Origin of the sequence: Amycolatopsis keratiniphila, from assembly GCF_000400635.2 — a bacterium.
In the GTDB taxonomy this organism is placed as follows: Bacteria; Actinomycetota; Actinomycetes; order Mycobacteriales; family Pseudonocardiaceae; genus Amycolatopsis; species Amycolatopsis keratiniphila.
Genome location: NC_021252.1, coordinates 4,280,163 through 4,509,541, shown reverse-complemented (window position 1 = coordinate 4,509,541; position 229,379 = coordinate 4,280,163). Strand labels below are relative to the sequence as shown.

Here is a 229,379-nt window from a genome sequence, read left to right as displayed (position 1 = left end):
GCGCGCGAGTGACGCCCGGAAGCGTTTTGGCGCCCGTGGAAAGGCTTTCAGCGCAAGGAATCCGCGTTCTAGGGTTCCGGCTCCGTACCAGCGCGAACAAGGAGTGTCATGCGGCGCCTACTGATTTTTCTCGCCACCGTCGTGGCCTTGGTGATGATCGGCGCGGGATCCGCGCACGCGGAGCCCGCCCCGGCGTGGCCGTTGGTGGGCGGTGATTCCACCGGCCCGGAGGTGACGTCGGCGCAGTACCTGCTCCGGCAGCGCGGCGCGCAGATCGAGGCCGACGGCATCGTCGGTCCGAAAACCCAGGCGGCGGTGAAAGCCTTCCAGACCGCGCAAGGACTGACGGCCGACGGCATCGTGGGTCCGAAGACCTGGGGCAAGCTGGTGATGAACCTCGACAACGGTGCCACCGGCGAGGCGGTGAAAGGGGCGCAACACCAGTTGGCGCGCCATGGTTACCAGGTCAAAGCGGACGGTACGTTCGCGGCGGGCACCGCGGCCGCGGTGACGGACTTCAAGACCAAGCACGGGCTCCCCGCGACGTCGCTCGTCGACGCCACCACGTGGCAGTGGCTCATCGGCGGAACCCCCTCCGTCGCGGGCTGGTCGCTCCCGCTCTCGCGGTCCGCGCTGCCGCGCGGTGAGTACGACGATCCGCATCACGACTACCCGGCGATCGATCTGCCGGTCGGTACGGGTACCCGTGCCCTCGCGGTCACCGCGGGCACCGTGGCGCTGGTCAACGACAGTTCCTGTGGCCGAGGCGTGGTGCTGACCGCCAACGGGACCCGCTTCGTCTACTGCCACTTCTCCCAGCACGCCGTGGCGTCCGGGGCGACCGTCCAGGCAGGCCAGCTCATCGGCTACACCGGGAACACCGGCAACTCGACGGGGCCGCACCTGCACTTCGGTATCAAGATCGGCACGACCAGTCATTGCCCGCAGCGGCTGCTGCTGGCGATCTACGACGGCGTGGCGCCTCCCGCGCCGTCGAGCCTGCCCACCTCGGGCTGTTCCTACTGAAACCACTGCGAAATCCGGAGAATCCCATGCGCAGATTAGCGGCGGCCCTCGCCGTCCTGGTGCTGTCGGCCGGTTCGGCGATCCTCACCGTGGAACCGGCCCACGCGTACGGAAACGCCTTTTTCCACACTCAGAGCAGCGGAAACCGGGGAGTGGAGGTGCTGGCGATGCAGCATCTCCTCGCCCACCACGGACACGCGGTACCCGCCACGGGTGTGTTCGATCCCGCCACGGTCGCGGCCGTGCGCGCGTTCCAGACCGCCGAAGCGCTCGGAGTGGACGGCATCGCGGGACCGAAGACCTGGGCCGCGCTGGCGCCGACGGTTCGGGCGGGTGACAGCGGAGAGGCGGTCAAAGCACTACAGGTGGAATTGAACGCCAAACGCAGGCTGAACCTGCCGGTGAGCGGGCGATTCGACGCGGCGACGACCACGGCGGTCCGCGGCTTCCAGGAGCACGCGGGCATCTCCGTCGACGGTATCGCCGGGCCGGCCACGTGGAAGAACCTCGTCTGGCACCACGACTATCCCGATTTCGGCCAGGGGTTGTGCGATCAGGACCCGGACGGGAACGGAACGGCGGCCAACTGGGGGACCGGCGCCGCGGTCGCACAGCTCGAACAGGCGGCGAAAACCTTCACGGCCAGTGGCCGCGGAAAAGTCCCGCTGGGCGACTTCGGTTTCGAACACGGCGGTGCCATCCCCGGGCACAGCAGTCATCGGGTGGGGCTCGACGTCGACCTGTGGCCGATCCGTACCGACGGCGCGCAATGCGGCGGAGGCAGGATCACCTGGCGCTCGTCCACCTACGACCGAGCGGCCACGCGTGACCTGGTCAAAGCCATCCGCGCGGCCGCGCCCGGACACGTGAAGCTCATCTTCTTCAACGACCCCACGCTGATCGACGAAGGCTTGACGACCAGCTACGCGAACCACGACAACCATCTGCATGTCCGCTACTGCGAAGCGGTGCATCCGAACAGCCTCTACGTCTGCTGATCGTTCACGATCGGCGGCCGCGACCCCGGTTTCGGGTCGCGGCCGCCGTCACACGCCGTCCACCAAGCGGTGGCAGCGGGTCGGACGGCTCCGCCAATGGTAGGAATGCCTGGTGACCGAACCGAATCTGATCGAAGCAGCCGCCGAAGAGGCAGTCACCCTCACCAGTGAACTGATCCGCATCGACACCACCAACACCGGTGACCCCGACACGCTCGTCGGTGAACGCGCCGCGGCCGAGTACGTCGCCGAGAAGCTCACCGACGCGGGCTACGAGATCACCTATGTCGAGTCCGGCGGCAAGAACCGCCACAACGTGATCGTCCGGCTGCCGGGCGCCGACCCGTCGCGCGGCGCGCTCCTGATCCACGGTCACCTCGACGCCGTCCCCGCCGACGCCTCGGAGTGGTCGGTGCACCCGTTCTCCGGCGCGATCCAGGACGACTACGTCTGGGGACGTGGCGCGGTCGACATGAAGGACATGTGCGCGATGACGCTCGCGCTGGCCCGTCACTACAAGATCAACGGCATCGTCCCGCCGCGTGACCTCGTCTTCGCCTTCCTGGCCGACGAAGAGGCCGGCGGCAAGTACGGCGCGCAGTGGCTGGTCGAGAACCGGCCTGAGCTGTTCGAGGGTGTCACCGAGGCGATCAGCGAGGTCGGCGGGTTCTCGATCACCCTGAAGGACAACGTCCGCGCCTACCTCATCGAGACGGCCGAAAAGGGCATCCGCTGGATGAAGCTGCGGGTGCGCGGCACGGCAGGCCACGGCTCGATGATCCACCGCGACAACGCCGTCACCAAGCTGTCCGAGGCCGTCGCCCGGCTCGGCAACCACCGGTTCCCGCTGGTCATGACCGACTCCGTCCGCGAGTTCCTGGACGGCGTCACCGAGATCACCGGCTGGGACTTCCCCGAGGACGACATCGAGGGTTCCGTCGCGAAACTCGGCAACATCTCCCGGATGATCGGCGCGACCCTGCGCGACACGGCGAACCCGACGATGCTCACCGCGGGCTACAAATCGAACGTCATCCCGTCGGTCGCGGAGGCTTCGGTCGACTGCCGGATCCTGCCCGGCCGTCTGGAGGCGTTCAACGCCGAGCTGGACGAGATCCTCGGCCCGGACATCGAGAAGGAGTGGATGGAGCTGCCGCCGGTCGAGACGACCTTCGACGGTGCCCTGGTCGACGCCATGACCAACGCGGTCCTAGCCGAAGATCCGGGCGCCCGCACACTCCCGTACATGCTCTCCGGCGGCACCGACGCGAAGTCCTTCCAGTCGCTCGGGATCCGCAACTTCGGGTTCGCCCCGCTTCAGCTGCCCGCGGACCTCGACTTCTCGGCGCTGTTCCACGGGGTCGACGAGCGCGTCCCGGTCGACGCGCTGAAGTTCGGCGTGCGCGTGCTCGACCGCTTCCTGCGCTCGGCCTGATGCCCGGACTGCTGGCCGCCGACGGGACACCCCTGCACTTCGAGCGCTGGGGTGATCCGTCGGCGCCGGTGACCGTGGTCCTCCTCCACGGGTACGCGCTCGACAGGCGGAGCTGGCGGGCCATCGCCCCGGTTCTGGCGGAAGCCGCGGAGAAGCCGGTCGCGGTGCTCGCCTACGACCAGCGCGGGCATGGCGAATCCGGTGAGGTCCGGGCGGCGTCGGCGACCATGGGACACCTCGCCGACGATCTGGCCGAGGTGCTGGAGAAGGTGATCCCCGACGGCAAGGTGGTCCTGGTCGGCCACGACATGGGCGGGCTCGCGATCCTGTCGCTAGCCCAGCGTCACCCGGATGTCTTCGCGGCGAGAGTGGCGGGGATCGGGTTGCTCGCGATGTCGGCGGGAGGGGTCACCCCGGACGCGATCTGGCCGAACGCGCTCGGGAAGCTCGGCCGCGACCTTGAGATGGTCTTCGGGACCAAGCTGATCGGTCTGGTCCGGGAGCACACGAGCAAGGCGGTGACCGCCGGGCTGCGGTGGTGGCTCTTCGGCGACGACCCGGTGCCCGCCGACGTCGAACTGACGGTGCGGATGATCCGCGGCAACTGGCCGCAGACGGTGTCCGCGTTCCGCCCGGCATTGGACGCCTACACGCGGGAATCCGCGTTGTCGCAGGTCGGCGCGGTGCCGGTGATCGCGATCGTGGGGGAGCGCGACAAGCTCGTACCGACGGCGGACGTCGAGGAACTGGCGGGCGCGGTGCGGAACGGGACGTCCGTGGTGCTGCCCGGAGTCGGGCACGTCGTCCCGCTCGAGGCGGCTCCGCAGGTGGTGCCCCGCCTGCTCGCCCTGGCGAACCGGGCTCACCGACAAGACTGACCTCCTTGACAAAAACTCTTTTCGGTGACACCTTCGTGGCATGTTCTCCGTTGCGGTGATCGAGGACGCGGAAGCGGCCGAAGTGTCGCTGGATCCGGTCCGGGCAAGGTTGCTCGCCGAACTCGCCGAGCCGGCGTCGGCCACGATGCTGGCCGCGCGGGTGGACCTGCCGAGACAGAAGGTGAACTACCACCTTCGCGCGCTGGAGAAGCACGGGCTGGTCGAGCTCGTCGAGGAGCGGCGGAAGGGCAACGTCACCGAGCGCATGATGCGCGCGACGGCGTCCTCGTACGTCATCTCGCCGACGGCGCTCTCGGCCGTGCAACCCGATCCGGCGCAGTCACCGGACCGCCTGTCCGCGCGCTGGCTGCTCGCGGTGGCCGGCAGGCTGGTGCGCGACGTCGGCCTGCTGATCACCGGAGCGACCAAGGCGCGCAAGCGGGTCGCGACCTTCGCGATCGACGGCGAGGTGCGATTCTCCTCCGCCGCGGACCGGGCCGCGTTCGCCGAAGAGCTCACCGTGGCGATCACGAATCTGGTGAGCAAGTACCACGACGAAGGCGCCGAACAGGGCCGCGATCACCGGATCGTCGTCGCCGTCCACCCGAGTGTCAGAACCGAGGAGCGCTGAGTGGGCCACGAATTCGAGATCACCGACCGCGTCGAGGTCGACGCGACCCCCGAACAGGTCTGGGACGCCATCGCGACCGGACCGGGGATCACGTCGTGGTTCATGGGCCGCAACGAGGTCGACGGCGGCGTCGGCGGCACGGTGAAGACCGCGTTCGGCGGCTACGAACCCACGTCGGCGATCACCTCATGGGACCCGCTGGAGCGGCTCGTCTACGGCACGGAACCCGCGCCGGACGGACGGTTCGTCGCCTACGAGTTCCTCATCGAAGGCCGCTCCGGCGGCAGCACTGTGCTGCGGACCGTGACCAGCGGCTTCCTGCCCGGCGACGACTGGGAAGACGAGTTCGAGGCGATGACCGCCGGTGGCGAGCTGTTCCTCCGCACCCTCGTCGAGTACCTCAACCGGTTCGCCGGCCGGAAGGCCGTGCCGGTGACCGTGTTCGGGCCGATGATCGGGGACTGGGACAGCGCGTGGCTGAAGCTGGGCCGGGAGCTCGGCCTCGCCGGGCGGCCGGAAACGGGGGACCGGGTCCGGCTTTCCACCGATTCCGTGTCCACTGTGGAGGGCGAGGTCTATCTCGCGAACGCGCAGACGGTCGGCATCCGGACCGCGGACTCGTTCCTGCGGTTCGTGCGCGGGTTCACCGGGCCGATGGTCGCGATGCATCACCTGTTCGGCGACGTCGATCCTGCGGAGCAGGACGGGCTGTGGGCCCACTGGCTGGACCGGGTCTTCAAGAGCTGAAGGGGCCCTTCGCCGCATCTGACGCGGTGAAGGACGCTTTCGTCGCGTGTGCCAAGTCCGTGAAGGCCTCCTTGAGGGACCCAGAGTCCCTTAAGGAGGCCTTCACGGACTTGCGAGTGTCACACCGCGCCCCACAAGCCCCAGCAGTCGCAGCGGCGGCGCGTGAAGGGCCCCTTCACTCGGCTCAGCCGAGGGAAGGGGCCCTTCACGTACTACAGGCGACCACCCGACGGCACGGAGCCGGGCGGGAGGGTCCACAGCATCGGCCGGCTCTCAGGTGATGAGGCCGGGCAGCGGTGTGGCGGTGCGCTTGCGGCGCAACCACACCCTCCGGGTCCCGTCCGAGTAGAGCCGGACGGTCGAAAGCTCCCAGCCGGCGAACTCGGCGTGGATCGACAGCTGCGTCGCCGCCGCCCGCCGGGAAACACCAGGGGGCAGCTGCAGCCGCCGGTACTCCCAATCCCCTTCGACCACCGCCTCATCCACCACTGTCATGGCGTGATCACCTGGATCCCTTCTCCGATGGCCGAGCCGACGACCACGCGGCCGCCCTGCTCGTCGACGGTGACCGAATCTGGCTGCCGCACGGTGGGGAACCGGTGCTTCTCGATCGGCTCTCCACCGCGGACGTCGAAACCGACGACCTCGTTGCGTTCGGTGAGCGTGACCCAGGCGAGGCCGCGGGTGCGGTCGTAGGCGATGCCGTATGCCCCGCCGGGAACGGGATAGCGCTGGCGCAGCAGCAGTGGCGTCGTGGAGAACGCCAGCAGGGCGCCCGCGCGCGCGTCGGTGACGAAGACACGGCCGAGATCGTCGGTGACGGCGTTGGCCGCGCCGTCGCCTGCGCGCAGGCCTTCGCCGATCTTGCCTTCGGTGAGGTCGACGGCGAACAGGGCGGTGCGGAGCTTGTCGAGCACGACCACGCCGTCACCGGTGCTCAGCACGTCGTCGGCGCTGTAGATCTGGCCGGTGATGGTCTTCGGTCCCGCGTTCTTCGACAGCACCTCGACGGCCTTGCGGTCCCGGACGGAGACCAGCGTCGCGTCGCCGTCGGCGAGGCCGGCCGACGGCTGCCCCGCGACCGGGACCGTCTCCAGCGCGCCACCGGGCAGGGAGACCTTCGCCAGGAGGCTCTTGCCGGGCACGCTGGCGAGCACCTGGGAGCCCGAGACCGTCAGGCGCTCGGCAGGACCGGGCAAGGCCACGGTCGTCTTCGGGGCGTCCAAGGCGGCGAGATCGTAGATGCGCAGCGACGGCGGCTCCGAAACGGCGACGACCAGCGACTTGCTCGCCTCGTCGGTCACCAGGGCACGGACGCCCGGCACCGCGAACACCGAACCGGCGGGTTTGACCGTCACGGCGGGGGAGACCGCCGCGGTCGCCGCGACGGGGTTCTGCACGATCTGCAAGGAGTCGTTGGGCGTGTCGTCCGTACTGCAGGACGAGAGCACCAGGACACCGGCGAGCGGGATCGCGATCCGGGAAACGGCGGACAGCCGACCCACCTTGGTGCCTCCACCTGCTACTCGTCGAACGGATTTGTCCAGCATCCTCCTGGAACTCCACCACGTCACGTCAGCGTCACCCAACAGTCACCTAATCCACTATTCGAGACGGCTCAAAGGCCGCGTTCCGGGTACCCGACCTCGATCGCGCTGACGTCGTCGAGCGCCGAGCGGATGGCGGGCGGGAGCGTGATGTCCTCGGCCGTCAGCGAACCGGTCAGCTGACCGGTGTCACGGGCTCCGACCACGGGTGCGACCACTCCGGGCCGGTCGCGGACCCACGCCAGCGCGACCGCCAGTGGCGAGGTGCCGAGGCCGTCCGCGGCCGTCGCGACCGCCTGCACGATCCGGGCCGCGCGATCGGTCCGGTGATGTTCGACATAGCCCGCGAAAACACTCGAAGCGCCGCGTGAATCGGCGGGGGTCCCGCTGCGGTACTTGCCGGTGAGCACGCCCCGGCCGAGCGGCGCCCACGGCAGGAGCCCGATGCCGTGGTGCTCCGCCGCGGGGACGACTTCGCGATCGACCCCGCGCTCCAGCAGCGAGTACTCGACCTGCGTCGAGACCAGCGGGGCGACGGCCGAACTGCGGGCCGCGGCGGTCGCGAGCTGCCAGCCCGAGTAGTTGGAGACGCCGACGTAGCGGACCTTTCCGCTGATCACGGCGTACTCCAGGGCGGCGAGCGTCTCGTCGACCGGCACGGTGGTGTCCCAGGCGTGCAGCTGCCAGAGGTCGATGTGGTCGGTGCCGAGCCGTCGCAGCGAGCCTTCGAGCGCGCTCAGCAGGGCACCGCGCGAGGCGCCGCCGCCGAACGGGCCGTCGGTGCGGCGGGCGACGGCCTTGGTGGCGAGCACGATGTCGTCCCGCGGGACCAGGTCCCCGAGCAGCGCGCCGAGGACGCGCTCGCTCTCTCCCTCGCCGTAGATGTCGGCGGTGTCGACCAGGGTGCCCCCGGCGTCGACGAACGCGACCAGCTGGCTGGCCGCCTCCTCCGAGTCGGTGTCGCCACCCCACGTCATGGTCCCGAGGGCCATCCGCGAGACCCGAAGTCCCGACCGGCCGAGCTGTCGCTTTTCCACGACGGGCGAGCCTAGCCGGAAGGCAAGTGCGGGTCGCGGAGCAGGTGAGCGTGTCGTGATCGAGTACCACCGTGCGGGTTATCGGCTGTCAACACCCTGAACGGAGGAGTGACACTCCGATGGATACATTCACGCCGTGCGACTCGGACTGAACTTGGGCTATTGGGGCGCGGGGAACGACGCGGCCAACCTGGCATTGGCGAAGAAGGCGGACGAACTGGACTACGCGGTCGTCTGGGCCGCGGAGGCCTACGGTTCGGACGCGCCGACGGTGCTCTCATGGGTGGCGGCGCAGACCTCCCGGATCGACGTGGGCAGCGCGGTGTTGCAGATCCCCGCGCGGACACCGGCGATGACCGCGATGACCGCCGCGACCCTGGACACGCTCTCCGGCGGCCGGTTCCGCCTCGGCCTCGGTGTTTCCGGCCCGCAGGTCTCCGAGGGCTGGCACGGCGTGAAGTTCGCGTCGCCGCTCGGCCGCACTCGCGAATACGTCGAGATCGTCCGCAAGGCGCTGAGCCGCGACCGGGTCCGGTACGACGGCGACCACTTCCAGCTGCCGCTGCCCGGCGGCCCCGGCAAAGCCCTGACCCTGACCGTGCACCCCGTGCGCGAAGAGATCCCCGTGTACCTGGCCGCCATCGGCCCGAAGAACCTCGAACTGACCGGCGAGATCGCGAACGGCTGGCTGCCGGTGTTCTACTCGCCGGAGCACGCCGGTGAGCAGCTGAAGCTGATCCAGGCCGGGGCGGAGAAGGCCGAGCGTTCCCTCGACGGCTTCGACGTCGTCCCCACCGTCCCGCTCGTGGTCGGTGACGACTGGAAGGCCTGCGCCGACGCGGTCCGCGGGTACGCGGCGCTGTACATCGGCGGGATGGGCAGCCGCGAGAAGAACTTCTACAACCAGCTCGCCTGCCGGATGGGTTTCGAGCGCGAAGCGGCCGATGTGCAGCAGAAGTACCTGGGCAAGGACTACGAGGGCGCCATGGCGGCGGTCCCGCTGGAGTTCATCGACGCGACGTCGCTGCTGGGGCCCAAGGAGCGCATCGCCGAGCGGATGCAGGCGTTCGCGGAGTCCGGCGTCACGACGCTGACCGTCGCGCCCGCCATGCCGGATCCCGAGGGTTCCGCACACGCCCTCGAGGTCGCCGCCGAAGCCGTCGAATCGGCCGGTGTCGCCTGATGGGATGGTTCGAAGCACTGGTTCTCGGGCTCGTCCAGGGCCTCACGGAGTTCCTGCCGATCTCGTCCAGCGCGCATCTGCGGATCACCGCGGCGCTCGCCGGCTGGGACGACCCGGGCGCCGCGTTCACCGCGGTGACCCAGATCGGCACCGAACTCGCAGTCATCCTGTACTTCTCGTCGAAGATCGGGAAGATCCTCCGCGCCTGGTTCTTCTCGATCTACAAGAAGGACTGGCGTCAGGACCCCGACGCGCGGCTGGGCTGGCTGATCATCGTCGGCTCGCTGCCGATCGTGGTGCTGGGCCTGCTGCTGCAGGACGCCATCGACGAAACCTTCCGTGACCTGCGGATCACCGCGACCACGCTGATCGTGTTCGGCCTGATCCTCCTGGTGGCCGACCGGATCGGGAAGCAGCAGCGCACCCTCGACCACCTGACCGTGCCGCACGGCCTCGGCTTCGGGTTCGCACAGGCGCTGGCGCTGATCCCGGGTGTCTCGCGGTCCGGTGGCACCACGAGCGCCGGGCTGCTGCTCGGCTACACGCGCGCGGAGGCGGCGGAGTACTCCTTCCTGCTGGCGCTGCCCGCGGTGTTCGGCTCGGGCCTGTACAAGCTGACCGACATCGGCAAGGACGGCGCCCCGGCGCAGTGGGGGCCGACGATCCTGGCGACGCTGGTCGCGTTCGGCGTCGGGTACGCGGTCATCGCGTGGCTGATGTCCTACATCAAGACCAAGAGCTTCGTGCCGTTCGTGATCTACCGGCTCGTGCTCGGCGCGCTGCTGTTCGTCCTGATCTTCACCGGTGTCCTGGACCCCCAAGAGGGCCCGCACCTGTAACCCCCGGCGCATCCAGAGGACGAAACGCGGGAGGGGGCAAAGCACGACACGTAGGGTGGGCCACGTGAGTACTGTGATCCTTCTGCGCCACGGCAAGTCCACGGCGAACGGTTCGGGTGTGCTGGCCGGGCGCACGCCCAAGGTCGGCCTGGACGACACCGGCCGGGCGCAGGCGGCCGCGCTCGTCGAGCGCCTGGCGCCGGTCCCGCTCGCCGAGCTGGTGGTTTCGCCGATGCTCCGCTGCCGCCAGACGGTCGCGAAGCTGGCCGAGGCACGCGGTCTGGACAAGGTCAAAGAGCCTGGTTTGTCCGAAGTGGACTACGGCGAATGGACCGGGCGCGCGCTCAAGGATCTGGTGAAGGAACCCCTCTGGCGGGTCGTGCAGGCGCATCCGTCGGCCGCGGTCTTCCCCGGCGGCGAAGGGCTCGCCGAGATGCAGGCGCGGTCGGTCGCGGCCGTCCGTGCGCACGACGCCCGGATCACCGAGAAGTACGGCGAGAACGCGGTATGGCTCCTATGCAGCCATGGCGATGTGATCAAGGCGATCCTCGCCGACGCGCTCGGTCAGCATCTCGATTCCTTCCAGCGGATCGTGGTCGACCCGGCGTCGGTTTCGGTCGTCCGGTACACCGAGACTCGTCCGTTCGTGTTGCGTGTCAACGACAACGGCGGCGACCTCGCCGGTATCGCACCACCGCCGGCCAAGGCGAAAGCCAAGCGTGGCAAGGGAAAGCCGAGCTCCGACGCGGTGGTGGGCGGTACCACCGGAGCGTGACGACTCCTCGTCCGCGGTGTCACGCCACGGACGGCATCCACCGGCCCCTCACTGCCCGTAAGGTGGCCTGAACAGCAGATTCGACGACCCGGGAGCAACACCGATGATTTCGCAGGACAACCCGTTCGCCGCGCCGAGTGAGCTGCCCTACGCCCTTCCGCCGTTCGACCGGATCGCCGACGAACACTTCCTTCCCGCCTTCGAGGCGGGTCTCGCCGAGCACGCCGCGGAAATCGAAGAGATCGCCAACTCCGCCGAGCCGCCGACCTTCGAGAACACCATCGTCGCGCTCGAGAAGTCCGGCAGGCTGCTGTCCCGCGTGTCCAGCGTGTTCTTCAACCTCGCCGGATCGAACGCGAACGACGAGATCCAGCGCGTGCAGGCCGAGATGGCGCCGCGGCTGGCCGCGCACGCCGACGCCATCAACCTGAACCCGGCGTTGTTCGCGAGGATCAACTCCCTGTTCGAGCGCAAGGACGAACTCGGCCTCGACGGCGAGTCGCTCCGCCTTCTGGAGCGCCACCACACCGACGTACGCCGCGCCGGCGCCGGTCTGCCCGAGGCCGACCAGAAGCGCCTGCGCGAGCTGAACGAACAGCTTTCGACGCTGTCGACCCGCTTCCAGCAGAACCTGCTCAAGGACACCAACGAGCTCGCCGTGGTCGTCGACGACGTCGCGGAGCTCGCGGGACTGGGCGAGGACGAGATCGCCACGGCCGCCGAAACCGCCGGTGAGGAAGGCAAGTACGTCCTCAAGCTGACCTTGCCGACCGCGCAGGCCGCGTTGGCCTCGCTGGAGGACCGTGCGCTGCGCGAGCGGATCTTCACCGCGTCGGTCTCCCGCGGCAACCGGGGCAACGAGTCCGACAACAACGGGATCGTGGCCGAACTGGTCCGCCTGCGGGCCGAGCGGGCCGCCGTGCTCGGCTTCCCCGACCACGCGTCGTACGTCATCGAGGACGAGACCGCGAAGACCGCTCAGGCCGCTGTCGGGCTCCTGGAACGTCTCGCGCCGGTCGCGGTCGCCAACGCCAAGGCGGAGGCCGAAGAACTGCAGCGCTACCTCGAAGCCGACATCCCGGGCGCGATCCTGCGGCCGTGGGACTGGGCGTTCTACGCCGAGCGCGTGCGCAAGGACCGCTTCGAGGTCGACACAGCGGCGCTGCGTCCGTACTTCGAGCTGAACCGGGTGCTGACCGACGGCGTCTTCTTCGCCGCGTCCAAGCTGTACGGCCTGAGCTTCACCGAGCGGGAGGATCTGCCGAAGTACCACCCCGAGGTCCGGATCTTCGAGGTCTTCGACGCCGACGGCTCGGAGCTCGGCCTGTTCCTGCTCGACTACTACGCCCGCGACTCCAAGCGCGGCGGCGCCTGGATGAACAACTTCGTCGACCAGACGAAGCTCCTGGGCACGAAGACGGTCGTGGTGAACGTGCTCAACGTCGCCAAGCCGCCGGCGGGCGAGCCGACCCTGCTGACCTTCGACGAGGTCGTCACCGCGTTCCACGAGTTCGGGCATGCGCTGCATTCGCTGCTTTCGGACGTCGAGTACCCGATGTTCTCCGGCACCAACGTCCCGCGTGACTTCGTCGAATATCCGTCGCAGGTCAACGAGATGTGGATGCTGTGGCCCGAGGTCCTGGCCAACTACGCCAAGCACCACGTGACCGGCGAGCCGCTGCCGCAGGAGCAGATCGACAAGCTCCTGGCCTCCCAGCAGTACGGCGAGGGCTTCTCGACCACCGAGTACCTCGCGGCGTCGCTCCTCGACCAGGCGTGGCACGCGCTGGGCACCGAGGACAACGTCGACGACGTCCAGCGGTTCGAAGCCGAGGCGCTGACCAAGGCCGGCGTCGCGCTGGAAGCAGTGCCGCCGCGCTACCGCACCACCTACTTCGCGCACATCTTCAGCGGCGGCTACAGCGCCGGGTACTACTCCTACATCTGGAGCGAGGTCCTCGACGCCGACACCGTGCAGTGGTTCCGCGAGAACGGCGGGCTCACCAGGGAGAACGGTGACCACTTCCGCCGCGAACTGCTCGGGCGGGGCGGCAGCGTCGACCCGATGGCCGCCTTCCGCGCGTTCCGCGGCCGCGACCCGGAGATCGAGCCGCTGCTGAAGCGCCGCGGCCTCGCCGGGGCCTGACCTCCTGACGGTATCCCCGCCCGGGCACCCCCAGTGCCCAGGCGGGGAGGCCGCGTTCAGGCGGCGAGTTCGGCGACGGCCGCGGCGACGTCGTCCACTTCCCGCTCGGTGTTGTAGTAGTGCGGGCTCAGCCGCAGACACCAGTCGACGTCCTTGTCGCCGAAGTCGAACTGCGCGAACTCCCGGTAGCTGAGCGCCGAGTTGATCCGCCTGGCGTCCATCGCCTCCTTGAAGGGCACGGCTTCCCAGCCCTTGATGGAGAACGTCACCAAGGCGCCCAGTTCCGGCCCCCGGTCCAGCACTTCGACGCCCGCGATGGCGCCGAGACCGTCCCTTAGTCTCGCCGCGAGCGCGGGGGTGCGTCGTGAGATCGCCTCCAGGCCGACCTCACGGGCGTACCTCGCCGCGGCCGCGCAGCCGAGCACGGTGGCGTAAGGGAATTCCCATTCTTCGAAGCGGGAAGCCGACTTCGCGGGTTCGTACGCGCCGGGCGCGCTCCAGCGGGCACCGTGCATGTCGATGAACAGCGGCTCGTGCCCGGCTTCGAGGAACCGGTCGGAGACGAACAGGAACCCAGAACCGCGCGGACCACGCAGGAATTTGCGGCACGTCGAGGTGAGCAGGTCGGCGCCGATCTCTTCGACGTCGACGGGGTACTGGCCGATCGACTGGCAGGCGTCGACCAGATAAAGCAGGCCGAGCTCCCGGCAGTGACGCCCGATTTCGGCGATCGGCTGGACGAGCCCCGAGTTGGTCGGGATGTGCGTGGCCGCGACCAGTTTCGGTTTCTTCGTGCGCATCAGAGCCGCCATGGCCTCGACGTCGACACCGCCCTCTCGGATGTCCGGCGCGTGCACGATCTCGACGCCGAACCGCTTCCGCAGCGACAGGAAGGCGATCTGGTTGGAGATGAAGTCGTTGCGGGTGGTGAGTACGACGTCGCCGGGTTCGAACCGGATCGAGGAAAGCGCGGTGGAGTAGGCGTGGGTGGCGCTCGCCGCGAAGGCGATGTTGCGGGGCCGGGCGTTGATCAACGCGGCGATCTCGCGATAGAAGCCCGCGACCTGATCCGACCGTGCCGCCGCGGCCTCGTAGCCGCCGATCTCGGCTTCGAGCTTCAGATGATCGAGCATGGCGGCGAGCACCGGCTTCGCCAGTAATCCACAGCCCGCGTTGTTGAAGTGGACGACCTTCTCGCTGCCCGGCGTATCGGCCCGCAGAGCGGCGATGTCCAGTAGTGATTCCGCACGGTTTTCAGTAGCACTATCATGTTCTTTCATGTCGGATAGTAGCACTTCCGCACTCGTCCTCCAGTTGCGTTCCCTGATCCGCTCGGCGGCCGCGGGGGACCGGTTGCCCAGCAGCCGTGAGCTGATCGAGCGTTACCGGGTCGGTCCGGTGACGGTGTCGCGCGCGATCGCTCTGCTGGCGGCCGAGGGTGCCGTCGTGACCCGGCCCGGGAGCGGGACGTATGTGGCGGCCAGGCCGTCGGTGGCGGAGGGGCCACTCGACACGGCTTGGCAGACCGTCGCGCTGACCGACCGCAGCGTCGACACGACGTCGCTCACCGGTGTCCTCGGCCCGCCGCCGGAGGGCGCGATCCTTCTCGACGGCGGATATCCGCATCGCTCGCTGCAGGCGACCCGCTTCCTGAGCGCGGCGCTCGCGCGGGCGGGACGCCGTCCGGATTCCTGGGATCGGGCTCCCGCCGCCGGTCTGGCCGCGTTGAGGTCGGTGTTCGCGGGACCCGCCGGTGCGTCACCGGACGACGTCCTGATCACCGCCGGCGGCCAGAGCGGGCTGTCCATGGCGTTCCGGGCGATCGCGGCACCAGGCAGCCCGGTCCTCGTCGAATCGCCGACCTATCCGGGAGCACTCGCCGCCGCGCGGGCGGCGGGGCTCCGTCCGGTGCCGGTCCCGATCGACGACGACGGGGTCCGGCCGGATCTGCTGGCCGAGGCGTTCGCGATGACCGGTGCCCGGCTGTTCTACTGCCAGCCCACTTTTCACAACCCGACCGGAACCGTGCTCACGCCGGAACGCCGCACGCAGGTGCTGGAGGTGGCGCGCGCGGCGGGCGCCTTCGTACTGGAGGACGATTTCGCCCGGCACCTCTCGCATGGGGTCACCGCGCCGCGTCCGCTGATCAGTGACGATCGCGACGGCACGGTCGTCCATCTGACGTCGGTGACCAAAGCCGCCGCGCCGAGCCTCCGGATCGGGGCGCTGATCGCGCGTGGTCCCGTTCTCGACCGGATGAAGGCGATCCGGCGGGTCGACGACTTCTTCGTCTCCCGTCCGCTGCAGGAGGCGGCTCTCGAACTGCTCAGCGCTCCGTCCTGGGAACGCCACGTACGGAAACTGGGCTCCGAACTACGGCAGCGGTGCGTAAAAGCAGCCGCGGAGCTGGCGGGGGAGCGTCCAGAGTGGACTGTCGCGCGGCTGCCCGAGGGTGGGCTGCACCTGTGGGTGCGGTTGCCGGCGGGGAGTGACGCGAACGCGGTCGCCCGCGCGGCGAGGGAACGGGGAGTCGTCGTGGGGGCGGGGGACCGGTTCTTCGCCGCCGAACCGGCCGGTCCGTTCCTCCGGCTCGGCTTCGCCGCCGCGGCGGACGTCTCCGAACTCGCCGAAGGCATCAGGCGGCTAGGAAGTGTATAACGACCTATACCGCTTGGCTCAGGACAAAACCGTATCGAGCAACAGATAAACCCCACCGCCGAGGACGACACCGGCGGCCATCCCGGCCGTGACTTCGGCTTTGGTGTGATCACCGAGCTCGACGCGGGACCAGCAGACCCAGGCGACGCCGAGGAAGACCAGTGCGAGCCAGGGGCCGTAGACACGGATCAGCATCACCGCTGCACCCGCCGCCACCATCGCGTGCATCGAGATCTTGAACTCGAGCCCGAAGGTGATCGCGAGCGCGGCGATCAGGCAGACGAGCTCGGCGGCCGCGAGCGCGATCATCTCGTGCGGGGCACCGCCGGCGATGAGGCCGACGAAGCCGGCGGTCAGCGAGCCGATGCAGACCGCGAACGGGACGAGCCGTCCGGCGCGATCGGTGACATGGTGGCTGTCCCACTTGCCCTTCCTGGCGCCGCGCACGATCACGGCCATCGGGATCAGCGAGCCGGTGACGCCGACGACGAGACCCCAGAGCACCGTCTCGCCGACGTGATATCCGGTGACCTTCCAGGCGACGATCAGCGGGAGGCCGAGCACCCAGACCCAGGGAGCGAGCACCTCGGTCGCGATCCGCGCGAGACGTCGGCGGGTCTCGGGGGCTTCCGTGGTCTGGGTCGGCATCGCGCGTGGTCTCCTCGGGAATCGTGGCCGGAGCGGCTCCTGCCGGACTCGCGCCCGGCAGGAGCGGTGATCATCGTTCCAGACCCCGGCGGCCCGCCCGCGCGAGGATGTCCGCGCCCGCCGGATCCGCCCGGACGGCCTTGTCGAAGCTCTCCTTGGGCAGCACCGTGTTCCCGGCCACGGTCACCGTCTCTGGTGGGGTGTCGTAGCCGTCGGGCAGGGCGTCCCAGAAGTTGCCGACGAAGGCGACGTTCTCCATCGGTGGCCCCACCTGGAGCGCGATCGGGGTGTCGGCCCGGTGGACGATGTTGCCGAGGACGGTGACCCACGCCGCGCCGTAGTCGGTGTAGAGGCCGAAGTTGTACGAGGTGAGGACGTCGCGGATGACGTTGCCGCGGACCAGCGCCCCGCCGGCGAACGACGAGCCCTGCGGGGCCGACAGGTAGATCCCGCCGCCGTCCATGAGCTTCCCCATGCTGCGTTCGACGAGGTTCGAGATCACCTGCGTGCCCTTGGCGCGCTCACCGCCGGTGATCACGATGCCGTTGTGCGGTACGTCGTGGATCTCGTTGTGTGCCACGGCGGTCTCCGCGGACTCGACCACGAGGACGGCGGGCGAACCGCGGTACTCGGTGCCGATGTGGTGGACCAGGTTGTCTTCGACCGCGACCCGGGTGCTCGTGTGGACGGCGATCCCGCTGCCCGAGATCTCGTCGAAGACGTTCGCCCGGATCCGCACGTCGGTGGCGTCCTCGATCAGCAGCCCTCCCGCGCCGAGCCGGGTGAAGTGGTTGCCCTCCAGGGAGACCCGGCGGACAGAGGTGAGACTGACGTTCGCGGGCAACTGGACCGGCTCCGCGGGCACGTGGACGTAACCCACGTCCGCGCCGAGGTCGATCTTCTGGAAGTCGCCTCGTTCGTAGCGTGCGTTGCCGTGATAGTGCAGGTAGCCGCCGGTGCGGGCTGGGCCGGTCCAGGTCGCGTCGGTGAAGGTGAAGCCGCGCAGCACGAGGTCGTGTACGCCTCGCGCGTTGATGAGCGTTTCGAGCACCGGAGCGACGACGCTGGTCTCGCCGATCTCCTCTCCGGGACGCGGACGGTAGTGCAGGACGTGCTCGCCTGTGTCGGTGCGGCCGACGGCGAAGGTTCCCGGTTCGGTCAGGAAAGCCACGTTGTTCTCGAGCGTGGACGGCGCGGCGAGGCCATCCCAGGCGCCGTCGCCACCGGCGCTGTACCACTTGGCGTCGTAGAGCGATTTGGCGTGCTCGAACGCCGGCTGAGCCATGGTGATCGTGGTCGAGGAGGCGTCACCGGAAATCGACGCGACGGCGAGCCGGGCTTCGGACCACGGGTAGACGCCCGGATACACGAACTCCAGCCCGGAGGGGTCCGGCCACGTCTGAGGCTCCGTGCTGTCCGTGACGTAACCAGTCGCTGTTTTCGTCACGATTCCCGGGAGTCCGTCCGTGCGGGCCGCTCGCGCCGCGGGCTCGCCGTCGACGGTGAGCCGTCGTGGCGCCAGGTCGCCGATCGGCGCGGTCCAGACGCCGTCGTCGCCCGTCGTCCAGCCGGTGATCTCACGGCCGCCGCTCAGTTCCACTTCGGCCTGGTCGACCGTTCCGTAGCCGTGTGCCTGGTAGATCACGCGGAAGCCGTTCGAGCCGGAATCGCCCTGCGTGTCAGTGAAGACAACAGGTTCGTCCAGGTGGTGGACGCCGGCCGCGAAGGACACGATGACGTCGCCGGTCATGGTGGCCGTCGCAGCTCGGACGGCCTTCTGAGCGGCTTTCGGGCCGGCGAACGGCTGTTCGGCGGTGCCGGGCCAGTCGTCTCTGCCGTCCGGGGATACGAAGAACCTGATTTCGGGCATGCTGAAGCGCTCCTGCGAGAGGTATATGGGATATACTGAGGTTTATCAGCTAAACACGAACGAGCGAAGAGCGTCAAGGGAGTAGCGGGTGGCGGAAGACGACGCGCAGCCGGATCCGGAGCGCGCGATCGAGCTGCTGTGGGGGACGTCCGAGCCGGAGCGGCCCGGGTTGAGCCTGGGCCGGATCGTCGCGGCGGCCGTCGAGGTCGCGGACGCCGAAGGGCTCGCCTCGCTGTCGATGCGCAAGGTCGCGGAACGGTTCGGCACCACCACCATGTCGCTCTACCGGTACGTCCCCGGCAAGGCGGAACTGGTGGAGCTCATGCGTGACGCGGTGTACGGCGAGTTCCCGATGGGGTCTTCGGACGGGCTCGGCTGGCGAGCGGGTCTCGAACGCTGGGCGCGGCGAGCCTGGGAAATGCACCACCGGCATCCGTGGCTGGTCCACAGCGCCGGTTCCCGCCGCCTCCCGGGGCCGAACATCATGGCCGGCTACGACCACGCGCTGGACGTGGCTTCGCGCAGCGGTTTGGCACCGGCGGAAGTGATCGCGGTGGTGAACCTGGTGGGCGGATTCGTCGAGTCGGCCGCGCGTCAGGCGGGGGAGGCCGCGGAGCTCCAGCGGCGCACGGGGGTGACCCATGAGCGCTGGTGGAGCGAACGCGAGTCCCTCTTCGAGCGCCTGGACCGTTATCCGGCGCTGGAGCGGCTGTGGAAGGCCGGGGGAATGGATGCTCCGCTGGACACCTTCGAATTCGGGCTGCGGAGGACCCTCGACGGTATCGAGGCGCTCGTCCGAAGCCAGGGGAGTGAGGTAATCAGTGACGAAACCGGGGGAGGGGAGTGCGTCGTCTGCGGTAAGCCGTTGGACGGGGGAGGACGGGGCAGGCCTCGGGACTACTGCTCGCGGGCGTGCCAGCAACGCGCCTACCGGCGTCGTCAGGCTCAAAGTGTATAACGACCTATTCAGTCGGGCAATTGACAAGATCAACTTGAAGCCGATGAGAAAACCCGCAAAGACTGTCGGAGACCCTGGCTAGGGTTGCCCGGTGGTCACCGAGGTCTTGCTGGAGCAGCTGGAAGAGGACGCCCCGACGTCCGTGCTTTTCGAGGGTTTTCTGGAGCCCGGAGCGCAGGCGGCCCAGGCGCTGCTCGTGCTGGGGAAGGTCGCCCGGACCCGGTTCTGGACGCCGCCGTCCATGGTGAAGCGGTTGATCGCCGAGTCCGATCCGGTCTTCACCGCGGACCGGACGACGCTGCGAGCGGAGGCTTTCTCGCCGTGCTGCGGCGTCTACGCCAGGCTCGATCTGCCGGAGGCGGGTGAGCTCGGTGAGGGTTGCACCAATGTGGACCTGTCCGAGGCGACGCGGACCGTTCTGGCCGGGGTCGTCGCACAGGATCCGTTGCACCTGACCGTTCGCGGCGAGGGAATCCGTCTCCGCACAATCGACGGGCAGAACGACGAGTCCGTGGTGCCGTTGCCGGATCGCTGGGTGTCCGGGTTCGCCGAGGTCGCCGCTGTCACCGCGGGTGCGGTCGAGAAGGCGGAGCTGGACAAGACGGAGGCGCGGAACTTCCTGCGGAAGCTCCCCACTTCGGTCGGGAAGTCTTGGGCGGTGGCGTCGGGCCGTGGGCTCCGGCTGACGTCAAGGCCGGGCCGGGACTCGATCCCGGCGACCGGGCTCCATCGGTTGCGGATCGTCGAGCCGCTCGTCCGGTTCGTCCAGGGGCTGACCGTCTACACGCGACTGGACAGCGAGGTCGCGACTTGGGTGCTCCGGTTGGAACGAGCGCGGCTCGTCGTCACGTTGTCCCCGGAGCCGTCCCGCGGTTTCTCGGGCGAAGGCGGCTGGCTGAACGCTCTGGCGGCGGGGCTCGAAGCGCCGGACCTCGTCGCGGGTCGCGCCGGGCACGACGTCGTCGACGGCACGTGGTTCCCGCGCGAGCTCCCGAGCGGGGCCGCTCCGGCGAACGGCCGGCTGGCGAAAGCCCGGGAGCTCGTTGCCGCCGGAGCCGTCCGTATGTTGCCGGACGGTGGTTACGAGATCACCCGCGCGGGCTCGGTGCAGCGTGTCCGGCTTTCGCCCGCCGGGTGCACGTGTGCGTGGTGGGCCAAGCACCAGGAGAATCGAGGGCCTTGTTCGCACGTGCTGGCGGCCCGGATGTCAGCCGCCGAGTCGTGACGCCGCCTTCGCCGCTTTCGAGCTGCCCTTGAAGCCTGTGAGCCATTCCTTCGTTTCGGCGCTGATCGTGCCCGCTCCACGGTCCACGAGGTCCGCGGCGAGCTCCAGCAGCGCGAAGATGCCACGATGGGAGGGCGCCAGCTTCGGCAGCAAAGTGTCCAGTGTGGACAGTACGGCGATGGGGTGTTCGTTCGCGACGGTCGCGAGCCGGGGTGCCAGCCGCGTGATGATGAGCTGCGAGCCGAGTACGCCCAGCGCGTCGCCGAGCGCGCGGGGGCCGAGCATCCGCTGCTCCAGCAGGGTGAGCACGGCGTCCGTCCCGAGTTGGACGGCGGCGGGGCGTTTCAGCGCGAGAGTGGTGGCGAGGAGCATCGTGCCGGGGAGGCCCGGCGCCGAGGGGCTGTCGAGGAACGGGGGCAGCGCGGCCTTCTCCACGGGATAGCCGACTTCGATGTCGTTGAAGTACAGGTTCCCGGCGACGGTGGCTTCGAGGTGGTCGCGGTCGTACGGCGAGGCGACTGCTTCGTGGCATTCGGTGAAGCCGAGCCACTCGGGGGCCCGGCCCTCGAACGGGATGCCCAGCCACGGAACTCGCGGTGAGACGGGTTCCGGGGTTTGTTCGACGTTCAGTGTGTTCGAGCCGTAGTGGGTCAGGCCGGCTTTCGCCGTCCAGGTGACGGGCGGTCCGGGTTCGCCGCGGAGTGCGGCGGCGGGGTCGGCGGATTCGGGGTGCCGGGCGCGGGCCGCGGCGAGGGCGGTCCAGCCCGTGTGGTCGATGGCCGGTCCGCCGAGGGCGTAGCGGATGGTGTCGGCGTGCGGTCCGGTGAGATCCGTGGCGAGCGCGAGGGCTGCCGATCTCGTGTCGGGGGCGAGCCGGAGCAGTGCGTCGGCGACGTCGTCTTCGGCCGCGTCGGGGTGTTCGAGCATGCGGGCGACGAAGACGACCGGGTCGAGCCAGCCGCCATGGTGGGTGGCGGCGGAGACGGGAACGGCGGTGCCTTCGAGGAGGGTGGTGATCCGGTGGTGGAGGGGGCGGCGCCAGCCGTCGACCTGCGGTAGCGGGGCGACGTCGCGGCCGGTGAGGCCGAGGACGAGGGGGGCGATCATCTTCGGTACCGCCGCGCTGTACTGCTGGCCGGCGATTCGGGCGGCGCGTTTCACCAGCGGTTTGAGGGCGTCTTGGAGCTCGCCGGCGACGCGGTGGGCGCCGTCGAGGGCGGCCAGGAGGAGGTCGCCCTGGTCGGGGTCGGCGAGCAGGGAGGAGAGGGCTTCGGCGACCGCGGCCGGGGTGTCGGGGATTTCGAGCGGGACGGTCAGCGTTTTGCGCTGGTCCCACGGTGTTCGGGTGGGTTCCGGGTACTCGGTGGTCTCGATGACGGGTGGCGCCTCAGGGGTGACACCGAGCCGGGCGGTGGCGATGGCGCGGACGTCGGAGGCGTCGTGGGTGAGTGCCGCTTCGAAGACTTCGTTGGCGAGGTCGGTGAGTTCGGGGCGTCGGTCGGCGATGCGGCCGGCGAGTTTGAGGGCGAGTTTGGCGGTGGCGGCGCCGCGTCCGGCGGCCGCGGCGGGGAGGTGCTGGAGTGCGACTTCGGCGTCCAGCGTGCCTTGTTTATCCACAAGAGACAGAGCTTTGACGGCGAAGGAGACGGTGCGGGGGAGGCTGCTTCCGCACAGCCGGGCGTAGCGGTGCTGAGCCGCTGTGCGTTCGTCCGGGGTGGGGGCGAGCGCTTCGTGGAGCGCGGAGTACCACTGGGCGCGGAAGGCGGCGAAGTCGCGGGCGAGGATGTCGAGGGTGAGGTCGAGGAGCCGGGTGCGGTCGAGTTCGCCGGCCTCGGTGAGTTCGAGCAGCGCGGTGGACCATTTGTCCTCGTCGCGAACGTACTTGTCGAAGGCGGCGAAGCTGGCGTCGCCGTTGCCTTCGATCGTGAGCAGTTCCCAGATCTCGGTGAGGGCTTCGCGTTCGGTCCGGAGCCGTTCGGCGAGTGGTTTCCCGCCGAAGCGTCCGGCCCAGCGGAACCAGCCGGCGTGGTACTCCGGTGTCCGGATGGGTTCGAGGTCGCCGTCGAGGATCATGCGGCGGATGGCTTCCCAGGCGGTGTGGTGGCCGATCATGCGCAGCGCGATCGTCTTGCGTTCGGTGAGCGAGCGGTCCTGCAGGACACGTTCGAGGATCGTGGGCGAGGCGATCCAGAGTTTGCGGAGCAGGGGGTCGCTGGCGGGGAGGGCGGTCCAGAGGGCGGTCGCGGCTTGCTGGGCCCTGAGCGGGTTGCGGGCGCCGTAGGTGTCGGGCTTGACCTCGACGAACTCGCGACTGTCCTTGAAGGCGGCCAGGAGTTCGGGGACGAGGGCTTTCCGCTCGGTGGGGGAAAGCTCGAGGGCCCGGGTGAGGACTTCCGAGGGCTGGCCGGTGAGGAGCTCGTCGAGGTGCACGGGCCCATTGTGTCGTGAGTGGTGAGGACGTATCACCGCACTCGCGTGATTGAAGCCGGAACTCGCGTGATCAGGGGCGCAACACTCGAGTGTGGCCTCCAATCACGCGAGTTACGTCCCTGATCACGCGAGTTACGCCTTCTCTCACGAAGGCGGCCGTGTCCCCCGGGGGACGCGGCCGCCTTCGTGAGGTGGTTCAGGCTCAGATGAGGCCGAGCTTCTTCACCGCGTCGCGCTCTTCGGCCAGCTCGTTGACCGAAGCGTCGATGCGGGCACGCGAGAAGTCGTCGATCTCCAGGCCCTGGACGATCTTGTACTCGCCGTTCGCGGCGGTGACCGGGAACGAGGAGATCAGGCCCTCCGGGACACCGTAGGAGCCGTCGGACACGACCGCCGCCGAGGTCCAGTCACCCTCCGGGGTGCCGTTGACCCAGGTGTGGACGTGGTCGATCGCCGCGGAGGCGGCCGACGCCGCGGAGGACAGGCCGCGGGCCTCGATGATCGCCGCGCCGCGCTTGGCGACGGTCGGGATGAAGTCGTCGGTCAGCCACGCCTGGTCGGTGATGACCTCGGTGGCGGCCTTGCCGGACACCTCGGCGTGCGCGATCGACGGGTACTGGGTCGCGGAGTGGTTGCCCCAGATCGCGACCTTCTTCAGCTCGGTCACCGGTACGCCCAGCTTCTTCGACAGCTGCGCGAGGGCGCGGTTGTGGTCGAGGCGGGTCATCGCGGTGAAGCGGTCGGCCGGGACGTCCGGCGCGTGCGCCTGCGCGATGAGGGCGTTGGTGTTGGCCGGGTTGCCGACCACGAGGACCTTGATGTCGCTCGCCGCGCCGGCGTTGATGGCCTCACCCTGCGGCTTGAAGATGCCACCGTTGGCCTCGAGCAGGTCGCCGCGCTCCATGCCCTTCGCGCGGGGACGGGCGCCGACGAGCAGGGCGACGTTCGCGCCCTCGAAGGCCTGCTTCGGGTCGTCGAAGATGTCGATGCCCGACAGCAGCGGGAACGCGCCGTCTTCGAGTTCCATCGCGGTGCCCTCAGCCGCCTTGACCGCCTGCGGGATCTCCAGGAGCCGCAGCTTCACCGGGGTGTCCGGGCCGAGCAGCTGACCGGACGCGATGCGGAAGAGCAGCGCGTAGCCGATCTGGCCGGCCGCACCGGTGACGGTGACGTTGACAGGGGCTTGGGTCATTGCGGTTCTCCAGCTTGAGGCGACATCGACTTTGTACCGCGATGCTAGTCCTGTCCCGAGTCGCCGTCCGGGTGCGTCCAGTCACTGTTTTCTTGATCGATGCCGTCGGCGGCCACGTTCGCGGCGAGTCGCGAGAGCAGCCCGGCCAGCATGGTGATCTCGTCGTCGCTGAATCCGGCCCGGATCCGTTTGTCGTGCGCGATCGCCGCCTTCGCCAGCCGGTGGAAGACGGTTTCACCCTCGTCGGTGAGTTCGACCACGTGCACCCGCCGGTTGTCGGGAGCGCGCCGGCGGGTGATCAAGCCCGCACTCTCCATGGCGTTCAGATGGTGGGTGAGCGTGGCGCCCTGGATGCCGACCGCGGCCGCGAGTTCTCGCTGGTTGGCCACGTGCCGGGTCTTCAGCGTGATCAGGATCTGCCAGACGGGCTGTGAGCCGCCGCCGGCGGCCAGTGCCTGATCGAAGGCGCGCCCGACGGATTTGGCGGTCTTGGCGAGGACGACCCCGATGGGTGCCGCGGTGGGTTTCTGCACGTCAGGAGCATAGTGCATGAATCTAAGGGTTCGATGTCTAATCGTGGGATACCTAACCTTCAAGGAGTCGAACGAAACGGACGGAACACCATGCGCAGTACGGAGAGCGAGATCCGCGACGGCGACCGCCGGCTTGTCTCCACGAAATCGTCAACGCGAAGCCGCGAAAGCATTTTCCATATCGTGCGAATCCAATGGTGTTTTCCGGTGTCGACGGTGTTCTCAATGGCTCCGGAAAACGGTTACAGTCCATAATACGTTTTCATGAACCGATTGCCGAGACGGTTTCGTCCGATCGGCGGGCGGCATCGTGATGATCGACTCGCTAACATGAGTCCGCCCAGTTCCCCGCCCCCCGTGTGGAAGTTTTGGGAAGGACCCCATGCTCAATGCAGTGGTTGCCGCCGTATCTCTTTTCTCGTCGATAATAACGCCGAACAGTATGTCCCCGCCGCCCGGGCCGCCGCCCGATCGGGTCGTCATCGACGTCGTCACCGTCAATGGCTCCGGCTGTCCGCCGGGTTCGTCCGCGGTGGCCGTCGCCAGGGACAACACTTCCTTCACGGTCACCTACAGCGAATACACCGCGCAGGTCGGCGTCGGCTCGAAGCCCACCGACTTCCGGAAGAACTGCCAGCTGAACCTCAATATCCACGTACCGCAGGGATTCACCTACGGTATCGCCAGCGCCGATTATCGCGGTTTCGCCTCGCTCGAAGCCGGCGCCAAGGCATTGCAGCGGGCGAATTACTACTTCCAGGGAAATTCGCCGACCGCGCAGGTGAGCCATCCCGTCAACGGGCCGATCTCGGACAACTGGCAATTCCGTGACGAGGCCGAAGGTGGCGTCATCATCTACAAGCCGTGCGGTGAGGATCGGAATCTCAACGTGAACACGGAACTGAGGGTCGGCGCGGGTTCGTCGGATCCGAAGAAGACCACCAGTTTCATCACGATGGATTCCACCGACGGCGCCTTCAAGACCACCTACCACTTCTCGTGGAAGACCTGCCCGACCTCCTGACCTCTCCTCCAGGGTGACGGCCTGCTTCCCGGTCCGGAAGAAGGCCGTCCCACCCATGCCCGGTCAGGGCCTTGGCCGCTCTGAACGAGGACTTCACCGCTCGTCGCCGCCCTGCCCGGCGGCGGCGAGTCTTCTCGACGACCCCATTTCCGGCGGACGGCAGAGAAATCGCCTCGCTGAATCCGCCGATCCCGCCGTGTCGAAGCTTTGGGAAGGATCCCATGCTCAACGTGCTGGTCGCTGCCGTAACGCTTTTCTCCTCGGTCGTCACCCCGAACGCCTGGGTGCCGCCCCCGTTACCGGCCGACAAGATAGTCATCGATGTCGTGACGGTCAACGGAACCGGATGCAAACCCGGTACGGCGGCCGTTTCCGTGTCACCGGACAACACCGCGTTCACGGTCACCTACAGCGAATACACCGCGCAGGTCGGCGTCGGCGCGAAACCGACCGATCTGCGCAAGAACTGTCAGCTCAACCTCTATGTCCACGTACCGCAGGGATTCACCTACGGTATCGCGGGCACCGACTACCGCGGATTCGCCTCCTTGGCGGCGGGAGCCACCGGACTGGAACGGGCCAACTACTACTTCCAAGGCAATTCGCCGACGTCGTACGTGAACCACAGCCTCAAAGGCCCGTTCGAGGACAACTGGCAGTTCACCGACAACATCGAAGTCGGCGCCATCGTCTACAAACCCTGTGGTGAGGACCGGAACTTCAACATCAACACGGAATTGCGGGCCGCGGTCGGCACTTCCGATCCGAAGAAGACCACCAGCTTCGTCACCATGGACTCGACCGACGGTTCCATCAAGACCACCTACCACTTCTCGTGGAAGAACTGCCCGAAACCGAAGAACTGATCCCTGAACCTCGTGACCGGTAAGGACGGTTAGAACCGTCCTTACCGCTCACGAGACGCGCCCCGGATCCGTGGCCTCCACCCCGAACACCCGCCCCAGCGCGATCACCGTCTCGTCGAGATGCCCGAAACTGGTCAGCACCGAACGCGCCCGCGGATCGTCGATCCGGTCCGCCACCGGCGTCCCGTCGTCCCGCACCAGCGTCCCGTGCCCCGAACCGCCGGGATCCCCGATCGCCTCCCGCAGCACGGCGATGTTCGCCCGGATCCGCCCGGTGTACAGCAGGAGCCGGTCCGCCTCGTTGAGCAGCAGGCCCGCCTGCGACCGCGCCGCGACGTGCCGGGCGCGGAAGGCGATCGTTTCCACCGTCGTGAGCACGTGCCAGCCGTAGTCACGGCGGCTGCTGAGGTTCACCGGATGCGTCAGAGGCTCGATAGTCGTGCGGACCTTGTCCACCGCCCGGTCCAGATCACGCGACTTCTCGATCACGCTCACGTTCTCCGCGCCGGACAACAGGCCCGCGGTCTTCTCGACGAACTCGTCCAGTTCCTCAAGCAACGCCGAGACGTCGTCGAGCATCACCGCGCGCGTGCGCACCGGCACGATCACCACCGCCGCCAGCACCCCGGCCGCCGCGCCGACGGCGGTCTCCGCGACCCGGATCCACAGCACCTCGAGGCTGAACGTCCCCAGCAGGCTGTACAGCAGCCCGAGCATGCTGGTGATGAAGAACGCCATGATCACCTGCGACACCCGCGCCATGTAGACCATGCCGAACACGCACACCAGGATCAGCGCCAGCGTCGCCGGCACACTGCCCGACACCAGCAGCGTCAGCACCAGCCCGCCCACGATCCCGATCAGCGTGCCGCCGATCCGCCGGACCCCCTTGACGAACGTCGCCCCCGCGGTCGACGAGCCGATGAACACCACGAACACGGTCAGCACCGCCCAGTACCACCGCTGGCTCGACACCAGTTCCCCGCCGAGCACAGCGAGCCCGCCGCCCACCACGGCCTGGATGGCGCTGCGTGTCTGGTTGTCGTAGGCGAACGCCGACGACTTCTCCTCCTCGGGGTCTTCGGGATCGTCGACGGCATCGGAGACGTCGTGCTCGGCGACCCGCTGCGCGCGGACGTCGGCCAGCGCGAGTTCGGCGAGCGCGCGCCGGACGCCGTCACCGGGCGCGGCGTGCTCGTCGATCCGGCTGCCTTCCACCAGCATCTTGCTGAACTCTTCGGTCTCGCTGATCAGCGGCAGCTCCCGCGGGTCACGCTCGATCAGCGACCGGAACCGCCGCATCCGCGCGATCAGATCGTCGCGGACGTCGTCGTCGAGATCCTCCGCGCAGGTGCGCTGCACCGTGATGGTCAGCCACTGCACCGCCAGCTCGACCTCGATCGCCCGGCGGCGTAGCCGGTTCACCGAATCCGCGCCGGTCACCTCCGGCGCCGTGTCCTCGATGAGCAGCACCGACTCGTGCATCCGGGCGTTCGTCGTGCGGAGCCGCTTGCGGGTGCGCTCACTGCCGCCGACCGCCAGGTGGTCCTCCGCCGCACGCACCACGGCGGCGAGCCGGGCCCGGAACGCGCGCCGGATCCGCAGGAATTCGGCGTCGGTATGCCGTCGCAGCAGCACGAACCGGACCACCGCGTTGGCCGCGATCCCGATGGTCAACGCCAGCAGCAGCACCGGGACCTGCTTCAAATGCGTCTGCAGGAACATCGCGAAGAAGAACAGGAAGAACGACAGCGAACCCAGCGCGATCCCGCGCGAGCCGAATCGCTGCGCGTAGACCGCGACGAAGATCAGCAACACGAACACGATGCTGTCCAGCGGCGGCACCGCCGAACCCACACTCGCCGCGGTGAGCGACGCCGCGCCGAGCACCAGTCCCAACGCCAGGGTCACCGCCTGCTGTCCCGGGGTCTCGTCGTTGACGGTGAAGGCGGACGTCATCGCGGCGATCGCGGCGACGAGGACGACCGTGAGCGGCTGATGGAACGGCAGGATCGCCAGCACCGCGACCACGATGCTGAGCACGGCCGAGAAACCGAGCCGGAGCCGGACCAGGCCGGGATCGGAGGCGACCAGACGGTCGGTCGTGGCCTGGGTGATGCGGGAGATCATCGGGCGAGCAGCTCTCCTTGGGCGAGGGTGACCCGCCGGGCGGTGGACGAGGTGACGCGAAGACGGTATCGGGCGTGCTTCACCGGCCCGGCGAGGGCGAACGGCCGCGTCTGACGGCGCCAGCGGAACTTTTCGCCCTCGCGCTGGTCCAGCAGCGTCCAGTGCTCGCCGTCGTCGGAGCCCTCCAGCACCCACGACCGCGGATCACCCCGCCGGCTTCCCGAGGTCAGCGTGTACATCACGACCTCGCGCGAGGCGTCCTCGACGGGGAACTCGATGACGGGTTCGCGCCCGGGGAAGGTGATCTCGGTCTTGGTGGTGTCGTCGAACAGGGGGCCGTCGGTCACCGTGATGTCGGTGAGCGGGCTCGGCGCGGCGGGCTCGGCGGGGGAGCGGCCCCACTCCGACGGCTGCTCACCCATCGTGAACTTCAGCACCGCGCCCTCGGCCAGTACGGAATGTGCGAGCGTGCCGCTGTCGTGCGGTTGCCCGTCGATCGTCAGCTCCTGGACGTACACGGTGTCCTCCGTGTTGCCGGGCGCCTCGATGACCAGGTCTTTCCCGTTCTCCAGGTGGACGGTCGCCTTCGTGAACAGCGGCGAGCCGATCACGTACTCGGGGCTGCCCATCGCCAGCGGATAGAACCCGAGCGCGGCGAACACGTACCAAGCGGACATCTCGCCGTTGTCCTCGTCGCCCGGATAACCCTGGCCGAGGTCGCTCCCGACGTAGAGGCGCCGCAGGATCTCCCGCACGATCCGCTGCGTCTTCGACGGCGCGCCCGCGTGGTGATAGATCCAGGGAATGTGGTGCGACGGCTGGTTGGAATGCCCGTACTGTCCCATCCGGACGTCGCGGGCCTCCGTCATCTCGTGAATCAGCCCGCCGTAGGAACCCGGTTTGCGGCCGGTCTCCGGGGTCGCGAAGAAGGTGTCTAGTTTGGACTCCAGTGCTTCGGTGCCGCCGTGCAGCGCGGCGAGCCCGGCGCCGTCGTGGGGGACGGAAAACGCGGTGTTCCAGGAGTTCGTCTCGGTGAAGTCGCCGCCCCACGCCTCGGGGTCGTAACCCGCGGCGCCGAAATGCCGGCTCCCGTCACGGTTGCGGCCCTGGAAGAACCCGATCAAGTGGTCGAAGTGGTTCGCGTACTGCTGCGAGCGCTGCCGGAAGTACGCGGCGTCGTCGCTCCGTCCGAGCGCTTCGGCGAAGTTGGCGAGGCCGAAGTCGTTGACGCAGCCCTCCAGCGCCCACGACAGGCCTTCGTGGACCGACGTCGGCGTGAACCCGAGGAAGATCGACTCGTGCAGCCCCTTCCGGCCGACGCTCTGGCCGCCCGGTGTCACGGTCGCGTTCTTCAGCGCCGCTTCATAGGCGGCCTCGACATCGAAACCGCGCACACCCTTGAGGTACGCGTCGGCGAACGCCACGTCGGAACTGGTGCCGGTCATGAGGTTGGCGTAGCCGGGGGAGGACCAGCGCGAGATCCAGCCGCCCTCGCGGTACTGCTGGACGAACCCGTCGATCATCCGCCCGCACCGGGCGGGCGTGAGCAGGGCGTACGCGGGCCACGTGGTGCGGTAGGTGTCCCAGAAGCCGTTGTTTACGTACATCTCGCCGTCCACGACCTTCGCGCCGGTCCTGGTGCGTGAGCTGGGCCAGAGGCGGCGGATGACCGGGCTCGCGTGACGGACGCCCTTCGGCGTGTCCTCGTGCGCGGAGTTCGGATAGAGGAAGAGCCGGTAGAGGTTGGAGTAGAACGTCGTGCGCTGGTCCTCGGTCGCGCCCTCGATCTCCACCCGGTCCAGCACCTCGGACCACCGCGCACGGGCCTGGTCACGGACCTGCTCGAAGCTCGTGCCTGCCGGGATCTCCTGGTCGAGGTTCCGCTTCGCCTGCGCGAGGCTGATCAGCGACGTCGCGATCCGCATCGTCACCTCGCCCGCCGCGAACTCCAGGAACCCGGTCACCGTGCGCCACACCGGACGCCGGATCCTCCCGCCGCGTTCGGCCGGGACGTCGAACTCGGCGTACACGAACATCCGCCGCGCCCCGGCCGACAACCGGCTGCGGACCCAGGTGTGCCCGGTGACCACGCCGTTCGCCGCGTCCAGGCGCAGGCCACCACGGTTGCGGGCGTTGTCGAACAGCAGCCAGCCGCGATCACCCGGGAAGGTGAAACGGAACAGCGCCGCGTGATCCGCCGGGGCGATGTCGGTGGTGACACCGTTGGCGAACCGGACACCGTAGTGATGCGGCCGGTCGATCTCGTCGTCGTGGGAGAACGCGAGCGCGCGGCGGGACCGGTCGGCCTCCACCTCTCCGATGCCCGGCATCACCTGGAAGGTGTGCCGGTCGCCCATCCACGGGCTCGGCTGATGCGACAGCGCGAACGCCTGCAGCGCCGGCCGGTTCGCGGCGTCGTTGTGCCGGTGGTAGCTGTAGATCCAGTTGGTGGCGCTCGCGTCGGTGACCGGGGTCCAGAAGTTAAAGCCGTGCGGAATCGCCGTCGCGGGGAAGTTGTTGCCCCGCGAGAACTTGTCACTGGAATGCGTGCCGCGGGTGGTGCGGACGTGGTCGACGGGATCGCGGCTCTCGATCGTGCGCTCGGTGAGCCGGACGTCGTCCACCCAGCCCGCGCTCTCACCGTCCGGCGGTTCGCTGACCAGGACGATCCGGGTGATCCGCCGTCCGGCGAACTCACCCAGCCGCCGGCGCACGAGATTCCACTGGTCCACGTACAGCGTCTTGCCCAGCCCCTGCTCCGTGGCGCTGAACCCGGCCGACGTCCCGTCGCCGAACTCGACGTCCAGCGCCACGAAGGTGCTGCGATAGCCGGGCACGTCGGACTCGGCCTCGGGGAAGACCACATAGGACAGTTCGGTGTGGCCGGTGACCTCGACGTCCACTTCGAACAGCGTCGCGCGCAGCGTGTTCTCGTAGCGGAGCGCGTGCGCGCCCGTGAACCCGACGCCAGGCTTCGCCGTCGGCGACGAACGCGGCCCGGTACCGACGCGCAAGGCCGGATCCACCGGCTGCGGATCACCCGTTTCGAAGGAGGAGAAGAACCCGGTGATCGTCACCAGGCCACCGTAACTCCCACGCGTGCGCCCGGCTCGGTGTGTCGCATCCAGAGGACTAAACGCGTGAGGAGAGGAACTCCTCGAACGTGCCCACACCGGTCGCGTTCTCCGGGGCCAGGTTGCCGCCCGCCCGGAACGCCCTGGCCGCCTTGCCCGGCACCCACAGCGACAAGATCGGCTTCCGGCGCCCCACCGAACGCTGATACGCCTCCGCCAGGTCACGCGCGGTCCGCACCTCCGGACCGCCCATGTCCGGCACCCGCCCCGACGGCTCACCGGACGCCAGCGCGACCAGCCGGTCCGCGACATCGCCGGTGCTGACCGGCTGGAACCGGAAGCCCGAGGGCATGATCGTCACCGGCAGCCGCCGCTGCGCCGACGACGCCCGTGCGACGAGTTCGTGGAACTGTGTCGCGCGCAGCACCGTCCACGGCAGACCGGACTCCTCGATCACCTTCTCCGAGGCCAGCTTCTCGTTGTAATAGAAGAATCGGATCACGTCGATACCGACGATCGAGATGTACACCACGTGCGGATTTCCCGCCCGCTTCGCGGCCTCGACCAGGTTCCGCGTCACCTGCTCGTCCCCGCGGCCCAGCGTCGACGCGCAATGGACGATCGCCGACACCCCGTCGACCGCTTCGGCGAGACCGTCACCGGTCTTCAGGTCACACCGCGCCCACTCGTGCCGCTCGTCCGCGGGCCGAGGCCGCCTGCTCATGATGCGGACCCGCCGCCCTTCGGCCGCCAGCCGCCCCACCACCTCACGGCCGAGGTCGCCGGTCCCACCGGTCACCAGAATCGGGTTCGTCACCTTGGTCCTCCGTTCACGAGAGCTTCCACCCTCAAGAACCAGCGGGCCACCCGGAACGTGACAGCTGTCCCGACAGGAACGCGAGCTTGTCCGGATTCCCGACCGCGCGCAGCCCGCGGATCCGGCCATCCACCACCTCGAACCCGAGGATGCCGAACAGCACGTCACCGGCCGTCGCGACCACCGCCGGGCCGCCGTTGACCTCCAGGATCTCGATCGACACCTGGCCGGCACCGGCGAACATCCCGGCGTACAGCCGCGCTACCTTGGCGGCGCCGTGCACCGGACGCCGCGCCGCGGTGACCTTGCCGCCACCGTCCGACCACGCTGTCACGTCGGCGGCGAGCAGACTCTCCAAAGCGGGCAAATCGCCGTCCCGCGCCGCGGACAGGAAGCTCTCGACCAGCTTCTCGTGCTGTCGCGGGTTCGAAACCCGTCGCTCATCCGAGCGGTCCAGCGCCTTTCGCGCACGGCTGTGCAGCTGGCGCGAGTTGACCTCGGAGACGTCGAGGATCCCGGCGATCTCCCGATGGCTGTAGGCGAAGGCCTCCTTCAGCACGAAAACCGCGCGCTCCACCGGGCTGAGCTGCTCCAGCAACACCAGCATCGCCAGCGACACCGAATCCCGCTGCTCCGCCGTCTCCAAGGGACCGAGCACATCGGTCGAGGTCAGAACCGGCTCGGGCAGCCACGGCCCGACGTACCGCTCGCGCTGCACCCTGGCCGACGTCAGCCGGTTCAGGCAGAGATTGGTGACCACCTTCGCCAGCCACGCCCGCGGTGACGCGATCGACTCGCGATCGGCGCCCGCCCACTTCGGGTAGGCGTCCTGCACGGCGTCTTCCGCCTCCGCCGCCGAACCGAGCAGGCGATACGCGAGCCCGAACATGGCGGGCCGCAGCCGCTCGAATTCCGTGGCGCTGTCCATCGTCCCCTACGAATCCCTCTTGAATCCACTGTGGACACCATCCTGCCGGGGGTACCGCTCACCGGGATTGCGGTACCTGATCGGCGCTGACGTCCGCTGTGACTGTATCGGTACGAATGGAACGTCTGCGTCACCACCGAGAGAGGGGTCTGGAGTGACGTCACGTTCGTCGCGTTCGCGTGCCTCGCTGTGCGCCGCGACCGCCATCACCGTATTAGCGCTGGTCACGGCGCCCCAAGCCGGTGCGGCACCGGCACCGGGCGCCGTGCACACCACACCGGACAGATCCGGGAAGGACGTCGATGTCCGTGACACGGCGAGAACCAGTCCGCGCGTGCTGGCCGCGCACGACCGGCTCGCGGCGTCGCGGGCGAACTCCGTGGCGACCGCGCGGGCGGAACTGGGCAATCAGGCCCTGCTCGATTTCGACGAGTTGACCGGCACGCCCCGGGTGCTGGCCCGCACCGACGGTTTCCTCACCGGACCGAGTGGAAAGTCACCCCGTGACGTTGTGCTGGGCTACCTGCGGGACAAGGAAGGCCTCGTCGGTCTCAGCGCCGCCGACACCGCGAAACTGAACCTGCGCAAGGATTACGTCGACGTCGAAGGTACGCATCATCTGTCCTTCACCCAGGCCGTAGGCGGGGTTCCGGTGTTCGGCAACGGGTTGAAGGCACACGTCACCAAGGACGGCAGGCTGATCCAGCTGGACGGCGCGCCCGTGCGCGACCTTCCCGCGTCGCTCGGCGCGGCGACCCTGGCCGCACCCGGCCCCGACTCGAAGCAGGTCGCGTTCCTGACCGGCGACGGCATCCGTCCCGCCTGGTACACGCTGGCCAAACCCGCCGTGGACCAGATGTTCCAGGAAGTGACCGACGCCGGCACCGGGAAACTGCTCTACCGCAAGAACCTGGTGAACCACGCCAATGATGTTGACGACGCTGCTGGTGCCAAGGGCCTCGCCTGGGAGGCTCAGCCCGGCCCGCAGAAGCAGGTCGACCTGAGCCGGAAGGGCTGGCTGCCCGCCGACGCCAAGACACTGGACGGCAACGTCGCGCACGTCGCCGCCGACGTCAACGGCGACCAGAAGTTCCAGCCGCAGGAAGAGATCGGCCGGAACACCGACGGAACCTTCCGCTACAAGTTCACCGACTTCAACGCCGTCGTCGGCCCGCCGTGCTCGACGGCAAGGCCCTGCTCTTGGGACCCGAAAACGCCTGGTTCGTGGGCGAAGAACCGCGAACAGAACGCCGTGCAGGCCCTGGCCTACGTCGGCAGCTTCCACGACCACCTCGCCTCCTTCCCGATCGGTTTCACCCGTGAGGCGGGCAACTTCGAGAAGGTCGACGGCGACGCGATCCAGGTCCACACCCTGCTCGGCGCGCAGACGCCGGGCTACTACAACAACGCGTTCATGGGTACCCCGCCGGACGGTCAAGCGCCGACGATGGGGATGTTCCTGTTCCGCGACCCGAGGGATCCGACCGATCCGTTCCTCGCGGCGAACTCCGCGGACGACGCCACGATCATCCACCACGAGTACACCCACGGCCTGTCCAACCGGCTCGTCGTCGACGCACAGGGCAACTCCACCCTGAGCTCCCTGCAGTCCGGCTCGATGGGCGAGGCCTGGAGCGACTGGTACGCCTTCGATTACCTCGTCGGGCGTAACGCGATCAAGGACACCTCGGCACCCGGTGAACTCCTCGGCGGCGATTACGTCAGCAACGGTGTCCCTCTCGCCCGCACCCAGCCGCTGGACTGCCCGGTCGGCGCCGGTGCGCCGCAGTGCCCCGGCACGCCCGGAGCCGGTCCCGGCGGTTACACCTACGGCGACCTCGGCCGGATCATCGGCTTCCCGGAGGTCCACGCCGACGGTGAGATCTGGGCGAGCACGCTGTGGGACCTCCGCTCGGCGCTCGGGGTGCAGCTGACGCGAGCGCTGGTCACCCGCGCGATGGAGCTCTCGCCCGCGGCGCCGTCGTTCCTCGACATGCGGAACGCGATCCTGCAGGCCGACACGGTGATCAACGGCGGCCGCGCGCACGCCAAACTGTGGAAGGCCTTCGCCGCCCGTGGCATGGGCTACTTCGCCGCGTCGATCACCGGCGCCGACACCGCGCCCGCCGAGGACTTCTCCAACCCGCCGCCCGCCGGCACCCCGACCGGGACCGTGACCGGCAAGGTCACCGACTCCGAAAGCGGCACCCCGATCGCGGACGTCGCGATCCGGTTCAGCGGGCACGACTCCGGTTTCGCCGGTTCGCTGTCCGCGGTCACCGACGCCGCGGGCGGTTACACCATCCCCGGCGTGCTTCCCGGCACCTACCCGAAGGTCTACGCCTCCGGAGGCGGTGCGGACAGCGAGACCCGCGCGGTCTCGGTGCGGTCGGGAACCACCAAGGTCGACTGGGCGCTGCGGTTCAACTGGGCGTCCCGCGACGCGGGCGCCGGCGTCACCGCGTTCAACGGCGAGGACTTCACCCCGTACGGCTGTGGCCCCGGCGACCTCGCAGCCTCGTCGGCGCTCGGCGGTGGCGGCTGGTCGACCGACAAGGTCGTCGGCCCCGACGGCAAGATCGAGACGCGCTTCGTCACGCTCAAGCTGGGCAAGCCGGTCAACGTCAGCGCCATCGAAATCGACCCGGCCAACGTCTGCGGCGACGACCCGCCCGCCGCGGCCAAGGACGTCACGGTCGAGACCTCGGTGGACGGCACGACCTGGGTGAAGGCCGGCACAGGCGACTTCAAGCCCGCCGACCTGAACAAGCTGACCGCGCTCCAGCTCGCGCCGGGCAGCGCGACCGGCGTGCGGTTCGTGCGGCTGACCGTTTCGTCCAACCAGCTGTCGTTCTATCCGGACAGGCCCTGCTCGCCGCAGCCGACGACGGCCGGGTGCCTGTATATGGACGTGCAGAAACTGGCGGTGCGGGGCGCCGCCGCCTGACGGCCTCACGTGATCGAAGGCGTAACTCGCGTGATTGAGGGCGGAACTCGCGTGATCAGGGGCGGAACACCGAGTTCCGCATCCAGTCACGCGAGTTACGTCCCTGATCACGCGAGTCACGCCTTCAATCACGCCGCGCCTGTCTGCCCAAGTCCGTGAAGGCCTCCTTGCCTACCTTGAAGGTAGGGAAGGAGGCCTTCACGGACTTCCGACCAGTAAGTGCGTCGGCCCTAACCGTCCGTAACACTCACGAGTGCAGTAAGCTGGAGCCATCGGGGTAGAAACGTGCTCCTCGCCGAGCACGCGCATACGCGGTATCGAATGAACCGTCACTCCTTCTTTCCGAAGGAGTAGACCCCTTGCGTACCCCTGTTCTCGCCGAGAAGTGGCCCGCGCTGGCCGGGCTTTCGGCCGTGTTCCTGTTCGAGATGCTCGACAACTCGATCCTCAACGTCGCGCTTCCGACCATCGGCCGCGAACTCTCCGCCTCGACGACGACCCTGCAATGGGTCACCGGCGCGTATTCCGTCGTGTTCGGCGGCCTCATGCTCGCGTTCGGCGCGCTGGCCGACCGGGTGGGCAGGCGCAAGACCATGCTCACCGGTCTCGTCCTGCTCGGCATCGCGAGCCTGGCCACGATGTTCGTCACCGCCGCGTGGCAGCTCATCGCCGTCCGGGCGCTCATGGGTGTCGCGGCCGCGATGACGACGCCCGGTTCGCTCGCCCTCGCGTTCCGCCTGTTCGACGAAGACGTGCAACGCGTACGCGCGACCACGCTGATCTCGACGGTGGGCCTGATCGGTCTCGCCGTCGGCCCCACCGTCGGCGGGCTGGCACTCACCGTCGCGCCATGGCAGGCGCTGCTGCTGGTGAACGTGCCGGTCGCCGCGCTCGCGTTCCTCGGCATCCGGACCGGTATCCCCGCCGACGATCCCGCCGGCCTGCACCGCGAACCGATCGACGTCGCGGGAGCCCTCCTGGCAACCGCGACGATCGTTCTCGCCCTGCTCGCCCCCACGTTCTTCGTCGAAGCCGGCACCGCCTCGCCGCTGCCCTGGGGTGCCGCCGCGGCCGCCCTCGTCGCCGGAGGCTGTTTCGTCCTCCGCGAGAAGACCGCCCGGCACCCGCTGCTCGATCTGGCCCTCGTCGCCAGGCCGCTCGTGTCCAGCGGTCTGGCGATGAAGGCCGCGGCCGGATCGGCGACCGCCGGGCTGAGCTACCTCGTGACGCTGCACCTCCAGTTCGGCCTCGGCTGGGCGCCAGCCCAAGCGGCGCTTGGGATGCTGCCCCAGGTCGTCGTCCTCATCGCCGGCGGCGCCCTCATCACCCCGCTGATCACCCGCGTCGGTCTCACCAAGGCCGCTTGGCTCAGCGCCGCCGCCGTCGTGTGCGGACTCGCGGTCTACACCGTGTTCGGCGGGTTCGGTTACGTCTGGATCGCCGTCGCGCTCGCCCTGGTCGCGGCGGGGATGCGGGTGGTCGGCGTCGTCGCGGGCACCAACGTCATGCGGGGCCTGCCCGCGAACCGGACCACCATCGGAGCCGCGCTCGTCGACACCTCCGGCGAGGTCACCACCGGGATCGGGATCGCGCTGAGCGGCACCGTCCTCGCCCTCGCTTTCCCCGAAGCCCTGACCGCGGCCCTGCACTCGGCCGACTTCCTGACGGCGACCACCTACGCGGGTCTCGCTCTCACCGTGCTGTCCGCGGCACTGGTCGGGTTCGGCATCCTGCGCTCCTGAAGTACGTGAAGGCCCCCTTCACTGCGCTAGACGCAATGAAGGGGGCCTTCACGTACTTACCGGAGGACTACAACTTCGCGCACTGACCGGCGGCCGGGCCGCGGACGGTGTTCTGCAGGTCGTAATCCGTCGGAGCGGGGGAGTTGGCCGCGCACGCCAGGGGGCCGCCGATCGTGCTGGATGTCAGCACCGGTCCCTTGTTGCCCGTCAACGCCACCGGTCCGCCGATCTCGGTCAGCTCGATCGAGACCGTCCCGGTCGTCCCGGTGATCGCCACCGGGCCGCCCACCTTCGTCCGGTCCAGCACCACCTGCGTCGCACCGTTCGCGGTCACCGGTCCGGAGATCGAGCCGCCGCGGACGATCAGGCTCGCACCCGCCGTGACCGACACCGGACCGGACACCGTCGCACCGTCCACACAGGTCACCCCGCTCTGCACGGTCAGCGGACCCTTGCGCTCGCCGGTGATCGTCTGGGCGCACGCCGCGTCGGGCTTGCCCAGCACCTCGAACTCCGAAAGCGACGCCTCGCCACCCGTGGTCGCCGTGACCTCGAGCCGGTAGTAGGCGTAGTGCGCCGGGTTCGCGATCTTGAACGCCCTGGTCTGCTGCCGCCACGTGAACTTCTGATCGGTCCGCTGATCCGCGACCGCCCAGTTCTTCCCGTCGTAGGAGCCCTTCAGCACCCAGCTCTTCGCGTCGCCAGCACCCTTGCCCGAAGTCAGCGTGTAGAACGAACCCGCCTCGTTCGTCGAGGGCACCTGGTACTGGATCGGCGCGGTGACCTTCGCCTCGGTCCGCGACGTGTTGTCGAAGAACGCCGCGTCCGCGCCGGCGACCGGCTTGGTCAGGTCGTGCACCGGCGTCGGCACCGCGTCGCCCTTGGTGATCGACTTCGGCGCGTCGTCCGGGCCGGTACCCCACGACGACGGGTTCGGACCCATGTCGAAGTCGAGCGTCCCACCGTTCGCGATCGCCGAATGTGCCAACGACGTCGAAGTCTGCGCCTTGCCGTTCACCTTCAGACCCTGCACGTAGACGTTCTTCGCACTGTTCTTCGGCGCGTTGACCACGATCTTCTTGCCGCCCGGCAGGTTAACGGTCGCCTTGGTGAACAGCGGCGAGCCGATCGCGTAGTCCGAGCTGCCGACCTGCAGCGGGTAGAACCCCAGCATGCCGAACAGCCACCAGGCCGACTGCTCACCGTTGTCCTCGTCACCGCCGTAGCCCTGGCCGAGCTCGCTGCCGACGTACAACCTCGCCAGCGCCTCGCGGACCTTTGCCTGCGTCTTCGACGGCTGACCCGCGTAGTCGTACATGTAGAGCGTGTGGTGCGCGGCCTGGTTCGAATGCGCGTACATGCCCATCCGCACGTCCCGGGCCTCGGTCATCTCGTGGATGACCCCGGGGTAGGTGCCGAATTTGAGCCCCTGCTCGGGTTTGGCGAAGAATTCGTCCAATTTGGACGCCAGCCCCGCCTTGCCGCCGAAGAGGTTCGCCAGACCCTGTCCGTCCTGCGGAACCGAGAACCGCATGCCGTACGCGTTGGTCTCGGTGTAGTCGATACCCCAGACCTCCGGGTCGAACTGCTCCTTGCTCCGGGTGAACTTGCCCGCCGCGTCACGGCCCTGGAAGAAGCCGACACTCGGGTCGAACACGTTCACGTACTGCGTGGCCCGCTCGGTGAAGTACCCGTAGTTGTCCAGGTACTCCTGTTTGCGCGGGTCGTTCGCCGGGGCCTCGTCGTAGAGCTTCTTCGACATGTTCGCGATGGCGTTGTCGTTGACGTAGCCCTCGATCGCCCACGAGAACCCGTGATCCGCGGTGTTCGGCGCGTACCCGAGGAATGTGCCCTCGTCGATGCCCTTCCGGCCGACCGCGCCGTTCGGCGGGGTCACGGTGGCGTTCTTGATCGCCGAGTCGTAGGCCGACTGGACGTCGAATCCCTTGACTCCCTTGAGATAGGCGTCCGCGAACGCGGCGTCCGAACTGGTCCCGGTCATCAGATCCGCGTAGCCGGGGGAGGACCAGCGCGAGATCCAGCCGCCGTCGCGGTACTGCTGCACGAAACCGTCGACGAGCTTGCCGGTGGTTTCCGGGCTGAGCAGCGAATACGCCGACCACACCGTGCGGTAGGTGTCCCAGAACCCGTTGTTGACGTAGAACTCGCCGTCGACCAGTTTCGCCCCGGTCTGGGTCGGGGTGTCCTGACCGGCCTTGGGCGACACCGGGCTCGCGTACTTCTTCACCGGCTTCTCGACCGTGCCGACGTTCTCGAAGCCCGAGTTCGGGTACAGGAACAGGCGGTAGAGGTTGGAGTACAGCGTGATCAGCTGGTCCTTCGAGGCGCCTTCGACCTCGACGACCTTCAGCTTCTGATCCCACGCGTTCTGCGCGGCGTCAGCGACGGACTCGAGAGTCGCGTTCGGTGCGAGCTCCTGTTCCATGTTCTTCTTCGCCTGGTCCGCGCTGATCAGCGACGTCGCGATCCGCATGTTCACCGTCTTGTCGGCACCCGCGTCGAACTTCAGGTAGCCGAGGACGTTGTCCCGCTTCTGGTCACCGGAACCGGTGGACAGCTTCGAACCGGCGGTCACCGGCTTGTCGAAGGTGGCGTAGACGAACATCCGGGTCGCACCGGCCGAAAGCCCGCTCTTGACGTCGCTGTAGCCGGTGATCGCCCGGCCCGCCGGGTCGAGGGTGAGCCCGCCGTTGTTGTTGACGTTGTCGAAGATCAGGTTCGAGTCCGCTCCGGGGAACCTGAAGCGGTACAGCGCGGCGTGATCGGTCGGCGCGACCTCGGCCTTGATCCCGTTCTCGAAATCGACGCCGTAGTAGTGCGCCCGCGCGGTCTCGTTGGAGTGCTTGAAGGGCAGTTTCCGCGCTTCACGGTCCGGGTTCGGCACACCGCTCGCGGTCGAGGGCAGGAACTGGAAGGTCTGCCGGTCGGCCATCCACGGGCTCGGCGCGTGGCTCGCGGAGAACGCCTGCAGCGCCGGGAGGTTCTGCTCGTTGTTGCGCGAGTGGTAGGAGTACATCCAGCTCAACGTGCCCGCGTCGGTCGTCGGGATCCAGAAGTTGAACCCGTGCGGGACCGCGGTGGCGGGCATGTTGTTGCCGCGCGAGAACGACCCGTTGGACAGCGAACCGCGCGTGGTCAGCACGTTGTCCGACGGGCGCAGGCTCGCCGGCGGCGTCGGAGTCGCCGACACCTTGATGTCGTCCAGCCAGCCCTGCAGCGAACTCGGACCGTCGGCGTTGTCGTAGCCGACCAGGATCCGGTCGATCGTCTTGCCCTTGGCGACCACGCCGATCTGCGAGCGCACCAGGTTCCACTGGTTGGTGTAGAGCACCTTGCTCGCACCCTGGCCCTGCGGGGAAAGACCGAAACCGTACTGGTCGACGGCGCCGAGCTGGCTCAGGTACGTGCCATCGGTGAACGCCAGGTCCACCGCGACGTTCGTGCTCGGGTACTTCAGATCGCCGCGGATGAACTCCGGCTGCACCTTGTACGACAGCTCCGAGGTCGCCGCCACCGGGATGTCGACGTCGAAGATCTTGTTGTACGACCAGCCGTGCCCCTGCGCCTTGTGGCTGCCGGAGTAGCGGAACGCGCGCAGGCCGGTGAACCCGACGCGGTTCTTGCTGGTGTAGCCGCTGCCGGGGCCGCTGTCGGTGAAGCTGCGCATGTTCGGCAGCGCCGGCGGGGCCGGGTCCTCGTTCGCCAGAAGCAGCTCCGAGAGCTGCATGATCGGGCCGCCGTTGTTCTTGGTGACGTCGAGCCGGAAGTACTTGTACGCGGCACTCGCGGCGGCGAGGCGGTACTCCTTCTTCTGGAACGGCTCGCTGAACTTCTGCCCGGTCTGCTTGTCCAGATCGGTCCAGGACTTCCCGTCCGCGGACCCCTGGAGCGTCCAGTCCTGCGGGTTGCGGTTGTCGAAGTCGTTCGCCGAGGACAGCGCGTACCGGGTGATCGACGTCGGCTCGGACAGCGTGACCTGCGCCCAGCCGGTCGGGGTCCAGGCCAGCCACTTGGTGTCGGTCGAACCGTCGACCAGGTTCGCCACGCCCTCGTTCGGGGTGTTCTCGCTGTTGGCGGAGACCTCGGTGACCTTGCCGCGGATGTCACCGGGGATGGTGGTGGCGCTCGCGCCGTCGACACCGAACGCCTTGGGCTTGCCGGACGGGTCGACGTCGACGGTGTCGCTCCACGTCGGCTCCGGCTCGTCTTGTTCGAAAGAGGAGTAGAAGTCCGGTGGGAGCTCTTCGGCCGAGGCGGTGGCCGGGAGGGCTACCAGCCCGGACGCCACCACCGTGGCACTCAGGAGGCTGCAGACCCAGGGTCTGACGCTTCGGGGCATCGTTGCACCAATGCTTTCTCGCAGGGGGACCGGTGACGCCAGGAGAGAAAAACTCGGTTGTGACATCGATGTCAAGACACTCGGACAAACCTGGCCCGAACTGGACAACCCGGATGCCGCGAAACTTGGTGGACAACCGACGGGCCCGGGGCCAGGGTGAAGGCACGACTGAAGCCGATCCGGGAAACTGGGGTGGGGACATGCGGCGGTTGTCCATGCTCGGCGTGGCAGCGCTCATCACGGCAGGCTCGATACTCACGGCACCGGCGGCCACCGCCGGCGAAACGACGTTCCGCCCGGTGCGCACGTGCGCCGAACTGGTGCGGACCTACGACGTTCCCGGCGCGACCACACACGTCGAGACGGCGACCGTCGTACCGGCGACGGCGACCGAACCGGAGAACTGCGACGCCCGCGGCTACGTGGAGCCGGCGGTGCGGTTCCAGCTGCGGTTGCCGACCAAGACCTACGCCGGCCGGTACCTGCAGTTCGGCTGCGGAGGCTTCTGCGGAGTGGTCACCACTCCGCCGTTCGCCGACTGCGGTCTCCCGCACGGCCGCGACGTCGCCGTCGCGGCCACCGACGACGGGCACGTCGGCAAGACCCCCGCGATCGTCGACGACGGCAAGTGGGCCGAGAACGACCAGGCCGCCCGCGACGACTTCGCGTTCCGTGCGCCGCACGTGGTCTCGAAGGCGTCCAAACGGCTGATCACGGCGTTCTACGGCGCTCCGCCGAAGAAGTCGTACTTCAGCGGCTGCTCCGACGGCGGCCGCGAGGCGCTGCTACTCGCGCAGCGCTATCCGCACGACTTCGACGGCATCATCGCGGGCGCACCGGCCGGATACTGGGGGCCGCTGCTCGGGGTGTACCAGACCTGGCTCGCCAAGGTGAACACCGGCGCCGACGGCAAGCCGATCCTGACCGCGGAGAAACTCCCGGCGTTGCACGCCGCCGCACTGTCCTCTTGCGACAAAGCCGACGGGCTCGGCGACGGCGCCATCGACGACCCTCGCACCTGCCGGTTCGACCCGGCCACGATCGCCTGCCCGCCGGGCACCGACAACCCCGGCTGCCTCACCCCGGCGCAGGTGAACGCCACGAAGAAGATCTACGCGCCGCCGACCGACGAACGCGGCCGCAAACTGTATCCGGGCGGCCAGACCGTCGGCTCCGAACTGTCCTGGTACGGCTGGATCATCCCGTCGCCGGAAACCGGCGGCATCCCGTTCGCGCACGCGCTCGCCGACAACTACCTGAAGTACATGGCGTACCCGATCGGCACGCCGCATTCGTCGGTCGAGAAGTTCGCCTTCGCCGCCCGCGAATTCGACCGGCTGACCCCGGAAGGCGTCCGCTCCAACGCGATGTCGACGGATCTGCGCGAATTCCGTCGTGCGGGCGGGAAACTCGTGATCTGGCACGGCTGGGCGGATCAGGCGATCCCGGCCGCGGGCAGCATCGACTACTACGAGCGGCTCACCCGTGCCAACGGCGGCCCGGCCGCGACGCGGGACTGGGCGCGGCTGTTCATGGTGCCCGCGCTGTACCACTGCGCGACGGGCGACAAGCTGACCGAGTACGACCCGCTGAAGGAGCTGGTCTCCTGGGTCGAGCGCGGCACCGCACCGGACCGGACGATCGCCACCGGCCGCGACGCCGACGGCAAGGTCTTCCGTACGCGGCCCGTGTTCCCGTATCCGCTGCAGGCGAAGTACGACGGCACCGGAAGCGTCGACGACGCCGCGAACTTCGTGCCCGTCCCGCCTTCGCGGCCTTCGCACGATCTCGTGAACTGGGCGGGGAACGGGTTGTACGGCAAGGCGGGGCCGGTCGCTCCCTAGCCGCGCCAAATGTCATGAAAGGGTCGTTCAGGACGGAAAACGTCCTGAACGACCCTTTCATGACATCCGGAAGCTACGAAAGGACGCCGTCCAGCAGCCGTACCCGCCGGTCCGCGATCCGGTGCACCTCGTCGTCGTGCGTCGCCACGATCACCGCGGCACCGTCCTCGGCACAGCGCCGCAACAGCCGCAGCACCCGCGGCGTGCTCCCCGCGTCCAGGTGCGCCGTCGGTTCGTCGGTGAGCAGGACCCGGGGCCGCCCGCTGACCGCCCTCGCCAGGGCGACCCGCTGCTGCTGCCCGAACGAGACCTCGAGCGGGTAGCGGTCGCCGAGGTCGCCGATCCCGAGTTCCTCCAGCAGTTCCGAAACCCGCGCGTGGATGTCCTTCGCGCTGGGCTTGGGGACGTCGGACCGGAGCCGCAGCGGCAGCGCCACGTTCTCCGCGATCGTCAGCTCGTTCGCCAGGCCCAGCGCCTGCGGCAGGACGGCGCAGGTGTGCCATGGCGGCGCGCCCGCTATCGGGACGCCGTCCAGGAGGACACTGCCGGAATCGGGCGAGTCGAAACCGCACAGCAGGGCCAGCAACGCGCTCTTGCCGGAGCCGGACCGGCCGGACACGGTGACCAGCTCACCCGCGGCCACCCGCAGTTCGAGCCCGCGCAGGACTTCGACGTCCCCGCTGGGATGGGGGAACCGGCGGCGTAACCCGACGGCCTCGAGGGCGGGTTCCGCCATCACGGCACGACCTCCCGTTCGTCGACCTTCTCCAGTCTGCCCTTGTGCATCCGTGCCACCCGGCTGCCGAGTTCGATGAGCCGGTCGTCGTGCGAGGCGACGATGACGGCGAAATCCTGACCCGCCAGGTACCTCAAGGTGTCGAGCACGCGGTCGGCCGAGGCTTCGTCCAACTGGGACGTCGGCTCGTCGGCGAGTACGACGGTCGAGCGGCGAGCGAGCGTGCAGCCGAACGCGAGACGCTGCTGCTGCCCGCCCGACAACGCGGAGATCCGCCAGTCGCCGGTGCCGCCGAGCCCCAGCTGATCGAGGATGTCGTCGGGAAGGCATTCGGTTCCGGCCGATTCCGCCGCCGCGCGGAGGTTGTCGGCGACGCTCAGATACCCGAGCAGGTTGTCGGTCGGGTTCTGGAACACCAGGCCGAGGTGGTGCCTCCGCAGCGCCCGCCGGTCACGATGCCGGAGTTTTCCGGTTTCGGTGCCCTGGAAGGAGATCGTGCCCCGTACGGGCTGCTCGAACAGGCCGAGTGTCCGCAGCAGGGTGGACTTCCCGGAGCCGGACGGCCCCGCCAGCACGGTGATCCCGCGTGCCGGGATGTCGATGGTGACGTCGTCGACGCCGGTCACGGTGCCCGCCGGCGTCTGGTAGTCGACGCCGATCCCGCGCAGCCGGAAGATCGGTTTCTCAGGCACGGATCAACTCCGCGGTCCGGGCGGTGCGCACCGAGCGCATCGCGATCCAGCCCGCCAGCGCCACGACGAGCACACCGACGGCGAGCACGGTCAGGGCGAGCGGGGTCGGGTCGGGCAGCGCCGACTGTGGCGGGAGGAACGTCGCCGGGTCGAAGCGCGGCACCGAAAGTCCCGCGACCGACACACCGCAGACGACGCCGATCACCACGGCGAGCCCGCTGAGCGCGCCCAGCTCCATCAGGTGGCTCGCCAGCAGGGCACGCGGCCGCATCCCCATCCGCAGCACCAGCGCCCCGGCCAGCGCGTTCTGGCGGCGGCGGACTTCGACCGCGACCAGCAGCGACAGCACCGCCACCACCCCGAGCACGGCACCGAGCAGGGCCATGAACGAGAACGTCCACGACACCACGTAGAACGGGAGCGCGTCGAGCGCGGACTCGCGGGTCACACGGTTGACCGCCGTCATCACCCCCACGGACGCCAGCGCCTCGGTCACCTGCGTCATCGACGAGCTGGACAGCAGGCTCCACTTGGGAACCGTGCGGAGCTGCGCCTCGGTGAACGAATCCCGGGAGACCACGTACCCGGCCTTGGTGCCGATGATCGGGAACATCGGCAGCTCGCCGACGGCCCTGGCTTCCCCGAGGCCGACCGGCAGCGTGGCTTTCTGGGCGGGATCGTTCCCGATCCGGATCGCCGGGACACCGGCGCCGGGGCTCGACAGCTCGCCGAGCAGCCGGTCGACCTCGGCTCCGTCGAGCGGGCCGAACGTGGCCGCGTGCCGGAACGTCCGCGGATCCACGACCAGCACGACGTTGCCCGCACCGGTCAGTTCGCCGACGATCGCGGTGCTGTCGGTGATCGAGGCGGGCAGCCCGACCTTGCCGGTGCCGACCACGCTTTCGGTGTCGACCCTGGTCTCGGCCCCGACGAAGATGGCGGACTTCGTCTGCAACGCCTCTTCCTGGCCACGCGCGATGCCGATCCCCGTGGCCAGCGTCCCGATTGCCAGCGTGCCGATCACGAGTACGCCGGTGACCGGGGCGCGGGCGCTGGCGAGCCGCCGGATGGCCAGCTGCAGCGCGGGCCGGGACCACAGCCGCGCGCGATGCGACGCGTGCAGCGCGAGCCAGGCCAGCCGGGCGGCAACGAGCCCGACGGTGAGCACGACGAACACCGGATACGTGAGCGCGAGCGGGTCGACCTGGGGGAGCGGGTTGCCGATCCGCGATCCCTTGCTGTAGTCGACGAGCCGGTTCCAGCCGAGCAGGGCGACAGCGGCGGTGAGCAGCTCCCACGGGAAGAAGGCCAGGACCTTCACCTTCTTGCGCCGTCCGGAGCGGACCCGGCCGAGTTCGAACTCCCGGTGAGTGCGGACGGAGATCACGCCGGCGAGCAGCGCGAGCGAGACGAGCAGGATCGCGGCCGCGACGAGCGACCCCCACAGTGTCGCCCCGTCGTTCAGTTCACCCGGTGGTCCGTACACGCCGAGCAACAGCCGGGCGAGCACCGCGCCCGCCGCGCCGCCCGCGACGATCGGGAGCCCGAGCTCGGCCACCGCGAGCAGCCCGAGGGCTCCCGGGCCGCTGCCGCGGGCCGAAAGCAGCCTGAGCTGCGGATGCCGCCGCTGGTACCACTGCAGGGCGACCGTGCCGATCCCGGCGCAGCCGACCAGGATGCTGATGGCCGCGAGCGGCAGGATCGAGATCAGGACGTTCGATTCCGCCTGGTTGCTGATCTCCACGGAACGCTCGAACGGCAGCGACCCGATGATCGCGTCGCCGAGGCCGCGCGAACCCAGGTCCGCCTTGACCGCGGCGATGAGCGCCTTCCCGCGTTCCTGGAGATCCTCGGCCTCGCCCACGGTCTTGGGCGGGGCGTCGTAGAACGACATGTGGAGCGTCTTGATCGTCGGGATGTTCAGCGCGCGGACCGTGTCGTCGAAGGTCTTGCCGTCGTTGGCGAACATGACCGAGTCGAGCGGGTCGTTGGCGAGCCTGCTGACGACGGCGTTCCGCTGTTGCGAGCACCACCAGCGCGGCGCGGGGTCGGGGAGATCGCGATACAGCCCGGTCACCGGCGGTATCGGGGTGCCCTTGATGCTCGGGGTGGTGCCGACCTTGATGTTCTCCGCCCCGGCCACGACGGTGCCGAGCACGAATCCGGCTCCCGTCGAGCCGCCCGCCACATCGAGATGGCCCTGAATCGCCTGATCACGATGAGCGAGGACGACCTTGTAGTTGGGGTCGCCGTTGAACTCGGTGCCGAACAGGTACGGCGTGTAGCGGGAGGTGACCGGCGTGGGGAAACCGTGTGCCGGCGCGTTGCGGCGGACCGAGTCGATCACCTGCGGAGCGACCGCGGCGGGGACGTTGTCCTTGCTGAACACGGGCCCGTAGTAGTCCGGGCACACGATGTCGGACTGATACGTGACGGCCGCGCCGCCCGCGGCCGAAGCCTGCAGGACGGCGGCCGTGCCCAGGAAACACGCCAGCAAGGCGGTCACCGCGGCGATGATCAAAGTCAGCGGACTGGTCAGCGCCGCCTTCGGAGCCGCTCGCCACGGCATTGTCACCCTGGGCCCGCCGGGAGCCCCCCACCTCACCCGCATGGATACGCACGCTACCGGTCGAGGCGCCCCGGCGACAGAAAGAAATCACCGTTTGTTGCGGACGTGAAGTAAGGCATGGTCCATTGTGGTGATACGGGTGCCTGTCTACTGACTGTCCGTCACCAACTGATCGATCGGGGTGGCTTCACCGGCCTCGTTCTCCGCCGAGAATGCGGTTTCTCCGAGCGCCGCGACGACGACGCCGGTGATCCGGTCGACGTCACCGCGTTCGGCCTTCGGCAGGGGAGCACCCACGGAGCGACGGCAAGCCGCCGCCGCACCCAGCAGCCGTGCGGCCAGATGATGCGCGCCCGCCGCCGCTTCCGCGCCGGCGAGACCTTCGAGGCCGAGCGCGATCGCGCGCGGATCTTCGCTCTCGCGCGCGATCGCCAGGCCTTCGAGCTGGAGCCGTTTCGCCGCCGCCGCGTCTCCGCGCTGTTCGGCGATGAATCCGAGCTCGGCGAGGATCAGGGTGCTGCCCGCTTCGGACTCCACCCGGCGATGCCAGTCCAGTATGGACAGCAGGCGCCGCTCGGCCTCGTCGAGCAGCCCTTCGCGCCGCGCGCCGAGCGCTAGCCCGGTTTCGGCGTAGACCTCGCCGGGTTTGAAGCCGTGTTCGACGGCCAATGCCCTTGCTTGCTCGTGGAACTCCTTCGCTTCTTCGAAGTGGCCCGTGAGCAACGCCGTCCGGCCCAGCCACGACAGTTTGTAGGTGACCTCCGGCCACAGTTCGAGTTCCTCCGCACGGCGAAGGCTTTCTCGATGGACGCGCGCGGAGTGGTCGTAGTCCCCGGCGATCGAGGCCAGCATGCCGATGACGAACGACGCCTGCAGCCAGCCCCAGCGTTCGCCGAGTCCGTCGAAGATCGCGGCGCTCTGCGCGGCGATCCGGCCACCTCCGGTGAGGTCGCCGCCGGAGATCAGATGGGACGCCCGGTCGCTCAGCGCCGCCGCGGCGCTCCAGTCGTCGCCGATGTCACGCGCGGTTTCCAACGCGTCGAGCGTGAGCTTCTCCGCCCGGCACAGGTCGCCGACCGTCGACCACGCGTAGCCGAGGAACCACGACATCCGTGCCCGGACACCGGCGTCGGCGATGCCCCGCACGGTCTCTTCCACGGCGGCGTCCGTGCCGGTGCCGTCGAGCACTGCGATCCCGGTGCGCCAGCCCAGAGCCTGGGCGTACTCGTCGCCGGTGTCGATCTCCGTGGCGAGCACGAGGTCCAGCGAGCGCCGGGCCTCGGTGAGCCGCCCGCGCAGGAACCAGAACCAGGTCGTCGCGTTCACCAGCCGTGCCGCGAGCCGGTGTTCTCCTTGCCTCAACAGCGTTTCCAGCGCTCGCCGGGTGTTGGCGCCCTCGGCGTCCAGCCTGTCGAGCCAGCGGCGCTGCTCCCGGCCGCGCAACCCCGCGTCACCACGTTCGGCCAGCTCGACGTGGAAGCGGGCGTGCCGCAAGTACAGGTCTTCGAGTTCGCCCGCTTGCTCGGCGTGATCCAAGGCGTACGCCGAAACGGACTCCAGCAGCCTGAACCGTGGCTCGCCGGCCCTGCCCGGCCTGCTGACCACCAGGGACCTGTCGACGAGCCGGGACAGCAGATCCAAGACGTCGCCGGCGGCGATCTCGCCGCCCGCGCAGACCGATTCGGCGGCGTCGAGCCCGCACCCCTCGGCGTGCACGGCGAGCCTGCGCAGCACGATCTGCTCGGGCTCGCTCAGGAGGCTCCAGCTCCAGTCGATCATCGCGCGGAGGGTCTGCTGGCGGCGCGGGCCGCCCCGTCTGCCCGAGGACAGCAGGCCGAACCGGTCGTCCAGGCGGGCGAGGAGCTCGTGCACGCCGAGCGTCCGGACCCGGGTGGCGGCGAGTTCGAGCGCCAGCGGGATTCCGTCGAGGGTGCGGCAGATCCGTGCGACCACCGCCGCGTTCTCGGAGTCGAGCGCGAACCCCGGCGCGGCCGCCTCGGCACGGGCCGCGAACAGCCGGACCGCGCTCGACTCCCGCACGGCGGCGAAATCCGGATGCTCGGGCAGTTCGAGCGGCGGCACCGCCCAGACGTTCTCTCCGGGCAGCCCGAGCGGTTCCTGGCTGGTGGCGAGCACACGCAACCGGGGCACCGCCGCGAGCAACCGCTCCACCAGCGCCGCGACCGGCTCGACGACCTGCTCGCAGTTGTCCAGGACGAGCAGGATCTCCTTGTCCCGCAAGGCGGCGGCCATCGACTGGGTCAGCGTTCCGGTGGACGTCGCCTCCTCGCGAAGATCCAGCACGGCCGCGACGACCACGGCGACGAGATCCTCGGGCGGGCACGTCGGGCACTCGACGACGTCCAGGCCGGCCAGCTCGACGAGCCAGGTGCCGTCGGCCATCGCAAGCTTCGACGCGGCCTCGATGGCCAGCCTGGTCTTGCCCACACCGCCGGGGCCGGTGAGGGTGACCAGCCGCGTGTCGGTGACGAGCGCCTCGACCTCCTTGACCGCGGTCGTGCGGCCGATCAGCTCGGTCAGCGCCTCCGGGAGGTTGCCGCGCACCGGCTCGGCCGCACGAGCCGGCTCCAGCTCCGGGCTGCGGGTGAGGATCGCCTGGTGGAGCGCCGCGAGGTCCGGGCCCGGTTCGAGCCCGGACTCGTCACGCAGGCGGGCACGCAGCTCGGCATAGGTTTCGAGCGCCTCGCTGTGCCGCCCGGCCGCGTACAACGCGCGCATCAACAGGCCACGCAGCCGCTCTCGCAACGGGTTCCGCGAGACCAGACCGGCCAGCTCCCCGGTGAGGACGCCGTGTTCGCCAAGCATCAGCCGGGCTTCGGCACGGTCCTCCTCGGCGAGTAGCCTTTCCTCCTCCAGCCGCTGGGCGGCTGCGACGGCGAAGAGTTCGTCCTCGAAGCCGGCATAGGCGGGCCCTCGCCACAAAGCCAGCGCGTCGGCCAGCAGCGCCGCACGGGCGCGCGGATCGACCGCGTCGCGAGCGCGGGCGGTGAGCGCGCGGAACCGATGGACGTCCAGGTCGCCGGGCTCCACGGCGAGGACGTAACCGGCCGGCTGGTGCGTCACGAGCTCCCTGGCGCCCGGCTCGGCCTTGTCCAGGGCGCGGCGCAACTGGGAGACCTTGGTCTGCAGGGTGTTGCCGGGATTACCCGGCGGATGCTCGCCCCAGAGATCGTCGGTCAGCGACGACACTGACGCCGCCCTTCCCTCGCGGGACAGCAGCGCGGCGAGCAGGAGGCGGACCTTCGCCTCAGGCACGGCGACGGGCTCGCCCGCGGTCGTCCACGCGGCGAGCGGCCCAAGCACTCCGAAACGCACGAAACCGACGTTAGCGTGGACCACCGACAAGACCGTGCGTGAACCCGCAGCGATCCGTGCGCGGGGCGCGTCACGGTGGTCCCATGAGCGAACACGGCAAGACCCCGGTGACGGTACTGGGGCTGGGCGCGATGGGAACCGCGCTCGTAGAAGCACTACTGACGGCGGGCCATCCGGTCACCGTGTGGAACCGGACCGCGAGCCGGACCGAGGCGGTGGCGGCGAAGGGAGCTTCGGTCGCTTCGACCGTCTCGGAGGCTCTCGCGGCGGACACGAACGCGATCGTGCTCGCCTGCCTGCTGGACTACGACTCGGTGCACGAGGTCCTGGACCCGGTGGCGGCGGAGCTCGCGGGACGGCAGCTGATCAACCTGACCAACGGCACCCCCGGCCAGGCGCGCGAAATGAGCGCCTGGGCGGAGGAACTGGGCGCGGCCTACCTGGACGGCGGCATCATGGCCGTCCCGCCGATGATCGGCACGCCCGCTGCGTTCATCTTCTACAGCGGATCGGGCACCGTCTTCGGCCGGGCGCGCACCGCGCTCGAGACCTTCGGCGGCGTCAACTACCTCGGTGCCGACCCCGGCCTGGCGCCACTGCACGACATCGCGCTGCTCAGCGGGATGTACGGATACTTCGTCGGCGTCATCCAGGCGTACGCGCTGGTCGGCTCCGCCGGAATCAAGGCACGGGAATTCGCGCCGTTGCTCCGCGGCTGGTTGGACGCGATGGGCGGCTTCCTGGAGCGCTCGGCCGAACAGATCGACGACGGCGACTACGTGACCGATGTCGTGTCGAACATCGAGATGCAGGCCGCGGCCTTCCCGAACCTCGCCAAAGCCGCGGCGGACCAAGGCATCAGCGCCGAACTGCTCACCCCGTTGCAGCCGCTGATGGACAAGCGGGTCGCCGACGGACACGGCGCCGAAGACCTGATCGGCGTCATCGAACTCCTCAAGAAGTAAGGAAACACAATGATCACATTGATCGGGCTCGGCCCGATGGGACAGGCCATGGTCCGCGTGCTGCTGGAGAACGGCCACGGAGTGACCGTCTGGAACCGCACCGCCGCCCGCGCGGACGGCGTCGTCGCCGCCGGTGCCGTGCGTGCGGAAACCCCGGCGGACGCGGTGTCGGCGTCGGAACTGGTGCTGCTGAGCCTCACCGACTACGCCGCGATGTACGACATCCTCGGCAAGGCCGAAGACGCCTTGGCGGGCAAGGTGATCGTCAACCTCAGCTCGGATACCCCGGAGAAGACCCGCGAAGCCGCCGAGTGGGTCGAGGCCCGCGGTGCGCGGTTCGTCGCCGGCGGAGTGATGGTGCCCGCCGAACTGGTGGGCAAGGACGAGGCCTACGTCTTCTACAGCGGCCCCACCGACGTGTTCGAGAAGCACCGCGACACCCTGAAGCTGATCGGGCGACCGGACTATCTCGGCGAGGACGTCCGGCTGGCGCAGCTGTTCTACCAGGCGCAGCTGGACATCTTCCTCACCTCGCTCTCGGTGTTCCTGCACGCGAGCGCGCTGGTGCGGTCGGCAGGGGTGCCTGCGGAGAAGTTCCTCCCTTACGCCAAGGACAACTTCAGGATGATGGATTTCTACCTGGACGCCGCGGCCGAGCAGATCGAGAAGGGCGATCACCCGGGCGACGACGCCAACGTCACGATGATGGGCGCGACGGCCGACCACATCGTCCAGGCGAGCCGGGACGCGGGCGTCGACGTGCTCCTTCCGGAGGCGATCAAGTCCCACTACGACCGGGCGATCGCCGCGGGCCACGGGCGTAGCTCGTGGACGAGCCTGTACGAGATCATCAAGGCGGAGGGCAAGTAGGCGCCCGCGCTCGTGAGTGGTCAGGACGGTTCTAACCCGAATTGCCACTCACGAGGACGTGGCACCGCACTCGCGTGATCAGCGGCGAAACACGCGAGGTCCGCATCTGCTCACCCCGCGGCTGTGTGCCCAGTCCGTGAAGGCCTCCTTGAGGAAACCTGGGTCCCTCAAGGAGGCCTTCACGGACTTCCGACCAGCAGGTACAGAGGACACGGTTGGCGCATACCGTCCCCGCCACGCCACCGCCCTTCGCTCGCAGCCGCAGTCCGTGAAGGCTCCCTTCACTGCGCTAGACGCAGTGAAGGGAGCCTTCACGGACCTGCGACTTGGCTCTAACCGTCCTCCCCACTTGCGACCCCCAGCACCTCCAGGAAGGCCTTCGCCGCCGGAGTGACGGTGAAGCGGTTCCAGACCAGGTGCTCGATCCGCGCGGGCGCGTCCCGCACCGGCACGGTGACGACATCGGTCAGGTTCGGCACGTACTTCGACGGCAGCAGCGCCACCCCCAGTCCCTGATGGATGAGCCGCGCCATGAAGTCGGCGGCCGTCACTTCGAACGCGACCTCCCGGGTCACGCCGGCCGCGGCGAACGCCTGATCCGTCTGGGCCCGCCCCGCCGATCCCGACGGGAAGTCCACGAACACCTCGGACGAAAGCCGCTTCAAGTCCACTTCGGACTCGACGGCGAGCGGATGCCCCGGAGCCACCACGGCGATCAGGTCGTCGCGGCCCAGTTCGCAGGTGCCCACGCCGTCCGGCCGGTCGGTCACCGGGAGGCCGAGGAACGCCACCTCGATCGCGCCCTCCTTGATCTGCTCGACCAGTTGGCCGCTCGCCCCGACCCGCAGCCCGATCCGGACGTGCGGGTACCGGCTGCGGAAGGTCTGCAGGGCGGCCGGGACGTCGACCGCCGCGACGGTCGGGATCACTCCGACGGTGAGCCGCCCGCGGATCTCGCCGACGGCCGCGGCGACCTCCGAGCCCGCTCTCTCGGCGGCTTCGAGGCATTGCCGGGCGGCGGGCAGGAACGCCTCGCCCGCGGCGGTGAGGCGTACCCGGCGGCTCGTGCGCTCGAACAGCCGCGCGCCGAGTTCCCGTTCCAGCCGGGCGATCTGGTGGCTGAGCGCCGACTGCACGACGAGGCACTGTTGCGCGGCCCGCGTGAAGCTGTTCGTCTCCGCCACGGCCACGACGTACCGCATCTGCTGAAGCTCCATGGATCCATCTTGAATCACGATGGATCAAGTGACAAACATGTGTTGGACTCATTGATCGGCAGCGTCGAAGCTGAGAAGCGTGAAAACGCTGACGACCACACCGCTCGCCGCCGGTCTCGCCGGTACCGCGCTGACCGCCTTCGCTCCCATGGTCTGGGGGACGACCTACGTGGTCACCACCGAACTCCTCCCGCCGGGACACCCGCTGTTCGCCGGGCTCATGCGCGCCCTGCCCGCCGGACTCATCGCGCTCGCCATCACCCGCACCCTCCCGCGCGGCACCTGGTGGCTGAAGGCCGCCGCGCTCGGTGTCCTCAACATCGGGATGTTCTTCCCTCTGCTGTTCGTCGCCGCCGAACGGCTGCCCGGCGGGGTCGCCGCCACACTCGGCGCCGCCCAGCCGCTGCTCGTCGCGATCCTCGCCGTGGCCGTGCTGCGGCAGAGCCCGTCCGCGTGGCGATTCGCCTGGGGCGTCGTCGGGATAGTGGGTGTCGGACTGGTGGTGCTCGGGCCGGCGGCGGGCTTCGACTTCATCGGGGTGATCGCGGGTCTCGGCGGCGCCGCGACGATGGCGCTCGGCGTCACGCTCACCAAACGCTGGGGACGTCCGGCGGACGTCGGGCCGACGGCGTTCGCCTCGTGGCAGCTGACCGCGGGCGGCTTGTTCCTGGTGCCGGTGACCTTCCTGTTCGAAGGAGCACCGCCCGCCATCGACCTGAACGCCGCCCTCGGTTACCTCTGGCTCGGCCTGGTCGGCGGCCTGCTCGCCTACGTCCTGTGGTTCCGCGGCATCACGTCGCTGCCGGTCACCTCGGTCGCCGTCCTCGGCCTGCTCTCGCCGATGGTCGCCGCACTGCTCGGCGCCGCACTGCTCGGTCAGTCGCTCGGCTTGATCCAGCTCGTCGGCTTTGCGCTCGCACTCGCCTCGATCGTCGCGGGGCAGATCACCCCGAAGAGCGCCATCCGATGAAGATCGCCGTCGTCGCCATCGTCGGCGAACTCGAAAATCCGGGGCGGGACGGGCATTTCACCGTCGGATACCGAGGTCGGGCGGATCACCGGGGGACGGCGTCTCCGGACTCCGTTCGGCCTCGATCTGGATCTCGATGTTCGTCTTGTGCGCGATCGGATCCCAGATCTCCTCGATCGGCGCGAGCAAGGACTGGCTGACACCGCAGCGCCGGGCACGGACGGCATACCAAGCGAACCCGGCCAGGAAGAGGGGAAGGCTGAGAAACGCCGCCACGGGTGCCAGGAGGTCCATGCGTACGACGGTACAGTAACGTCGCGTTTCCAGAAACACTCTGTTACTGAATGGGAGTCGATGACCAGGCTGACGCGGGCTGAGCAGCAGCGCCGCACCCATGAACACTTGCTGGCCGCCGGACGCCAGGTTTTCCTGCGGCGTGGTTTCCTCGCGGCGACGGTGGAGGAGATCGCGGCCGACGCCGGGTACACCCGCGGCGCCGTCTACAAGCACTTCGGCGGCAAGGAAGGGTTGTGGCTGGCGATCATCGAAGCCGACGCGGACGGCCATCTGCGGGGACTGCGCGAAGCGCTGGCCCGAGCCACTTCGCGCGACGAGGTGATCGCGGCACTGAACCCCGTCGACGTGGCGGACAAGGACGCGGCGAGGTGGAGCGCGGCGGCCGCGGAGGTGCTCGCGGCGACGGCGCAGCAGCCGGAAACCGCCGCGCTGATCGCGGCGATCCAGCGACGGCACGACGACGAGGTGGTCGCCCTGCTCGCCGAACACACCCGGCGTCTGCGTCTCGAACCCGCGATGCCACTGGATCAGGCCGTCGTCATGCTGGGCGCGCTGGGCATCGGGCTCGCGCTGCGGCAGACGGTCGCTCCCGCCGCGGACCCCGCCGCCATCCTCACCCACGTTCTGGACACGCTTTTCCCGCCCTACACTCGGGAACCGTGATCGATTCCTTCACCACCGCCGACCTGGTCGACGAACACGGCGACCGGCTGCGCGTCTGCGACACCCAGTTCCGCCAGTTCGGCGGGCACCGGTCCTTCTCGGGCCCGATCCGCACCGTCTCCTGTCACGAGGACAACGGCCTGGTCAAGAAACTCCTGGCCACCCCGGGTGACGGCGCTGTCCTGGTGGTCGACGGCGGCGGTTCCCTGCACAGCGCGCTCACGGGCGACATGATCGCGAAGTCCGCCGTCGACAACGGCTGGGCGGGCATCGTCGTCAACGGTGCGGTGCGCGACAGCGCCGAGCTCGCCGGGCTCCCGCTCGGGGTGAAGGCGCTCGGCACCAACCCGCGCAAGAGCTCCAAGGCGGGCGCCGGCGCTGTCGACGTCCCGGTCGGCTTCGGGGGAGTGACCTTCACTCCCGGCGACACGCTCTACTCCGATGACGACGGCGTCGTCGTTCTTCCCGCCTGAACCCAGTTAGACGACGATGACCCGGCGGCCGCGAGTGTGCCCGGCATGGCTGTCGGCGTGTGCGGCCGCGGCGTCGGCGAGCGAATAGGACCTCTCGACCGGGATGTGCAGCTTCCCCCGCGAGATGAGGTCGACGGCCTCGGCCAGCGCGTCCGGCACGCTCCCGGCCACGCCGGAGAAGCGGACGTCGAACGCGGGCGCGCCGAGGTCGGCGATGGAGAGCACCTTCGCCGGATCACCGGTCAGCTCGACCAGTTCCGCGATCACGCCTGACCCGGCGAGGTCGAGGGCTGCGTCGACCCGGCCGAGCCGCCGCACGCGGTCCACCCAACCTTCGCCATAGGTGGTGGCGAGCGCGCCGAGTTCACGCAGATAGTCCTGGTTCGCGGCGCCCGCGGTGCCGATCACCGTGATGCCACGTTCGCGCGCGATCTGCAGTACGGCCGAGCCGACCCCGCCGGACGCGCCGCTGACCAGCAGTGTCTCGCCCGGCCGCACATCGGCTTCGCGGATGAGCCGTAGTGCGGTCTCGACGACGGACGGATATCCGGCCGCCTCCTCGAAGGCGAGCCCGTCGGGCATTACCGCCCAGGCCGACAGCACGGCGAGCTCGGCGTAGGTGCTCACACCCTCGCCGAACACGGAGTCGCCGACCGCGACTCCCTCGACGCCTTCGCCGACCTCGTCCACCACGCCGGCGGCGTCGATGCCCACCCCGGACGGCAGCACGGTCGGATGCGCGCCGAGGACCTGGCCTTCGCGGATTCTCCAGTCGACGGGGTTCACTCCTGCCGCTCGCACGGCGATGCGTACCTGGCCTGGCCCCGCGTGCGGCTCTTCGGCGTCGACGAGTCGCAGGACTTCCGGTCCACCGAATTCGGTGAAGATCACTTGCTTCATGCGACCGACCGTAGCACTAACGGTTAGCGTTTTGGAACGGTTGTTGTTTCGTATCTGGTAGCTTCACCGCATGACAGCGCCGACCGGACGTCGCGAGCGGAAGAAGGCCGCGACCCGTCAGAAGATCGCCGAGACCGCCCTGCGGCTTTTCCTGGAGCGCGGGTACGACGCGGTGGGCATCCGCGAGGTGGCCGCGGAGGCCGACGTCGCCGTCACGACGCTCTTCTCCCACTTCGCCTCGAAAGAGGCTTTGGTGTTCGAGCAGGACGCGAACTTCGAGCAGGGCCTCACGCGGGCGGTCACCAAAAGGGCGCCAGGAGAGCCGCTCATCCCCGCGCTGTGCCGCGAGGTCCACGCGATGGTGCGGCATTGCACCGCGGACGGCGCCGCCCCGATCTGGCGCATGATCGACGGATCGCCCGCTCTGCGGGAGTACGAGGACTCGATGAGGCTGCGCCACGCGGAGTCCCTGGCGGCGGCCATCGCGGCCGATCCGGAGTCGGCGCGGTCCGCGATCGCCTGCCGGACCATCGCGAGGTTCGTGATCGACGCCTACTCGATCGGCCGGGAGGCGGCCGATCCGGAGGCAGCGGTGGACGAGATCTTCCGGATGATCGAAGCGGCCTGGGAGGTGACCGGAGCATGCTGACCCAGGTCGCGGCAGGTGTACTGGTCCACCAGAGCGCGTTGCTCCGCAACAACACGGTCGTCGTCGAGGGCGAGGAAGGCGTGCTGCTCGTGGATCCCGGGATCACCGAAGACGAGATGGCCTGCCTCGCGAACGACTTGGCCGAGTCCGGCCGGACCGTGGTGGCGGGTTTCGCGACACATCCCGATTGGGATCACGCGCTCTGGCATCCCGCGTTCGGTGACGTGCCGCGCTACGGCACGGAACGCTGCGCGGCCTATCTGCGCGATCTGCGGTCGAAAGCGAGCTGGAAGGCCGACTTCGCCGAGGGGCTGCCGCCGGAGATCGCCGGCGAAGTGCCGGTGGATCTGTTCGGCCTCATCACCGCTCTACCGGCCGGAAGCACGCGGATTCCTTGGCGCGGCCCGGAACTGCGGCTCATCGAGCATCCGGCCCACGCCCCCGGCCATGCGGCGCTGGTGATCGAGGAAAGCGGGGTCCTCGTCGCGGGCGACATGCTTTCCGACGTCCTGGTCCCGATGTTCGACGACACCGCCGACCCGCTCGCGGACTACCTGGCCGGGCTCCGGCTGCTCGACGAGGTCGCGGACGACATCGAGGTCGTCGTGCCCGGCCACGGGGCGGTCGGCGACGCCGGCGAGGCGCGCGCACGGATCGACCGCGACCGGGCGTATGTCCACGCCGTGCGCGACGGCCGGACTCCCGAAGACCCGAGGATCGGCTCGTCGGCCGAACCCGGATGGGAGTGGGTGAGCGATCTGCACGCCGGGCAGGTACAGCGCCTCGCTCAGCCCTTGGGCATGACGCAGAGTTCCCGCGACTGCCCCGACGTGAAGTCGTAGACGACGGGGTTGCCGTACTCGTAGCCGGGCACGGCGTTGCAATCCGAACCGGACCCGCTCGAAAGCTGCGCCATCACCGTGTAGTTGGCGGAGCTGTCCGAACAGTGCACCCGCACGGCGCTGGAGCTGAACGCGCCATTCGAGCCGGCGTCTTCGTCGGCCGAGAGGCAATCGCCTGCCTGCGCGGAAAACGGGTCGGGGTCGACCTCGGGAGCGCTGCCTCCGGTGGTGAGCGCCACGGTCACCGCGATGGCCCCGCCGGTCACGACGAGCGCCGCGGCGGCGATCCCGGCGATCAGTGGGGTGTTGAGCGTCTTCTTCGGCGGGGCGACGGGGTACTGCTGCCAGATGGGCGGCTGCTGCTGGGGGTAGGTCACGTCATCAGGATCGTCCGTGTCGATGAAATTTCGATGACACGGCTCATTTGCGGGCGACGAGCCGTTCCACCAGCCCGAGTTTGAACCGCTCCCGCTGTTCGACGGCCAGGCCGAGGTCGCCGATCCTGTCGAAGGGCCGCCGGAGGAAGTGCTCGCCTGCCATCGGCACGGTGATCTTCTCGGCGATCCATTGCAGACCGCGGACCGCGCGGGACGAACTCACGATGTGGTCGAGCAGGATGAGCCTGCCGCCCGGCCGGAGGACCCGGGCCATCTCCCGCAACGCCTTGCCGTCGTCGGGGATCGCGCAGAGCCCAAGGGTGCAGACGACGGTGTCGAACGAATCGGCGTCGAAGGGCAGTTCGTGCGCGTCGGCGCGTCGTAGCGTCACCGGATGGCCGAGGCGTTCGGCGCGGTCGCGGGCGATGGCGAGCATGCCGTCGCTCAGGTCGATGCCGGTGAGCGTGACCTCGCTGGGATAAAGCGGCAGGTTCAGGCCGGTCCCGACGGCGACTTCGAGGACTTCACCGGTGGCCTGTCCGCAGGCCCACGCCCGCGAATCGCCGAAGAGCTTCCGGTCCATGAACTGCATTTCCCGGTCGTAGTTCCGGGATTTGCCGTCCCAATACCGGTTCCACCGTGCGGGCGGGGTCATGGCGCTCCTTTCAGCAGCAGTGCTCGCCGCGCCAGGCCTCGCGGCCTTCCTTGATCGCGACGGCGGCGATGACGAGCGCGACCACGGGATCGGCCCAGTACCAGCCGAAGAGGCTGTTGAGCAGCAACCCGACGAGCAGCACACCGGAAAGGTAGGTGCAGAGCAAGGTCTGCTTCGAGTCGGCGACGGCGCTCGCGGAGCCGAGTTCGCGCCCGGCCCGGCGCTGAGCGTAGGACAGGAAAGGCATCACGAGCAGGGAGACCGCCGCCAGCACGATGCCGACGGGGGAGTGCTCGGCGGGGTCGGCTCCGAACAGGGCGCGTACCGACTCGACGGTGACATAGGCGGCCAACGCGAAGAAGGACACCGCGATGACCTTGAGCGCGGTGCGTTCACGGGCTTCGGGGTCCTTGCCGGAGAACTGCCAGGCGACGGCCGCGGCCGAGGCGACTTCGATGACCGAGTCGAGGCCGAAGCCGATCAGGGCGGTCGAGGACGCGATGGTGCCCGCGGAGATGGCGACGACCGCCTCGACGACGTTGTAGGTGATCGTCGCGGCGACCAGGAGCCGGACGCGCCGGGACAGCACCGCGCGCCGATCCGGGGCCACTGTGGAATCCTTGGCGCAGCAACCGTCCGTGCAGGAGCCGCTCTCCGCACTCATCGGAGCGCCTCGTCCACACAGGGCTCGGCGGTGTCGACGGCCAGCACGACCTGGACGAGCTCCCGCAACGCGCGGGCCAGATGCGCGTCCGCCAAGGAGTAGCGGACCTGCCTGCCTTCGTAGGTCGCCACGACCAACCCGCAGCCACGCAGGCAGGCGAGGTGGTTCGACACGTTCGAGCGGCTCAGGCCGAGTTGATCGGCCAGCCTGCCCGGATAGCTCACCCCGTCGAGGACGGCGACCAGGATCCGGCACCGATTCGGGTCGGCGAGGGCACGACCGAGCCGGGCGAGCGCGGCACCCTGGGTCTCACATGTCAGCACGCGCGGGACAGTACAGCCATCGCTGATATGTCAGCAATGGCTGAACCATGACCCGACAGAGTGTCCGGACGCGACCCTCTGTTTCGTCGCTGTCTGTCAAGCCACTGTCGAACGAGGACGCGGAGGCGACCCGAAAGAGTCCCGGGTGGCCACTCCAACGGCCGTGTCGCGGGCACGCGGGGGAGTTTCGGCGCGGCCTCGCGTGACACCTCAGAACAATTACTGGCCCGATTGCGTGTCCGCCATAAAGCGCCGAGTGACATGAACAAAAGCTTTCCTGCGCAATGGGAAAATCGGCATTCGGGTGGCCTTGTCGCATTACCTGAAAGTGCGCTTGTGTGGGAAAAACCCCTTGCTATGTTGATCCTGCGGGGCCGCACTTCGGGGCATGACCGGCACGCCGCGATTTGTGGATCTTGTTTGTTCACACGACTATCGAAGGGTGGACCTTGCTGTGACCGTGACCGAATCGGGCACTTCCGCCGAAGGTGTCCAGGGGTCGGAAAACCCGCAGCTGAGTTTGGGGCGCGCCGCCGCGCGCAACCTGGCGACGACGACCAAATCCGTTCCGCAGATGCAGGGAATTTCGTCCCGGTGGCTGCTGAAATCCCTCGAATGGGTTCAGGTGAACGGCGGTGCCTACCGGGTCAACCGGCGGCTCAATTACGCGGTCGGCGACGGACGGGTGACCTTCTCGAAGGCCGGCGCCGAGGTCAGCGTGATCCCGGCGGAACTGGGAGAACTGAAGCCGCTCAAGGGTTACGACGACGAGGAAGTGCTCGACGAACTCGCCCGCCGATTCGAACAGCAGGAAGTGGCGGCAGGCGATGTGCTCGTCGAATTCGGGCACCGGGCCGACCGGGTCTACCTCATCGCACACGGCAAGATCACCAAGACCGGCCCTGGCCCCTACGGTGACGAGACCGCGCTGGGCGTGGTCAAGGACGGCGACTACTTCGGCGCGCAAACCCTCGTGGACGGTGACGGCATCTGGGAGTTCACCGCCAAGGCGGCGACCGCATGCACCGTGCTCACCCTGACCCGCCAGGACTTCGAGCAGGTACTCGAACAGTCCGAATCGCTGCAGGCGCAGATCGCACAGGCCACACAGGATTCCGGGCGCGCCAACGACTTCGGTGAGGCCGAGATCGACATTTCCTCCGGGCACGACGGCGAGCCGCTGCTGCCGGGTACGTTCGTCGACTACGAGACCTCACCGCGCGAATACGAACTGAGCGTCGCCCAGACCGTGCTCCGGGTCCACAGCCGGGTGTCCGATCTCTACAACCAGCCGATGGACCAGACCGAGCAGCAGTTGCGGCTCACCATCGAGGCGCTGCGTGAGCGGCAAGAGCACGAGATGATCAACAACACCGACTTCGGCCTGCTCCACAACGCCGACTTCACCCAACGCATCGCGACGCGCACCGGCCCGCCCACGCCGGATGACTTCGACGACCTGCTGGCCTTGGTGTGGAAGGAACCGGGCTTCTTCCTGGCGCACCCGCGCACGATCGCCGCGTTCAGCCGCGAATGCAGCAAACGCGGCATCTACCCGACCGGCACCGATCTCGGCGGGCACAAGGTGCCGTCGTGGCGCGGCGTCCCGATCCTGCCGTGCAACAAGATCCCGGTGAGCCAGACCAGCACCAGTTCCGTGCTGCTGATCCGCACCGGGGAGAAGAACCAGGGCGTCGTCGGTCTGCGCCAGATCGGCCTGCCGGACGAATACGAGCCCGGGCTGAACGTCCGGTTCATGGGCATCTCGGAGCAGGCGATCATCTCCTACCTGGTCAGCACCTACTACTCCGCCGCCGTGCTCGTACCGGACGCGCTGGCCGTCCTCGAAGCCGCCGAACTCGGCCGCGAAGGATGACCGCCGCGACGCCGGAGGCCGACCGGCGGCTCAGTCTCGGCCCCGCCGCCGCGCGGAACCTGGCGACGACCACCAAGACGCGGCCGCAGATGCAGAGCATCACGCCGCGCTGGCTGCTGAAGATGCTGCCCTGGGTCGAGGCGACCGGTGGCACCTTCCGGGTCAACCGCCGGCTGACCTACGCGATCGGCGACGGACGGGTGAGCTTCACCAACGTCGGCACGGAGGTCCGGGTCGTCCCGCAGGAACTCTCGGAATTGGCTCTGCTGCGTGGTTTCGACGACGAGGACACGCTCACCGCGCTCGCCGACCGGTTCGTGCAGCACGAGTACCAGCCCGGCGAGACGATCGTCAGCCACGGCGCTCCGCTCGAGGAGGTCGTGCTGGTCGCGCACGGCAAGATCGCCAAGGTGGTGCCGGGTGAGTACGGCGCGGAAGCTTCCGTCGGCAGCATGGCCGATGGCGACCATTTCGGCGACGAGATGCTCGCCGGCATCGACCGGAACTGGCCGTTCACCGCCAAGGCCGTCACCCCGGTGATCGTGCTGACCCTGCGCGCCGAAGACTTCGCCGACCTCAACGGCCGGTCGGAGGCGATGCGCCGCCATGTGCAGGACATGCTGTCGCACAAGGGAAAGCCGCAGAACGCCAAGGGCGAGGCCGAGATCGGGATGTCGTCCGGACACGACGGTGAGCCATTGCTGCCGGGCACGTTCGTCGACTACGAGATCTCGCCGCGCGAGTACGATCTGGCCGTCGCGCAGACGGCGCTCCGGGTGCACACGCGGGTGACCGATCTCTACAACGGCCCGATGGACCAGTTCGAGGAGCAACTCCGGCTGACCATTTCGGCGCTGCGTGAGCGGCAGGAGTACGACCTGATCAACAACCGCGAGTTCGGCCTGCTGCACAACGCCGACCTCAAGTCGCGGTTCCAGACCCGGTCCGGTCCGCCGACTCCCGACGACATGGACGAACTCGTCAGCCGCCGCCGCAAGACGAAGTTCTTCCTCGCCCACCCGCGCGCGATCGCCGCGTTCGGCAGGGAATGCACGCGCCGCGCCCTGTATCCGGAAGGCACCACCGTCGACGGCAAGGTGGTCGCCGCGTGGCGCGGGGTGCCGCTGCTGCCCTGCGACAAGATCCCGATCACCGACAGGGGCACGTCCTCGATCCTCGCCATGCGGACCGGCGTCGAGGACAACGGCGTGATCGGGCTGCACCAGACCGGCCTGCCCGACGAGTACGAGCCGGGCCTGAACGTGCGCTTCGACGGCATCTCCGATCAGGCGGTCGCCAGCTACCTGGTCAGCACCTACTACTCCGCCGCCGTGCTCGTGCCCGACGCGCTCGGCGTCCTGGAGAACGTCGAGGTCGCGCGGTGACCCCTCGCCCCGCGACGACAACGAACAACAACGTTCCAGAAAGGACCACCCACGTGACCATCGCCCGCACTCCCGCTCCCGCAAAGGTTCTGCGCACCGAGTACCAGAAGTCGGTGGCGTCGTACTGGAACAAGGAGAAGGACCCGGTCAACCTGCGGCTGGGCGATGTGGACGGGCTCTACCACCACCACTACGGGGTCGGCGAGGTCGACTGGTCGGTGCTGGAAGGCCCCGAAGACACCCGCGACGAGCGGATCATCGCCGAAATGCATCGCCTGGAGACGGCGCAGGCCGACGTCCTGCTCGATCACCTCGGCGACGTCAAACCGGACGACCGGCTCCTCGACGCCGGCTGCGGGCGCGGCGGGACCAGCATCATGGCCAACGCGAGGTTCGGCTGCCACGTCGACGGGATCTCGATCTCGGAGAAGCAGGTCGAGTTCGCCAATCACCAGGCGGATATCCGCGGCGTCGCCGACCGGGTGCGCTACCACTTCCGCAACATGCTCGACACCGGCTTCGAAACCGGCTCGCGCAAGGCGATCTGGAACAACGAAAGCACCATGTACGTGGACCTCCACGAGCTGTTCGCCGAGCACGCGCGGCAGCTGGAGTTCGGCGGCCGCTACGTCACCATCACCGGGTGCTACAACGACGTGACCGGCGGCCGGTCGAAGGCCGTCGCGCAGATCGACCAGCACTACACGTGCAACATCCATCCGCGCAGCGAGTACTTCAAGGCCATGACGGCCAACTCCCTGGTGCCGATCTCGGTGGTGGATCTGACGCCGGACACGATCCCGTACTGGGAGCTGCGGGCGAAGTCTTCGGTGGCGACCGGGATCGAAGGGCCGTTCCTGGACGCCTACCGCGAAGGCAGCTTCCACTATCTGCTCATCGCCGCGGACCGCGTCTGAATCTGGAGAGCGAAGCGATGACCGAACAGGGTGCGCTCGCCACGCTACTGGCCGGTCCGAGGGGGCTGGGCACGTCGGCCGCCCGGCTGGCGTCCCGGCTGACCGCGGTTCCTCAGGAGGCTCCGTCACCTGAGGAACCCGGTCTCGACCCGGCCTACGCGTACCGGCCATGGGGTGATGGGTCGGCCCCGCCCCTGTACTGCCCCGTCACCGAACGGATCAACGACCCGCTCGCCGTGGAGGTCGACCGGCGGCTGACGCTGTGGGCGGGGGAGTGCGGGTTCGACGAGGAGGAGTGCGAGCAGATCGGGAAGGCGGGCTTCGGCAGGCTCGTCATGCTCGCTCATCCGGACTGCGAGGATCCCGAGCGGCTGTTGATCTCGGCGAAGCTCAACGCCGCCTGGTGGGCGGCCGATGACCTCTACGCCGACGACACGTCGCTCGGTGCGGTGCCGGCCGAGCTGCCGCCGAAGCTCGCGCTGGCGATGGCCGCCATGGACCCGGTGCCGTCGCTGGGCGAATTCAGCCGAGACCTCGACGAAACGCTGCGGAACGACCGGGTCCTGGTGGCGCTGGGCTCGGCGACGGACTTCCTGCGGCGATCCGGGACGGCCGCGCAGGTCCAGCGTGTCTGCTACTCGACCTTCGCGATGTTCGTGAGCTGGACGGCGTACGCGGCGTGGCGGCACAGCGGGAAATACCCGCCCGCGTGGGAGTATCTGGCCGCCCGGCAGCACGACAGCTTCTACACCTCGATGACGTTGATCGACGTCCTCGGCGGCTACGAACTGACCGCGAACCTCTACTACGACCCTCGGGTCCGCGAGGCGGCGATCCAAGCGGGTACGGCGGCCGTGCTCGTCAACGACGTGCATTCGGTCACCAAGGATCTGGAGGACGAGTCGCCGCCCTGCAACGCGGTACTGTTGATCGCCGACGACCGGAAATGCACGATCGAAGAGGCCACGGCGATCACCGTCGAACTGCACAACGACGTCGTCCGGGACTTCCAGGCCGCCCACGAGAAATTGAGCGGCGTTCCCTCCGTTGAGCTGCAACGGTTTCTACGCGGGTTGCGGGGCTGGATGGGTGGCGGTTTCGAATGGCACTCGACCAGCCCACGCTATCGGACGAAGCCCGCGGATTGACGGCTCACGGCTGGGCCGGGATCGCGAACGCGTCTTTGGGCTGGAGATCTGGATGGAGGTCGCTTCCGTAGGCAAGCTTCCTGCCGACGCGCATGGCGAGAAACGATGGCGGGTCCGCCGAACGATTGACCTCCTCCTGTCGCCTGGTCAGTTCTTCGAGGGTGCGCCGTGCGTCGGAATACTCCATCGTCTCCAGATCGATCCGCGCGAGCCGCCTAGCCGCGTTGCGGACTTCCAGGTAGGAATTCCCGCAGCGCTCGGCGTTCGACTGGCGTCGTTGCGAGCCGAGCACCGTTTGGAACGATCCCAGTGTCGCGGAGACCAACGCGAGCACACCGACCAGGCCGGCGCGGCTCGCGCCCGACAGCGCGAGCCCGCCTGCTGCGGCGGCCACCCCAGCGGCGGGCAGGCCGACGAGCAGATTGATGGTCCACCAGATCCGTTACTGCACGAACTGGGTCCTGGCTATCTGGTGGGTCTGCTGTTGGATCAAGACGAGTTCGCGAACAAGAGGTTCGTAGCGCTCGTCTTCGATCCCCGTGGCTTGTCCCTGATCGCCCAACGTTCGTCTCCTGTCCGATGCGGCCGACGCTCCCCCGGATATCGCTGGCGGAACGGTAGGTCTTACAACCGAAACCGCGTTAACGAGCCAGGACCCGCCCACGACTAGCAGTCATGAACTGGCTTCTGGTGGTGGGGACCTTGCTGGGAACGGCGATCGGCGCCGCGGGCACGATCGTGAGCCAGCACGTGGCGGGGCGGTCCGCCGAGCGCCGGGAACGCCTGGTGCGTGCGGCGGACCGCCGAACGGAATTGCGTCTCGCGGTGGAGGGATATCTCGAGGTCTACCAGGAGATGGAGCGCGCGACCGCAGACGGTGAAGAGCGGTCGACAGAGCTCTCACATCGCATGTGGTTCCTGCACAACCGGCTGGCGTTGATTGCGCCGACCGGTCTCGCCGGTCCGCTCGGTGAACTGGCCGACCGGCTCAACCGTGCCTACTGGGAGGGGACACCCGATGGGCAGCTTGTCTGGGACTACCTGCACGAGCACTGGGCTCGGTTTCGCGAAGCCGCGCACGCCGAGCTTCAGGCCTTGGACCCGCCCGTCAGCTAGACGACGCCGGCTTCGATCAGCTGACCCCAGATCACGCCCTGGTCGACGACCTCGACTTCGAGTTTTTCGGCCTTGGTGAGCTTGCTCGCGCCGACGTCCGCGCCGGTGATGAGCAGGTCCGTGTTCGCCGAGACGGACGACGCGATGGTCGCGCCCGCCTTTTCGCACAGCCGCTGGAAAGTCGGGCGCGGCACCTTCTCGCCGGAACGCGGATCGCTGATCGATCCGGTGACCACGACCGTCTTGCCTTCCAGCGGAGCGCCGGCCGCGACGACCGGCGGGAGGTCTTCTTCACGTACGTCCAGCGAGACGCCGACCTCGCGCAGCCGCTCGAGCTCGGGGCGGAGCCGCGTGAGGTGCTCGATCAGGGAGGCGGCGACCTTCGGGCCGATGTCCTCCACGGCGACAAGCCCCTCTTCACCCGCATCGGCGACGGCTTCCAGGGAACCGAACCCGGCCCGGCACAGCCGCGCGGCGGTGCCTTCCGAGGCCATCGGGATCGCGAGGCCGATCAGCGCCCGGCGCAGGCCGACGGCCCGGCTCGCGTCGATCGACTCGATCATGCGGGTGGCGGAGATGTCGCCGATGCGATCGAACTCCAGCAGCTTTTCCTTGGTGAGACGGTAGAAATCCGACGGGTGTTCGAGAATCCCGGCCTCGGCGAGCCGCTCGATCCAGACGCCGCCGATCGCGTCGATGTCCGCGGCCGCGCGCGACGCCCAATGGATCAACCGCCGGACGGTCTGGGCGGGGCAGGCGACGTTGGTGCAGAACAATTCCCGGCTGTTGCCCTGTTCGGTCAACGGCTCTTCGCACGACGGGCACACCGACGGCGGCACGATCTCCCGCTCCTCGCCGGTGCGCTTGGCGGCGTCGAGGACGCCCGCCACGAACGGGATCACGTCACCGGCGCGGCGTACGAGGACGGTGTCGCCGATTTTGATGCCGCGGGCCTTGATGACCTCCTGGTTGGCCAACGTCGCCCGCGTGACCGTGGTCCCGCCGACGAACACCGGCTCCAGCCACGCGACGGGCGCGATCTTGCCGGTCTTGCCGACATCCCAGACGACGTCGGCGAGCACGGTGGTCTTCTCTTCGGCGGCGAATTTGAAGGCCAGCGCCCCGCGCGGTGAGCTGGACCTGGTTCCCGCGGCGGCGTACGCGTCGCGATCCGCCAGGCGCAGCACCGCGCCGTCGAGGTCGTAGTCGAGGTCGTTGCGCTGCTGCTCGATGGTCGTGATGACGGCCTGCGCCGACGCGGCGTCTTCGCAGTGCCGCATGTCGGCGGCGGCGAAACCGAGCGTCCGCAGCGCACCGTCGAGATCGGTCTCCGCGCTGTCGGGCTCCGTGGAGAGGTCGAACGCGAAGAACTGGAGACGCCGCTCGGCGACGGTGGCCGGATCCTTCGCGCGCAGGGTGCCGGCGGCGGCGTTGCGCGGGTTGATCAGCGGCTTGTCCGGGTGGACCTTGTTGTAGGCGGCGAAAGTGGACCGCAGCATGACGGCCTCGCCGCGGACCTCGACCCGGCCGGGCGCGTCGACCTTGTCCGGGACGCCGTCGGTCAGCGCGCGGACCAGCATCGTCACGTCGTCGCCCGTGGTCCCGTCGCCGCGGGTGACCGCCCTGGCGAGCCGCCCGTTTTCGTAGACGAGGGCGAGCGACAGACCGTCGAGCTTCGGCATGACGACCACCGGCTGCCCGGGAAACCGGGCGAAGAACGCCTCAACCTGCTCGGGCTTGGTCGCCTTCTCCAACGACAACATCGGACGCGAGTGCCGGATGGGCGCGTGCAGGACGGCGGGCGCGCCCACCTGGTCGAGCGGGTTCGGCTCCGGGGTCAGCTCGGGATTCGCCTCGATGAGCCCGCGCAATTCGTCTTCGATCGCGTCGTAGTCGGCGTCGGCCACCTTCGGCGAGCCCCGGTAGTAGGCGTCGCGAAGGACGACGATCTGATCGGCGAGTTCTTGGATGCGGTCCCGAGCGTTCACGGGGCTGAGATTACCCGGGACCCCCGACAGAACACGGTCCGAAGAGGACTCGTGTCACGGGTTGATGGCGAGCACCAGGAACGAGGCCAGCAGGACCAGATGCACCCCGCCCTGCAGCCGGGTCGCGCGGCCGGGCACGACGGTGAGCACGCTGACCGCGATCGTCAGCGCCAGCAGCACGATGTGGGTCGCGCCGAGGCCCAGCAGTAGAGGCCCGTCCAACCAGATCGACGCCAGCGCGATGGTCGGGATGGTGAGCCCGATGCTGGCGATCGCCGAACCGTAGGCGAGGTTGATACTGGTCTGCATCCGATCGCGCCGCGCGGCCCTGGTCGCGGCCAGCGTTTCCGGCAGCAGCACCAGCATGGCGATCACGACGCCGACGAACGACTGCGGGAAGCCCGCCGCGCTGACCCCCGCTTCGATGGCGGGGGATTCGACCTTCGCCAGGCCGACGACGGCGACCAGCGCCACGAGCAGCAGCCCAAGGCTGGTGAGCGCGGCCTTGTTGGTCGGCGGCTCGGCGTGTTCCTCTTCCTTGACCGAGCCCTCGCTGTCGACCGGCAGGAAGAAGTCCCGGTGGCGCACGGTCTGCGTCAGCACGAAAAGGCCGTAGAGCAGCAACGAGGCGACGGCGGCGAAGGTGAGCTGCGTGCCGTTGAAGGCCGGGCCCGGGGTGCTGGCGGTGAAGGTCGGCAACACGAGGCTGACTGTGGCGAGCGTCGCCACGGTGGCGAGCGCGCCGCCGCTGCCCTCGGGGTTGAAGTGCGTCTCGCCGTAACGACGGGCGCCGACCATGAGCGAAATGCCGGCGATGCCGTTCATGGTGATCATCACCGCGGCGAACACCGTGTCACGGGCCAGCGTCCCGGCCTCGGGGCCGCCGGAGGACATCATCGTCACGATCAGCGCGACTTCGATGACGGTGACGGCGATCGCCAGCACCAGCGAGCCGAACGGTTCCCCGACGCGGTGCGCCACCACTTCGGCGTGGTGCACCGCGGCCAGCACCGTCCCGCCGAGCGCGAGCGCGACGATGATCACCGGCACCGCGCCCAGGTCACGGCCCCAGCTCAGCGCCAGCACGACGATGGCGACGACCGGCATGACGGTGGTCCAGGACAGCGGGAATCGCCTTGGGGAAGCGGCCATGCCGCCACCTTCGCACACTCTGCGTGACGTCGCCGCTCCATGAGGGGCGCGGGGTGACGAAGTTCTTAGCGAGCGCCGATCCCGCTCAGGAAGGTCTCGACGAGCAGATCGGCGGCACGCGGGGCGTCCATGTCCTCCTGGGATGCGAGGTGGAGAAGCTGGATCAGCAGCCTGCCCGCCCAGCCGTCCGGGACGTCCGCGCGGAGGAATCCTTCGTCTGTGGCCCGTTGGAGGAACGTGTCCACCTCGGCGGAGAGCCGGTTCCGGCGGTCCTGGATGGCGGGTTCGGCGCGCATCCGGGTCAGTTCGACCGGCCAGGCGCGGTTGACCTCGATGATGCCCTCGACGTAGCGGTGCAAGGCCACAGGGACCGCCGTCTCGCTGAACCGGGCGGCGCGGACGACCTGCTCGACCGCGTTCAGTCGCGAGTCGTAGATGGCGGCCAAGAGCTCTTCGCGGGAGGCGAAGCGGCGATAGACGGTGCGCCTGTCGACACCCGCTTCGGCGGCGATCGCGCTGATGCTGGCCGAGGGATCGTGAGCGAGCATGCGCGCGCCGGTGGTCAGGACGGCTTCGAGATTGCGCGTCGCGTCGGCTCTCACCCCGGGAATGTATCACGCGACTGTGCCGTTAACCGTCATAAGTGCTACTTTGCTGTGACATTTGTGGAGGCGAAACGATGATCACGAACGACAGGCTCTTCATCGGAGGCGAGTGGACGGCGCCGAGCGATCCGACACGACTGGACATCGTGTCCCCGCATGACCAGTCGGTTCTCGGACGTGTCGTCCAGGCGCTTCCGGCCGACATCGACCGTGCCGTCGCGGTGGCAAGGGCCGCCTTCGACAAAGGTCCGTGGCCGCACACTCCGCCGGAGGAGCGCATCGCGGTGCTTCGGCGGCTGAACGCGCTTAGGGCGGCCCGCGCGGACGAGATCGCCGAGCTCATCTCGGCCGAGAACGGCTCCGCGCTCTGGTTCACCAAGGCCGGACAGCCCGGAGTGGGGCGGCTCGCCGTCTCGTATCTGAAGGCGGCGGAGGAATTCGGCTGGGAGGAGACGCTCACGCCCTCGGACCCGTCCGCGCCGTTCCGTTCGATCGTGCGCCGGGAGCCGCTCGGAGTGGTCGCCGCGATCATCCCGTGGAACTCGCCGTTTTCGGCGTCGATGGCCAAGATCATCCCGGCGCTGCTCGCGGGGAACACCGTCGTCCTCAAGGTCTCGCCGGAGAATTCGCTCAGCATGAGCCTGCTCGCGGACCTCCTCGCGGAGGCCGGGCTGCCGTCCGGGGTGATCAGCGTCCTGCCCGCGGACCGGGAGACCAGCGAGTACCTGGTCAAGCACCCCGGCATCGACAAGATCGCGTTCACCGGCTCGACCGCCGCCGGTCGCCGGATCGCGTCACTGGCGGGGGAGCGGCTGAAGCGGGTCAGCCTGGAGCTGGGCGGGAAGTCCGCGGCGGTGATCCTGCCCGATGCCGTCCTCGAGGACGTGATCGCCGGGCTGAAGTTCGGATCGCTGCTCAACAACGGCGAAGCCTGCATCGCGCAGACAAGGATCCTCGCGCCGCGCAGCCGGTACGAGGAGGTCGTGAACGGGCTCAAGGAGATGATGGAGTCGCTCGTGGTCGGCGACCCGGCCGACGAGAAGACCTTCATCGGCCCGATGGTGCGGCCGGGCCAGCAACAACGGGTGCGCGACTACATCGACATCGGAATCGCCGAGGGCGCGCGGCTTGTCACCGGCGGCTCCGAGATCCCCGAAGGGCTGGAGAAGGGCAATTACGTCACGCCGACGTTGTTCGCCGACGTCGACAGCACGATGCGCATCGCCCAAGAGGAGATCTTCGGGCCGGTGCTGGTCGTCATCCCCTATACGGACGAGGACGACGCGGTCCGCATCGCCAACGACTCCGAGTACGGGCTCTCCGGCGGCGTCTGGTCGGCCGACGAGGACCGCGCGCTCGCCGTCGCGCGGCGGATGCGCACCGGGACGGTCACCGTCAACGGGGCGCCGATCGGCTTCGACGGGCCCTTCGGCGGCTACAAGGCCAGCGGCATCGGCCGCGAATACGGTGCGGCGGGCCTTGCCCAGTACGTCGAACTCAAGACCATCACAAAAGGCGAGCGCCGGGAATCCTGACCGTGATCCGCTCGTCCGCGGCAAGGATCCGCTGAAGCCGGAAACGGCAGAGGGTATGGAACATCTCGCCCAGCTCTTCGGGGTCGATGCGGCCTTCGAGGTCGCGCTTGCTCGCGTTGAGCACCCGGCTGATCACGTTCGCGGGCAACCGGCCGCCGAACTCGCCCATCAGCCAGACACCGATTTCGCCGATCTCGTCCGTGATCGTGCGCTGCGCGGTCATCAGCCGTACCCCTCTGCGTCGGAGTGTCGCCGGTTTGCCCCGGCGACACTCCGACGGGCGGCCGGATCACCCATGACGGGGATCCCGCGAGATTGCTCCGCTCGGCCTAGCCGCCGGCGCCGGTTGCACCGAACCGTGCAGTCGGCGGAGCGATCTCCGGGGAAACCCCGATGTTACCGACATCGGGGTGTGTCAGCCTCGATGGTGACCATTGTGGACAGTCGGAGAGGAGGGCACACGCGTAGTGGCCCCGGCAAGTGATGAACGAACCGACCAGTGGATCGCGGAACTGACGGCCCTCACCGAGCTTTGCCGGTCCTCGGGATCGGCGGAGCAGGTGTCGTATGAGGGGTGGCACACCGGAGCCAGGATCGGGACCAGCACCGGGGACGGGCGGATGCTGGCCTACAAGGATTCGGGCGTCGAGGCGGAGTGCGTCTTCCGGGCGGGAGAAAGCACGCTGTTCAACATCATGAGCACCGGATACGGGAGTGACACCACAGAGCGAGGGTTCGCGGTGTGGAGCGCGCGGCCGGGCGCGCTGGGCGCGATCGACCCCGGGGTGACCCGGCTGGAGGTGGCCGACGCGGACGGCGCCGTCGTCCAGGCCGAGATCGTGGCGCACACCTTCGCCGTGGACGTGGACCTGGGGCCGGCGCCCCGGACGATCGACGAAGTGTTCGCGCCCTGGGAGCCGCCGGAGCTGACGGTCCGGGTGTACGGCGAGGATGACGCGTTGCGCTACGAAGGTCCCTTGCTGACCAGGTGACGCGAAGGCCCCCTTCACCGCGTCCGCGATGAAGGGGGCCTTTCGGGAAATCAGCCGTTCGGAGTCGTGATCACCGCGAAGGTGGATCCCTGGCTGGCGATCCGCTCGCTGAGATCGGTGGTGATCGTCTCGATCGGCGCGTAGTTGTTCAGCTCACCGGCCTGGCAGGGGCCCGACCGGGACTGCTGGTTGCCGACCAGGATGCCCAGCGCCGCGTGGTCGGCCTGGCTGAACAGCGGTCCGCCGCTGTCGCCGGGACGAGCGCACAGGTCGGTGTTGATGCCGACGTCCGTGGAGAGGACTCGCCCGCAGCGGGTCCCGACGAGGTAGCCGGCACCCGCACCGCTGTCGACGGAATCGGGGTAGTTCACCTTGCTCGACGCCGTTCCGGACGCGCAGACGACATACCCGGCCTTGATCTCGGCGAGCTTGCGCGCGCCGGTGATGTACTCGTCGACCGAGGTGGCCTGCGCGCCGCACGGGGTGTCGCCGTTGCTGTCCATGCCTCCGTTGCGGCAGTACTTCAGCACCCGGTTGCGGCCGGTCTGGCCTTCGAGCCACTTCGTCGACGCCGCGTCGTTGACGTACGGCAGGGCCGCGTAGTCATACGGATACGAGCTCTTCTCGATGCCGTGCTGCTGCAGGACGTCATTGCCGTTGTGCTGGGTCGGCGTGTTGTTGGTCTTCGTCCGCATGCAGTGGCCGGCGGTGAGCACCCAGCCCTTGCCAGGGAAACCGCCTCCGGTGGACCGCAGGTTGAAACCGCTGGTGCAGCCGCCCCAGGTGCCGTCGTCCCGCTTCATGTCCAACCGGAGACCGCCCCGCATCGGACCGTAGTTCGTGCAGTAGAGCGGATGGCAGAAACCGAGATCCACGTTCGGCGTGGCCAGCGCGTTCGGATTCTTCAGTACCCGGGAGACGACCATGCCGGATTCCTCCGCCGCGGCCCGTTGCGCGGTGTTCGTCTCGGTGGCCGCGGCGATCTTTTCCCGCGCCACCCAGTCGCGTTCCCAAAGCACGACACGGTTTTCCGACTCGCTCACCGACGGCAGGTAGACCGCGTCCGGTCCCGCGCCGACCTTCGCGGCAACGCGTTCCTTCGCCGCCGTCAGCTGCCGCAGCGAATGCTGGACCTGTTGCGTGCGAACGGAGGAACGGGCGGGCATCGCCCGCAGATAGGGCTCGGCCGCGGCGGGCTTGGTCATCGCCACGACCAGCTGCCCCTTGTCCTGGTCGAGCCACATGCCGCCGTACTCGGCGCCGCGATCGCGGCGCAGCAGCTCGTCCAGCTTGCCCCCGTCGGTCTGCAATTCCAGGCGGCGCAACGCCTCCTGTTCGCTCACTCGGTAGTTCTCGACGAGATAGCGCACCGACTCCCGAACCGAAGCGGGGTCGAGCGAGGTGTGGAACGACTGCACGGTTTCGGCCGACGCCGAGCCGCCCAGTGCCGTGGCCGCTGCCAGCACCGAAACGGCCAGGGCCCCCAGTCTTCTAGCTCTCCGCACGAGATCTCCTCACATGTCGGGACTTCGCGATCATTCAACCGGAAGACACCGAACGGGCGTGGAGATTTTCCGACATTGCCGCGCCCCGTGCCCGCGATACGGCGGACACGGGGCGGAATTCGGCTACAGACTCGGCTCTCGCCGCTGTTTACCCTGTCGGGCCTTGACAATCCAGGCGCAGAAGAGAGTCAGGAGACCGACGCTGGTCCCCGCCGACACACCGACCTCCGGCGTGCTGATCTCGACGACGCCGACGACGATCGCGCCGCCGATCGTCAGCAGAAGGCACATCCGCAGTGTCGGCGCCCAGCCGGCGAGGACCGCCATCGCCAGGCAGAGCCAGCTGTCGCGGCTCTGTACCTTGCGATGGCGTCCCGGCGTCCTGAGCAGTGGCCGCGCCGCGCGGATCATCTCCGCGGACGTCGCGACTCGCCGGGCCGGCTTTTCGACGTGTTCGATGACGACTTTGACCCGTTGGGGAGGTCCGTTGTCTGGTGTCTTCGTGTTATCAGGCTGTATGGTCACGACCGTCCTGTCCTTGTTCTTGCGAGCTTGCGTACGGACATCCGCGTGGCCTCCTGTGACAGCAGGGGGCCACGCGTGCGTTACCGGTTCTTGACCGGTGCGGCTGAGGACATCTTGGCGAAAGCGGACGGTGACCGTTCAGTCGTACAGCGTGTGTCGCGCTGAACGGTATGCACGCGTCGCTCAACGGTCTGGGTGACCCCGAAAACTACTAAAAGTAGCGGGTGAGGCCGAATGGACCAGTGCCGTCGAAGGCCCGGCAAGTTGCCATTCCGGGATCGGCGCGAAAGGCGCAGCTGTGGTCCACTTCCCTGGTGGAGACCAAGATATTCCGCTTCGTGCGTGCCACTATCGCCGAATGCGAAATGCTGATCGCAACTGCCGGATACGGTCGAACTTCGGGCAGTCTCGACGAGGTTTGAGCAGCCATGCTCACGTTCGGTTCACTCGTTCAGGTGTTTGGTCGCCCATTGTCGACCCGCTCGGCTTACCAACAGCGAGTGACTGGTCTGAACGGGTGGACACTTCGACGCCGTTCTGCTGCCGTGGTGGAGTCGATGTCGGCGAGCGGGGAGAGTTGGGGACGTTGAGTGGCTGGAATCCTCCCCACTCGGCATGACCCTGATCAACGGAGGATCGGGGACACTCAACGTCCCAAATCCTCCACGCCCGCCCGTGGCGCGGCGAGTGTCCAATGTCTAACCGGCTTTGCCACTCATGAGATCGATTACGATGCGGAAGTGGACGAACGACCGATCACCACGGCGCAGCGTAACTTCCGGCGGGTCGCCGGCGAGCTGGAAAGCATGGGGACCCAGGATCGTTTCACCTACATCTTCCGCTCCCGGTTGTGGAGTTCCTCGTCAGCCTCGGGTCCCGGCTCCGAGGCCGTCCAGACGCGAGAGCTGAGCGATCAGTTGCCGCTACTCCTCGATCGCTTCGGGGTCCGGACGTTGCTGGATCTCCCGTGCGGCGACTACGGCTGGCTCAGCGAGGTGGATCTCGATCTGGACCGGTACATCGGCGCGGACATCGTGCCCGATCTGATCGAGCTGAACGCCGAGCGGTTCCGGGACGATCCGGTCCGCGACTTCAGGGTGCTCGATCTGACTTCCGATCCGCTGCCGCGGGCCGATCTCGTGCTCTGCCGGGATTGTCTGGTCCATCTGAGTTTCGCCGACATCGAGCGGGCGTTGCACAACCTCCGGCGGAGCGGTTCCCGGTACCTGCTGACCACGACTTTCACCGACTTGGGCACCAACACCGACATCGTGACCGGTGACTGGCGGCCGCTGAACCTGTGCCGGGAACCGTTCGGGTTTCCCGAGCCGCTGGCGGTACTGGTCGAGAGGTGCACCGAAGAGGGTGGTGCCTACGCCGACAAGTCCCTGGGGCTGTGGGAGATCTCCGCGATCGTGGACTAGCGGAGCGGGAATTCGTCGCCGTGTTCCTCCTGCGGGCGCGGGCCGAAGATGCGTCGCTCGGTCTCGGGAATGGCGACGTCGTTGATACTCGCCTCCCGACGACTCATCAGGCCGCGCTCGTCGAACTCCCAGAGCTCGTTGCCATAGCTGCGCCACCACTGCCCGGCCCGGTCGTGCCATTCGTACTGGAAGCGGACGGCGATCCGGTTCTCGGTGAACGTCCAGAGGTTCTTGCGCAGCGCGTAATCCAGCTCTCGTTCCCACTTCGCGGTCAGGAACGTGACGATCTCCTCGCGGCCCCGGACGAAGGTGTCGCGATTCCGCCAAACGGAGTTTGGCGTGTACGCCGATGACACCTTCCGGGGATCGCGCGTGTTCCAGGCGTCCTCCGCCGCTTGCACTTTCCGCAGCGCCGTCTCCCGGGTGAACGGTGGGTAAGGCGGGCGATCTTCCGTCATGGTCGAACCTCCTTGGGTGGAGAACGTGCGTTCTCTACGTCTGGCGCCTACAGTAGGGAACGACCGTTCTCGACGTCAAGGGAGTACCGATGCCGGCCGCCGTCACCGACGAGCAGAACCGCGTGGACCGCGAAGCCCTGCTCGATGCCGCCGAGAAACTCTTCTACGAAAACGGCATCCAGGCGGTCGGCATGGATCAGGTCCGAGCGGCGTCCGGCCTCTCACTCAAGCGGATCTACCGGTTCTTCGAAGCCAAGGAAGACCTCGTGGTGGCGATGCTCAAACGCCGCGATGAGCGCTGGCGGGGCAGCCTGGCCGCCCGGGTGGAACAAGTCGAGGACCCCCGGGAGCGTGTGCTCGCGATCTTCGATTGGCTCGCCGAGTGGTTCGCCGAACCCGGCTTCCGCGGCTGCGCCTGGATCAACGCCCACGGCGAATTCGGCCCGTCGTCCGCGGCGGTACTGGCCGAAGTGCGGGCGCATAAGCAGGCGTTCCACCAGCAGATCGAGAATTGGGTGCGGGCCACCGGGCAGCCGGTCGCGGAAGTGGTCTACCTGCTCGCCGAAGGGGCGATCGTGACGGCGGGCATCAGCGGCGACCCCGCGCCGGCGCGTCAGGCGCGCGAGGCCGTCAAGACACTGCTCGGCGAATGAAGGTCACTGTTCGCTGTCGAGCCGCTCGGCGATCTCGTCGAGGATCTCGGTGACGCTTGCCCAGTCGGAGTCGTAGATCCCTTCACTGGCGTACCACTCCATGACCACGCCGTGGCGCTCGCCCTGTCGGAGATCGACGCACAGAAGGCCGCCGTCGATGGCCCGGCCGATGGGAAGAACCGCTGTGCAGTAGGGAAATCCGTCTGCGCCTGCCTGCTTCCGGTGCGTTCCTTCGGGGGTGCAGCAGCCGGGGTCGGGGTACTGCGATTGCCTGGCGTACTCCTCCTCAGCGCGCGCCACCGACAGAGGCAGGTAGCCCTTCGGGATCAACTCTACGGATCGGTTCCCTGCTCCGTGGTCGTCGAAGCCGTCCATGAGGGTCCACCAGGTGAGCAGTTCGGGCGGGAATTCGAGGCCGACGCGGGTTTGGAGGCGCTCGAGGTGCTCAGCCAGCGCCGGGGGCCACGTCGCTTCCACGGGTACACCCTAGCGGGCATCGGCGACTCCTGACCGGATGCCGGCCGGAAGACCCCAGGCTTCCGCGACCCGTTCAGGCGTCAGTACCGATGCGGGCGCGCCCTCGCCGGCGAGCCGGCCGTCCTGCAACAGCAGGCAGTGATCGGCCCGGCCCGCGACTTCGAGGTCGTGCGTGACCCGCAGAACCGTCGTGCCCTCGGCGAGCGTGGCGCGCAAGGCCTCATCGATCAAGCGGCGGGCGTGCAGGTCGAGACCGGCCGACGGCTCGTCGAGCAGTAGCAGCGCGGATCGCTGGGCGAGCCCCTGCGCGACCAGCGCCCGTTGCCGCTGTCCGCCGGACAGCATGCCGATCGGCCGGTCCGCGATCGACGTGATCTCCAGCAGTTCCAAGCATTCTCCGACGATCTTACGATCCAATTTGGACAATCGCCGCCAGTGGCCTCGGTGTGCCCAACGGCCCATCGTGACGGTGGCACGCACGGTGATCGGCAGCGATCGCGACACCTCGCTCTGCTGGGTCACGTAGGCAACGCGACCCGGATCCCGGCGGGTCACCGAACCGCTGGTCGGCGGGAGCACTCCCGCGACAAGGTTGAGCAGCGACGACTTGCCCGCGCCGTTCGCTCCGGCGACCGCGGTGAGCCGCGCCGACGGGATCTGAGCGGTGATCCCGCGCAGCACCTCGCGAGAGCCGTAATGGGCGTGCGCACGGTCGATCGTGAGCGCCGTTGTGTCCGGGGTCATCCCACCCTCTTTCAGATAATGACAATCATTACCACTATAGTGTGACGGGTGGAGTGGTTGCTGATCCCCTTCGAGGTCTCGTTCGTGCAGCGTGCGCTGGTGGCGGGAGTGCTCGTTTCGGCGGTGTGCGCGGTCGTGGGCACCTGGGTGGTGTTGCGCGGCATGGCGTTCATCGGCGACGCGATGTCGCACGGCATGTTGCCCGGCGTGGCGATCGCCTCGCTGACCGGCGTGAACCTGCTGATCGGTGCGGCGATCAGTGCCGGTGTGATGGCCCTCGGGGTGACGGCGCTCGGGCGTTCGCGGCGATTGTCGGAGGACACCACGATCGGGCTGCTGTTCGTCGGCATGCTCGCGAGCGGCGTGATCATCGTGTCGCACTCGCGGTCGTTCGCCGTCGATCTCACCGGATTCCTGTTCGGTGACGTACTCGCCGTCGGATCCGGCGACCTGGTGGGCCTCGCGGTCACCCTGCTCGTCGTGGGAGTGGTGGCGCTGGTGGGACATCGCTCGTTCACCGCACTCACCTTCGACGTGCGCAAAGCGCACACCCTGGGGCTGCGGCCACGGCTCGCGAACGCCGTGCTGCTCGGGCTGGTCACGCTGACGATCGTCGCGTCGTTCCGCGTGGTGGGGACTTTGCTGGTGTTCGGCCTGCTCATCGCCCCCGCCGCGGCGGCGCTCTTCTGGTCGCGGCGGATCACCACGATCATGCTCATCGCGGCGCTGCTCGGCATCGCCGCCACGGTCGGCGGCCTGCTCGTGTCCTGGCATTGGGGCACCGCGGCGGGCGCGACCATCGCCGCCGGCGCGGTCCTCCTGTTCTTCCTTTCCGCGTTCCTGTCCTTCGTACGACAGCGATTCCGTTCCCTGACACCGGAGATCGAGTGCTCACGATGAAACTGAAAGCAGTGACGGCCGTCGTCGCGGCGCTGACCTTGGCGGCGTGCGGCGGGGAGCAGCCGAAGGAGGTGACCCCGGAAGTCCCTCATGGCTATGTCGAAGGTGCCGAGGAGGCGGCCGAGGCACAGTCACGGCTGATCGTCGCCGACTCGGACACGGGGGCGGTGCGGGTCGTGGACCTCATCACCGAGGAGGTCCACGAAGTCGGACGCGTCGACGGCGTGCGAGCGGTGACCGGAGACGGCCGCTTCGGCTACCTGACCGCGGGCGACGGCACGATCCGGGTGATCGACAGCGGATCCTGGATGGTCGACCACGGCGACCACGTCCACTACTACCGGGCGAAGGTCCGCGACGTCGGAGTGGCGCCGGGCAAGCAGCTGTCAGCGGCATACAGCGATCCCGCCGTCTCCGCACTGTCCTATTCGGACGGAACAACCACCCTGCTCGACCGGGCCGCGCTGGACAAGGGGACCGTCACCGAACTGGGGAAGATCACGCATGCCGGCGTCGCCATCCCATACGGCGAACACATCATCGCCACGGTGACGGACGACGGAAAGCCGTTCGCCCGCGGGGTGCGTGTCCACGACCGCCAGGGCAAGGCCGTGGCCGAGATCGACCAGCCGTGTCCGGAGCTGCGGGGCCAGGCGGTGACCAGGCGTGGTGTCGTCTTCGGATGCGCTGACGGCGCCCTGCTGGTGACCGAAAAGGACGGTGCGTTCGCCGGGGCGAAGATCCCGTATCCGCGCAGCGTCACCGCGCAGGAACGCGCCACGGCCTTCTTCCATCGTCCGGGTGGTGCCACGCTGGCCGCCCGAGCGGGTGACTCCGCCGTGTGGTCGTTGGACGTCGGGCGCCGGAGCTGGCAATACGTCGAGACCGGACCGGTCGCCGCGGTGAACGCCGTCGGTGAGGGCGGCCCGCTACTGGTCCTCACCCGGGACGGGAAGCTGCGCTCCTTCGACAGCGCCGGAAAGGAACAGACGGCGATCCCGCTCCTGACCCCGGAAGGGACCGCCGCCGGCGCCGCCACGATCCAGGTCGATTCGACGCGCGCCTACCTCAACAACCCGCTGTCCGCGGAGGTGTACGAAATCGACTACAACGACAACCTCCGGCGTGCCAGGACGCTGAAGGTCGGCGGCAAGGCGGGCCACATCGTGGAGACCGGCCGATGAAGCGCCGCGTACTCACCCTGTTCGCGGTGGCGCTGCTGGCGGTGGCGGGATGCTCCGGAAGCGGCGGGGGCGGAAAGTCGGTCGTCGTCACCACGAACATCCTCGGCGACATCACCCGCGCCATCGTCGGCGATCAGGCCGAGGTGACCGTGTTGATGAAGCCGAACGCCGACCCGCACTCGTTCGGTATCTCCGCACAGCAAGCCGCGCAGGTCGAGCGTGCCGGCCTGATCGTCTACAACGGACTCGGGCTGGAAGAGGGGATGCTGCGCACCGTCCGCACCGCCGAGGAAAACGGCGTACCGGCGCTGCCCGCCGGGGAGCGGGTGAACCCGATCAGTTACGCCGACAACAAGCCGGACCCGCATTTCTGGACGGATCCGGCACGGGTGTGCGACGCGGTGAAGACGATCGCGGACGAGGTCGTCGCCCATGTCGGCGGCGTCGACGAGTCGGTCATCCGCGCGAACGCCGAACGCTATCGCGGGGAGATCGAAGCGCTCGACCGCATGATGACCGAGAAGTTCGGCGGGATCCCTCGTGAGCGCCGGAAGCTCGTGACGAATCACCACGTGTTCGGCTACCTGGCCCAGCGGTTCGGCTTCGAGGTCGTCGGCGCGGTGATTCCCGGCGGAACGACGCTCGCGTCGCCCAGTTCCTCGGATCTCAAAGCGCTCGCCGACACCGTCCGCGCGGCGGGCGTGCCGGTGATCTTCGCGGACTCCTCCCAGCCGGACCGGCTCGCGCGGGTACTGGCCGAGCAGGCGGGGCTGCACGTCCAGGTGGCCCCGTTGTTCTCCGAGTCGCTCAGCGAACCGGGCCAGGGCGCGGCCACCTACCTGGAAATGATGCGCGCCAACACCGAATCGATCACCACCGGTTTGACCCGTTCCTGATCGGAACAGACGAAAGGCACAGTGAAATGGCACGGAAGACCCGATATCTCGCGCTGATGGCGACGACGGCGAGCACCCTCGCACTCGCCGCCTGCGGGACCGAACAGCCGGCGGCGGAGCCGGGGAAGAACGCCGCTCCGGCTCCGGTCGTCGCGAATCCGGTGGCCGTCACCTATGACGGCGGAATCGTCCTGCTCGACGGGAAGACCCTGCAAGTGGCGAAGAACCTTCCGCTGGAAGGCTTCAACCGGCTCAACCCGGCCGGGAACGACCGGCACCTCATGGTCTCGACCTCCACCGGGTTCCGGGTCCTCGACGCCGTCGGCGCAGTGCTGACGGACAACGAGGTGAAGGCGGCCAAGCCCGGGCACGTCGTCCGCCACGCCGGCAAGACGGTGCTGTTCGCCGACGGAACCGGCGAAGTGACCGTCTTCGATCCGAAGACGATCGGCACCGCGGCCTTCCCCGCACCGAAGCACAAGACTCCGGAAGCGCACCACGGCGTGGCCGTCGAACTCGAGAACGGCGAACTGGTGACCACCGTCGGGAACAAGGACAAGCGGTCCGGGATCGTGGTACTGGACAAGGACAAGAAGGAGATCGCGCGCAACGAGCAGTGTCCCGGCGTGCACGGTGAAGCCGCCGCACGCGGGGAGGCGATCGTGGTCGGCTGCCAGACCGGCGTGCTGATCTACCGGAACGGTGTGATCACCAAGGTGACCAGCCCGGATGCCTACGGGCGCATCGGCAACCAGGCGGGTTCCGACGTCTCGCCGATCACCTTGGGCGACTACAAGGTCGACGAAGCGGCCGAGCTCGAACGCCCGACCCGGATTTCGCTGATCGACACCGAGAAGGCGACGCTCAAGCACGTCGACATCGGGACCAGCTACACCTTCCGTTCGCTGGCCCGCGGCCCGCAGGGCGAGGCGCTGGTGCTGGGCACCGACGGTCAGATCCACGTGATCGACCCGGTGACCGGCGCGGTGACGAAGAAGATCGCCGTCATCGGCACCTGGCAGGAGCCGATCGAGTGGCAGCAGCCGCGTCCGGCGATCTTCGTCCGGGGCGGGACCGCCTACGTCACCGATCCCGGCAAGAAGGAGATCCACTCGGTCGACCTCGCCTCCGGCACGAAGACCGCGACCGGCACGATCCCGGGAACGCCGAACGAGGTCAGCGGCGTGCTCGCAGGCTGATCGAGCCATAGCGGCCCCGCACCGGTCGGGTGATCCGAGTGTGGAGGATTCGACGTCCCGAATCCTCCACACTCGTCAACGGCGGATGAGTCCCAGGTCGGTCGCGGTGGCGACGGCGGACGTGCGCGAGTCGACGCCGAGTTTGGTGTAGCTGCGGGCGAGGTGGGATTTCACGGTGCCTTCGGTCAGGTGGAGCCGTTCCGCGATGGCCCGGTTGGAGAGGCCGTCGGCGACCAGGACCAGGACTTCGATCTCGCGCAGCGTCAGCGCGGCGGTGGGCATTCGCATCCGGTTCATCAGCCGGTCGGCGACGGTCGGGGCGAGTGTGGTGCGTCCGGCGGCGGCGGTCCGCACGGCGGCCACGAGTTCTTCGGGTGGAGCGTCTTTGAGGAGATAGCCGGTGGCGCCCGCTTCGATGGCGGGCAGGGTGTCGGCGTCCGTGTCGTAGGTGGTGACGATCAGGACGCGCGGAGCGCCCGGCCGCGCCGTGATCACCGCGGTGGCTTCGGCGCCGGTCATGCCGGGGCCGAACCGCAGATCCATCAGCACGACGTCGATGCCGCCTTCCGCGGCGCGGGTCACCGCTTCCTCCGCGGTCGCGGCTTCGGCCGTGACGACGAGACCGGGTTCGGTTTCCAGCAGGGCGCGGAGGCCCGCCCGGACGATCGGGTGATCGTCGGCCACGAGGAGCCGGATCGGCGGTTCGGTCACAGACGTTCCTTGGGTTCGACGGGCAGCCGCACGGACAACCCGGTGCCGTGGCCGGGGGAGGACTCGACATCGAGGGTGCCGTCCAGGGCTTCGGCGCGGGTGCGCATCGCGCTCAGACCGAAGCCGCTGTGCTCCGGATGGAAACCGACACCGTTGTCGACGACCTCGAGGGTGACGTGCTCGTCGAGGTAGCACAAGGTGACCTCGGCGGTGGACGCGCCCGCGTGGCGGACGGTGTTCGCGAGTGCCGCCTGGCCGATGCGCAGCAGGGCGACCTCGTGCGCGGTCGGCAGGGGAGTCGGAGTGCCGGTGAATCGGAACCGCGCGGCGATGCGGTGCCGGGCACTGGTGGTGGCGCACAACCGTTCCAGCGCGTCGGCGAGCGTGGTGTCGTCGAGCGCCGGCGGGGACAGGGCGACGACGAAGCGGCGGGCTTCGGCCAGGTTGTCGGCCGCCGCTTGCCGAGCCTGCTCGACGTAGCGGGCGGCGTTTCCCGCGGTGTCGGGCAGGGTCCTTTCCGCGGCGCGCAACAGGAGTTGAATGCTCGACAGCCCTTGGGCCAGGGTGTCGTGGATCTCGCGGGCCAACCGTTCCCGCTCGGCGAGCACTCCAGCGGTGTGCTGGGCTTCGGCCAGATCGGCGCGGGTGATGGTGAGTTCGTCGATCAGGTTCCGCCGTCGTTCGCTTTCGCGGTACAGCGCCTGGTACCCCCAGACGACGGCGACCGCGACCGCGGCGCCCAACGCCGGGCCGATCGCCGCCGCCGGGACGAAGGTGCCCTGGTGGGCGGCGAAGGCGGTGATCGCCGCGAGCGCCGTCGCGATCACCGCGACCAGGCCTTGGCGGCGCGGCAACAGATGCAACTGCAGGAAGTACAGCGGGAAGGCGACCCAGACGCCGTCGGCCGTGAGCACCAGCAGGGCCAGCCACACGAGACCCACCGCGATCAACCACCACAGGGCGGCCCGCCGAGACGTCCTGACGCGCGGCAACAGCGGGCCGACCGCGTACACGACGGCGCACAGCAGCGCCGTCGCGACGATCGCTCCCGCGTCCGACGAGCCGCCCGCGACGGCCCGGACGGCCGCGAGGGCGAGCAGGGCGACGAGCAGCAGGTGCAGACACCAGGTCAGCACCCGGCTGGTCGGGGTCAAAGTGGGCGAGGTGGTCACAGTGCGTCCAGATTACGGAGCGGAACCAGTGGGCGCCTCTATCCAAAGGTAGAAGCGGCGTGCCGTCTTCCGGCGCGCGAAGTGCCATCTCCGGTCAGATGTCGTCGCGGTCCCAGGAGGCGATCGTGGAGGGGTCACCAGCCCACCCGCCGGAGAGGACAGAGCGGAACCGTGTTCGTCGCCTGGAGAGATCTGAGATTCGCCAAAGGGCGGTTCGCCCTGATGGGGGCCGTGGTCGTGCTGATCACCCTGCTGGTCGGCCTGTTGTCCGGGCTCACCGCGGGGCTGGGGGAGCAGAACATCTCCGCGATCACCGGCCTGCCCGCCGACAAGATCGTCTTCGCCGCTCCCGGTGACGGGCAGAGCCTGTCCTATGCCAACTCCGCGATCACCGAGACACAGCGGCGGCAGTGGGCCGAAACCCCGGGCGTCATCGATGCCGAGCCGCTGGGCATCGCCACCACCAAGGCCACGGCGGGAGGCCGCAGCGCCGGGGTCTCCGTCTTCGGAGTCCGGCCCGGTTCGGCACTCGCACCGGACGGCGGGACCATCGCCGACGGCTCGGTGGTGCTGTCGACGTCCGCCGCCGACGATCTCGGTGTCCGAAGCGGGGACACCATCACCGTGGCCGGCCGCCCGCTGACCGTCGCCGCCGTGACCGGGGACGCCTGGTTCAGCCACACACCCGTGGTGTGGGCCGGTCTGGACGTTTGGGCGAAGACCGTGCCACCCACGGGCGGCGTGCCGAGCGCGACCGTGCTCGCGCTGACCGCGACGGCCGACGCCGATCTCGCGGCCGCTGACCTGGCCGCGGGCACGAAGACGGTTTCGAAGAGCGACTCGCTGTCCGCCATCGGCTCCTACACCTCGGAGAACGGTTCGCTGCAACTGATGCGAGGCTTCCTGTTCGCCATCTCCGCGCTCGTGATCGGCGCCTTCTTCACCGTCTGGACGATCCAGCGCAGCGGCGACATCGCCGTCCTCAAGGCGTTGGGTGCGAGCACCCTCTTCCTGCTGAAGGACGCGCTCGGCCAGGCTGTCGTCCTTCTCGTCGGCGGTACCGCCATCGGTACCGGACTGGCCGTCGGCCTCGGCGCGGTCGTCGCCGGATCCGCCGTGCCCTTCCTGCTGACGCCGGCCACCGTGCTGGTCCCCGCCGCCGTGATGATCCTGCTCGGCGCTCTCGGGGCCGCGCTCTCCGTCCGCCGCATCACTTCCGTCGACCCGCTGACCGCACTGGGGAGTGCCCGATGAGCCTGAACCTGACCGGTGTCACCCTCACCTATGCCGACGGCGACTCCCGCCTCACCGCCCTCGACGATGTCACGCTGGACGTCCCGCCGGGCACGATCACCGCTGTCGCCGGGCCTTCCGGCTCGGGCAAATCCAGCCTGCTCGCCGTCGCCGCCACCCTCATCTCCCCGGACCGCGGGACCGTCACGATCGACGGCACCGAGACCACCGGACTGACCCGCGGTGAGCTCACCGGGCTACGCCGCCGCAAGATCGGGATCGTCTTCCAGCAACCCAATCTGCTGCCCTCCCTCACCGCCGCCGAGCAACTCCAGGTCATGGCCCGGATCGACGGTCGCTCTCCGGCCGGAGCACGCGGTGTGGCCATGGACCTGCTCGACGCCGTCGGGCTCGGACCGCAGGCGGGGCGGCGCCCGCACCAGCTCTCCGGCGGCCAACGGCAACGGGTGAACATCGCTCGCGCGCTGATGAACGAGCCCCCCGTGCTGCTGATCGACGAACCGACGAGCGCCCTCGACCACGACCGCGGCTCCGCGGTCATCGACCTGATCACGCGCCTGACCCGCCAGCGGGCCACCGCCACGGTCTTGGTCACGCACGACCGCGCCCACCTCGCCGGGGTCGACAGGGTCGTCGAAGTCCACGATGGACGGTTGGGCAGTCCCTCACCGGTCGGCTGAGCCGCCTCCGGGCATAGGGCCTTTCGCCCCTGCCTCGTGGGCCGGACGGCGGCGTGGCCGGGACTCGGGAGCGGACGCCGGGGGACTTCGTCCTCTGCGCTCACGCAGCGCCGCCATTCGAGACTGGGACCGGCTGATGACAGCGGGTCCGACCTCGAAAGGAGCCGGAATGCCGATCGCCACGGATGGTCCGCTCGTCGCCGGGATAGACGGATCCCGGTCGGCGAGGACGGCGGCTCTTTGGGCGGCGGGCGCCGCTTCACGACGAGGTATGCCACTTCGGCTCGTCCACGTTTACGCCGTGCCGCTCGAGAACGTCCCGAGCGTGCTTCCCCCGGCCGAGGAGATCCGAGCGGGGTTCGCCAATCTGGGACAGGGGTGGGTTTCCCAGGTGCGCGAGGCAGTGCTGGCCCGCTTTCCGGGCCTGGTCGTCGAGACCGTGGTCAGGGAGTGGAGCGCGGTGCCCGCCCTGGTCGAGGAGTCCACGGGCGCGACGATGCTGGTGCTGGGATCACGGGGGCTCGGCGGGTTCACCGGACCGTTGATCGGCTCCACCGCGGTCGCCGTCGCCCAACGCGGCCAATGCCCGATCGTCGTGGTCGGCGGCGCCTGGCGCGACGACGACCGGATCGTGGTAGGCACGGACGGTTCTCTGATGAGTGAAGGCGCTCTCGGGTTCGGCTTCGACGAAGCGAGTTCCCGGAACACCGGGCTGACCGTCGTCCGGGCCTGGTCCGAGCCGTCAGGCCGGGTCGAGGACGACGAGCGGAGGTCGGTCGAAGAGCAAGTGGCACCGTGGCGGGACAAGTACCCGGAAGTGGCGGTCGAGGTCGTCCTGTACCGGGGGCGGCCTATCCGCGCCTTGCTCGAACTAGGCAAGCGGGCGGGCCTGCTCGTCGTCGGCTGCCGTGGCCGCGGCGGGTCCGAAGGGATGCTCCTGGGCTCGACGAGCAAGGCCCTGATCGCCCATGCGGAGGGCCCTGTCGCCGTCATCCGGCCCGCTGAGCCGGGCGAAAACGCCGACCTGTAATCGGAACTCCACAAAGGACATACGACGACTCGGTCCACGATATGGGACCGAGTCGTCGTCATGTCCTCTTTCCGAACAGTGGGAAAAATGCTGGGTTTCGGCCATCGCGCGCGGCATGGTCACTTTGACGGGTTCCTCCTCGGCTTCGGCACGTAAAAGGATCTCGTAACTTGCGGCGAGTGGGGAAATTCGTTCCGTTTTGTCACGCCGTCGTTCTCCCGAATTTCGAAGCCACTGCGAATACGTCATTCTTCTGCCCTAATTCCATTGAACTCGGCTGTTCGCCGTCATAACCTCGCACGCTGCCGCCGGGTTATGGCCTGGGAGGAACGGGCGATCGATCTTTCGTACTTACGGAGGTACCCGTGGAAAGTGTCCCGCACTACTTTCCAAAGCTGTCACCTCCGCCAGGGCATCTTGTCCGGCAGGCACTTCCGAACTCCGCCGTATACCCCACCACGAATGCGGCCATTCGCAGCGGGTCTGTTCTCCGAACGCGAACACGGCCGCCGTGGCGACCTATTAAGGAAAATGGTGAATTTCTCCCCGAAACTGGATGTCAGCCTGGATCCACCCTTACCGAAGACGCGAAACGAAGGGCTTGTCATACGAAAATACGGTGGCTCGTCGCTGGCCACGCCGGAAATGGTGAACGAGGTGGCCGACGAGGTGGCCGCCATCGCCGAAGCGGGGGACCGGGTGGTCCTGGTCGTGTCGGCGATGGGGGACAGCACCGATCGGTTGATCGACCTGGCCGGGAAGTTCGCCGAACCGCCCGCGCCCCGGGAGCTCGATCAGCTGATGGCGACCGGTGAACAGGTGTCTGCGGCGGTGCTCGCCATGGCCTTAACCGAGCGCGGGATCGAGGCCGTCTCGTTGTCCGGTGACCAGGCGGGAATCGAGGTCGCGGGCGAACCGGGCGCGGCGACCATCGTGCGGGTCGATCCCGGCAAGATCGCCGCCCGGCTGCGTGACGCGCGGGTCGTCGTGGTCGCCGGGTTCCAGGGGCGGGACGCCGACGGCGAACTGCTGACCTTGGGCCGAGGTGGTTCCGACACCACCGCGGTGGCGCTCGCCGCCGCGCTCGGCGGTTCCGAATGCGAGATCCGGACCGACGTGCACGGTGTTCGCACGGCCGATCCCCGCATCGTGCGGGACACCCGGGTGGTCCGGACGATCTCGTACGACGCCATGGTCGAACTCGCCGGGCTCGGCGCCCGGGTGCTGCATCCCAGATCCGTCGAGCTCGCGCGGCGTCACGGAGTGGCGGTGCGGGTGACGCACGCGTCGGATCCAGGCCCCTCGACCGTCGTGACGGCCGGAGAAGCGTCGATGGAAGACGTTCCCCGCGTCATCGGCATCGCACACGAACGCGACGTGCGGCTGGTCCGGGTCGAGGTGTCCGCCTCCGGCCCGGACCATTACGCGCGTGTCCTCGCGACGCTGGCGGCCTGCGGGGTGCGGCCGGACAACCTGAGCTGGCCCGATCCCGGCGAACTGCGGTTCACCGTCCGGGGGACGGAGCCGCTCGGTCTGCCGATCGCCCGGCTCGCGATGGAGTTGGACGCGCGTTCCACGGTCTTCGAGGATCTCGGCTCGGTGTCCGTGGTCGGCACCGCGCTGCTCGATCCGCCCGGGTTCCTGCCCGGGTTGCTGCGGGTCCTCGCCGATCACCGGGTCACGGTGCCCGCGATGACGACGTCGCCATCGCGCCTCACCGCCGTGATCCCCGCCGACGCCGTCGACATGACCGTCCGCGCCCTGCACGACTCGTTCGGCTTGGCGGTGGACCGACCATGAGCCCCTACGGACAGCCGTCGGGCCAGTTCACCACCGACGGCCTGGTCCTCACCTGTGACGGTCACGACCAGCGGGTTCGATGGCGGGTCGGCGACCGGTTGGAAGAGTTGTACGAGCGGCTCTGCGACCGGTTGCGGGCCGACGGCCTCGGCGACCGCCTCGCGGTCGACGCCGAGGACGAGAAGCTCACGTTCGACGGCTTGGACGAGCGGGCCAATCGGCTCGCGCGGCATCTGCGAGCACACGGGGTGCGGCCCGGCGACCGCATCGGGCTGTTGTTCGGCGAACCGGTTCATCCCTACGTCGCGATGCTCGCCGTGCTCAAGGTCAACGCGGCGTATGTGCCGCTGGACGCGGGTTTTCCCGACGACCGCTTGGCCTACATCGTCCAGGACGCCGGCGTCCGGCTCGTGGTGTCGACCGCCGCCCTGCGTGGTCGGTTCGAGCCTGGCAGCGTCGAGCTGATCTGCCTCGACGAGGACTCGGATCGCATCGCCGGGCAGCCGGGCGAGCGGCTCACCGCGGCCGAGAAGAGCGCTCCGGCCGACGAACTCTGCTACGTCGTCTACACGTCCGGCTCGACCGGGCGGCCGAAAGGCGTGACGATCGATCACGCCTCGATCTGCAATTTCGTCCAGGTCGCCACCGAGGTCTACGGCATCCAGCGCACCGACCGGGTCTATCAGGGCATGACGATCGCGTTCGATTTCTCGGTCGAGGAGATCTGGGTGCCGTTGCTGAGCGGCGCGACGCTCGTGCCGAAACCCGGCGGCGTCGCGCTCGTCGGCCACGACCTCCTCGAGTTCCTGCAGGAGAACAAGGTCACCGCGTTGTGCTGTGTCCCGACCCTGCTGGCCAGCCTCGACGAGGACCTGCCGCTGCTGAGGTTCCTCCTGGTGTCCGGTGAGGCGTGTCCCGAAGACCTCGTGCGCCGCTGGTATCGCCCGGACAGACGGTTCCTCAACGTCTACGGCCCGACAGAGGCCACTGTCACCGCGACGTGGTCGGTGCTGCGGCCGGATCGTCCGGTGACCATCGGCGTGCCCCTGCCCACCTATTCGGTCGTCATCCTCGACCCGGACGAGCCGAGGGCACTCGCCGCCGGCGAACTCGGCGAGATCGGCATCGCCGGGATCGGGCTCGCCGGCGGCTACCTCAACCGGCCCGACCTGACCGAGCGCGCGTTCGTCCCGGACTTCCTCGGCATCGGGCACAACCCGTCCCGGCGTATCTACCGCACCGGTGACCTGGGCCGGATCACCCCGGACGGGGAGATCGAATACCACGGCCGCGCCGATACCCAGGTGAAGATCCGTGGCTATCGAGTCGAGCTCACCGAGATCGAATCGGTTCTCCTGCAGATCCCCGGAATCGCCCAGGCGGTGGTCGAAACCCATCGTCCGGAACCCGGCACCGTCGAGCTGGTCGCCTACTACAGCCTGCGACGCGACCAGGCCGACGTCGACCCCGGAGAGCTACGTCGTCGCCTGGCGGAGCTCCTGCCGGGCTACATGGTGCCCGCCTACCTTGAGAGGCTCGACCACATCCCGCTGACGCCGGCGGGCAAGGCCGATCGCCGACATCTTCCGGCTCCCACCGGTCCACGCCGAGCGGGGAACGAAACCGGCTACGTGGCACCGGCGACCGAGACCGAACTCCACTTGGCGGAGGCCTTGGGCGGTGTCCTCGGGATCGAGCGGATCTCGGCGACAGGGCACTTCTTCGACGATTACGGCGCCGACTCCCTGCTGCTCGCCAAGTTCTGCGCCGTGGTCCGTGAACACGGCGACCTCGCATCGTTGTCGGCCAAGGACGTGTACCTCAATCCCACTGTTCGCGGTCTCGCCGAGTCGACCGTCGCCGCGGCCGAGGTCACGGTCGTTCGTGCCGAAGAGCCGCGCCGGGCGTCGACCGTGTCATACGTCCTTTGTGGAGTGTTCCAGCTCTTGGCCTTTCTGGCCTATGCCGCCGGTTCGAGCTGGATCCTGGACACGGGATTCGCCTGGATTTCCGCCGCGACGGGTTTCGCCGAGAGCTACGCACGTGCCGCCGGACTCGGCCTCGTCGTCTTCGTCGTCCTGTCCGTGGTGCCGATTCTGGCGAAGTGGGCGATCGTCGGCCGGTGGAAGCCGGGGGAGATCCCGCTGTGGAGCGTCGGCTACCTGCGCTTCTGGACGGTCAAGACCTTGGTCCGGTTCAGCCCGCTGATGTTGTTCATCGGGACGCCGCTGTACTCGTGGTACCTGCGAGCGCTCGGCGCGGACATCGGCAAAGGTGCCGTGATCCTGTCGCGGAACCCGCCGGTCTGCACCGATCTGTTCAGTGTCGGCGCCGGGGCGGTCATCCGGAAGGACGCGTACTTCTCGTGCTATCGCGCCCGAGCGGGGCGGATCCAGACGGGGCGGGTCACACTCGGCGACAACGCCTTCGTCGGTGAAATGACCGTGCTCGACATCGGCACGACGCTCGGCCACGACGCGCAGCTCGGCCATTCGTCGTCGCTGAACGCCGGGCAGTCCGTCCCCGATGGCGAAAGCTGGCACGGGTCGCCCGCCCGTCTCTCCACTGTGGACTACCGGGCGCTGGGGACGGTCCCGCGCGGGAGGCTGAGGCCGATCGTCTTCTGCGCTTCCAGCCTGCTGCTCCTGCTCTCGGTGACGCTTCCCGTGACGTTGGGCGGGGCCGACGTGTTCGTCGATCGCTGGCTCACCACGACGACGGACTTCACGAGCTGGGCCTTCTATCGCGGCCGGATCGCCGACTCGGCACTGCTGTACTTCGGGGCGTTGCTCGCCGGGCTCGCGGTCGTTCTCACGATCCCGCGCCTGCTCGGCTTCTTCCTCCGGCCGGACCGCGTCTATCCGCTCTACGGCACGCATTTCGCCATCCAGCGGCTGATCGCGCGGCTGACGAACATGCGTGCGTACACCTACCTGTTCGGCGACAGCAGCTACATCGTGTACTACCTGCGCGCGCTGGGGTACGACCTGTCGAAGGTCCGGCAGACCGGATCCAACTTCGGGGTCGAGGTCAAGCACGAGACGCCGTTCCTCAGCACGGTCGGCACCGGGACGATGGTCTCGGACGGCCTTTCGATGCTCAACGCCGACTTCTCCGCCTCCTCGTTCCGCCTGCGTAAGACGTCCGTCGCGCCGGAGGCGTTCCTGGGCAACGAGATCGCCTTCCCGCCGGACGCGCGGGTCGGCCGGAACTGCCTGCTGGCCACCAAGGTCCTGGTCCCGCTGGACGGACCGGTCCGGGAGAACGTCGGGCTGCTCGGGTCGCCCGCGTTCGAGATCCCCCGGACCGTCCGCCGCGACACCGGATTCGAGCACCTCCACACCGGCGACGCGCTGCGCCGGGGCTTGCGGGCGAAGAACCGCCACAACACCGTCACCATCCTCGTCTATCTGCTCGTGCACTGGCTGCATCTGTTCGGAATCCTGCTCATCGGCACGGCGGCCGGCGCCCTGCACGAGCGGGTCGGCCCGCTCGCCGTCGGTGGCGGCATCGTGGCGACATTGGTGTTCTCGGTCGCGTTCCTCATGCTGGCGGAACTCGCCGTACAGGGCTTCCGGGCGCTGCGGCCGAGGTACTGCTCGATCTACGATCCGATCTTCTGGCGGCACGAGCGGTTCTGGAAGCTCAGCCCCGCCCGCTACCTCGCGCTGTTCAACGGGACGGCGTTCAAGCCGTTCCTGCTGCGTCGTCTCGGCGTCCGGATCGGCCGCCGTGTCTTCGACGACGGGTGCGCGATCCCGGAACGGTCGTTGGTGAGCATCGGCGACGACTGCGTGCTCAACCTGCACACCGTCGTGCAGGGACATTCGCTCGAAGACGGCACGTTCAAATCCGACCACATCGACATCGGCGCGGGGTGCACTCTCAGCACCGGCTCCTTCGTCCACTATGGAGTGGCGATGGCGGACGGGGCGATCGCCGAAGCGGACGCGTTCCTGATGAAGGGCACCACGGCCCCGGCCCGTACCCGCTGGCACGCCAATCCGGCGGTCGAACTCGACAAGGCGGAAACCATCACCGCGGCAAGGAGATTGCCATGACGAGGACATCCACGGCGAGGCCGGCACTGGCCCCTCGCGTCGAAGGTGCGCTGCCCGGTCCGCGCTCGGCCGAGTTCCTCGAACACCAGCGACAGTGGGAATCCAGTGCGCGGGCGTATCCGCGTCACCTGCCGATCGCCATCGCGGGCGCGGAGGGCAGCTACCTGTGGGACATGGACGGGAACGTCTTCGTCGACTTCCTGGCGGGCGCGGGCGTGCTCTCCCTCGGCCACAACCATCCCGAAGTGGTGCACGCGGCCACCGAACAGATGCACGTACTCACCCACGGCCTGGACTTCCCGACGGCGGCGAAACGCGAGTTCGTCGACGCCCAGCTGTCCATGTTGCCGCAAGCCCTCCGCTCGCGGATGCGGATGCACTTCTGTGGCCCGGGCGGCGCCAACGCCGTGGACGCCGCGATCAAACTGTGCAAGACCGCGACCGGGCGCGGTGACCTGGTGTCCTTCCAGGGCGGGTTCCACGGCTCGAGTCACGCCGCGATGGCGCTGACCGGGCTGGTCGCCCAGAAACGGCCGATCGCCAACGGGGTGCCCGGCGTGCACTTCTTTCCGTACTCCTACTGCGCCCGGTGTCCGGTAGGGCTTTCGCGGGACACCTGTACGACCAACTGTGTCGGCCTGCTGGAACGGTCGCTGCGCGATCCCAATGGCGGCATCCACCTTCCCGCCGCGGTGATCCTGGAAATGGTGCAGGGCGAAGGCGGGATCATCCCGGCGGACCGCGACTTCGTACGCCGGGTCCGCGCGCTGACCGCGGAGCTGGACATCCCGCTCGTCGTCGACGAGGTGCAGACCGGTTGCGGCCGCACCGGCACCTGGTTCGCGTTCGAGCACTACGACATCGAGCCCGACGTGATCATCGCCTCGAAGGCCTTGAGCGGGATGGGACTTCCGGTGGCGGTGATCTTCTACGACCGGCGGCTGGACGGCTGGGCGCCCGGCGCGCACACCGGCACGTTCCGAGGCAACCAGGCCGCGTTCGCCGCCGGCACGGCCGCGGTCCGCATCGTCCGGCGTGACGACGTGCTGGGCAATGTCCGGCAGCGCGGGCGGCAGCTCGCCGAGCGGCTCGGCACACTGCACGGTGACGTCTGGGTCCGTGAGGTGCGCGGCCTCGGCCTGATGTGGGGGATCGAGCTGGCCGATCCACGCGATGGCCGCCCGGCAGGCGGATACGCCCGTGCCGTGCAGGCGTACGCGTTGCAGCACGGGCTGATCGTCGAACTCGGCGGCCGCGACGACAGCGTGATCCGCCTGATGCCGCCGCTCACCGTGACCGCCGAGGAGGTCGACGTCGCCTGCGCGATCCTGCTCGACGCGATCGAGCACTGTGGTCCGCCGGGGTAGGAAACCGCAGGTCCCGCCTCGTGAGTGGCGTTTCGGGTTCTAACCCGAAACGCCACTCACGAGGACGGCACCGAGCACTCACGTGATCGAAGGCGTGACCCGCGTGATTGAAGCCGCAACTCGCGTGATCAGAGGCGGAACACTCGAGTGCGGCCTTCAGTCACGCGAGTTACGTGCCTGATCACGCGAGTTACGCCTTCGCTCACGCCGCGCCTGTGTGCCTAGTCCGTGAAGGCCTCCTTGAGGGAACCAGAGTCCCTCAAGGAGGCCTTCACGGACTTCGGACCGGGTGGGTACAGAGGACAAGGTGCGCATCTGGTGACGGTCGCCTCCGCGAAGCGACCAAAACGCCGAATACGGCCCGTGATCGGCATCCGGCCGTTAGAGTGAACAGTCGCTGTAGTTGTCACCCCTGAGGAGTAGCAGTTCATGATCGCCGAGAGCGCGAACCAGCAGAGCGTGACCTTCCCGCAGGAAGCTACGCCGATCTTCGACCTGGTCGCGAAGATGGTGGCGCGGACGCGGACTGAGGACGAGCACGACTTCGACCGCGAAGCCGACCTCGCGACGTCGGTGTAGCTTCCTGCAGCGGCAGTCATTCAGGCGGTGCACCGGCATGGTCGCGGAGATCCGCGGCCGTTCGGCGGGCGTGGGCCAGGCCGTCGAGGATCCACTGCGGCGGCTGCCGGTCGTTGGTCGCGATCCGCTCGTAGGCGGCGACAAGCCGCTCCGCGATCTTCAGCCGGGCGTCCACGGCCGCCGGTTCGGGGTCGCTCTGTTCGGCCGGGATCGTGACCAGGGCGAGGTGCCCGGTCGGCGAGGGAGGCGCGGACTCGGCGGGCGTGTCCGGTCGCTGCTCCGGGGTGGGCAGCCGCCGAAGACGAAGCGGCGCACCCTCGTGACGGGAGCCCTGCGCGGGGAAGGGATCCGCCCGGAACCGCGCGACCGAGGGCCAATACCGGGTGCGCGCGGACTTCGGCGTCTCCCCGTCGAGCCCGCACGCGATCTCCTGCCAGGTCTTTCCGTCGAGCCGTGCGGCGACCACCGCCGCTTCGACGATCTGCTGCGCCATCCCGATCAGTCCGGCGTGGTCCGGCGGGGAGCCCTCGTCCTCCCTGGCGGCGTTCGCCGCGAGATCGGCCAGTTCCGCCGCATGCGCGGCGAGGGCCAGATGGGCCCGGGTCGCCGCGGCGGGGGTGGAGTGGCGTGTGGTCACCGTCCGCTCCTCGTGGCAGGCCGGGCGCTCGGCAAGAGGCTCGCGGATTCCCGCATGCCGTGACTCACAGGTGTTCTCACCTTTCTGATATGCAAACTTGCATAAATATGCAATTTATGGATGTGCGATGGCGCGGACGAACCGGGATTTGTGCCCTGATCGGGTGTGGTCACGACCGTTCTGTGTGAGGTGACGTTCGGGCGCCCTTGTCGTCGGGCACGATCAGGGATGTGTGCACGGCCGGCTCTGCGGGGAAGGGATGCCGATGAACAGTCCCCTGTATCAGGCGACGGCGGAGTTCTTCAAAACGCTGGGGCACCCCGTCCGGATCCGCGTGCTCGAACTGCTCAGCGAGCGGGACCATCATGTCTCGGAGCTGCTGGCCGACCTGGGTATCGAGCCGGCCAACCTGTCTCAGCAACTCGCCGTGCTGCGCCGGGCCAACCTGGTGGTACCGAGCAAGGAAGGGACGACCGTCTCCTACTCCCTGACCAGTCCGTCGGTCGCCGAACTGCTCGCCGTCGCGCGCGGGATCCTGACCGGGGTCATAACCGGCCAGTTGGAGCTGCTCGACGATTTGCAGAATTCCACCGGCGGGGATTCGCCTTGATCAGGATGAAAAGCAATTTCGGATATTCATGACCTCGCGGCGGCCGTCATTTGTTTTCCTGGTCGGAATCGGCATGCTTCCCATTCGATTCGGAATGGTCATCGCCGTCCCGGGTTCGCCGTGTCTCCTCGACGAGAGAGTCGAAGATGGGGGTTCCGCACAGCTCCACATGGTCCTCCGTCGCGCCGGTCCTTGTGCCGATCATCTTGCCCCGGAACGGCTTCTTCGATCCAGTTCCGCAGGGCAATGCACTCGATTGAGCTCACCCTCGGGGGTGAGCTATTCATCGATGTGAAAAGCGAAGTGTAGGACACGACCCTTTCGACGGTGTCGCCGGGTTTTGCGGAAATAATGATTCCGCTTGTTCCTTTGCGGGCGGGAAAAGGATTGCTCACCCGTCTCGTGGCTGGTCAGCGCGGGGCGGAGAACTCGGTCCGATAGCGGGTCGGTGTCGTGCCCAGTGCGGTGGCGAAGTGCTCACGAAGCCGGGCGGGGGTGCCGAAGCCGGACTGTGCGGCCACGGCGTCGACGCCGAGAGCGGTCGTCTCGAGCAGGTGCCGCGCCTGCGCGAGCCGTTGCGCGACAAGCCAGTGGTGGACGGTGGTCCCGGTGCGGGCGCGGAACGAGCGGGTGAACGTACTGCGGCTCATATGCGCTCGGGCGGCCAGGCCGTCGATGCTGTGCTGGATGCCCAGATGGGATCGCGCCCAGTTCATCACCTCGGTGAGCGGATCCTCGTCCGCGGCGGGCACCGGGAGCTCGATGAACTGGGCCTGCCCGCCGGGACGATGTGGTGCCGCGACGATCCGGCGGGCGACCCGGTTGGCGACGACCTGCCCCGCCGTGCGGGCGAGCAGATGAAGGCAGGTGTCGATCCCGGCGGTCGCACCGGCTCCGGTCACCACGTCGCCTTCGTCGACGTACAGCTCCTCGGGGCGCAAATCGACCGAGGGGAAGCGACGCCGGAACGTCTCGACCCATTTCCAGTGGGTCGTCGCGGCGCGGCCGTCGAGGACACCGGCGTCCGCGAGGGCGAAGACCCCCAGGCAGAGCCCGACGACGAGGGCTCCGCGTTCGTGCGCGGCCCGGAGCGCGGCGGACACCGGCGCGGGTGTCGAGGTTTCCGGGTCGGACCACCACGGCACGACGACGATGTCGGCGTCCGCGAGGGCATCGAGCCCCGCGGAGACGTCGATCGCGTACCCGGCGCTCGTGGTGAGGCTGCCCGGTTCGACGGCGACGACCGTGAGCGGCCACGGGTCCATGTCGCCCGCCGGGGATTCCGGGCCCCACACCAGCGACGGCACAGCGAGGTGGAACGGGCTGATCCCCTCGAACGCCAGGACGGCCACTCTCGGAGCACTCATCGATCCCTCTTCCCGCGGATGTCGGCCGATCTCGACGATGACTGACCCGAATCCGTATCTCGATATCGGATCGGGTCAGTCAGGATGGTAGCCGCACCCACGGAAAGCGAAGGAAACACGATGACCAGCACCACTCTCCGCGAAATCAGCACCCTGCCGACGGCTCCCGCGGCGCTCTCGGACGCCACGGTGATCCTCGTCGACTACCAGAACACGTACACGCGCGGCGTGATGGAACTCGACGGCTGGGAAGCGGCGCTCGACGAGGCGGCCACGTTGCTGGCGCGCGCCCGGGCAGCGGGCGCGACGGTCATTCACGTCATGCACGACGGGGGCGAGGGCAGCCCGTACGACCTCCAGCAGGACATCGGCCGGATCCACGAGCGGGTCGCCCCGGCCCCCGGCGAGGAGGTCGTAGTGAAGACCGCGCCGAACTCGTTCGTCGGAACCCGGCTGGGGGAACTGGTCGACGCCGCCGGGCACCGGAACGTCGTCGTGGCCGGGTTCATGACCCACATGTGTGTCACGTTCACGGCGGAGGGCGCGTTCCTGCGCGGGAACAGCCCGACGGTGGTGGCCGCCGCCTGTGCCACGCGCCCGCTCCCGTCGGTCGACGGCCCGGTGACCGCCGCGGAACAGCACCGCGCGGCGCTCGCCACGATCGGTGATCTCTACGCGGTCGTCGTCGGTTCCTCGGCAGAGCTCGGTTAGGACCTGCGCGGCCGCGCTCGCGCGTGGATCATGAAGGTGTTCCCGCCGCCGAAGCATCGAAGGGGTCCTGATGGCCAAGCCCAACGTCGCCGAGCAGTTCGTCCAAGTCCTGGTTCAGGCCGGGGTCGAGCGGATCTACGGCGTGGTCGGAGACAGCCTCAACCCCATCGTCGACGCGATCCGCCGTACTCCGGGCATCGAATGGGTGCATGTCCGCAACGAGGAGGCCGGCGCGTTCGCGGCGGCGGCCGAGGCCCAGCTGACCGGGCGGCTCGCGGTGTGCGCCGGTAGCTGCGGCCCCGGCAACACCCATCTGGTGCAAGGACTCTACGACGCGCACCGCACGGGAGCCCCGGTTCTCGCGCTCGCCTCGCATATCCCGTCCGGCCAGATCGGGACCGGGTTCTTCCAGGAGACCCATCCCGAGCGGCTGTTCGTCGACTGCAGTGGCTATTGCGAGCAGATCAGCAGGCCCGCCCAGATGCCGAGGGTGCTGCGGATCGCCATGCAGCACGCGTTGTCCCGCGGCGAGGTGTCGGTGCTGGTGTTGCCCGGCGACGTCGCGCACCTCGACGCCGTGGCGCCCACCGGGAACGGCGTGCCGGTCACCGAGCACGGGACGGTCGTGCCGCCCGAACCACAGGTGGCACGGCTCGCCCAGCTGATCAACGACGCCGAAACCGTCACCGTGTTCGCCGGTGCCGGCGTGCGCGGCGCGCATGCCGAGGTGATGGAGCTGGCCGAGACCGTGCAGGCGCCGGTCGGCCACAGCCTGCGCGGCAAGGAGTGGATCCAGTACGACAACCCGTTCGACGTCGGAATGAGCGGTCTGCTCGGCTACGGCGCCTGCTACCGGGCCATGCACGACGCGGATCTGCTGGTCCTGCTCGGCACCGATTTCCCTTATGACTCCTTCCTTCCCCAGGCGCGGACCGTGCAGGTCGACCACGACGCGACCCGCCTTGGCCGTCGCACCCCGCTGGAGCTGGCGGTGCACGGCGACGTGCGGGAGACCCTGCGAGCCGTGCTGCCGCTCCTGCGGCGCAAGACCGACCGCACCTTCCTGGACCGGATGTTGCGTGATCACTGCAAGACGCTGGAACAGGTCGTCGACGCCTACACCCGCAACGTCGAGCGGCATGTGCCCATCCATCCGGAATTCGCCGCGGATCTCCTCGACGAACTCGCCGCGGACGACGCGATCTTCACCGTCGACACCGGCATGTGCAACGTGTGGGCGGCCCGGTACCTCACGCCCAACGGGCGCCGCCGGGTGATCGGATCGTTCCTGCACGGCACGATGGCCAACGCCCTGCCGCACGCCATCGGCGCTCAGTTCGCCTACCCGGGACGCCAGGTCGTCTCGATGTCCGGCGACGGGGGACTGGGCATGCTGCTCGGCGAACTGCTCACCGTGGCCTTGCACGATCTGCCGGTCAAGATCGTGACGTTCAACAACTCCTCGCTCGGCATGGTGAAGCTGGAGATGCTGGTGGACGGCCTGCCCGACTACCAGACCGACCACCGTCCGGTCGATTTCGCCGCCATCGCCAGTGGCGCGGGCCTGCGTGCCGAACGGGTGACCGACCCGACCCGGCTGCGCTCGGCGCTCAAAGAAGCGCTCAGCCACGACGGGCCCGCACTGGTGGACGTCGTGACCGACCCGAACGCGCTGTCGGTCCCACCGCATATCACCGCCGGGCAGCTCGGCGGATTCGCTTTGGCGGCGAGCAAGGTCGTGCTCGAAGGCGGGGTCGGCCGGATGATCGACCTCGCCCGGGCGAACCTCCGCAACATCCCGCGGCCGTGAGACCGCCTGCTCAGCGCAGTGGGCGGAACGTGGCGCGCAGGTCTTCGATCCACGCTTCCGGGTTTTCCCACGGTCCGAAGTGGCCGCCCTTCTCGTGGACGTTCACCTGCCGCACGTCCGCGTAGACGGGACCGGCCGCTTCCTTGAACGCGGCGACGCGGCGTTCGCGGTCGTGGGCTCCCGGCGGCGCGGCGTCCCCGAGGTGGAAGGTGAACCCGGCCGGCGCCTCGACCGCCGGCGTCCGGTCGTGCGAGGGCCGCCACGGATGCCGGTTGACGTTCTTGTAGGCGCGGATCGACGAGCCGATGGCCTGGTTGACCCAGTAGATCGTCGCGTTGGTGAGGATGTGGTCGACCGGATAGGAGTCCTCGAAGACCCCGTTCTGGTCGCTCCACTTCTTCCACCGCTTGAGGATCCACGCGAGCATCCCGATCGGGGAGTCGTTCAGGCCGTGCGTGATCGTCTGCGCGTCGAGCATATGCGTCGCGACATGGGAAACGTAGGTGTCGACGAAGTTGACCATGTCGGGCAGGCCGTCGATCGGCGCACCGCCGGTGAGATCCCAGTGGCGTTCGCCCTGGAAGATCGTCAGCGGCATCTCGTTGCCGAGGTGGATGCCGTGGAGCGAGCGGGCGTATTTGTGGCCGAGCTGCGCTCCGACCAGCGCGCCGTAATCGGCCGCGCCGACCCCGAAACGCCGGTGGCCGAGCACATCGGTCATCAGCGTGTGGAACCGATCGGCCATGCTGACGAAGTTCTCCTTGCCGTTCGTCAGCGGAGTGGAGAACGCGAAGCCGGGCAACGAAGGGACGATGACGTCGAAGGCGTCCGCGGGGTCGCCGCCGTGCGAGGCCGGGTCGGCGAGCGGGTGGATGACCTTGCTCCAGTCCCAGAAGGTCCACGGCCAGCCGTGCATGAGCAGCAGCGGGATCGGCGCGGGACCTTTTCCCGGCTCGCGGATGAAATGCACCGGGGTGCCGTCGACGTCGACGCGATGGTGCGAGTACTCGTTCAACCGGGCTTCGACGGCTCGCCAATCGAAACCGTCGGCCCAGTACTCCACGATCGGCTTGAGATAGGCGGTACTCAGCCCGAAGGCCTCGTCTTCGTTGTCCAGATCGGGCGCGAACCTGGTGGCCTTGAGTCGTCTCCGGAGATCGTCGAGGACGTCCTGTTCGACGTCGATGACGAACGGGTCGAGGGTCATGATCGGTTCTCCTTGTCCGGGTGGGTCCAGTCCAGGCGGAGCCTGGTGATGTGAAGTTCGGTGATGAGCCATCGGCCGTCCGAGCGGGTGAAGCGCACCCGGTAATGGCCATAGCCGTGCATTTCGCCGTCGTGCGGCGTGGTGACGATGTCCTCCATGGCCCAGACACCGGCCACCGAATCCGGCGACTCGATGTCGATCTCGCTGGAGAACAGGTGGTGTATCAGCACGGAATCGGCTTGATTGCGGGCTTTGAGCCGGTCGGCGATCTCGGCGCAGCCGGTCATTCGCGCCTGGATCGATCCGTCCACTGTGGAGGCGACGAACGGCGCGTCGGACGTGAACAGGGCCGCGAGGTCGTCCCATCGATGATGGTCGGCGCTGTAGACGTAGCGAGCCATCAGGCGTCGCACGTCCTCCACCGCCACCAGCCGGGTGAGGTCGTCCATCGGCTTTCCTTCGTTCGGTGAGGTTGACCCGGCCGAGGATGCCGACGAAAAAATGGACCGGCAAGTACAGTCTCGAGGGATCGCTTCTGTACTTGCCGGTACATTTTTTCGGACCTACGTTGCCCTCATGCACGCGATCCACATCAGCGAATACGGCGGCCCGGAAGTCATGACCTGGGCGGAGTTCCCGGACCCGGCGCCGAATGACGGCGAGGTCGCCGTGCGGCTGGGCGTGGCCGGGGTGAACTTCATGGACACCGGCGCCCGCAAGATGCCGCTGCCCACCTGGTCGGTCCCGACCGTGCTGGGTGTCGAAGGTATGGGCATCGTCACGGCGCTGGGGCCGGGCGTCGAAGACTTCGCCGTCGGCGACCGTGTCGCTTGGCGCTACCACAAGGGCAGCTACGCCGAACGGCTCGCCATCCCGGCGCGGTCGCTGGTGCGGGTGCCCGGCGACATCGACGACGAGACCGCGGCCGCCATCCTGATGCAGGGCTTGACCGCGAACCATTTCACGACGGAGACGTACGCGATCCAGCCGGGCGACACGGCCGTCGTGCACTCGGCGGCGGGCGGGGTCGGGGTCATCCTGACCCAGCTGATCAAGGCTCGCGGCGGCACCGTGATCGGGCTGGTGTCACGCGAGGAGAAGACCCCGGTGGCGAAGAAGGCCGGCGCGGACCATGTGCTGGTGTCCGCCGGGAGTGGCTTCGAGCGAAAGGTTCGAGAGCTGACCGGCGGTGAAGGCGCACACGTCGTGTACGACGGCGGCGGCACGGCGACGTTCCACTCGTCCCAGCTGGCGTTGCGCCGCCACGGCGTGCACGCCTACTACGGCGTGGTGAACGGCAATCCCCCGTTCCGTCCGGCGGATCTGCCGAACAGCATCCTGCTGTCCTATCCGTCCGTCGTCGACCACGTGCCCACTCGCGAGGCACTGGTGCGGCGGGCGAACGAGCTGTTCGAGTTCGTCCGGAAGGGGCAGGTGACGCCGTATATCGGGGGTCGCTACGCCCTCGCCGACGCGGCACAGGCGCACCGCGACATCGAGTCCCGTCGTACCTCGGGGAAGCTGCTGCTGATGCCGTGATGCCGACGAGGGACAATGGACCGCCGAGTACATTCCGGGAGGCTTTCGTGCTCACGAAGAAGGGCGCCGCGACGCGGCAGCGGATCATCGAAGCCGCGGCGGACGAGATCCGTGAGCACGGCGTCGCTACGGCGACCCTCGACGACATCGGCCGCCGTAGCGGAACGGGCAAGAGCCAGCTGTTCCACTACTTCCCCGAGGGCAAGGAACAACTGCTCCTCGCCGTGGCCGAATGGGAAGCCGGGCAGGTGATCGAGGACCAGCAGCCCTACCTCGGGCGGTTGACCTCGTGGGAGGCGTGGGAGAAGTGGCGTGACGTGGTGGTCCGGCGCTACCGGCGGCAGGGGGTGCACTGCCCGCTCGGGGTGCTGATCACCGAGATCGGCAGGCATACTCCCGCCGCGCAGGCGGTCACGAAGCAACTGCTGGAGCAATGGCAACGTCAGGTCCAGGCCGGTATCGAGGAAATGCGGGAGAGCGGGGACATCGGCCGTGACGTCGACCCGGTCCGCGCCGCGGCCGCGTTGATCGCCGCGATCCAGGGCGGGGTGACGATCCTGATGTCCACCGGCTCCGCGGACCACCTCGAGGCGGCGCTCGACCTGTACCTGGACTACTTGCGCGGCTGACGCCGTCCACTGTGGACGATCAGGCCCGGCCGGTGCCCATCCCGCGCCAAAGCAGGTCGAGAAGGCTCGCGACGTCGTGCCGCCATTCGCCTTTCGGGTCGAGGTAGAGCAGGCCGCCGAGTCCGCGCAGAACGGTCTCGGGCTTCAGGTCCGCGCGGACGGTGCCGGCGTCGACGTTGGCCTGCAGCAAGGTGGAGACCGCACGGACCATGTCCTGATAGGCCCCCGCCGGCAGCTCTCCGCGTGAGGCTCCCGCGGCACGCAAGGCGTCGGCCAAGCCGCGTTTGGTCATCATGTAGTGCGCCAGGTGGTCGGTCGTCCACACTCGGAACGCCTGTTCCGGCGGGTACTTCTCGAGCAGGGTGGGCACGATCTCGACGAGCTGGCGCACCTCGCGCCGGTACACCGCCAGGATGAGGGCTTCCGGGGTGGGGAAGTGCCGGTACACCGTGCCGACGCCGACCTCGGCCTGCTTCGCGATGGCGTTGAACGAGACTTCGCCGGAGCAGGCCAGTGACTTCGCGGCGGTGGCGAGGATGCGCTCGTGGTTGCGCCGGGTGTCCGCGCGCCGGGGATTGACCGAACCCGTCGTCATCCGCCCCTCCTGTCCGCCGATCCCGTTCTCCGCTGAATGTAGCCGAGGGGACCGGAAAACCTGGAGCGACTCCAGGAGTGGGCACGACCTTGCCGGGTGGATCGTGTTCCGCTAACTTGAAATCGAAGCGGATGAATATCCGTTTCGATTCACGAACGGACTCCCACCACCTCAACCTACGCCGTCCGGGCCGCGGCCGGGGCGATCTGCGGAAAGAGTTTCAGTGGACATCTCACTCGAAGTCAATGGCAGGACGGAACACCTGAGCGTCGATCCCGGGGTGACCCTGCTGGACACGCTGCGGGAGCGGCTCTCCGTCACGGGGCCGAAGAAGGGCTGCGACAGGGGGCAGTGCGGCGCCTGCACGGTGCACGTCGGCGGACGGCCGGTGCTGTCGTGTCTCACCTTGGCCGCCACCGTGAAACAGCCGGTGACCACGGTCGAAGCACTGTCTACTGAGGACGGTCTGCATCCGGTTCAGCAGGCGTTCGTCGACCAGGACGCCCTCCAGTGCGGGTTCTGCACCTCCGGGCAGATCATGTCGGCGGTCGCCGCCGTCGAGCAGGGCGTCGAGGACGTCCGCGAGTTCATGTCCGGCAACCTCTGCCGGTGCGCGGCGTACCCGAACATCGTCGCGGCGGTCGAGCAGGCGAGGAGGGCCGATGCGTCCCTTTGAGCTGCTCGCACCCGAGACCGTCGAAGACGCGGTCGCTTCGCCAGGCACCTTCCTCGCGGGCGGCACCACACTCGTCGACCTGATGAAGCTGAACGTCCTGACCCCGCGACAGGTCCTGGACATCAACGCGGTACCGCTGCGCGGCATCGACACCACCGACGGGCTGCGGTTCGGCGCGCTGGAACGGATGAGCGACATCGCCGGACACGCCGGGGTGTACCCGGTGATCTCCCGCGCGCTTCTGCTCAGCGCCTCCCAGCAGATCCGGAACATGGCCAGCATCGGCGGCAACCTCATGCAGCGCACGCGCTGCTCGTACTTCCGAGACGTCGCCATGCCGTGCAACCGGCGAGACCCCGGCAGTGGCTGCCCGGCCATCTCGGGCGCCAACCGGATGCACGCGGTGCTGGGTACGAGCGATTCGTGCGTGGCGACCCACGCCAGCGACGTCGCCGTCGCCCTGGTCGCCCTCGACGCGCAGGTTCGGCTGGTCAGCGACACCGGGACTCGCACCGTCGAGCTGGCCTCGTTCTATCGGCAGCCCGGCGACACTCCCGAGGTCGAGACCGATCTGCGGCCCGGTGAACTGATCGCCGAGGTCGTGGTCCCTCGGCTGGACTGGGCGACAAACTCCACGTACGTGAAGGTTCGCGACAGGCAGTCCTACGAATTCGCGCTGTGTTCCGCGGCGGTCGCGCTGCGGGTGGAGGACTCGCGCATCGTCGACGCCCGGGTCGCGGCCGGCGGTGTGGCGACCGTGCCGTGGCGGCTGCCCGCCGTCGAGGAGGCCCTGCGGGGTGCGCCCGCGACCGTGACCGCTTTCGAAGAGGCCGCGTCGCTTGCCGCCGAGGGCGCGCGCCCGCTGGCGGCGAACGCGTTCAAGCCGTCGTTGCTGCGGCGGACCATCGTCCGCGCGCTGCTCGAACTGACCGAAGGGAACCGCTCATGACCAGCAGGGTGGACGGGCCGCTGAAGGTCACGGGCCGGGCCGAGTACGGGGCGGACCACGCCTTTCCCGGGCTGGTCCACGGCTACGTCGTCCTGAGCACGATCGCCCGCGGCGAGATCGACACGATGGACGTCACGGCGGCGAAGGGCGCTCCGGGCGTGGTCGGTGTGTACACCCCGTTCGATCCGCTGGAGTTGCACACGCCCGCGACGCCGGTCATGGGTGAGACCTGGGTTCCTTTGCAGGACAAAGAAGTCACCTACTACGGCCAGCCGATCGGCTTCGTGGTCGCCGAGACGTACGAGCAGGCGCGTGACGCGGCGATGCTGGTCGAAGTGTCCTATCTGCCCCGGCCTGCCCTGACTTCGCTGCAGGACGGCCTCGCCTCGGCCGAAGAGGCGCCGGAGGGGAGGGGTGGCCCGTCGACCCTCGCGATCCTCGCCGACGGTGTCGAGTCGATCGAAGACGCGCTCGCGGCGAGTCCAGTGGTCGTCGAGGCCACGTACACCACCGCGACGCAGCACCATGCCGCGATGGAACCGCATTCCGCGGTCGCGGTCTGGGGGGCTGACGGCCTCACGATCCACAGCGGCAACCAGGGCTCCGATCTGCAGGCGGCGGAGCTGGCGATGGCGCTGGGCGTGGAACCGTCCGAGGTGCACGCGGTGAACCCGTTCGTGGGCGGTGCGTTCGGCGGCAAGGGGCACACGTCCACCCCGGCGTTCCTCGCCGCAGCCGCGGCGAGGGCACTGGACAGGCCGGTGAAGGCCGTGCTCAGCCGGGAACAGGTCTTCACCGCGACCGCGGGCCGTGCCGCGACGGTGCAGAAGATCTCGCTCGGCGCGGAACACGACGGCACGCTGAACGCGCTCCAGCACGACTCGTGGTGCAGCACGCCCATGGACCGGTCGTTTGTCGAGCCGACCTCGCACGGTACTTCGCGCGAGTGGTACGCCACCCGCAACCTGGCCATCAGCCAGAAGATGGTGCCGCTCAACATCCCGCCGACGACGTTCATGCGGGCGCCGGGGGAGGCACCCGGCTCCTTCGCGCTGGAAAGCGCGATCGACGAACTCGCGATCGCGCTGCGCATGGACCCGATCGAACTGCGGCAGCGGAACAATTCGACCGCTCCGCCCGGCAAGGACCTGCAGTGGTCGAGCAAGCACCTCGACGAATGCTTCCGGATCGGCGCGGAACGGTTCGGCTGGGCGGATCGCTCACCCGAAGGACGGACCGACGGCGATTGGCTCGTCGGCATGGGCACGGCCACCGCCATGTTCCCCGCGCTGAGGTTCCCGGCCACCGTCGAGATCACCCTGCTGCCCGACGACACGGCCGCCGTCGCGACGAGCGGGGCCGACCCGGGAACCGGTCTGCTGACCGTGCTCTCCCTCGTCGGCGGGGAGTCGCTCGACATCTCGCCGGATCGGGTCAAGCCGCGGCTCGGTGACTCGCGCCTCCCGTCCGGAGGCATGTCCGGTGGTTCGACGGCGACCGCGAGCGCCGGAACGGCCATCATGGTCGCCGCCGCCAAGGCGATCGACGAACTGCTGGCACTGGCGTCGGCTCCGGGCGCGCCGTTCGAAGGCATGGAGGTCGCCTACGCGGACGGTCGCGTGCAGGCCGGGGAACGGATGATGACCTTCGGCGAGCTGTTGCGGGCTCTGGACCGGCCGTCGCTTTCCGTGACCGGCTCTTCGGCGCCCGGCGAGGAGCTGACGAAACATTCGTTCAGCTCGTTCGGCGCCCAGTTCTGCGAAGTCCGCGTGCACAAGTGGACGCGCGAGATCCGGGTGTCCCGCATGCTCGGGGTGTTCGACGCCGGCCGGATCATCAACCCGACGGCGGCTCGGAGCCAGATCATGGGCGGCATGATCTGGGGTGTCTCGGCCGCGCTGCACGAGGGGCTGGAGATCGAGGAAAACGGTCGGCTCGCCAATGGGGATTTCGCGAGCTATCTGATCCCGGTCAATGCGGATATCCCCGAGGTCGACGTCCAGTTCGTCGAATACCCGGACACGTTGCACAACTCGGTCGGTGCGAAGGGGCTCGGCGAGATCGGCATCGTCGGGATGGCGGCGGCGGTGGCGAACGCCGTCCACAACGCCACCGGCATCCGGGTGCGGCACATCCCGATCCTGATCGAAGATCTGCTCGACGAGTCGTAGGGGTGCGGTGGTAGTCGTTCCGGTCAGTTGATTCGGGTGGGGAGGATTAGGGACGTTGAGTGTCCCCGATGCTCCGTTGATCAAGCGCTGATGTCCGATCGGTCCCTTGACGATGTGGGAATCGGGACACTCAACGTCCCGATTCCCACATCGTCGGCATCCGGCTCGCCGAGTGGCGGCCCCTCGTACAGGTGAGTCGATTTGAGTGGGGAGGATTAGGGACGTTGAACGTCCCAAATCCTCCCCACTCGGCTGCAAGCCTGGGGATCGTGGGTTGATCATCGGAGGATTTGGGACGTTGAGTGTCCTCGATGCTCCGTTGATCAAGCGCTGATAACCGATCGGCATCCGACGCACCGAGCGGCGCGCCCTCATACCGGTCAGTTGATTCGATCCTCTCGGCGAAAGACCATTTCCTCCCTCGATTTGACAATTCCGGCGCGACCGAACGGTGGTTGCGCCGGTCTTCGGCGTGGCCAGACTGGAAAGATCGGGAGACGAGCGCTGTCGCCGTCGTGCCCACACCGGTAGGCCGTTCCGTGGTCGTCCCCCTCGTGCCGGGCGGGAGTGAAGGAGGACGGATGAGACTCGACCGAAAGGTGGCCGCCGTCGTGGCCGCCGTTGTGCTGATGACGCCGTTGGCAGGGTCGGCGTCCATTGCCGGTGATCTACGCGAAGCGAACCCACCCTGTTCACCGGGTACCACGGTCACGACCGATGACGGCCCGGTGTGCGGTGTCGCGGGCGCCTCGGTCACGTCGTGGCAAGGGATCCGTTATGCCGCACCGCCGACGGGGGAACTGCGGTGGAAGCCGCCGCGGCGGCCGACCCCGTGGACCGAGCCGTTCGTCGCGACGACCGAGGGCACTCAGTGCGCGCAACCGGCCGGTGCGGGGCCGGGATCGGACGACGAGGACTGCCTCAACCTGACCGTTCGGGTGCCTGCCAAGCGCGATCCCGGTCCGCTCGCCGTGATGGTGCAGCTCCACGGCGGCGGATTCCTGCTGTGGAAACCGCAGGACGCGAGTCGTCTGGTGACGGCGGGCAACGTGATCAGCGTGGAGGTCAATTACCGGCTGGGGATCTTCGGCTTCCTGGCCCACGAGGCGTTCGGCGCGCAGGCCGGGAACTACGGGTTGCAGGATCAGCAGGCCGCGTTGCGCTGGGTGCAGCGCAACATCTCGCGGTTCGGCGGCGACCCGCGCAACGTCACGATCTACGGTGCTTCCGCCGGTGGATCCAGCGTCTGCGCCCATACGATCTCGCCCGCGTCGGCGGGATTGTTCCAGCGCGGTATCAGCGAAAGCGGCGAGTACAACTCGCTGCTCGGCGTCGACACCGTATGGCAGGCACAGGACTGCAAGGCGAAGCTGCCCACCGAAGCGCAGGCTCAGCGCGCCGGGGCCCGGTTCGCCGCCGCTGTCGGCTGCGGCGACATCGTCGAAGCGGCCGCCTGCCTGCGCAAGGCGCCTGCCGCGGCGTTGCTCAAGCAGGCGGATCACGGCAGGAATCCCGACAACGGGACGGTCGCGCCGATCGTGGACGGGAAGACCTTGCCGATGTCGCCGGGGGAGGCCTTCGCCACCGGGCGGGTCAACGACGTCGCACTGATGCACGGGGTCGCCCGCGACGAGACCCAGCTGCCTTCCGCCTCGACTCCGGCCGACTACGAGACGCTGGTGCGCCAGCAGTACGGTAAGCACGCCGCGGCGGTCCACCGCACGTATCCGCTGGTCCGGTTCCCCGCGCCCGCCCCGTTCCTCGCCTTCCGGACCATCGTGGCCGACTCCAACTCGGTCTGCCCCTCCATGCTGAACAACCAGCGGCTGGCCCGGCACATCCCGGTCTTCACCTATCAGATGGACGACACGGACGTCCCGCCGCAGTTCTTCCTCGACCCCACCAAACCGAACGGCGCCTATCACATCGCCGAATGGCTCCTGCTGTTCCCGGACGGCGTCGAGCTCGATCCGAATCAGCAGGTTCTTTCCGAGCAGCTCGTCGCCCAGTGGACCGGGTTCGCGCGCACCGGTGACCCGACCGTGGACGGCACTCCTCGGTGGGATCGCTACACCGACCGGAATCCCGTCGTCATGTCGCTCAACGCGGCGGGCGACAGCAGGCTCACGACCGACATCCCGCGTCAGCATCATTGCGGATTCTGGAACAAGCTGACCCCGTTCGCTGAAGAGCGCTGACCGGATTCCCGGTATCGAAGGTGTTGCCCCCGGTCGCGCTCCGCCACCGGATCCGGGCCCGGGCTGGGCCGATTCGGGGGCACCACGGCGATCCCGCGCCCCCGGATGGTGGATTCGGACGGCACCTGCTGGTCTTCACCCCGGTCGCGGACCACAATCGTCCCCCTGTGCGTGCACTGACGGTGGGGAGGATCGGATGTCGCGCCCACGGGCAGCCGTCGTCGCGACGGTGGTCATCCTGCTCGCCGTCGCCCTCCCGGCGTCGGCGCAGCAGGACGTCCTCCCCGCGCAGGTTCGCCCAGGCTCCGCTCACGACATCGTCAAGTACGGCGTGGCCGCCGACGAAAACTGCATGCTCTACTTCGGCGGGCAACCCAGCGCCCCGTGCTCGAGTGCGAGCCGGGGGCCACTCCGGGGCAGGCTCGAGGTCGCCTCCGGGCAGCCACCGGGCCCCACCGAACTCCATTGCCAGCCGTGCCACCGCGTTGGTGCTCCGTCGACGTCGACGCGGAAGCCACCCACCACCACGACCGGGCCGGTGACCACGAGCCCGCCCGCCACGTTCACGAGCCCGATCGTCGAAGAATCCTCCCCCGAGCCGACCTCGAAGTCGCCGACCGGGTACGCGCGGCGCCCCGCGGGCACGCGGATCCTCCTCGCGACCGTCACCGTGCTGGCCACCTCCGAGACGGCCCAGCCGACACCGGCACAGTCCGCGGAGAACACCACGCTTCTCGATCTTCCACGGCAGACGTGGCTCGCGATCCTCGGCGGCCTGCTGCTCGCCGCGGCCGCCCTCGCCGGGCTGCGTTTCGTCCGTCGTCGCGGCGACAAGCCGCCGCCCCCTCAGCCACCGCGCGGGCTGCCGGAACCCGGAATCCGGCCGGTCCGTGTCGGAATCTCGGATCTCGCCGGAGGGCAGGCGCCGTCGGACGTTTCGTTGACTCCGGACACCGGATACGTGCTGTGGGTGGACATCGGCGAGCTGCCCGGCGCGGACACGAGCAGAGAGGTGCCTCTCGACGTAGTGGCCTTCGACAGCACCCCGGCCGGGCTACGGCCGATGGTCACGGGGGCGCTGACCCGGCGCGTCAGGCTCGGCGCCGGGGACGCCGGACGTATCGTGTTCGACCTCCGCACCCCGGTGCGACCGGCGCGGAGGCGGCTGCGGGTCGGCCTGTATTGCCGCGGCGTCCTTTGGCAGTCGTTCGCCGTCGATGCGGACATCGGTTGGCCGGAGGACCGTGGCGGCTGGCGAACAGAGCTGGACTATGCGGCCGGATACGGCCTCGATCCGTCTCTTTTGGACACCGTCGCACCGCATGCCCTGAGCATCATGGTCAATCACAACACCGCCGACGAGCATGGGATCCATGTCTTCTTCGCCGACGGGGCGGTGGCGATGGCCGCAGGCATCCCCGCTGCGCATCTGGACCGGCTGCAAGCCCGCGCCCGTGACCTGTATCGGCGGCTCGAAGCGGCGCAGGGATCGATCGATTCCGCGCTCGGCGCTTTGGCGTTGCACGGCCGGAACGTCTACACCGCGATCCGGCCGCGGATCGACCCGGCGCTCGTGCGGGCCGGGCTGGATCCCGTGCCGCTGTGGCAGCGGCTCCGGGACCGGGTCCGCGTGCAGGTGGTCTGGCCGGACGGCTGCGCGCAGCCCCTCCCCGCCGCGATCGTCTACGACTTCCCCCTGGCCGAGGTCGGTTCGGCCGAACTGCGTGCCTGTCGCGCGTTCTTCGACGACTTGAACGCCCGTATCGAGCCACGCTGCTTCGGCGGGCGTTGTCTCTCGGACTCGGACACGGTGGTGTGCCCGGCCGGTTTCTGGGGATTCCGGCTTCTCCTGGGCAGCCCACCGTCGCTGGGAACGGACCGCCCGGTACCGGACCGGCCGGCGGAATCCGCGGATCCGCCCGCCCTCGTGCTGGGAAAGGCCATGGATCCCGCGTTCGTCCTGCGGGACAGGCATTTGCGCCGGCTCCGGGAGCTGCTGCCGGGAGTGACTTGGTACGAGGAGAACCGGTGTGCCGGGCTGCTCGCCCGGCTGCGAGCCGTGCAGCCCAGCCTGATCTACCTGTACTGCCACGGCGGCGTCGACGAGGAACAGGGCATCGGCTGGGTGGAGATCGGCGACGGCGAACGGCTGTCCGCGCGCGGCCTGCCCGACGACCTCTACCGGCTGTGGCGCTCGCGGCCGCTGGTCCTGCTCAACGGGTGCAGTACCGCCGCGCTGGGTGACGACCAGCCGAATCCGTTGACGCAGCGGCTGTTGTGGGCGGGCGCGGGCGGGATCGTCGGTACCGAGATCGACGTGGGGGAGACGACGGCGTGCCGGTTCGCCGATCATCTCGTGCCGCTGGTGCTCGGCGCGGACCGCGAACTCGGCGACGCGATCCGGGCGAGCCGTCTCGAACTCCTCCGGACCGGCAGCGTGGCGGGGCTGAGCTATCTAGCGCTGGCGCGTCCTGATCTCCGTCTGACGCTCAAGGAATGAGGAAGTGGCGATGTGGGAGTTGATCGGTGCCGGCGCTTTCGGCTTCGTGCTCGGCTGGAACCTGTACTTCGTCAACAGGTACCGGACCGGCGAGATCGGCTTGTCCGATCTCGCCGCGCTGCTCGGCGCCGTCGGCGGTGGGGCGGTACTCGCCCTGTTCCCGGCCGGGAGCCGGCTGTTCGGTGCTTACGGTGTCGGCCTCGCGGCGGGTTTCTTCGCCTATCTGGTGGTGCTGCTGATCATGGTGGCCCGCTCTGACGACTTCGGCGTCGAGTGGTTCCTGGACGGACGTCGCCGGAAACCCGCGGACGAGGAGCACATCCCCGCCGAGACCCGTGCCTCCGGCGCGCCGATGTCCCGTGAGGACACCCGGTTGCCGAGTTGACCGACCATGCCGCCTACTGCGCGAGAAGATCGGCGATCGCCCAGTCCTGAGCGGCCACCCCGACGGACTTGAAGACCGTACGGCCGCCTGACTTCACGACTCCTTCGGCCAGCGCGGATCCCAACTCGATGAGGTCGTCCTCGGTGATGGCTCCCGACGCGAGGGCGTGGATGATCTCACCGGATTCCTCGAGGATCGCCTCTCGTGCGTCGATGACGACGGTCGCGTCGGCGAGCAGGTCGTCCGGGAGTTCCCGCATGGTGGGGCGGTACGCGCCGATGGCGTTGACGTGGGCGTGTTCGGCCAGCGATTCGAGGGAGAACAGGGGCATGGTGGACGTCGTCGCGCAACAGACGATGTCCACGTCGCGAACGGCCTCATCGGGATCGGTGAGGACGACGGCGCCGATCCCCAACTCCGCGCCGAGTGTCTTCGCGAGCGCTTCGGCGCGTTCGCGTCCGCGGCTGACGATCCTGAGTTCGGTCAACGGCCGGACGGCGTGCACGGCACGGACCTGGTCGGCCGCCTGCCCGCCCGCGCCGACGAGGGTGCAGGTCTTCGCGTCCGGCGGGGCCAGCAAGTCGGTCGCGACGCCGGTGGCGGCGCCGGTGCGGATGCGGGTCACCTCGATGGCGTCGGCGACGAGCTGACGGCCGTGGCCGAGCTCGCTCCGGACGACCGTACCGACGATGGCCGGGTCGCGGTCGAAATCGAGGCTCAAGGTCTTGATCATCGCCGACGCGGTCGGGCGGTGGTGCGCCGACATCACGAGGAATCCGCCGTCGCGCAGCACGGTTCGCGTCGGCATTTCGAATTCACCGCGGTGCAGGGCGAGAAACCCGTTACGTACCGCGGCGATCGCGGCGGGCATGGACACGGCGGACCGGATCTCGTCCGGGCCCAGGGTCACGACGTCCACGATCCTCCCCACTCGAATCAACTCACCGGTAACTCCGCCACCGCGAACCTACTAGCGGGCATCGTCGAGAGGCTAGCCCGCACCGGATGGCTTTCGCGTCAGTGAGCGGTCTCCCGATGCCGCCCGTACGGCTTGGCGTCCAGCAACGTGACGTGGACCGCCCCGCCGCTCGGCACGCGATATTCCCGCCGGTCACCCGGTTTCGCGCCGTGCAGGGCGCGGCCGAGCGGGGAATCGGGGGAGTAGACCTCGAGTTCGCCGTGTCCGGCCTCGTCGCGGGTACCGAGCAGGAAGGTCTCGGTGTCGCCGTCGTCGTACCGGACGGTGAGCACCATGCCGGGCTCGGCGATCCCGTCGTCGGGCGGATCCTGTCCGACGACGGCACCGCGCAGCATGTCCTCGATCTGCCGGATCCGGGCCTGCCGATGGGTTTTGTGCGCGATTTCGTCGTCGCCGTACCGGTCGTCGGTGCCGGGGCGTCGCAACGTCGCGAGCTCCCGCACCAGCCGAGCGTGCGCTTCCTTGGTCAGCCAAGGGCCTGACATGGTGATGATCGCCTTTCGGTGGGTACGTCTGTGGGGGCCGGGCGCGGAAAGGACCCAGCCCCCACAGACCTTCGATGAGTCCCGCTTCGGTCAGCGGGTCTCGGGTTCACGAGACCGCCGCTGGAAGGCACCCGCGTCGGTGGCGAATCCGATCGCGGCCTTCAGCAGCAGGTCCTTCTCTGCGCGCAGCAGCGCGTTCTCGGCGCGGAGCCGGTCCACTTCGGACTGTTCTTCGGCCGGTGTTCCGTTGTCCGGGGCCATCAGCGGAGGGGGTCGAAGGGACGCAGGGCCTCCGGCTGTTTGCCGGTGGTGATGTGCTCGGCCAGCAGGCGTCCGGTGATCGGGCCGTGGGTCAGTCCCCACATCCCGTGTCCGCCCGCGACGTAGAGCCCGGGTGTGCTCGTCGCGCCGATGACGTGCCGCCCGTCGGTGGTGACGGGACGGGAACCGACCCATTCGTCGGTGCGCCGCTCCCAGTCCAGTCCGGTGAGGAAAGGCCGCGCCGAGGCGATGATCGCGGCGATCCTGGCCGGATCCAGCCGCGCGTCCGGTTTCCGGAACTCCATCGTCCCGGCCACGCGGAGCCCTTCGCGGTACGGCGTGCACGCCACGCGGATGTCCGGCAGGTAGAGCGGTCCGGGCACCGGTTCGTCGGTCGGCACGGTGAAGGAGTAGCCGCGTCCGGCCCGGACTGGGACCTTGACGCCCCGCTTCCGGCCAAGACCTCCGAGCCAGGCCCCGGTCGCCAGCACGACCGCGTTGGCGTTCACGGTCTGTCCGGACTTCGAGCGGACGCTCAGCGCGTGACGGTACGCGCGCAGGGATGCGACCTCGAACTTGTGGCGGATCGTGCCGCCCCGGCTCACCACCGATCGCGCCAGCGACTCGACGAACCGGCCCGGGTCCACGTAGCGCTGCCCGTCGATCCGGACGCCCGCGCCGAGCCTGGCCGTGGCCTGGGGAAACCGTTCGGCGAGGTCGGCCGCGGTGAGGCGGGTGCAGGAGATGCCTTGGCCTGCTTGCTCGATCCGCCGCAGTTCGCCGATCAGCCCGGCGGCCTGGTCGGCGGTCTCGAACGCCGCCGTGATCGGCGCTTCGATGGTCGGCGCGTCCACCCCGTTCGCGGTGAGGACGTCGAAGGCTTCCAGGCATTCGTCGTTCAGCGGTGCGTTCGCCTCGACCGCGCGGGTCCAGGAGCGACCGGTGCAGTTCGCGGCGAACCGGGCGAGGAACGACCACAGCCGCGGATCGGGCGACGGCGGAACGTGCAGCGGGGCCTGGCGGTCCAGCAGCGTCCGCAGCCCGTAGCGCAGTACGCCGGGTTCGTTGAGCGGGATCGAGAGCCCGGGCGAGAGCCAGCCCGCGTTGCCCCACGACGCGCCCGCCGCGATGCCCGCGCGGTCGACCACCGTGACACTGACGCCGCGTTCCTGCAGGAACCACGCGGTCGACAGGCCGACCACGCCGGCCCCGATCACGATCGCCGAACGCGGGCCGCCGTCGATCCGGTCGAGATCGCCCATGAATTCCTCCGCTACGAGTGGTGCTGTCGCGGTCAGGATGGCTCGAATCCGGGCGGTGTCGATTGTCCGGATCGGACAACCTGGGCGGATCGTTTTGGCCGGAACGGTCAAGGGGCGGGTTCGGACACGGCCAGTTCGATGATCATTGCCAGCCGTTTCGCGGGCTGGTCGAGGCGCAGTTCGGTCACTTCGGCCATCTTCCGGAGCCGGTAGCGGATCGTGTTGGGGTGCACGTTCAGCCGCTCGGCCGCCTCCGCGAGATCCCCCTGCGCTTCGAGCCAGGCGCGCAGTGTCGCGACGTAGCTGGTGGCGTTCGCGTTGTCGTGCCGCCGCAACTCGGTGATCGGGCCGCGGGCGGGCGCCCGGCCGGACGCGGCGGCCGCCCGCAGCCGTTGCACCAGGATGTCGTCCCAGGCCTCGTCGTAGGCGATCGCGGATTTCGTGCCGGGACGCACGCTGTGCAGCGCGAGACACTCATCGGCTTCCAGTCTGCTGGCGGGCAGCTCCGCCGACCCCGCACCGGCCCCGATGCCGGCCAGCATCGTCACCTGCCGGGGCAGCGCCTCGCGGATCGAGGCGACCCACGCCCTGGCCGCCTCGACGTCGTCCCCGGGCAGGACGGTGTAGACGGTGTTGCTGAACAGCGTGCTGCGGCCCGGACGTGACCAGCCGAAACCGGTGGTCGCCCGCTCGAACGCGAGCAGCAGCGCGGCGTGGCGCTCGTCGCCGATATGGGCCTGCAGCGCGATCACCCGGAACCGCCCTGGCGGAAGCCCCAGCCTGCTGAGCACGGCCGCCGCGTCCGGTGTTCCCTCGACCAGCCGGATCACCAGATCGGATTCGACCTGCCGCTCCAGATCCGCGCTCGCCCGTGAACGCAGCAGATGCAGGCCGACCGTGCGCGAGCTGTCCCGCAGGACCGCGCGCCGGGCGTCGGACAGCGGCCGGTCGCATTCCACCCAGATCGAGCCCAGCAGCTCGCGGCCCGCGCGGACCGCGACGACCATGCGCCCGGTGAGCCCGTGTTCGGGATCGGCCTCGACGAACAGCGGCTCGTCGGATTCGGCGAGGTGCCGGAACACGCCCCGCCGTTCGAACAGCTCGCGGACCGGCTCCGGGACGAGCCTGCCGAGGATCGTTTCCAGCCGTGCCCGGTCGGCCAGGTGCTGGCGGCTGGAGTAGGCGAGGACCCGGGACAGCCGGTCTTCGATGGTCACCGCGCTGCCGAGCGCGTCCGCCAGGCTGTCGGCGAGCGCGAACAGGTCGGTCGGCCCCCGGCCGGACTCGGTCTCGCGTCCCTCCAGCACGAGGCCGTAGACCACGCCGGCGAGCTGGCCCCAGGACACGTCCGGGTCCACCAGCAGCACGGCGACGCCGCCGCGTTCCGCCCGTTCGGCGGCCTCGGGATCCGGCGACGAGCCACGGACCAGGACGACCGAGGCCTGTGCCGCCGCGGCCAGGTCGACGGCCGCCGCGACCGAGTCCGCGCCGACGGCGAGGTACACGTCCCCGCGCAGGTCACGGGGATCGGCGGCGTCGTGCATGACCACGTCGCGCAAGGCCACCTCGCGCGACACCGGGCAGTACCACAACCGCGCCCCGTACCCACCGAGGACGTTCACGAGCCGATCCAGCGTCACCATGGCCGCGACCCTGCCATCAAATGGTGCCGGGCACCGCGCGATCACCCGTTGACTGTGACTTTAAGGACCTTTTACACTGCGATCGTTAGGAAACTTACTTAACTAAGCGACTCCGGCTGACAGTCGCCGCCCACCGCCGGTACTCGCCGACTCCGCAACGTCGAGGAGTTCGCATGAAACGGAGAACACCCCTGGCCGGTGTCGCGGTGGCGACCCTGGCCTTGCTGGGGCAGACATTGATTTCTTCGGGTTCCACCGCGCAGGCGGAATCCCTGCTGTCGGCGGGCAAACCGACCACCACGTCGTCGGTCGAGGGCGCCGAGTTCGGCGGGGCCAACGCCGTCGACGGCAACACCACGACCCGATGGGCGAGCGAGGAGATGGTCGATCCGCAGTGGATCGCCGTCGACCTCGGCGGCACCGCGACCGTCACCAAGGTCAGGCTGAACTGGGAAGTCGCCTACGCCAAGACCTACAAGATCCAGGGCTCGGCCGACGGCCGGACCTGGACCGACATCAAGTCGATCGTCGGCGGCGACGGCGGCATCGACGAGCACCTCGGCCTCAACGCCTCCGCCCGGCACATCCGCATCCACGGCACGGCCCGCGGTACGACCTACGGCTATTCGCTGTGGGAGCTGGAGGTCTACGGCGACCGCGTCGGCGGCGGCGACACGCAGGCGCCGACGGTGCCCACCGGTCTCGCCTCGACGGCCACCACTGCCGACAGCGTGACCCTCAATTGGACCGCGTCCACCGACAATGTCGGGGTCACCGAGTACGAGGTGCTCCGTGACGGGAACGTCGTCGGAACCACCGCGACGACCTCCTACACCGACAGCGGGCTGGCGTCCGGAGTGGAGTTCGGCTACTCCGTGCGGGCACGGGACGCGGCGGGCAACGTCTCCGCGGCGAGCGCGGTCGTCAGGGCCGCGACGCAGCCCGGCGGCACCGGCCCGGTCACCCTCGCGCTCGCGGGTGACATCGCCAACCCGGAGCTCTTCTCCACCCATCAGGGGACGGCGAACCAGGTCGCCAGGATCAACCCGCAGTACGTGCTCACCGTGGGCGACAACCAGTATCACAAGGGCACGATCTCCGAGTACCGCGCGCATTACGACAAGACGTGGGGCAAGTTCAAGAGCATCACCAAACCTACGACGGGCAACCACGAATGGGACGACCAGCTCAGGGGGTACAAGGAGTACTTCGGTGCGATCGCGTACCCGCAGGGCCTGCCGTACTACAGCTACGACATCGGTGACTTCCACTTCGTCGCGATGGACTCGAACCCGATCTACACCGGCGGCGGTTCCGAGCAGGTGACCTGGCTGCGCAACGACCTGGCGAAGAACACGAAGTCCTGTGTCATCGGGTACTGGCACCACCCCCGCTTCAACTCGGGGAATTCCGGTGACAAGAAGCAGATGGCCCCGCTGTGGAACGAGCTGGCCAGGGTCAAGGCGGACCTGGTGATCACGGGGCACGACCACCATTACGAGCGGACGAAGCCGCTGGACGTCAACGGCCACATCGACGAGGCCAACGGGGTGCGCTCGGTCATCGCCGGTATCGGTGGCGACTACCTCTACACGGACTACAAGGCCCGCGAAGGGGTGGAAAAGATCCTCGCCAAGCACGGCGTCATGAAGCTGATGCTGAACGGGAAGTCCTACTCCTGGGAGATCCACGACACCAACGGGAACGTGCTCGACAAGGCGGGTCCGTACACCTGCCGCTGACGGATGGGGCCCGGTGCCGCGTACGGCACCGGGCCCGGTCCGTGTTCCACCACGACGTAGGCCCAACCAGGAGTAACAGGTGAATCGAATGGTGAAGCCGGGCACCGCCGCGATCGCGGCGATCGTCCTGCTCGCTCAGCCCGTGATCGCTTCCAGCGCCACGGCCGTACCGGTGGAATCACTGCTGTCGGTCAACAAACGGACCACGACCTCCACCGTCGAGAACGAGGGTTTCAGCGGCGCTCTCGCCGTCGACGGCGATTCGACGACCCGGTGGGCGAGTCTGGAGGGCGATCCACAGTGGATCGCGGTCGATCTCGGCGGCCCGGCGGACATCAGCCGGATCAAGATCTTCTGGGAATCGGCGCATGCGAAGGACTACCAGGTCCAGGCGTCCGACGACGGCCAGAACTGGCGGGACGTGAAGACCGTGGCAGGTAGCGACGGCGGCCTGGACGAGTTCACCGGGCTAAACACCTCCGCCCGGCACGTCCGGATCCTCGGCACGGCACGGGCGACCGTTTACGGATACTCGCTGTGGGAGCTGGAGGTCTACGGCGTCCGGACCGGCGACGGCGACATCCAGCCGCCGTCGGTGCCGACCGGGCTCCGGCAGGCGTCGTCCACCACCGAGACCATCACGCTCGGCTGGGATCCGGCGAGCGACAACGTCGGGGTCGTCGAATACGAGATCCTGCGCAACGGCAACGTCATCGGCAGGTCCGCGACGACGTCCTACACCGACACGTCGCTGGCGTCGGGCTTCGACTTCCAGTACGCGGTGAGGGCGCGGGACGCGGCAGGGAATCTTTCCGGGTCGACCGCGCCGGTGAAGGCGGCCACCAGGCCGACACCGTCCGACGGCATCGTCATCGCGCTCGCCGGCGACATCGCCAAGCCGGAACTGCCGTCCGAACACCAGCAGACGGCGGAGCTCGTCGCCAGGATCAACCCGCGGTACGTGCTCACCGTGGGCGACAACCAGTACGTCGACGGCACCATCGAAGAGTTCCGGACCTACTACGACAAGACCTGGGGCAGGTTCAAGAAGATCACCAAACCCACCCCGGGCAACCACGAGTGGAACAACGAGCTGGCGGGGTACAAGCAGTACTTCGGGAAGATCGCGACGCCGAAGGGGAAGCCGTACTACAGCTTCGACGTCGGTGACTTCCACTTCGTCGCGCTCGATTCGGACCCGGTGTACAACGGCGGCGGCGCCGAGCAGGTGGCGTGGCTGCGCAAGGACCTCGCGAAGACCAAGAAGTCCTGTGTCGCGGGCTACTGGCACCACCCGCGCTTCAATTCGGGGAACTCCGGTGACGCGAAGAGCGTGGCGCCGTTGTGGAACGAGCTGGCCAGGGCGAAGGCGGACGTCGTGTTCGCCGGGCACGACCACCATTACGAGCGGACGAAGCCGCTGGACGTCAACGGTCACGTCGACGAGGCCAACGGGGTGCGTTCGGTCATCGCCGGTATCGGTGGCGACAGCCTGTACCTCGATTACAAAGCCCGTGAAGGCGTCGAGAAGATCCTGGGTAAGCACGGGGTGATGAAGCTGGTCCTCAAGGGGAAGACCTATTCCTGGGAAATCATCGGCACCAACGGCGAACTGCTCGACAAAGCAGGCCCGTACCGCTGCCGGTGACGGGAAGGAGACGGGTGAAGCTTCCGGTGAAGTTCGTGGTGGCGCTGGCGGGCGTCGCCGCCCTCGTCGCCGCCTCGGTGGTGTACGTGGTGCAGGCCAAGGCGAACAGCCCCGAGCGGCAGGCGGCCGACGCGACGGTCGCGGTGGACACTTCGGGGCAGATCGTGCTGGGAGAGCAGGGAAGACTGCTGTTCCGCAACGGTGCGCCGGGGCCGGGCTACGGCAACGTGGCCTCGGTCCCCGTCTCCGATCCCGGCGGGCCGCGGCGGATCAGCTCGCTCACCTGCGAACGGTTCTACACCGCGGCCGCGGGCGGCCTGTGCCTGGCGAAGGAGTCGACGCCGATGGCGGGCGCGGTCGCCCGGTTCGTCGATCCCGCGCTCGGCGAGGTCAAACGGGTCGATGTGCCAGGGATCCCCAACCGCGCGAAGCTCTCACCCGGTGGCCGGATGGGCAGCTGGACCACGTTCGTCACCGGTGACTCCTACTCGACGCCCGGCACCTTCTCGACGCGTACGGCGATCATGGATCGCGAGTTGAACGAGCTGTCGAGCAACATCGAGGGCATCCCGCTGCGGATCGGGGACGTGTCTCATCGTGGCGAGGACGTCAACTACTGGGGCGTCACGTTCGCCGCGGACGAGCGGACGTTCTACGCCACGGTCGCCACCGGCGGGCGGACCTATCTGGTGCAGGGCGACAACGCCGCGTGGAACGCCCGCACGCTGCGGGAGAACGCGGAATGTCCTTCACTATCGCCGGACGGGAAGAAGCTCGCGTTCAAGAAGAGGGTGGCGGAGGGCGACGTCAACCCGTGGCGGGAACACGTGCTGGACCTGGCCACGATGCGCGAAACCCCGCTCGCCGAGACGCGCAGTGTGGACGACCAGGTGGTGTGGCTCGACAACGACACGATCGGGTACAGCCTGCCGCGCGGGGACGGGAAGGAAAGCGACATCTGGGCCGTGCCCGCGGACGGAAGCGGGGCGGCGCGGCTGCTGGTTCCGTTCGCTTCATCGCCGTCGGTCACGGGTGCTTCCCGGTAGGCAGGTGACGCGAGGCTCAGCCGAGGTGGAGGGCGGTACCGAGGCTCTCCGCCCGGGCCTGCGCGGAGACCGCCGCGTACAGCGCGACGTCGAGGACTCCCATACCGAACGGGTTCAGCACCACATACGGCGACGCGACCCCGTCCACGCGATGCCGTCCCGTCAGGATCCCGCCCAACGTGCCGTCGAGGGGGCGTGCCGTCCCGGCGGAATCGGGGTGCCCGAACAGGCCTTCCGCCATCAGGCGGCCTAGCGGCCGGCGCGGGTTGCCGGCCACCAGGTCCACGTCGTCGACGTACACCGCCGCCGCGTCGCGGAACGCCGCGTCCGTCAGGTCGCCGAGGGAGACGTTGATCAGCAACGCCCCCGGCGAGGCCCAGTCCGGCTCGACGTAGCCTGCGTCCATTGTGGTCGTGAATACGGCGACCTCGGCCGCGGACACCGCTTCCCGCGCGTTCGAGCAGACCTGCGCCGAGATCCCGGGCAGGGTGGCGGCCAAGGCCGACGCGGCGTCCGGAGACCGGTCGTACAGCGTGACCTTGCGCAGCGAGGGCAGCCGTTCGGCGAGCAGCGCCGCGTGCATCCGGCCCTGCGCGCCGCAACCGACGACGGCCAGGGAAACCGCTCCGCCGTATCCGAGCGCGTCCACCCCCACCGCGCTCACCGCCGCCGTCCGGACCGCGCTCAGCAGACCTGCCTCCATGATCGTGGTGATCCGGGCGGTCTCCGCGTCGAAGCACAGGCCGATCCCGCCCGCGCGTTCCAGCCCGATGGCGGGATTGGACACGCTGGCGTTGATGATCTTCATCCCGTAGGCCGACCGCACCGCGCCCGGCATCCCGATCGACCGGGTGTAGGCACCTCGGGAGTTCTCCCAGCGCAGGTACGCCTCGGCGGGCAGGAGACCGATGCCGCGGTCGTGGTCGGCCAGTGTTTCGCGGACGACGTCGACCGGGTCGAGGGTCGTCAGGCACTTGCGGACCTCTTCACGGGACAGCAGGGTCACCTCGCCCGCACCGGACAGGCCGCTCTCGGCCACGTCGAACCAGCTCACGCCAAGTCCTCCCCACCGCACCATTCGAGCGCGGCCATCGCGCTGTACAGCTTGTTCTCCGCCTGCGCGAAGGCGGCGGAACGCGGCCCGTCGAGCACGTCGGCCGTGACCTCCTCGCCCCGGTGCGCGGGCAGGTCGTGCAGGAACAGCGCGTCCGGACTGGCCCGCCACAGATCCGCGGTCACCTGGAAGGGCGCGAACACCGTGCGCCAGCGGGGGTCCGGTTTGGACGTTCCCGTGGTCTGCCATCGGGTGGTGTAGACGATGTCGACACCACCGGGCAGGTCGAGGACGTCATGTCGCTCCACAATGGACGAACCGTGCCGGGCGGCGTGCTTGCCCGCGCGCTCCAGGACGTCCGGGTCGACGCCGTAGCCCGGCGGAGTGCGAAGATGCAGCTCCGTGCCGGGGAAGCGGCTGAGCGCCAGTGCCAAGGCCGCCACTGTGTTGTTGCCCTCGCCGAGGTACAGCATGCGGATGCCGTCGACGCGGCCGAAGCGCTGGACGATCGTCGTCAGATCCGCCAGCGCCTGGGTCGGGTGCTCGTCGGCGCTCATCGCGTTGACGACGGCCATCCGGTCCTGCGTGGCGATGGCCCGGAGCTCTGCCGGATCGGCCGCCGTGCGGGCCACCAGGAAGTCCAGCATCGACGACAGCACTCGTCCGGTGTCCTCGATGGACTCCCCGGTGTTGGTCTGGAGATCGTTCGGGCCGTAGGCGATGATCCGGGCGCCCAGCCGCAGCGCGCCCGCGGAGAACGCGGTGCGCGTACGGGTGGAGGTCTTCCGGAAGTGGATCCCGACGACCGCTCCGTCCAAAGTGGAATATGTCGCGCGCGGCCGTTCCGCCAGTAGGACGGCTCGGCCGACGATGGCGCGCAGGTCGTCGTCGGTGAGGTCGTCGAGTGAGATGAGGTGACGCAAGGAGAGCTCCTCAGGAAATCGTGGCCAGGGCGCGGGCGGGCACTTCGCCGAAATGACCGAGGACCCACGCGTCGGAGTAGATGGTGTCGAGATAGCGGTTGCCGTCGTCGGGGAAGACGAGCACGCACCGGGATCCCGGCGGGATGCGGTCGCGCAGCTTCGTCAGCGCGGCCACGGTCGCGCCGGAGGAACCGCCCGCGAGGATGGCTTCGCGGGCGACGAGCGTCCGGCAGGCCCGCACGCATTCGAGATCGGTCACGTGCACGACCTCGGCCATCGCGGAGGTGTCGACCAGCGGCGGCCGCCGTCCGGCGCCGTGGCCCGGGATCCGGCGTTCTTCCGTCGGCACGTGGAAGATCGCGCTGCCGGCGGCGTCGACCGCGATCAGCTTCGTGGCCAGCCCTTCGCGCCGGATGTAGTCGGCGCATCCGCGCATCGTGCCGCCGGTGCTGACCGCGCAGAACAGGTAGTCGACGCGGCCGTGGAGCGCGTCGGCTATCTCGCGCATCGTGTGCTCGTGGGCGGCCGGGTTGAGCGGGTTCGCGTACTGATCGGGCCAGAACGCGTCCGGCAGCAGGGCGAGGAGTTCCCGGACGCGGGCGATCCGGGCACCGAGCAGGTCGCCGTCCACCGGGGCGGTCACGACCTCGACCGTGGCGCCGTAGGCCCGCAGCAGTGCGAGGGTCTGCGCGGTCGTGCGGGTGTCGACCACGCACACGAGGTCGAGCCCGAAATAAGCGCACATCTGGGCGAGCCCGACGCCGAGATTGCCCGACGTGGACTCGACGACCACCGATCTTCCCGGTACGAGCCTGCCGGACCGGATCTCGCCATGGAGCATGTTCAGCGCGGTCCGGTCCTTGACGCTGCCGCCGGGGTTGAACTTCTCCAGTTTCGCGAACACCCGGGAGCCCGTCAGTGGCACGACCCGGTCCAGGGCGACCAGCGGTGTGTTCCCGATTGTCGCGAGCACTCCGCCGATCTCAGCCGTGCTCAACGAACACCCGCTCTCTCGTGGCCCCCAGTGGCGGCGCGGCGACGTTCCCGCCGGAGACGACGGCGACCGTAACCCTTCCCGACGGCCCGGCGCGCCCGCTCAGGTGGGCGGCGGTCGCCACCGCACCGCTCGGCTCGGCGACCACGCCGAACCGAGCGGCCAAGAACGCCTGCGCGGTGACGATGCTTTCCTCGTCGACCGTGACGACGTCGTCCACGAGCGTCTTGACGTGCTCCCACGCCAGTTCGCCGAGCACCGGGGCGCGCAGGCCGTCGGCGATCGTCCGGTAGGTCCGCGACACCGGCCAGCGGGTGAGGCGGCCGGTGCGGAACGAGTCGGCCGCGTCGGCGGCGAGTTCGGGCTCGACACCGACGACCCGCGTGCCCGGCGAGTACGCCTTGACCGCGACGGCGACGCCGGCGAGCAGGCCGCCGTTGCAGACCGGGACCAGGACGGTGCCCGCGTTCGGCAGATCTTCGACGATCTCCGCGCCGACCGTGCCGTGGCCGGCGATCACCGCGAAATCGGCCGACGTGATCAGGGTGGCGCCGGTGCGGGTCAGGAGTTCGGCCGTCGCGAATTCCCGTTCGGCCGGTGGCACGACGAGCACTTCGGCGCCGAGTGCGCGGACCGCGTCGACCTTCAACGCGGGCGCCGTTTCGGGTAGTACGACCGTGGCCTTCAGCCCTTGGCGGGCCGCGGCGTAGGCGACCGCGCGGCCGTGGTTGCCAGATGACTGGGCCAGCACGTGGCCCGTCAGCCCGGCGACCGCGTTGAGCGCGCCGCGGACCTTGAACGAGCCGGTCCGCTGCCGGTTCTCCGGTTTGATCCACAGCCCGCCGACCGGCCCGAGCACGGGGGTGCGGCGCACGGAGCACCGGATCCGGTCGGCCGCCCGTGCGACGTCGACGCAGGTCACCAGGCGCGTCATCGGATCACTCCGCCGAACTCCTTCACCCCAGCCGGTCCGAAGTGGACCTCGGCCGATTCAACTGGGGCCGGACCGGTGCGGTCCATGAAGAACCGACCGGAACTTCGGGGGCGGAAGTTCCGGTCGGCGGATCTCGTTCACCGACCGGAACGGCGGGCACACGGACCGCGATCGAGCTGCGTCAGCCCATGACCTTCGACGGATGCGTCGCCAGCGGCGTGACCTCGATGTCCATGTACGGGAACAACGGCAAACCGGACAGCAGCGTGTGCAACTCGTCGTGGTCGGCGACGTCGAGGATCGAGAAGTTGGCGTATTCGCCCGCGATCCGCCAGAGCTGCGGCCACTTGCCTTCGCGTTGCAGCCGCTGGCTGTACGCCTTTTCCCGCGCGATGATGTCGGTCCGCTCCGCCGGGTCGAGGTCCGGTGGCAGGCGAACGTCCATGCGAACGTGGTAGAGCATCGATCACTCCAAAAAGGACACTCGGTCAGGGGCGCTCGGGGTCGAGGACGAAGCCGTACTCGATGGCCTCGCCGTCACCCGCCGGGCGCGGGTCCAGCACCAGCTCCGGCTTGACCGCCGAAGCGATGTCGTCGTCGTTGTGTTCGTCGCCGGGGAAGTACAGCTGCGCGGTGAGCAGTTCGTGGCCGGGCGCCGAGACCTTGACGTGCAGATGCGCCGGGCGCCACGCGTGCCAGCCCGCCGCGGCGATGAGCTTGCCGCAGGCGCCGTCGGTCGGGATCTGGTACGGGGCGGGGCGCACGGTGTGGATCTCGAACCGGCCTTCGTCGTCGGTGGTGAAGCTCGCGCGCAGGTTCCACTCCGGGATGTTGGGCGCGAACTGGGAGTAGAAGCCGTCGGCGTCGGCGTGCCACAGCTCGACCTTCGCGCCCGCCAGCGCGGAGCCGTCGGTGGAGGTGACCTGGCCGGTCCAGCTGAGCGGCGTACCGGCCTCGTCCTCGCGCATCGGGACCGAACCGCGAGCACCCTGCTCGGGCGCGCCGGGAACGTAGTACGGGCCTTCGATGGTGCCCTTGTTGCCCTCGCGGTGCTCGGTGGCGACCTCTTCGACGACGTGCTCCACCCACACGTCGAGGAACAGCGGCCACTCGCCGTCCTCGCCCACGCTGATCAGCCACGATTTGAGCGCGTTGTACTCGTCGTAGGTGACCTTGTGCTTCCGGATCGTGCCGTGCACCGCCTCCAGCACCTCGCGAGCCAGCAGGCTGACCCGTTCCTTGGGTGTTCCGGCGACACCGGCGAACTTGTCGCTCTTGAACCGCTCGGTGGCGTTGGCGCCGGACGCGGCCGCGGTGGCGGTCTCGTGGATGGCGGTCATGAATCCTCCTTGATTCGTGGTGGGCGTCAGTGGTCCTGGCGGTAGCGCCGGAGCTTCTCGGGGTCGATTTCGGCGCCGAGGCCGGCGCCGGGGCGGACGGTGAGCTCGCCGCCGGTGATGCGCAGCGGCTCGGTGAGCAGGTCGTCGCTCATGTCGAGGAAGTTCGAGAGCTCGCCGGGGCGGCGGGACGTCAGCTCGTAGGCCGAGCCGAACGCGACCGTGCACAGCGAGCCGAGCTGGCCGTCGATCTGGTTGCCCATCACGACCTCCAGGCCGAGCCCCTCGGCGAGGTGGTGCGTGCGCTGCGAACGGGTGAAGCCGGTCCGGGCGGTCTTGATGCTGATCGCGGTGGCGGAGCCGCCGAGCACCTCACGGGTGACGTCGGCCGGGGTCACGGCGGATTCGTCGGCGATGAACGGAACGCCGATCTGCCCCACGAGCCAGCGCCTGCCGAGGACGTCGTCGGCCGGGCACAGCTCCTCGGCGAAAAGCAGGTCGAGGTCGGCCATCTCCCGCATCGCACGGGCCGACTCGGCGGCGGTCCAGCCGCGGTTGCCGTCGATGTAGAGGTCGACGCCGTCGCCGAAATGCTCCCGCAGCGCGCGCACGACGGCGGTGTCGAGCGACACGGGACGGCGGCCGACCTTGACCTTGAAGGTGCTGATGCCGTGGGTGTCGCGCATCTTCTCGGCTTCGGCGACCATCGCGGACGGCTCGTCGAAGCCGAGCATGTGGGACACGCGCATGCGGTCGGTGTAGCCGCCGAGCAGTTCGGTCACCGACACGTCGAGGCTGCGGCCGAGCGCGTCCCAGACGGCCATGTCGATGGCGGATTTCGCGGTCGGGTTGCCGACCGTGCGAGCGAGCCGGGCGTGCACCGTTTCCCGTTCGAGCAGGCTGAGGCCGACGATCTGCGGGGCGAACAGGGAGTCGATCACCGCGATGATTCCCGCTTGGGTCTCGCCGTAGGTGAACGGCCGCGGGGGTGCCTCGGCCACGCCGACGACGCCGTTGTCGGCGTGCACCCGCACGAGAACGTGCTCGGCGACGTGCACCTCTCCCGAAGCGAACTTCAGCGGTTTTCGGTACGGGATGGCGAACGGGATCGCCTCGACCCGCGTGATCTTCATCAGGTGCCCCCTGTGGACGGTGCGACGGAAGGGAAGACGTCCTCGAGCGCGTCGAGGACGGTCGTGACGAGCGGTGACGGGGTCTCGCGGTGCCAGGCCAGCGCCAGCTCCACGGTCGCCGCTCCGGCGAGGTCGCGGAACACGACACCGGCCAAGGGGAGGGCGCGGGCCGAGGCGGGCACCACGCCGACTCCCAGCCCGCCGGCGACCAGGGCCAGCAGGACCGCGGTTCCGGATGCCTCGTGCAGTTGATGGGGCGTGAGCCCGGCCTCGCGGCAGCTGCGCGCGACGGCTTCGTACACGACGGAGTTGCGCCGGTCGTAGGTGACGAGCGGTTCGTTCCGCAGGTCCGCCATCGCGACCACGGGTTCGACGGCCAGCCGGTGGTCGGCCGGGACGGCGAGGATCAGCGGTTCGCTCTCGATCACCCGGAAGCCGATGTCGTCCCCGGTGACCGGAGGGCGGAGCACCCCGATCCCCAATGTGCCCGTGCGCAGGCGTTCGCACTGCTCGGCGGTCAGCAGATCGGCGCGGATCTCCAGCTCCACCTGTGGCACCCGCTGCGCGAGCGCCCTGGCCAGATGTGGCAGGTGGGAGAACGCCGCCGTGCCGGTGAACCCGACCCGAAGCAGGCCCAGCTTGCCTTCGCCGATACGCCGCACCCCGCGGACACCCACGTCCAGCCCGGCGAGCACGCGCCGGGCCTCGGCCAGGAAGAACTCACCCGCCGGCGTCACCCGGACCTGGCGGGTGGTCCGGGCCAGCAGGACGACGCCCAGTTCGTCCTCCAACTGCCGGATGGTGTGCGAGAGCGCCGGCTGCGCGACGTGCAACTGCTCCGCCGCCCGGCCGAAGTGACATGTCTCGGCGACGGTGACGAAGTAACGCAGGTGACGAAGTTCCATGAGACGCCTCCTCCCTGCCTCTGTCGCCGATTCGTTCACGGTAGGAAGCGAAATCATCGAAGACAAAGACTTTATTGCGGTCTATTGATAAACAGAAGTTATCAATAGCACCCGCCGGGGTGTCTTAAGTACCGACGCGGAGCGCGGCTGCGGCTGATCCAACGTGCGTCAGTAGGTACTAGCGGAGTGGTGTGGGCTGAAGGCTCCCTTCACCGAGTCTGATGCGACGAAAGGAGCCTTCGCCCCCGGTTGGCTACGGGGAGCGGCGGTTCGGCCGTAGGTGTCGCCTCGTGAGTGTTTTGGGTCGTTAACGAGGCCGACGTCGTCGGCCCACGGGGTTGACTGGGCGTACGCGAGCGCGATCCTCGACGTCGGGAAGCGACGGAAGATCGGCTTCGGTGCTGGGTCGGGGCATGCCCGGTTTCGTTGTCGACCACCCGCGAGGGGGCATCGTGCGACGACTCAGGATCGAGACACGCTATAGCTCATCGCGAAGCGTGGATCGCGGAAACCGGGTTCGGCAGCTCGACATATGTGCGCATGTGCTGCACACCTCCCTTTCCGTGATGGTCCGTCCTGATGCCGTCGGCCGGACCCTAGCCAGGCGAGAAACGGGCACGCAATCGAGACTTCGACGGCCCGCCCGGCTCACATCCGGCGAGGCGGTTTCGTCGTGATGCCGAGAACGCTTCAGCCACGAGCCCAGCATGACGACCGTGGCCCCCCTCATGATCGGCTCGAAGGTGACCTTGCAGCTGACCGTCGCCGTGAGCCGGCCGATACGCCGTTCGCCGTAACACCCGGTCGCGGGCGGACGACAACTCAGGCACGAAGAGCCGATCGGTGCAGGCGACCGCGGTGGAGGTCACTGATGCTTACGGACGATGTGACCGGCACCGTCAGGGGGATTCCGATGGGCATGGCACGCGTGCCCGGTCGCTCGGTGCTCGAGGGCGCGTTCGCGTTGCTTGAGGTGCTCGCCGCCGCCGACGCGGGCGCGGGTCTGGGGTTGACCGAGGCGGCTCAGCGAGCGGGCCTGCCCAAGTCGACGGCCCATCGGCTGCTTGAGCAGATGTGCGGGATCGGCGCGGTGGAACGGCTGTTCCGCGGCTACGTCGTCGGCCCGCTGGCGGGCAGGCTCGTCCAGGGCCGGGGACGGCTGCACGCGCGGATCCGCGCCGCCGTGGGGAAACCGGCGATCCGGCTGGCGAAACTGACCAGGACCGACGTCGCGGTGTGCGTACTGGCGGGATCGGACGTCGTGGTCGTCGCGGCCGTCTCGGGGCATTCCGCGAGCGTGCCCGTCTTCTCGCCGGGCACGGTGCTGCCGTCTTCGGCCGCGGTGGCCGGAGTGCTGCTCGGTGGTGTCGCGCATGGTGCCGCCGCGCCGATCCGATGCGCGGAAGGCCGGATCGTGGCCGCGATCGGCCTGTTGACCATCCCGGCGAGCGACCTCGCGGTGATGCGGCGGCTGGTCGACGCCGCCGCGCTGGAGGCCGGTCGCGAGTTGACCGAATCCGCGCACTGATGGCCGGGAAGTCACCAGTCCGCTGAGCGGACCGCCCTCTTCACGCGGATTTCACCTTTGGTCAGCCTTCTCCGAGGGAACGGCGCGTCGTCGCGCGCCCGTGGACGGGGAGGTGCCCGATGGGCTCACGGACCGGCTCAAGGTGGCTCGCGTTGGCGACGGCGTTCGTCGTTTCGATCGGGATGGGCGTGGCGGTCACCCCGCCACCGGCCCGGGCGGCGAGCCCTGGCGTCGGCACGCTGGTCAACGCGTTGGCCGGGCCCACCAATAGCTTCGCCACCTGGAGCAAGGGCCTCGGCGCGATCGGCCAGCTGGCGAAGGCGCTGCCCGCCGTGCAGACCAGCCCCGGCGCCGCGCTCGGGTTCGACACCCTGGCCCAGGAGGCGTTCAACACCGGCGCCAAGAAGCTCTCCGCCGCGGTCGACGACGCCGATCTGGACATCGACCAGCCGATCACGTTGTCGGCCGACCGGACTGGGACGCTCAAGACCACGTTGAGCACCGTCGGTGAGGACAAGAGACTCGATCTCACCCTGACCGTCTCCCGCGTGCTGCTGAACCAGGCGCTGAACATCCCGGTCCCGATCGGGGAGGGCGGGAACGCCCCGCAGTCGGCGTTCTCCTCCACCGGCGGTGTGCGGCTCACCGTCGGCACCACGGTGAAGCTGACCTTGATCTGGGACAAGGCGCACGACAAGGCCTACATCCTCAACGACGGCACGACGCCGGCGTTCACCGTCGACGCTTCGGCCGATTTCCCCGACGCGAACGCCATCAAGGCCGCCAACGCCGCGATCGGTGTCCTCGGGGTGAAGCTCGTCGAGACCGACACCTCGCTGGACCTGAAGGCGCATTTCGCCGCCACGATCAACGACCCGGACAACGACGGGCGGCTGGCGTTCCTCAACAACGACGGTACCGCGGGCGAGCTGGCCCAGAACGGTTCGCTGGCCGGTCTGGTCAGCTTCGGCTTCGCCAGCCCGGCGGGGTCGCTGAACGGTTCGCTGCACCTCGCGGCCGCGCCCGCCGCTTCCTTCTCGCTGAACCTTCCCTCGGTGGACGCCAAGATCGGCCTCAGCTGGCCGGACATCGCCACCGGGACGCCGGAGATCAAACCGGAAGGCATCGGCACCGTCGGCCCGTTCCTCAACCTGACCCCGCGTGATCTGGCCACCGGCCTCGCACAGCTGGCGACGACGCTGACCTCGATCCAGCGCGCGAAGTGGGGCGACGCGGCGAACCCGATCGGCAACCTCGACCTGCCGTTCCTCAAGGGCTCCCTCGCCGACGCGATCCAGCTCAACGAGTCGATCAAGAAGTTCCTGCAGGACAACACGAAGACCGCGGCGGACCCGACACAGGCCGGTGAACCGCTGTTCGTTTCGCTGCAGCAGATGCTCGACAAGCTCAACACCGCGGCGAACCTGCCCGGCGGCGGCAAGATCGGCATCTCCGACGTCCACTTCCCACCGGGCTCGACCAAGCTCGACTTCAAGATCACGTTGTCCCGTAAGGCCCCGGCGACGGCCGTGGATCTCAACGCGGCCGCCGCGGCGGCGTCCGGACCGGCGGGCAGCCCGGCGAAGACCAGCTACACGCAGACCACCCTCAAGGACGAGAACCAGAGCTGGAAGCCGGGGGACTTCGCCGGACGGCGCGTCGTCGCCGGTGCGGCGGGGGCGACCATCGAGAACAACGACGGGAACACGCTGTTCCTCCAGGCACCGGGCTGGACGCCGGTGATCCCGGCCGCCAACGCGCCGTACACGATCTCCGGGATGCAGGGCGACGTCGGCGTCGTCCAGCTCGGCAACGACCTGAAGACCGGCGGCCGCGGCGTGGGCGAGGCCAACGCCGTCAACGCCACCGCGAAGGTCAAGCCCAGTTACGACGCCGCGGTCACCCTCGTGCTCGACCTGCAGAACCCGACCGTGCACAACCCGCCGATCGAGCAGAAGAACCCGGACGGCAGCACGATCCTCGTCGGCGCGACACCGACCGGGCCGGACCGGGTGCTGCTGCGCACGTCCGGCGCTCCGACGCTGTTCACCGCCGACTTCCCGATGGACGCGGGTATCGACCTGTTCGCCAACGCCGGCTTCCTCCAGGTGCAGTTGAAGGGCGCGGCACACGTCTGCCATCCGAACGCGGGCGCCGACTGTGCCGGGACACCGGGTGCGGACGACCACATGGCGCAGGTGAAGTTCAAGGACCTCGGTGACCTGACCTTCGGCGCGGTCGTGGACAAACTGCTGCACGATCCCGGCGCGCTGCTCGATTTCCAGGTGCGTGTCCGCGGTGCCGGTGGCGTGGACGCCAGCGCGCCGGGTACGGGTGACTTCTTGAAGGGCGCCTCCGCGCACGCGGGATTCACCTGGAACGACCTCACCAAGACGACCGGTCCCGACGGCCCGCAGTTCAGCACGAGCGACCTGTCGGAACTGGTGAACTTCGACTTCGACCCGGCCAACCCGAAGGCGCTCTTCTCGATTCTCCTCAAGACACTGCAGACCCTCGACGCCTCTCTCTCCGACGCTTCGCCGTCGGGCGCCGCGGTGTTCGGCACGAAGATCCCGCTCGTCGGCCGTTCGCTCAAAGACCTGTTGCGGGCCGACGAATCCGGCTCCGGCCCGACCGTGAGCTACGGCCCGAATTCGGTGAAGGACACCGCGCGCACCGTCGAGAAGGGCAACGCCTTCCCACCCTCGCTCGTCGGCCGCACGGTCGTCGCCGGTACCCAGGTGGGCATCGTCGGCAGTGTCACGCCGGACACGCTGGTCCTGGCCGGACCTTGGGCCAGCCAACCCTCCCCGGCGACGTCGTACGTGATCCGGTCCGAACTGGACGACGTGATCTCGTTGCTGGAGGCGGCGCCCTCCGACAACCTGCAACGCCTCGTCCAGACCATCAACACGCGGTTCAAGGACAGTGTCCCGGTGACGTTCGAGTACGCCGAACCCGGCGGAACGCCGTCGCTGATCATCCGGCTGGACTGGAAACGCGCGTACCACACCAGCACGCCGGTGCAGTTCGACTTCAGCCTCCCGTCCGGCGGCCAGCGGGTCGCCGGGGTGCAGGGCGACGGCTCGGTCTCGCTCGGCGTCGGCGGTCAGGTCAAGATGGGTCTGGTCGTCCCGTTGCAGCCCGGTGCGGGCCCGGCCGACGCGAACGCGCTGCGCGTGCTCGACGATTCGAAGATCGGCGTGAAACTCGACGCCACCGTGGAGAACGCCACCATCGCGACCACCCTGGGCCCGCTGAGCGTGTCACTCGGCGACCCCAAGTCGGCGGACAAGGCGACCGCGAAGGCGTCCTACTCGATCGACCTGGCCAAGAGCGGCGGCACCGGTGCGCCGGTCAGCTTCACCGACTTCCTCGGCGCCGTCGGCCCGACGATCAACGCCGGGAGCACCGCGGTGGGCTGCGGGCTCGACGGCGGGACACCGCTGGCCCTGTGCGCCAAGCTGCCGCTGTACATCAGCGAGGACGGCGGTGCGACCTACAGCAAGGTGATCACCGACGCCACGAAGTCGAACAACTTCGCCTTGCGCCTGCCCAAATCGACCGCGGTCGACGACTACTTCAACCTCGGCGGCGCGGCGATCGACGGGCATCCGCGGCTGGAGACCCCGGACCCGGCTTTGCTGGCCGAGGCGCTCGCGGCCAAGCTGATCGACTTCGGCAGGCTCGACGGCCTCGACAGCTACCTCAACTTGGTGGAGCAGGCGCTCAACACCGCCAGCTTCGGCGGCAAGCTGCCGCTGCTCGGTGACGACCTCCAGCAGGGCGCGGACTTCATCGGGAAGCTCCGCACCGCGATCCACAACGCGCTGGACCAGCTGCCGGCGAACGGCCACTTCACCGACATGGCCGCGGTGCGCGGCTGGGTCAACGACCAACTCGGCGGGAAGCTCGCCGCCGCGGGCCTCAACCCGGACACGGTCACCGTCGACACCCTGTGCAAGACGCCGTTGGGCACCGTCGGCGCGCCGACGGTGAAACTGCACGAAGGTGCCACGGCCGCGGATAAGACCTACCGTTACGTCATCGCGTCGTACGTGACGATCGACGGCGCGAAGAAGCAGGCCAAGGCGAGCGACCCCGGCGAAATCACCACCGGCCCGACCGCACTGTCCACAACGGACTCGCTCGACATCGCGTGGGAACCGGTCACCAACGCGGCCGGCTACCAGGTGTTCCGTGAAGAGGGCGGCGCCTTCAAGCTGATCGCGGACGTCACCGACGCCAAGTTCACCGACGTCGGGGCCGCCGCGATCGGCGGGGCACCGGAGAACCCGGCCGAGAACCCGCGACCGCACGACTGCTCGTACAACGACCTCGACGCGGTCACGATCAGTCTGAACGTCAGTCAAGGCGACTTCAGCGGTGACCTGTTGAACTGCGCCGGGCTGCCGTCCGGCCACGAATGCCTCAAGAAGACCGTGCCGCTGGATCTGGGCATCCCGGGGTTCTCGTTGAAGGCCGACGGCGGCGCCGGTCCGGAGGTCCAGCTCGGCTGGCGGCTCCATCTGGCCATGGGTATCAGCCGGAGTGAGGGATTCTTCGTCAGCACCAAGGACTCCGCGCAACCGGAGTTCGCGGTCGGGCTGAACGTCACGCTGCCGAACAAGATCAACGCGCAGCTCGCGTTCATCAACATCACCGCGGAGAACTGCACGAAGCAGAAGAGCGCGGACGACTGCAACCACGCGGCCGCCCCGGCGAACGACGCGGGTGTCCTGCCGTTGTTCGGCGGCGCGTTCAAGATCGACCTGGTGGCGCCGGACGACCCGACCAACGGCAGGCTGCACCTGACCGATCTGCAGAACGCCGGGCTGGACCGGCTCGCCGACGTCAAGCTGCACGCGAGCGCGGACATCAACTGGCTGCTCAAGGCACGGCCGGGTGAGGACGCCGGGTTCCCCGGTATCCAGGCGAACTTCCGGTTGCACTGGGCGTGGAACAACGTCAAACCGGGGACCAACAGCGCCGACGGCGGCAACTCCCCGCTGACGCTGGCCTTCGACAAGGTGGCCATCGACAGCGGCGAGATCTTCGGCAAGATCCTCGGCCCGATCGTGAACAAGATCAAGCAGGTGACGGGTCCGCTCGATCCGGTGATCAAGACGCTGTACGCGCCGATCCCGGTGCTTTCGGACCTGTCGCATCTGGCGGGCGGGGGCGACGTCACGATCGTGTCGATCGGCAAGGCGTTCAGCACGATCGCCGGTGGCCCGGACCTGAAGTTCGTCGACACCATCGCCGGGGTCGTGAACTTCATCAACCACTTCCCGAGTTGCACCACCACCTGTCTCATCCCGCTCGGGTCGTTCGAACTCGGTGGTCAGAAGGCGCTCGACACCACGGTGACGCCGGACAACACCAAGAGCCTGATCAGCGCGAAGAAGGACGCCGGTGGCGGTACCGACTTCGCCCCGATCCTCGGCGCGATCAACGGCAAGAACCAGAACGCCGACCCCGAGGCGGCCAACCCGATGACCAGCAAGGCGTCGGCGGCCGGGTTCAGCTTCCCGGTGTTCGAGAAGCCCGCTTCGCTGTTCAACGTGCTGCTCGGCGGGGACGTGGATCTGGTGAAGTTCGACTCCGGTCCGCTGCGCCTCGGCTTCGACTGGCGCCAGCAGTTCGGGCCGGTGTACGCGCCGCCGCCGGTAGTGATCACCTTGCACGGTTCGGCGTCGGTGACGCTGCGCATCGTCGCGGGCTTCGACACCTTCGGCATCCGCAAGGCGTTCGAAGCGGCTCGTGCCGGCCAACTCGACCTCGGGACCGTGGGGCAGGCGTTCCTGCAGAGCCTGTTCTTCTACACCACCGAAAACGGGAAGCCGATCCCGGTGGTGTCGTTCACCGGCGAACTCGCGGCGGGAGCGGCCGTCACGGCGGTGATCATCACCGTCGGCATCGAAGGCGGCGTAGGCCTCACGGTCTCGTTCCTGTGGAACGATCCCAACCACGACGGGAAGTTCCGGATCACGGAGTTCCTGCAAACGGCGCTGAACAACCCGATATGCCTGTTCACCGTGTCGGGGCGGCTCTATGTCTTCCTCAAGCTCTACGTGACGGTCGGCTTCGGCCCGTTCTCGGTGTCGTTCAGCTTCACGATCGTCGACGTCACGCTGCTCGACTTCACCGCGACACCGAATTGCACGCCACCACCACCGAAACTCGGCGGGCTCAGCGGTGACGGCAAGACACTCGTGGTGTACGCGGCCGCGCTCGGCCACACCGCCCAGCGCGGTGGCGGCGCGGGTGACCCGTACGAGTCGGACAAGCAGGAGAAGGACACCGTCAAGATCACGTCGCTGCACGACTACGCGAACCCGGCGAACCCCGCGTTCACCGGCGTGGCCGTGGACATGCTCGGGATCCGGCGCGAGTTCCGGAACGCGAACATCGAGCGGGTGGTCGTGGACGGCCGCGGCTACGGCAAGCCGATGAGCGTGACCTTCATCGGGGACGCCAAGCAGGACACCGCGAAGGGCGGCCCACCGCCGCCGACCGCGCAGTTCGACCGGGACGCGATCGTGTTCGGCGGCGAGAAGAACGACCAGATCAAGACCGGTATCGGCAACTCGTGGGTCGATGGCGGCAAGGGCGACGACACCATCGTCACCGGCGACCGCACCGTGCTCGCCGCGGACCGGAAGAGCTATGTCCGGAACGAGGCGAAAGCGCGCGTCGCGGGCGGCCCCGGCGTCGACAGCATCACCGTCGGCAACGGCAAGAACGTCGTCGCGGGCGACTCGAGCCTCGGCGCTCCTCCGGTGACCTCGATCGGGCTGAAGGAGCTGAAGAACGACGGCCGCGACGGTGGCGACCCGCTCGCGGACGGCACCGGCGGTCCGACGGTCTCCGTGCCGAACTGGGCGATCCTGCCCGATCCGGCGGGCGGGACCGGAAGCGGCGACGCGGGCGACACGATCAAGGTCGGGCTCGCCAGGTCGACCGCGTTCGGCAACGGCGGCGACGACACCCTCGGTGTCGCGGCGGACGATCCGCTGAAGGACGTGCCGACACTTCCGCGGGAACTGTTCGTCTCCCCGGGCGCGATCCTCGTCGGCGGTGACGGCAGCGACCGCTTCGCCGGCGGCACCGGGCCGGACGAGATCTACACCGCGGACCAGGTCGACCCGGGAATCGACGGCTACGGCTCGGCCGACGCCAACACCACGGGCGGCCCGGCGGGCGGGCCGATCAACACCGTCGACACCGGTTCCGGTGACGACAAGGTGTTCGGCGGCAAGGGACAGGACCGGGTCACCGGCCACTCGACGAAAACGCAGAAGGACCACTTCCGCGGTGGTGGCGGCAACGACATCCTGTTCGGTGGCTTCGGGGCGGACACCCTCTACGGCGGTCCGGACGACGACTACGTCATCGCCGAACCGTCCACCTTGGAGTTCCCGAACCCGGCGAAGACCGACGACTACGGGCCGCTCTATTTCGTCACGCACACGCCGCTCCCGCAGGGGGTGAGCCCGTCGCACAAGACGCTGGTCGGCGGCCTCGGCCGGGACCACATCATCGGCGGCGACGGCGGTGCGGACGTGTACGGCGACAAGCAGACGTCACCGTGCAAGGCCGGTTCGCCACTTCCGTCGACCCCGGTCGACGAGACGGTGAACGACGCGCTCGACGGCAACGACCGGGTCATCGGCGGTGCCGGAGTGGAGAACGTGCGGGCAGGCGGCGGTGACGACAATGTCGACGCCGAGGCGAACGAAGACCTGGTGTGCGGCGAGAAGGGCAAGGACGTCCTGCACGGCGGCCGCGACGCGGACCAGGTCTGGGGCGGCTCGGACGACGACGCCGTCTACGGCGACACCGGGACCGACACCCTGTACGGCAACGACGGCGTCGACACGATGTTCGGTGGCGACGACCCCGACACCATCGAAGGGAACAACGGCAAGGACTGGATCTCCGGCGGCCTGGCCGGCGACGTGATCGTCGGCGGCACACGGGCGGCGGGCCAGCCCGACGACGGCGACAAGCTGTTCGGCGACGGCGGCACCGACACGATCATCGGTGACAACGGCGATCCGGCGGCGGCGGGCGGACCGGTGTTCGACCTGGCCACCAGCGCGGACGCCACGCTGGGCGGCGACGACACCATCGGCGGCGGCATGGACACCGACGCGCTGTACGGCGGACTGGAGAACGACACCGTCTCCGGCGGGAAGGATCCGGACCGTATCGAAGGAAACCCCGGTGCCGACACGCTGAACGGCGAGACCGAGGCCGACGACATCATCGGCGGCAGCCACCAGACGCCCGGCGACCCGGCGGCGAAGAACGCGGCGGGCTATCCGGACGCGGGCGACACGATCTCCGGCGGCGACGCCGACGACGTGATCACCGGTGACAACGCCACGATCACCGGTACGGGTGGCGCGGACTCCGGCGACCCGGTCACCCGCGGTCGCGGGCTGTCGGCGGGCAGGCACGTGGTCCTGTTCGACCTCGGCCACGCCCCGAACCCGGCGAACTCCGGCGGCGACACCATTTCCGGCGGTACCGCCACGGACGTCGTCTACGCACAGTCCGGAATGGACACCGTCCACGGCGACGCCGGAGACGACTACGTGGAAGGCGACCAGGACGCCGACAAACTGTTCGGCGACTCCGGGCAGGACGATCTCGTCGGCGGTTCCTCCGCCGTGGAGATGGGCGGCGGCCAGGGCACCGTGGGCCAGCTCGACACCGGGGACACCATCTCCGGCGGCGAGGACGCGGACGTGATCACCGGCGACAACGCGCTCGTGACCAGGGACGCGGGTATCCCGAAGAGCCCGATCACCCAGGGCCGGTTCGACACGGACCTGCCCGGCGCGCTCCCGATGACGCACCGCAGCATCCAGCTGTACGACCTCGGTGACACGCCGGTGCCGAACACCTCCGGCGGCGACGACATCACCGGGGACAACGGATGCGACGCGATCCTCGGCCAGTCCGGGAACGACCGGATCAAGGGCGGCAACGACGGCGACCACGCCGAAGGCGGCCCCGGCCGGGACTGGCTCGAAGGCAACAACGGCGACGACGATCTCGTCGGCGGCAGCTCGACGATCCACGGCGACGACACCGCGCTGACCACCCAGGGCCAGCCGGACACCGCGGACGTGGTCTTCGGCGGCACAGGTGACGACGTCGTCCTCGGCGACAACGCGATCACCGACCGGATCGCGCCGCCGTCGCCGTACCTGCTGCGGGTGGGCAGCAACGGGACGTTCGAGACGCAGCGTTCCCTGCGGCTGCTGGACCTGTCGTGGAGCAACGGCTTCCTCGGCGCGCCGGCCCGTCCGGTGGCGGGCGGGGACCAGCTGTCCGGTGGTGGCGGCGTCGACGTGATGTTCGGCCAGGACGGCGACGACCAGATCTCCGGTGGCGCGCACGACGACTACGCCGAGGGCAACGGCGGGCACGACACGATGTTCGGCGACCGCACCCTCGCGGAGGCCGGGATCGCGCTCAGCCCACCGGATCCGGCGTGGCCGGGTGCGGCGTCGGACGACCTCGGCGACGTCTCCGCCCCGAACGGCCAGGACGACCTGATCGGCGGCAGCTCGCTGGAGGTCTTCCGCGACACGGCCGACGACGTGCACGGTGACGGCGGCGCCGACTTCATCCTCGGCGACAACGGCACCGCGGTGCGGGACATCGTGGACCAGACCGGCAAACCGGTGGCACTCGGCGACGACCTGTCGAAGGTCTCACTGCCGCTGACGAACCGGATCTACGCGAAGCGCTACTCGGCGTCTCCGCCTGCCGGTGCGGCGTTCGTCCGCCACGGCGTCAACGGCGCACCGACCCGCTTCTGCACCACCACGCAGGCCACCTGCGAGACACTCGGCGCCTCCGGCGGCGACAACCTGTGGGGTGACGCGGGGGAGGACACGCAGTACGGCCAGGACGGCGACGACCTGATGTACGGCGACACCGGCACGGCGACGGCTCCGGGTGACGGCGCCGACGACATGTACGGCGAGCTCGGTGGAGACCGGATGTGGGGCACCGGCGGCGAAGACGCCATGGTCGGTGACCGCGGCGGAATCGTGGACGTCTACCAAAACGGGTCGAACCACTTCGTGATCGACAACCCCCAGGTGCCCGCGATCCACTACGAGGGCTTCCTGGCCGGCTCGGTCACGAGGCAGGTCGATCTGCAGCACGACGTCAACGGCGACGCCTTCGCCGCGCCCGGCAACGCCCCGGCGATGCCGCACCGCGGCGACCTCGAAGGCGGCGACGACCGTATCCGCGGCGGCGACGACCACGACTCGATCCACGGCGGCTTCGGCGACGACCTGGCCAACGGGGATTCGGGCGGTGACATCGTCTTCGGCGACGACGGCGCGGACGTGCTGTGGGGCGGCAAGGGCGGCACCGACCCGGCCAACCCGAACGACCGGGGTGTCAACGACTCGCTCGTCGACCACATCGCCGGCGGCAAGGGCGCCACGTCCGGTCCGTCGGTCGACCCGAACACCGGCGCGCTGGGTTCGGACATCCTCGACTGGCGCCCGCGCGGCACCTACGGCGCACCGGGGCAGACGACCTGCACCGCGAACCCGTGGCCGCAGACGTTCGGCAACGGCAAGAACGCGGTGACGGTCGACCCGTGCTCGTGGTTCGAGATGACGAACCTCGACAACGCCGATGTCGCGGACAACCAGCACCACCAGGGTATCGACTGGATCTACGGCGGCTGGGACCGCGACGTGCTGCAGGCCGACGTCGCCGACAACGGGCCGAACCCCGGTGACCGGCTGCTCGACTGGGGCGGTGCGTACAACCTCTACACGCACTGCAACGCGGCCTACGGCGGCTACAACGACGTCCGGCAGCACAGTCCGACGCATCAGGAATTCCTGCAGCGGTGGGCGTACTCGCTGGGCGCCGGTCAGGTGGCCGGGGACGTGACCACGGCGGGCACGTCGGCGTACGACGAGCTGGCACTGGTGTACCAGCCGGACATGAAGGACCACGGCACGGGACCGGCGTTCCCGACCACGCCGGGGCACTTCGACAACCCGAACGCGTGCGCTCCGTGAGGCCGGCGCGGGTCGTGAGTGGCGTTTCGGGTTCTAACCCGAAACGCCACTCACGACCCACCCGACCGCCGGACCACCCTCAAGAGAAGGTGACCACCTGCCGGACCGCGGCACCGCGCCGCAGCCGGTCGAACCCCGTGTTGATCTCCTCCAGCCCGATCCGGTGCGTCAGCAACGCTTCCACGGGCAGCAGCCCCGACCGGTACAGGTCGGTGAACCGGGGGATGTCGCGCCGGGGGACACACGAGCCGAGGTAGCTGCCGCGCAGCGTTTTCTCCTCCGCCACCAGGCTTTGCGCGGGCAGCGCGACTTCGGCGGCGGGATCGGGCAGCCCGACGGTGACGGTGGTGCCGCCCGGCCGTGTCGCCCGGTATGCCTGCTGCAGGGCGGCCACGACGCCGGTGGTGTCGATCGCGTGGTCGGCGCCGCCGCCGGTGAGCTCCTTGATCGCCTCGACGTCGCCTTCGAGCGCGTGGGTGGCGCCGAGGGACAGAGCCAGCTCACGCTTCTCCGCGACGACGTCGACGGCCAGCAGCGTGGTCGCGCCGGCGGCTTTGGCGGCGAGCAGCGCCGCGAGGCCGACACCGCCGAGGCCGAACACGACGACGCTGTCGCCCGGACGCACGTCGGTCGCGTTGAAGACGGCACCGGCGCCGGTGAGCACGGCGCAACCGAACAGCGCCGCGACGTCGAACGGGAGGGTCTCGTCCACGGCGACCACCGAACGCGCCGAGACCACGATGTGCTCGGCGAAGGCGGAAACGCCCAGGTGATGCTTCGGCCGTCCGCCGGGTGCGGACCAGCGGGTGCCGCCACCGAGCAGGGTGCCGTTCCGGTTGGCGTCGGCCGCCGGGGCGCACAGGGCGGGTCGTCCGCTGAGGCACGGGCGGCAGTCGCCACACGAGGGCACGAACGACAACACCACGTGCTGCCCCGCGGTGAAGCCGGTGCCCGGTCCCGGCTCCACGACCTCGCCCGCGGCCTCGTGCCCCAGGACCATCGGCAGCGGCCGTGGCCTGCTGCCGTCGATCACCGACAGATCCGAGTGACACAGCCCCGCCGCCCGCACCCGGACGAGCAGTTCACCGGGCCCGGGTGGGTCCAGCGTCAGGTTCTCGATCTCCAGCGGACGGCCGACTTCGCGGAGCACCGCGCCCCGCACCGGCGTCACCGCTCGCTCCCGGCCGGAACGCAGGTGGTGACCTGGCGTTCGGACAGCAGCGGTACCACCTCGCCGAGCACGATGCGCTGGAAATGTTCCGACGCGCAGTGGCCGGCGAAGTCCTCTTCGGACTCGTACTCCTCGACGATCACCACCACGCCGTCCTCGGTTCCCGTGTGGACGGTGTACCGGAGGCAGCCGGGTTCGCGCCGTGAGGCGTCGACCATCGGCTCCAGCAGTTCGAGGACGCGGTCCCGGTACGCGGTCACGTACCTGGCCACCACGACGAAGCTCATTTCTCTCCCGCGCTCAGCTGGGACCGGGTCAGCGACCACAGCCCCGAATCGGACGATGCGGCGGCCAGTGCGCCCATCGCGAGTGAATGGGCCACCCCGGCCCGGTCGGTGACGAAACCGGCCGCCACGAACGGCGACATGACTTCGCGGGCCTGGGCCGACATCCACGGGATGATCGGCGCGGGCATCAGCTCCACCAGGTCCGGGCGGCTGCGTTTCACCGCCTCCAGGCTGCGGTTCAGGTTCGACCGGTCGGTGACGAACACCTTGTGCATGGTCAGCATCGACACCGCGCGGGCCCGTTCGATCGGGGCGACCCGGGTGCTGACCACCCCGGTCGCCCCGATCTCGTGGAGGAAGTCCACGCCGCCGCGATCGGTGGCCAGCCCTGGGCAGGAGTCGATGTTCACGAAAAGGATCTTCTCCAGCCCGGTCAGTACCGGGACGATCTTGGCCAGCTGCCCGACCGGGACCGCGGCCAGGATGCCGACGCGGGACGCCGCGTTCGCGAAGTCGGCGACCTTGGCGGTGCCGACCACCGACGCGCATACCGGGACGTCCGCGAACGCCGCCGTGATCCTCTCGTTCATACGGTCCACAGTGGTCGATCAGCTCGCGGAGTCAAGGGGATTCGGCCCGAGGTCACTGGGCAGCCCGAGCTTGCCCGGGTTGAGCAGGCCCTGCGGATCGAGCGCCCGCTTCACCGCGACGAACGTGCCGAACCCGGAGCCGAGCGTGTCCGCGAGATACGGTCCCCGGAGCAGGCCGGAACCGTGGTGGTGGCTCAGCGCGGCGCCGTGGCGCACCAGCACGGCGTTGGCCGCGTCCCAGGCCGAGCGGTACCAGTGCCGCCGCTTCTCCGGTTCCACGTCGCCGCGGAGCGAGAAGTACAGGCAAGCGCCGTCGGTGTAGGCGTGGGACTGGTGCGCGGACGCGGCCAAGGTGCCGGGGACGGCCTCGATCGCGGCCACGACCTCGTCGTAGATCGCGGGCAGCGCCGACCACGCGCCCGCCATTTCGAGCGTGTCGGCGACGAACCCCGGGCCGGGCGTGAACCCGTCCGCCGACTTCCCGACCAGCATCCGCTCGTCGAGCCAGCGCTCGAAGACGGCCTGACCGTCCAGTTCGGACCCGGTCGCGGCGCAGACCTCGGAGCTCACCTTCAGCATCGCGTCGACCAGCACCGGGTCGCCTTCGTCGGCGATCAGCAGCAGGTTGGTGTCCGGCAGGCCGAAATGTGTCCCGCTCTCCAGCTTGTCGTAGAGCCGCATCGCCGCCGGGGTCGCGCCGCGCTGCATGATCAGCCGGCACGCCTCCAGCCCCGCGGCGAAGGTTTCGAAGCCGTAAGCGACGGCCTTGGCGTAGCCGGGCAGCGGGTGCGTGCGCAGGCGCACGGAGGTGATGACGCCGAGCGTGCCTTCCGAGCCGACGAACAGCTGGCGCAGGTCGGGGCCGGTGGCGGCCCGCGGATAGTCGCCGAACCGGGCGAGCGTGCCGTCGGCGAGCACGACGTCGAGGCCGACGACCATGTCCTCGATCTTGCCGTAGCGGGTGGAAAGCTGCCCCGCCCCGCGGCAGGCCACCCAGCCGCCCACAGTGGACAGTGCGAACGCGGACGGCCAGTGCCCCGTGGTGGCGCCGTGCGTCTTCTGCAGCTCTGCCTCGAACAGGTCGCCGAACATCCCGGCCTGCACGTCGACGACCTGGGAGTCCGCGTCGAAGGACAGGATCCTGTTCAGCCCGCAGACATCCAGCACGACGCCGCCGTGGACCGGCAGGGCGGCGCCGGTGACGTTGCTGCGACCGGCCGACACCGTCAGCGGCACCTTGTGCTCGCCGCACAGGCGGACCACGGCTTGCACCTGTTCCACCGTGCTGACCTCGGCGATCACCGCCTCCGGTGTCGCCGGGTTCCCCGCGGTCTCGCCGATCATCGAACCGGCCCACCAGTCGCGGGTGCGCAGTACGACCTCGTCGTGCTCGGTGTGCACGGCGTCCGCGACGTCTCGCAGCGCCTCGGTCAGCGCGGCGGGCACGGGGACGACGGTCGTCTGCAGCGACGCCGGGCCCTGTCCCGGAGGTGTCCGGTCGCCCCAGCGGGGCGGCGTCGGCGCCCCGACCACGTACTTCCCCCGGTTGAACGGGTGGGCGATGGTCTGGCTGCTGATCATGCGTTGTCTCCCAACAGAATCGACTTCTCCCGGGCGACGTCCGCCCGATAGTCCTGCACTTGCGACGCCACGGTCTCCGAAGGCAGGCCGAGTTCGGCGCCGAGCAGTTCGCCGACGAGCGGCGCGGCCTCGGCGGAGGCGTCCCTGGCGAACAGCCGCAACCGCGTGCGCCGGGACAGCACGTCGTCCACCGAGCGCGCCATCTCGGACCTGGCCGCGAACACGACCTCAGCCTTGAGGTGCGGCTGTCCGGGGATGAGCGGCTCACCGAGCGTCGGGTCCTCGTCGACGAGAGCGCTCACAAAGCGGGCTTCGGTCCCGTAGCGGCCGCCGAGGTGCGCGGCGATCCCGCCGGTCGCCGCGGTGGCTTCGGCGTCGTAGCCGGCACCGCCGAGCAGGGGCAGGTTCTTGGTGCGGCAGCGGGCCTTGCGCCCCAGCAGCCCGAGCGCCTCGTCCACGACGAGTTCGCCCATATGCCTGCTGGTGGTGAGTTTGCCGCCGGTCACGGTGACCATGCCCGAGGCGACGGTGATGTGGTGGTCGCGCCGCATGTCGAGGGTGGTCCCTTCGGAGCCGCCGACCAGCGGCCGCAGGCCCGCGTAGCTGCCGAGCACGTCCTCGGGACCGAGCTTGGTGTCGAAGGCGATCGTGGCGCCTTCGAGCAGGAACTCCATCTCGTCGCGGGTGCAGTGCACGTCGTCGGTCGAGCCGTCATAGTCGGTGTCCGTGGTGCCGACCACGACCACGTCACCCCAGCGGGTGCAGGTCGCCCGCCGCGCGCGGCCCGGGATGGGCACCGTCACCGTGCAGTCGTTGCGGATCTTCGACCAGGGCAGCACGATGTGGACGCCCTTCGCGGGGCGCACCTGCGGCCGGTGTCCCCCGGAGGCCATGCCGTCCACGTCGTCGGCCCACACCCCGGTCGCGTTGACGACCACCCGCGCCCGGACGTCGATCCGTTCGCCGTCGGCCTCGACCGTCGCGCCGGTCACCCGCCCGCCCGTGGTGCGCAGGCCGGTCACCTCGGCGCCGTTGGCCACGACGGCACCGAGCCGGGCCGCGGTGCGCACGATCGCGAGGGTCAGCCGGGCGTCGTCGGCGCGGCTGTCGTAGTACATCAGGCCGCCACGCAGGTGGTCGGCTCGCAGGGTCGGGGCGTGCGCCAGCACTTCGTCGACCGTGAGCCGCTGGTGCAGTTTGCCGATCCGCCAGCCGCCCGCGAGGTCGTATGTCCACAAGAGACTCTCGAAGGCGCGGGCGATCCGGGCGTCGAAAACCCCGTCCTTGGCCAGGATCGGGAACAGGAAGGGCAGCCGCTGCACCAGATGCGGGGCGTTGCGGCGGAATCGCTGGCGTTCCAGGAGGGAATGCCGGACCAGGTCCAGGTTGCCCTGCTCGATGTAGCGCAGGCCGCCGTGCACCATCTTGGAGGATTTGGACGAGGTCCCGGATGCGAAGTCGTCCCGCTCGACCAGCGCGACCGACAGGCCGCGGGCGGCGGCGTCCAGCGCGGTGTAGGCGCCGGTGATCCCGCCGCCGATCACGAGAAGGTCGAACTCGCCGGCGTCGAGTCCGGTCAGTGCGGTGCGACGATCCAGCCGCAGCAACGCCGAAGGGGTCGCTCCCGCTGCGACGGCATTCGGCCGCCGGGACGGCAGTGTGAACATGGTTGAGGAACCTCTCCACTCAGAACTGGGGTTTCACGACAGCGAAACGGCGAGCACGTCTTGCCAGCGCGCTCGGAGCTTCAGCCGGTCGGTTTCGGCGATGGCGGGCTCGAAGACCCGCCCGGGTGGCTGGTGGGCGACGGCCTCGGCCAGCGAAGGCCACAGTCCCAGCCGGGTGCCGGCGAGATAGGCGGCGCCGCGCAGGCTGGCGGTGGCCGAATCCGCCACCCGTTCGATGGCGAGACCGGTGAAATCGGCCTGGCTCTGGAGCAAGGGGTCGCTCGCCGCCAGACCGCCGCCGACCCGCAGATGGGTCATCGGCCGGTCCATGGTGGTGCGCAAGGCGTCGGCGGTGTCGCTCACCGCGTGGGCGATCCCGTCGATCACCGCCCTGGCCAGGATCTCCCGCGTGGTCGCCAGGTTCAGCCCGGCCAGCATGCCGCGGGCGTCGGGCCGCTGCACCGGGGTGCGCAGTCCGGCCAGCGTCGGCACGAACCACGTCGCCTCGCCACTGGGCTGCGCCGCGGCCAGCGCGCTGATCTCGGCCGCCGAAGCGAACAGGCCGAGGTCTTCGATGAGCCATCGCAGGGCGGAGCCGGTGGTCGAGGTGTAGGACTCCAGGCTGAACCGGCTGTGGCCGCCGCTGCGCCAGGCGACCAGGCACAGTACGCCGTCGAGACCGCCCACCGCTTCGGGCGGTTCGTCACCGGCGAGCGCGCCGACGAACGTCCCGGTGCCATGGACGCAGGTGGCCTGGCCGGGTTCGAGCGCGCCCAGCGCGATCAGCGACGCGTGCTGGTCGCCCATCACCGCCGCGATCGGCACGCGGATGCCGAGCAGTTCCGGGTCGGTGTAGCCGTAGTCGCCGTCGTCGTCCAGCGGCGGCGGCGCCGACTCGGCCGGAAAACCCAGTGCCTCCAGCCATTTCGCGTCCCAGGCGTGTTCCCGCAACCGGTAGCCGCCGAACGCGACGGCGTTGGTCGCCGAGATCGCGTACCGCTCGCGGCCGCTGAGATGCCACACCAGCCAGGTGTCCACCGAGCCGAAGAGCGCCCGCCCGGCCGGAACGCCGAGCGTCTCGAGTTGCCTTGCGGCCCACAGGAACGGGGCGCGGGTGCCCACCGGACGCCCGGTCGCGGCCCACAGGTACCGGTCCCATTCGGGCGCGAGCTTCGCCAGCTCGGCGGCGTAGCGGCTGTCCTGCCACACCACGGCCGGTGCCAGCGGACGCCCGGTCTCGCGGTCCCACAGCACGGCTGTCGCCCGCTGGGTGCAGATCGACATGCCTGTGATCTCCACGCCCTTGTCGGCGGCCCACGTCACGGCCTGGCGGGCGACGTCGACGGTCCGTTCCAGCAGCTGCATGGCGTCCTGTTCGACCTCGCCCGGCCGGGGATGGCTCACGTCGATGGCGGTGTAGAAGGAGGGCCCGCACTGTCCGTCCTCGCCGACGACGGCCGCGCGAGTGCCGGTGGAACCCTCGTCGACGGCCAGGATCCCGCGCCGCATCACGCGCTCCTACGCTTGAGGTCGATGGTCTCGTCGTCGGGGTCGACGCCGCTGCGGGTGGGGTCCCAGCGGACGATCAGGCAGGAGACCAGGCCGAGGAACGGCACCACCGCGAGCAGGGCGATCGTCGGGCCGAGCCCCATCGATTCCTTGATCTGCGGGAACACGTAGAGCCCGATGACACTGCCGAAGCTGCCGAGCATCCCGGTCACGCCGGTGCCGAGGGTGCGGATGTCACTGCGGTAGGACAGCGCCGCGATCGATTTGCCGTTCGCGCCCGGTCCGGCCGAGTGGAAGAAGATGAACAGGAACGGCAGCAGGAAGCCGACGGCGATCGGCAGCTTCCCGAAGCCCAGCCCCATCACCAGCAGGATGGCGAACGCGAAGGCGTAGCCGATGGCGGAACTCGTCCGCAGCCCGATCTTCCTGCCGAAGTACGCCGAGAGCGCGCCGCCGATGATCCCGGCGATGTTGAAGATCATCGATCCCAGGGTCGCGGTCTGGAACGCCTGCCCGAAGATCGCCAGGCTGATCACCGGCAGGTACCACCCGACGGCGAAGTACTGCATCGACTGGGTCAGGGAGATGGCCGTGGACAGGAAGGTCCGCGGCAGATACGGCTTGCGGAACAGCACCCCCGCGTGCCGGAACCCGATCTTCTGTTCCGTGGCGGGATCCGGCCCGCTGCCGGTGCCCGGGGTCACCTGGAAACCGTAGATCCGGCGGAGGCTGACCGCCGCTTCCGCGAGCCTGCCCTTCGCCGCGAGCCACGACGGGCTTTCGACGAGGAACAGCAGTTGCAGCACCAGCAGGACGATCGCGAAGACACCGGCCGAGCCGACGGACCATCGCCAGATCCCCACTCCGGCGTCGAGCTGGAAGAACACCAGCGTCAGCCCGAGGTTCACGGTGGTGGCGACGTACCAGACGGACTGCCAGAGATTGAGCCGCCCGCGCAGCTTCGCGGGGGTGTACTCGGCGAGCATCGCCATGGCCACCGCGAAGTCGATCCCGTAGGCGACGCCGACGAGGCCGCGTCCGAACCAGACCTCGCCGAACCCGCCCGCCGTCGCGGTGAGCACGGCCCCGATCGCCGCGATCGCCTTGGCCGCGATCAGCGGTTTGACGCGGCCGATCCGGGCGGCCAGCCAGCCGCCGATCGGGTTGAACAGGATGGCCACCGCCGGTGCGGTCGCGGTGAGCACGCCGACCTGGGTGGAGCTGAGGCCGAGCTCCTTGATCATCGGGGACAGGCCCGCGCCGAGCGCGGCGTTGGAGTAGGCGTCCAGGAACAGCCCGCCCAGCACCAGATACCACAGCAAATTGGCCTTGCGCGGCAACCTCGAAAGCCCGTTGACGAGCGCGGCCACCTGGGAGACGTTCGAAATAGAGCCTGTCGGGCTGAGCGTCGATGAACTCATGGACCGCCAACTTTCTGCGCTGGCTGTCAGCGATCCGACACAAAAAAAACAGACACGACGAAGACCGCTGACAGTGGCTCTTCGTCTGTGCCTGTCTGAAGGGAGAAGAGTAGATCCCGATCCGTGGTCCGTCAAGACAGTGCCTGGTCCGGCCACATAGGACACTCGCGCGGAAAGATCTTCGCTGAGTGCCGGGGATTCCGGTCGGAGATCGGCGGGGGAATGCGTGCCGTGCCTTCCGGATTTCGGCCGCGGCTGATCGCGGGGCAGGTCCGTGAAGGCCTCCTTACCTACCTTGAAGGTAGTGAAGGAGGCCTTCACTACCTTCAAGGTCGTACGGACGCTTACGCCTTCGGCTGATCCCGCCACCAACGCTGACCGGCTTCGGGCAGCGTCGAGATCGGGTCGTAGTACGGGTACCGCCGCTGCAAGGCTTCCGGGTCCTCGTGCTCGATCCCGGTGCGGTAGTTCTTGGTCCAGTACGAAATCCCGAGCTCGCGGTCGTACTCGGCGAGCTGGTGCACCCAGCGCTTCCCGACGTACGGCACGTCGCAGACGATGCGCGGAGTCGCGTAGCCGGGCAGGTAGCCCATGATCGCGTGCTGCAGTTCCTGCGCCTCGTGCACGGAAACCCGCCAATGCTCGGCATTGGGGATCATGTCGCACATGTAGAAGTAGTACGGCAGGATGTTCGCCTCGCCCTGCAGCGCGAAGCACAGGTCCAGCAGGTCGGCCGGGGTCGCGTTCACGCCCTTCATCAGCACGCCCTGGTTGCGCACGTCGCGGACGCCGACGTCGAGCGCGGTCCTGGCGGCTTCCGCGACCAGCGGGGTCACCGACTGGGCGTGGTTGACGTGGGTGTGGATCGCGAGGTTGACGCCGCGGCGCTGCGCGGTGCCGGCGACGCGTTCGAGGCCTTCGACGACCTTCGGCTGGATCCAGTGCTGCGGCAGGGCGGCGAGAGCCTTGGTGGCGAGCCGGATGTCGCGGACGGTGTCGATGTCCATCAGTCGCATCAGGAACGACTCCAGCTGCGGCCACGGCACGTTCGCGACGTCGCCGCCGGAGACCACGACGTCACGCACGCCAGGGGTCTTCTTCAGATACTCGATCATCGCGTCCTGGCGGTCGACCGGTTTGAGCGAGAGCTTGTGCTTCTCGATCTGTTCGGTGGAGTTGCCGACCAGGTCCATCCGGGTGCAGTGCCCGCAGTACTGGGGGCAGGTGGAGATCATCTCGGCGAGGACCTTGGTGGGGTAGCGGTGGGTCAGCCCCTCCACGACCCACATCTCGGCCTCGTGCAGCGAGTCCCGCTCGGAGTGCGGGTGGCTCGGCCACTCTGTGTCGCGGTCGCTGCGCACCGGGAGCATGTAGCGGCGGATCGGGTCTGCGTACCAGGCCTCGGTCACTTTTGCCGGGTCGGTGCCCGCGTTGGGCGCCATCGTGTTGATCATCTGCGGCGGCAGGAGCATCGACATCGTGGCCATCTCGCGCTGGTCGGCGAGCATGTCCTCGTAGAAGCGCTCCTCGAGCTGATCGCCCATCAGGGCGCGCAGCTGCTTGGCGTTACGGATGCAGTGCACTCGCTGCCACTGCGCGTCGCGCCACTCTGCCTCGGTCACGTCGTGCCAGCCGGGGAAGCGGCGCCAGTCGGGTTCGATCAGCTCGACCCGGGTGTAGTCGTAGGGCTGATCGTAGGCGGCCACCGGCGAGGTCGGTTCCTGGATCGCAGTCACTTGTACTCCTCGTCGTCGGAAACGCGTGAAAATATCCTGTCACATCGTTCGGAAGACGTAAATATTCCTGTCCTGCGTGGTGTGTCGAAATCTCCCCGACCCGCCGGTCACGTGGTCGTCCGCACGCTGCAAACTCAGGAGGGTGACGAACGCGCGAACGACACTCCTGCTCGGCGGGCGCATCTACAGCCCCTCGGCTCCCGACGCCACCGCCATGGCGATCACCGACGGCATCGTCGTCTGGGTGGGACAGGACGGCCCCGCCAAAGCCCTTCATCCCGACGCCGAACCGGTCGATCTCGACGGCGCCTTCGTCGCCCCGGCCTTCGTCGACGCGCACGTCCACGCCACCGCGACCGGCCTGCACCTCACCGGGCTGAACCTCGCGAACGTCCGCGGTGCCGCCGAACTCCTGGCCGCGGTCCGCGACGCCGTCCGCCCCGGCCAGGTGCTGGTCGCGCACGGCTGGGACGAATCCCGCTGGACCGACGGCAGGCTGCCCAGCCGCGCCGAGATCGACGAGGCCGCGAACGGCGCCCCGGTGTACCTGAGCCGGGTCGACGTCCACTCGGCACTCGTCTCCAGCGCCCTCGTCGCACTGGCCACCGGGGTGCACGACGCGCCGGGCTGGTCGGCCGACGGACCGCTGACCCGCGACGCCCACCACCTCGTGCGCGCCGCGATGCGCGACGCGATCACCCCGCGGCAGCGCCGCGAGGCCCAGCGCGCGTTCCTCGCCGAAGCCGCCGCGCGCGGTGTCGTGAGCGTCCACGAATGCGCCGGTCCGGACATCTCGGGCGCCGAAGACCTCACCGACCTCCTCACGCTCGCGTCCGGACCGGGCCTGCCGGAGGTCGTCGGCTACTGGGGCGAGCGCGGCGGAGTCGAGACCGCCCGCGCGCTCGGCGCCAGGGGAGTCGCGGGCGACCTGTTCGTCGACGGCGCGCTCGGCTCGCGCACGGCCGCGCTGCACGAGCCATACGCCGACGCCCACGGCACCTCCGGAACGCTCTACCTCGACGCGGCCGCCATCGCCGAGCACGTCGCCGCCTGCACCGAGGCCGAACTGCAGGCCGGTTTCCACGTCATCGGTGACGCCGCCGTCGCCGAGGTCGTCGAAGGGTTCCGGCTCGCGGAGAAGACCGTCGGCCGTCGCGCGCTGGCCGCACGGCACCACCGGCTCGAGCACGTCGAGATGATCGACGCCGACCAGGCGAAGGCGCTCGCCGGCTGGGGAGTGGTCGCGTCGGTCCAGCCGCAGTTCGACGCGGAATGGGGCGGCGAGCACGGCATGTACGTCGACCGCCTCGGCGGCGAACGAGCCCCGAAGCTCAACCCCTTCGCCGCCATGGCCGCCGAAGGGCTCCTGCTCGCCTTCGGCTCCGACGCTCCCGTCACGCCTGTCGACCCGTGGGCCACCGTCCGTGCCGGGACCTATCACCGCACGCCGGGTTCGGGACTGTCCGCTCGCGCGTCCTTCACCGCCCACACCCGCGCGGGGCACCGAGCCGCCGGGGTGAACGACGGTGTCACCGGCAGCCTGGTCCCGGGCGCTCCCGCGCACTACGCGATCTGGGACGCCGAGGATCTCGTCGTCGCGACGCCGGACTCGCGGGTGCAGCGCTGGTCGACCGACCCGCGCGCGGGAGTGCCCCCGCTGCCGAACCTGGCCGAAGGGGCGACGCTGCCCCGGTGCCTGCGCACGGTGCGCCACGGAGAGGTCATCCACGATGTGTTCACCCGCACGGCCTAGGGTTCAGGAGTGCCCTCGACCGTGACCGATCCGGACCCCGAAGCGGTGCCCCGGAAGCGGTTCTCCCGCGCCTGGCTCCTGCGTTTCCTCGTCGCCGCGGCGTCGGGTTTCTCGCTGTACCTCAGTTTCGCGCCGCGTCCGCTGTGGTGGCTCGCGCCGCTGGCGTTCACCGGTTTCGCCCTCGTGGTGCACGGACGCAGGTTCCGGGGCGCGTTCGGTTACGCGTTCGTGTTCGGGATGGGGTTCTTCCTGCCCCTGCTGACGTGGCTGCTGGACTTCCTCGGCCCGGATTTCGGGCCGTGGCCGTGGATCGCGTTGTCGATGGCACTGTCGGTGTACCTCGGTTTCGGTGGCGCGTTCGCCACCGTGGTGTGGCGGCTGCCGCTCGGGCCGCTGTGGGCCGCGTTGGTGATCATCGCGTTGGAGACACCGCGGGCCTGGTTTCCCTTCGGCGGTTTCCCGTGGGGCCGGGTGGCGTTCAGCCAGCCCGAGGGCGCCTTCGTGTCGCTGGCCTCGATCGGCGGAGCTCCGCTGGTAGGCCTCGCCGTCGTGGCGACTGGTTTCGGGCTCGCGGCGCTGTGCCTGCGGCTGAGGGGCGCCGATCCGCGACGGTCCCTGGTGGCCGCGGCGGCGGTGACGCTGGTGCCGGTGGTGGCGGGTCTCGCGGTGTGGCCGACGATCGGCACCGAAGCCCAGGATGGTGAACTCACCGTCGCCACGGTGCAGGGCAACGCCCCGGACATCGGCCTTGCGCTGGAGGGTCGCCGCGACGAACTGCGGAGCAACCACCTCGCCGAGAGCGCCCGTCTGCTGGAAAAGCTGAAGGCGAGCAACTCCAAGGTCGACCTGCTGGTGTGGCCGGAGACCGCGATGGCCATGCGCACCGGTGACACCGGCGTCGATCAGATGGTCCGCGACTACGGCACGCAGGCGATCATCGGTGCGCTGGTCCGGCTGCCCGACGGCACCGCCCAGAACTCCGCTTTGGTCTGGGATCCGGCGACCGGCCCCGGCCAGCGCTACGCCAAGCAGCAGCTGGTCCCGTTCGGCGAGTACGTCCCGGCCCGTGAGGTCGCGAAGCTGGTGACGCCGTTCGTCGACAGCGTGGCGAACATGACACCGGGTGACGGCGCCAACGCCGCGCTGTCGGTCGCGGGCACCAAGGTCGGCGTCTTCATCTGCTACGAGACCGCGTTCGACTACCCGGCCCGCGAGTCGGTCGCCGACGGCGCGGAACTGCTCGTCGTGCCGACCAACAACGCCTGGTACGGGCCGGGGGAGATGAGTTACCAGCAGCTGGCGATGTCGCGGCTGCGGGCGGTCGAGCATGGGCGCGCGGTGATCGTTTCAGCCACCAGCGGGGTCAGCGCGATCGTCGCTCCCGACGGTTCGATCACGGCCTCCACCAGCCTGTTCACCGCAGACTCCCTGGTGGGGCGCGTACCGCTGAGGCAGCAGACTACGCTGTCGGATCTACTCGGTGTGACGACGGAGTACGGACTGCTGGCCCTGGCGATCGCCGGGGTTACCGGCGGGTACGTGCTCCGTTTCCGCACCCGGCGCGCGAGCGCCGCCAAGGCAACGAGGGAAGCGGCGGGCTGACCCGCCGGAACACGGAGGAAAAGCGGATGGCGCAGGCGCCGCGGGGGGCCCAGGGAATCGACCCGGTGCTGGTGGTGGTCCCGACGTACAACGAGCGGGACAACATCGGCCCGATCCTGGAACGTCTGCTCAAGGCACTCCCGGACGTGCACGCCCTCGTCGTCGACGACGGCAGCCCGGACGGCACCGGTGACGTCGCCGACGAACTCGCGAAGGCCGACGAGCGGATCCACGTCATGCACCGGACCGAGAAGGCCGGCCTCGGCGCCGCGTACGTCGCGGGGTTCCGCTGGGGGCTCTCCCGCGACTACGCCACCATCGTCGAGATGGACGCCGACGGCTCGCACGCGCCGGAGGATCTGCCCCGGGTGCTGGCAGCGCTCGAGGACGCGGATCTGTCCATCGGCTCCCGCTACGTTCCCGGTGGCAGCACGGTGAACTGGCCGTTCCAGCGCAAGGCGCTGTCCTGGATGGCCAACTTCTACGCGAGGGTCGCGCTCGGCACGAAGATCAAGGACATCACCGCGGGCTTCCGCGCGTATCGCCGCACGGTGCTGGAGAAGCTCCCGCTCGACGAGATCGCCTCGCGCGGCTACTGCTTCCAGATCGACCTGGCGTTCCGCACGGCGCTCGCCGGGTTCGAGGTCGTCGAGGTGCCGATCACCTTCACCGAACGTGAGGTCGGCCAGTCGAAGATGAGCGGCTCGGTCGTGCGCGAGGCGATCGTCCTGGTCGGGCTGTGGGGCGTCAAGCGTCGCTGGCAGCAGCTTCGCGGGCTGGCCAAGAAGGGCTGACGCCCAGCACGCTCACCCCGAGTTTCCCCAGTTCCTGCACCGTCGGCTCGTCCGGCGCCGCGTCGGTGATCACGCCCGCGACGTCGGACAGGGGGAGCACGGTGAACGGCGAGGCCGCGCCGATCTTCTCGGAACTGGCCAGCACGTAGGTGTCGGCGGCCCGTTTGGCGAGGGTGCGTTTCATCGCGGCCTCGTCGGAGTCGCCGGTGGTGAGCCCGGTTTCGGGGTGCACTCCGGTGACGCCGAGGAAGAACAGGTCGGCGTTGATCCCCATCGCGGCCTCCGCGGCGGCCGCTCCGCAGGTGACGGCGGAGTGTTTGAAGAGCCGTCCGCCGATCAGGAACACCTCGACCTTCGGGTGCGTGACGAGCGCGGCGGCGACCGTGGGGCTGTGCGTGACGATCTTCGCTTCGAGATCGACGGGGAGCGCCTTCGCCAGCGCGAGCGTGGTCGTCCCGCCGTCGAGGATGACCGTCGAGCCGAGCCGGATCAACGCTGCTGCACGTTTCGCGATCCGTTCCTTGCCCGCGACGCTGACCGCCATGCGCGTCGCGTAGTCCGCGGTGGCGGGAGAGATCGGCAAGGCTCCGCCATAGACCCGTTGACAGAGTCCGGCGTCCGCGAGTTCCCGCAGGTCACGGCGGATACTGTCCTCTGATACGCCGAGTTCGGCGGCGAGGTCCTTGGCCACGATCCGGCCTTCGGTCTTGAGTCGTTCCATCAGCAGGTCTCGTCGTTGCGCAGCCAACATGTGCACGTTCCTCCTTGTTCCTGCCGATTGTTGCACATTATGCTTCGTCGCATGAGCAAACCTCTGATGATCCTCATCGCCGGACCGTTCCGTTCCGGCACCGGCGACGACCCCGAACTTCTCGCCCGCAACCTCACCCGGCTCGAAGAGGCCGCCTGGCCGATCTTCCGCAGCGGGCATGTGCCGATGATCGGCGAGTGGGTCGCGCTCCCGGTGCTGCGCGGGGCGGGCGGGAAGACCGTCGCCGATCCGATCGCCAAGGAGGTCATGTACCCGACGGCCGACCGCCTGCTGCACCACTGCGACGCCGTCCTGCGGCTGCCGGGCGAATCCACGGGAGCCGACCAGGACGTCGCCATCGCCCTGTCCCGCGGACTCGACGTCTACCACCGAGTCGAGGACATCCCGGGGTATCAAGCCGCATAATGCGTCACTCGATCGAATGTGACGTTTTCGGGGGAAGGTGAGCCGTGACCGGGAAGGTCTGCGGGATGTGCGGAGGCCCGCTGCCGTCGAAGGCGGATTCACGCGGGCGTGCGGCCGTCTACTGCTCGGCCGCGTGCCGCCAGCGGGCCTACCGGTCACGGCGCGACCCCGCCCCCGATGTGCAAACCCTCATCGCCGAGGTCGGCCGCGTCGCGAACCGGCTGGCACCTCAGCCGCCGGAGGCGTTCCTCACCGATCTCACCTCGCTCACCTCCGACATCGGCAGGCTGCGGCGCATCGCCCAACTGGCGCTGAGGACCAAGGACGAAAACGTCACGCAGGCGCCCGTGACGGAAACCGTCGACGAGGTCACCTTCGCCGGGAGGATCGAAGAGCACCAGCGCGAGCTGCGCGTGCACTGCTACCGCATGGTCGGGTCCTACGACGACGCGGAGGACCTCGTCCAGGAGACGTTCCTGCGAGCGTGGCGCGGCCGCGAAGGGTTCGAAGGCCGGTCGAGTTTCCGCGCCTGGCTCTACCGCATCGCCACCAACACCTGCCTCGATTTCCTGCGGCGCAACAAGAGGGTTCCACGTCCCTACGACCCGTTGCCCGACGTCGAACAGGGCGAACCGCCGCAGTTCCTGCCCTGGTTGCAGCCGTTCCCGGACGACTCCGCGGAGATCGCCGAGGCCAGGGAAACGATGGAGCTCGTCTTCCTGGCCGCCATCCAGCACCTCCCGCCGAAACAGCGAGCCGTGGTGATCCTCAACGACGTCCTCGGCTGGAAGGCCGCCGAGACCGCGGACCTGCTGGAAACCACCGTCGCGTCGGTCACCAGCGCCCTTCAGCGCGCACGCCCCACGCTGCGCGAACGCCTACCGGAACGCCGCACCGACTGGGCAAGGACCGTGCGGCCGACCGAGGAGGAGCAGGCGATCCTGCGGCGCTACATGGCCGCCGCCACCGCCAACGGGGACAGCCGGATCATGGCCGAGCTGCTCAGGGAGGACGTGCTGGTCACGATGCCGCCGAACCCGCTGTGGTTCTCCGGTCGCGACGTCTTCCTCGAGTTCGTCGCCCAATCCCTCGATCCCACCTCGCCGACGTACTTCGGAGAGTGGAAACACCTTCCGACCGTGGCCAACGGGCTCCCCGCCGCAGCAGGCTACGTCCGGCGACCGGGCACCCGGATCTACCGCGCACAGGTGCTCGACGTGCTGCGCATCGAAGACGGGAAGGTCGCCGAGATCACCGCGTTCGAACCGCATCTGTTCCCCGCGTTCGGGCTGCCGCTGACGCTGACCTGAGGACCGATGAGATCTCCGGGCCTTCCGCGTCTCAACCGTCGTAACCGACAACGCGGAAGGAAAACCCATGAGCCTCCAGAACAAGAACGCGATCATCTACGGCGCCGGCGGGGCGATCGGCAACGGCGTCGCCAAGGAGTTCGCCGCGCGCGGGGCCCGCGTCTTCCTCACCGGCCGCCACGAACCGGCACTGACGAAGCTCGCCGGCGAGATCAAGGAGACCGGGGGACAGGCCGAAGTCGCCGTCGTCGACGGCCTCGACGAAGCCGCGGTCGACGCGCACGCGGCTTCCGTCGTTGCCGAGGCGGGCAGCATCGACGTCTCGCTCAACCTCGTCCCGCGTGGCGACATCCAGGGCATCCCGCTCGTGGAGATGTCGGTCGAGGACTACGTCCGCCCGATCACCGACGGCATCACGACGAACTTCATCACCGCACGGGCCGCCGCCCGGCACATGGTCGCCCAGGGCTCCGGCGCCATCCTCGCCCTCGACAGCGGCTCCGCCCACGGCAGCCCGATGATGGGTGCCACGGGCTCGATCGACGCCGCGCTGGACACCTTCATCCGCAATCTCGCCGTCGAGATCGGACCGCACGGCGTCCGCGCGCTCGGCATCTGGGTCGCGGGTATCCCGGAGACCTTCACGCCCGAGAAACTCTCCGCGGTGAACAACCAGCTGCCGGCGACCCCCGAAATGGTGCAGAACGTCCTCGACGGCCTCACCGAGGCCCGCATGACCAAACGCTCACCGCGCCTCGCCGAGGTCGCCGCCACGCTGGCGTTCCTCGCCTCCGACGACGCCATGGGGATCACCGGCACGTTCATCAACGTGACCAGCATGTACCCCAGCTGACCGAGCCGCCCCCAGCTCCGCCAGCACCGCCCGGATCGCGGGACTCGACTCGGCACTGCGGCGCCACGCGGCATGCACCTCGCGCGTCGGCGGGCGCCGCAGCGGCCGGGTGACCAGCCCTTCGGCCAACGGCGGGCGAGCCAGCCGCGGGATCAACGCGACGACCTCGCCCGAGGCGACCAGCGACAGCTGCGTGGAGAAGTCGTCGATCAGATGCCGCACGTCGGGTTCTTCGGGAAGGCCGGCGAACACGCGCCGGAACCACTGGTGGCAGACCGTGCCGGGTGGACTGGTCACCCACGCGTGCCCGGCCAGGTCCGCGCCGTCCAACGGCGGCTCGGCCCGCGCCAGGGGATGGGTCGCGGCCATGACGACGTCGCCGAGGTCGGTGTGCACCAGGCGCCGCGACAACGCGGGGGACAGCGGCACCGGCAGGCCGTCGGCGTCATGCAGGAGCGCGAGGTCGGCGGTCCCGGCCTCGACCGAATGCAGAGCCTGGTCGGGGTCCTGCTCAGTGATGTGCAGCCGGAGGTCGGGGTAGCGGGTCAGGAGCCGGGGATGGACCGGGGCGAGCAGGCCGCGGATACCGGTCGAGAACGCGGCCACCCGCAAGACCCCGCGCGGCGCGCCCTCCGCGACCGACTGAGCGGCCTCGGCACACCGTTCGAGCGCCTGGAACACCTCCAGCGAGGAGTCGACGACGGCCTGGCCCGCCGGAGTCAGCACGACGCCGCGGCCGGCCGGAGCGAGCACCGGCATCCCGATCTGACGTTCCAGCCGCTTGATCTGCTGCGACACCGCCGACGCCGTGAAACCCCAGCTCGTCCGCCGCCCGCGCCAACGTCCCCAGCGCGGCCACCGACCGCAGTGCCCGCAAAGCCCCGACCTCGATCATGAAGCCAGGCTACGCAATATCGTCCAAAAACCATCGCTGGACCGCAGGTAACAGCGCCGACAGGATCGACCGCATGACACCCTTCGGCTCCAACCTCGTCGCCATGGTCACCCCGATGGAACCCGGCGGCGCGCTCAGCGAACCCGGCCTCACCGGCCTGGTCGACCACCTGCTGAACACCGGCTGCGACGGCATCGTCGTCGGCGGCACCACCGGGGAGTCACCCACCCTGACCGACACCGAAGCCGCACGACTCGTCCACACCGTGGCGAACCACGCCGGCGACCGGGCGCGCGTGATCGCCGGCGTCGGCACCTACGACACCACCGCCTGCATCCGGCGAGCGAAGGAAGCCGAGGCCGCAGGCGCCGACGCGCTCCTGCTCGTCTGCCCTTACTACTCCAAGCCGACACAGGCCGGGATCGTGGCGCACTGTCAGGCGGTCGCCGACGCCACCGACCTGCCCGTGATGCTCTACGACGTCCCGGCCCGCACCGGGACGGCCATGGAAGCGGCCACCCTGATCGAACTCGCCAGCCACCCCAGGATCCGGGCCGTGAAGGACGCCAAGGGCGACCTGTTCGAAGCGATGACCGTCATGGCGCACACACCGCTGGCCTATTACTGCGGCATCGACGAGCTCAACCTGCCCTACCTCGCCGCCGGCGCCACCGGTCTGGTCAGCGTCGTGGGCAACGCCGTCGCCGACCGCAACGCCGCACTGATCGCCGCCGTACGCGGGGGAGACCTCGACACCGCGCGGATCGCTCAACGCCGGGTTGCTTCCGCTGGCGGAGGCCGTCATGCGCACGTCGCAGGGGGCGATCATGGTCAAGGCCGCGCTGGCCGAACTCGACGTCATCCCGCACGCGACGGTGCGGCTTCCGCTGCTCGAATCGCCGCCGGAGCACCTGCTGCGCCTTCGCGACGCCTTGATGTCCCTCGGCGCCGGGTTGCTCCCCGCCTGATCGGCCGCGGGATGTCAGGAAAGGGTCGTTCCTGACGTTTCCTGTCCTGAACGGCCCTTTCCTGACATCCCCGAGACACGGCGAAGCCCCCGCGGAGGGAGGTCGCGGGGGCTTCGCCGGTTCGTGGTGGGGCTAGCTACTTGTGCCGTGCGTCAGGCGGACCGGGTGGTCCTGCGTCCCTTCAGCTCGGCGAGACGTTCGTTGAGCAGATCTTCGAGCTCCGGGATCGAACGGCGCTCCAGGAGCATGTCCCAGTGCGTCCTCGGGGGCTTGACCTTCTTCTGCTCCGGCTGCCCGCCGTCCACGATCTCGGACTCGCTGCCGTGCAGCCTGCACTCCCACACCGAGGGGATCTCGGCGTCGTCGGAGAAGGGCACCTCGAACTCGTGGTTCTTGGGGCAGGCGTAGCGCACGGTGCGCCGAGGCGCGAGGTCGTGGTTGCGGTCGGTCTCGTAGCTGACCGCTCCCAGCCGGCTTCCACGGAGAACACGGTCGGCCATGATGGGGGTCCTTTCAGTCAGCTCCGGGTGGAGCCAGGGTGATGCTCACCCTATGCAACGACGATGAGGCCCAGGAGATTCCCTGGACAGCATGTCCTTGCTCACGATGAGCTGTGTCACCCGGTGGCAACAGCTTCTCCTAGTAGGAGTGGTTTCGCGCTCTGGCGTGACGTCAATACGGCCATCTTGGTGCGGATATCCCCCAGATGGGCTAGTAGTACGCCTGTCACGTCAACCGTAACTGACCGTGTTGGGCTGAGGTGGGCCCCAGGTCGCCCAGTCGAAAGTGCCGACGGCACAATACCTGATAACGGACCGTGTTCGACTCACCCTCGGACCGTGATGCCGGTGAACTTTCAACTAGCGACTGCTCGGTATCCGCGACCACCACGGTGTCCCCGGCCCGCAGCACCTCACCGTCGGAAACCCGCGCGTTGAACCGTCCCGTCTGCCCGCACCAGCACAACACCTCGACCTGCACCGGCTGCAACTCGTCCGCCAGCTCGAACAACCGCGCGGCCCCCGGGAACAACATGCTCCGGAAATCCGTCGCGATCCCGAAGCAGTACACGTCGATCTGGACGTCATCGGCCAGTTCAGCCAGCTGATCCACCTGATCGGGCGACAAGAACTGCGCCTCGTCGACGATCAAGTAGTCCACATGCCGCCCGGCCGCCCACTGCTCACGCACCAGCAACCGCAGATCGGTCTCGTTCCCCACCTCGATCGCCTTGCGCGTCAACCCGATCCGGCTGGTGATCTGCGGCTCCCCGGACCGGTCATGCCGCACCAGCACCATCCCGCGACGACCCTGCCGCGCGTGGTTGTGGTCGATCTGCAACGCCAGCGTCGACTTCCCGCAGTCCATCGGCCCGTAACAGAACTTCAACTTCCCGACGACCGGCACACCCCGCCGTGAACCCGCCACCGGCACCGACGACAACGCGTCCGTGGGATCCGGGCCACTCTCCTTCAGTACGGTCACGACGCCCGACCCTATCGGCACGCTCCGCCGTCACAGCACCGCCGGTGGTCGGTTACCCGCCGCCTCGATCGCCCGGCGCACCGGGACCAGCCACACGAACACGAAACCGAGCACGAAGAAGATCACCAGCGCGATGATCGCGTACCGGAACGAGCCGGTGATCTGCCCGACCGCGGCGAACAGCAGGGGACCGAGCCACGACGTCCCGCGCTCACCGACCACGTACAGCGAGAAGTACTGCGCGTCCTTGCCCTCCGGGATCATCTGCCCGAACAACGACCGCGACAACGCGTTCGTCCCACCCAGCACCAGCCCGATCCCGACCGCCACCGCGTAGAACTGCAGCGGCTGACCGGCCTCGATGAAGAACGCGAAGCACAGCACAGCCACCCACGCCACCAGACTGCCCAAGATCGTCTTCTTCGCCCCGATCCTGGCCGCGATCGCACCATGGATCATCGCGCCGGCGTACGCCAGGAACTGGATCACCAGGATCGTGACGATCAGCACCTGGGTGCTGTACTTCAGCTCGTCCTTGCCGTACTGCGCCGACACCGCCACCACCGTCGTGATCCCGTCGGTGAAGACCAAGTAGCTCCCGAGGAACGCCAACGTCAGGGGATAGGCCCGCGCGTCCTTGATCGTCCGCTTCAGCTCCTTGAACCCCGCCGTCAGCACCGACAGGCCCCGCTCGCTCGACTTCGGCACGTGAGTCTGGGGGAGCGCCCGCACCGCCGGGAACGTGAACACCGCCCACCAGATCCCCGACGTCAGGAAGCAGATCCGGACGGCGAGCGACTCGCTCACGCCGAAAGCCTCGTGCCCGAGGAAGAACCCGAGCTGCAGCGCCAGCGCCAGACCACCGCCGAGATAGCCGAAAGCCCAACCCTTCGACGACACCGCGTCCCGCTCGTCCGGCTCCGCGATGTCCACCAGGAACGAGTAGTAGACGACCAGCGCACCGCCGTAGCCGATGTTGGCCAGGATGAACGTCCAGACCCCGACCTCCCAGTCCGTCCCCGCGATGAAGAACATCAACGCCGACGCCGCCGCACCCAGGAACGCGAACCCGCCGAGGATCCGTCGCTTGTGCCTGCTGCGGTCCGCGATCGCACCGGCGATCGGCAGCACCAGCACCTGGGTCACCGTCGCGACCGACAGCAGATAACCCCACAGCGACCCCGCCGGGAACTGCAACCCGAACAACGAGACGTCGCAGCTCTGCAGGGTGCTCGAAGCTCCACTCGAATCGGTGCACGCCCTGTCCCCGTTAAGGGTGAAATTCGCCTTCGCGTCCGCGGACGCGATCTCACTCAAATAGAGCGCTCCGAAGACGGTGATCACCGACGAATAGAACGGCGAATTGGCCCAGTCGTAGAGGTACCAAGCCCGCCACACCCGCTTGCGTTCACGGGTCACGGCCACCGTCATGCACAGCTCCTGAAGTCGAGAACGTCGAGGTCAGCGGGAGACTACTGGCGATCACACCCACGTGTCCGGCACGAGTCCGGACCGTGTTCGTTTCGACGCGAGACGAACCCTTCCCGGACACCTTCTCGACCATCGTCGGCGTGTCGCTGCCACGGTCCCCGTGTGTTTCGTGTGAGGCTGGTGAGCGAGCTGTGACTCTTGTGAAGCAAGTGTCCGGTATTTACTGTTCCGCTCATGAGGACCCATCGCCTTCGCACAGCACACCGCGTAGTGGCGAGAACGCTCCTGCTCGCCCTCGCCGTGACGGGCCTGCAGATCGCCACCACCGGATCCGCCGCCGCGGATCCCCACGGCTCCTACTGGGCCAAGCTCCGCATGTGTGAATCGAGCGGGCGCTACAACATCAACACCGGCAACGGCTACTACGGCGCCTACCAGTTCGACCTGCCCACCTGGCGCAGCGTCGGCGGCCAAGGTCGACCCGACCAGGCCACCCCCCGCGAACAGGACTACCGGGCCCTCTACCTGTACCGCATGCGCGGCTGGCAACCCTGGGAATGCGCCGGCAAACTCGGCTTCCGCAACGACAGTGACGCCCGCAGCAAACGCGTCCCGTCCTACGCCGAATCGGCCTACATCGGCGGGGGAGGACAGCCCGCCCCGCCGCCCGCACCCAAACCGAAGCCCACCCCGCCCGCTCCGCCCGGCGGCCCCAAACCCGCCTGGCCCGGCGTCGTCTACGCCTACGGCGACTGCGCCGTCCCGCTCAAGCAGTTCCAGCTACGGATGAACGCCTTCGGCTACGGCTTCACCGGAACAGGCTGCTACTACGACAAAACCCGCGAAGCCGTCCTCGCCCTCCAGCGCGCCAACGGCATCAACGACTCCGGACGGCTCGGCCCCAAGACCTGGGACGCCGCCTGGAACGGCAAACCACCCCGCTGACCCCCTCGCGTTTAGTCCTCTGAATGCGTGTGAGCGCATTCAGAGGACTAAACGCGGATCAGGAAGGCCACGAGCCCCGCTCCCGAAGCACCTCACGCAGCAGGTCCGGCCGATCCGTCACGATCCCGTGCACCCCCAGATCCAGCAGCAAACGCATCTCCGCCGGATCGTCCACCGTCCACGTGTGCACTTCGAAACCCCCACGCGCCGCCTGCCGCAGGAACGCCCGGTCCACCACCTTCAACCGGCCCTGCCGCACCGGCACCTGCGCCATCGCACCCCGCGACAACGCCCGCAGGGAGAACAGCGGCAAGAACCCGTTCGCCCACATCACCGCCACCGACCGCGGCCCCATCGCCGTCACCAGCTTCGGCCCCGCCAGCTTCCGGATCCGCGCCAACCGCGCGTCGGAGAACGACGCCGCCGCCACCCGGTCATGCGCCCCGGACCGCTCGATCGCCCGAACGAAGGGCTCCACCGCGTCGTTCGACTTCACGTCGATGTTGAACCGCGCCTCCGGCAGCTCCTCGAGCACGTCCTCCAGCCGTGACAACGGCGCACGACCGCCGATCTTGACCGTCCGCAGCTGGGCCCACGTCTGCTGTGAGATCAACCCGGTGCCATCGGTCGTCCGGTCCAACGACGCGTCGTGATGCACGACCACCACGCCATCCGACGTCGCGTGCACATCCGTCTCGAGATAGCGGTAGCCCTCCGTCACCGCCTGCTGGAAGGCGGGCAACGAGTTCTCCAGTCCTTCCAGGTCACCGAGGTGCCAGCCCCGGTGGGCGAAGGCACGCGGAAGCGGATCGGCGAGGTACGGAAACAGTGTCGGCACCCCACTAGTGTGCACTTCGGTCGTGGCCCCGGCATGATCGTCGGGTGGCCAGCTAGGGTCTGAACCGTGAGGGAAGTGGCCGAACACCCGAAGACGTCCGCCGAAGAGGTGTCCGAGCTACGCCGCGCCGGGGCACCCAAACACTGCGGATGGTGCGGCAGGCGCCTCGAACAGGGCGGCAACGTCGGCAGGCGCCGCCGTTACTGTGGGCAATCGTGCCGCCAGCGGGCCTACGAACGGCGAACCGCCCTGCAGCGCAGCGGTCTCCCCGAAGACGCCGTCGTCCTCTCCGACACCGAGATCGCCACCCTGCAGGACCGGCTCTTTCAGCTCCGCTGCGCCGCGGAGGACGTCGTCACCGCGGCCGACGACGGCGCCTCCGTCGCCGAACTCCGCAGCCTGGCGGGCGAAATCGCCCAGGCCGCCAAGGACCTCGAACAACTCCGCTGACCTACACGATCCCGTCCAGCGCCCGGTACGTCCGGTTGCTCGCGGCCGCCGCCCGCTGCTCACGACCGGTCGCCTCGATGTAGTTCTGACTGGTCGCCAGGCTCGCGTGCCCCAACAGTGCCATGATCTCCGACGCGGTCGCGCCGTCCTCCGCCAGCCGGGTCGCGAACGTGTGCCGCAACGCGTGGAGGTTCGCCCCGACCGGCACCCTGTCGTGCAGGCCCGCCCACCGGTAGCAGGACTTGACCAGGTACTCCAGCGCGCCCCGGCCGATCGGCTCGCCGGCACGATCCCGGAGGAGGGGAGTGGAGGGCCCGAACCGCTGCTGCGGGAACCGGCGGCGACAGGAGGCGAGGTACTCCTCGATGATCTTCTCCATGATCGGCTGCACCGGGATCGACCGGTCCCGGCTTCCCTTGCCGTGGACGTGCAACCGCATCTCGCCCTGACGGCCGACCAGCGACCGCGCCGTCAGCGCCCGCATCTCCGCGGCACGCAGCCCGGCGACCAGCCCGAGCGCGATCACCAGGACGTCCCGCTCCGGCCACGGATCCCGGGTCCGGCGCGCACCGTCGGCCGCGGCCGCGAGTAGCTGCTCCGGGGTTTCCTCGCCCCGCAAGGGTTTCGGCGTCAACGGAGGCGCCTTCGGCCGGGCGACGGCGCCCATCGGATTGCCCGCGAGCAGCCCGTCGGACACACAGAACGTGAGGAACTGGTTCCAGGTCGACCACGCGCGCAGGACCGAACTCTTCGCGTGAGTGTCGGCGAAGGCACCGAAGGCGTTGCGAAGTGCCTGGGCGGTGAGCATCTCGACCATGAGGTCGTCAGGGGAGCGGTCCAGCTCGCGGAGCAGAAGAGCGGTGATGCCGGCTAGGTCGCGGCGGTAGGCGTCGGTGGTGTGAGGAGAATCCTTACGGGGACGACGTGCGGCGAAAAAGGCTTGCTGTGCCTCGGAAACCCTCATGAACATCTTGTACCGCATGGCACCGACAGTCTTACACTGGGTTATATTCCGTTTCATGCATAATAGTGATTATGCATGAAACGGAGCGATGGGTCCGGACACCCCTCGCGGGGGATCTCGGTTCTCCTGTCGCTCTCTGAGATGTCATGAAAGGGTCGTTCCTGACGTTTTTCGTCCTGAACGACCCTTTCATGACACATCCGGCCCCAGGGGCCGCGGACATCGTCGACCTGGCCGACTCGGCGGGATCTGCCCGCGACTGACGCCTCCATTGATCATCTTCGCTCCGAGGCGTCCGGATCGATTCGTCACAGTGACGTATTGAGGTCGAGTGATCGGGCATCGGTTCTTCGCCCTCGGGGGTGTCCTGAGGCACCCTGGAGCCTCAGGACACCCGGCACCGCAGAGAGAACGGGAGGGGTCCTGTCGGCGTCGGACGTGGCGAAGGACGCTTTCGCTGCGTGACATGCGGTGAAGGACGCTTTCGGCCCACCCTGGAGGCCCCTCTCAACCGCCGTTATCCAGGTCGTCCAAAGTGCCGATAATGTACATTATGTCAAGTAAGCGGCATGTGGTTCGATCCCCCCATGACCCCGACCGAAACCGACCTCGCTGACGCCTTGACCGCGGCCAACCGTGCGGCCGTCACAGACCTGTTCCGCGACAACCCCGGCCACACCTTCTACTACGTCACGCTGACGACGCCCGGCGAAGCGTTCGGTCCGGCACTGTCGGCGTGGTCGCACGAAGCGCTGGCTCAGCGAACCGACGCTGACGAGGTCCGCTATTCCTACGCCGATTCGCCGTTCTCGATTTTGGGTGAGAACCATCTGAAGCCGGTCCGCGATCTGTTCGCCGCCCGGCCGGCGGTGTACGACCTTGACGACGAAGCCTCCGAGGCCGAGTTCGATCTTCGACTGCGCGCGATGGAGACGGCACTGCACAGGCTGGCCGACGAAGGACTGTTCGGTGTCGGCGTGGCTCGCGGGGAAATCCTGATTCTGGCCGAGGTCGTTCCCGAGGACGAGGACAACGTCGCCCGGGCTCGGCGGCTCAACCCGTCTGGGCCGGCGCTGGATGCTTGGCTGGCCTACTGGGGCGTCGGCTGATACACGACACAGGATGTCGCGTATTGGGTGGAATGGTCCTGTCATGGAATCTCGGCTCAATCCGTACATCAGGTTCAACGGGCGCGCGCGACAGGCGATGGAGTTCTATCAGGAGGTCTTCGGCGGCAAGCTGGAAATCCGCACGATCGCGGACTTCGGTTCGCCCGACTCCCCTGCCGCTGACAAAGTGATGCACGCTCGTCTCGACACCGCGGACGGATACACGCTGATGGCTTGCGACGTCGATGGCCAGGTCGAGGACGTGCCGCACTCCCCTGGCAACAATGTTGCAGTTTATCTCGGCGGCGGCGGCAAACTTCGCGAATACTTCGAAAAGTTGTCTGTCGGCGGGACCGTGACGATGCCTTTGGAGAAACAGCTTTGGGGTGACGAAGCCGGGGCGCTCGTGGACCTGTTCGGTATCTCCTGGATGGTCAACATCACCTTGGACTGAGCTAGGGTGATCCCCGAATACCGATTCTGGGGGTTGCCGAAATGTCCGAGAGCACCGCTGTGCGTGTCGATCCGTCCAACGAGCGGATGTTGAAGGCGTGGGACGGGGACGACGGCTCGTTGTGGGCGAAGCGCGCGCAGCGTTTCAACGACGGTGTCGCCGCGTACCGGGACCTCTTCTTCGCCGCGGCCGATGTCCAGTCGGCGGATCGGGTCCTCGACGTCGGCTGCGGTGCCGGTCAGACGACGCGGGATGCGGCCCGGCTGGCCGTCGCGGGTTCGGCGCTGGGTGTTGATCTCTCGAGTGAGATGCTCGGTGTCGCTCGTCGGCTCGCCGAGGAGGAGCATGTTCCCAACGTCGCGTTCGAGCAGGCGGACGCGCAGGTCCATCCGTTCGCCGAGGCGTCGTTCGACGTGGTGATCAGCAGGCATGGCTCGATGTTCTTCGGTACTCCCCTGGCCGCGTTCGGCAATCTGGCCAGGGCGACCCGGCCGGGTGGCCGCCTGGTCCTGCTGACGTGGCAGCCGTTGCGGCTCAACGAATGGATCACCACGTTCCGGACGATCTTCGCGGCGGGCCGTGAGGTTCCGTCGGCGGATCTCGCGCTCAGCCATCCGCGAGAGATCGAAGAGTTGCTGACCTCCGCCGGGTACGTCGACATCGGGTGCACGGCGGTGAACAAGCCGATGTACTTCGGTGCGGACGTCGACGACGCGGCCGAGTTCATCGTCGAGCAGCACGGTGGTCGGTTGGCTGACCTGGATGACACCGCGCGGGACGGTGCCATCCAGGCTCTGCGTGCGGATCTCGCTGAGCACCAGGCCGACCGGGGCGTTTTCTACGGCTCGGCGGCCTGGCTCGTCGAGGCGCGGCGTCCTTGACCTACTGCTTGCGGGCGATCAGGTAGGCCTGCGGGGTGTTCTCGAACTCCTCGGACGGCTCGCGAACGAGGGTGGAGAGCAGGCTGAAGCCGGCCTCCCCCAGTTGTGCGGCGATCTTCTCGGGCGTCAGCCGGTAGGCGTCGCAGGAGATGTCGTGGCCGTACGCGTGCTCGATGTGGCGTACCTCGTCGCCTACCTGGAAGGCGAGCAGCAGGTGGCCGCCCGGGGCGAGGATCCGGTGGAAGTCGGCGAAGATCTCCGGCAGTCGCTCCCGCGGTGTGTGGATGATGGAGTACCAGGCGACGACGCCGGCGAGTGAACCGTCCTCAAGGGACAGTCCGGGCATCTCCCCCAGCTGGAAGTCCAGATGTGGGTACCACTTCCGGGCGACGGCGAGCATACCCGGAGAGAGGTCGACGCCGTGGATGTCGAGCCCGAGCTGGTGGAGGTACTCGGTGATGCGGCCGGTTCCGCAGCCGATTTCGGCGACGCGGCCGCCGCCGGCGGCCTGGACGAGCTCGGTGTACGCGCCGAGGACGGCTCGGTCCCAGGTGGATCCGGCGAGGTGGTCGCGGAGGAGTTCCGCGTAGTCGGCCGCGACCGTGTCGTAGGCGGTGCGGGTTGTTTGGAGGTAGTCGGTCACGGCGGTGACCCTAGACCCGGGCACCGACAACAATCGTCGCGTACAGCTCTTCGTCGGTGATCACTTCGGGGGTCAAACCGTTGTGTGCCATGGCTTCCGCGGTGCTCGCGGCTTGGCTTTCGCCGGTTTCGATCAGCAGGTGCCCGGTCGGTGAGAGCCAGTGGAGGGCTTCGGCGGCGACCCGGCGGTGGACGTCGACGCCGTCGTGGCCGCCGTCGAGTGCGACGCGGGGTTCGTGGTCTCTCGCCTCGGGCGGCATCATCGCGATGGCGTCGCTGGGGACATACGGGGCGTTGACGACCAGGATGTCGACGCGGCCTCGTAGCGATGCGGGAAGTGGTGCGTACAGGTCGCCTTCGAAGACCTCTCCCCCGGCTTGGGCGACGTTCTTGCGTGCGCAGCGGACGGCGGCGGGTTCGATGTCGGCCGCGTAGAGCCGGATTTCGCCGAGTTCGGCGGCGATGGCGGCGCCGAGTGCGCCGGTTCCGCAGCAGAGGTCGAGGACCACCGCTCCTGGTCCGGCGAGGGTGACGGCGTGGCGGACGAGCAGTTCGGAGCGTTGCCGTGGCACGAAGACGCCGGGTTCGACGGCGATGCGGAGCCCGTGGAATCCGGCCCAGCCGAGGATGACTTCGAGTGGTTCGCCGTCGACGCGGCGTTGGACCATGGTGTCGAGCTCGGCCGGGGTTCGGGCTTCGGCGGTGAGGAGCCGGGCTTCGTCTTCGGCGAAGACGCACCCGGCCGCCCGCAGTTCGTCGATGATGGTCACTTGTCCCGCAGTCTGGTGAGGATTGCGTCGAGGGCCTCGCGGACGGTGTCGGGGACGCCGTTGGTGCGCAGGTCGGTGAGGAACTGTTCGTTGAGCCCGCCGGGGGTCATGTGTTTGCCGGTGAGGGTTTCGAGGGAGCCGTTCTGTTCGGCGAGGGATTGGCCGAGCTGGCCGAAGATGTGGCTGGTGAAGGCGGTCGCGGTGGTGTCGTCGATGCCCTGGTCGGTCATCCAGGCGGCGATGGTGCCGAGGTAGTCGAGGTGGGCGGCGAAGGTGGCGGTGGCGCCGCTGAAGATGTCGAGGTCCTTCTCGGCGGCGGGGACGACGCTGCCGCCGATGCTGTCGAAGAGGGCGCGTGCGGCGGGGTTGTCGGGGTACATCGCGGTGAGGCTCTGGCGGCGTGCGGCGGGCGGCAGCGGGATGCTCCGGACGACTTCGCCGGCGGGGGCGGCCCAGTCGCGCAGCCGGTCGAGGGGGACGCCGGCGAGGGCGCTGATCAGGACGTGTTCGGGGCGGAAGGTGAGGTAGCGGAGGACTTCTTCGGCGATCGGCGGGCGGACGGCGAGGATGATCGTCGTGGCGCTGTCGACGACGGCTTGGTTGCTGTCGCGGACTTCGACGTTGGCGAAGCGAGCGGAGAGTTCTTGTCCGACGCTGCGGCTGCGGGGTGAGAGGAAGATCCGTGGCGGGTCGGTGATGTCCTTGCTGAGGCCTTCGACGATGGCGGCGGTGATCTCCCCCGCGCCGATGAATCCGTAGTCCATGGTCAGGCTCCCGTGTGGCCGTCGACGCGTTCGCGGATGAGGTCGGCGTGCCCGTTGTGGCGGGCGTATTCGCCGATCATGTGGAGGTAGAGCATGCGGAGTGAGAAGGGGTTTCCGCCGAGGTCGAAGGTGTCGTCGAGGGATCCTTCGGCGGCGGCCTCGTCGGCCAGCCGGATCTCTTCGAGGAGGATGTCGTAGGCCTCTTCGGCTTTGGCGGCGTCGAGGACTTCGAAGTCGTGGTCCTTGCCGAGGGCGGGGTCGTAGAGGGGTTCGATGTCCTGTGCGGCGTAGCGCAGGCGGAACCAGAAGCGTTCGACCTTGGCGAGGTGCCGGACGAGGCCGAGGAGGGTCATGTTCGACGGCGGGACCGACGCCGTGGCGAGTTGTTCTCCGGTGAGACCGGCCAGCTTGTGGAGGAAGGTGCTGCGGTGCCAGGTCAGCAGGGAGGGCAGGAGGATCCGCTCGTCGGCGGCGGTGTCGCCGGACGGTCGGGTCACCTCGGGGGCGGTCCATGTCATAGCGGCGATCATGCCATCGGGTGACGTGGGGTTCGTGGTGCGCCGGCTGGGGTGAGCGGGGTCACGTGAAAGGGGCTGAATCCTTTTGCGGGGTTCCCGGCTCTTGTAAGGGCCGGGACAAGCCCGGCGCGGGAGGAGGTTCGTCGTGGAGGCCGATTGGCCGCGGGATTCGCTGATCGTGGCGGCGCAGGGCGGGGACGCGTCCGCCATCGCCGCTTTGGTTTCGGGTTCCCATCCGCATGTGCAGCGGTTCGCGCGGTCGTTGTGCGCTTCGCCGGAGGACGCGGAGGATTCGGCGCAGGAGGCGCTGATCATCCTGTACCGGAAGATCGGCTCGCTGCGGGCCACCGGTGCGCTGGCGTCGTGGATGTTCCGGATCGTGCGCAACGAATGTCTCCGGCGGGCGCGCCGGGCGTGGCGTGGTGACGGTCTGGCGGATTCCGTGGTGATGGTGTCGGCCGAAGAGGACGCCTTGGATCGGCTGGAGGCGCAGCGGGTGGCCGCGGCGATCGCCGAGTTGCCCGCCGATCAGCGTCGCGTCTTGATCATGCGTGACATCCAGGGCCATTCGGGCCGTGCGGTGGCCGACGCGCTCGGGCTGAGCCCGGCCGCGATGAAGTCCCGGCTGCATCGCGCGCGGGCGGCGGTTCGTGCCTCTCTCGACATCCCCTCTTCCTGACCTTCTGTTGAGGAGTCTTCAATGCTCGAAATCGGTTCCACGGTGCCTGATGTCGTTCTGGTGGACACGTCCGGGCAGGCCGTGCGGCTTGCGGAGTTCCGTGGCACGGGCGCCGTGTTGATCTACTTCATGCGGTCGACGTCGTGCCCGGTGTGCAACGGCCATGTGAAGGATCTCGTGGCGCGTGCGGAGGAACTGGCCGCCGCCGACGTGCGGGTGCTGGTCGCCGTCCCGGAGGACCGGGCGGAGGCCAAGGCGTGGCGGGCGAAGCGCGGGGTGCCGTTCCGGGTGGTGACCGGTCGGGGCGGTACGCCGCACGAGGCCTTCGGATTGGGGAAGAAGCTGCTGCAGCAGTCGGGCAGTGTGCTGTTCGACCGGGACGGGGTGGTCCGTCACGCTCATGCGGCGACCATGCCGACCGGCGCTTATGACAAGAAGGGCATCGCCAAGGCCGTCGAAGGGCTCGCCAGGGTGCGTTGACTGAAGGTGTGAATCGGTGCTTCACTTCTTGGGTGCCGTATCGACGTACACCGAAGGTCCAGGAGCGGTTGGACGCTCAGCGCGACGCCGTCCTGGCCGCCGCCATGGAGCAGTTGGCCGAGCGCGGGTACGCGGGCTGCTCGGTGGCGGCGGTCGCGGAACGCGCGGGCGTGGCGGTCGGCAGCGTGTACCGCCACTACCCCACCAAGGCCGCGCTGGTCGTGGAGTTGTTCCGCAAGGTCGTCACGCGTGAGGTCGAGGCTGTGCGCGAGGTGTCGGAGCGGCCCGGTACGCCCGCGGAGCGGGTCGTGGCGGTCTTCGACACCTTCGCGAGCCGGGCGTTGAAGACCCCGCGGATGGCGTACGCGCTGCTGGCCGAGCCCGTGGACGCGCCGATCGAGGCCGAGCGGCTGGTGTTCCGGCGTGCGTTCCGTGACGTCGTGGCCCAGCACGTGGCCGACGGTGTCCGGTCCGGGGTCCTGCCGGCCCAGGACGCGGACGTCACCGCGGCGGCGCTCGTCGGCGCGGCCGCCGAGGTGCTGATCGGCCCGTTGACCACCGGCGGCGCGGACGAGGTGTCCGGGCTGCGCACTTTCGTCCTGCGTTCCTTGGGAGGTTCCGATGCCGGTCACTCATGAGGTCACCAATCAGGTCCCGCCGCTGGCGGAGTACGACGTCGCCGCCGATCCGGCCCTGCTGGAGGGGCTGGAGCGGGCGGGCGCGGGCTGGGCGGTGGCCGAGGTGCACGCGCTCGGCAGGCTCGCCGGGAGCGAGCAGGCGCAGGAGTGGGGCAGGCTGGTCAACGAGAACGAGCCGGTGTTGCGGACGCACGACCGGGTCGGGAACCGGATCGACGAGGTCGAGTTCCACCCGTACTGGCACGAGCTGATGGACGTCGCGGTGTCCTATGGGCTGCACGCGGCGCCGTGGCGGGATCCCCGTCCGGGCGCGCACGCGGCGCGGGCGGCGAAGATGTACGTGTGGGGGCAGGTCGACGCGGGGCACACGTGCCCGATTTCGATGACGTACGCGGCGGTGCCCGCGTTGCGGTTCAACCCTGAGCTGTCCGAGCGATACGAGCCGTTGCTGGCGGCGACGGATTACGACTTCGGGCTGCGTGAGCCGAGTTCGAAGCGCGGGCTCATCGCCGGGATGTCGATGACGGAGAAGCAGGGCGGTTCCGACGTCCGGGCGAACACCACCACGGCGCGTCCGCTGAGTGACGGCAGCTACGTGATCGTCGGGCACAAGTGGTTCACCTCGGCGCCGATGTCGGACATGTTCCTGACGCTGGCCCAGGCGCCGGGCGGGCTGTCGTGCTTCCTGCTCCCCCGTGTCCTGCCGGACGGCTCGCGCAACGGGATCCGGCTCCAGCGGCTGAAGGACAAGCTGGGCAACCGGTCCAACGCGTCGTCGGAGATCGAGTACGACGACGCGATCGGCTGGCTGATCGGCGAGGAGGGGCGCGGGGTGCGCACCATCATCGAGATGGTGAACAACACCCGGCTGGACTGCGCGGTCGGGAGCGCCGCGGGGATGCGGTACGGCGCCGTGCGGGCGATCCACCACGCGCGGCATCGTCGCGCGTTCGGGGCGAATCTGGTGGATCAGCCGCTGATGGGCAATGTGCTGGCGGATCTCGTCGTGGAGTCCGAGGCGGCGACGACGGTCGGGATGCGGCTGGCGTCGGCCACCGACCGGCCGGATGACGAGCAGGAGCAGGCGTTCCGGCGGCTGGGCTTGGCGGTGACGAAGTACTGGGTGTGCAAGCGCGGTCCGTCGCACGCGGTGGAGGCGCTGGAATGCCTGGGCGGGAACGGGTACGTCGAGGAATCGGGGATGCCGCGGCTCTACCGTGAGGCTCCGCTGATGTCGATCTGGGAGGGCTCGGGCAACGTCGCGGCGCTGGACGCGCTGCGGGCGATGGCGAAGCAGCCGGAGTCGGTGGCGGCGTATTTCACCGAGGTCGAGCAGGCGTCCGGTGCCGACGCGCGGCTGGACGACGCGGTGGGCAGGCTGCGCAAGGAGCTGTCCGATCTGTCGGACATCGAGTACCGGGCGCGGCGGCTGGTCGAGTCGATGGCGCTGGTGCTGCAGGGTTCGCTGCTGGTGCGGCACGGGACGCCGGCGGTGGCCGACGCGTTCTGCGCGTCGCGGCTGGGCGGCGACTGGGGTGTCGCGTTCGGGACGCTTCCGTCCGGAGTGGACACGCGGGCGATCATCTCCCGCGCGGAGGTCTGAGCGGAGGCGTCGTGCGCGATCGGCGATCTCGCGTGATTGGACGGCGCACTCGCGTGATTGGAGACGTATCTCGCGTGATCGGGCGGCGAACACATTCCGGACTCTCGGTACCCGTATGACCACGTGCAGCGGCGGTCCGGCCGATTCACCCGGCCGGACCGCCGCTCAGCACTGCGAACAGCCGCAGGATTGCGGAATTCGGGTGCATGCAAGGGCTCTTGGGTCGGCTACGTTCCTCGGTCATGGTTTATCGCCGAAGATGCCTGGTCCTGGTTCCCGTGGCGCTGTTCGCCGCCGGTTGCGCGACGGCCGCCCCGACGCCGATCTTCTCGGCGGCGAGTCCGGAGACTTCCGCGGAGAGCGCGCCGATGTTGGGGGCGGCGGCCCCGTCCGGCGCGCCGTTCGTGGCGGCGGACGGACGGGATCTGAGGTCCTGCGCCGACGGTGAGTGCGAGGTGGTCGTCCGGACCGGGGACCAGATCCCCAACGACGGCGGCGCCGGACCGCTCTCGGTCACGGTCCAGGCCGGGAAGGTGGGGCTCGCCCCGGCTTCGGGCGGAATGGGCGCCGCGGTGTCCGGTCCGCCGGGGATGGCCCATCAGATCAACCGGCAGGTGATCGTCGTCGTCGCGGTGCAGGGCGACGAAGGGATCGTCCGGCTCAGCCGGAAATAGCCACGCGCATCACGGAGAGCGCCAAGGGGCCTCTCAACGGCCACCACGGTTTGGGACGAAGGTGCGTTCTGTACCTACTAGTATGTACGCCATGCATGCGATGCAGTACGAGATCACCCTCCCCGCCGACTACGACATGGGCATCATCCGCGACCGCGTCGCCACCCGCGGACATCTGCTCGACGACTTCGGCGGTCTGGGGCTGAAGGTCTACGGGATCCGTGAGCGCGGCGTCGACGGCTCGACGCTGAACCAGTACTCGCCCTTCTACCTGTGGCACGACGAAGCCGGGATGAACGCCTTCCTCTTCGGCGGCCCGTTCAGCGGCATCGTCGAATCCTTCGGGCGTCCCGCCGTGCAGCACTGGACCGTGCTCGGCTTCGAGGAGGGACCCGCGTTCGGCGCTTCCCCGGTCGCGGCGGGAAAGCACGTCATGCGGATCCCCGACGAGACCGACCCCGTGGCCTTCCTCGGCGAAGCTCTCGACGGGCTTCACGAGCACCTGCGCCAGGACGGCGCGCATTCGGGCGCGCTGGCCGTCGACCCGCGAACCTGGCAGGTCGTCCGCTACACCCTCTGGGCAGGCGAGGCACCGGAGTCGGACGAGGTCCGGTACCGGATCCTCCACCTGTCCTCGCCGCACCTGGATCGGCTGCGGCGAGGACGGCAGTGGGATCAGCCGAGCAGCGCGGCGAACAGCGCACCGGGATCGGCTTCAGGCGGACCGGCGGGCCACTGATCCCGGTACGGGTACCAGAGCCCGTCCTTGCCCAGCCGCACCTGCACCCCGGTTCCGTGGACGGTGCAGTGGTTGCGTTCGACGTCCAGGCCTTCACCCGGATTGTCCACGACCTCGGCGAAGGCGGCCCGCGCCCGGCCCATCGCCTGTGACGGCGGTGTCCACGCGGTCTCCAGGACCTCGAGACCGGCTCGGCCACCGTGCCGCCAGGCGAGCACCGAGCGGTCGAAGTCCTCACCGTTCTCGGCCGGGCGCAGCCTGTCGGCGGCCTCCGGACGAGTCGCGGCGAGCCGGACGGCGTCCTGCTTGCGGGTGAGCTTCGGCTGCGACTCCAGCAGCGCACCGGCCATCTGTCCCGCGTTGGCGACCAGCAGGGCGAAGGCCTCGGCCGGGATGCCGGGTGCCCCGGGCACGGTCGGGCCTCCGGTGGGCGCGAACGCGGCGAGATCCGGCAACGGGCCGGGCTCGTCGGCGTACGCCCGCTCGGCGTCGATGTCGTCGTCACCGGTGCGCACGAACCGGGGCGCGTTGCGCCGCTGCAACTCGTCGAGCAGCTCCCGCTCCCCCTTGCCGCGCATCAGCAACAGCACGAAGGGGTCGGCGTCGAGCAGCCACGACGCCTGGAACGACAGCGCCGCGGCGTGACGGCACGGCAGCTCCCAGCCGGGGCAGTCGCAGTCCGGATCGAGGTCACCGATCCCGGGCAGCAGATGCACCCCGGCGTCGTCGGCGGCCTCGACGAGGTCGTGCGGCATGTCCCGGTCCAGCAACGCGGCGAGATGCCCGGCACGCGAGGCGACCCGGTCGAGGAACCGGTCCCATTCGTCCCCGGTCAGCTCCGCGAGCCGGACCTCGGTGCGGTACTGGCCCTCCTGATCGTCGACCACCGCCGCGATCCGGCCCGGGCTGACCGTGATCGGGCCGACCCGGCCCGCCGCGGCGTACTTGCGGCCCTGTTTGAGCTGCTGGAGGTCGAGCGCGGTGTCCTCCATCGCGCTGATCCAGGCGCGGCCCCACCACGAGCGGGCGAACTGACCTCGTCCACCCTGGGCACCGAAAGCGGGGAAACCGCGGACGCGGTCATCTGGCGTGCTCATCGGCGGCTCCTCAACTCGACCAGATCGGCCAGCTCCTCGTCGGTCAGTTCGGTCAGGGCGGCCTCGCCGCCGGCGAGCACCGCGTCGGCGAGCGCGCGTTTCTCCCGCAGCATCGCCGCGATCCGGTCCTCGACGGTGCCCTCGGCGATGAGCCGGTGCACCTGCACCGGCCTGGTCTGCCCGATCCGGTACGCGCGATCGGTCGCCTGGTCCTCCACCGCGGGGTTCCACCAGCGGTCGTAGTGCACGACGTGATCGGCGCGCGTCAGGTTGAGCCCGGTGCCCGCGGCCTTGAGCGACAACAGGAACACCGGAACCTCACCGGCCTGGAACCGGCGCACGAGCTCCTCGCGTTTGGGCACCGGGGTGCCACCGTGCAGCAACTGCGTGCCGATCCCGCGCTGCGCGAGATGCCGTTCCAGCAGCCGCGCCATCGCGACGTACTGCGTGAACACCAGCACCGCGCCATCCTCGGCGAGGATCGTGCCCAGCAGTTCGTCGAGCAGCTCGAGCTTGCCCGACCGGCCGTCCAGCACCGCTTCCGACGGCTCCTTGAGGTACTGCGCGGGATGGTTGCAGATCTGCTTGAGCCCGGTGAGCAGCTTGACGATCCGGCCGCGGCGCGCGATGCCCTCGCTCCCGGCGATCTCGGCCATCAGCTCGCGCACCGTCGCTTCGTACAACGCCGCCTGCTCGGACGTGAGCGTCACCGGCCGGTCGGTCTCGGTCTTGGCCGGCAGCTCCGGCGCGATCCCCGGATCGGATTTGCGTCGGCGCAACAGGAACGGGCGGACGAGCCGGGCGAGGCGTTCCGCGGCGTCCGGGTCCTTTCCGGACTCGACCGGTTTCGCCCACACGCGGCGGAAGTCGGCCATGGTGCCGAGCAGGCCCGGTGTCGTCCAGTCCAGGATCGCCCACAGCTCGGCGAGGTTGTTCTCCACCGGGGTGCCCGTGAGCGCCACCCGCGCCGACGACGTCAGCGTCCGCAACGCCTTCGCCGTGCCGGAGCGGTGGTTCTTGACGTGCTGGGCCTCGTCGGCCACCAACAGTCCCCAGTGGACGGACCCCAGCGGTTCCGGGTCCACCCGGAGGGTGCCGTAGGTGGTGAGCACGAAGCCGTCGCCGAGGTCGTCGAGTGAGCGTTCGGTGCCGTGGAACCGCCGCACCGGGACACCGGGGGCGAACTTGGTGATCTCGCGTTCCCAGTTCCCCAGCAGCGAGGCCGGGCAGACGACCAGCGTCGGGCCGTCCGCGCGGTGCAGATGCAGCGAGATCAGCGTGATCGTCTTGCCGAGCCCCATGTCGTCGGCGAGACAGCCGCCGAGCCCGATCGAGGTCATGGCGGTGAGCCACTGCAGGCCGCGCATCTGGTAATCGCGCAGCGTCGCGGCCAGGCCTCGCGGCGGAGCCTGCGGTTCCGGTGGGGCGAGCAGCCGCTCCCGCAACGCGGCGAGCCAGCCGTCGGTGAGGACGTCGACGCGTTCACCGTCGATCTCGGTGGTCCCGCTCAGAGCGGCACCGAGCGCGTCGATCGGAGTGAGCGGCTTCAACGCGCGATCCCGCGCCTTCGCCGCGAGCGCCGGGTCGACGAGCACCCACTGATCCCGCAACCGCACGACGGGACGGTGCGCCTCGGCCAGCGCGTCCATCTCGGCCGCCGTGAGCGGCGCGCCACCGAGGGCCAGCTGCCAGTCGAGCTGCAGCAGCGTGCCGCCGGCGAAGAACGACGGAAGATCGGCGGGCGGGGCGTCCCCACCGCCGACGACCGCCTTCGCGCTCAGGTCGCGCGCGAGATCGGCGGGCCAGTGCACGTCGATGCCCGCCGTGGCCAGCAGCGGGGCCGCGGTGGTGAGCAGTTCGGTGATGTCGGTGTCGCCGAGCCCGACCTCGTCGGGGACCGCGGCGCCGAGCAGCGGTTCCAGCGGCGGCCACAACTGCGCGGCTCGGCGCAACGCCAGCATCACGTCGATTCGCGCCCGCGGGCCGAACCGGTCGTCGCCTGCCCAGAGCGCGGCGGCGTCGATCAGGACGCCGGGGTCGGCGAGGCTGTGCACCTGGACGACCCCGCTGAACCGGCCGATCGTGAAGTCGTCTTCCGGCGCTTCGATCCGGATCGAGACCCGGACGCCGGAATCCAGCCCGGCCGCGACCTCGGCCGCCCAGTCCCGCAACTGCGGAACGCGGTGCGAAGGCGCGGCGGCGAACGCCTTCACCCCAGCGGCTTGAGCGGCGGCGGGCGTGCGGGGAAGGGTGTCGGCCACGGCGTCCAGGAACGCGCGCAGCAACGGATACCGTGCCGGAAGCAGGTTTCCCTCACCCGGGATCGCCCGCGCTCGCGCGGGCATCGCTTCGGACAGCTCGCGCAGCCAAGCGGCGTCAGCCGGTTCCAGCGGGCCTGCGCGCCAGGCGTCCACATCGGACTCCGTGAGCCCGGGAAGCAGCCTGCCCGCCTCGGCGAGCTTCAACGCCGCCGTGGCGGCCGTGCTCCAGAAACGCGCGGAGGGGTCGTCGCTCTCGTTGAGACGCAGCAGCGCGGGGAGCGCTTCGGCCATCGGCAGCCGGACACACGGCACGGTGACGACCTCGGGGAGAGCGACGGTCACCTCCCCGGTTCCCGGCGTGTTCCCCTCGGCGTTCCAGAAGACGAATCCGCTGGTCCGAGGGGGGTTTTTCGGTTCGAAAGCGACACTGCCGAAGCCGTCGTGAGACGCCACTCAACCCCAATCTCTGTACGGTGTACAGTTCAGGATAACACAACTCCGTACACCGTAGAGAGAATGTGATGACGGACGCGGAACACACCGGAGCGGGGGATCCACGGCGGACCATCGAACTGCTCTGGGGCGTGCGCGAGAAACCCCGCCGCGGCCCCAAACCCAAGCTCACCGTCGACGAGATCGTCACCACGGCGATCGAGATCGCCGACGCCGAGGGCATCACCTCGCTGTCGGTGCGCCGGGGCGCGGACAAGCTCGGCGTCTCCCCCATGACGATCTACACCTACATCCACAGCCGCGCCGAACTGCTCGACCTGATGATGGACCGGGTCCACGGTGAACTGACCGACCCCCCGGCCAGTCACGACTGGCGGGTCACGATGACGATCCTCGCCGAGGACGCCTGGGAGATGTACCACCGGCATCCCTGGATGCTGCAGCTCACCACCGGCCGTCTCCCCCTCGGCCCGCACACCTTCGCGAAGCACGAACGCGAGCTGAAAGCCGTCGACGCCATCGGGCTCACCGACCTGGAGATGGACGCCGTCGTGGCGATGGTCAACGGCTTCGTCCAGGGCATCGCACGCGGCTCGGTGGAATCGGCGAGTCTCGTGCGACGCTCCGGCCTGACGGACATGGAATGGTGGACGGCCAGCGCACCCGTCCTCGCGGAGATCCCCGAAGCCGACGCCGGCCTGTTCCCGCTGGCGGCACGCATCGGGCAGGCCGCCGGGGAAGCCCACGGTGCGGCGAGCGCGCCGCTGCACACCTTCCGGTTCGGGCTGGCGCGGATCCTGGACGGGGTCGAGCAGCTGGTCACCGGTGGTTCCGGTACCTCGGGGACCGAGCTTCCCTCCTGAGCGTCGTCGCAGGTGTCGATTCGGATGCCGGTGGTGGGCTGAAGGCTCCCTTCGCCGCGTCTGATGCGATGAAAGGAGCCTTCAGCCCACCACCGGCACCGCGCACGAACACGACACGTTCGACCTTCTCATCAGCCCCAATATTCGGTGCTCGTGAGTGATTTGGGTCGTTCTAACGACCCAGATCACTCACGACCAGCCCTCCCGGTCGGCAAGCCCGACGCAGGCCGTGGCCGGGGTCAGTTACCGCGTCGTCGCAGCCGGCGGTAGAGCAGCCACAGCGCGAGCGCGACCGGCGTCAGGACCGCCGTGAACAGGATCCCGGCGAACATCCCGTACCCATGCGGGTCCCACGACAGCCCGGTCGCGCTGAGCACCACCCTGCCGACGAGCAGCACGATCACCGCCACGACACCGACGAACGCGCCGAGCACGACGCGACGCACCACCGCCCTCGTGGCTGTCACTTCGGATCGGGAGTGCAGACGGTCAGGAAGGACTTCCGGTTCTCGCGCTGCACGTCCGCAGCCTCCATCCAGCCGCTCCGGCCGAACAGGTAGCTCCCCGCCGGATGCCCGGCCGACTCACGCAGTACCTGGGCGAGGTCGGCCTTGGCGCCGAAGGCTTTCGGGCCGTCGACGGCGATGTTGACCGAGCCCGCCTTGGTCCAGTCGTACGCCGCGGGCAGCGGTGTCCGGACCTGGAGGCCACCGGCGTCCGCGGCGGAACCGCCCAGCAGGTCCAGCCGCTCGACCCGCACGCCTGGCTTCGGCGCGGCCCACACCTGTTCCGTGCTGTTCCGCGTGCCAGAGTCGAAGGTCAACCTCAGCCCGGTGACGCCCTCGCATGGGGTGCCCGTCCACAGTTTCAAGACGCCGCCATCGACGCGGAACCCGGCCTCCGGCGGCAGGGACGGCGCGAACTGCGCCTTGGTGTCGCACGCCGCGGTCACCGCCACCACGAGCAACGCGGCGCAGGCCCGCTTAGTGATATCCGCCATCGGTGAGCCCCGCGTCTTCCTCGGTTTCGTTGCCGCCGGTGACCTGCTCCCACGCGTAGGAGGCGAGGAAGCCGGCATAGCCTTCGCGTGCCCATTGCTGGGAGTGGCGCTCCTCGTGGTGCAGCAACCGGTCCAGGTCGAGCGAGCCCTGGGACGCGCCGTTGTCGTCCTCGTACCAGGCGTGCCCCGACTTCACCACCTCGCGAAGTTGCTGCGCCGGATCCTTCGCGTCGTCGATGTTCAGCATGAACGTGTCGCCCCAGGCGGTCCCGCCCTGTTGGCTGAACTGGTCCTGGATGAGGTTCCCGCCCAGGCCCATCATCATGCCGTTCGGGGTGGTCACCAGCCGACCGCCGTTGCCGTGCACGAAACCCACGTCGTCGTCGTAGCTCCAGGAGTTCTCCCGTTGCCGGTCGGTGATCCGCCGCAGTTCCTCGGATCCGTACGGGGTCGGCGCGAAGTCGGTCTTCTCGCCTTCGGTGCCGTAGTCGGTGCCCGCGTTCAGGATGTAGGTCATCCGTACCGCCTTGGCGGCGTCGTCCCCGCTGATGTCGGCCGGCATCAGGAAGTACGACTTGTAGGTCCCGTCGCCGTCCTCGTCCTCGCGGATCTCTTCCATCCCGTCGAGGACCTTGAAGTCCTCCGGCGTGATGTCGTGCTCGTCGGCGATCTTCTTGATGGTGTCGATCGATACGCCCCGGCGTACGGCGTTCTCGAGCCACTGCCGGTAGTGCCCGGACGCGGGTGGCCCGCTCAGCAGCCCGGCGTCGCGCAGCGCCTGCTCCATCTCGACGACTCCGGCGTCGATCTGCCCGGCCTTCTTGGCGCCTGCCAGATCGGTCGCCTCGTGGTCGCTGATCTGGCCGTCCTGTACGAGCCCCATCACCCGGGCGAGGGCCGCGTCGATGCTGGTCGCCGCGGTGAGGATCGCCTTGGTCTCCTGCTCCAGCTGCTTCCGGATGGTTTCGCGGTGCCGCTGGGACTCGGCACGCTCCTCGGCCTCGAACCGTGACTTCGGCGGTGGGTCGGCGGGTTTGCCGTCCACGATCGCGCCGTCGGCGGCGATGCTGAACTGGTAGGTGCCGGCGAGGGAGTCGTTGTTGGCGACCCTGGTCTTCAGCGCGGACACGTCGTCCGACGCGTTCTGCAGGGCACGTTCGACGGCGGACAGTTCCGCGATCAGGATCTCGGCCTTGTTCCGTGTGTCGCCCAGCGAACCGCGGGCGCGCTCGCCGGCGGGGCCGCGCCAGTCGGGCAGTTTCCTGGCGTCGTCGAGTTCGTCCTGCAGCCCGATGAGTTTGTCCCGACGACCACCCAGGTCGGTGGCCGTCGCGTTGAGTGCCTCGGCGTCCCACTTGCGGACGTCGTGGTAGCCGACCGTCATCCTCCGAACGCCTCCTCCGCGGAGTTCTCGTTTTCGGAGTACGCCTTGGCGGCTTTGGTGATCGATTCGCTCCAGCGGTCGATCTCGCCGGCCCAGCCCTTCGCGCGCTCGGTGCACGTCGATGCCAGCGTGGGCGCGCTCTTCGCGGCCTCTCCGCCGGGCAACGCCGTCGCTATCGCGCCCAAACCGGTGCCCGGTTCCACGGCTCTGGCCTGGTCCGCGGCGGATCCCGCCGCCTTGGCCGCGGCCCGCAACTGACCGATCTCGACCTCGTATCCGCTCACAGCGGGACCTTACGTCAGCTCGGAAGGCTCCACAGCCGATTCGCGCGAAGGGATGGCAAGCCGCCGGACGACGTCGTCGTACCGCGCCTGATCGGCGGCCGCGCGGGCGTGCGCCCGCTCCAGTTCCTCGGCGAGAGCCGTCGCCCGGGCTTCGGCGAGGCTTCGGGCCGTGTGTTCTTCCGCGAGCGACGTCCGAAGCCCGGCCGAGTCCTTTTCGGACACCGTCGCCCGCGTCTTGGTCTCGTCGAGCCGGTCCCGCAGTGCCGCGAGTTCCGCGGCCGCCCTGGCCAGTGCCGTGTCGCGCTCGGCCAGCTCCGTGGTCAGCCGTGACTTCTCCGCACGCAGTGTCCGGAGCTCCGCGAGCAGCTCATCACGGGCACGTTCCGCCGCGACGGTCGCGGCTTCCGCGGCACCGCGGGCTCGTTCGTGGGCGGCGACCTCGGCCCACGAACGCTGCCGGGTCTCCTCCGCGTCCTTCAAGGCCTGTTCGGCGGCACGTTCCGCCTTGACCTTGGCCGCCTTGTCGTCGCGGGACGCGGCCACCGCGGCCGCACGCGCGGTGTCGGCCTTCGCCATCGCCTGCTGTGCGTCCTCCGCCTCGCGCCGGGCCGCCGCCGCGTCGGACTCCGCTTCGGTCACCCGGCCCAGCGCCGCCTCTCCGGCGTCGTCGAACCGCGAACGCATCGCGTCCAGCAGTTCCACGAGCGACGCCGCCGTCGGCGTGAACTCGTCGGCGATCCGGCGGACCTCCAGCAGCGGATCGGCCACGCTCGCCACCGCGGCCGCCCGCCGGGCCCGCGAGGCGGCGTCGGCGTGGGCCTTGCCGCAATAGGCCGAGGGACGGCCACCCTTGCGTTTCCCCTCGGCGTCCACCGCGGGTGGGGGCAGAGGATTCTCGCAGCCTTCCAGCGCGCACAGCCGGACCTCGTCGGCGTCCGTATCGATCACCGCAGCAGGGTAGCGCCGCCGCTCCGCCGATAGGGTCGCTGACATGCGTGTCCTGTTCACCTTCGCGGGCGGTAACGGCCACTTCCGGCCGCTGCTCCCCCTCGCCCACGCGCTCGCCGGGGCGGGGCACACGATCGCGTTCACCGGCGAGCCGCTGATGGTCCCGATCGTCGAGGCGGCCGGGTTCACCGCGTTCCCGTCGGGACCGAACCTCGGCAGTGACGGCGCACGCCGCCCGCTGCTCCCCGTCGACAGGGACCGCGAGGACAGCGACCTCCGTGACGGTTTCGTCCGCCGCACGGCGCCCCAGCGCGCGAAGGACGTCATGGCGCTCTGCCAGAGCTGGGAACCGGATCTGCTCGTATGCGACGAAGCCGATCACGGCGCGATGATCACCGCCGAACGCCTCGGCCTCCCACATGTCACCGTCCTGGTGACCGCGGCCGGCGTCCTCATCCGCGCCGGACTGATCGACGACGCGCTCAACGAGGTCCGCGCCGCACACGGCCTCCCGCCGCAGCGAAATCTGGAGATGGCATACCGCCACCTCGTGCTTTCGCCGTTCCCCGCGAGCTTCCGCGATCCCCGGTTCCCGCTGCCGCCGACCGCACGCCCGTTCCACAGCCCGCTTCCCGCTCGCGGACCGGCGCCGGAGTGGTACGTCGAAGACCGCCCCACCGTCTACTTCACCCTCGGCACCATCTTCAACACCGAATCCGGCGACCTGTTGGCCCGGGCACTGGCCGGACTGCGGGAGATCGACGCGACCTGTGTGGTCACCGTCGGGAACCTCATCGATCCCGCCGAGTTCGGCCCTCAGCCCGAGCACATCCACCTCACGCGCTACCTGCCGCAGGACGACGTCCTCCCGTACTGCGACGCCGTCCTCAGCCACGGCGGTTCGGGCAGCCTGCTCGGAGCGCTCGCCCACGGGCTGCCGATGGTGCTGCTCCCGATGGGCGCCGACCAGCCCCACAACGGCGATCGGGTCACCGAACTCGGGCTCGGCACCGTCCTCGACGTCATCGGCGCGACACCGCAGGACATCCGCGACGCCGTGACCACGGTGCTGCGGGAACCGTCCTACCGGGAGGCGGCCGGGCGGTTGCGGGACGAGATCACCGCGTACCCGGCGCCGGAGACGATCGTGCCGCTGCTGGAAGGCCTCCTCCGGTGACCGCCGAACTCGACGCCGCGATCACGCGGGCGTTCCGTGTGGAGTCGGGACAGGTGATCGCCACCCTGATCCGGGTCACCGGCGACTGGGACCTCGCCGAGGAATGCCTCCAAGAAGCGTTCGCGCTCGCGTTGCGCACCTGGCCCCGCGACGGAGTCCCGGCGAAACCCGGCGCCTGGCTGACGACGGCGGCGCGCAACCGCGCCACCGACCGGATCCGGCGAGAAGCCGTCGGCGCGGCGAAACTGCGCGAGGCCGCCGAACTGCACGTCCCCGCCGAACCGGAGTGGGACGAGAGCGGTGTCCACGACGACCGGCTCCGGCTGATCTTCACCTGCTGTCATCCCGCGCTGCCGCTCGAAGGACAGGTCGCGCTCGCGTTGCGGACCCTGGCCGGGCTCACCACCGCCGAGATCGCCCGCGCCTTCCTCGTCTCCGAGGCGACGATATCGCAGCGCCTGGTCCGGGTGAAACGGAAGATCCGCACGGCGGGCATCCCGTACCGGGTCCCGCCCGCGGAGCTGCTGCCCGAACGCACGGCCGCGGTGCTCGGGATGCTGTATCTGCTGTTCAACGAGGGCTACTCGGCCAGCGCCGGCACCGACCTGCTCCGGCCCGACCTGTCCGCGGAGGCCATCAGGCTCGCCCGGATCCTCGCGAGTCTGATGCCGGGTGAACCGGAGGTCCTCGGGCTGCTGGCCCTGCTGCTCCTGCACGACGCCCGCCGTGCCACCCGCGTCGACGACCAGGGCACGCTCGTCTCGCTCGAAGACCAGGACCGTGGCGGCTGGAACACCGCCGAGATCGCCGAGGGCACGGAACTGCTGGAGACCGCACTGCGCCGCGGTGTCGCCGGGCAGTACCAGATCCAGGCCGCCATCGCCGCCTGCCACGCGACGGCCGCCCGCGCCGCCGACACCGACTGGGCGCAGATCGCCGCCCTCTACGGGGAACTGCTGCGGTTCGTGCCCTCACCCGTCGTCGAACTGAACCGCGCGGTCGCCGTCGCCATGGCCGAGGGCCCCGAAGCCGGGCTCGAACTGGTTGACAAGCTCGCCGCGGACGGCGCTCTCCCCGGATACCACCTGCTTCCCGCGACCCGCGCGGACCTGCTCCGGCGGCTCGACCGGCTCGGCGAGGCCGCCGACGCGTACCGCGAGGCACTCGCGCTCGCCGGCACCGACGCCGAACGCGCCTACCTGTCGGGAAAACTCGCCGACATCTCCTGACGCCCGGTTGTCTGTCCGCGGCGTCACCGTTCGTCGGTGGGCGACAAGTCCTGAATAGAGGAAGGGGCCATCCGATGGCCGTTCTCGACGTCCCCGGCGCCCGGCTGCACCACACCGTGACCGGCAGCGGTCCGGTGCTGCTGTGCATTCCCGGTGGCGCGGCCGATTCCGCCATGTTCGCGCCGATCGCGAGCCTGCTCGCGGAGCACTACACGGTGATCACCTACGACCCGCGCGGGATCTCCCGCAGTACCCTCGACGATCCGGATGGGGAGCAACGGATCGAGGCCCACACCGACGACGCGCTGCGCCTGCTCGACAGCGTGAGCGCGGAACCGGCGGTGATCTTCGCGTCCAGCGGTGGGTGCATGCAGGCGTTCGATCTCGTCACCCGCCATCCCGGGCGGGTCAAGACGCTCCTGGTGCACGAACCACCGCTGACGGCCCTGCTGCCGGGCCAACCCGAGGGTGACCCGGACGAGTTGCAGCGCCTTCATCGTGAACACGGCATCGAGGCGGCGATGGCGAAGTTCATGGCCGACGCCGGTTTCGAGCTGGACGTGAGCGCGTTCCCGCCGGAGATGCGGAAGAACATGGAATTCTTCGTCGTGCACCTGATGAACATGATCGGGGACTACACCCCGGACTACGAGGCGCTGAAGGCGTCGGACACCCGCATCGTCGTCGGCGTCGGGAAGGACTCGGCCGGGCAGCCCGCGCACGAGGCGGCGGTGCTCGCGGCCGCCCGACTCGGCGTGGAGCCGACCTACTTCCCCGGCGACCATGGCGGTTTCGCCGCCGAGGCCGCCGCGTTCGCTCCGCAGGTCCTGGCACTCCTCGACGCCTGATGTCAGGCGCGGACGTGCACGATCAGCCCACCCACCAGAGCGCCGAAGCCGCCGATCGCGGCCAAGGTCCGGACGAGGTTCCAGCGTTCCCAGACCCCCTCGAACTTCGCCCGCAGCGCCGCGAAGTCGGTGTTGTCGCGGTCGAAACCCGCTTCGAGCGCGTTGTTCAACGGCACGTTGATCGCCATCGTCACGATCAGCATCACCAGCAGCAGGGCGAACCCCGTGATGAGCCACGGCAGCGCGGGCCGCAGTTCCGCCCGGAAGTGCAACGCCGCCGCGACCGCCGCGAGCAGCGGAGCACCGCCGAAGCTCAGCCCGAACCAGCCGTTGAGGATCGCGATGTTGATCTCCCGCATCCCCGTCACGTACGTCCTGGCGTCCGCGCGCCCCAGCCCCGGCATCACCGAGCACGTGTAGGCGTAGAACAAGCCGGCGATCAACCCCGCCGTGATGACGGCCGCGATCAGGACGATCTCGCTCAGCGTCGCCATTCCTGTCGCCTCCCTTCCGATTCCAGCTCGTCTCATCGATTCCAGGCCCCGGTGGCCACCGCTTTCGCGGCGTATTCGGAGAAGTCCTTGGCGGGCCTGCCCAGCACCCGCTCGACATCACCGGTGAGCGAGGAGTTCCGGCCGTCGAGGATGCGCGTGAACAGGTCGGTCAGGCCCTCGATCTCCTCCTCCGGCACGCCCTGTTCGGCCGCGCCCGCGGCGAATTCCGCGGCGGAGACCGGAACGTACCGGACATCCCGCCCGGAAGCCTTGCCGATTTCCGCCGCCACGTCCGCGAAACCCAGCAACCGGGGGCCGGTCAGCTCGTACACCTCACCGCCGTGCCCGTCGGTGGTCAGCGCCGTCACCACCACGTCGACGATGTCCTCGACGTCGATGAACGGCTCGGTCACCGCCCCGGCGGGCAGCACGATCTCCCCGGCGAGCACCGGCTCCAGCAGGAAGTGCTCACTGAAGTTCTGCGCGAACCAGCTGGCCCGCACGACCGTCCACTCGGCACCGGAGTCCCGTACCCCTTGTTCGCTGACCACGGCTTCCTCTTCGCCGCAGCCGGACAGCAGGACCAGCCGCCGGACACCGTGGTCCACGGCCAGCTTGGAGAAGTCGCGAATCGCTTCGGCGGCACCGGGGAAGGCGAGGTCGGGGTAGTAGGTCAGGTAGGCGGCGCCGATCCCGGTGACCGCGGCCGTCCAGGTCGAGCGGTCGTCCCAGTCGAACACCGGCCGCGAGGCCTTCCGGACGTCGATCCCGAGGTCGGTCAGCCGCTGCGCGACCCGGCTTCCGGTCTTGCCCGTCGCGCCGAGGACCAGGACCGTCTCGTTGTTCTTCGTGTTCGTCATGGCACTAGTCAAGCGCCTACGAATGAGACGGAACATAGTTCAAAGCCTCTGTTCCATGTTTCATCGTCTAAACTTGCGGCATGGATCCCCTCGCCGGCCTGCTCGACGGACCCCGCGCCCGCGGCGCGTTCCTGCTGAAGTCGGTCATGACCCCGCCGTGGTCGCTGCGGATCGAGGACGAGGCGCCGCTGACGGTGATGGCGCAGGTGCGCGGTGAGTCCTGGGTGGTGCCCGACCACGGGGACGCCGTCCACCTCGGCACCGGCGACATCGCCATCGCCCGCGGTCCGGACCCGTATCTCGTCGCGGACGACCCGGCCACCCCACCGCAGGCGATGATCCTGCCGGGACAGGAATGCCTGACCCCGGACGGGAAACACCTCACCGAGCTGTCGGATCTCGGCGTCCGCACCTGGGGCGACGATCCGGACGGCCCCGTCGTCCTGCTCACCGGCACCTATCCGCTGGAGGGCGAGATCAGCAAACGGCTCCTCAACGCGCTTCCGTCGTTGCTGGTCGTCCGGGACGAGGAGTGGGACAACCCGCTGGTGACGCTGCTCGCCGGCGAGATCGTCAAGGACACGCCCGGCCAGGAAGCCGTCCTGGACCGCGTGCTCGACCTGCTTCTGGTCGCCGCGTTGCGGACCTGGTTCGACCGGTCCGACGCCGCGGCACCCGCCTGGTATCGCGCGCACAGCGACCCCGTCGTCGGACGCGCGCTGAAACTGTTACAGCACAAGCCTTCCGAGCCGTGGACCGTGGCGAGCCTCGCGGCCGACACCGGGGTGTCCCGGGCCGCGTTCGCCCGGCGGTTCACCGCCGCGGTCGGCGAGCCACCGATGGCCTACCTCGCGAGCTGGCGGATCGCGCTCGCCGCGGATCTCCTGCGCCAGCATCCCGACGTCACGATCGGCGCGGTCGCCCGGCAGGTCGGCTACGGCAGCTCGTTCGCACTCAGCACCGCGTTCAAACGCGAACACGGCGTCAGCCCGCAGCGTTACCGCGCCGGCGTCGCGTAACGCTCGACCAGTTCCGCGCCGATGCGGGCGAGTTCCTCCTGGACCGACTCCGGGCCCAGCACCTCGATCATCGAGCCCCAGCCCGCGAGCTGCTGCGCGATCATCCACGCCACCGGCGCCGACACCGTCACCCGCACGCGCCCGTCTTCGAGCTTCTCCTCGACACGTGCCTGCCGTCCGAAATGGTCCTGGAGGATCGGCAGATGCCGCTCGGCGATGAGCACGGTCGCGTCCAGCCCCGCCCGGCGTTGCTCGACCTGGTCGACCACCTGCTCCCACGCTTGCGACAGTTCGAAATCGTCCGGCCGTCCCGCGGGCAGGTCGCTGACCTCGGCGTCGGACATGCGATCGACGCGGAAGGTGCGCTGACCCTTCTCGGTGCCCGCGATGAGATACCAGATGTCGTCCTTGTCCACGAGCCCCCAAGGATCGACGACCCGCTCCACCGGTTCCGCGCCCTTCTTCGCGTAGCCGAACCGGACCTTGCGGCGGCGCACGATCCCGGACTGCAGCACGGTGAGCAGTGCGGGCCGCTCCTTCTCCCGCTCACCCCACCGCGACGGATCGACGACGACCGCGTCCGCCGCGGCTTGCGCGTCGGCGCGGAACGTGTCCGGCAGAGCCCGGACCAGCTTCCGCAGCGCGGATTTCACCTCGGGCGAGATCGACGCGGCCGGACCGGCGAGCAGGAACAGCGCCTGAGCCTCCGACGCCGACAGTCCACTGAGGTCGGTCCGCGCGCCGCCGACGAGCGACCATCCGCCGCCCCGGCCGGGCTGCGGGTACACCGGGACACCCGCGGCCGACAACGCCTCGAGGTCACGCCGGGCGGTGGCGACCGAGATCTCCAGCTCGTCCGCCAGTTCGGAAGCCGTGACGCGGCCACGCGCCTGCATCAGCAGGAGGGTGGCCACCAGGCGATCGGCACGCATGGCGCCCAGTCTCGCAGGCAAACCGCTCACCCGGTGAACACTTTGCGGCACCGACTTGACCTTCACACCGATGTCAGGCCCTACGGTCACCGCACCCCACCCAGAAGGAGAAGCACATGGCAGGCGCAGTGATCATCGGCGCGGGACCGGGCATCGGCCGCTCGGTCGCGCACCGCTTCGCCAAGGAAGGGCTGCCGATCACCCTGCTGGCCCGGCAGTCGGCGACCCTGGAACCGCTGGCCGCCGAGCTGGGGGCCGCGCTGGCGCTCACCGCCGACGTCACCGACGAGACTTCCCTCAAGGCCGCACTCGACACCGCCGCGCGGGAGCACGGCACACCCGACGTCGTGGTCTACAACGCGGCGATCATCCAGGCCGACACCCCCGGCGAGCTGTCCGTCGAACGGCATCTCGCGGCGTGGTCGGTCAACGTCGTCGGAGCGATCACCACCGCCGCCCACGTCGCGCCGGGGATGGCCGAGCGCGGATCGGGCACGATCATCGTGACCGGCGGGATGCCCGAAGCCGTACCCGCCTACACGAGCCTCTCGCTCGGGAAAGCGGGCGTGCGAGCGCTGGTTTCCCTGCTGGACAAGGAATTCGGCCCCTCAGGTGTGCACGTCGCCACGGTGACCGTCGCCGGTCCCGTCGCGAAGGGAACCCCGTTCGACCCCGACGACATCGCCGAGCACTATTGGCGGCTGCACACCCAGGCACGAGGCGACTGGGAGCACGAGATCGTCCACACGGGGTAGCGGGCCTACCAGTGCGCCGGATGGGACAGCGAGGCCGGCAGTTTCGTCGTCGCGTCACCCTTCGCCGCGTCCAGTTGCGACTGGAGCAGGAAGAGCGTGTCCCGGAAATCCGCGCCGCGCAGGTCGGCGTCCCGCAGGTCCGCCCCGGTGACGTCGGCCTGCCGGAGATCGGCTCCCCGCAGGTCCGCGCCGATCAGATACGCCCCTCGCAGCAGCGCGCCACGCAGATTCGCTCCCTTGAGCTTCGCACCGATGAGGTCGGCGCCGCGCCGGTCCTTCTTCTTACCCGGCACCGCGGCACGGACGAGTTCGCTCGCGCGCAGCAGCAGCCCGTTCACCGCGCCCCGATGCGAGTGGACGTCCAGCTTTCGCAGCACGCCGGGCGTGTCCAGCGTCATCCGCTCGGTCCGGTCGATCATCTCGGCCAGGTCGTCACGGATCGACGCGGACGTCGGCAGCGAAGCCGCCTCAGTGAGGTAGTAGAGCAGTTCCTGCAGATCCCGCATCACCGGGAAGACCGCGAACATCGTTTTCGCCGTCTTCGGCGACTTCCGCCAGTCCTCACCGTCGAAGGTGACCTGGGAAACCTTCTGGCCCGCGCCGAAGCAGTCATAGACCGTGCAGCCGGTGAAGCCCTTCTTGCGGAGCTTGTCGTGAATGCCGCACCGGGAGTCCTCGCCCAGGTTCGGGCACGCCTGGCCCGCCGGTTTGGTGATCGCGAAGTCGGCCGAAGCCGCGAAGGCCGGGACGACACAGCACAGGCCGAAGCAGTTCTCGCAGTCGGCTCGCAGGCTGGAAAGGGCTGGCACGGTGGTTCGGACTCCAGAAACTCGGCAAGGTGTTCCAGCCACAGGGTACGGAGAGCACTTTCCGTGCAGGGCACCCGCCGCCAATGGCCGCCAGACGAAGGTCGGGCCCTGCCCCATTCAGTCGATTCGGACATGTCACGCGCTCAATAACCTCGATCCCCGTGGGATTCGGCAGGTGCCGTCCCATGCGGTCGAGCTGGACCGCCTTTCCGCCGCTGTGGTCTTGACCGGCCGGTCCCCTGCGAACGACAGGACGAACACATGCGAGAGACGAGACAAGCGCGTTGGCTGTCACGCGCCGGAATGGCGAGCGCGGTCGCGGTGGCGATCAGCGTCACCGCCGCTCCCGCGCAAGCCGCCGAAGGACAGATCCTCGCCGCGGGATCCGCCGGAGCGATCCCGAACAGCTACATCGTCACGCTGAAGGACACCGGCGTCGTCGCCGCGCTGGCGAACCGCTTCGGCGCGAAGGTGGAGCAGGTCTACAGCAGCTCGCTCAAGGGCTTCTCCGCGACGCTGTCGGAGCGGCAGGCCAAGCGGCTCGCCGCCGACCCGTCGGTGGCGTCGGTCGAGCAGAACCAGGTCGTCCACGCCGACGCGACCCAGAACAACCCGCCGTCCTGGGGTCTCGACCGCGTCGACCAGCGCAACCTCCCGCTCGACAACAAGTACAGCTACACCAGCACCGGCGCGGGCGTGAACGTCTACGTCATCGACACCGGCCTGCGGATCAGCCACCAGACCTTCGGCGGCCGCGCCCGCAACGGCTACGACTTCGTCGACAACGACGCCGTCGCGCAGGACGGCAACGGCCACGGCACCCACGTCGCCGGCACCATCGCCGGTTCGCAGTACGGCATCGCCAAGGGCGCGACCGTCTACGGCGTCCGCGTGCTCAACAACTCCGGCAGCGGCACCACCGCCGGGGTCATCGCGGGCATCGACTGGGTCACCAAGAACCACGTCAAACCGGCCGCGGCCAACATGAGCCTCGGCGGCGGCGCCTCCAGCACCCTCGACGACGCCGTCCGCCGGTCGATCGCCGCGGGTGTCACCTACGGCGTGGCCGCCGGGAATTCCAACTCGAACGCGTCGGGCTTCTCCCCCGCCCGCGTGACCGAGGCGATCACCGTCGGCTCGGCCACCAACACCGACGCGCGCTCCAGCTTCTCCAACTACGGCAGCGTCGTGGACATCTTCGCGCCGGGCACGAACATCACGTCGTCGTGGAACACCAACGACACCGCGACGAGGACGATCAGCGGCACTTCGATGGCGACCCCGCACGTGGTCGGCGTCGCGGCCCGTTTCCTGCAGAACAACAAGAGCGCCACGCCCGCGCAGGTGGCCACCGCGTTGATCAACGCGGCCACGCCGGGCAAGGTGACCAACCCGGGCTCCGGTTCGCCGAACCGGCTCCTGTACTGGGCGCCGACCGCGTGACCTGAGTCCTCGTGAGTGGTAAGGACGGTTAGAACCGTCTTTACCACTCACGAGGGGCGTGACTTCGCCGTACGAGCCTGAGTGATCAACCCTTGTGCCGGTCAGATGCCTCGAGCGTGGCGGCACATGCCTGCTTTGTGCCTATAAGTCCAGTTTTGCGCGGGGTCGTGAGTGGCAAAGAGGGTTAGAACGACCATCACCACTCACGACCCCGCGGGCAATACTGCGCAAAGTGCCCGAATCGGGCGCTTTGATCTCGAAGAGTGACCTTTTTGGACAGTCCAAGGGGCGTGCCAGGCATCGGTGGCGAGCCACCACTCACAAGACGTGCCCCAGCGACGCCGCTACAGCACCTTCCGAATACTCGGCACCACCGCCGCGAGCCCGGCGGCGTTCGGGTGCAGCGGGGCGAAGCTGTTGTTCACCACCGACGGAATGAGCCCTTCGATCCACTTGACGCCGATCGGCTGGCAGGCGTCGTGCCCGATGCTCGGCGTCCGGATGTCGACGTACTTCGCACCGTGCGCGGCGGACTGCTCGGCCATCCGCGCGTTGAGCCGGTCGATGTTGGCCTGGATGTAGTCGGCGTCCTGCGGCAGGACCGGGACGAGCGGCCAGCAACCGCCGGACTTGATCCCGGTCGGGTAGCCGACCATGACGATCTCGGCCCGCGGGGCGCGCTGGCGGATCTGCTCGATGACCGTGCCGTAGGTCGCGGCGAAGGCGTCGATCTTGGTGGCGTACTTGTCCACCCCGCCCGTGGTGTTGGCCGCCTTGCACGACGCGCCCACCGGCAGCAGGTTCACGCACGACGTCGCGAGCCCGACCAAGCCGACGTCGTTGCCGCCGATGCCGACGGTCACCAGTGTCGTGTCGGCCGAGAGCGCGTCGTACTGCGGTGGGTTCGTGCCGGAGATGATGCCCTTTTGCGGATTCCTGAAATGGGATGTGGTCGCGGCGCCACAGGTGACGTCGCGCAGTTCGTCGACGTCGATCTGCTTCGCCAGCAGGCCCGCGTAGTTGATCGCCGACCGGGCGCAGGTGAACAGATCGGACTGCGGCAGCACCACCGAGCCCGCCGAGAACGAGTCACCCATCGCGACGTACACCTGCCGCTCCGCGGCGAGGGCCGGTGTCCCGATTCCGACGAGGGTCAGTGCGGTGCCCGCCACCGCGGCGATCCGGGCGAGTCTTCCCCAGCGTGTCATGCCGCCTCCTGCATGCGTCGTCGAATGCTGCGGTCAGCGTCCGCCGCGCCGGGGAGAACCACTAGAACGGAGGCGCGCGTTCTTGATCGGAGTTTTGTAGGTTCCCTCTATGACGAAGGCGTCGGCACAGCCCTGGCGCGGACTCGACGCCTCGGTGCTGACCCGGCTGGAGCCCGACACCGCCGCGATCGCGTCCGCCGCGATGGACCAGGTCCGTGCCGGGCTGCGGACCCCGCTCGACGACCGGACCGCGGCGAACCTCCAAGTCACCCTCGACGTCGCGTTGCACGCCTTCTTCAGCGAGATCGGCCACCCCGACGTCACCACCGACCGGGAGCTCTACCGCGCGCAGGGCCGGGCCCAGCACACCGCGGGCCGCAGCCTCGAGGAGATGCTCGGCTTCTACCAGTCCGCCGCGCTGGGCGTGTGGCGGCAGCTGGCCTCGGCGGCGCCGGCGGTGGATCTGCCGACCCAGGCGATCGTCGAACTCGGTGAGGCGCTTTTCGCCTTCATCGCCGAGCTCTCCGCCGCGGCGGCCGACGGATACGCCGAAGCCCGCTCACAGGCGGCGCGGGCCGGGCAGGCGCGGCGGGACCGGCTCCTGGGTCTCCTGCTCGCCGAACCGGCCGCGTCCAGGGACCTGCTCGACGACGCCGCGAGCCAAGCCATGTGGGTCCTGCCCGGCAGGCTCGTCGTCGCCGTCACCAGCGCCGACGTCGCCCCGCAGCTGCTGGACCGGATGCCGGGGCGGGTGCTGGTCGGCCGCCACCACGACCTGACCGCCGTGGTCATGCCCGCCGACCGGCTCGAGTGGTACCTCGGCCGCCTGCGGGACCTGCTCGGCCACGACCAGGCCGGGGTGGGCCCGATCGTGCCGCTTCGCTCGGCCGCGCTCAGTGCCCGCCGGGCGAGCGCGCTGTGGCGGCTGACCCGCACCGGCGCACTCGGCGACAGTCCCCTCGTCCACACCACCGAGCACCGCATCGATCTGCTGCTGACCGCCGATCCCGAACTCGCCGCCGAGTTCTCGAAAGACGTCCTCGCGCCGTTGGCCGGTCTGCCGGAACCGGCACGGCAACGGCTCACTTCGACCCTCGCCGCCTGGCTCGCACGTCCTGATCAGCCGCAGGCGATCGGCGTCGAACTGCACGTCCACGTCCAGACCGTCCGCTACCGCATCCGGCAGTTGCGGACGTTGTTCGGCGGCACGATCGACGATCCGGCCGGCCGCTTCGCGCTCGCGATCGCACTCAGGATCGACCCGCTGGTATCGAGGGAACCTACAAAACCATCAGAGCGGAGCGTCCATCCGCTGCGTCCCGACGACCGATAGCAGCCGCAACGCGTTCTCCGACGGAGTGCCGGGGTCGGCGGTGTAGATCACGACCTGCTGGTCACGGTCGCTGATGTCGAGGACGTCGCAGTTCACGCTGACCGGGCCGACCACCGGATGCCGGAACGTCTTGCACAGCGTGGGTGCGGCGCATACGTCGTGAGCGGCCCACAGGCGGGCGAACTCCTCGCTGCCGTCGAGGAGTTCCCGGATCAGGCCGGCGACTTCGGGGTCGTCGGGATACCGGGCGGCGGTGGCCCGCAGGTTCCGGACCGCGCTCGCCGCGAATTCGTCCACATCGGACACCCCGTACAGCCGCCGCCCTTCGGGCCGCGGCCCGAGGAACGCGCGGCGCACGAGGTTGCGGTCCCGCCGCGGCAGCGCGGAAAAGTCCTCCATCAGCGCCGCGGCGAGGTCGTTCCAGGCGAGCACCTCGTAGGTCGCCGACAGCACGATCGCCGCTGCCTGCGGAAGGCGGTGCAGCAGCGCGAGAATGCTCGGCCGGACCTCCCGTGACGGGCCGGGCGGCGGCCCCGGCGGCGCGCCGGCGAGATGGTGCAGGTGATCCCGTTCCACATCGGACAGCCGAAGCGCCCTGGTCAGCCCGCTCAGCACCTCACGCGAGGGCCGAGGACCGCGCGCCTGCTCCAGGCGCGTGTAGTACTCGGTCGAGATGAACGCCAGCTGCGCCACCTCCTCGCGCCGCAGGCCCGGGGTGCGGCGGCGGGGCCCGGCGGGAAGGCCGACGTCGGCAGGGGTGATCCGTTCGCGCCTGCTGCGCAGGAACTCGGCCAGTTGTCGTCTGTCCACCACTCCAGTGTGGACGATGGCGGTCCGTCAGCCAGGTACCGCCGATGCCTGGATAAGCGCCGAGGGCGGGAGAACTCTCGGTGCCATGACCAACACAACGACTGTTTCGGGCCTGCTCGACGGCAAGGTCGCCTTCGTCACCGGTGCCGGCCGCGGGATCGGCGCCGCCGCCGCGCGGCTGTTCGCCAGGGAAGGCGCCCGCGTCGTGCTCGCCGCCCGCACCGAGTCCCAGTTGAAGGCCGTGGCCGAGGAGATCCGCGCGGAGGGCGGCGTCGCCGACCACGTGGTGTGCGACCTCGGCGACGCGTCGAGCATCCGCGCGGCCGTCGACCGCACGGTGGAGCTGCACGGCAGGCTCGACGTCGCGTTCAACAACGGCGCGACCAACGTGCCGCCCGGCCCGATGCACCAGGTGACCGAAGCCGATTTCGACCGTATCTACGCGGTGAACCTGAAGGGTCCGTGGCTGGCGATGGTCGCCGAGATCGAGGCGATCCGGGCCACCGCGAAGACCGGGGCCATCGTCAACAACACCAGCGTCGGCAGCCTGATGGCCAACCCGGAGCTCCCCGCGTACGGCGCGATGAAACGCGGCGTAAACAGCCTCACCGCCTCGGCCGCCACCACTTACGGTCCGGAAGGGATCCGGATCAACGCCGTCGCGCCCGGCACGACGCTGACGGAGATGTTCAACGAGTGGGTCGAGAGCTCGCCGGACATCCTGCAGCGGCTCAACGCGCAGACCCCGCTGGGTCGCGTGGCCGAGCCCGAGGAGATCGCGCAGGCCGCGGCGTGGTTGCTGAGCGATCGCGCCTCCTACGTGACCGGGACGGTCCTGCGGGTGGACGGCGGCATGCTGTCCTGAACCCCGGGCAGGGGTGGGTGATGCGGGGGAACCGGCGTCGGCCTTCCGGCGTCTGAACGCGCACGACCCACCCTGACCTGGGGTTGCCCGAGGAGAAGCCGATGCCGTTCCTGGATCCCGAACCGCTCTACGCCAAACTCACGTCGGGGGACGCGGCGGGCATCGCCGAAGTCGGCGCCACCATCGCCGACGCCAAGACGTCGTTGCAGACGGTGGCGGACGGGATCTCCGACGGCGCCCTGCGAGCGGCCCGGTCCTGGCGCGGCACGGCGGCGGCGGAGTTCGTCGGCAAGGCGAAACAGTCCTCGCACACCGTCGCCGAGGTGTATGCCCAGCTCAACACCGCAGAGGCCGCGGTCAAAGGCGCCGCGAAGGCGTACTCCGCGCTGCGGACGTCAGCCGACACCGCGATCGGCCCCTGGCGCAAGCTCGGCCTGATCGACCTGCTCGAAGCGCCGGAGATCGCGATGAAGACGATCCGGGCGCTGACCGCCGCCCAGCAGACCTATGAAAGCAGGCTCACCGCGCTGGCGGCCACGACCGACGGCGGCGGAAGCGAGGGCTGGGACAGCGACGGCAACGCCGACATCAGCGGCGTCAACCCAGGCGAGCCGTGGACGTCCCAAGGTCTGGCCTACGACGGCGAGAACCTGTTGCTGGGCTCGTACCACGACGGTGATGGGGACGGCTCCGGCGACAACCCCATCGGGCCCGGACTGACGCCGAGCAGGCTGACCTACGTCGACTACGAGACCGGAGTGGAAACAGGGAACGTCTACCTCAACGGCAACGGCGAGGTCGGCTCGCCCACCCACACCGGCGGTGTCGCGACGGACGGCAAGCACGTCTGGGTGTCGTCCAACGGATACGTGTACGTCTACGACAAGGCCGAACTCGATGCCGCGCAGAACAGCGGAAAACCGGTCGACGCCGTGGACGTGGTCGACACGCCCGCCCACAGCTACGTCACCTACGCGCAAGGCAAACTCTTCGTGGGCGACTACGGCAACAACCGGCTCTACGAAGTCCCCGTCGGCCCGGACGGTTCACCCCGGCCGGACGAGGCAGGGGATCCGATCGAGACACCGAACAACGTCCAGGGCGTCGTGGTGCGCGACGACGAGTTCATCTTCTCATCCTCGGATGGGCACAGCGGCAAGTTCTACCGGCAGGACCGGACGCCGGAGTGGTACGACTTCAACGATCGCGAAGAGATCGAGCTGAAGGGCGGCGAGCCGGGCAACGAAGACGGCTACGACTCCCACGGCGTCGAAGAGGCCGTCGAGATCGACGGGGAGATCGTGCTGGCGCACGAATCCGGCGCCTACGGCTACCAGAAGAACCCGGGCTCGAAGTGGGACGAACCGGAGCTGACCAGGATCTCCCTGGACGAACTCGGGCTCGACCCCGACGGCGCGCTCTCCCCCGGCGACGCCGGATACGAAACCGATCCCGACTCGCTCGTCGGTGCCGCGGGCGTGCTGGACGGCGCGACCTCGACGTTGAGCACCGCGGCCGGCGCGATGTCGCGGCTGCAACTGGTGCCGCATCTGCTCGGCGACGTGCCGGCTGCCACCACCTTCAGCGACACGCTCACCAAATACGTCACGGCGGCGGGCGACCGGCTGACGGCGGGAGTGGAGGCGGTCGGCGGCATCGCGGACAGCCTGGTCACCGGGGCGGATACGTATCGGCGCGTCGAGGACGGAGTCAAGGAAGGGCTGGAAAGGCTCGGCGGTCTGATTCCGTAGATCGCTTCCGGCGATCACTCGGGTGACTTCGGGGCTGTTTCGCCGTCGCCGAGGAGAATCGTCAGAAGGTCTTGCCGCAGTGACGTCGACGGTTCCTCTGTCGCGGCGAGGGCACGGTGACGGATGAGGGTCAGCGTCCTCGCGGCCTGGTCGCGCGATACCTGGGATTCGGTGATCTGCTGCTGAGCCGCGGCGAGTTGTCCGCGCGTGGCGGTCAGCTCCGCCTGAACGTCCGCGAGCCGTGCTCGGGATGCGGTTTCGTGTGCGGTTCGCTCGGCGAGAGCCTCCTGGTAGCGGGCATCGAGGGCTCGGAGTTGCTCACGCACGGCGTCCACCTCCGCGGTCAGCTCGCGCTTCTGCGTTTCCAGGAGCCGCTCCCACGTCTTCCGACGCTCGTCCGATTCGGCCAACGCGGTCCGTGCCGCGTCTCGTTCCGCGGTCCGCGTCGCCAGCTCCTCACCGCGAGCGGCGAGCGTGGCAGCCAGCTTGTCGGCGCGTGCTCGCTGTTCCTCTGCCTCCTCGGTGACTTCCTTCGCGCGCTGGGTGATCACCGCGGTGGCCGACTCCGCTTTCGCCTGAGCCAGCTGAGCTGTGGTCCGGGCCGTGACCGCCTCGTCCGCGGTCGCCTTGGCCAGGAGCTCGGCTTGCTGAGCCGTCCGGGCCGCTTCCGCCGCTGCCTCGGCGGCGGCTTCGGCATCCGCTGCTCGTGACAGTGCGGCGTCCCGTTGCCGGTCGGCTTCTGCCGCGGCTTCGTGGGCGGCGTCGGCTTGACCGACGGCCGCCGCGATCTCGTCCCGCAGATGGGCGGTGACCGCGTCGAGCGCGTTGCTCAACGTACGGAGAGGGCCGGTGAGCGCGGTGGCGGCCTGATCGAAGGCCTGCCCGGCGTCCGTCAGCGCCGCCGACGGCACACCCTCGTCGCCCAGCGCCTCCCGTAGTGCCTGCTCGGCCGCGGCCAGCTGCTTGCAGCTCTTCCCGCCGGGCCACGTCCGGTCCGGGCAGAACTCGTACGGCCTTCCGCCGCGCGGCCCGGGCGGAGGCAGCGGCTCCCGGCACTTGCGAAACCCGCATCGCGCCTGCTCCGGCGCTTGTTCCTCCGCGTACTCGATCATGCCCGAAGCATACCTTGTATGTTACGTAACCCCTAACTGAGGTATCAATATCCATAACCTCAACCTAACTTAGCTACAGAAGATGCATTTTGTAGCTAAGTTCGGATTCAGCTCTCAGGCCTTCGAAAACCGGCCGTGACCCCCCTGAAAATGGGCCGGATTGGCCGACCTGAAAACGCGTTTGCCGTTACCGCCGGTAACACGTTCTGTCGGGCATGTCAGGTGACCACCTCGTTTCGTCACGGTGACGATGGGCTCGGTTCCTGCGTTCTCGTGTACCTGGCACAACCACTACGGTGATCCGCATGATCGACCGGAGCCCGGAGGGCAGCCGACAGTGAAACTCCTGTCCGGCCCCGATTCCACCGCCGTCTCCCCCGGAGAAACCGTGGGAGACGACGCAGTCTGGCCGGGAGTCGCGGATCCGGCCGGTCTGCTTTCCGGCATCACCGAGTGGCTGACCGGATACGGCAACCACCAAACCCGCCGCACCTACGCGGAAGGTCTTGGACTGCCCGTGACCACCGCCGACATCGGCGCCTGGCTGCGGCCGCGGACCGGCGCCCAGGATCAGTGGGCCGACGCCGTGGCCGACTACGCCCAGGCCGTCATCATCCCGCCGGCGGCCAATCCGGCGGGCCGGGCTGGACCTCCCCCAGCGAGCCGGGGCCGGTTACGGGCCTGCCATTGGCTGCGGTGGTGCGCGGCCAACGGGGTGGACCCGGCGGTGGCGACATCGGCACAGGTGAAGACGTGGCTAAGGGATCTGGAGTCGGCGGGAGCGGCGCCGTCGACGCGGGACCGGATGCTGGCGACAGTGAAGACCATGTACTCGTCGCTGGCCGACGCGGGTCTGGTGGCGGCGAATCCGGCGGCGCTGGACCGGAGGCGGCTGGGGCTGACTGCGGCGGCGGCGAGCACGTCGACGACGGTCACCTTGACGACCCGGCAGGTCGCGGCATTGCACCAGGCGGCGGGGACACCGCGGCGGGGCGCGAGTGCCTGCGATGTCGCGCGCTCGGTCGCGATCGTCGCGTTGTTCACGCTCGGATTGCGGGTCAGCGAGCTGTGCGGGCTCGACGGCGCCGACCTGCACGTCACCCGGGGGCGGCGGGCGCTTCGCGTACACGGTAAAGGCGGGAAGGTCCGCGTCGTCTATCTGAGCGTGCCCGCAGAGCGCGCGCTGATGGACTATCTGGCGCTGCGCACGGACGGCACTGGGACCGAGGTGGTGACCGGTGCGGGCCGTCGCACCCGGAACTCGGACCTACCCCTGCTGGTGACCCGTGGCGGACGCCGGTTCTCCCGGCAAGCGATCTGGCAACTCCTGCGCCGTATCGCCGCGGCCGGCGGCCCGGACCTGGCCGACGTCGCCGAGGCGATGCACCCCCACGCGCTGCGGCACTTCTACGTGACCGCCGCGGTCGAGGCCGGAGCCTCGCTCGAACACGTGCAGGCCGACGTGGGGCACGCCAGCATCGACACGACCAGCGGCGTCTACGACCACGCGGCCCGTGACCCGGCGCGCAGCGCGGTCGACCTTGTCGCCGACGCCTGGCACGTCGAGGGCGCCTGACCTGGCTCTGTCAGCCGAGGGACGCGCTCGCGGCGCGCAGTTCGTCGAGAGCCTTCAGCAGATAGGTGGCGAAGTCGTCCTCGGGTGGGCGATCACCTTCGGACCATTCGGCGTACCCCCGCTTGAAAGCGAGGACTCCGAGTTCACTGGCGAGGGCGGCCGTCGGATCGGGCACGCCGCGGGCAACGAGGGCGGTGGTCATGGCGGCGGCGAGGCTGACACTCTTGAGGGCGTCTCGTTCCTGAAGCTCGGCGCTCGCGGCGACCGCGGCCTTCAGTCGCGGGGCGACCTCCCGGCTCATCGGGCCCATCGCGGTCGACGCGCGGACGAGACCCGCGGCGACCGCCTCGAGCGGACTGGCTTCGGCGGGCGCCTCGGCGATCCCTTCGGCCAGTAGCCGGCTCAGCGTTTCCTGTCCGGCGACCAGCAGTTCCCGTTTGTCGGGGAAGTGCCGGAAGAAGGTGCTCTTGGTGACGCCCGCACGCTCGGCGATCTGCACGACCGTCGTGGCGTCGTAGCCCTGCTCGGTGAACAGGTCGACGGCCGCCACGACGAGGCGTTCGCGCGCGTCCGGCTCCCATCGGCCCATGGCGTCATTCTATGTGATGGGACTCTTATCCCGTCAGGCTGGTATGGTGATGAGACAAGAGTCCCATCACTTACGGGAGAGTTCATGCACGTCTTCGTCACCGGCGGCACCGGCCTGATCGGATCCGCCGTGGTCGCCGAACTACTCGGCAACGGTCACACCGTCCTGGCACTCGCCCGCTCCGAGGCTTCGGCTCAGGCCGTCTCGGTTGCCGGCGCCGAGCCGATCCGGGGAGGTCTGGCCGATCTCGACGTTCTGCGGACCGCCGCCGCCCAGGCCGATGGCGTGATCCATCTGGCTTTCGCCAACGACTTCAGCAGCCCCGAAGCCGTGGCGAGCGCAGTCGCCGAGGAAAGCGCCGCCCTCGCCGCTCTCGGCGAGGCACTCGTCGGCACCGGCCGCCCTTTCGTGACCTGTTCGGGTACGCCCGCCACACCGGGGCGCGCCTCCACCGAGATCGACCCGATTCCGACCGACGGGCCGGTCGGCGGTCGCGGTCGCGCGGTCACCGGGGTCCTGGAGCTGGCTTCACGCGGAGTCCGGAGCTCGGCCGTCCGCCTGCCGAGAACGGTCCACAACGAGGGTGCGGGCGGGTTCGCCGGCGTGCTGACCGGGATAGCGCGCCAGAGCGGAGTGTCGGGTTACCCGGGTGACGGCAGCCAGCGGTGGCCTGCCGTGCACGCCCTCGATGCAGCAGTCCTCTTCAGGCTCGCGCTGGAGAAGGCCGAAGCCGGTACCGCCTGGCACGCCGTTGCCGACGAGGGCGACCAAGTGCGCGACATCGCGGCGGTCATCGGCAGGCGTCTGGGGCTGCCCGTCGAGTCCGTTCCGGTGGAGACCTACGGCCCCCTCGGCGTCATCTTCGCGGCCGACCAGCCCTCATCCAGCGCCCACACCCGCGAGGCGCTCGGCTGGACTCCCCGGCACCCGAGTCTGCTGAAGGACCTGGAGAACATCCGGCCATCCGGCTAGTCGGCATCGAGGACGAAGAACAGGAAACTCAGGAAGGCGGTCTTGCCCGCGAGCTCTTCCGGGAAGCGTTCCCGCGCGCCCGGCGCCGGAGGCGGCTCGCTGACGACGGCCGTCCGGAAACCCGCCGCGGTGAAGGCGTCGGTCATCGCGTGCAGCGGCCGGTGCCAGTACGTCAGCACGGCTTTCTGGCCGGCGAAGGTGTATTCGTCCGACCACTTCACGGTCTTGAAGTAGTCCGCTTCGGGGTCGATCAGCTTGTAGATGATCGGATGGTTGACGGCCATGATCAGCCTGCCGCCGGGTTTCAGCACGCGCCGGATCTCGGCCAGCGGCGCCGTCCAGTCTTCGAGATAGTGCAGGACGAGGGCGGCGATGACGTCGTCGAAGGCGCCGTCTGGGAAGGGCAGCGGCTTGCTGATGTCGGCGATGCGCAGTTCCGCGTCGTCGCCGAGGCGTTTTCGGGCCAGCTCCAGCATTTTGGCGCTGGAGTCGACGCCGGTCACGATGGCGCCCCGATCGCGCAGTGCCTCGAACAGCGGGCCCGCGCCGCATCCGGCGTCGAGAATCCGCCTGCCGGTCACGTCACCGGCGAGATCGAGAATGGCGGGCTTTGTGTAGTAAGCGTTGACAAGGCTGGTCTCGTTCTCGGCCGCGTAGGCCTCGGCGAAGGTGTCGTAGTCGTTTTCCACGGGAGTGCTCGACATACAGACCAATATGGCAGTGCTTGTGGTGCCAGCAGCTGTTCGCAACGCGCCACCCTCGCGTGCGGCTCAAGACTTCAGGGTGCTCTCCAAGAGCGCGAGCAGCCGCTCCCAATGGCGTCGTGATCCGTCAGCGTTGAAGGCGTCGGTGTCGGACATCGTGTACCCGTGGACGGTGCCGGGATAGATCTCGCAGCTGTACTCGACTCCGGCGGCGTCGAACGCGTGGCTGATCTCGGTGATCGCCTCGGGTGTCATGTCGCCCTCGGCGAGTCCGAGGTGGACTTTCGCGGTGAGGCCCGGGATCTGCCGGTGCGGGCTGTCGGGTTGGTCAGTGACGAGGGCGCCCGGGTGGAAACCGGCGACGGCGGCGACCTGGTCCGGGTAAGCCGTCGCGGTGCGCATCGCGAGGACGGCGCCCAGGCAGTAGCCGATCGTGGCGACCGGTCCGGCGGCGATCTCGGGCTGGGCGGTGAGGAAGTCGAGGTAGGCACGGGCGTCGCTCAGCACGCGTTCGGTGGTGTGTGCCTCGATGAGCGGCATGATCTGGCCGAACAGCTCGGGGCGATGTTCCGCGGTGATGTGCTCGGGAAGGTCGAACACCGGTGCCGGGCGGTGCCGATAGAAGACATTGGGGACCAGGACGTAGTAGCCGTGATCGGCCAGTTCGCGGGCCATGTCCCACAGGACGGGGCGAGGGCCGAACGCATCCGGGTACAGCAGGACACCCGGATGCGTTCCGCCCTCGCCGGGGTACGCGGCGAAGGCGTCGGACCGGCCGTCGGAGGTGGGGATGTTCAGCGTGATGGAGGGAATGGCGGTGCTCGCTTTCTCGTCGACGTACCTCGAACGTAGACGATCAAGCCCGGCTCGGGCGCAACCGATCGTCCAGCCCGGCCGAGGCGAAAGCGGCCTCCAACTCCTCACGGCCTTCGGTGAAGTGGTTCCAGCTGTCGATGTGCACCGGGACGACCGTGCGGGCGCCGAGGATGCGCGTCGCCTCGGCGGCCAAGGCGCTGTCGAGGACGAGCAGGGCGCCGTCGAAGACCGGCTTCAGACGCGGAGCGCCTGCGAAGAGCACGGCGGTGTCGACCGGCCCGAACCGATCCGCGACCTGCCGGACGACGTCGAGCGAGGCGTTGTCGCCACTGACGTAGACCGTCGGCAGGCCGTCGCCGGTGAGCACGAAACCGACGACGTCACCGCTGACCTTGTCCGCCGCAGGACCGTGGATCGCGGGTGCCGCGGTCACGGTCACGACTCCCCCGCCCGGCCGGTCCAGCTCGACGGTCTCCCAGTTTTCCAGCCCTTTCGCGGTGCCGCCGAGCCGTCCCGCGCCGCTGGGCGTGGTGAGCGTCAAAGGCACGTCCTCCAACAGTTTCCGGCCGGAGTGATCGAGGTTGTCCGGGTGCTCGTCGTGGGAGAGCAGGACAGCGTCGACACGGCCGAGGTCCGCTGGGTTCGCCGACGACGGCGCCGTCTTGGTGAGGCCGGGTCTCCCATTGGGCCTCGGGTAGTCGCCGGGCTCGTCGAAAGTCGGGTCGGTCAGGAACCGCAGGCCGCCGTAGTCGATCAGTGCGGTCGGCCCGCCGAAGACCTGGACGGAGAGCTGGTCGCTGATCTGGTCCATCATTCACCTCACGGATAGGTATCGTTCTTTCCGTGAGCAACACTATCCAGTTGTCACGGAAGACTGCAACTACTTCCGTGAGAGAGCCCAACGCCTACCATGAGAACGTGGACGACACCGCTGCCCTTCCTCCTGCCCCGGGCGCCGAGCAGTACGTCGCGCTGGCGCTCGCCAACACCACGATCGCGCTGCCCGGCGGCCAGTTCACCGATCTGCTCGGCACTCCGGCCACCGCGACGGACTGGCTCGCCGAACAGGGCCTCGCCCCGGTCGACGCCGGACTCCAGGAGATGTGCGCCGGACTGGTCCGCTCGTTGCGCGAACAGGTGCGGGTGCTGCTCGCGTCGCGCTCCTGTTCGGGCCCGGCGCCGCAGAGCGCCCTCAACGCCATCAACGAGGCGCTGAGCAAGGCACCCACCGCCGAGCTCCTGCGCTGGGACCCGGTCCGCGGGCTGTACCGCACCGCGTCGCATCCGATCACCCAGATCGTCGAGCACGCGCTGGCGACGCTCGCCGCCAACGCCGCCGACCTGGTGACCGGGCCGGACGCGGACCGGATCGCCGCCTGTGGCTCTCCGCCGTGCACCCGGTTCTTCCTGCGCAACGGACGACGCCAGTGGTGCTCCGTGCGCTGCGGCGACCGGGCCCGTGCCGCCCGCGCCTACGCCAGGCGTGCCCAGCCGGCGGGGTCGTCTCAGCGGTAGGACGCGAACCGCTCCAGCAACGGTTTCGGGGAGTCATCGGCGAAGCAGAGGGCGAGGTTTTCGGCGGATTCCGTCGCCGAGGCCTCACTGCGCGGGAACAGCTCCGTCTCGTAGGCCTTGAGCGCGGCTTCGACGTCGCCGGGATGCGCGGCGAGGGCGAGGCCGAGTTCGGCGCCGTCGAGCATCGCGAGGTTGGCCCCCTCGCCGGCGAACGGCGACATCAGGTGAGCGGCGTCCCCGATGAGAGTGACACCGGGTACCCGATCCCAGCGGTGACCGATGGGCAGCGCGTGGATCAGCCGAGGGATCAGTTCGCCGTCGGCGTCGGTGATCAGGGCGCGCAGACGGGCATCCCAGCCGTCGAATTGGTCCAATACGGCGGCCTTCGCGGCAACGGTGTCGCTGAAATCGATGGTGGCGATCCAGTCCTCGGCGATCTTGAGCGCGATGTACACGTGGAGGCTGCCGGTGCTGTCGTGATGCCCCAGCAACCCTTTGTCCCCACCGAGCGCGAAGAACATCCCGTCGCCGGCGAGCGCGGCGCTCGCGGGGTGACGTTCCTTGGCGTCGTGCAGGTGGACATCGACGAAGGAGATGCCTTCGTAGGCCGGTTCGGCGTCGGAGACCAGGCGGCGGACCTTGGACCACGCGCCGTCGGCACCGATCAGCAGATCCGTGGTGAACGACCTGCCATCGGCCAGGGATACCTCGTACCTGCCGTCGCCGAGCGGGTGTGCGCCGACGGTTTTGGCGCCCCAGTGCACCGTGCCCTCGGGCAGGGAGCCGAGCAGCAGGTCGCGCAGGTCGCCCCGGGCGATTTCGGGACGGCCGCCGTCGCCGTCGTCGGTCTCGTCGAGGTGCACGACCGCGTGCCGGTCGATGATGCGCATGGCCTCACCGCCGGAGTGCACCAGCGCGCGGAATCCGTCGTGGAGACCGGCGGCCCGCAGCGCGACCTGTCCGGAATCCTCGTGGATGTCGAGCATGCCGCCCTGTGCCCGGGCGGACGGCGACGCGTCGAGGTCGAAGACCGCGGCCTCGACGCCGTTGACGTGCAGGACGCGGGCCAGGGTGAGCCCGCCGAGGCCGGCGCCGATGATCGCGATGGGGTGGTGTGTGGTCATGTCGGGTTCCTTTCCGGCGGCAGGCCGGTGTGCGTGATTCCGGTGATCAGCACCTGCAATCCCCACGACATCCGCTGCTCCGGCCGACCGGTGAGCAGGTCGGCGGCGTGCGCGGCGATCTGGGGGTGGGTCGTCTCGTCGGCGTCCCGCACGGCGCGGGCCAACGCGTCCCAGTCGTCTTGCGATTCCTCCTCGGCGTGCTCGGCCGCGGTCGAGGTCGCGTGCTGCAGGAGGATGTCGATCCCCCAGGCGCGTCGTTCGGCGGGAACCTCGCCCTCGGCGAGCAGGGCGAGCAGGTTCTCGACCAGTCCGAGGTAGTTCTCACCACTCGGACGGGCCACCAGCGCGGACAGGGCGAGACCGGGGTACTCCAGCAGCGTCGCTGTGTAGGCCGTGAGCAGCCGTTCGAGCCGGTCACGCCAGGAGCCTTCGGCCGACGGCGGGGCGATGGTGCCCAGGAGTTCGTCGAGGATCGCCGCGTGCAGTTCCGCGGTGTTGCGGACGTAGACGTAGAGCGAGGCCGCGCCGGTGTCGAGTTCCTGCGCCAGCCGGCGCATCGTGAGCTTCCGCAGGCCTTCTTCGCGCAGGATCGCGACCGCGGCGTCGACGATGCCGTCGCGGGTCAGCGCGGGTTTGGCCGGTCGCTCCCGGCGGCTCTTCTCAGGTGCCATGCCACCACCCTAACGAACATGTTCGTTACGAACAAGTTCGGCGAGCCCGGAAACGACAATGGCAGGGAGATCGACTCTCCCTGCCACTTCTAACGTATAACGCACCTGGGGGCTTGCGGCAAGACCCCGGTCATGCCGCAGAATCCTCCGCCGGACAACACGAGCTCGACAATCGGGGGAATTTTGATCGACGTGATCATCGCCGGCGGCGGACCGACCGGCATGATGCTGGGCGCCGAACTGCGGCTGCACGGCGTGCAGGTCGTCGTCCTGGAAAAGGATCTGGAACAGTCCAAGGTCGTCCGTTCGATGGGCCTGCACGCGCGCAGCATCGAGGTGATGGACCAACGCGGCCTGCTGGAGCGCTTCCTCGAACACGGCAAGAAGTATCCGGTCGGCGGCTCCTTCGCGGGCATCATCAAACCGGCGCCGGTGCTGGACAGCGCGCACGCCTACATCCTCGGCATTCCGCAGACCGTCACCGACCGCCTGCTGATCGACCACGCCGCAGAGGTCGGCGTCGACATCCGGCGCGGCTGCGAAGTGGTCGGCCTGGCCCAGGACGAAGACGGCGTGGACGTCGAACTGGCAGACGGGACGAAGCTGCGCTCGCGCTACCTCGTCGGCTGCGACGGCGGCCGAAGCGCGGTGCGCAAGCTCCTCGGGATCGACTTCCCCGGCGAGCCCGCCACCGCCGAGACACTGCTGGGCGAGATGGAACTGACCGAGGACTGGGAAACGGTGCTCGCCGTGATGACCGAGGTCCGCAAGACCCAGCTGCGGTTCGGCCTCTCCCCCATCGGCGACGGGGTGTACCGGGTCGGCGTGCCCGCCGAAGGCCTGGCCGAGGACCCGCGGATCCCGCCGAGCTTCGACGAGATCAAACGACAGCTCGTAGCGGTCGCCGGAAGCGACTTCGGCGTGCATTCACCGCGCTGGCTCTCCCGTTTCGGCGACGCCACACGGCTTGCCGAGCGCTATCGGGACGGACGTGCGTTCCTGGCGGGCGACGCGGCGCATATCCACCCACCGGTCGGCGGGCAGGGGCTCAACCTGGGCGTCCAGGACGCCTTCAACCTCGGCTGGAAACTGGCCGCCGCGGTCAACGGCTGGGCACCGGACGACCTGCTGGACACCTATCACACCGAACGGCATCCGGTGGCCGCCGCGGTCTTGGACAACACCCGCGCGCAGATGCAGCTGATGTCGCTCGACCCGGGTTCGCAGGCGGTCCGGCGGCTGCTGGCGGAACTGATGGACTTCGAGGACGTCAGCCGCTTCCTGACCGAGAAGATCACCGCGACCGCGATCCGCTACGACTTCGGCGAGGGACACGAACTGCTCGGACGCCGGATGCGCGACCTCGAGCTCAAGCAGGGTCACCTCTACGGGTTGACCCACGGCGGACGCGGCCTGCTGCTCGACCAGACCGGTTCGCTCTCGGTGCGGGGCTGGGCGGACCGGGTCGACCACGTCGTCGACGTCAGCGAGGAACTCGAGGTACCGGCGGTGCTGCTGCGCCCGGACGGTCACGTGGCGTGGGCGGGCGAGGACCAGGACGAGCTGGTCGGGGCGTTGCGCCGGTGGTTCGGAGAGGGCGAAGTCCTCTAGCGCGCCGGGTCCGGCGGTTATTGGCTGGTGGCGTTCCGAACCCGACGCCACGACAGGAGTTGATGACCATGACCGGACGGGTCGTGCACTTCGAGATTCCGTTCGAGGACGGCGAGCGCGCACGCGGCTTCTACCGGGAGGTGTTCGGCTGGAAGGCCGACACGATGCCGGGGATGGACTACACGATGGTCGCTTCGGGGCCGACCGCCGAGACCGGCATGCCCGCGGAGCCGGGGTACATCAACGGCGGCATGCTGGCGAAGGAACTCAGCCCCTCGCCGGGACCGGTGATCGTGCTCGACGTCGAAAGCGTCGACGACACCCTCGCGGTCATCGAGAAGCAGGGCGGTTCGACGCTCGTCGGCCGCACCGCGGTCGGCGACATGGGTTTCTCGGCCTATTTCAAGGACACGGAAGGCAACGTGATGGGGCTCTGGGAGACCGCGTGATCCCGGGGGCCCGTGGCCTGCGTGGTCACGGGCCCTGCGGCCCGCGATAGGGCAACGTCTGGTTGTAGACGATGTTGGTGTTGGTGCTCCCGAACAGCGCCAGTTCGTTGACGATCTCCTCCAGCCGTCCCATCGACGGGGCCGCGATCTTCAGCGAATAGCAGTCGTCGCCGGTCGTGCGGAGGCATTCGAGGATCTCGGTCCGCTCGGCCAGGAGTTTGTGCAACGGCGCGTGCTTGCTGCCCGGGTACTTCAACCGCACCACCGCGAGCACCACGTATCCGGCCTTTTCCAGGTCGACCTCGGCGCGATACCCGGTGATCACCCCGGCCGATTCCAGCCGCTTGACCCGTTCGGTCGTCGCCGACGCGCTCAAGCTGACCCGCTTTCCCAGTTCGGTGAGCGGAAGGCGCCCGTCCTTCTGGAGCTCCACCAGGATCGCCCAGTCGGTCGCGTCGAGAGTCTCGGCCATCCGGGCAGAATACCGGCAGATCCACGGCGGAAGCCGTCATACGCCGGGAAAGATCCCTTCCCGGGTTTCCGCCTCGCCGATAGCCTTGACCTGTGCGAATAGGTGTCAACGTCCCGAACTTCGGCCCGGGGACCGACCCCGGGATCCTCCGCGGCTGGGCCACCACGGTCGAAGGCCTCGGCTACGACCTGCTCATGGTGTCCGATCACGTCGCCATCACCCCCGACGTCGCCGAGCAGTATCCGGCGCCGTTCTACGAACCGTTCACGACGCTGTCGTGGCTCGCCGGCGTGACGAACCGGGTCCGGCTGGGCACTACCGTGCTCATCGTCCCGTACCGGCATCCGCTGCTGATCGCCCGGATGGCCGCGAATCTGAACCAGCTCAGCGGCGGACGGCTGGTGCTCGGTGTCGCGTCCGGGTGGGCCCGTCAGGAGTTCGAGGCACTCGACGTCCCGTTCGAGAAACGGGGACGGCTGACCGACGACCACCTCGACGCCGTCCGGAAGGCCTGGGCCGACGACGCCGACTACCGCGCCGGCGACATCCCGATCTGGGTCGGTGGCAACAGCGACGCCGGGATCCGCCGCGCCGTGCGGGTCGGGGACGCCTGGCATCCGCTGCGGGCCACCCTTCCCTGGCTCACCGAGGCGCTCACCAGGGTCAAGACCATCGCCGACGCACACGACCGGCCGGTGCCCGCGTTCACGCCGCGGATCCTCCTGAATGTCACCGAGCGCCCGGTCACCACACCCGAACGCGCCGCCGGGGAAGGCACGATCGAGCAGATCGTCGACGACCTCGGCCGGCTTCGCCACCTCGGCGCCGAGACGGTCGTACTCGACCCGTTCTCCGGCGACCCCGACAAGACCCTCCGCCCGGAAGCCGCCTGGCAGGCCTTGGCGACCGTGGCGGCGCACTGGGAACTGGGCCACTACCGAACCGAACAGGACCGACCATGACCGACGAAGACGAGAAGTTCCTCCGCCGCGCCATCGAGCTGGCCGCGAAGTCCCGCGAGGACGGCGACCCGCCCTTCGGCTCACTGCTCGTCGGCCCTGACGGTGCGGTGCTGGCCGAGGACCACAACACCTCGGTGTCGCAATCGGACATCAGCCTGCATCCGGAGCTGAAGCTCGCCGTGTGGGCCGCCCGCGAACTCGAACCCGCCGTCGCCGCGGCGACCACCATGTACACCAGCTGCCAGCCGTGCGGGATGTGCCAGGGCGCCATCGAACGCTCGGGCCTGGGTCGCGTCGTGTTCGCCCTTTCCGGGGAACAGGTCACCGCGCTCAAGCCGCCCGCGACCGGACCTGGCGTACGGCTCGAAGGCCCCGCGTTGTACGACGAGGCTCGTGTGCCCGTCGAGGGCTACTACACCTAGAGCCGGGCGCGGTTCTCGATCGGGGTCGTGAGTGTTTTTGGTCGTTAGAGCCAAGGGCGTCTTGAGTATCTACGCGGAGCGCGGCTGCGGCTGATCCAACCTGCGTCAGTAGGTACTAGCGGAGTGGTGTGGGCTGAAGGCTCCCTTCGCCGAGTCTGATGCGGCGAAAGGAGCCTTCGCTCCCGGTCGGCTACGGTGAGCGGCGGTTCGGTCGCAGGTGTCGCCTCGTGAGTGTTTTGGGTAGTTAGAACAACCAAAAACACTCACGACGCCGTCAAAGCCGAGCCGACCCCAGCTGGGACTTCGTCGCCCCGATCACCACACCGTCCACCCGCGCGAGCCAGCTCCCGCACAGGCACCGGACGTACTCGAGCCTCCCCTGCGACACCCGCTGGGACGTCGTCGCGCTTCCAGGCAGTTCGGCCAGCGGCCAGCCGCACCGCGGGCACTTGTTCGCTTCCATACCCCGATCGTGCTGTAATGAGTCAATGCACTTCAACCCTTACGGCGGGGCGGCCGCGCAGATCGCCGCCGAATTGGTCAACCTGGGCGACGCCGCCGACCCGGCCACGCTCACCGCGATCTTCAAGGACCGCATGACCGTTTCCGCCGTCGAGGACCACGAAGCGACCGAGATCATCGCCTGGACCAAGCGGCTCCGGCGCGTCTTCGAAGCCGACCCGGACACCCGCGTCGACCTGGTCAACGCCCTGCTCCACGACTCCGCGTCCAAGCCCTACATCTCCACCCACGACGGCAAAGCACCCCACCTGCACTACGTCGACGCACAGGCGGGCACCACGCCCCGGGTCCGGGCCTACACCGCCGGCGGGCTCGCGCATCTCGTGTGCGACGCCCCGGACCGCTTCGGTGTCTGCTCACGCGAAGGCTGCGACACCGTCTACGTCGACGTCTCCCGCAACGGCCGCCGCCGATTCTGCTCGACCCGCTGCGCGACCAGGGTCCACGTCGCCGACCACCGCACCAGGCAAGCGAGCTAGATCGCGTACCGCCACGCCGTCAGGGCGTGCGCCGAGAACCACGCACCCAGCACCACCCACGCCACCGCGGCCGCCACCGCCGTCACGGTCCGCCGCTTCGACAACCCGATCGCGATCGGCACCAGCACCGGGAACGCCGGCAGGATGAACCGGATCTTCGCGTCCGGCAGCCCCCGCGTGCCGATGGCCAGCAACAGGACCCCGGCCCCGTAGAGCGTCAACGGCCACGGGACCCGGGTGAACGCCGCCACCAGCACCAACGCCACCGCTCCCAGCAGCAGTAACACCGTCAGCGTGCTGAACACCGACTCGTCCCCGGTCAACCGCGCCAGCACCGAATCCGCGGTCTCCGCGCCGAAGTCGAACTCGGTGTTCCAGCCCCGCAACTCGATGTCCTGCCAGCCGGTCCAACTCCCCGTCCGGTACGCGACGAACCCGAGATAGCCCGCCACCCCCAACGGAGCGAGCACCGCTCCCGCGAGCGCCCACCAGCGCTTCTCGTCACGCCGGAACACCGCGATCAACGCCGCCACGACGACCACCGCGACCAGTACCACCGCCGTCGACCTCGACAGCCCGGCCGCGAAGGCGCACAAACCGGCCAGCAGCCAGCGACGTTCCAGCACACCCACCAGCGCCCACACGGCGAACGCGCAGAACACCGCCTCCGTGTAGGCCATCGAGAACACGATCGCCATCGGCGCCCCGGCCCACAACGCCACCAGCAGCAGCCCGGTCCGGTCGCCCCGATCCGGCGACACCGCCCGCCCGATCCGGATCAGCCCGCACGCCAGCACCAGACCGGCCAGCACCGACACCGTCAACGCCGCTGTCACGACATCGGCCCCGAGCCACATCACCGCACCGACGAGCTTCGGATACAGCGGGAAGAACGCCATCGGCGCGTCCGAATACGGCTGCCGCGCCGCGTCGAGTGTCCCCGGCAGATCCGCGTAGCCGTGCACCGCCAGCCGCAGGTACCACTGCCCGTCCCATGCGGTCAGCCGATCGGTCAACGTCGTACCGCGCCGGGCGGCCAGGAGATCGAGCAGCTGGACACTGGCCGTGCGGATCACGAGATACAGCAGGATCGCCCTGGGATAAGGCGACCGGGCCAGTCTGTCGAGACCTCTGTCGAGCACACGCGCCGGACGCCCCTGCCGGGGCGCCTTCTCGGGAGCGGCGGGCTGATCAAGGTCGTCGACTTCTCGGAGCACGATCAGAGTGTCCACAATGTGAGGTCAGCTCGCCGTTCGATCCCGAAGATTCCCGGCTCCGCGCAGGTGGGGAAGCCCACAAGCCGGGCTTGTGACCTCACCTCGATCTTGTGTTTCCCAGCCCCCGCTCCCCGCTCCTACGTTCGAAGTCATGAGCGAACAGAACCTGAACGGAACAGTGGCGATCATCGCCGGCGGGGCGAAGAACCTCGGCGGACTCCTGTCCACCACGCTCGGCGAAGCGGGCGCCAAGGTCGTCGTCCACTACCACGGCGACGCCTCCGCGGCCGACGCCGAGAAGACCGTCGAGGCCATCCGCGGCGCCGGCTCCGAAGCCGTCGCCGTCCAAGGCGACCTGACCAAGGTCGCCGACGTGCGCCGCCTCTTCGACACCGCCGTCGACACCTTCGGCGGCGCCGACATCGCGGTCAACACCACCGGCATGGTCCTGCGCAAGCCGATCCTCGAAACCACCGAAGAGGACTACGACCGCATGTTCGCGGTCAACGCGAAAGCCGCCTACTTCTTCATCCAGGAAGCCGGACGGCGCCTCTCCGACAACGGCAAGATCATCAGCCTCGGCACCTCGCTGCTGGCGGCCTTCACCGACGGCTATTCCACCTACGCCGGCGGCAAGGCCCCGCTGGAGCACTTCACCAGGGCGGCCGCCAAGGAGTTCGCCGATCGCGGCATCTCGGTCAATGTCGTCGCACCCGGCCCGATGGACACCCCGTTCTTCTACCCGCAGGAAACCCCCGAGCGGGTCGAATTCCACAAGTCCCAGGCGAAGGGCGGAAGGCTGACGAAGATCGAGGACATCGTGCCGATCATCCGCTTCCTGGCCACCGACGGCGGCTGGTTCACCGGCCAGACGATGTTCCCGAACGGCGGCTACACCACCCGCTGACCCTTGACCCTTACCCTGACCAAGACGCCGTAGCCGAAACACGAAGGGGAACCCCGGGGTGGGCCTGGACCTGTACAAGCTGAACCACCTCATCGCCGTCGCCGAAGAAGGCAGCTTCACCCGCGCGGCGACCCGGCTGCACCTGAGCCAGCAGGCGCTGTCGACCTCGGTGCGCACGCTCGAGCGGGAAGTCGGCGTCCCCCTGCTCGAGCGGAGCGCCACCGGGGTCACCGTGCTCCCCGCGGGACAGGCGCTGATCGCCGACGCGCACCTCCTGCACGGCATCGCCGACTCCGCCGTCCAGCGCGCCCGCCGCATCGGCCGGAGCGAACCGGAACGACTCCGCGTCGGCCACACCCCGGCCGTCACCGGCGACGAGGTCACCGCCCTGCTGCGCAAGCACCAGACCGACCCCGGGCTCATCATCGACGTCAACCAGCGCTACCCCGACGAGCTCATCGCGCAACTGCTCGGCGGGCAACTGGACCTCGGCCTCGGCCGCGCGCTGACCCTCGCGCACGGACTGGTCGGGACCACCCTGATCCGGCAGCGGCTCAACGTCGCCGTCGCCGCCGGTCACCGGCTGGCCGACCGAGAGAATCTCGGCCTGAGCGACCTCGACGGTGAAGAGATCACCGTCTGGGGCCACCCCGGCCGCTCCGGCTACACGGATCTGCTGGTCAATCTCTGCCGCGACGCGGGATTCGAACCACGCGTGCGCCGCAATCCGATCCAGGGGACGCCGCCGGTCACCGCCGTCCTCGACACCGATGGGGTCGCCTTCGTGACCGCGCCACCCGGCCCGGCCGCGGGCGGCGCTGTCCTCGTCCGGGAACTGAACCCGGCCGTCCATGTACCGCTGCAGGCCCTTTGGCCGCAGCACAGCACTTCCGACGCTCGTCAGGCGTTTCTGGCTTCCACTCAGGGGTTCTAGTGTCCTGAGTGGGTGAAGGGGACTTTCACCGCATGCGATGGGGGTAAAGCGTCCTTCATCGCGTGGGTTGAGGGGGCCCGGCCATGAATGTCCACAAGGGACACCATTCAGCGGCCGGATGTCCGGTTGATACCTGTATGTTCGGTTTTCGATGGGGTCGTGAGTGGCGAGGACGGTTCTAACCGTCTTTGCCACTCACGACCCCATCGAAAAGCCCGCCCGGACTTACGACGCGAACCGACGACTCAGGGCGCTAGCCGGCCTCGCCGCTTCGCCGGTCGTGGTGATCCAGCAGCTTCGACAGCAGCTCGGTCAACCGCTTCCGCTCGTCGGGCGAAAGCGGTGCCAGCAGTTCGTCCTGGCGCTCGGCCAGCTGCTTCTCCAGTCGCCGTAGCTGCCGCTTGCCCGCCGTGGTCAGCGAGATGACGTTACGCCGCCGATCGGCCGGGTCCGGGGCACGCTCGACCAGTTCGCGTTCGGCGAGCTCGTTGATCGTCGCGACCATCTCGCTCACGTGGATGCCGCTCCGGCGGCCCAGCGCCGCTTGGCTGGCGGGACCGAACTCGTCCAGCGTCGCCAGCACGCGGTAGTGGTAGCCGCGGGCGTCGGCCGCGGAAAACCCGTCGGTCACCAGGCGATGCGCATGGTTCGCGGTCTGGGTGAGCAGCCAGCTGGGCAGCTTCCGCCAGCCGCCACGCGGCTCCTGCGAGGGGTCGTCCATGTGAGGAGTCTAACGAATCGTTGGGTGCCCGAACGATTGCGGTATCGTTGGGTCACCAAACGTTTAGTTGCCCAACGAACCGAGGAGCCGCATCGTGATCAAGCCCTTCCGCATCGACATCCCCCAGGCCGACCTCGACGACCTCGCCGACCGGCTGGCCCGCACCCGCTGGCCCAACGAGGTCGCCGACGCGGGCTCGGACTACGGATTCCCGCTCGCCCGGCTCAGAGAACTCGCCGAGTACTGGCGGACCGGCTACGACTGGCGCGCCCAGGAAGCCGAACTCAACAAGCTGCCGCACTTCACCACCGAGATCGAAGGCCAGAACATCCACTTCGTGCACGTCCGGTCGGCGAACCCGGACGCACTCGCGCTGGTCCTCACGCACGGCTGGCCCGGTTCGTTCCTGGAGTTCCTGGGCATGATCGAGCCACTGACGCACGATTTCCACCTAGTGATCCCGTCGATTCCGGGGTACGGCTTCTCCGGGCCGACTCACGAACGCGATTGGAGCGTGGAGCGGATCGCCCGGGCGTGGGCCGAGCTGATGCGCCGCCTCGGTTACGAGCGCTACGGCGCCCAAGGCGGCGACTTCGGCTCAGGTATCTCGACAGCGCTCGGCGCGGTGGCACCGGATCACGTTGTCGGCGTGCACGTGAACTACCTGCCGACCCGGCCGGCTCCCGATGCGGGCATCGAACTGTCCGAAGAGGACGAAGCCCGCCTCGACAAGGTGAAGCAGCTCATGGCGAATCGTCCGCCGTATCAGGCCTTGCAGGTCGCCACCCCGCAGACCATCGGCTACGCGTTGACCGATTCGCCGGTCGGGCAGCTGGCGTGGATCGCCGAACGCTTCGCGCAGTGGACGGACCCGCGCACGCCGGTCGACGACGACCGGATGCTCACCGACATCTCGCTGTACTGGCTGACCGCGACCGCGGCCTCGTCCGCGCGGCTGCACCACGACGCCGGAAAGGTGGACATCCCCTGCCGCGTGCCGCTCGGCGTGGCCGTGCTCCCGTACGACATCACACGATCGGTGCGCCCGCTCGCCGAGCGGTTGTTCGACATCAGGCACTGGTCGGAATTCGAACGCGGCGGCCACTTCGCCGCGATGGAGGTTCCGGATCTACTCGCCGCGGACATCCGGGAGTTCTTCCTCGGCCTCGACAAGTAGTCGCATTTCGGCCACAGGCCGCTCTGCTGGAGGGTCAGTGCGATTTGTCCGTCGAACTGTCGCTCAGGGCCACGGAAGCCCTGCTGTGGGGCATACTTGAGTTAGGGGGGCGGTGCGGGTGGCAACTACAGGAGTCCGGGTTCCTGAACTGGTGGGGTTGTCTGTCCCTGATGCTCGCATGGTGGCGCATCAGCTTGGACTTGTGGTTGCGTCCAAGGATCTCGACGGGCCGTCGCTGGGGGCGTTGACCTGGCCGGGGACCTGGGTTGTCGTAGCGCAAGAACCCGCCTGCGGGGCGGTGGTCGCCCGCGGCGGGTATGTACGGATCGAGTTCAGACGGTTGCCCGATGAGGGCGGCGGTGCTGGTGATCGGGAACCGCGGGATCCGCTTCCTCGACCGCAGGCGATCGAAGAAGCCGCGGAGCCGACGAAGGAGCGGCGAGAGCCTCACCCCGGTCGGCGCGTTCGCTGAACCACTAGAGCCGCACCCGCAGTTTCCGTGCCAGGCAGGGGTAACCGCAGCTCGCCATGACTGAGCCGGGCCGCACCTGAACCCGCGGGAGGTCACACCCGGCGGGTGTAGAAGTCCTCGGGTGTGGCGGCGCGCAAGCGCACGGTGTCGATGTCGGCTGCCGGTCACGGGTATGTCGTCGAACGGAACGGTGACCGTGGTCGGGGTGATGCCGCTCGGCGGCTGGTCGAGGTTGTGGGACTGCACGAACCTGGAGCCGGGCCCCGGCCGCCCGGGGGCGGACCGGTATTTCTCGGGATGAGCGATGACGTCGGCCCGGTCGAGGTAGTTCACGATCTGAACGAGCGGATTCTCCACCGGGACGTGCCGGGTGCGCGACAGCGGTCGTACGGTCTTGACGGCCAGGCGATGCAGACGGGGCTCGTCACTATCGTGGTGCTCGGCGATGCGGGACGACGCACGAGCCGCAGCAGAGCAACGACGGCGATCTACCGCGGAATTCGCAGACGATTGGGCAGAGTGCATCAGGGATCCATGCGCCAGCTCAGCGAATGGAGTGATTCGCTGATCGTGGTAGGGGTGAATCCAGTTCTGTCGGCCGATCAGGCAGAGCTCGATGTCCCGCACGCGCGTCAGTCCTCGGTGAACGACCACAGCCCGGCCATCTGCAGCCCGGTATCAGGGCGTGTTCCCCGGCACGACGAGCCCAGCCTCGTACGCGACCATGACCGCTTGCGCGCGATCACGAACGCCGAGTTTGGTGAAAACCCTGCTGACGTGGGATTTCGCCGTCTGCTCCGCGATCACCAGCGCTTCGGCGATCTCCACGTTCGAGAGGCCACGCGCGATCAGCCTGAGCACTTCAGTCTCTCGCGCGGTGAGCTCGGCGACGAGGGAGTGACCCGTGTGCGCCGAGGCGTGGGTGCGGGTGAACTCGCCGATCAGTCGCCTGGTGATCGTCGGCGCGAAGAGCGCGTTGCCCGCGGAGACCACCCGGACGGCGGTGACGAGGTCGTCCAGCGGCGAGTCCTTCAGGAGGAAGCCGCTGGCACCCGCCCGCAGCCCGCCGAACACGTACTCGTCGATGTCGAACGTGGTGAGGATCAGCACGCGGACCTCCGGCAGGCCCGCCACGATCCGCCGGGTCGCCTCGAGACCGTCGAGTTCGGGCATGCGGACGTCCATCAGCACGACATCCGGTTCGAGTTCGGTGCACAGCGCGACGGCGGTGTTCCCGTCCGCGGCCTCGCCGACCACCCGGATGTCGTGCTGCGCGTCGAGTACCGCGCGGAAACTCTGCCGGACCATGGTCTGGTCGTCGGCGATGACCACCGAGATCACGGTTCCAGGCGCCCCTCACGATCGAGCGGAACGGTCAGGGCGACGCGGAAGCCGCCGTCCGCGCGCTCCCCTGCCTCAAGATCAGCCGCGAGCATAGCGGCCCGCTCCCGCATTCCCACCAGACCGTGCCCGCGACGCGGCGGCTCCGTCCTCTTCGGACCGTCGCCGGGGCCGTTGTCGATGCGGAGCCGGACCGTCCCCGGGCCGGCCGTGAGTTCCACGGAGATCGCCGCTCCGGGAGCGTGCTGGATGGCGTTGCTGAGGGCTTCCTGCACGATCCGGAACACCGACAGCGCGACGCCGACCGGAACGGTGTCGAGGTCGCCGCGCAGATCGAGCTCGCACTCGGTGCCCGCGGCCTTGACCCCGTCGACGAGTTCGACCACCTTGCCCAATCCCGGCTGCGGAGCGACCGACGGCACGTGCTCCTCGGCCCGGAGCACCCCGAGCAGCCTGCGCAGTTCGGTCAGGCCTTCGCGGGCGGTTCCGGCGAGGTCGGCGAACTCCTGCCAGATCTCGGCTTCGCGATCGGCCTTGCCGTGATCGGCGAACCGGAACCGCGCCGAGTCCGCGCGCAGCGCGAGCACGGACATGTGGTGTGCGACCACGTCGTGCAGCTCCCGCGCGATTCCCGCGCGTTCCTCCAGCAGGGCAGCCCTGGTCTCCTCGGCGAGCCTGCGTTCCTGTTGCGCCGCGCGTTCTTCTTCGGCGAGCCTGCGCTGATGGACCGTGTTGCCGAGGAAGAACAGGATCCCGCCCAGCAGCACGAGCAACGCCGCGTCCCGCCAGTCACGGAGGAACGGGGCGGCGGCACCGAACGAGATCAGCCCCGCCCAGGCGAGTTGCGGCTGATCGTTGCTCTCCCCCACCAGGTAGAAGACGAGCGCCGCGGTGACCGCGAGGCCCGGCGCCCACGGCCAGCCCCAGGATCCGGCGATTCCGGGCAAGGTCAGTGGAGTGCTCACGATGCCGACGATCAGGAGGCGCCATCCCCACAGGGGTGAGCGCACCGCCAGCAGACACGGCAGCACGGAGATGAGGACGTTGAACGTCTTCGCGGGTCCCGGCACCGAAACGGTCGAGAACGTGACGAAACCCGCCCACAGTCCGCAACCGATGAGGGTGAGAGCGCGCAGCCAGCGCAACCCCGCCGATCGCTTCGGCGGGGCATCCGTTCCGGCGTAGGCCGTGTAGCGCAGGGCATCCCGCCACACCCGCAGGCGCTGTCGGTCGATCATCAGGCGTCACCCTACCTGCAGATCGACTCACCGTGCGTAGTCAGAGCTTGCATGGCACTGAGTGCCAGACGATGCTCAAGACTCGTTCAGGGCGGCGTTGAGCTTGGCGATGACGGCGTGCAGTGGCGTCGCCGTGGTCATCACCGCCACCACCGTCGTTTCGTCCGAGGGCCCTTCGACCCTGAACGCGTCGATCACCAGCGCGAAGGCTTCCGCCGCGCTGGCGGTGATGTCGTCCTGCCCGCCGCTGCGCAGCCAGCGCCGCAGCACGTGGTTGTTCGCGGCCGCGATCGCCGCCGCGGCCACCGCCGCCCGCAGGCTCGACGTCTCGTCGCCCTGTTCCGTGAACCTCGCCCGCAGGTACCGGGCGAGCACGCGCTGATAGCGGTCGACGGTCGCGACCTCCTTGTCCCGCAAGGAGGGAACCGTTCGCGTCAGGGTGAACCGCTTGAGGGAGACGTCCAGCTCCGCGGCGTAGGAGTCGAGGACCAGACCGACGGCGGAACAAGCCACCTCCACCGGATCGCGATCCGGATCCGCGGCGGCGAACGTCTCCTCCATCTCGGCCACGATCTCGTCGTGGTTGGCGAAGAGCACGTCGTCCTTGGCGTCGAAATACCGGAAGAACGTCCGGCGGCCGACCCCCGCGGCCGCCGCGATCTCGTCCACGGTGGTGGCCTCGTAGCCCTTGGCCACGAACAGGTCCACGGCCGCCGCGGCGAGCGCGCGGCGCAGGCGGCGCCTGCCCGCGGGGGTCGCGCCGGCACGGGTGGCCGGGGCTCGGCGCGGCGAATCGGTCATAGCGGGACCGTAGCAGTCACTTGCTAGTGGCACTGAGTGCCGTTACGCTGGGTGGAGTCCTCACTCCCCGCTCGGAAGGCGCCGACGATGTCGCTGGACCACCAAGTGCTTCCGATCGAGTCACGCTCGATCCGCCCCCGCGGCGACGCCTTCTACGGGCGCCTCTTCGGCTGGTCGCTGAAATGGCGGGGTCCGCAGCCGTTCCTGGTGCTGGAAGGCGGGATCTGCGCGGTGACCCTGCCCAAGATCAACGGCGCCCAGGTCCTCTCCCGGCTCGCCGACACCGGCTGCGGAGGTCCCGCCATGGCGGTGCTGACCCAGCAGGGTCCGCGCGTGGCCATCCTCGCCGAGACCGACGGCCTGATTCCCCCGCGGATCTCGCTGCCGCAGCACGTCGAAGTACTCGCCTGGGGCACGCTGCTTCCCTTGCCCACCGACTCCGGGCGTGCCGAGGCCCATGCGGAATGGCTCTCGGCGCCGGATCCCCGGGAGCGCTGGCTTCCGAGCCTCGACGCGGTTCTCGCCGCCGTCCGCCCGAGGTAGCGGCCGCGGTTCACGCCGCCACCGACGCCTGCGCGGAAACGAGGAGGGCGCCACCGTCCGATTCGGACAGGGTGATCTCGAGGGTCGCGCCTTCGGCCAACGGTGGCAGGTCGCTCAAGGTCACGCGGCCGATCAGCCGTTGCCCGCGGCGCGCGGACACCACGCCGGAGCGCCGGACCTCGATCCCCGTTCGGTGCCACACGCGGACACTGCCCGCCGTCGCCGTCCGGCCACGCCACCGGTTTCCGCACCAGGCCGCGAGCGCGGCCCCCGCCGTGTTGCACAGGACGTCGTCCAGTGAGCCCACGCGGCCGGCGTCCTGCCAGACCTGAAGGCATTCGATCGACACGGACACCAGGAACGCCGACAGGACGATCCGCGGCACGGGTTTCGCCCAGCCGAAACGCGTCGGCAACAAGATCGCGAGTGGCATCAGCAGGAAGACGTTGCCCGCCAACTGGATCATGGCGAGTTCCGGGCGGTCGCTGAAGACGGGCAGGACGTCCGCCAGCAGGTGAAGACTCACCGACGAACCGTGTGCCGCCGTCGGCGCCGGGACGAAAACGATCAGAAGCACCGCGAAAAGCGCTGCCAGTAAAGCGAAATCCAGGGCGACCACGACCAGGCCGCGTCGTTTTCCGTTCAGGCGCGCGATGAATTCGGCGACGCCCGCACCGGCCGCGGCGACGAGCAGCGACCACGGTGCGGCGTCGAAGAATGCCTGCCACCACCATCCCATGCACTCCCCTTTCGCCGATGATCGTCTTCGGCGAGGGTGGCAGCATCGTGAAGGCCAGACAAGAACCCCGGCTATTGTCGGTGAATTACTACCATCCGCGTTGATACTTCACGGACTTCCATTGTCACGGCCGTGCGGTCAGCGCGGGGCCGATCCAGCGGCGGACCATCGAGCGCAACCGCTCGTCGGTGTGCGCCGGTGTCGACGGGTACTGCAGGAACGACAGGAACAGCCGCATCAGCATTTCGGCGAGCCCCTCGAAGTCCTCGTCGGTCGTGACGCCCACTGCCGCCCAGTCGACCGGCACGTTCCGGAGGATCCGCGCGCCGAGCGTGAAAGACTGCGCCGAAGTGACCGCGACGGTGAAGACGTCGGCCTCGCCCGCTTTCAGGAGCAGGCCGAGATACGGCTCGTCGGGGACCGCGCGGACGCCGAACACCACCGATTCCACGGCGACCTCGGCGGGGTCGGCGAAGGTGGCCAGATGCCGTTCCATCCGTCCGGCGAACTCCTCGACCCGGTCCAGCGCGACCGCGCTGAGAATGTCCGCGAGGCTCGGGAAGTAGCGGTAGACGGTCTGCCGGGTCACGCCCGCTTCCGCGGCGACGTCCGAGAGGCTGGTCTTGGCGAGACCGACCCGGTCGATGCACGCCGTCGCCGCCTCGACGATCCGGCGGCGCGCCTCGCGCTCGGTTCCGGGCGGGTTCCCCCGCCATCCGTGGTGCCCCATGCGTCTCATCTTCCCCGAACGGAGAATCTCAGACGGTGGCAGGTGCCGCGCGGCGCACGCGGTACAGCGCGGTCAGCATCAGCCCGGCGGTCACGAAGCAGGCCAGCGCGTACAGGCCGCTCCCGGTCGAGGTGCCGTTCTCGATGACGCCACCCACCCACAACACGGCCATCCCGCCCAGATAGACAGCGGGATAGAACCGGGCGAAGGGCGCCAAAGGCTCTTCGGGGCGTCCGTGCCGGACGAAGATCCAGATGCCGGCCAGCCACAGCAGGGTCAGCTCGACGCCGAGAACCCACGCCTGCGCGGTCACGTTCCCGTCGAGCAGGCTCGACGGGAGCCCGGCGATCGCCATGCTCGGCGGGGTGAGGACCCCGGCCAGCCCGATGCGCGCCGCCAGTGACCACCCTCGCCGTGCTCCGCCCGCCAGCCGCACGACCAGATAGGTCATGGCGCCCATCGACACGGAGGCGAAGAGCAGCATGCTGGTCATGGGGACCGAATCCAGCGCCGGGTGGTTGACGATCCGGTTGTTCCCGTTCCAGTCCCACCATTTCACCTGTGGGCCGAGATGATCGAAGACCTCGTAGAAGACCTGACAGGCGAAGGCGACGGCCACCGACCCGATCAGTGCGCCGCGGGCGCGGAAGATGCCGAGGGACCGGACGAGTTCGTAGGCGAGCTGGCTGATCATCGGGTAGAACGCCACGATGTAGAGCGGCAGCCGATCCCACATGAACTGCACGGTGAACCGGTTGTGGGCGAAGATGAAACCGTACTGGCGCTCCAGGCCGAACCACTCCGGGAAGTACAGCGGCGGTTCGATGACGAAGAGATAGACCAGCGAAGCGCACCACAGCGCCAGATTCGCCGAGTCGCCCTGGCGATGTCTCCGGATGGCGTGCACCAGCGCGAACACGGCTCCGGCGAGGACGAGCAGTTCCAGCAACGGCATCGTCCAGTGAGCCTCCGCCCACGGCGGGCGGATCGAGAGCCATGGTGAGACGTCATGGCAGTCGAAGCCGAGTTCGCGGGTGACGGCTTCCGCGTCCGGCCCGCAGACGGCGCTCACCGCGAGACCGCCGCTTCGGCGGCGCCGCCTTTCGGCGAGTAGTCCGTGACCGGTGGTTCGGCCCGGGCGTCGAAGTCGAACGGGACCCGGTGCCGCCCCAGCGCGGCCCGGATCCGGTAGCGCACGAGCCCCGCGATCACCCGCGGGTTCGTCATCATGTCGCGCAGCGATTCGTCGAGGTTGAACACCTTCGCGAAGTGCTCGTCGACGACGTCGTCTTCGCGGGCGGCACCGACGATGAGCCGGAACGCCGGGCCGGACACGGCTTCGATCAGCCGTCGCCGCCACTCGGGTGCCTTTTCGGTGCCGACCGCGCAGGCGTAGCCCTGATCCCTGGCCAT

Annotated in this window: 207 protein-coding genes and 1 pseudogene (1 of these 208 only partly in view); 103 read left to right on the top strand and 105 right to left on the bottom strand. The window is 69.0% G+C overall.

The window, feature by feature from the left end; translation table 11 throughout:
• Nucleotides 1-108 precede the first annotated feature (108 nt).
• The 6 genes from AORI_RS61530 (at nt 109) to AORI_RS61505 (ending at nt 5,715) form a co-directional block, all read left to right on the top strand.
• Nucleotides 109-1,026, top strand: coding sequence for a peptidoglycan-binding protein (locus AORI_RS61530; RefSeq protein ID WP_016334453.1), 918 nt, complete (start codon nt 109-111; stop codon nt 1,024-1,026).
• A gap of 26 nt (nt 1,027-1,052) precedes the next feature.
• On the top strand, nt 1,053-2,024 hold the full coding sequence (locus tag AORI_RS61525; RefSeq protein WP_016334452.1) for a penicillin-insensitive murein endopeptidase: 972 nt from the start codon (nt 1,053-1,055) through the stop codon (nt 2,022-2,024).
• Between the two features lie 112 nt (nt 2,025-2,136).
• Nucleotides 2,137-3,459, top strand: a complete 1,323-nt coding sequence (locus tag AORI_RS61520) for a M20/M25/M40 family metallo-hydrolase (RefSeq protein WP_016334451.1) — start codon at nt 2,137-2,139, stop codon at nt 3,457-3,459.
• Nucleotides 3,459-4,337, top strand: a complete 879-nt coding sequence (locus tag AORI_RS61515; protein ID WP_016334450.1) for an alpha/beta fold hydrolase — start codon at nt 3,459-3,461, stop codon at nt 4,335-4,337. The genes AORI_RS61520 and AORI_RS61515 overlap by 1 nt, the downstream gene beginning before the upstream one ends.
• Nucleotides 4,338-4,377: 40 nt before the next feature.
• Nucleotides 4,378-4,968: a winged helix-turn-helix domain-containing protein gene (locus tag AORI_RS61510; RefSeq protein ID WP_016334449.1), complete on the top strand. Its 591-nt coding sequence runs from the start codon at nt 4,378-4,380 to the stop codon at nt 4,966-4,968.
• The gene (locus AORI_RS61505; RefSeq protein WP_016334448.1) at nt 4,969-5,715 is read left to right on the top strand and encodes an SRPBCC family protein; all 747 of its coding nucleotides are present in this window, start codon (nt 4,969-4,971) and stop codon (nt 5,713-5,715) included. It abuts the gene before it with no gap.
• 273 nt (nt 5,716-5,988) lie between these two features.
• Here the strand turns inward: AORI_RS61505 and AORI_RS61500 are convergent, their stop codons facing one another.
• From AORI_RS61500 to AORI_RS61490, 3 genes are all read right to left on the bottom strand, one after another.
• Nucleotides 5,989-6,210, bottom strand: a complete 222-nt coding sequence (locus AORI_RS61500) for a DUF5703 family protein (protein WP_016334446.1) — start codon at nt 6,208-6,210, stop codon at nt 5,989-5,991.
• Nucleotides 6,207-7,220, bottom strand: a complete 1,014-nt coding sequence (locus AORI_RS61495) for a YncE family protein (protein ID WP_016334445.1) — start codon at nt 7,218-7,220, stop codon at nt 6,207-6,209. Before AORI_RS61495 ends, AORI_RS61500 begins: the two co-directional genes overlap by 4 nt.
• A 113-nt stretch (nt 7,221-7,333) precedes the next feature.
• On the bottom strand, nt 7,334-8,299 hold the full coding sequence (locus AORI_RS61490; protein ID WP_016334444.1) for an aldo/keto reductase: 966 nt from the start codon (nt 8,297-8,299) through the stop codon (nt 7,334-7,336).
• Nucleotides 8,300-8,435: 136 nt separating this feature from the next.
• On the opposite strand from AORI_RS61490, the gene AORI_RS61485 reads away from it, so the two are divergent.
• The 4 genes from AORI_RS61485 to AORI_RS61470 all read left to right on the top strand — a co-directional run bounded on the left by AORI_RS61485 (nt 8,436) and on the right by AORI_RS61470 (nt 13,242).
• Complete coding sequence (locus AORI_RS61485; RefSeq protein WP_016334443.1) at nt 8,436-9,482, top strand: LLM class F420-dependent oxidoreductase; 1,047 nt, start codon at nt 8,436-8,438, stop codon at nt 9,480-9,482.
• The gene (locus AORI_RS61480) at nt 9,482-10,321 is read left to right on the top strand and encodes an undecaprenyl-diphosphate phosphatase (RefSeq protein WP_016334442.1); all 840 of its coding nucleotides are present in this window, start codon (nt 9,482-9,484) and stop codon (nt 10,319-10,321) included. The genes AORI_RS61485 and AORI_RS61480 overlap by 1 nt, the downstream gene beginning before the upstream one ends.
• Before the next feature lie 64 nt (nt 10,322-10,385).
• On the top strand, nt 10,386-11,096 hold the full coding sequence (locus AORI_RS61475) for a histidine phosphatase family protein (protein WP_043848846.1): 711 nt from the start codon (nt 10,386-10,388) through the stop codon (nt 11,094-11,096).
• A gap of 103 nt (nt 11,097-11,199) precedes the next feature.
• A complete protein-coding gene (locus AORI_RS61470) occupies nt 11,200-13,242 on the top strand; it encodes a M3 family metallopeptidase (RefSeq protein WP_016334440.1) in 2,043 nt (680 codons plus the stop codon).
• A gap of 56 nt (nt 13,243-13,298) precedes the next feature.
• On the opposite strand, the gene AORI_RS61465 is transcribed toward AORI_RS61470, so the two are convergent.
• Complete coding sequence (locus AORI_RS61465; RefSeq protein WP_043848132.1) at nt 13,299-14,522, bottom strand: aminotransferase class V-fold PLP-dependent enzyme; 1,224 nt, start codon at nt 14,520-14,522, stop codon at nt 13,299-13,301.
• On the opposite strand from AORI_RS61465, the gene AORI_RS61460 reads away from it, so the two are divergent.
• Nucleotides 14,521-15,900: an aminotransferase-like domain-containing protein gene (locus AORI_RS61460; protein ID WP_043848131.1), complete on the top strand. Its 1,380-nt coding sequence runs from the start codon at nt 14,521-14,523 to the stop codon at nt 15,898-15,900. The two genes, AORI_RS61465 and AORI_RS61460, sit on opposite strands and share 2 nt — an antisense overlap.
• Before the next feature lie 18 nt (nt 15,901-15,918).
• On the opposite strand, the gene AORI_RS61455 is transcribed toward AORI_RS61460, so the two are convergent.
• Nucleotides 15,919-16,548, bottom strand: a complete 630-nt coding sequence (locus AORI_RS61455) for a phosphatase PAP2 family protein (RefSeq protein ID WP_016334437.1) — start codon at nt 16,546-16,548, stop codon at nt 15,919-15,921.
• A gap of 70 nt (nt 16,549-16,618) precedes the next feature.
• Nucleotides 16,619-18,418, bottom strand: a complete 1,800-nt coding sequence (locus AORI_RS61450) for a right-handed parallel beta-helix repeat-containing protein (protein WP_016334436.1) — start codon at nt 18,416-18,418, stop codon at nt 16,619-16,621.
• Between the two features lie 88 nt (nt 18,419-18,506).
• On the opposite strand from AORI_RS61450, the gene AORI_RS61445 reads away from it, so the two are divergent.
• A complete protein-coding gene (locus AORI_RS61445) occupies nt 18,507-19,376 on the top strand; it encodes a TetR/AcrR family transcriptional regulator C-terminal domain-containing protein (protein ID WP_016334435.1) in 870 nt (289 codons plus the stop codon).
• A gap of 91 nt (nt 19,377-19,467) precedes the next feature.
• On the top strand, nt 19,468-20,601 hold the full coding sequence (locus AORI_RS61440; RefSeq protein ID WP_016334434.1) for an SWIM zinc finger family protein: 1,134 nt from the start codon (nt 19,468-19,470) through the stop codon (nt 20,599-20,601).
• Here AORI_RS61440 and AORI_RS61435 read toward each other — a convergent pair.
• The 3 genes from AORI_RS61435 to AORI_RS61425 form a co-directional block, all read right to left on the bottom strand.
• Nucleotides 20,584-23,031, bottom strand: a complete 2,448-nt coding sequence (locus AORI_RS61435) for a DUF6493 family protein (protein ID WP_016334433.1) — start codon at nt 23,029-23,031, stop codon at nt 20,584-20,586. The genes AORI_RS61440 and AORI_RS61435 overlap by 18 nt on opposite strands.
• A gap of 202 nt (nt 23,032-23,233) precedes the next feature.
• Nucleotides 23,234-24,223 (bottom strand): malate dehydrogenase, encoded by a 990-nt coding sequence (locus AORI_RS61430; protein WP_016334432.1) that lies wholly within the window; start codon nt 24,221-24,223, stop codon nt 23,234-23,236.
• Nucleotides 24,224-24,267: 44 nt separating this feature from the next.
• Nucleotides 24,268-24,756 (bottom strand): MarR family winged helix-turn-helix transcriptional regulator, encoded by a 489-nt coding sequence (locus tag AORI_RS61425; RefSeq protein WP_016334431.1) that lies wholly within the window; start codon nt 24,754-24,756, stop codon nt 24,268-24,270.
• Nucleotides 24,757-25,138: 382 nt separating this feature from the next.
• Here AORI_RS61425 and AORI_RS61420 point away from each other — a divergent pair, with 382 nt between their 5' ends.
• Both AORI_RS61420 and AORI_RS61415 read left to right on the top strand, forming a co-directional pair.
• A complete protein-coding gene (locus AORI_RS61420; protein WP_043848130.1) occupies nt 25,139-25,780 on the top strand; it encodes a DUF4360 domain-containing protein in 642 nt (213 codons plus the stop codon).
• 221 nt (nt 25,781-26,001) lie between these two features.
• On the top strand, nt 26,002-26,646 hold the full coding sequence (locus AORI_RS61415) for a DUF4360 domain-containing protein (RefSeq protein ID WP_016334429.1): 645 nt from the start codon (nt 26,002-26,004) through the stop codon (nt 26,644-26,646).
• Nucleotides 26,647-26,694: 48 nt separating this feature from the next.
• On the opposite strand, the gene AORI_RS61410 is transcribed toward AORI_RS61415, so the two are convergent.
• The 4 genes from AORI_RS61410 to AORI_RS61395 are packed head-to-tail and all read right to left on the bottom strand — an operon-like array spanning nt 26,695 to nt 33,595.
• Nucleotides 26,695-28,776 carry an FUSC family protein gene (locus tag AORI_RS61410; protein ID WP_016334428.1) on the bottom strand — a complete coding sequence of 694 codons (2,082 nt, stop codon included), beginning with the start codon at nt 28,774-28,776 and terminating at the stop codon, nt 26,695-26,697.
• Nucleotides 28,773-31,853 (bottom strand): GH92 family glycosyl hydrolase, encoded by a 3,081-nt coding sequence (locus AORI_RS61405; protein WP_016334427.1) that lies wholly within the window; start codon nt 31,851-31,853, stop codon nt 28,773-28,775. Before AORI_RS61405 ends, AORI_RS61410 begins: the two co-directional genes overlap by 4 nt.
• 55 nt (nt 31,854-31,908) lie before the next feature.
• Nucleotides 31,909-32,667, bottom strand: coding sequence for an SDR family oxidoreductase (locus AORI_RS61400; RefSeq protein WP_016334426.1), 759 nt, complete (start codon nt 32,665-32,667; stop codon nt 31,909-31,911).
• Nucleotides 32,668-32,698: 31 nt separating this feature from the next.
• Nucleotides 32,699-33,595 (bottom strand): RNA polymerase sigma-70 factor, encoded by an 897-nt coding sequence (locus tag AORI_RS61395; protein WP_016334425.1) that lies wholly within the window; start codon nt 33,593-33,595, stop codon nt 32,699-32,701.
• A 154-nt stretch (nt 33,596-33,749) separates the two neighbouring features.
• Between AORI_RS61395 and AORI_RS61390 the strand changes: the two genes are divergently transcribed.
• Entirely contained in the window at nt 33,750-36,542 is a 2,793-nt protein-coding gene (locus tag AORI_RS61390; protein ID WP_016334424.1) for a M36 family metallopeptidase, read from the top strand.
• Between the two features lie 359 nt (nt 36,543-36,901).
• The gene (locus AORI_RS61385; protein ID WP_016334423.1) at nt 36,902-38,284 is read left to right on the top strand and encodes an MFS transporter; all 1,383 of its coding nucleotides are present in this window, start codon (nt 36,902-36,904) and stop codon (nt 38,282-38,284) included.
• Between the two features lie 67 nt (nt 38,285-38,351).
• On the opposite strand, the gene AORI_RS61380 is transcribed toward AORI_RS61385, so the two are convergent.
• Nucleotides 38,352-42,644: a GH92 family glycosyl hydrolase gene (locus AORI_RS61380; RefSeq protein WP_043848129.1), complete on the bottom strand. Its 4,293-nt coding sequence runs from the start codon at nt 42,642-42,644 to the stop codon at nt 38,352-38,354.
• A 200-nt stretch (nt 42,645-42,844) separates the two neighbouring features.
• Here AORI_RS61380 and AORI_RS61375 point away from each other — a divergent pair, with 200 nt between their 5' ends.
• A complete protein-coding gene (locus tag AORI_RS61375; RefSeq protein WP_043848128.1) occupies nt 42,845-44,488 on the top strand; it encodes a tannase/feruloyl esterase family alpha/beta hydrolase in 1,644 nt (547 codons plus the stop codon).
• 73 nt (nt 44,489-44,561) lie between these two features.
• Here AORI_RS61375 and AORI_RS61370 read toward each other — a convergent pair whose 3' ends face one another.
• The 4 genes from AORI_RS61370 to AORI_RS61355 all read right to left on the bottom strand — a co-directional run bounded on the left by AORI_RS61370 (nt 44,562) and on the right by AORI_RS61355 (nt 51,821).
• Nucleotides 44,562-45,224 (bottom strand): ABC transporter ATP-binding protein, encoded by a 663-nt coding sequence (locus AORI_RS61370; RefSeq protein ID WP_016334420.1) that lies wholly within the window; start codon nt 45,222-45,224, stop codon nt 44,562-44,564.
• Complete coding sequence (locus AORI_RS61365) at nt 45,224-45,916, bottom strand: ABC transporter ATP-binding protein (protein ID WP_016334419.1); 693 nt, start codon at nt 45,914-45,916, stop codon at nt 45,224-45,226. The genes AORI_RS61370 and AORI_RS61365 overlap by 1 nt, the downstream gene beginning before the upstream one ends.
• A complete protein-coding gene (locus AORI_RS61360; RefSeq protein ID WP_016334418.1) occupies nt 45,909-48,485 on the bottom strand; it encodes an FtsX-like permease family protein in 2,577 nt (858 codons plus the stop codon). Before AORI_RS61360 ends, AORI_RS61365 begins: the two co-directional genes overlap by 8 nt.
• A 147-nt stretch (nt 48,486-48,632) precedes the next feature.
• Nucleotides 48,633-51,821, bottom strand: a complete 3,189-nt coding sequence (locus AORI_RS61355; protein WP_016334417.1) for an AfsR/SARP family transcriptional regulator — start codon at nt 51,819-51,821, stop codon at nt 48,633-48,635.
• A gap of 83 nt (nt 51,822-51,904) precedes the next feature.
• Here AORI_RS61355 and AORI_RS61350 point away from each other — a divergent pair, with 83 nt between their 5' ends.
• On the top strand, nt 51,905-52,786 hold the full coding sequence (locus AORI_RS61350) for an NAD(P)-dependent oxidoreductase (protein ID WP_016334416.1): 882 nt from the start codon (nt 51,905-51,907) through the stop codon (nt 52,784-52,786).
• Between the two features lie 9 nt (nt 52,787-52,795).
• Complete coding sequence (locus AORI_RS61345) at nt 52,796-53,656, top strand: NAD(P)-dependent oxidoreductase (protein WP_016334415.1); 861 nt, start codon at nt 52,796-52,798, stop codon at nt 53,654-53,656.
• A 332-nt stretch (nt 53,657-53,988) separates the two neighbouring features.
• On the opposite strand, the gene AORI_RS61340 is transcribed toward AORI_RS61345, so the two are convergent.
• Complete coding sequence (locus AORI_RS61340) at nt 53,989-54,873, bottom strand: LysR family transcriptional regulator (protein ID WP_016334413.1); 885 nt, start codon at nt 54,871-54,873, stop codon at nt 53,989-53,991.
• A 79-nt stretch (nt 54,874-54,952) separates the two neighbouring features.
• On the opposite strand from AORI_RS61340, the gene AORI_RS61335 reads away from it, so the two are divergent.
• Nucleotides 54,953-55,843, top strand: coding sequence for an EamA family transporter (locus AORI_RS61335; RefSeq protein ID WP_016334412.1), 891 nt, complete (start codon nt 54,953-54,955; stop codon nt 55,841-55,843).
• A 57-nt stretch (nt 55,844-55,900) separates the two neighbouring features.
• Here the strand turns inward: AORI_RS61335 and AORI_RS61330 are convergent, their stop codons facing one another.
• A complete protein-coding gene (locus AORI_RS61330; protein WP_043848126.1) occupies nt 55,901-56,137 on the bottom strand; it encodes a hypothetical protein in 237 nt (78 codons plus the stop codon).
• A gap of 60 nt (nt 56,138-56,197) precedes the next feature.
• Here AORI_RS61330 and AORI_RS61325 point away from each other — a divergent pair, with 60 nt between their 5' ends.
• The gene (locus AORI_RS61325) at nt 56,198-56,803 is read left to right on the top strand and encodes a TetR/AcrR family transcriptional regulator (protein ID WP_016334410.1); all 606 of its coding nucleotides are present in this window, start codon (nt 56,198-56,200) and stop codon (nt 56,801-56,803) included.
• Nucleotides 56,800-57,276 (top strand): ribonuclease E activity regulator RraA, encoded by a 477-nt coding sequence (gene rraA, locus AORI_RS61320; RefSeq protein WP_016334409.1) that lies wholly within the window; start codon nt 56,800-56,802, stop codon nt 57,274-57,276. The genes AORI_RS61325 and rraA overlap by 4 nt, the downstream gene beginning before the upstream one ends.
• A gap of 6 nt (nt 57,277-57,282) precedes the next feature.
• On the opposite strand, the gene AORI_RS61315 is transcribed toward rraA, so the two are convergent.
• Nucleotides 57,283-58,176: an NADP-dependent oxidoreductase gene (locus AORI_RS61315; RefSeq protein WP_016334408.1), complete on the bottom strand. Its 894-nt coding sequence runs from the start codon at nt 58,174-58,176 to the stop codon at nt 57,283-57,285.
• Nucleotides 58,177-58,246: 70 nt separating this feature from the next.
• On the opposite strand from AORI_RS61315, the gene AORI_RS61310 reads away from it, so the two are divergent.
• Nucleotides 58,247-58,825, top strand: a complete 579-nt coding sequence (locus AORI_RS61310) for a TetR/AcrR family transcriptional regulator (RefSeq protein ID WP_016334407.1) — start codon at nt 58,247-58,249, stop codon at nt 58,823-58,825.
• Nucleotides 58,819-59,667, top strand: a complete 849-nt coding sequence (locus AORI_RS61305) for an MBL fold metallo-hydrolase (protein ID WP_016334406.1) — start codon at nt 58,819-58,821, stop codon at nt 59,665-59,667. The genes AORI_RS61310 and AORI_RS61305 overlap by 7 nt, the downstream gene beginning before the upstream one ends.
• Here AORI_RS61305 and AORI_RS61300 read toward each other — a convergent pair.
• The 4 genes from AORI_RS61300 to cmtR are packed head-to-tail and all read right to left on the bottom strand — an operon-like array spanning nt 59,613 to nt 61,686.
• Nucleotides 59,613-60,044 (bottom strand): LppU/SCO3897 family protein, encoded by a 432-nt coding sequence (locus AORI_RS61300; RefSeq protein WP_043848125.1) that lies wholly within the window; start codon nt 60,042-60,044, stop codon nt 59,613-59,615. The two genes, AORI_RS61305 and AORI_RS61300, sit on opposite strands and share 55 nt — an antisense overlap.
• 43 nt (nt 60,045-60,087) lie before the next feature.
• Nucleotides 60,088-60,699, bottom strand: coding sequence for a class I SAM-dependent methyltransferase (locus AORI_RS61295; RefSeq protein WP_016334405.1), 612 nt, complete (start codon nt 60,697-60,699; stop codon nt 60,088-60,090).
• 10 nt (nt 60,700-60,709) lie between these two features.
• Nucleotides 60,710-61,363 (bottom strand): cation efflux transmembrane domain-containing protein, encoded by a 654-nt coding sequence (locus AORI_RS61290; RefSeq protein WP_200870981.1) that lies wholly within the window; start codon nt 61,361-61,363, stop codon nt 60,710-60,712.
• Complete coding sequence (gene cmtR, locus AORI_RS61285; RefSeq protein ID WP_016334403.1) at nt 61,360-61,686, bottom strand: Cd(II)/Pb(II)-sensing metalloregulatory transcriptional regulator CmtR; 327 nt, start codon at nt 61,684-61,686, stop codon at nt 61,360-61,362. The genes AORI_RS61290 and cmtR overlap by 4 nt, the downstream gene beginning before the upstream one ends.
• A 454-nt stretch (nt 61,687-62,140) precedes the next feature.
• Here cmtR and AORI_RS61280 point away from each other — a divergent pair, with 454 nt between their 5' ends.
• Genes AORI_RS61280 through AORI_RS61265 form a run of 4 tightly spaced genes read left to right on the top strand, consistent with a single transcriptional unit; the run spans nt 62,141 to nt 67,012 of the window.
• Entirely contained in the window at nt 62,141-63,562 is a 1,422-nt protein-coding gene (locus AORI_RS61280; protein WP_016334402.1) for a family 2B encapsulin nanocompartment shell protein, read from the top strand.
• The gene (locus AORI_RS61275) at nt 63,559-64,947 is read left to right on the top strand and encodes a family 2B encapsulin nanocompartment shell protein (RefSeq protein ID WP_016334401.1); all 1,389 of its coding nucleotides are present in this window, start codon (nt 63,559-63,561) and stop codon (nt 64,945-64,947) included. Before AORI_RS61280 ends, AORI_RS61275 begins: the two co-directional genes overlap by 4 nt.
• Nucleotides 64,948-65,000: 53 nt before the next feature.
• Nucleotides 65,001-65,864, top strand: a complete 864-nt coding sequence (locus AORI_RS61270) for a geranyl diphosphate 2-C-methyltransferase (protein WP_016334400.1) — start codon at nt 65,001-65,003, stop codon at nt 65,862-65,864.
• 17 nt (nt 65,865-65,881) lie between these two features.
• Nucleotides 65,882-67,012 (top strand): family 2 encapsulin nanocompartment cargo protein terpene cyclase, encoded by a 1,131-nt coding sequence (locus AORI_RS61265; protein WP_016334399.1) that lies wholly within the window; start codon nt 65,882-65,884, stop codon nt 67,010-67,012.
• Between the two features lie 4 nt (nt 67,013-67,016).
• Here the strand turns inward: AORI_RS61265 and AORI_RS61260 are convergent, their stop codons facing one another.
• Complete coding sequence (locus tag AORI_RS61260) at nt 67,017-67,406, bottom strand: hypothetical protein (protein WP_016334398.1); 390 nt, start codon at nt 67,404-67,406, stop codon at nt 67,017-67,019.
• 281 nt (nt 67,407-67,687) lie between these two features.
• Between AORI_RS61260 and AORI_RS61255 the strand changes: the two genes are divergently transcribed.
• Nucleotides 67,688-68,128 (top strand): hypothetical protein, encoded by a 441-nt coding sequence (locus AORI_RS61255; protein WP_016334397.1) that lies wholly within the window; start codon nt 67,688-67,690, stop codon nt 68,126-68,128.
• Here the strand turns inward: AORI_RS61255 and ligA are convergent.
• From ligA to AORI_RS61240, 3 genes are all read right to left on the bottom strand, one after another.
• Complete coding sequence (gene ligA, locus AORI_RS61250; RefSeq protein WP_016334396.1) at nt 68,125-70,116, bottom strand: NAD-dependent DNA ligase LigA; 1,992 nt, start codon at nt 70,114-70,116, stop codon at nt 68,125-68,127. The two genes, AORI_RS61255 and ligA, sit on opposite strands and share 4 nt — an antisense overlap.
• 54 nt (nt 70,117-70,170) lie before the next feature.
• Nucleotides 70,171-71,268 carry a calcium:cation antiporter gene (locus AORI_RS61245; protein WP_016334395.1) on the bottom strand — a complete coding sequence of 366 codons (1,098 nt, stop codon included), beginning with the start codon at nt 71,266-71,268 and terminating at the stop codon, nt 70,171-70,173.
• 65 nt (nt 71,269-71,333) lie between these two features.
• The gene (locus tag AORI_RS61240; protein ID WP_016334394.1) at nt 71,334-71,870 is read right to left on the bottom strand and encodes a TetR/AcrR family transcriptional regulator; all 537 of its coding nucleotides are present in this window, start codon (nt 71,868-71,870) and stop codon (nt 71,334-71,336) included.
• A 77-nt stretch (nt 71,871-71,947) separates the two neighbouring features.
• On the opposite strand from AORI_RS61240, the gene AORI_RS61235 reads away from it, so the two are divergent.
• On the top strand, nt 71,948-73,408 hold the full coding sequence (locus tag AORI_RS61235; RefSeq protein WP_016334393.1) for an aldehyde dehydrogenase: 1,461 nt from the start codon (nt 71,948-71,950) through the stop codon (nt 73,406-73,408).
• Here AORI_RS61235 and AORI_RS61230 read toward each other — a convergent pair.
• Nucleotides 73,380-73,631, bottom strand: coding sequence for a hypothetical protein (locus AORI_RS61230; RefSeq protein WP_016334392.1), 252 nt, complete (start codon nt 73,629-73,631; stop codon nt 73,380-73,382). The genes AORI_RS61235 and AORI_RS61230 overlap by 29 nt on opposite strands.
• A gap of 337 nt (nt 73,632-73,968) precedes the next feature.
• On the opposite strand from AORI_RS61230, the gene AORI_RS61225 reads away from it, so the two are divergent.
• Entirely contained in the window at nt 73,969-74,400 is a 432-nt protein-coding gene (locus tag AORI_RS61225) for a hypothetical protein (protein WP_228688391.1), read from the top strand.
• A 50-nt stretch (nt 74,401-74,450) separates the two neighbouring features.
• On the opposite strand, the gene AORI_RS61220 is transcribed toward AORI_RS61225, so the two are convergent.
• Entirely contained in the window at nt 74,451-75,905 is a 1,455-nt protein-coding gene (locus AORI_RS61220; protein ID WP_228688389.1) for a trypsin-like serine protease, read from the bottom strand.
• A gap of 123 nt (nt 75,906-76,028) precedes the next feature.
• Complete coding sequence (locus tag AORI_RS61215; RefSeq protein WP_228688388.1) at nt 76,029-76,430, bottom strand: hypothetical protein; 402 nt, start codon at nt 76,428-76,430, stop codon at nt 76,029-76,031.
• A gap of 740 nt (nt 76,431-77,170) precedes the next feature.
• On the opposite strand from AORI_RS61215, the gene AORI_RS61210 reads away from it, so the two are divergent.
• Nucleotides 77,171-77,854: a class I SAM-dependent methyltransferase gene (locus tag AORI_RS61210; protein WP_016334387.1), complete on the top strand. Its 684-nt coding sequence runs from the start codon at nt 77,171-77,173 to the stop codon at nt 77,852-77,854.
• On the opposite strand, the gene AORI_RS61205 is transcribed toward AORI_RS61210, so the two are convergent.
• Entirely contained in the window at nt 77,851-78,312 is a 462-nt protein-coding gene (locus AORI_RS61205; RefSeq protein ID WP_016334386.1) for a nuclear transport factor 2 family protein, read from the bottom strand. The genes AORI_RS61210 and AORI_RS61205 overlap by 4 nt on opposite strands.
• Nucleotides 78,313-78,401: 89 nt before the next feature.
• Here AORI_RS61205 and AORI_RS61200 point away from each other — a divergent pair, with 89 nt between their 5' ends.
• Nucleotides 78,402-78,965, top strand: a complete 564-nt coding sequence (locus AORI_RS61200; RefSeq protein WP_016334385.1) for a TetR/AcrR family transcriptional regulator — start codon at nt 78,402-78,404, stop codon at nt 78,963-78,965.
• Nucleotides 78,966-78,968: 3 nt separating this feature from the next.
• On the opposite strand, the gene AORI_RS61195 is transcribed toward AORI_RS61200, so the two are convergent.
• Nucleotides 78,969-79,442, bottom strand: a complete 474-nt coding sequence (locus tag AORI_RS61195) for an SMI1/KNR4 family protein (RefSeq protein WP_016334384.1) — start codon at nt 79,440-79,442, stop codon at nt 78,969-78,971.
• Nucleotides 79,443-79,451: 9 nt separating this feature from the next.
• A complete protein-coding gene (gene aztA / locus AORI_RS61190; RefSeq protein WP_016334383.1) occupies nt 79,452-80,186 on the bottom strand; it encodes a zinc ABC transporter ATP-binding protein AztA in 735 nt (244 codons plus the stop codon).
• Nucleotides 80,187-80,234: 48 nt separating this feature from the next.
• On the opposite strand from aztA, the gene aztB reads away from it, so the two are divergent.
• The 4 genes from aztB to aztD are packed head-to-tail and all read left to right on the top strand — an operon-like array spanning nt 80,235 to nt 84,365.
• Nucleotides 80,235-81,086 carry a zinc ABC transporter permease AztB gene (gene aztB, locus AORI_RS61185; protein ID WP_016334382.1) on the top strand — a complete coding sequence of 284 codons (852 nt, stop codon included), beginning with the start codon at nt 80,235-80,237 and terminating at the stop codon, nt 81,084-81,086.
• A complete protein-coding gene (locus AORI_RS61180) occupies nt 81,083-82,270 on the top strand; it encodes a WD40 repeat domain-containing protein (protein WP_016334381.1) in 1,188 nt (395 codons plus the stop codon). The genes aztB and AORI_RS61180 overlap by 4 nt, the downstream gene beginning before the upstream one ends.
• Nucleotides 82,267-83,166 carry a zinc ABC transporter substrate-binding protein AztC gene (aztC, locus tag AORI_RS61175; protein ID WP_016334380.1) on the top strand — a complete coding sequence of 300 codons (900 nt, stop codon included), beginning with the start codon at nt 82,267-82,269 and terminating at the stop codon, nt 83,164-83,166. The genes AORI_RS61180 and aztC overlap by 4 nt, the downstream gene beginning before the upstream one ends.
• Before the next feature lie 26 nt (nt 83,167-83,192).
• Nucleotides 83,193-84,365 (top strand): zinc metallochaperone AztD, encoded by a 1,173-nt coding sequence (gene aztD / locus AORI_RS61170; protein ID WP_016334379.1) that lies wholly within the window; start codon nt 83,193-83,195, stop codon nt 84,363-84,365.
• A 75-nt stretch (nt 84,366-84,440) separates the two neighbouring features.
• Here aztD and AORI_RS61165 read toward each other — a convergent pair whose 3' ends face one another.
• Both AORI_RS61165 and AORI_RS61160 read right to left on the bottom strand, forming a co-directional pair.
• The gene (locus tag AORI_RS61165; protein ID WP_016334378.1) at nt 84,441-85,076 is read right to left on the bottom strand and encodes a response regulator; all 636 of its coding nucleotides are present in this window, start codon (nt 85,074-85,076) and stop codon (nt 84,441-84,443) included.
• Entirely contained in the window at nt 85,073-86,248 is a 1,176-nt protein-coding gene (locus AORI_RS61160) for a sensor histidine kinase (RefSeq protein ID WP_016334377.1), read from the bottom strand. Before AORI_RS61160 ends, AORI_RS61165 begins: the two co-directional genes overlap by 4 nt.
• A 171-nt stretch (nt 86,249-86,419) precedes the next feature.
• On the opposite strand from AORI_RS61160, the gene AORI_RS61155 reads away from it, so the two are divergent.
• The 7 genes from AORI_RS61155 (at nt 86,420) to AORI_RS83905 (ending at nt 97,019) form a co-directional block, all read left to right on the top strand.
• Complete coding sequence (locus AORI_RS61155; RefSeq protein ID WP_016334376.1) at nt 86,420-87,502, top strand: ABC transporter permease; 1,083 nt, start codon at nt 86,420-86,422, stop codon at nt 87,500-87,502.
• Nucleotides 87,499-88,182 carry an ABC transporter ATP-binding protein gene (locus tag AORI_RS61150; RefSeq protein WP_016334375.1) on the top strand — a complete coding sequence of 228 codons (684 nt, stop codon included), beginning with the start codon at nt 87,499-87,501 and terminating at the stop codon, nt 88,180-88,182. Before AORI_RS61155 ends, AORI_RS61150 begins: the two co-directional genes overlap by 4 nt.
• 169 nt (nt 88,183-88,351) lie before the next feature.
• Nucleotides 88,352-89,212, top strand: coding sequence for a universal stress protein (locus AORI_RS61145; protein ID WP_043848124.1), 861 nt, complete (start codon nt 88,352-88,354; stop codon nt 89,210-89,212).
• Between the two features lie 531 nt (nt 89,213-89,743).
• The gene (locus AORI_RS61140; RefSeq protein WP_016334373.1) at nt 89,744-91,012 is read left to right on the top strand and encodes an aspartate kinase; all 1,269 of its coding nucleotides are present in this window, start codon (nt 89,744-89,746) and stop codon (nt 91,010-91,012) included.
• The gene (locus AORI_RS61135; protein ID WP_016334372.1) at nt 91,009-95,073 is read left to right on the top strand and encodes a Pls/PosA family non-ribosomal peptide synthetase; all 4,065 of its coding nucleotides are present in this window, start codon (nt 91,009-91,011) and stop codon (nt 95,071-95,073) included. Before AORI_RS61140 ends, AORI_RS61135 begins: the two co-directional genes overlap by 4 nt.
• The gene (locus tag AORI_RS61130; protein WP_016334371.1) at nt 95,070-96,440 is read left to right on the top strand and encodes an aspartate aminotransferase family protein; all 1,371 of its coding nucleotides are present in this window, start codon (nt 95,070-95,072) and stop codon (nt 96,438-96,440) included. The genes AORI_RS61135 and AORI_RS61130 overlap by 4 nt, the downstream gene beginning before the upstream one ends.
• Before the next feature lie 429 nt (nt 96,441-96,869).
• The gene (locus tag AORI_RS83905; RefSeq protein WP_167337772.1) at nt 96,870-97,019 is read left to right on the top strand and encodes a hypothetical protein; all 150 of its coding nucleotides are present in this window, start codon (nt 96,870-96,872) and stop codon (nt 97,017-97,019) included.
• 16 nt (nt 97,020-97,035) lie between these two features.
• Here AORI_RS83905 and AORI_RS61125 read toward each other — a convergent pair whose 3' ends face one another.
• The gene (locus AORI_RS61125) at nt 97,036-97,656 is read right to left on the bottom strand and encodes a hypothetical protein (protein WP_016334370.1); all 621 of its coding nucleotides are present in this window, start codon (nt 97,654-97,656) and stop codon (nt 97,036-97,038) included.
• A gap of 265 nt (nt 97,657-97,921) precedes the next feature.
• Between AORI_RS61125 and AORI_RS61120 the strand changes: the two genes are divergently transcribed.
• On the top strand, nt 97,922-98,266 hold the full coding sequence (locus tag AORI_RS61120) for an ArsR/SmtB family transcription factor (protein ID WP_043848840.1): 345 nt from the start codon (nt 97,922-97,924) through the stop codon (nt 98,264-98,266).
• A 410-nt stretch (nt 98,267-98,676) separates the two neighbouring features.
• On the opposite strand, the gene AORI_RS61115 is transcribed toward AORI_RS61120, so the two are convergent.
• Nucleotides 98,677-99,633, bottom strand: coding sequence for a helix-turn-helix domain-containing protein (locus tag AORI_RS61115; RefSeq protein WP_043848123.1), 957 nt, complete (start codon nt 99,631-99,633; stop codon nt 98,677-98,679).
• Nucleotides 99,634-99,753: 120 nt separating this feature from the next.
• Here AORI_RS61115 and AORI_RS61110 point away from each other — a divergent pair, with 120 nt between their 5' ends.
• Nucleotides 99,754-100,344: an isochorismatase family protein gene (locus AORI_RS61110; protein WP_016334367.1), complete on the top strand. Its 591-nt coding sequence runs from the start codon at nt 99,754-99,756 to the stop codon at nt 100,342-100,344.
• 70 nt (nt 100,345-100,414) lie between these two features.
• Nucleotides 100,415-102,154 (top strand): pyruvate dehydrogenase, encoded by a 1,740-nt coding sequence (locus AORI_RS61105; protein ID WP_016334366.1) that lies wholly within the window; start codon nt 100,415-100,417, stop codon nt 102,152-102,154.
• A 10-nt stretch (nt 102,155-102,164) separates the two neighbouring features.
• On the opposite strand, the gene AORI_RS61100 is transcribed toward AORI_RS61105, so the two are convergent.
• Together AORI_RS61100 and AORI_RS61095 are read right to left on the bottom strand one after the other, a co-directional pair.
• A complete protein-coding gene (locus AORI_RS61100; protein WP_016334365.1) occupies nt 102,165-103,361 on the bottom strand; it encodes an epoxide hydrolase family protein in 1,197 nt (398 codons plus the stop codon).
• Entirely contained in the window at nt 103,358-103,810 is a 453-nt protein-coding gene (locus AORI_RS61095) for a nuclear transport factor 2 family protein (protein WP_016334364.1), read from the bottom strand. Before AORI_RS61095 ends, AORI_RS61100 begins: the two co-directional genes overlap by 4 nt.
• Before the next feature lie 127 nt (nt 103,811-103,937).
• On the opposite strand from AORI_RS61095, the gene AORI_RS61090 reads away from it, so the two are divergent.
• Both AORI_RS61090 and AORI_RS61085 read left to right on the top strand, forming a co-directional pair.
• On the top strand, nt 103,938-104,900 hold the full coding sequence (locus tag AORI_RS61090) for a quinone oxidoreductase family protein (protein ID WP_016334363.1): 963 nt from the start codon (nt 103,938-103,940) through the stop codon (nt 104,898-104,900).
• A 47-nt stretch (nt 104,901-104,947) separates the two neighbouring features.
• Nucleotides 104,948-105,529: a TetR/AcrR family transcriptional regulator gene (locus tag AORI_RS61085; protein WP_016334362.1), complete on the top strand. Its 582-nt coding sequence runs from the start codon at nt 104,948-104,950 to the stop codon at nt 105,527-105,529.
• A 19-nt stretch (nt 105,530-105,548) separates the two neighbouring features.
• On the opposite strand, the gene AORI_RS61080 is transcribed toward AORI_RS61085, so the two are convergent.
• A complete protein-coding gene (locus tag AORI_RS61080) occupies nt 105,549-106,124 on the bottom strand; it encodes a TetR/AcrR family transcriptional regulator (protein WP_016334361.1) in 576 nt (191 codons plus the stop codon).
• A 223-nt stretch (nt 106,125-106,347) separates the two neighbouring features.
• Between AORI_RS61080 and AORI_RS61075 the strand changes: the two genes are divergently transcribed.
• The 6 genes from AORI_RS61075 to AORI_RS61050 all read left to right on the top strand — a co-directional run bounded on the left by AORI_RS61075 (nt 106,348) and on the right by AORI_RS61050 (nt 115,003).
• Nucleotides 106,348-106,800: a (2Fe-2S)-binding protein gene (locus AORI_RS61075; protein ID WP_016334360.1), complete on the top strand. Its 453-nt coding sequence runs from the start codon at nt 106,348-106,350 to the stop codon at nt 106,798-106,800.
• The gene (locus AORI_RS61070; RefSeq protein WP_016334359.1) at nt 106,787-107,749 is read left to right on the top strand and encodes an FAD binding domain-containing protein; all 963 of its coding nucleotides are present in this window, start codon (nt 106,787-106,789) and stop codon (nt 107,747-107,749) included. The genes AORI_RS61075 and AORI_RS61070 overlap by 14 nt, the downstream gene beginning before the upstream one ends.
• A complete protein-coding gene (locus AORI_RS61065) occupies nt 107,746-109,920 on the top strand; it encodes a xanthine dehydrogenase family protein molybdopterin-binding subunit (protein ID WP_016334358.1) in 2,175 nt (724 codons plus the stop codon). The genes AORI_RS61070 and AORI_RS61065 overlap by 4 nt, the downstream gene beginning before the upstream one ends.
• Nucleotides 109,921-110,501: 581 nt before the next feature.
• Nucleotides 110,502-112,118 (top strand): carboxylesterase/lipase family protein, encoded by a 1,617-nt coding sequence (locus tag AORI_RS61060; protein ID WP_016334357.1) that lies wholly within the window; start codon nt 110,502-110,504, stop codon nt 112,116-112,118.
• Between the two features lie 196 nt (nt 112,119-112,314).
• On the top strand, nt 112,315-114,618 hold the full coding sequence (locus AORI_RS61055; RefSeq protein WP_016334356.1) for a CHAT domain-containing protein: 2,304 nt from the start codon (nt 112,315-112,317) through the stop codon (nt 114,616-114,618).
• Between the two features lie 10 nt (nt 114,619-114,628).
• On the top strand, nt 114,629-115,003 hold the full coding sequence (locus AORI_RS61050) for a hypothetical protein (protein WP_123798436.1): 375 nt from the start codon (nt 114,629-114,631) through the stop codon (nt 115,001-115,003).
• 13 nt (nt 115,004-115,016) lie between these two features.
• Here the strand turns inward: AORI_RS61050 and AORI_RS61045 are convergent, their stop codons facing one another.
• From AORI_RS61045 to AORI_RS61025, 5 genes are all read right to left on the bottom strand, one after another.
• Nucleotides 115,017-115,922 (bottom strand): ornithine cyclodeaminase family protein, encoded by a 906-nt coding sequence (locus tag AORI_RS61045; RefSeq protein WP_016334354.1) that lies wholly within the window; start codon nt 115,920-115,922, stop codon nt 115,017-115,019.
• A gap of 98 nt (nt 115,923-116,020) precedes the next feature.
• On the bottom strand, nt 116,021-116,467 hold the full coding sequence (locus tag AORI_RS61040; RefSeq protein ID WP_016334353.1) for a GreA/GreB family elongation factor: 447 nt from the start codon (nt 116,465-116,467) through the stop codon (nt 116,021-116,023).
• A 90-nt stretch (nt 116,468-116,557) separates the two neighbouring features.
• Nucleotides 116,558-116,728, bottom strand: a complete 171-nt coding sequence (locus tag AORI_RS83900; RefSeq protein ID WP_016334352.1) for a hypothetical protein — start codon at nt 116,726-116,728, stop codon at nt 116,558-116,560.
• Nucleotides 116,728-117,990 carry an NAD(P)/FAD-dependent oxidoreductase gene (locus AORI_RS61030; protein ID WP_016334351.1) on the bottom strand — a complete coding sequence of 421 codons (1,263 nt, stop codon included), beginning with the start codon at nt 117,988-117,990 and terminating at the stop codon, nt 116,728-116,730. The genes AORI_RS83900 and AORI_RS61030 overlap by 1 nt, the downstream gene beginning before the upstream one ends.
• 107 nt (nt 117,991-118,097) lie before the next feature.
• A complete protein-coding gene (locus tag AORI_RS61025; protein WP_016334350.1) occupies nt 118,098-119,633 on the bottom strand; it encodes a PucR family transcriptional regulator in 1,536 nt (511 codons plus the stop codon).
• A gap of 173 nt (nt 119,634-119,806) precedes the next feature.
• On the opposite strand from AORI_RS61025, the gene AORI_RS61020 reads away from it, so the two are divergent.
• From AORI_RS61020 to AORI_RS61010, 3 genes are all read left to right on the top strand, one after another.
• Nucleotides 119,807-121,375, top strand: coding sequence for a discoidin domain-containing protein (locus AORI_RS61020; RefSeq protein ID WP_016334349.1), 1,569 nt, complete (start codon nt 119,807-119,809; stop codon nt 121,373-121,375).
• A gap of 88 nt (nt 121,376-121,463) precedes the next feature.
• Entirely contained in the window at nt 121,464-123,023 is a 1,560-nt protein-coding gene (locus AORI_RS61015; RefSeq protein WP_016334348.1) for a discoidin domain-containing protein, read from the top strand.
• A 14-nt stretch (nt 123,024-123,037) separates the two neighbouring features.
• Nucleotides 123,038-124,069 (top strand): TolB-like translocation protein, encoded by a 1,032-nt coding sequence (locus AORI_RS61010; protein ID WP_016334347.1) that lies wholly within the window; start codon nt 123,038-123,040, stop codon nt 124,067-124,069.
• 16 nt (nt 124,070-124,085) lie between these two features.
• On the opposite strand, the gene AORI_RS61005 is transcribed toward AORI_RS61010, so the two are convergent.
• The 8 genes from AORI_RS61005 to AORI_RS60970 form a co-directional block, all read right to left on the bottom strand.
• A complete protein-coding gene (locus AORI_RS61005; protein WP_016334346.1) occupies nt 124,086-125,123 on the bottom strand; it encodes an ornithine cyclodeaminase family protein in 1,038 nt (345 codons plus the stop codon).
• A complete protein-coding gene (locus AORI_RS61000) occupies nt 125,120-126,046 on the bottom strand; it encodes an ornithine carbamoyltransferase (RefSeq protein WP_016334345.1) in 927 nt (308 codons plus the stop codon). The genes AORI_RS61005 and AORI_RS61000 overlap by 4 nt, the downstream gene beginning before the upstream one ends.
• A gap of 10 nt (nt 126,047-126,056) precedes the next feature.
• A complete protein-coding gene (gene sbnA / locus AORI_RS60995; RefSeq protein ID WP_043848122.1) occupies nt 126,057-127,043 on the bottom strand; it encodes a 2,3-diaminopropionate biosynthesis protein SbnA in 987 nt (328 codons plus the stop codon).
• On the bottom strand, nt 127,030-127,974 hold the full coding sequence (locus AORI_RS60990; RefSeq protein ID WP_016334343.1) for a threonine ammonia-lyase: 945 nt from the start codon (nt 127,972-127,974) through the stop codon (nt 127,030-127,032). The genes sbnA and AORI_RS60990 overlap by 14 nt, the downstream gene beginning before the upstream one ends.
• Before the next feature lie 181 nt (nt 127,975-128,155).
• The gene (catC, locus tag AORI_RS60985; RefSeq protein ID WP_016334342.1) at nt 128,156-128,437 is read right to left on the bottom strand and encodes a muconolactone Delta-isomerase; all 282 of its coding nucleotides are present in this window, start codon (nt 128,435-128,437) and stop codon (nt 128,156-128,158) included.
• A 25-nt stretch (nt 128,438-128,462) separates the two neighbouring features.
• Nucleotides 128,463-129,314: a catechol 1,2-dioxygenase gene (gene catA / locus AORI_RS60980; RefSeq protein WP_016334341.1), complete on the bottom strand. Its 852-nt coding sequence runs from the start codon at nt 129,312-129,314 to the stop codon at nt 128,463-128,465.
• A gap of 26 nt (nt 129,315-129,340) precedes the next feature.
• Entirely contained in the window at nt 129,341-130,444 is a 1,104-nt protein-coding gene (locus AORI_RS60975) for a mandelate racemase/muconate lactonizing enzyme family protein (protein WP_016334340.1), read from the bottom strand.
• Nucleotides 130,444-131,349, bottom strand: coding sequence for a LysR substrate-binding domain-containing protein (locus tag AORI_RS60970; RefSeq protein ID WP_016334339.1), 906 nt, complete (start codon nt 131,347-131,349; stop codon nt 130,444-130,446). Before AORI_RS60970 ends, AORI_RS60975 begins: the two co-directional genes overlap by 1 nt.
• A gap of 913 nt (nt 131,350-132,262) precedes the next feature.
• Between AORI_RS60970 and AORI_RS82430 the strand changes: the two genes are divergently transcribed.
• Together AORI_RS82430 and AORI_RS60960 are read left to right on the top strand one after the other, a co-directional pair.
• Nucleotides 132,263-132,877 (top strand): helix-turn-helix domain-containing protein, encoded by a 615-nt coding sequence (locus AORI_RS82430; RefSeq protein ID WP_051552896.1) that lies wholly within the window; start codon nt 132,263-132,265, stop codon nt 132,875-132,877.
• Nucleotides 132,878-132,996: 119 nt separating this feature from the next.
• The gene (locus AORI_RS60960) at nt 132,997-143,949 is read left to right on the top strand and encodes a calcium-binding protein (RefSeq protein WP_016334337.1); all 10,953 of its coding nucleotides are present in this window, start codon (nt 132,997-132,999) and stop codon (nt 143,947-143,949) included.
• A 79-nt stretch (nt 143,950-144,028) separates the two neighbouring features.
• Here AORI_RS60960 and AORI_RS60955 read toward each other — a convergent pair whose 3' ends face one another.
• From AORI_RS60955 to AORI_RS60920, 8 genes are all read right to left on the bottom strand, one after another.
• The gene (locus AORI_RS60955; RefSeq protein ID WP_016334336.1) at nt 144,029-145,120 is read right to left on the bottom strand and encodes a zinc-binding dehydrogenase; all 1,092 of its coding nucleotides are present in this window, start codon (nt 145,118-145,120) and stop codon (nt 144,029-144,031) included.
• Complete coding sequence (locus AORI_RS60950) at nt 145,117-145,407, bottom strand: putative quinol monooxygenase (protein ID WP_016334335.1); 291 nt, start codon at nt 145,405-145,407, stop codon at nt 145,117-145,119. Before AORI_RS60950 ends, AORI_RS60955 begins: the two co-directional genes overlap by 4 nt.
• Nucleotides 145,404-145,997: a glycerol-3-phosphate responsive antiterminator gene (locus AORI_RS60945; protein WP_016334334.1), complete on the bottom strand. Its 594-nt coding sequence runs from the start codon at nt 145,995-145,997 to the stop codon at nt 145,404-145,406. The genes AORI_RS60950 and AORI_RS60945 overlap by 4 nt, the downstream gene beginning before the upstream one ends.
• Before the next feature lie 18 nt (nt 145,998-146,015).
• Complete coding sequence (locus AORI_RS60940; protein ID WP_016334333.1) at nt 146,016-147,578, bottom strand: FAD-binding oxidoreductase; 1,563 nt, start codon at nt 147,576-147,578, stop codon at nt 146,016-146,018.
• Nucleotides 147,575-149,245, bottom strand: a complete 1,671-nt coding sequence (locus AORI_RS60935; RefSeq protein ID WP_016334332.1) for a glycerol-3-phosphate dehydrogenase/oxidase — start codon at nt 149,243-149,245, stop codon at nt 147,575-147,577. Before AORI_RS60935 ends, AORI_RS60940 begins: the two co-directional genes overlap by 4 nt.
• A 33-nt stretch (nt 149,246-149,278) precedes the next feature.
• Nucleotides 149,279-150,754 carry an FGGY family carbohydrate kinase gene (locus AORI_RS60930; RefSeq protein ID WP_016334331.1) on the bottom strand — a complete coding sequence of 492 codons (1,476 nt, stop codon included), beginning with the start codon at nt 150,752-150,754 and terminating at the stop codon, nt 149,279-149,281.
• A complete protein-coding gene (locus tag AORI_RS60925) occupies nt 150,754-152,175 on the bottom strand; it encodes an MFS transporter (protein WP_043848121.1) in 1,422 nt (473 codons plus the stop codon). Before AORI_RS60925 ends, AORI_RS60930 begins: the two co-directional genes overlap by 1 nt.
• A 344-nt stretch (nt 152,176-152,519) precedes the next feature.
• A complete protein-coding gene (locus tag AORI_RS60920) occupies nt 152,520-153,911 on the bottom strand; it encodes a KamA family radical SAM protein (protein WP_016334329.1) in 1,392 nt (463 codons plus the stop codon).
• A gap of 142 nt (nt 153,912-154,053) precedes the next feature.
• On the opposite strand from AORI_RS60920, the gene AORI_RS60915 reads away from it, so the two are divergent.
• The 3 genes from AORI_RS60915 to AORI_RS60905 are packed head-to-tail and all read left to right on the top strand — an operon-like array spanning nt 154,054 to nt 158,060.
• Nucleotides 154,054-155,664, top strand: a complete 1,611-nt coding sequence (locus AORI_RS60915) for an amidohydrolase (RefSeq protein WP_016334328.1) — start codon at nt 154,054-154,056, stop codon at nt 155,662-155,664.
• A gap of 9 nt (nt 155,665-155,673) precedes the next feature.
• Nucleotides 155,674-157,266: an apolipoprotein N-acyltransferase gene (gene lnt, locus AORI_RS60910; protein ID WP_043848120.1), complete on the top strand. Its 1,593-nt coding sequence runs from the start codon at nt 155,674-155,676 to the stop codon at nt 157,264-157,266.
• 26 nt (nt 157,267-157,292) lie between these two features.
• The gene (locus AORI_RS60905) at nt 157,293-158,060 is read left to right on the top strand and encodes a polyprenol monophosphomannose synthase (RefSeq protein ID WP_016334326.1); all 768 of its coding nucleotides are present in this window, start codon (nt 157,293-157,295) and stop codon (nt 158,058-158,060) included.
• Here the strand turns inward: AORI_RS60905 and AORI_RS60900 are convergent.
• A complete protein-coding gene (locus AORI_RS60900) occupies nt 158,014-158,811 on the bottom strand; it encodes a DeoR/GlpR family DNA-binding transcription regulator (protein WP_016334325.1) in 798 nt (265 codons plus the stop codon). The genes AORI_RS60905 and AORI_RS60900 overlap by 47 nt on opposite strands.
• Before the next feature lie 51 nt (nt 158,812-158,862).
• Here AORI_RS60900 and AORI_RS60895 point away from each other — a divergent pair, with 51 nt between their 5' ends.
• The 3 genes from AORI_RS60895 (at nt 158,863) to AORI_RS60885 (ending at nt 161,400) form a co-directional block, all read left to right on the top strand.
• The gene (locus AORI_RS60895; protein ID WP_228688387.1) at nt 158,863-159,237 is read left to right on the top strand and encodes a DUF4406 domain-containing protein; all 375 of its coding nucleotides are present in this window, start codon (nt 158,863-158,865) and stop codon (nt 159,235-159,237) included.
• Nucleotides 159,238-159,281: 44 nt separating this feature from the next.
• Complete coding sequence (locus AORI_RS60890; RefSeq protein ID WP_016334323.1) at nt 159,282-160,547, top strand: sigma-70 family RNA polymerase sigma factor; 1,266 nt, start codon at nt 159,282-159,284, stop codon at nt 160,545-160,547.
• 67 nt (nt 160,548-160,614) lie between these two features.
• Complete coding sequence (locus AORI_RS60885; protein ID WP_016334322.1) at nt 160,615-161,400, top strand: SDR family NAD(P)-dependent oxidoreductase; 786 nt, start codon at nt 160,615-160,617, stop codon at nt 161,398-161,400.
• Here the strand turns inward: AORI_RS60885 and AORI_RS82210 are convergent.
• A pseudogene (locus tag AORI_RS82210) lies at nt 161,293-162,295 on the bottom strand (LysR family transcriptional regulator). The gene AORI_RS60885 and the pseudogene AORI_RS82210 overlap by 108 nt on opposite strands.
• Between AORI_RS82210 and dapA the strand changes: the two are divergent.
• The gene (dapA, locus tag AORI_RS82205; protein WP_420806983.1) at nt 162,294-163,298 is read left to right on the top strand and encodes a 4-hydroxy-tetrahydrodipicolinate synthase; all 1,005 of its coding nucleotides are present in this window, start codon (nt 162,294-162,296) and stop codon (nt 163,296-163,298) included. The pseudogene AORI_RS82210 and the gene dapA overlap by 2 nt on opposite strands.
• Nucleotides 163,299-163,415: 117 nt before the next feature.
• Here dapA and AORI_RS60870 read toward each other — a convergent pair whose 3' ends face one another.
• The 3 genes from AORI_RS60870 to AORI_RS60860 all read right to left on the bottom strand — a co-directional run bounded on the left by AORI_RS60870 (nt 163,416) and on the right by AORI_RS60860 (nt 166,179).
• The gene (locus tag AORI_RS60870; RefSeq protein WP_005151365.1) at nt 163,416-163,763 is read right to left on the bottom strand and encodes an RNA polymerase-binding protein RbpA; all 348 of its coding nucleotides are present in this window, start codon (nt 163,761-163,763) and stop codon (nt 163,416-163,418) included.
• A 226-nt stretch (nt 163,764-163,989) separates the two neighbouring features.
• Nucleotides 163,990-164,748: a thymidine kinase gene (locus AORI_RS60865; protein ID WP_043848119.1), complete on the bottom strand. Its 759-nt coding sequence runs from the start codon at nt 164,746-164,748 to the stop codon at nt 163,990-163,992.
• A gap of 30 nt (nt 164,749-164,778) precedes the next feature.
• Nucleotides 164,779-166,179, bottom strand: a complete 1,401-nt coding sequence (locus tag AORI_RS60860; RefSeq protein WP_016334318.1) for an MFS transporter — start codon at nt 166,177-166,179, stop codon at nt 164,779-164,781.
• Between the two features lie 270 nt (nt 166,180-166,449).
• Here AORI_RS60860 and AORI_RS60855 point away from each other — a divergent pair, with 270 nt between their 5' ends.
• Nucleotides 166,450-167,124, top strand: a complete 675-nt coding sequence (locus AORI_RS60855) for a transglycosylase family protein (protein WP_016334317.1) — start codon at nt 166,450-166,452, stop codon at nt 167,122-167,124.
• 58 nt (nt 167,125-167,182) lie between these two features.
• On the opposite strand, the gene AORI_RS60850 is transcribed toward AORI_RS60855, so the two are convergent.
• Nucleotides 167,183-167,962, bottom strand: a complete 780-nt coding sequence (locus AORI_RS60850) for a glycerophosphodiester phosphodiesterase family protein (protein ID WP_016334316.1) — start codon at nt 167,960-167,962, stop codon at nt 167,183-167,185.
• Between the two features lie 66 nt (nt 167,963-168,028).
• On the opposite strand from AORI_RS60850, the gene AORI_RS60845 reads away from it, so the two are divergent.
• Complete coding sequence (locus tag AORI_RS60845) at nt 168,029-168,412, top strand: hypothetical protein (protein ID WP_007034383.1); 384 nt, start codon at nt 168,029-168,031, stop codon at nt 168,410-168,412.
• 1 nt (nt 168,413) lies between these two features.
• Here the strand turns inward: AORI_RS60845 and AORI_RS60840 are convergent, their stop codons facing one another.
• On the bottom strand, nt 168,414-169,394 hold the full coding sequence (locus AORI_RS60840; RefSeq protein WP_016334315.1) for a tyrosine-type recombinase/integrase: 981 nt from the start codon (nt 169,392-169,394) through the stop codon (nt 168,414-168,416).
• 569 nt (nt 169,395-169,963) lie between these two features.
• Here AORI_RS60840 and AORI_RS60835 point away from each other — a divergent pair.
• The 3 genes from AORI_RS60835 to AORI_RS60825 are packed head-to-tail and all read left to right on the top strand — an operon-like array spanning nt 169,964 to nt 171,820.
• On the top strand, nt 169,964-170,485 hold the full coding sequence (locus AORI_RS60835) for a DUF4303 domain-containing protein (RefSeq protein WP_043848835.1): 522 nt from the start codon (nt 169,964-169,966) through the stop codon (nt 170,483-170,485).
• Between the two features lie 43 nt (nt 170,486-170,528).
• Nucleotides 170,529-170,939 (top strand): VOC family protein, encoded by a 411-nt coding sequence (locus AORI_RS60830; RefSeq protein ID WP_016334313.1) that lies wholly within the window; start codon nt 170,529-170,531, stop codon nt 170,937-170,939.
• Nucleotides 170,940-170,980: 41 nt separating this feature from the next.
• Nucleotides 170,981-171,820: a class I SAM-dependent methyltransferase gene (locus AORI_RS60825; RefSeq protein WP_016334312.1), complete on the top strand. Its 840-nt coding sequence runs from the start codon at nt 170,981-170,983 to the stop codon at nt 171,818-171,820.
• 1 nt (nt 171,821) lies between these two features.
• Here the strand turns inward: AORI_RS60825 and AORI_RS60820 are convergent, their stop codons facing one another.
• The 4 genes from AORI_RS60820 to AORI_RS60805 are packed head-to-tail and all read right to left on the bottom strand — an operon-like array spanning nt 171,822 to nt 174,514.
• On the bottom strand, nt 171,822-172,463 hold the full coding sequence (locus tag AORI_RS60820) for a class I SAM-dependent DNA methyltransferase (protein ID WP_016334311.1): 642 nt from the start codon (nt 172,461-172,463) through the stop codon (nt 171,822-171,824).
• Nucleotides 172,464-172,473: 10 nt separating this feature from the next.
• Nucleotides 172,474-173,232, bottom strand: a complete 759-nt coding sequence (locus tag AORI_RS60815) for a putative protein N(5)-glutamine methyltransferase (RefSeq protein WP_016334310.1) — start codon at nt 173,230-173,232, stop codon at nt 172,474-172,476.
• Nucleotides 173,229-173,996 (bottom strand): NAD(P)-binding domain-containing protein, encoded by a 768-nt coding sequence (locus AORI_RS60810; RefSeq protein WP_016334309.1) that lies wholly within the window; start codon nt 173,994-173,996, stop codon nt 173,229-173,231. The genes AORI_RS60815 and AORI_RS60810 overlap by 4 nt, the downstream gene beginning before the upstream one ends.
• 2 nt (nt 173,997-173,998) lie before the next feature.
• Nucleotides 173,999-174,514, bottom strand: coding sequence for a DinB family protein (locus AORI_RS60805; protein ID WP_016334308.1), 516 nt, complete (start codon nt 174,512-174,514; stop codon nt 173,999-174,001).
• A 145-nt stretch (nt 174,515-174,659) separates the two neighbouring features.
• Between AORI_RS60805 and AORI_RS60800 the strand changes: the two genes are divergently transcribed.
• From AORI_RS60800 to AORI_RS60775, 6 genes are all read left to right on the top strand, one after another.
• Entirely contained in the window at nt 174,660-175,193 is a 534-nt protein-coding gene (locus AORI_RS60800) for an RNA polymerase sigma factor (protein ID WP_016334307.1), read from the top strand.
• Nucleotides 175,194-175,214: 21 nt separating this feature from the next.
• Entirely contained in the window at nt 175,215-175,673 is a 459-nt protein-coding gene (locus tag AORI_RS60795; RefSeq protein ID WP_016334306.1) for a peroxiredoxin family protein, read from the top strand.
• A 32-nt stretch (nt 175,674-175,705) separates the two neighbouring features.
• The gene (locus tag AORI_RS60790) at nt 175,706-176,311 is read left to right on the top strand and encodes a TetR/AcrR family transcriptional regulator (protein WP_043848118.1); all 606 of its coding nucleotides are present in this window, start codon (nt 175,706-175,708) and stop codon (nt 176,309-176,311) included.
• Nucleotides 176,295-177,914, top strand: a complete 1,620-nt coding sequence (locus tag AORI_RS60785) for an acyl-CoA dehydrogenase family protein (RefSeq protein WP_016334304.1) — start codon at nt 176,295-176,297, stop codon at nt 177,912-177,914. The genes AORI_RS60790 and AORI_RS60785 overlap by 17 nt, the downstream gene beginning before the upstream one ends.
• Nucleotides 177,915-178,156: 242 nt before the next feature.
• A complete protein-coding gene (locus AORI_RS60780) occupies nt 178,157-178,588 on the top strand; it encodes a hypothetical protein (RefSeq protein ID WP_051552895.1) in 432 nt (143 codons plus the stop codon).
• 91 nt (nt 178,589-178,679) lie between these two features.
• Nucleotides 178,680-179,327, top strand: coding sequence for a DUF4865 family protein (locus AORI_RS60775; protein ID WP_043848834.1), 648 nt, complete (start codon nt 178,680-178,682; stop codon nt 179,325-179,327).
• Here the strand turns inward: AORI_RS60775 and AORI_RS60770 are convergent.
• Both AORI_RS60770 and AORI_RS60765 read right to left on the bottom strand, forming a co-directional pair.
• A complete protein-coding gene (locus AORI_RS60770; RefSeq protein WP_016334302.1) occupies nt 179,264-180,424 on the bottom strand; it encodes an SWIM zinc finger family protein in 1,161 nt (386 codons plus the stop codon). The genes AORI_RS60775 and AORI_RS60770 overlap by 64 nt on opposite strands.
• Entirely contained in the window at nt 180,421-183,138 is a 2,718-nt protein-coding gene (locus AORI_RS60765; protein WP_016334301.1) for a DEAD/DEAH box helicase, read from the bottom strand. Before AORI_RS60765 ends, AORI_RS60770 begins: the two co-directional genes overlap by 4 nt.
• Nucleotides 183,139-183,206: 68 nt before the next feature.
• On the opposite strand from AORI_RS60765, the gene AORI_RS60760 reads away from it, so the two are divergent.
• Nucleotides 183,207-184,001: a TetR/AcrR family transcriptional regulator C-terminal domain-containing protein gene (locus AORI_RS60760; RefSeq protein WP_043848117.1), complete on the top strand. Its 795-nt coding sequence runs from the start codon at nt 183,207-183,209 to the stop codon at nt 183,999-184,001.
• 239 nt (nt 184,002-184,240) lie between these two features.
• Here the strand turns inward: AORI_RS60760 and AORI_RS60755 are convergent, their stop codons facing one another.
• The 5 genes from AORI_RS60755 to AORI_RS60735 are packed head-to-tail and all read right to left on the bottom strand — an operon-like array spanning nt 184,241 to nt 187,617.
• On the bottom strand, nt 184,241-184,468 hold the full coding sequence (locus AORI_RS60755; protein ID WP_228688386.1) for a hypothetical protein: 228 nt from the start codon (nt 184,466-184,468) through the stop codon (nt 184,241-184,243).
• Nucleotides 184,465-185,001 carry a hypothetical protein gene (locus AORI_RS60750; protein ID WP_016334298.1) on the bottom strand — a complete coding sequence of 179 codons (537 nt, stop codon included), beginning with the start codon at nt 184,999-185,001 and terminating at the stop codon, nt 184,465-184,467. The genes AORI_RS60755 and AORI_RS60750 overlap by 4 nt, the downstream gene beginning before the upstream one ends.
• Nucleotides 184,985-186,385 carry a WXG100 family type VII secretion target gene (locus tag AORI_RS82920; RefSeq protein WP_016334297.1) on the bottom strand — a complete coding sequence of 467 codons (1,401 nt, stop codon included), beginning with the start codon at nt 186,383-186,385 and terminating at the stop codon, nt 184,985-184,987. Before AORI_RS82920 ends, AORI_RS60750 begins: the two co-directional genes overlap by 17 nt.
• Complete coding sequence (locus AORI_RS60740; protein WP_016334296.1) at nt 186,382-186,669, bottom strand: hypothetical protein; 288 nt, start codon at nt 186,667-186,669, stop codon at nt 186,382-186,384. Before AORI_RS60740 ends, AORI_RS82920 begins: the two co-directional genes overlap by 4 nt.
• Before the next feature lie 9 nt (nt 186,670-186,678).
• Complete coding sequence (locus AORI_RS60735; RefSeq protein WP_016334295.1) at nt 186,679-187,617, bottom strand: hypothetical protein; 939 nt, start codon at nt 187,615-187,617, stop codon at nt 186,679-186,681.
• A 43-nt stretch (nt 187,618-187,660) separates the two neighbouring features.
• On the opposite strand from AORI_RS60735, the gene AORI_RS60730 reads away from it, so the two are divergent.
• The 3 genes from AORI_RS60730 (at nt 187,661) to AORI_RS60720 (ending at nt 190,871) form a co-directional block, all read left to right on the top strand.
• Entirely contained in the window at nt 187,661-188,794 is a 1,134-nt protein-coding gene (locus tag AORI_RS60730) for a glycosyltransferase (protein WP_016334294.1), read from the top strand.
• On the top strand, nt 188,791-190,023 hold the full coding sequence (locus AORI_RS60725) for an RNA polymerase sigma factor (protein WP_016334293.1): 1,233 nt from the start codon (nt 188,791-188,793) through the stop codon (nt 190,021-190,023). The genes AORI_RS60730 and AORI_RS60725 overlap by 4 nt, the downstream gene beginning before the upstream one ends.
• 74 nt (nt 190,024-190,097) lie before the next feature.
• Nucleotides 190,098-190,871: an alpha/beta fold hydrolase gene (locus AORI_RS60720; protein ID WP_016334292.1), complete on the top strand. Its 774-nt coding sequence runs from the start codon at nt 190,098-190,100 to the stop codon at nt 190,869-190,871.
• A gap of 2 nt (nt 190,872-190,873) precedes the next feature.
• Here AORI_RS60720 and AORI_RS60715 read toward each other — a convergent pair whose 3' ends face one another.
• A complete protein-coding gene (locus AORI_RS60715) occupies nt 190,874-191,365 on the bottom strand; it encodes an anthrone oxygenase family protein (protein WP_016334291.1) in 492 nt (163 codons plus the stop codon).
• Nucleotides 191,366-191,397: 32 nt separating this feature from the next.
• A complete protein-coding gene (locus tag AORI_RS60710; RefSeq protein WP_016334290.1) occupies nt 191,398-192,225 on the bottom strand; it encodes a Rossmann-fold NAD(P)-binding domain-containing protein in 828 nt (275 codons plus the stop codon).
• An 80-nt stretch (nt 192,226-192,305) separates the two neighbouring features.
• Here AORI_RS60710 and AORI_RS60705 point away from each other — a divergent pair, with 80 nt between their 5' ends.
• A complete protein-coding gene (locus tag AORI_RS60705) occupies nt 192,306-193,244 on the top strand; it encodes an AraC family transcriptional regulator (RefSeq protein ID WP_016334289.1) in 939 nt (312 codons plus the stop codon).
• Here the strand turns inward: AORI_RS60705 and AORI_RS60700 are convergent.
• The gene (locus tag AORI_RS60700; protein WP_016334288.1) at nt 193,223-194,176 is read right to left on the bottom strand and encodes a helix-turn-helix transcriptional regulator; all 954 of its coding nucleotides are present in this window, start codon (nt 194,174-194,176) and stop codon (nt 193,223-193,225) included. The genes AORI_RS60705 and AORI_RS60700 overlap by 22 nt on opposite strands.
• A gap of 116 nt (nt 194,177-194,292) precedes the next feature.
• Between AORI_RS60700 and AORI_RS60695 the strand changes: the two genes are divergently transcribed.
• The gene (locus AORI_RS60695) at nt 194,293-194,931 is read left to right on the top strand and encodes an SDR family NAD(P)-dependent oxidoreductase (protein ID WP_016334287.1); all 639 of its coding nucleotides are present in this window, start codon (nt 194,293-194,295) and stop codon (nt 194,929-194,931) included.
• Nucleotides 194,932-194,936: 5 nt separating this feature from the next.
• Here the strand turns inward: AORI_RS60695 and AORI_RS60690 are convergent, their stop codons facing one another.
• Nucleotides 194,937-195,740, bottom strand: coding sequence for a pentapeptide repeat-containing protein (locus AORI_RS60690; RefSeq protein WP_016334286.1), 804 nt, complete (start codon nt 195,738-195,740; stop codon nt 194,937-194,939).
• A gap of 261 nt (nt 195,741-196,001) precedes the next feature.
• Here AORI_RS60690 and AORI_RS60685 point away from each other — a divergent pair, with 261 nt between their 5' ends.
• A complete protein-coding gene (locus AORI_RS60685; RefSeq protein ID WP_338024056.1) occupies nt 196,002-197,183 on the top strand; it encodes a S8 family peptidase in 1,182 nt (393 codons plus the stop codon).
• 344 nt (nt 197,184-197,527) lie between these two features.
• Here AORI_RS60685 and AORI_RS60680 read toward each other — a convergent pair whose 3' ends face one another.
• Entirely contained in the window at nt 197,528-198,391 is an 864-nt protein-coding gene (locus tag AORI_RS60680; RefSeq protein ID WP_016334284.1) for an SGNH/GDSL hydrolase family protein, read from the bottom strand.
• A gap of 109 nt (nt 198,392-198,500) precedes the next feature.
• Here AORI_RS60680 and AORI_RS60675 point away from each other — a divergent pair, with 109 nt between their 5' ends.
• Complete coding sequence (locus tag AORI_RS60675) at nt 198,501-199,724, top strand: PucR-like N-terminal domain-containing protein (RefSeq protein ID WP_016334283.1); 1,224 nt, start codon at nt 198,501-198,503, stop codon at nt 199,722-199,724.
• Here the strand turns inward: AORI_RS60675 and AORI_RS60670 are convergent.
• Nucleotides 199,683-200,534: a helix-turn-helix transcriptional regulator gene (locus AORI_RS60670; RefSeq protein WP_043848831.1), complete on the bottom strand. Its 852-nt coding sequence runs from the start codon at nt 200,532-200,534 to the stop codon at nt 199,683-199,685. The two genes, AORI_RS60675 and AORI_RS60670, sit on opposite strands and share 42 nt — an antisense overlap.
• 85 nt (nt 200,535-200,619) lie before the next feature.
• Between AORI_RS60670 and AORI_RS60665 the strand changes: the two genes are divergently transcribed.
• Nucleotides 200,620-201,399, top strand: a complete 780-nt coding sequence (locus AORI_RS60665; RefSeq protein WP_016334281.1) for an SDR family NAD(P)-dependent oxidoreductase — start codon at nt 200,620-200,622, stop codon at nt 201,397-201,399.
• Between the two features lie 101 nt (nt 201,400-201,500).
• Nucleotides 201,501-203,150 (top strand): WXG100 family type VII secretion target, encoded by a 1,650-nt coding sequence (locus AORI_RS60660; protein ID WP_016334280.1) that lies wholly within the window; start codon nt 201,501-201,503, stop codon nt 203,148-203,150.
• A 14-nt stretch (nt 203,151-203,164) separates the two neighbouring features.
• Here the strand turns inward: AORI_RS60660 and AORI_RS60655 are convergent, their stop codons facing one another.
• The gene (locus AORI_RS60655) at nt 203,165-204,262 is read right to left on the bottom strand and encodes a coiled-coil domain-containing protein (RefSeq protein WP_016334279.1); all 1,098 of its coding nucleotides are present in this window, start codon (nt 204,260-204,262) and stop codon (nt 203,165-203,167) included.
• Between the two features lie 388 nt (nt 204,263-204,650).
• On the opposite strand from AORI_RS60655, the gene AORI_RS60650 reads away from it, so the two are divergent.
• Nucleotides 204,651-205,838, top strand: a complete 1,188-nt coding sequence (locus tag AORI_RS60650; protein WP_228688385.1) for a tyrosine-type recombinase/integrase — start codon at nt 204,651-204,653, stop codon at nt 205,836-205,838.
• Nucleotides 205,839-205,848: 10 nt separating this feature from the next.
• On the opposite strand, the gene AORI_RS60645 is transcribed toward AORI_RS60650, so the two are convergent.
• Complete coding sequence (locus AORI_RS60645) at nt 205,849-206,427, bottom strand: TetR/AcrR family transcriptional regulator (RefSeq protein ID WP_016334277.1); 579 nt, start codon at nt 206,425-206,427, stop codon at nt 205,849-205,851.
• Nucleotides 206,428-206,511: 84 nt separating this feature from the next.
• On the opposite strand from AORI_RS60645, the gene AORI_RS60640 reads away from it, so the two are divergent.
• Nucleotides 206,512-207,399 carry an SDR family oxidoreductase gene (locus tag AORI_RS60640; RefSeq protein ID WP_016334276.1) on the top strand — a complete coding sequence of 296 codons (888 nt, stop codon included), beginning with the start codon at nt 206,512-206,514 and terminating at the stop codon, nt 207,397-207,399.
• Here AORI_RS60640 and AORI_RS60635 read toward each other — a convergent pair.
• The 3 genes from AORI_RS60635 to AORI_RS60625 all read right to left on the bottom strand — a co-directional run bounded on the left by AORI_RS60635 (nt 207,396) and on the right by AORI_RS60625 (nt 209,730).
• Entirely contained in the window at nt 207,396-208,103 is a 708-nt protein-coding gene (locus AORI_RS60635; RefSeq protein WP_043848830.1) for a class I SAM-dependent methyltransferase, read from the bottom strand. The genes AORI_RS60640 and AORI_RS60635 overlap by 4 nt on opposite strands.
• 66 nt (nt 208,104-208,169) lie before the next feature.
• Nucleotides 208,170-208,916: a dienelactone hydrolase family protein gene (locus AORI_RS60630; RefSeq protein ID WP_043848829.1), complete on the bottom strand. Its 747-nt coding sequence runs from the start codon at nt 208,914-208,916 to the stop codon at nt 208,170-208,172.
• 43 nt (nt 208,917-208,959) lie between these two features.
• Complete coding sequence (locus tag AORI_RS60625) at nt 208,960-209,730, bottom strand: MBL fold metallo-hydrolase (protein ID WP_016334273.1); 771 nt, start codon at nt 209,728-209,730, stop codon at nt 208,960-208,962.
• A 107-nt stretch (nt 209,731-209,837) separates the two neighbouring features.
• Here AORI_RS60625 and AORI_RS60620 point away from each other — a divergent pair, with 107 nt between their 5' ends.
• Complete coding sequence (locus AORI_RS60620) at nt 209,838-210,434, top strand: CGNR zinc finger domain-containing protein (RefSeq protein WP_016334272.1); 597 nt, start codon at nt 209,838-209,840, stop codon at nt 210,432-210,434.
• Here AORI_RS60620 and AORI_RS60615 read toward each other — a convergent pair.
• Nucleotides 210,425-211,558: an FAD-dependent oxidoreductase gene (locus AORI_RS60615; RefSeq protein ID WP_016334271.1), complete on the bottom strand. Its 1,134-nt coding sequence runs from the start codon at nt 211,556-211,558 to the stop codon at nt 210,425-210,427. The two genes, AORI_RS60620 and AORI_RS60615, sit on opposite strands and share 10 nt — an antisense overlap.
• The gene (locus AORI_RS60610; RefSeq protein WP_016334270.1) at nt 211,555-212,229 is read right to left on the bottom strand and encodes a TetR/AcrR family transcriptional regulator; all 675 of its coding nucleotides are present in this window, start codon (nt 212,227-212,229) and stop codon (nt 211,555-211,557) included. The genes AORI_RS60615 and AORI_RS60610 overlap by 4 nt, the downstream gene beginning before the upstream one ends.
• A 183-nt stretch (nt 212,230-212,412) precedes the next feature.
• Between AORI_RS60610 and rox the strand changes: the two genes are divergently transcribed.
• A complete protein-coding gene (rox, locus tag AORI_RS60605; protein WP_016334269.1) occupies nt 212,413-213,840 on the top strand; it encodes a rifampin monooxygenase in 1,428 nt (475 codons plus the stop codon).
• A gap of 68 nt (nt 213,841-213,908) precedes the next feature.
• Nucleotides 213,909-214,289 carry a VOC family protein gene (locus AORI_RS60600; RefSeq protein WP_016334268.1) on the top strand — a complete coding sequence of 127 codons (381 nt, stop codon included), beginning with the start codon at nt 213,909-213,911 and terminating at the stop codon, nt 214,287-214,289.
• 25 nt (nt 214,290-214,314) lie between these two features.
• On the opposite strand, the gene AORI_RS60595 is transcribed toward AORI_RS60600, so the two are convergent.
• Nucleotides 214,315-214,761 carry an Lrp/AsnC family transcriptional regulator gene (locus tag AORI_RS60595; RefSeq protein ID WP_007034427.1) on the bottom strand — a complete coding sequence of 149 codons (447 nt, stop codon included), beginning with the start codon at nt 214,759-214,761 and terminating at the stop codon, nt 214,315-214,317.
• A gap of 92 nt (nt 214,762-214,853) precedes the next feature.
• Here AORI_RS60595 and AORI_RS60590 point away from each other — a divergent pair, with 92 nt between their 5' ends.
• On the top strand, nt 214,854-215,723 hold the full coding sequence (locus tag AORI_RS60590) for an LLM class flavin-dependent oxidoreductase (protein WP_016334267.1): 870 nt from the start codon (nt 214,854-214,856) through the stop codon (nt 215,721-215,723).
• Nucleotides 215,720-216,145, top strand: a complete 426-nt coding sequence (locus AORI_RS60585; protein WP_016334266.1) for a nucleoside deaminase — start codon at nt 215,720-215,722, stop codon at nt 216,143-216,145. The genes AORI_RS60590 and AORI_RS60585 overlap by 4 nt, the downstream gene beginning before the upstream one ends.
• A gap of 274 nt (nt 216,146-216,419) precedes the next feature.
• On the opposite strand, the gene AORI_RS60580 is transcribed toward AORI_RS60585, so the two are convergent.
• On the bottom strand, nt 216,420-216,608 hold the full coding sequence (locus AORI_RS60580) for a hypothetical protein (protein WP_016334265.1): 189 nt from the start codon (nt 216,606-216,608) through the stop codon (nt 216,420-216,422).
• 25 nt (nt 216,609-216,633) lie between these two features.
• Here AORI_RS60580 and AORI_RS60575 point away from each other — a divergent pair, with 25 nt between their 5' ends.
• Nucleotides 216,634-217,146: a CGNR zinc finger domain-containing protein gene (locus tag AORI_RS60575; RefSeq protein WP_016334264.1), complete on the top strand. Its 513-nt coding sequence runs from the start codon at nt 216,634-216,636 to the stop codon at nt 217,144-217,146.
• Here AORI_RS60575 and AORI_RS60570 read toward each other — a convergent pair.
• Nucleotides 217,143-218,363: a hypothetical protein gene (locus tag AORI_RS60570; protein ID WP_228688384.1), complete on the bottom strand. Its 1,221-nt coding sequence runs from the start codon at nt 218,361-218,363 to the stop codon at nt 217,143-217,145. The two genes, AORI_RS60575 and AORI_RS60570, sit on opposite strands and share 4 nt — an antisense overlap.
• 151 nt (nt 218,364-218,514) lie before the next feature.
• On the opposite strand from AORI_RS60570, the gene AORI_RS60565 reads away from it, so the two are divergent.
• Both AORI_RS60565 and AORI_RS60560 read left to right on the top strand, forming a co-directional pair.
• Nucleotides 218,515-219,270 carry an SDR family oxidoreductase gene (locus tag AORI_RS60565; protein ID WP_016334262.1) on the top strand — a complete coding sequence of 252 codons (756 nt, stop codon included), beginning with the start codon at nt 218,515-218,517 and terminating at the stop codon, nt 219,268-219,270.
• 58 nt (nt 219,271-219,328) lie between these two features.
• On the top strand, nt 219,329-220,204 hold the full coding sequence (locus tag AORI_RS60560) for a LysR family transcriptional regulator (RefSeq protein WP_016334261.1): 876 nt from the start codon (nt 219,329-219,331) through the stop codon (nt 220,202-220,204).
• Nucleotides 220,205-220,457: 253 nt separating this feature from the next.
• On the opposite strand, the gene AORI_RS60555 is transcribed toward AORI_RS60560, so the two are convergent.
• Nucleotides 220,458-220,925 carry a MarR family winged helix-turn-helix transcriptional regulator gene (locus AORI_RS60555; protein ID WP_016334260.1) on the bottom strand — a complete coding sequence of 156 codons (468 nt, stop codon included), beginning with the start codon at nt 220,923-220,925 and terminating at the stop codon, nt 220,458-220,460.
• Nucleotides 220,926-221,019: 94 nt separating this feature from the next.
• Between AORI_RS60555 and AORI_RS60550 the strand changes: the two genes are divergently transcribed.
• The 3 genes from AORI_RS60550 to AORI_RS84590 all read left to right on the top strand — a co-directional run bounded on the left by AORI_RS60550 (nt 221,020) and on the right by AORI_RS84590 (nt 222,875).
• Nucleotides 221,020-222,102, top strand: coding sequence for an epoxide hydrolase family protein (locus tag AORI_RS60550; RefSeq protein WP_016334259.1), 1,083 nt, complete (start codon nt 221,020-221,022; stop codon nt 222,100-222,102).
• Nucleotides 222,103-222,214: 112 nt separating this feature from the next.
• Nucleotides 222,215-222,574 carry a PASTA domain-containing protein gene (locus AORI_RS84770; protein WP_420806982.1) on the top strand — a complete coding sequence of 120 codons (360 nt, stop codon included), beginning with the start codon at nt 222,215-222,217 and terminating at the stop codon, nt 222,572-222,574.
• A gap of 172 nt (nt 222,575-222,746) precedes the next feature.
• Nucleotides 222,747-222,875 (top strand): hypothetical protein, encoded by a 129-nt coding sequence (locus tag AORI_RS84590; protein WP_267283977.1) that lies wholly within the window; start codon nt 222,747-222,749, stop codon nt 222,873-222,875.
• Nucleotides 222,876-223,252: 377 nt separating this feature from the next.
• Here the strand turns inward: AORI_RS84590 and AORI_RS60545 are convergent, their stop codons facing one another.
• The 3 genes from AORI_RS60545 to AORI_RS60535 form a co-directional block, all read right to left on the bottom strand.
• Nucleotides 223,253-223,915, bottom strand: coding sequence for a response regulator transcription factor (locus tag AORI_RS60545; protein WP_016334257.1), 663 nt, complete (start codon nt 223,913-223,915; stop codon nt 223,253-223,255).
• A complete protein-coding gene (locus tag AORI_RS60540; protein ID WP_016334256.1) occupies nt 223,912-225,153 on the bottom strand; it encodes a sensor histidine kinase in 1,242 nt (413 codons plus the stop codon). Before AORI_RS60540 ends, AORI_RS60545 begins: the two co-directional genes overlap by 4 nt.
• A gap of 75 nt (nt 225,154-225,228) precedes the next feature.
• Nucleotides 225,229-225,954 (bottom strand): TetR family transcriptional regulator, encoded by a 726-nt coding sequence (locus AORI_RS60535; RefSeq protein WP_016334255.1) that lies wholly within the window; start codon nt 225,952-225,954, stop codon nt 225,229-225,231.
• An 87-nt stretch (nt 225,955-226,041) separates the two neighbouring features.
• On the opposite strand from AORI_RS60535, the gene AORI_RS60530 reads away from it, so the two are divergent.
• Entirely contained in the window at nt 226,042-226,497 is a 456-nt protein-coding gene (locus AORI_RS60530) for a hypothetical protein (protein ID WP_016334254.1), read from the top strand.
• A gap of 10 nt (nt 226,498-226,507) precedes the next feature.
• Here AORI_RS60530 and AORI_RS60525 read toward each other — a convergent pair whose 3' ends face one another.
• The 4 genes from AORI_RS60525 to AORI_RS60510 form a co-directional block, all read right to left on the bottom strand.
• On the bottom strand, nt 226,508-227,236 hold the full coding sequence (locus tag AORI_RS60525) for a VanZ family protein (RefSeq protein ID WP_016334253.1): 729 nt from the start codon (nt 227,234-227,236) through the stop codon (nt 226,508-226,510).
• Between the two features lie 124 nt (nt 227,237-227,360).
• Nucleotides 227,361-227,966, bottom strand: coding sequence for a TetR/AcrR family transcriptional regulator (locus tag AORI_RS60520; protein WP_016334252.1), 606 nt, complete (start codon nt 227,964-227,966; stop codon nt 227,361-227,363).
• 28 nt (nt 227,967-227,994) lie between these two features.
• The gene (locus tag AORI_RS60515; RefSeq protein WP_016334251.1) at nt 227,995-229,038 is read right to left on the bottom strand and encodes a hypothetical protein; all 1,044 of its coding nucleotides are present in this window, start codon (nt 229,036-229,038) and stop codon (nt 227,995-227,997) included.
• Nucleotides 229,035-229,379: the 3' end of an FAD-dependent oxidoreductase gene (locus AORI_RS60510; RefSeq protein WP_016334250.1), read on the bottom strand. Its footprint extends 1,128 nt past the window's final position; 345 of the gene's 1,473 nt are visible here — the last part of the coding sequence; its start codon lies off the right edge, out of view; its stop codon occupies nt 229,035-229,037. Before AORI_RS60510 ends, AORI_RS60515 begins: the two co-directional genes overlap by 4 nt.

What these genes read in the sequence shown, in the direction of transcription:
- AORI_RS61530 (WP_016334453.1), top strand. Translation starts at nt 109, where the DNA reads ATGCGGCGCCTACTGATTTTTCTCGCCACCGTCGTGGCCTTGGTGATG.
- AORI_RS61525 (WP_016334452.1), top strand. Translation starts at nt 1,053, where the DNA reads ATGCGCAGATTAGCGGCGGCCCTCGCCGTCCTGGTGCTGTCGGCCGGT.
- AORI_RS61515 (WP_016334450.1), top strand. Translation starts at nt 3,459, where the DNA reads ATGCCCGGACTGCTGGCCGCCGACGGGACACCCCTGCACTTCGAGCGC.
- AORI_RS61510 (WP_016334449.1), top strand. Translation starts at nt 4,378, where the DNA reads ATGTTCTCCGTTGCGGTGATCGAGGACGCGGAAGCGGCCGAAGTGTCG.
- AORI_RS61500 (WP_016334446.1), bottom strand. Translation starts at nt 6,210, where the DNA reads ATGACAGTGGTGGATGAGGCGGTGGTCGAAGGGGATTGGGAGTACCGG.
- AORI_RS61480 (WP_016334442.1), top strand. Translation starts at nt 9,482, where the DNA reads ATGGGATGGTTCGAAGCACTGGTTCTCGGGCTCGTCCAGGGCCTCACG.
- AORI_RS61470 (WP_016334440.1), top strand. Translation starts at nt 11,200, where the DNA reads ATGATTTCGCAGGACAACCCGTTCGCCGCGCCGAGTGAGCTGCCCTAC.
- AORI_RS61460 (WP_043848131.1), top strand. Translation starts at nt 14,521, where the DNA reads ATGTCGGATAGTAGCACTTCCGCACTCGTCCTCCAGTTGCGTTCCCTG.
- AORI_RS61465 (WP_043848132.1), bottom strand. Translation starts at nt 14,522, where the DNA reads ATGAAAGAACATGATAGTGCTACTGAAAACCGTGCGGAATCACTACTG.
- AORI_RS61455 (WP_016334437.1), bottom strand. Translation starts at nt 16,548, where the DNA reads ATGCCGACCCAGACCACGGAAGCCCCCGAGACCCGCCGACGTCTCGCG.
- AORI_RS61450 (WP_016334436.1), bottom strand. Translation starts at nt 18,418, where the DNA reads ATGCCCGAAATCAGGTTCTTCGTATCCCCGGACGGCAGAGACGACTGG.
- AORI_RS61430 (WP_016334432.1), bottom strand. Translation starts at nt 24,223, where the DNA reads ATGACCCAAGCCCCTGTCAACGTCACCGTCACCGGTGCGGCCGGCCAG.
- AORI_RS61420 (WP_043848130.1), top strand. Translation starts at nt 25,139, where the DNA reads ATGCTCAATGCAGTGGTTGCCGCCGTATCTCTTTTCTCGTCGATAATA.
- AORI_RS61415 (WP_016334429.1), top strand. Translation starts at nt 26,002, where the DNA reads ATGCTCAACGTGCTGGTCGCTGCCGTAACGCTTTTCTCCTCGGTCGTC.
- AORI_RS61410 (WP_016334428.1), bottom strand. Translation starts at nt 28,776, where the DNA reads ATGATCTCCCGCATCACCCAGGCCACGACCGACCGTCTGGTCGCCTCC.
- AORI_RS61395 (WP_016334425.1), bottom strand. Translation starts at nt 33,595, where the DNA reads ATGGACAGCGCCACGGAATTCGAGCGGCTGCGGCCCGCCATGTTCGGG.
- AORI_RS61380 (WP_043848129.1), bottom strand. Translation starts at nt 42,644, where the DNA reads ATGCCCCGAAGCGTCAGACCCTGGGTCTGCAGCCTCCTGAGTGCCACG.
- AORI_RS61375 (WP_043848128.1), top strand. Translation starts at nt 42,845, where the DNA reads ATGCGGCGGTTGTCCATGCTCGGCGTGGCAGCGCTCATCACGGCAGGC.
- AORI_RS61370 (WP_016334420.1), bottom strand. Translation starts at nt 45,224, where the DNA reads ATGGCGGAACCCGCCCTCGAGGCCGTCGGGTTACGCCGCCGGTTCCCC.
- AORI_RS61360 (WP_016334418.1), bottom strand. Translation starts at nt 48,485, where the DNA reads ATGCCGTGGCGAGCGGCTCCGAAGGCGGCGCTGACCAGTCCGCTGACT.
- AORI_RS61350 (WP_016334416.1), top strand. Translation starts at nt 51,905, where the DNA reads ATGAGCGAACACGGCAAGACCCCGGTGACGGTACTGGGGCTGGGCGCG.
- AORI_RS61345 (WP_016334415.1), top strand. Translation starts at nt 52,796, where the DNA reads ATGATCACATTGATCGGGCTCGGCCCGATGGGACAGGCCATGGTCCGC.
- AORI_RS61340 (WP_016334413.1), bottom strand. Translation starts at nt 54,873, where the DNA reads ATGGAGCTTCAGCAGATGCGGTACGTCGTGGCCGTGGCGGAGACGAAC.
- AORI_RS61330 (WP_043848126.1), bottom strand. Translation starts at nt 56,137, where the DNA reads ATGGACCTCCTGGCACCCGTGGCGGCGTTTCTCAGCCTTCCCCTCTTC.
- AORI_RS61325 (WP_016334410.1), top strand. Translation starts at nt 56,198, where the DNA reads ATGACCAGGCTGACGCGGGCTGAGCAGCAGCGCCGCACCCATGAACAC.
- AORI_RS61315 (WP_016334408.1), bottom strand. Translation starts at nt 58,176, where the DNA reads ATGAAGCAAGTGATCTTCACCGAATTCGGTGGACCGGAAGTCCTGCGA.
- AORI_RS61310 (WP_016334407.1), top strand. Translation starts at nt 58,247, where the DNA reads ATGACAGCGCCGACCGGACGTCGCGAGCGGAAGAAGGCCGCGACCCGT.
- AORI_RS61305 (WP_016334406.1), top strand. Translation starts at nt 58,819, where the DNA reads ATGCTGACCCAGGTCGCGGCAGGTGTACTGGTCCACCAGAGCGCGTTG.
- AORI_RS61295 (WP_016334405.1), bottom strand. Translation starts at nt 60,699, where the DNA reads ATGACCCCGCCCGCACGGTGGAACCGGTATTGGGACGGCAAATCCCGG.
- AORI_RS61290 (WP_200870981.1), bottom strand. Translation starts at nt 61,363, where the DNA reads ATGAGTGCGGAGAGCGGCTCCTGCACGGACGGTTGCTGCGCCAAGGAT.
- AORI_RS61275 (WP_016334401.1), top strand. Translation starts at nt 63,559, where the DNA reads ATGACCGCCGCGACGCCGGAGGCCGACCGGCGGCTCAGTCTCGGCCCC.
- AORI_RS61265 (WP_016334399.1), top strand. Translation starts at nt 65,882, where the DNA reads ATGACCGAACAGGGTGCGCTCGCCACGCTACTGGCCGGTCCGAGGGGG.
- AORI_RS61255 (WP_016334397.1), top strand. Translation starts at nt 67,688, where the DNA reads ATGAACTGGCTTCTGGTGGTGGGGACCTTGCTGGGAACGGCGATCGGC.
- AORI_RS61245 (WP_016334395.1), bottom strand. Translation starts at nt 71,268, where the DNA reads ATGGCCGCTTCCCCAAGGCGATTCCCGCTGTCCTGGACCACCGTCATG.
- AORI_RS61235 (WP_016334393.1), top strand. Translation starts at nt 71,948, where the DNA reads ATGATCACGAACGACAGGCTCTTCATCGGAGGCGAGTGGACGGCGCCG.
- AORI_RS61230 (WP_016334392.1), bottom strand. Translation starts at nt 73,631, where the DNA reads ATGACCGCGCAGCGCACGATCACGGACGAGATCGGCGAAATCGGTGTC.
- AORI_RS61205 (WP_016334386.1), bottom strand. Translation starts at nt 78,312, where the DNA reads ATGACGGAAGATCGCCCGCCTTACCCACCGTTCACCCGGGAGACGGCG.
- AORI_RS61200 (WP_016334385.1), top strand. Translation starts at nt 78,402, where the DNA reads ATGCCGGCCGCCGTCACCGACGAGCAGAACCGCGTGGACCGCGAAGCC.
- aztA (WP_016334383.1), bottom strand. Translation starts at nt 80,186, where the DNA reads ATGACCCCGGACACAACGGCGCTCACGATCGACCGTGCGCACGCCCAT.
- AORI_RS61180 (WP_016334381.1), top strand. Translation starts at nt 81,083, where the DNA reads ATGAAACTGAAAGCAGTGACGGCCGTCGTCGCGGCGCTGACCTTGGCG.
- aztC (WP_016334380.1), top strand. Translation starts at nt 82,267, where the DNA reads ATGAAGCGCCGCGTACTCACCCTGTTCGCGGTGGCGCTGCTGGCGGTG.
- aztD (WP_016334379.1), top strand. Translation starts at nt 83,193, where the DNA reads ATGGCACGGAAGACCCGATATCTCGCGCTGATGGCGACGACGGCGAGC.
- AORI_RS61150 (WP_016334375.1), top strand. Translation starts at nt 87,499, where the DNA reads ATGAGCCTGAACCTGACCGGTGTCACCCTCACCTATGCCGACGGCGAC.
- AORI_RS61145 (WP_043848124.1), top strand. Translation starts at nt 88,352, where the DNA reads ATGCCGATCGCCACGGATGGTCCGCTCGTCGCCGGGATAGACGGATCC.
- AORI_RS61140 (WP_016334373.1), top strand. Translation starts at nt 89,744, where the DNA reads ATGGTGAATTTCTCCCCGAAACTGGATGTCAGCCTGGATCCACCCTTA.
- AORI_RS61135 (WP_016334372.1), top strand. Translation starts at nt 91,009, where the DNA reads ATGAGCCCCTACGGACAGCCGTCGGGCCAGTTCACCACCGACGGCCTG.
- AORI_RS61130 (WP_016334371.1), top strand. Translation starts at nt 95,070, where the DNA reads ATGACGAGGACATCCACGGCGAGGCCGGCACTGGCCCCTCGCGTCGAA.
- AORI_RS83905 (WP_167337772.1), top strand. Translation starts at nt 96,870, where the DNA reads ATGATCGCCGAGAGCGCGAACCAGCAGAGCGTGACCTTCCCGCAGGAA.
- AORI_RS61120 (WP_043848840.1), top strand. Translation starts at nt 97,922, where the DNA reads ATGAACAGTCCCCTGTATCAGGCGACGGCGGAGTTCTTCAAAACGCTG.
- AORI_RS61115 (WP_043848123.1), bottom strand. Translation starts at nt 99,633, where the DNA reads ATGAGTGCTCCGAGAGTGGCCGTCCTGGCGTTCGAGGGGATCAGCCCG.
- AORI_RS61110 (WP_016334367.1), top strand. Translation starts at nt 99,754, where the DNA reads ATGACCAGCACCACTCTCCGCGAAATCAGCACCCTGCCGACGGCTCCC.
- AORI_RS61105 (WP_016334366.1), top strand. Translation starts at nt 100,415, where the DNA reads ATGGCCAAGCCCAACGTCGCCGAGCAGTTCGTCCAAGTCCTGGTTCAG.
- AORI_RS61100 (WP_016334365.1), bottom strand. Translation starts at nt 103,361, where the DNA reads ATGACCCTCGACCCGTTCGTCATCGACGTCGAACAGGACGTCCTCGAC.
- AORI_RS61095 (WP_016334364.1), bottom strand. Translation starts at nt 103,810, where the DNA reads ATGGACGACCTCACCCGGCTGGTGGCGGTGGAGGACGTGCGACGCCTG.
- AORI_RS61090 (WP_016334363.1), top strand. Translation starts at nt 103,938, where the DNA reads ATGCACGCGATCCACATCAGCGAATACGGCGGCCCGGAAGTCATGACC.
- AORI_RS61080 (WP_016334361.1), bottom strand. Translation starts at nt 106,124, where the DNA reads ATGACGACGGGTTCGGTCAATCCCCGGCGCGCGGACACCCGGCGCAAC.
- AORI_RS61070 (WP_016334359.1), top strand. Translation starts at nt 106,787, where the DNA reads ATGCGTCCCTTTGAGCTGCTCGCACCCGAGACCGTCGAAGACGCGGTC.
- AORI_RS61065 (WP_016334358.1), top strand. Translation starts at nt 107,746, where the DNA reads ATGACCAGCAGGGTGGACGGGCCGCTGAAGGTCACGGGCCGGGCCGAG.
- AORI_RS61060 (WP_016334357.1), top strand. Translation starts at nt 110,502, where the DNA reads ATGAGACTCGACCGAAAGGTGGCCGCCGTCGTGGCCGCCGTTGTGCTG.
- AORI_RS61055 (WP_016334356.1), top strand. Translation starts at nt 112,315, where the DNA reads ATGTCGCGCCCACGGGCAGCCGTCGTCGCGACGGTGGTCATCCTGCTC.
- AORI_RS61050 (WP_123798436.1), top strand. Translation starts at nt 114,629, where the DNA reads ATGTGGGAGTTGATCGGTGCCGGCGCTTTCGGCTTCGTGCTCGGCTGG.
- AORI_RS61040 (WP_016334353.1), bottom strand. Translation starts at nt 116,467, where the DNA reads ATGTCAGGCCCTTGGCTGACCAAGGAAGCGCACGCTCGGCTGGTGCGG.
- AORI_RS83900 (WP_016334352.1), bottom strand. Translation starts at nt 116,728, where the DNA reads ATGGCCCCGGACAACGGAACACCGGCCGAAGAACAGTCCGAAGTGGAC.
- AORI_RS61030 (WP_016334351.1), bottom strand. Translation starts at nt 117,990, where the DNA reads ATGGGCGATCTCGACCGGATCGACGGCGGCCCGCGTTCGGCGATCGTG.
- AORI_RS61025 (WP_016334350.1), bottom strand. Translation starts at nt 119,633, where the DNA reads ATGGTGACGCTGGATCGGCTCGTGAACGTCCTCGGTGGGTACGGGGCG.
- AORI_RS61020 (WP_016334349.1), top strand. Translation starts at nt 119,807, where the DNA reads ATGAAACGGAGAACACCCCTGGCCGGTGTCGCGGTGGCGACCCTGGCC.
- AORI_RS61015 (WP_016334348.1), top strand. Translation starts at nt 121,464, where the DNA reads ATGGTGAAGCCGGGCACCGCCGCGATCGCGGCGATCGTCCTGCTCGCT.
- AORI_RS60990 (WP_016334343.1), bottom strand. Translation starts at nt 127,974, where the DNA reads ATGACGCGCCTGGTGACCTGCGTCGACGTCGCACGGGCGGCCGACCGG.
- catC (WP_016334342.1), bottom strand. Translation starts at nt 128,437, where the DNA reads ATGCTCTACCACGTTCGCATGGACGTTCGCCTGCCACCGGACCTCGAC.
- catA (WP_016334341.1), bottom strand. Translation starts at nt 129,314, where the DNA reads ATGACCGCCATCCACGAGACCGCCACCGCGGCCGCGTCCGGCGCCAAC.
- AORI_RS60975 (WP_016334340.1), bottom strand. Translation starts at nt 130,444, where the DNA reads ATGAAGATCACGCGGGTCGAGGCGATCCCGTTCGCCATCCCGTACCGA.
- AORI_RS60970 (WP_016334339.1), bottom strand. Translation starts at nt 131,349, where the DNA reads ATGGAACTTCGTCACCTGCGTTACTTCGTCACCGTCGCCGAGACATGT.
- AORI_RS82430 (WP_051552896.1), top strand. Translation starts at nt 132,263, where the DNA reads ATGGGCATGGCACGCGTGCCCGGTCGCTCGGTGCTCGAGGGCGCGTTC.
- AORI_RS60960 (WP_016334337.1), top strand. Translation starts at nt 132,997, where the DNA reads ATGGGCTCACGGACCGGCTCAAGGTGGCTCGCGTTGGCGACGGCGTTC.
- AORI_RS60950 (WP_016334335.1), bottom strand. Translation starts at nt 145,407, where the DNA reads ATGAGCTTCGTCGTGGTGGCCAGGTACGTGACCGCGTACCGGGACCGC.
- AORI_RS60945 (WP_016334334.1), bottom strand. Translation starts at nt 145,997, where the DNA reads ATGAACGAGAGGATCACGGCGGCGTTCGCGGACGTCCCGGTATGCGCG.
- AORI_RS60940 (WP_016334333.1), bottom strand. Translation starts at nt 147,578, where the DNA reads ATGATCAGCAGCCAGACCATCGCCCACCCGTTCAACCGGGGGAAGTAC.
- AORI_RS60935 (WP_016334332.1), bottom strand. Translation starts at nt 149,245, where the DNA reads ATGTTCACACTGCCGTCCCGGCGGCCGAATGCCGTCGCAGCGGGAGCG.
- AORI_RS60930 (WP_016334331.1), bottom strand. Translation starts at nt 150,754, where the DNA reads ATGCGGCGCGGGATCCTGGCCGTCGACGAGGGTTCCACCGGCACTCGC.
- AORI_RS60925 (WP_043848121.1), bottom strand. Translation starts at nt 152,175, where the DNA reads ATGAGTTCATCGACGCTCAGCCCGACAGGCTCTATTTCGAACGTCTCC.
- AORI_RS60905 (WP_016334326.1), top strand. Translation starts at nt 157,293, where the DNA reads ATGGCGCAGGCGCCGCGGGGGGCCCAGGGAATCGACCCGGTGCTGGTG.
- AORI_RS60900 (WP_016334325.1), bottom strand. Translation starts at nt 158,811, where the DNA reads ATGTTGGCTGCGCAACGACGAGACCTGCTGATGGAACGACTCAAGACC.
- AORI_RS60895 (WP_228688387.1), top strand. Translation starts at nt 158,863, where the DNA reads ATGAGCAAACCTCTGATGATCCTCATCGCCGGACCGTTCCGTTCCGGC.
- AORI_RS60885 (WP_016334322.1), top strand. Translation starts at nt 160,615, where the DNA reads ATGAGCCTCCAGAACAAGAACGCGATCATCTACGGCGCCGGCGGGGCG.
- dapA (WP_420806983.1), top strand. Translation starts at nt 162,294, where the DNA reads ATGAAGCCAGGCTACGCAATATCGTCCAAAAACCATCGCTGGACCGCA.
- AORI_RS60870 (WP_005151365.1), bottom strand. Translation starts at nt 163,763, where the DNA reads ATGGCCGACCGTGTTCTCCGTGGAAGCCGGCTGGGAGCGGTCAGCTAC.
- AORI_RS60860 (WP_016334318.1), bottom strand. Translation starts at nt 166,179, where the DNA reads ATGACGGTGGCCGTGACCCGTGAACGCAAGCGGGTGTGGCGGGCTTGG.
- AORI_RS60840 (WP_016334315.1), bottom strand. Translation starts at nt 169,394, where the DNA reads ATGCGGTACAAGATGTTCATGAGGGTTTCCGAGGCACAGCAAGCCTTT.
- AORI_RS60835 (WP_043848835.1), top strand. Translation starts at nt 169,964, where the DNA reads ATGACCCCGACCGAAACCGACCTCGCTGACGCCTTGACCGCGGCCAAC.
- AORI_RS60830 (WP_016334313.1), top strand. Translation starts at nt 170,529, where the DNA reads ATGGAATCTCGGCTCAATCCGTACATCAGGTTCAACGGGCGCGCGCGA.
- AORI_RS60825 (WP_016334312.1), top strand. Translation starts at nt 170,981, where the DNA reads ATGTCCGAGAGCACCGCTGTGCGTGTCGATCCGTCCAACGAGCGGATG.
- AORI_RS60810 (WP_016334309.1), bottom strand. Translation starts at nt 173,996, where the DNA reads ATGGACTACGGATTCATCGGCGCGGGGGAGATCACCGCCGCCATCGTC.
- AORI_RS60805 (WP_016334308.1), bottom strand. Translation starts at nt 174,514, where the DNA reads ATGACATGGACCGCCCCCGAGGTGACCCGACCGTCCGGCGACACCGCC.
- AORI_RS60795 (WP_016334306.1), top strand. Translation starts at nt 175,215, where the DNA reads ATGCTCGAAATCGGTTCCACGGTGCCTGATGTCGTTCTGGTGGACACG.
- AORI_RS60785 (WP_016334304.1), top strand. Translation starts at nt 176,295, where the DNA reads ATGCCGGTCACTCATGAGGTCACCAATCAGGTCCCGCCGCTGGCGGAG.
- AORI_RS60780 (WP_051552895.1), top strand. Translation starts at nt 178,157, where the DNA reads ATGGTTTATCGCCGAAGATGCCTGGTCCTGGTTCCCGTGGCGCTGTTC.
- AORI_RS60775 (WP_043848834.1), top strand. Translation starts at nt 178,680, where the DNA reads ATGCATGCGATGCAGTACGAGATCACCCTCCCCGCCGACTACGACATG.
- AORI_RS60770 (WP_016334302.1), bottom strand. Translation starts at nt 180,424, where the DNA reads ATGAGCACGCCAGATGACCGCGTCCGCGGTTTCCCCGCTTTCGGTGCC.
- AORI_RS60760 (WP_043848117.1), top strand. Translation starts at nt 183,207, where the DNA reads ATGACGGACGCGGAACACACCGGAGCGGGGGATCCACGGCGGACCATC.
- AORI_RS60750 (WP_016334298.1), bottom strand. Translation starts at nt 185,001, where the DNA reads ATGGCGGATATCACTAAGCGGGCCTGCGCCGCGTTGCTCGTGGTGGCG.
- AORI_RS82920 (WP_016334297.1), bottom strand. Translation starts at nt 186,385, where the DNA reads ATGACGGTCGGCTACCACGACGTCCGCAAGTGGGACGCCGAGGCACTC.
- AORI_RS60730 (WP_016334294.1), top strand. Translation starts at nt 187,661, where the DNA reads ATGCGTGTCCTGTTCACCTTCGCGGGCGGTAACGGCCACTTCCGGCCG.
- AORI_RS60720 (WP_016334292.1), top strand. Translation starts at nt 190,098, where the DNA reads ATGGCCGTTCTCGACGTCCCCGGCGCCCGGCTGCACCACACCGTGACC.
- AORI_RS60715 (WP_016334291.1), bottom strand. Translation starts at nt 191,365, where the DNA reads ATGGCGACGCTGAGCGAGATCGTCCTGATCGCGGCCGTCATCACGGCG.
- AORI_RS60710 (WP_016334290.1), bottom strand. Translation starts at nt 192,225, where the DNA reads ATGACGAACACGAAGAACAACGAGACGGTCCTGGTCCTCGGCGCGACG.
- AORI_RS60705 (WP_016334289.1), top strand. Translation starts at nt 192,306, where the DNA reads ATGGATCCCCTCGCCGGCCTGCTCGACGGACCCCGCGCCCGCGGCGCG.
- AORI_RS60700 (WP_016334288.1), bottom strand. Translation starts at nt 194,176, where the DNA reads ATGCGTGCCGATCGCCTGGTGGCCACCCTCCTGCTGATGCAGGCGCGT.
- AORI_RS60695 (WP_016334287.1), top strand. Translation starts at nt 194,293, where the DNA reads ATGGCAGGCGCAGTGATCATCGGCGCGGGACCGGGCATCGGCCGCTCG.
- AORI_RS60685 (WP_338024056.1), top strand. Translation starts at nt 196,002, where the DNA reads ATGCGAGAGACGAGACAAGCGCGTTGGCTGTCACGCGCCGGAATGGCG.
- AORI_RS60680 (WP_016334284.1), bottom strand. Translation starts at nt 198,391, where the DNA reads ATGACACGCTGGGGAAGACTCGCCCGGATCGCCGCGGTGGCGGGCACC.
- AORI_RS60675 (WP_016334283.1), top strand. Translation starts at nt 198,501, where the DNA reads ATGACGAAGGCGTCGGCACAGCCCTGGCGCGGACTCGACGCCTCGGTG.
- AORI_RS60665 (WP_016334281.1), top strand. Translation starts at nt 200,620, where the DNA reads ATGACCAACACAACGACTGTTTCGGGCCTGCTCGACGGCAAGGTCGCC.
- AORI_RS60660 (WP_016334280.1), top strand. Translation starts at nt 201,501, where the DNA reads ATGCCGTTCCTGGATCCCGAACCGCTCTACGCCAAACTCACGTCGGGG.
- AORI_RS60655 (WP_016334279.1), bottom strand. Translation starts at nt 204,262, where the DNA reads ATGATCGAGTACGCGGAGGAACAAGCGCCGGAGCAGGCGCGATGCGGG.
- AORI_RS60645 (WP_016334277.1), bottom strand. Translation starts at nt 206,427, where the DNA reads ATGGGCCGATGGGAGCCGGACGCGCGCGAACGCCTCGTCGTGGCGGCC.
- AORI_RS60640 (WP_016334276.1), top strand. Translation starts at nt 206,512, where the DNA reads ATGCACGTCTTCGTCACCGGCGGCACCGGCCTGATCGGATCCGCCGTG.
- AORI_RS60635 (WP_043848830.1), bottom strand. Translation starts at nt 208,103, where the DNA reads ATGTCGAGCACTCCCGTGGAAAACGACTACGACACCTTCGCCGAGGCC.
- AORI_RS60625 (WP_016334273.1), bottom strand. Translation starts at nt 209,730, where the DNA reads ATGGACCAGATCAGCGACCAGCTCTCCGTCCAGGTCTTCGGCGGGCCG.
- AORI_RS60615 (WP_016334271.1), bottom strand. Translation starts at nt 211,558, where the DNA reads ATGACCACACACCACCCCATCGCGATCATCGGCGCCGGCCTCGGCGGG.
- AORI_RS60610 (WP_016334270.1), bottom strand. Translation starts at nt 212,229, where the DNA reads ATGGCACCTGAGAAGAGCCGCCGGGAGCGACCGGCCAAACCCGCGCTG.
- AORI_RS60600 (WP_016334268.1), top strand. Translation starts at nt 213,909, where the DNA reads ATGACCGGACGGGTCGTGCACTTCGAGATTCCGTTCGAGGACGGCGAG.
- AORI_RS60595 (WP_007034427.1), bottom strand. Translation starts at nt 214,761, where the DNA reads ATGGCCGAGACTCTCGACGCGACCGACTGGGCGATCCTGGTGGAGCTC.
- AORI_RS60585 (WP_016334266.1), top strand. Translation starts at nt 215,720, where the DNA reads ATGACCGACGAAGACGAGAAGTTCCTCCGCCGCGCCATCGAGCTGGCC.
- AORI_RS60580 (WP_016334265.1), bottom strand. Translation starts at nt 216,608, where the DNA reads ATGGAAGCGAACAAGTGCCCGCGGTGCGGCTGGCCGCTGGCCGAACTG.
- AORI_RS60575 (WP_016334264.1), top strand. Translation starts at nt 216,634, where the DNA reads ATGCACTTCAACCCTTACGGCGGGGCGGCCGCGCAGATCGCCGCCGAA.
- AORI_RS60565 (WP_016334262.1), top strand. Translation starts at nt 218,515, where the DNA reads ATGAGCGAACAGAACCTGAACGGAACAGTGGCGATCATCGCCGGCGGG.
- AORI_RS60555 (WP_016334260.1), bottom strand. Translation starts at nt 220,925, where the DNA reads ATGGACGACCCCTCGCAGGAGCCGCGTGGCGGCTGGCGGAAGCTGCCC.
- AORI_RS84590 (WP_267283977.1), top strand. Translation starts at nt 222,747, where the DNA reads ATGTCGTCGAACGGAACGGTGACCGTGGTCGGGGTGATGCCGCTCGGC.
- AORI_RS60540 (WP_016334256.1), bottom strand. Translation starts at nt 225,153, where the DNA reads ATGATCGACCGACAGCGCCTGCGGGTGTGGCGGGATGCCCTGCGCTAC.
- AORI_RS60535 (WP_016334255.1), bottom strand. Translation starts at nt 225,954, where the DNA reads ATGACCGATTCGCCGCGCCGAGCCCCGGCCACCCGTGCCGGCGCGACC.
- AORI_RS60530 (WP_016334254.1), top strand. Translation starts at nt 226,042, where the DNA reads ATGTCGCTGGACCACCAAGTGCTTCCGATCGAGTCACGCTCGATCCGC.
- AORI_RS60525 (WP_016334253.1), bottom strand. Translation starts at nt 227,236, where the DNA reads ATGGGATGGTGGTGGCAGGCATTCTTCGACGCCGCACCGTGGTCGCTG.
- AORI_RS60520 (WP_016334252.1), bottom strand. Translation starts at nt 227,966, where the DNA reads ATGGGGCACCACGGATGGCGGGGGAACCCGCCCGGAACCGAGCGCGAG.